This window comes from Streptomyces sp. NPDC087906 (assembly GCF_055584925.1).
Genome location: NZ_JBVJLC010000001.1, coordinates 967,787 through 1,191,817 on the forward strand (window position 1 = coordinate 967,787; position 224,031 = coordinate 1,191,817).

General features: G+C 70.5%; 212 protein-coding genes, 2 tRNA genes, 1 pseudogene and 1 riboswitch (2 of these 216 only partly in view). Of the genes and pseudogenes, 115 read left to right on the plus strand and 100 right to left on the minus strand.

The genetic code is table 11. The features are described 5' to 3' along the window. The 4 genes in view from ACZ63I_RS04230 to ACZ63I_RS04245 are tightly spaced (at most 7 nt apart) and all read left to right on the plus strand, a layout consistent with a single transcriptional unit that may run on beyond the window. A protein-coding gene (locus ACZ63I_RS04230) for a polysaccharide deacetylase family protein (protein WP_469335143.1) crosses the window boundary here: on the plus strand, positions 1-228 show its 3' portion. Its footprint begins 585 nt before the window's first position; 228 of the gene's 813 nt are visible here — the last part of the coding sequence; the start codon falls outside the window, past its left edge; its stop codon occupies positions 226-228. Further along, positions 225-1,406, plus strand: a complete 1,182-nt coding sequence (locus tag ACZ63I_RS04235) for a glycosyltransferase (RefSeq protein ID WP_469335145.1) — start codon at positions 225-227, stop codon at positions 1,404-1,406. The genes ACZ63I_RS04230 and ACZ63I_RS04235 overlap by 4 nt, the downstream gene beginning before the upstream one ends. Before the next feature lie 7 nt (positions 1,407-1,413). After that, a complete protein-coding gene (locus ACZ63I_RS04240; RefSeq protein ID WP_469335146.1) occupies positions 1,414-2,142 on the plus strand; it encodes a YveK family protein in 729 nt (242 codons plus the stop codon). Then, positions 2,142-3,302, plus strand: a complete 1,161-nt coding sequence (locus ACZ63I_RS04245) for a GNAT family N-acetyltransferase (RefSeq protein WP_469335148.1) — start codon at positions 2,142-2,144, stop codon at positions 3,300-3,302. Before ACZ63I_RS04240 ends, ACZ63I_RS04245 begins: the two co-directional genes overlap by 1 nt. A gap of 38 nt (positions 3,303-3,340) precedes the next feature. On the opposite strand, the gene ACZ63I_RS04250 is transcribed toward ACZ63I_RS04245, so the two are convergent. Next, the gene (locus ACZ63I_RS04250) at positions 3,341-4,591 is read right to left on the minus strand and encodes a glycoside hydrolase family 26 protein (protein WP_469335150.1); all 1,251 of its coding nucleotides are present in this window, start codon (positions 4,589-4,591) and stop codon (positions 3,341-3,343) included. A gap of 173 nt (positions 4,592-4,764) precedes the next feature. Between ACZ63I_RS04250 and ACZ63I_RS04255 the strand changes: the two genes are divergently transcribed. Both ACZ63I_RS04255 and ACZ63I_RS04260 read left to right on the plus strand, forming a co-directional pair. Beyond that, entirely contained in the window at positions 4,765-6,072 is a 1,308-nt protein-coding gene (locus ACZ63I_RS04255) for a carboxylate--amine ligase (RefSeq protein WP_469335152.1), read from the plus strand. 159 nt (positions 6,073-6,231) lie between these two features. Beyond that, the gene (locus ACZ63I_RS04260) at positions 6,232-7,533 is read left to right on the plus strand and encodes an NAD(P)-binding domain-containing protein (protein ID WP_469335550.1); all 1,302 of its coding nucleotides are present in this window, start codon (positions 6,232-6,234) and stop codon (positions 7,531-7,533) included. A gap of 69 nt (positions 7,534-7,602) precedes the next feature. On the opposite strand, the gene ACZ63I_RS04265 is transcribed toward ACZ63I_RS04260, so the two are convergent. From ACZ63I_RS04265 to ACZ63I_RS04275, 3 genes are all read right to left on the minus strand, one after another. Continuing rightward, positions 7,603-8,568: a chaplin gene (locus ACZ63I_RS04265; RefSeq protein WP_469335154.1), complete on the minus strand. Its 966-nt coding sequence runs from the start codon at positions 8,566-8,568 to the stop codon at positions 7,603-7,605. A 122-nt stretch (positions 8,569-8,690) separates the two neighbouring features. Then, entirely contained in the window at positions 8,691-8,924 is a 234-nt protein-coding gene (locus tag ACZ63I_RS04270) for a chaplin (protein ID WP_469335156.1), read from the minus strand. A gap of 263 nt (positions 8,925-9,187) precedes the next feature. Further along, positions 9,188-9,598, minus strand: a complete 411-nt coding sequence (locus ACZ63I_RS04275) for a rodlin (protein ID WP_469335552.1) — start codon at positions 9,596-9,598, stop codon at positions 9,188-9,190. Positions 9,599-9,803: 205 nt separating this feature from the next. Between ACZ63I_RS04275 and ACZ63I_RS04280 the strand changes: the two genes are divergently transcribed. Both ACZ63I_RS04280 and ACZ63I_RS04285 read left to right on the plus strand, forming a co-directional pair. Continuing rightward, positions 9,804-10,214 (plus strand): rodlin, encoded by a 411-nt coding sequence (locus ACZ63I_RS04280; protein WP_469335158.1) that lies wholly within the window; start codon positions 9,804-9,806, stop codon positions 10,212-10,214. A gap of 129 nt (positions 10,215-10,343) precedes the next feature. Then, positions 10,344-10,751 (plus strand): rodlin, encoded by a 408-nt coding sequence (locus ACZ63I_RS04285; protein ID WP_469335160.1) that lies wholly within the window; start codon positions 10,344-10,346, stop codon positions 10,749-10,751. 87 nt (positions 10,752-10,838) lie between these two features. On the opposite strand, the gene ACZ63I_RS04290 is transcribed toward ACZ63I_RS04285, so the two are convergent. Then, entirely contained in the window at positions 10,839-11,219 is a 381-nt protein-coding gene (locus ACZ63I_RS04290) for a VOC family protein (RefSeq protein ID WP_469335162.1), read from the minus strand. 156 nt (positions 11,220-11,375) lie between these two features. Between ACZ63I_RS04290 and ACZ63I_RS04295 the strand changes: the two genes are divergently transcribed. From ACZ63I_RS04295 to ACZ63I_RS04310, 4 genes are all read left to right on the plus strand, one after another. Next, positions 11,376-11,906 carry a GNAT family N-acetyltransferase gene (locus tag ACZ63I_RS04295; RefSeq protein WP_469335164.1) on the plus strand — a complete coding sequence of 177 codons (531 nt, stop codon included), beginning with the start codon at positions 11,376-11,378 and terminating at the stop codon, positions 11,904-11,906. Positions 11,907-11,957: 51 nt separating this feature from the next. Further along, positions 11,958-12,278: a DUF6191 domain-containing protein gene (locus ACZ63I_RS04300; protein ID WP_469335165.1), complete on the plus strand. Its 321-nt coding sequence runs from the start codon at positions 11,958-11,960 to the stop codon at positions 12,276-12,278. A 37-nt stretch (positions 12,279-12,315) separates the two neighbouring features. Beyond that, the gene (locus tag ACZ63I_RS04305) at positions 12,316-13,011 is read left to right on the plus strand and encodes a maleylpyruvate isomerase family mycothiol-dependent enzyme (protein WP_469335167.1); all 696 of its coding nucleotides are present in this window, start codon (positions 12,316-12,318) and stop codon (positions 13,009-13,011) included. 64 nt (positions 13,012-13,075) lie between these two features. Next, positions 13,076-13,873, plus strand: coding sequence for an exodeoxyribonuclease III (locus ACZ63I_RS04310; RefSeq protein ID WP_469335169.1), 798 nt, complete (start codon positions 13,076-13,078; stop codon positions 13,871-13,873). Between the two features lie 19 nt (positions 13,874-13,892). On the opposite strand, the gene ACZ63I_RS04315 is transcribed toward ACZ63I_RS04310, so the two are convergent. After that, positions 13,893-14,522, minus strand: coding sequence for an LUD domain-containing protein (locus ACZ63I_RS04315; protein ID WP_469335171.1), 630 nt, complete (start codon positions 14,520-14,522; stop codon positions 13,893-13,895). A gap of 147 nt (positions 14,523-14,669) precedes the next feature. On the opposite strand from ACZ63I_RS04315, the gene sigJ reads away from it, so the two are divergent. Next, a complete protein-coding gene (gene sigJ / locus ACZ63I_RS04320) occupies positions 14,670-15,617 on the plus strand; it encodes an RNA polymerase sigma factor SigJ (RefSeq protein WP_469335553.1) in 948 nt (315 codons plus the stop codon). A 14-nt stretch (positions 15,618-15,631) separates the two neighbouring features. On the opposite strand, the gene ACZ63I_RS04325 is transcribed toward sigJ, so the two are convergent. Genes ACZ63I_RS04325 through ACZ63I_RS04340 form a run of 4 tightly spaced genes read right to left on the minus strand, consistent with a single transcriptional unit; the run spans position 15,632 to position 19,776 of the window. Next, positions 15,632-16,672, minus strand: a complete 1,041-nt coding sequence (locus ACZ63I_RS04325) for a UDP-N-acetylmuramate dehydrogenase (protein WP_469335173.1) — start codon at positions 16,670-16,672, stop codon at positions 15,632-15,634. Positions 16,673-16,689: 17 nt separating this feature from the next. Then, on the minus strand, positions 16,690-17,727 hold the full coding sequence (locus ACZ63I_RS04330) for a serine hydrolase domain-containing protein (protein WP_469335175.1): 1,038 nt from the start codon (positions 17,725-17,727) through the stop codon (positions 16,690-16,692). Next, positions 17,705-19,042, minus strand: a complete 1,338-nt coding sequence (locus ACZ63I_RS04335; protein ID WP_469335177.1) for a UDP-N-acetylglucosamine 1-carboxyvinyltransferase — start codon at positions 19,040-19,042, stop codon at positions 17,705-17,707. The genes ACZ63I_RS04330 and ACZ63I_RS04335 overlap by 23 nt, the downstream gene beginning before the upstream one ends. Positions 19,043-19,047: 5 nt before the next feature. After that, the gene (locus tag ACZ63I_RS04340; RefSeq protein WP_469335178.1) at positions 19,048-19,776 is read right to left on the minus strand and encodes a GlgC family sugar phosphate nucleotidyltransferase; all 729 of its coding nucleotides are present in this window, start codon (positions 19,774-19,776) and stop codon (positions 19,048-19,050) included. A gap of 251 nt (positions 19,777-20,027) precedes the next feature. On the opposite strand from ACZ63I_RS04340, the pseudogene ACZ63I_RS04345 reads away from it, so the two are divergent. Beyond that, positions 20,028-20,195: pseudogene (locus ACZ63I_RS04345) on the plus strand (helix-turn-helix domain-containing protein); the annotation flags it as partial. Positions 20,196-20,339: 144 nt separating this feature from the next. Continuing rightward, entirely contained in the window at positions 20,340-21,386 is a 1,047-nt protein-coding gene (locus ACZ63I_RS04350) for an XRE family transcriptional regulator (protein ID WP_469335555.1), read from the plus strand. 72 nt (positions 21,387-21,458) lie between these two features. Here the strand turns inward: ACZ63I_RS04350 and ACZ63I_RS04355 are convergent, their stop codons facing one another. Together ACZ63I_RS04355 and ACZ63I_RS04360 are read right to left on the minus strand one after the other, a co-directional pair. Next, positions 21,459-22,376: a nitroreductase/quinone reductase family protein gene (locus tag ACZ63I_RS04355; RefSeq protein ID WP_469335180.1), complete on the minus strand. Its 918-nt coding sequence runs from the start codon at positions 22,374-22,376 to the stop codon at positions 21,459-21,461. Positions 22,377-22,681: 305 nt separating this feature from the next. After that, a complete protein-coding gene (locus tag ACZ63I_RS04360; protein WP_469335182.1) occupies positions 22,682-23,107 on the minus strand; it encodes an ATP-binding protein in 426 nt (141 codons plus the stop codon). A 300-nt stretch (positions 23,108-23,407) separates the two neighbouring features. Here ACZ63I_RS04360 and ACZ63I_RS04365 point away from each other — a divergent pair, with 300 nt between their 5' ends. From ACZ63I_RS04365 to ACZ63I_RS04390, 6 genes are read left to right on the plus strand one after another with little or no spacing between them, the layout of a single operon-like run. Then, positions 23,408-24,292: a helix-turn-helix domain-containing protein gene (locus ACZ63I_RS04365; RefSeq protein ID WP_469335557.1), complete on the plus strand. Its 885-nt coding sequence runs from the start codon at positions 23,408-23,410 to the stop codon at positions 24,290-24,292. A gap of 5 nt (positions 24,293-24,297) precedes the next feature. Then, positions 24,298-24,498 (plus strand): DUF397 domain-containing protein, encoded by a 201-nt coding sequence (locus tag ACZ63I_RS04370; RefSeq protein WP_469335184.1) that lies wholly within the window; start codon positions 24,298-24,300, stop codon positions 24,496-24,498. After that, a complete protein-coding gene (locus ACZ63I_RS04375; RefSeq protein WP_469335186.1) occupies positions 24,498-24,701 on the plus strand; it encodes a DUF397 domain-containing protein in 204 nt (67 codons plus the stop codon). The genes ACZ63I_RS04370 and ACZ63I_RS04375 overlap by 1 nt, the downstream gene beginning before the upstream one ends. Beyond that, on the plus strand, positions 24,698-25,048 hold the full coding sequence (locus ACZ63I_RS04380; RefSeq protein WP_469335188.1) for a DUF397 domain-containing protein: 351 nt from the start codon (positions 24,698-24,700) through the stop codon (positions 25,046-25,048). Before ACZ63I_RS04375 ends, ACZ63I_RS04380 begins: the two co-directional genes overlap by 4 nt. Beyond that, positions 25,048-25,251 carry a DUF397 domain-containing protein gene (locus ACZ63I_RS04385; RefSeq protein WP_469335190.1) on the plus strand — a complete coding sequence of 68 codons (204 nt, stop codon included), beginning with the start codon at positions 25,048-25,050 and terminating at the stop codon, positions 25,249-25,251. The genes ACZ63I_RS04380 and ACZ63I_RS04385 overlap by 1 nt, the downstream gene beginning before the upstream one ends. Beyond that, on the plus strand, positions 25,248-25,445 hold the full coding sequence (locus ACZ63I_RS04390; RefSeq protein WP_469335191.1) for a DUF397 domain-containing protein: 198 nt from the start codon (positions 25,248-25,250) through the stop codon (positions 25,443-25,445). The genes ACZ63I_RS04385 and ACZ63I_RS04390 overlap by 4 nt, the downstream gene beginning before the upstream one ends. 7 nt (positions 25,446-25,452) lie before the next feature. Here ACZ63I_RS04390 and ACZ63I_RS04395 read toward each other — a convergent pair whose 3' ends face one another. Together ACZ63I_RS04395 and ACZ63I_RS04400 are read right to left on the minus strand one after the other, a co-directional pair. Continuing rightward, positions 25,453-26,076: a histidine phosphatase family protein gene (locus ACZ63I_RS04395; RefSeq protein WP_469335193.1), complete on the minus strand. Its 624-nt coding sequence runs from the start codon at positions 26,074-26,076 to the stop codon at positions 25,453-25,455. A gap of 64 nt (positions 26,077-26,140) precedes the next feature. Next, positions 26,141-26,776, minus strand: coding sequence for a MerR family transcriptional regulator (locus ACZ63I_RS04400; protein ID WP_469335558.1), 636 nt, complete (start codon positions 26,774-26,776; stop codon positions 26,141-26,143). Positions 26,777-26,961: 185 nt separating this feature from the next. Between ACZ63I_RS04400 and ACZ63I_RS04405 the strand changes: the two genes are divergently transcribed. Genes ACZ63I_RS04405 through ACZ63I_RS04415 form a run of 3 tightly spaced genes read left to right on the plus strand, consistent with a single transcriptional unit; the run spans position 26,962 to position 30,274 of the window. Then, positions 26,962-28,485: a flavin-containing monooxygenase gene (locus tag ACZ63I_RS04405; protein WP_469335195.1), complete on the plus strand. Its 1,524-nt coding sequence runs from the start codon at positions 26,962-26,964 to the stop codon at positions 28,483-28,485. Further along, entirely contained in the window at positions 28,482-29,390 is a 909-nt protein-coding gene (locus ACZ63I_RS04410; RefSeq protein ID WP_469335197.1) for an alpha/beta fold hydrolase, read from the plus strand. Before ACZ63I_RS04405 ends, ACZ63I_RS04410 begins: the two co-directional genes overlap by 4 nt. Continuing rightward, positions 29,387-30,274: an SDR family oxidoreductase gene (locus tag ACZ63I_RS04415; protein ID WP_469335199.1), complete on the plus strand. Its 888-nt coding sequence runs from the start codon at positions 29,387-29,389 to the stop codon at positions 30,272-30,274. Before ACZ63I_RS04410 ends, ACZ63I_RS04415 begins: the two co-directional genes overlap by 4 nt. Before the next feature lie 603 nt (positions 30,275-30,877). Here ACZ63I_RS04415 and ACZ63I_RS04420 read toward each other — a convergent pair. Then, a complete protein-coding gene (locus ACZ63I_RS04420; protein WP_469335201.1) occupies positions 30,878-34,231 on the minus strand; it encodes a S41 family peptidase in 3,354 nt (1,117 codons plus the stop codon). A 246-nt stretch (positions 34,232-34,477) separates the two neighbouring features. On the opposite strand from ACZ63I_RS04420, the gene ACZ63I_RS04425 reads away from it, so the two are divergent. Beyond that, positions 34,478-35,050: a TetR/AcrR family transcriptional regulator gene (locus ACZ63I_RS04425; RefSeq protein ID WP_469335203.1), complete on the plus strand. Its 573-nt coding sequence runs from the start codon at positions 34,478-34,480 to the stop codon at positions 35,048-35,050. 93 nt (positions 35,051-35,143) lie between these two features. Further along, positions 35,144-37,399, plus strand: a complete 2,256-nt coding sequence (locus ACZ63I_RS04430) for an MMPL family transporter (RefSeq protein ID WP_469335205.1) — start codon at positions 35,144-35,146, stop codon at positions 37,397-37,399. Between the two features lie 45 nt (positions 37,400-37,444). Here the strand turns inward: ACZ63I_RS04430 and ssgD are convergent, their stop codons facing one another. Continuing rightward, positions 37,445-37,852 carry a spore wall synthesis regulator SsgD gene (ssgD, locus tag ACZ63I_RS04435; RefSeq protein WP_469335207.1) on the minus strand — a complete coding sequence of 136 codons (408 nt, stop codon included), beginning with the start codon at positions 37,850-37,852 and terminating at the stop codon, positions 37,445-37,447. Positions 37,853-38,072: 220 nt separating this feature from the next. On the opposite strand from ssgD, the gene ACZ63I_RS04440 reads away from it, so the two are divergent. The 5 genes from ACZ63I_RS04440 (at position 38,073) to ACZ63I_RS04460 (ending at position 42,731) form a co-directional block, all read left to right on the plus strand. Then, positions 38,073-39,152, plus strand: a complete 1,080-nt coding sequence (locus ACZ63I_RS04440; RefSeq protein ID WP_469335209.1) for an energy-coupling factor ABC transporter permease — start codon at positions 38,073-38,075, stop codon at positions 39,150-39,152. Further along, positions 39,152-39,913: a cobalt ECF transporter T component CbiQ gene (gene cbiQ / locus ACZ63I_RS04445; protein WP_041988850.1), complete on the plus strand. Its 762-nt coding sequence runs from the start codon at positions 39,152-39,154 to the stop codon at positions 39,911-39,913. The genes ACZ63I_RS04440 and cbiQ overlap by 1 nt, the downstream gene beginning before the upstream one ends. Then, positions 39,901-40,707: an energy-coupling factor ABC transporter ATP-binding protein gene (locus ACZ63I_RS04450; protein ID WP_469335560.1), complete on the plus strand. Its 807-nt coding sequence runs from the start codon at positions 39,901-39,903 to the stop codon at positions 40,705-40,707. Before cbiQ ends, ACZ63I_RS04450 begins: the two co-directional genes overlap by 13 nt. Before the next feature lie 64 nt (positions 40,708-40,771). After that, positions 40,772-41,929 carry a serine hydrolase domain-containing protein gene (locus ACZ63I_RS04455; protein WP_469335211.1) on the plus strand — a complete coding sequence of 386 codons (1,158 nt, stop codon included), beginning with the start codon at positions 40,772-40,774 and terminating at the stop codon, positions 41,927-41,929. Between the two features lie 7 nt (positions 41,930-41,936). Further along, positions 41,937-42,731, plus strand: a complete 795-nt coding sequence (locus tag ACZ63I_RS04460; protein WP_469335213.1) for an SDR family NAD(P)-dependent oxidoreductase — start codon at positions 41,937-41,939, stop codon at positions 42,729-42,731. An 18-nt stretch (positions 42,732-42,749) separates the two neighbouring features. Here ACZ63I_RS04460 and ACZ63I_RS04465 read toward each other — a convergent pair whose 3' ends face one another. From ACZ63I_RS04465 to ACZ63I_RS04530, 14 genes are all read right to left on the minus strand, one after another. After that, entirely contained in the window at positions 42,750-44,054 is a 1,305-nt protein-coding gene (locus tag ACZ63I_RS04465; protein WP_469335215.1) for an alpha-amylase family glycosyl hydrolase, read from the minus strand. A 164-nt stretch (positions 44,055-44,218) separates the two neighbouring features. Beyond that, a complete protein-coding gene (locus ACZ63I_RS04470; RefSeq protein WP_469335217.1) occupies positions 44,219-45,070 on the minus strand; it encodes an EamA family transporter in 852 nt (283 codons plus the stop codon). Then, entirely contained in the window at positions 45,067-45,564 is a 498-nt protein-coding gene (locus ACZ63I_RS04475) for a YbaK/EbsC family protein (protein WP_469335219.1), read from the minus strand. The genes ACZ63I_RS04470 and ACZ63I_RS04475 overlap by 4 nt, the downstream gene beginning before the upstream one ends. A gap of 113 nt (positions 45,565-45,677) precedes the next feature. Further along, positions 45,678-47,336 carry a penicillin-binding transpeptidase domain-containing protein gene (locus ACZ63I_RS04480; protein WP_469335221.1) on the minus strand — a complete coding sequence of 553 codons (1,659 nt, stop codon included), beginning with the start codon at positions 47,334-47,336 and terminating at the stop codon, positions 45,678-45,680. A gap of 93 nt (positions 47,337-47,429) precedes the next feature. Then, a complete protein-coding gene (locus ACZ63I_RS04485; protein WP_469335223.1) occupies positions 47,430-48,209 on the minus strand; it encodes a nucleotidyltransferase in 780 nt (259 codons plus the stop codon). 180 nt (positions 48,210-48,389) lie between these two features. Next, positions 48,390-49,655 carry a tyrosine-type recombinase/integrase gene (locus ACZ63I_RS04490; RefSeq protein WP_469335225.1) on the minus strand — a complete coding sequence of 422 codons (1,266 nt, stop codon included), beginning with the start codon at positions 49,653-49,655 and terminating at the stop codon, positions 48,390-48,392. Positions 49,656-49,724: 69 nt separating this feature from the next. Beyond that, the gene (locus ACZ63I_RS04495) at positions 49,725-49,949 is read right to left on the minus strand and encodes a helix-turn-helix domain-containing protein (RefSeq protein WP_469335227.1); all 225 of its coding nucleotides are present in this window, start codon (positions 49,947-49,949) and stop codon (positions 49,725-49,727) included. Positions 49,950-50,409: 460 nt separating this feature from the next. Continuing rightward, on the minus strand, positions 50,410-51,885 hold the full coding sequence (locus ACZ63I_RS04500) for an ATP-binding protein (RefSeq protein ID WP_469335229.1): 1,476 nt from the start codon (positions 51,883-51,885) through the stop codon (positions 50,410-50,412). Between the two features lie 4 nt (positions 51,886-51,889). Then, entirely contained in the window at positions 51,890-52,723 is an 834-nt protein-coding gene (locus ACZ63I_RS04505) for a bifunctional DNA primase/polymerase (RefSeq protein ID WP_469335231.1), read from the minus strand. Positions 52,724-52,953: 230 nt separating this feature from the next. Next, entirely contained in the window at positions 52,954-53,313 is a 360-nt protein-coding gene (locus ACZ63I_RS04510) for a MazG-like family protein (RefSeq protein ID WP_469335233.1), read from the minus strand. Then, positions 53,306-53,719 carry an ASCH domain-containing protein gene (locus tag ACZ63I_RS04515; protein ID WP_469335235.1) on the minus strand — a complete coding sequence of 138 codons (414 nt, stop codon included), beginning with the start codon at positions 53,717-53,719 and terminating at the stop codon, positions 53,306-53,308. Before ACZ63I_RS04515 ends, ACZ63I_RS04510 begins: the two co-directional genes overlap by 8 nt. A 202-nt stretch (positions 53,720-53,921) precedes the next feature. Beyond that, on the minus strand, positions 53,922-56,087 hold the full coding sequence (locus tag ACZ63I_RS04520; protein WP_469335236.1) for a P-loop NTPase family protein: 2,166 nt from the start codon (positions 56,085-56,087) through the stop codon (positions 53,922-53,924). Between the two features lie 97 nt (positions 56,088-56,184). Beyond that, the gene (locus tag ACZ63I_RS04525) at positions 56,185-56,523 is read right to left on the minus strand and encodes a DUF6257 family protein (RefSeq protein WP_469335238.1); all 339 of its coding nucleotides are present in this window, start codon (positions 56,521-56,523) and stop codon (positions 56,185-56,187) included. A gap of 89 nt (positions 56,524-56,612) precedes the next feature. Beyond that, a complete protein-coding gene (locus tag ACZ63I_RS04530; RefSeq protein WP_469335240.1) occupies positions 56,613-56,969 on the minus strand; it encodes a DUF6251 family protein in 357 nt (118 codons plus the stop codon). Between the two features lie 383 nt (positions 56,970-57,352). On the opposite strand from ACZ63I_RS04530, the gene ACZ63I_RS04535 reads away from it, so the two are divergent. Further along, on the plus strand, positions 57,353-57,502 hold the full coding sequence (locus ACZ63I_RS04535) for a hypothetical protein (protein WP_469335241.1): 150 nt from the start codon (positions 57,353-57,355) through the stop codon (positions 57,500-57,502). Positions 57,503-57,586: 84 nt separating this feature from the next. On the opposite strand, the gene ACZ63I_RS04540 is transcribed toward ACZ63I_RS04535, so the two are convergent. From ACZ63I_RS04540 to ACZ63I_RS04560, 5 genes are all read right to left on the minus strand, one after another. Beyond that, positions 57,587-57,913: a hypothetical protein gene (locus tag ACZ63I_RS04540; RefSeq protein ID WP_469335243.1), complete on the minus strand. Its 327-nt coding sequence runs from the start codon at positions 57,911-57,913 to the stop codon at positions 57,587-57,589. Then, positions 57,910-58,824, minus strand: a complete 915-nt coding sequence (locus tag ACZ63I_RS04545; protein WP_469335244.1) for an adenine nucleotide alpha hydrolase family protein — start codon at positions 58,822-58,824, stop codon at positions 57,910-57,912. Before ACZ63I_RS04545 ends, ACZ63I_RS04540 begins: the two co-directional genes overlap by 4 nt. Next, positions 58,821-59,651, minus strand: a complete 831-nt coding sequence (locus ACZ63I_RS04550) for a protein spdB (protein ID WP_469335562.1) — start codon at positions 59,649-59,651, stop codon at positions 58,821-58,823. Before ACZ63I_RS04550 ends, ACZ63I_RS04545 begins: the two co-directional genes overlap by 4 nt. Positions 59,652-59,689: 38 nt before the next feature. Next, positions 59,690-59,950 carry a DUF6284 family protein gene (locus ACZ63I_RS04555; RefSeq protein ID WP_469335246.1) on the minus strand — a complete coding sequence of 87 codons (261 nt, stop codon included), beginning with the start codon at positions 59,948-59,950 and terminating at the stop codon, positions 59,690-59,692. A 92-nt stretch (positions 59,951-60,042) separates the two neighbouring features. Beyond that, positions 60,043-60,513 (minus strand): transcriptional regulator, encoded by a 471-nt coding sequence (locus ACZ63I_RS04560; protein ID WP_469335247.1) that lies wholly within the window; start codon positions 60,511-60,513, stop codon positions 60,043-60,045. 534 nt (positions 60,514-61,047) lie between these two features. Between ACZ63I_RS04560 and ACZ63I_RS04565 the strand changes: the two genes are divergently transcribed. From ACZ63I_RS04565 to ACZ63I_RS04575, 3 genes are read left to right on the plus strand one after another with little or no spacing between them, the layout of a single operon-like run. Next, the gene (locus ACZ63I_RS04565) at positions 61,048-61,815 is read left to right on the plus strand and encodes a GntR family transcriptional regulator (RefSeq protein WP_469335248.1); all 768 of its coding nucleotides are present in this window, start codon (positions 61,048-61,050) and stop codon (positions 61,813-61,815) included. Then, positions 61,812-62,381 (plus strand): GNAT family N-acetyltransferase, encoded by a 570-nt coding sequence (locus ACZ63I_RS04570; RefSeq protein ID WP_469335249.1) that lies wholly within the window; start codon positions 61,812-61,814, stop codon positions 62,379-62,381. The genes ACZ63I_RS04565 and ACZ63I_RS04570 overlap by 4 nt, the downstream gene beginning before the upstream one ends. 23 nt (positions 62,382-62,404) lie before the next feature. Beyond that, positions 62,405-63,304, plus strand: coding sequence for a DUF6602 domain-containing protein (locus tag ACZ63I_RS04575; RefSeq protein WP_469335251.1), 900 nt, complete (start codon positions 62,405-62,407; stop codon positions 63,302-63,304). On the opposite strand, the gene ACZ63I_RS04580 is transcribed toward ACZ63I_RS04575, so the two are convergent. The 3 genes from ACZ63I_RS04580 to ACZ63I_RS04590 form a co-directional block, all read right to left on the minus strand. Continuing rightward, positions 63,301-63,774: a hypothetical protein gene (locus ACZ63I_RS04580; RefSeq protein ID WP_469335253.1), complete on the minus strand. Its 474-nt coding sequence runs from the start codon at positions 63,772-63,774 to the stop codon at positions 63,301-63,303. The two genes, ACZ63I_RS04575 and ACZ63I_RS04580, sit on opposite strands and share 4 nt — an antisense overlap. A 14-nt stretch (positions 63,775-63,788) precedes the next feature. Then, positions 63,789-64,922 (minus strand): ImmA/IrrE family metallo-endopeptidase, encoded by a 1,134-nt coding sequence (locus ACZ63I_RS04585; RefSeq protein ID WP_469335254.1) that lies wholly within the window; start codon positions 64,920-64,922, stop codon positions 63,789-63,791. Positions 64,923-65,361: 439 nt separating this feature from the next. Next, complete coding sequence (locus ACZ63I_RS04590) at positions 65,362-67,083, minus strand: dolichyl-phosphate-mannose--protein mannosyltransferase (RefSeq protein ID WP_469335256.1); 1,722 nt, start codon at positions 67,081-67,083, stop codon at positions 65,362-65,364. A 155-nt stretch (positions 67,084-67,238) separates the two neighbouring features. Here ACZ63I_RS04590 and rsmI point away from each other — a divergent pair, with 155 nt between their 5' ends. The 7 genes from rsmI to ACZ63I_RS04625 all read left to right on the plus strand — a co-directional run bounded on the left by rsmI (position 67,239) and on the right by ACZ63I_RS04625 (position 73,401). Then, positions 67,239-68,150: a 16S rRNA (cytidine(1402)-2'-O)-methyltransferase gene (gene rsmI / locus ACZ63I_RS04595; protein ID WP_469335258.1), complete on the plus strand. Its 912-nt coding sequence runs from the start codon at positions 67,239-67,241 to the stop codon at positions 68,148-68,150. Between the two features lie 130 nt (positions 68,151-68,280). Beyond that, complete coding sequence (locus ACZ63I_RS04600; RefSeq protein WP_469335259.1) at positions 68,281-68,751, plus strand: hypothetical protein; 471 nt, start codon at positions 68,281-68,283, stop codon at positions 68,749-68,751. Between the two features lie 80 nt (positions 68,752-68,831). Beyond that, complete coding sequence (locus ACZ63I_RS04605) at positions 68,832-69,710, plus strand: TatD family hydrolase (RefSeq protein WP_469335260.1); 879 nt, start codon at positions 68,832-68,834, stop codon at positions 69,708-69,710. Positions 69,711-69,818: 108 nt separating this feature from the next. Then, positions 69,819-71,066, plus strand: coding sequence for a ubiquitin-like domain-containing protein (locus ACZ63I_RS04610; protein WP_469335262.1), 1,248 nt, complete (start codon positions 69,819-69,821; stop codon positions 71,064-71,066). After that, positions 71,063-71,932, plus strand: a complete 870-nt coding sequence (gene rsmA, locus ACZ63I_RS04615) for a 16S rRNA (adenine(1518)-N(6)/adenine(1519)-N(6))-dimethyltransferase RsmA (protein ID WP_469335264.1) — start codon at positions 71,063-71,065, stop codon at positions 71,930-71,932. Before ACZ63I_RS04610 ends, rsmA begins: the two co-directional genes overlap by 4 nt. Beyond that, positions 71,929-72,828: a 4-(cytidine 5'-diphospho)-2-C-methyl-D-erythritol kinase gene (locus tag ACZ63I_RS04620; RefSeq protein ID WP_469335266.1), complete on the plus strand. Its 900-nt coding sequence runs from the start codon at positions 71,929-71,931 to the stop codon at positions 72,826-72,828. The genes rsmA and ACZ63I_RS04620 overlap by 4 nt, the downstream gene beginning before the upstream one ends. Before the next feature lie 45 nt (positions 72,829-72,873). Beyond that, the gene (locus ACZ63I_RS04625) at positions 72,874-73,401 is read left to right on the plus strand and encodes a DinB family protein (protein WP_469335268.1); all 528 of its coding nucleotides are present in this window, start codon (positions 72,874-72,876) and stop codon (positions 73,399-73,401) included. 56 nt (positions 73,402-73,457) lie between these two features. On the opposite strand, the gene ACZ63I_RS04630 is transcribed toward ACZ63I_RS04625, so the two are convergent. After that, positions 73,458-73,769, minus strand: coding sequence for a hypothetical protein (locus ACZ63I_RS04630; protein WP_469335269.1), 312 nt, complete (start codon positions 73,767-73,769; stop codon positions 73,458-73,460). Between the two features lie 1,934 nt (positions 73,770-75,703). On the opposite strand from ACZ63I_RS04630, the gene ACZ63I_RS04635 reads away from it, so the two are divergent. From ACZ63I_RS04635 to galK, 7 genes are all read left to right on the plus strand, one after another. Beyond that, entirely contained in the window at positions 75,704-77,563 is a 1,860-nt protein-coding gene (locus ACZ63I_RS04635) for an ABC-F family ATP-binding cassette domain-containing protein (protein ID WP_469335271.1), read from the plus strand. A gap of 200 nt (positions 77,564-77,763) precedes the next feature. After that, the gene (locus ACZ63I_RS04640) at positions 77,764-79,569 is read left to right on the plus strand and encodes an outer membrane protein assembly factor BamB family protein (protein ID WP_469335273.1); all 1,806 of its coding nucleotides are present in this window, start codon (positions 77,764-77,766) and stop codon (positions 79,567-79,569) included. Positions 79,570-79,630: 61 nt separating this feature from the next. Next, positions 79,631-81,376, plus strand: coding sequence for an outer membrane protein assembly factor BamB family protein (locus tag ACZ63I_RS04645; protein WP_469335275.1), 1,746 nt, complete (start codon positions 79,631-79,633; stop codon positions 81,374-81,376). Positions 81,377-81,511: 135 nt separating this feature from the next. Then, on the plus strand, positions 81,512-82,213 hold the full coding sequence (locus tag ACZ63I_RS04650) for a helix-turn-helix transcriptional regulator (RefSeq protein WP_469335277.1): 702 nt from the start codon (positions 81,512-81,514) through the stop codon (positions 82,211-82,213). Positions 82,214-82,421: 208 nt separating this feature from the next. Further along, positions 82,422-83,465, plus strand: a complete 1,044-nt coding sequence (gene galT, locus ACZ63I_RS04655) for a galactose-1-phosphate uridylyltransferase (protein WP_469335279.1) — start codon at positions 82,422-82,424, stop codon at positions 83,463-83,465. Then, a complete protein-coding gene (gene galE, locus ACZ63I_RS04660; RefSeq protein WP_469335281.1) occupies positions 83,462-84,463 on the plus strand; it encodes a UDP-glucose 4-epimerase GalE in 1,002 nt (333 codons plus the stop codon). Before galT ends, galE begins: the two co-directional genes overlap by 4 nt. Next, positions 84,456-85,610, plus strand: coding sequence for a galactokinase (galK, locus tag ACZ63I_RS04665; RefSeq protein WP_469335283.1), 1,155 nt, complete (start codon positions 84,456-84,458; stop codon positions 85,608-85,610). The genes galE and galK overlap by 8 nt, the downstream gene beginning before the upstream one ends. A gap of 135 nt (positions 85,611-85,745) precedes the next feature. Here the strand turns inward: galK and ACZ63I_RS04670 are convergent, their stop codons facing one another. Further along, a complete protein-coding gene (locus tag ACZ63I_RS04670) occupies positions 85,746-86,189 on the minus strand; it encodes a GNAT family N-acetyltransferase (RefSeq protein WP_469335284.1) in 444 nt (147 codons plus the stop codon). A 244-nt stretch (positions 86,190-86,433) separates the two neighbouring features. Between ACZ63I_RS04670 and ACZ63I_RS04675 the strand changes: the two genes are divergently transcribed. Then, positions 86,434-87,207, plus strand: a complete 774-nt coding sequence (locus ACZ63I_RS04675) for a LuxR C-terminal-related transcriptional regulator (protein WP_469335286.1) — start codon at positions 86,434-86,436, stop codon at positions 87,205-87,207. Here ACZ63I_RS04675 and ACZ63I_RS04680 read toward each other — a convergent pair. Then, on the minus strand, positions 87,166-87,663 hold the full coding sequence (locus tag ACZ63I_RS04680; RefSeq protein WP_469335288.1) for a MarR family winged helix-turn-helix transcriptional regulator: 498 nt from the start codon (positions 87,661-87,663) through the stop codon (positions 87,166-87,168). The two genes, ACZ63I_RS04675 and ACZ63I_RS04680, sit on opposite strands and share 42 nt — an antisense overlap. A 107-nt stretch (positions 87,664-87,770) precedes the next feature. On the opposite strand from ACZ63I_RS04680, the gene ACZ63I_RS04685 reads away from it, so the two are divergent. Further along, positions 87,771-88,628, plus strand: a complete 858-nt coding sequence (locus tag ACZ63I_RS04685; RefSeq protein ID WP_469335290.1) for a trans-aconitate 2-methyltransferase — start codon at positions 87,771-87,773, stop codon at positions 88,626-88,628. Positions 88,629-88,655: 27 nt separating this feature from the next. On the opposite strand, the gene ACZ63I_RS04690 is transcribed toward ACZ63I_RS04685, so the two are convergent. The 4 genes from ACZ63I_RS04690 to ACZ63I_RS04705 form a co-directional block, all read right to left on the minus strand. Beyond that, entirely contained in the window at positions 88,656-89,837 is a 1,182-nt protein-coding gene (locus tag ACZ63I_RS04690) for a Cmx/CmrA family chloramphenicol efflux MFS transporter (protein WP_469335292.1), read from the minus strand. A gap of 306 nt (positions 89,838-90,143) precedes the next feature. Beyond that, positions 90,144-90,746 (minus strand): Uma2 family endonuclease, encoded by a 603-nt coding sequence (locus tag ACZ63I_RS04695; RefSeq protein WP_469335294.1) that lies wholly within the window; start codon positions 90,744-90,746, stop codon positions 90,144-90,146. 124 nt (positions 90,747-90,870) lie between these two features. Next, positions 90,871-91,575 carry a TetR family transcriptional regulator gene (locus ACZ63I_RS04700; protein ID WP_469335563.1) on the minus strand — a complete coding sequence of 235 codons (705 nt, stop codon included), beginning with the start codon at positions 91,573-91,575 and terminating at the stop codon, positions 90,871-90,873. Next, on the minus strand, positions 91,575-92,570 hold the full coding sequence (locus ACZ63I_RS04705; RefSeq protein ID WP_469335295.1) for an acyl-CoA desaturase: 996 nt from the start codon (positions 92,568-92,570) through the stop codon (positions 91,575-91,577). Before ACZ63I_RS04705 ends, ACZ63I_RS04700 begins: the two co-directional genes overlap by 1 nt. A 207-nt stretch (positions 92,571-92,777) precedes the next feature. Here ACZ63I_RS04705 and ppc point away from each other — a divergent pair, with 207 nt between their 5' ends. Next, positions 92,778-95,507 (plus strand): phosphoenolpyruvate carboxylase, encoded by a 2,730-nt coding sequence (gene ppc / locus ACZ63I_RS04710; protein WP_469335297.1) that lies wholly within the window; start codon positions 92,778-92,780, stop codon positions 95,505-95,507. Positions 95,508-95,610: 103 nt separating this feature from the next. On the opposite strand, the gene ACZ63I_RS04715 is transcribed toward ppc, so the two are convergent. From ACZ63I_RS04715 to ACZ63I_RS04745, 7 genes are all read right to left on the minus strand, one after another. Next, positions 95,611-96,078, minus strand: a complete 468-nt coding sequence (locus ACZ63I_RS04715) for a hypothetical protein (protein ID WP_469335298.1) — start codon at positions 96,076-96,078, stop codon at positions 95,611-95,613. Between the two features lie 63 nt (positions 96,079-96,141). Next, the gene (gene pth / locus ACZ63I_RS04720) at positions 96,142-96,738 is read right to left on the minus strand and encodes an aminoacyl-tRNA hydrolase (RefSeq protein ID WP_469335299.1); all 597 of its coding nucleotides are present in this window, start codon (positions 96,736-96,738) and stop codon (positions 96,142-96,144) included. Positions 96,739-96,864: 126 nt separating this feature from the next. Further along, positions 96,865-97,458 carry a 50S ribosomal protein L25/general stress protein Ctc gene (locus tag ACZ63I_RS04725; protein WP_469335301.1) on the minus strand — a complete coding sequence of 198 codons (594 nt, stop codon included), beginning with the start codon at positions 97,456-97,458 and terminating at the stop codon, positions 96,865-96,867. 185 nt (positions 97,459-97,643) lie between these two features. Further along, complete coding sequence (locus ACZ63I_RS04730; protein ID WP_469335303.1) at positions 97,644-98,621, minus strand: ribose-phosphate diphosphokinase; 978 nt, start codon at positions 98,619-98,621, stop codon at positions 97,644-97,646. A 121-nt stretch (positions 98,622-98,742) separates the two neighbouring features. Continuing rightward, positions 98,743-100,191 carry a bifunctional UDP-N-acetylglucosamine diphosphorylase/glucosamine-1-phosphate N-acetyltransferase GlmU gene (gene glmU, locus ACZ63I_RS04735; protein ID WP_469335304.1) on the minus strand — a complete coding sequence of 483 codons (1,449 nt, stop codon included), beginning with the start codon at positions 100,189-100,191 and terminating at the stop codon, positions 98,743-98,745. 110 nt (positions 100,192-100,301) lie between these two features. Further along, a tRNA-Gln gene (locus ACZ63I_RS04740) sits at positions 100,302-100,372 on the minus strand. 11 nt (positions 100,373-100,383) lie between these two features. Continuing rightward, positions 100,384-101,253 (minus strand): hypothetical protein, encoded by an 870-nt coding sequence (locus ACZ63I_RS04745; RefSeq protein ID WP_469335306.1) that lies wholly within the window; start codon positions 101,251-101,253, stop codon positions 100,384-100,386. Between the two features lie 157 nt (positions 101,254-101,410). Between ACZ63I_RS04745 and ACZ63I_RS04750 the strand changes: the two genes are divergently transcribed. After that, positions 101,411-102,751: a sensor histidine kinase gene (locus ACZ63I_RS04750; RefSeq protein WP_469335309.1), complete on the plus strand. Its 1,341-nt coding sequence runs from the start codon at positions 101,411-101,413 to the stop codon at positions 102,749-102,751. A 238-nt stretch (positions 102,752-102,989) separates the two neighbouring features. On the opposite strand, the gene ACZ63I_RS04755 is transcribed toward ACZ63I_RS04750, so the two are convergent. Both ACZ63I_RS04755 and ACZ63I_RS04760 read right to left on the minus strand, forming a co-directional pair. Beyond that, positions 102,990-103,496 (minus strand): SUKH-3 domain-containing protein, encoded by a 507-nt coding sequence (locus tag ACZ63I_RS04755; protein WP_469335310.1) that lies wholly within the window; start codon positions 103,494-103,496, stop codon positions 102,990-102,992. Between the two features lie 2 nt (positions 103,497-103,498). Continuing rightward, a complete protein-coding gene (locus ACZ63I_RS04760) occupies positions 103,499-103,999 on the minus strand; it encodes a YwqJ-related putative deaminase (RefSeq protein ID WP_469335311.1) in 501 nt (166 codons plus the stop codon). A gap of 238 nt (positions 104,000-104,237) precedes the next feature. Here ACZ63I_RS04760 and ACZ63I_RS04765 point away from each other — a divergent pair, with 238 nt between their 5' ends. From ACZ63I_RS04765 to ACZ63I_RS04775, 3 genes are all read left to right on the plus strand, one after another. Continuing rightward, positions 104,238-105,215, plus strand: coding sequence for an SMI1/KNR4 family protein (locus ACZ63I_RS04765; RefSeq protein ID WP_469335313.1), 978 nt, complete (start codon positions 104,238-104,240; stop codon positions 105,213-105,215). Next, on the plus strand, positions 105,212-107,698 hold the full coding sequence (locus ACZ63I_RS04770) for an SUKH-4 family immunity protein (RefSeq protein ID WP_469335314.1): 2,487 nt from the start codon (positions 105,212-105,214) through the stop codon (positions 107,696-107,698). The genes ACZ63I_RS04765 and ACZ63I_RS04770 overlap by 4 nt, the downstream gene beginning before the upstream one ends. A gap of 251 nt (positions 107,699-107,949) precedes the next feature. Beyond that, entirely contained in the window at positions 107,950-108,849 is a 900-nt protein-coding gene (locus ACZ63I_RS04775; protein ID WP_469335316.1) for a cellulose-binding protein, read from the plus strand. A 21-nt stretch (positions 108,850-108,870) separates the two neighbouring features. Here the strand turns inward: ACZ63I_RS04775 and ACZ63I_RS04780 are convergent, their stop codons facing one another. After that, on the minus strand, positions 108,871-110,397 hold the full coding sequence (locus ACZ63I_RS04780; protein ID WP_469335564.1) for an MFS transporter: 1,527 nt from the start codon (positions 110,395-110,397) through the stop codon (positions 108,871-108,873). A gap of 404 nt (positions 110,398-110,801) precedes the next feature. On the opposite strand from ACZ63I_RS04780, the gene ACZ63I_RS04785 reads away from it, so the two are divergent. Both ACZ63I_RS04785 and ACZ63I_RS04790 read left to right on the plus strand, forming a co-directional pair. Further along, on the plus strand, positions 110,802-111,590 hold the full coding sequence (locus tag ACZ63I_RS04785) for an ABC transporter ATP-binding protein (RefSeq protein WP_469335317.1): 789 nt from the start codon (positions 110,802-110,804) through the stop codon (positions 111,588-111,590). Continuing rightward, a complete protein-coding gene (locus tag ACZ63I_RS04790) occupies positions 111,587-114,160 on the plus strand; it encodes an ABC transporter permease (RefSeq protein WP_469335319.1) in 2,574 nt (857 codons plus the stop codon). Before ACZ63I_RS04785 ends, ACZ63I_RS04790 begins: the two co-directional genes overlap by 4 nt. A 121-nt stretch (positions 114,161-114,281) precedes the next feature. On the opposite strand, the gene ACZ63I_RS04795 is transcribed toward ACZ63I_RS04790, so the two are convergent. Next, on the minus strand, positions 114,282-114,893 hold the full coding sequence (locus tag ACZ63I_RS04795) for a DUF6879 family protein (protein ID WP_469335320.1): 612 nt from the start codon (positions 114,891-114,893) through the stop codon (positions 114,282-114,284). After that, positions 114,886-115,155, minus strand: coding sequence for a hypothetical protein (locus ACZ63I_RS04800; protein WP_469335321.1), 270 nt, complete (start codon positions 115,153-115,155; stop codon positions 114,886-114,888). Before ACZ63I_RS04800 ends, ACZ63I_RS04795 begins: the two co-directional genes overlap by 8 nt. A gap of 177 nt (positions 115,156-115,332) precedes the next feature. On the opposite strand from ACZ63I_RS04800, the gene ACZ63I_RS04805 reads away from it, so the two are divergent. The 7 genes from ACZ63I_RS04805 (at position 115,333) to ACZ63I_RS04835 (ending at position 125,554) form a co-directional block, all read left to right on the plus strand. Next, positions 115,333-115,743, plus strand: a complete 411-nt coding sequence (locus ACZ63I_RS04805) for a hypothetical protein (protein WP_469335323.1) — start codon at positions 115,333-115,335, stop codon at positions 115,741-115,743. A gap of 17 nt (positions 115,744-115,760) precedes the next feature. After that, entirely contained in the window at positions 115,761-117,911 is a 2,151-nt protein-coding gene (locus ACZ63I_RS04810; protein ID WP_469335566.1) for a tetratricopeptide repeat protein, read from the plus strand. 186 nt (positions 117,912-118,097) lie between these two features. Continuing rightward, positions 118,098-121,649 carry a transcription-repair coupling factor gene (mfd, locus tag ACZ63I_RS04815; RefSeq protein ID WP_469335325.1) on the plus strand — a complete coding sequence of 1,184 codons (3,552 nt, stop codon included), beginning with the start codon at positions 118,098-118,100 and terminating at the stop codon, positions 121,647-121,649. A 139-nt stretch (positions 121,650-121,788) separates the two neighbouring features. Beyond that, positions 121,789-122,895 (plus strand): S1 family peptidase, encoded by a 1,107-nt coding sequence (locus tag ACZ63I_RS04820; RefSeq protein WP_469335326.1) that lies wholly within the window; start codon positions 121,789-121,791, stop codon positions 122,893-122,895. 546 nt (positions 122,896-123,441) lie between these two features. Further along, positions 123,442-124,506 (plus strand): acyltransferase family protein, encoded by a 1,065-nt coding sequence (locus tag ACZ63I_RS04825; RefSeq protein ID WP_469335328.1) that lies wholly within the window; start codon positions 123,442-123,444, stop codon positions 124,504-124,506. 29 nt (positions 124,507-124,535) lie between these two features. After that, positions 124,536-124,712, plus strand: coding sequence for a hypothetical protein (locus ACZ63I_RS04830; protein ID WP_469335329.1), 177 nt, complete (start codon positions 124,536-124,538; stop codon positions 124,710-124,712). A 134-nt stretch (positions 124,713-124,846) separates the two neighbouring features. Further along, entirely contained in the window at positions 124,847-125,554 is a 708-nt protein-coding gene (locus ACZ63I_RS04835; protein ID WP_469335567.1) for an HNH endonuclease family protein, read from the plus strand. 31 nt (positions 125,555-125,585) lie between these two features. Here ACZ63I_RS04835 and ACZ63I_RS04840 read toward each other — a convergent pair whose 3' ends face one another. Further along, positions 125,586-126,401 (minus strand): hypothetical protein, encoded by an 816-nt coding sequence (locus tag ACZ63I_RS04840; RefSeq protein WP_469335331.1) that lies wholly within the window; start codon positions 126,399-126,401, stop codon positions 125,586-125,588. A 186-nt stretch (positions 126,402-126,587) separates the two neighbouring features. Between ACZ63I_RS04840 and ACZ63I_RS04845 the strand changes: the two genes are divergently transcribed. The 3 genes from ACZ63I_RS04845 (at position 126,588) to ACZ63I_RS04855 (ending at position 130,995) form a co-directional block, all read left to right on the plus strand. Further along, a complete protein-coding gene (locus ACZ63I_RS04845) occupies positions 126,588-128,645 on the plus strand; it encodes an N-6 DNA methylase (RefSeq protein ID WP_469335333.1) in 2,058 nt (685 codons plus the stop codon). A 101-nt stretch (positions 128,646-128,746) separates the two neighbouring features. After that, positions 128,747-129,460, plus strand: a complete 714-nt coding sequence (locus ACZ63I_RS04850) for a hypothetical protein (protein WP_469335335.1) — start codon at positions 128,747-128,749, stop codon at positions 129,458-129,460. After that, the gene (locus tag ACZ63I_RS04855) at positions 129,457-130,995 is read left to right on the plus strand and encodes a serine/threonine-protein kinase (protein WP_469335336.1); all 1,539 of its coding nucleotides are present in this window, start codon (positions 129,457-129,459) and stop codon (positions 130,993-130,995) included. Before ACZ63I_RS04850 ends, ACZ63I_RS04855 begins: the two co-directional genes overlap by 4 nt. Before the next feature lie 32 nt (positions 130,996-131,027). On the opposite strand, the gene ACZ63I_RS04860 is transcribed toward ACZ63I_RS04855, so the two are convergent. Continuing rightward, positions 131,028-132,209: an acyltransferase family protein gene (locus tag ACZ63I_RS04860; RefSeq protein ID WP_469335338.1), complete on the minus strand. Its 1,182-nt coding sequence runs from the start codon at positions 132,207-132,209 to the stop codon at positions 131,028-131,030. A 281-nt stretch (positions 132,210-132,490) separates the two neighbouring features. On the opposite strand from ACZ63I_RS04860, the gene ACZ63I_RS04865 reads away from it, so the two are divergent. The 9 genes from ACZ63I_RS04865 to ACZ63I_RS04905 all read left to right on the plus strand — a co-directional run bounded on the left by ACZ63I_RS04865 (position 132,491) and on the right by ACZ63I_RS04905 (position 141,513). Continuing rightward, positions 132,491-133,147 carry a SurA N-terminal domain-containing protein gene (locus ACZ63I_RS04865; RefSeq protein WP_469335340.1) on the plus strand — a complete coding sequence of 219 codons (657 nt, stop codon included), beginning with the start codon at positions 132,491-132,493 and terminating at the stop codon, positions 133,145-133,147. A gap of 26 nt (positions 133,148-133,173) precedes the next feature. Next, positions 133,174-134,274 (plus strand): nucleoside triphosphate pyrophosphohydrolase, encoded by a 1,101-nt coding sequence (locus ACZ63I_RS04870; RefSeq protein WP_469335342.1) that lies wholly within the window; start codon positions 133,174-133,176, stop codon positions 134,272-134,274. A gap of 33 nt (positions 134,275-134,307) precedes the next feature. Continuing rightward, entirely contained in the window at positions 134,308-135,624 is a 1,317-nt protein-coding gene (locus ACZ63I_RS04875) for a cytochrome P450 family protein (protein ID WP_469335344.1), read from the plus strand. Between the two features lie 138 nt (positions 135,625-135,762). After that, positions 135,763-136,686 (plus strand): transglycosylase family protein, encoded by a 924-nt coding sequence (locus tag ACZ63I_RS04880; RefSeq protein WP_469335346.1) that lies wholly within the window; start codon positions 135,763-135,765, stop codon positions 136,684-136,686. Positions 136,687-136,962: 276 nt separating this feature from the next. After that, a riboswitch (cyclic di-AMP (ydaO/yuaA leader) is annotated at positions 136,963-137,140 on the plus strand. 3 nt (positions 137,141-137,143) lie between these two features. Next, on the plus strand, positions 137,144-137,839 hold the full coding sequence (locus tag ACZ63I_RS04885; protein WP_469335348.1) for a transglycosylase family protein: 696 nt from the start codon (positions 137,144-137,146) through the stop codon (positions 137,837-137,839). Positions 137,840-138,126: 287 nt separating this feature from the next. Next, on the plus strand, positions 138,127-139,413 hold the full coding sequence (gene eno, locus ACZ63I_RS04890) for a phosphopyruvate hydratase (protein ID WP_469335350.1): 1,287 nt from the start codon (positions 138,127-138,129) through the stop codon (positions 139,411-139,413). A gap of 108 nt (positions 139,414-139,521) precedes the next feature. Further along, entirely contained in the window at positions 139,522-140,004 is a 483-nt protein-coding gene (locus ACZ63I_RS04895; protein WP_469335351.1) for an FtsB family cell division protein, read from the plus strand. Between the two features lie 37 nt (positions 140,005-140,041). Next, a complete protein-coding gene (locus ACZ63I_RS04900; protein WP_469335353.1) occupies positions 140,042-140,575 on the plus strand; it encodes a DUF501 domain-containing protein in 534 nt (177 codons plus the stop codon). Beyond that, positions 140,572-141,513 carry a Ppx/GppA phosphatase family protein gene (locus ACZ63I_RS04905; RefSeq protein ID WP_469335355.1) on the plus strand — a complete coding sequence of 314 codons (942 nt, stop codon included), beginning with the start codon at positions 140,572-140,574 and terminating at the stop codon, positions 141,511-141,513. Before ACZ63I_RS04900 ends, ACZ63I_RS04905 begins: the two co-directional genes overlap by 4 nt. A 16-nt stretch (positions 141,514-141,529) precedes the next feature. On the opposite strand, the gene ACZ63I_RS04910 is transcribed toward ACZ63I_RS04905, so the two are convergent. After that, positions 141,530-141,799: a type II toxin-antitoxin system RelE family toxin gene (locus ACZ63I_RS04910; RefSeq protein WP_469335357.1), complete on the minus strand. Its 270-nt coding sequence runs from the start codon at positions 141,797-141,799 to the stop codon at positions 141,530-141,532. Next, positions 141,796-142,068, minus strand: a complete 273-nt coding sequence (locus ACZ63I_RS04915) for a type II toxin-antitoxin system Phd/YefM family antitoxin (RefSeq protein WP_469335359.1) — start codon at positions 142,066-142,068, stop codon at positions 141,796-141,798. Before ACZ63I_RS04915 ends, ACZ63I_RS04910 begins: the two co-directional genes overlap by 4 nt. 395 nt (positions 142,069-142,463) lie before the next feature. Between ACZ63I_RS04915 and ACZ63I_RS04920 the strand changes: the two genes are divergently transcribed. After that, positions 142,464-143,855, plus strand: a complete 1,392-nt coding sequence (locus ACZ63I_RS04920; RefSeq protein ID WP_469335361.1) for an NAD(P)/FAD-dependent oxidoreductase — start codon at positions 142,464-142,466, stop codon at positions 143,853-143,855. A 342-nt stretch (positions 143,856-144,197) separates the two neighbouring features. Beyond that, positions 144,198-145,493 (plus strand): class I SAM-dependent methyltransferase, encoded by a 1,296-nt coding sequence (locus ACZ63I_RS04925; protein WP_469335363.1) that lies wholly within the window; start codon positions 144,198-144,200, stop codon positions 145,491-145,493. 76 nt (positions 145,494-145,569) lie between these two features. Here the strand turns inward: ACZ63I_RS04925 and ACZ63I_RS04930 are convergent, their stop codons facing one another. Further along, positions 145,570-148,077 carry an ABC transporter permease gene (locus tag ACZ63I_RS04930; RefSeq protein WP_469335365.1) on the minus strand — a complete coding sequence of 836 codons (2,508 nt, stop codon included), beginning with the start codon at positions 148,075-148,077 and terminating at the stop codon, positions 145,570-145,572. Positions 148,078-148,129: 52 nt separating this feature from the next. Beyond that, a complete protein-coding gene (locus tag ACZ63I_RS04935) occupies positions 148,130-148,900 on the minus strand; it encodes an ABC transporter ATP-binding protein (RefSeq protein ID WP_469335366.1) in 771 nt (256 codons plus the stop codon). A 543-nt stretch (positions 148,901-149,443) separates the two neighbouring features. Here ACZ63I_RS04935 and ACZ63I_RS04940 point away from each other — a divergent pair. Both ACZ63I_RS04940 and ACZ63I_RS04945 read left to right on the plus strand, forming a co-directional pair. Further along, positions 149,444-149,526: transfer RNA gene (locus ACZ63I_RS04940), tRNA-Leu, on the plus strand. A gap of 260 nt (positions 149,527-149,786) precedes the next feature. Next, positions 149,787-150,293, plus strand: a complete 507-nt coding sequence (locus ACZ63I_RS04945) for an HAD domain-containing protein (protein WP_469335368.1) — start codon at positions 149,787-149,789, stop codon at positions 150,291-150,293. Between the two features lie 338 nt (positions 150,294-150,631). Here the strand turns inward: ACZ63I_RS04945 and ACZ63I_RS04950 are convergent, their stop codons facing one another. Further along, on the minus strand, positions 150,632-151,882 hold the full coding sequence (locus ACZ63I_RS04950) for a helix-turn-helix domain-containing protein (RefSeq protein WP_469335369.1): 1,251 nt from the start codon (positions 151,880-151,882) through the stop codon (positions 150,632-150,634). A gap of 43 nt (positions 151,883-151,925) precedes the next feature. Then, a complete protein-coding gene (gene cutA, locus ACZ63I_RS04955; RefSeq protein ID WP_469335371.1) occupies positions 151,926-152,249 on the minus strand; it encodes a divalent-cation tolerance protein CutA in 324 nt (107 codons plus the stop codon). A 218-nt stretch (positions 152,250-152,467) separates the two neighbouring features. Between cutA and ACZ63I_RS04960 the strand changes: the two genes are divergently transcribed. Beyond that, on the plus strand, positions 152,468-153,385 hold the full coding sequence (locus tag ACZ63I_RS04960) for a UTP--glucose-1-phosphate uridylyltransferase (protein WP_469335373.1): 918 nt from the start codon (positions 152,468-152,470) through the stop codon (positions 153,383-153,385). Between the two features lie 30 nt (positions 153,386-153,415). Here ACZ63I_RS04960 and ACZ63I_RS04965 read toward each other — a convergent pair whose 3' ends face one another. Then, the gene (locus tag ACZ63I_RS04965; protein ID WP_469335375.1) at positions 153,416-153,964 is read right to left on the minus strand and encodes a glycoside hydrolase family 25 protein; all 549 of its coding nucleotides are present in this window, start codon (positions 153,962-153,964) and stop codon (positions 153,416-153,418) included. Positions 153,965-154,184: 220 nt separating this feature from the next. On the opposite strand from ACZ63I_RS04965, the gene ACZ63I_RS04970 reads away from it, so the two are divergent. Beyond that, the gene (locus ACZ63I_RS04970; RefSeq protein WP_469335377.1) at positions 154,185-155,048 is read left to right on the plus strand and encodes a Bax inhibitor-1/YccA family protein; all 864 of its coding nucleotides are present in this window, start codon (positions 154,185-154,187) and stop codon (positions 155,046-155,048) included. Positions 155,049-155,129: 81 nt separating this feature from the next. Here ACZ63I_RS04970 and ACZ63I_RS04975 read toward each other — a convergent pair whose 3' ends face one another. Next, a complete protein-coding gene (locus ACZ63I_RS04975) occupies positions 155,130-155,360 on the minus strand; it encodes a DUF4287 domain-containing protein (protein ID WP_469335379.1) in 231 nt (76 codons plus the stop codon). 104 nt (positions 155,361-155,464) lie between these two features. Here ACZ63I_RS04975 and ACZ63I_RS04980 point away from each other — a divergent pair, with 104 nt between their 5' ends. Beyond that, entirely contained in the window at positions 155,465-155,785 is a 321-nt protein-coding gene (locus ACZ63I_RS04980; protein WP_469335381.1) for a hypothetical protein, read from the plus strand. Here ACZ63I_RS04980 and ACZ63I_RS04985 read toward each other — a convergent pair. The 3 genes from ACZ63I_RS04985 to ACZ63I_RS04995 form a co-directional block, all read right to left on the minus strand. After that, positions 155,769-156,689: a hypothetical protein gene (locus tag ACZ63I_RS04985; protein ID WP_469335568.1), complete on the minus strand. Its 921-nt coding sequence runs from the start codon at positions 156,687-156,689 to the stop codon at positions 155,769-155,771. The two genes, ACZ63I_RS04980 and ACZ63I_RS04985, sit on opposite strands and share 17 nt — an antisense overlap. 255 nt (positions 156,690-156,944) lie before the next feature. Beyond that, on the minus strand, positions 156,945-158,165 hold the full coding sequence (locus ACZ63I_RS04990; protein WP_469335382.1) for an acetyl-CoA C-acetyltransferase: 1,221 nt from the start codon (positions 158,163-158,165) through the stop codon (positions 156,945-156,947). A 284-nt stretch (positions 158,166-158,449) separates the two neighbouring features. Further along, positions 158,450-159,439 (minus strand): SGNH/GDSL hydrolase family protein, encoded by a 990-nt coding sequence (locus ACZ63I_RS04995; RefSeq protein ID WP_469335570.1) that lies wholly within the window; start codon positions 159,437-159,439, stop codon positions 158,450-158,452. A 140-nt stretch (positions 159,440-159,579) separates the two neighbouring features. On the opposite strand from ACZ63I_RS04995, the gene ACZ63I_RS05000 reads away from it, so the two are divergent. Next, positions 159,580-160,977, plus strand: coding sequence for a cystathionine beta-synthase (locus ACZ63I_RS05000; RefSeq protein WP_469335384.1), 1,398 nt, complete (start codon positions 159,580-159,582; stop codon positions 160,975-160,977). Between the two features lie 276 nt (positions 160,978-161,253). Here ACZ63I_RS05000 and ACZ63I_RS05005 read toward each other — a convergent pair whose 3' ends face one another. The 5 genes from ACZ63I_RS05005 to ACZ63I_RS05025 form a co-directional block, all read right to left on the minus strand. Continuing rightward, on the minus strand, positions 161,254-161,673 hold the full coding sequence (locus tag ACZ63I_RS05005) for a hypothetical protein (protein ID WP_469335386.1): 420 nt from the start codon (positions 161,671-161,673) through the stop codon (positions 161,254-161,256). Between the two features lie 82 nt (positions 161,674-161,755). Continuing rightward, positions 161,756-162,691: an ABC transporter substrate-binding protein gene (locus ACZ63I_RS05010; protein WP_469335572.1), complete on the minus strand. Its 936-nt coding sequence runs from the start codon at positions 162,689-162,691 to the stop codon at positions 161,756-161,758. A 23-nt stretch (positions 162,692-162,714) separates the two neighbouring features. Continuing rightward, the gene (locus tag ACZ63I_RS05015) at positions 162,715-163,380 is read right to left on the minus strand and encodes an ABC transporter permease (RefSeq protein WP_469335387.1); all 666 of its coding nucleotides are present in this window, start codon (positions 163,378-163,380) and stop codon (positions 162,715-162,717) included. Positions 163,381-163,386: 6 nt separating this feature from the next. After that, positions 163,387-164,046 (minus strand): ABC transporter permease, encoded by a 660-nt coding sequence (locus tag ACZ63I_RS05020; RefSeq protein ID WP_041988971.1) that lies wholly within the window; start codon positions 164,044-164,046, stop codon positions 163,387-163,389. Then, positions 164,043-165,209, minus strand: coding sequence for an ABC transporter ATP-binding protein (locus tag ACZ63I_RS05025; protein WP_469335389.1), 1,167 nt, complete (start codon positions 165,207-165,209; stop codon positions 164,043-164,045). The genes ACZ63I_RS05020 and ACZ63I_RS05025 overlap by 4 nt, the downstream gene beginning before the upstream one ends. Positions 165,210-165,350: 141 nt before the next feature. On the opposite strand from ACZ63I_RS05025, the gene ACZ63I_RS05030 reads away from it, so the two are divergent. The 3 genes from ACZ63I_RS05030 to ACZ63I_RS05040 all read left to right on the plus strand — a co-directional run bounded on the left by ACZ63I_RS05030 (position 165,351) and on the right by ACZ63I_RS05040 (position 168,390). Further along, positions 165,351-166,883 carry an aromatic amino acid ammonia-lyase gene (locus ACZ63I_RS05030; protein WP_469335390.1) on the plus strand — a complete coding sequence of 511 codons (1,533 nt, stop codon included), beginning with the start codon at positions 165,351-165,353 and terminating at the stop codon, positions 166,881-166,883. After that, positions 166,880-167,719, plus strand: coding sequence for a MurR/RpiR family transcriptional regulator (locus ACZ63I_RS05035; protein WP_469335392.1), 840 nt, complete (start codon positions 166,880-166,882; stop codon positions 167,717-167,719). Before ACZ63I_RS05030 ends, ACZ63I_RS05035 begins: the two co-directional genes overlap by 4 nt. A gap of 89 nt (positions 167,720-167,808) precedes the next feature. After that, positions 167,809-168,390: a hypothetical protein gene (locus ACZ63I_RS05040; protein ID WP_469335394.1), complete on the plus strand. Its 582-nt coding sequence runs from the start codon at positions 167,809-167,811 to the stop codon at positions 168,388-168,390. Between the two features lie 51 nt (positions 168,391-168,441). Here ACZ63I_RS05040 and ACZ63I_RS05045 read toward each other — a convergent pair whose 3' ends face one another. The 5 genes from ACZ63I_RS05045 to ACZ63I_RS05065 all read right to left on the minus strand — a co-directional run bounded on the left by ACZ63I_RS05045 (position 168,442) and on the right by ACZ63I_RS05065 (position 172,363). Beyond that, positions 168,442-168,816, minus strand: coding sequence for a hypothetical protein (locus tag ACZ63I_RS05045; RefSeq protein WP_469335395.1), 375 nt, complete (start codon positions 168,814-168,816; stop codon positions 168,442-168,444). Between the two features lie 120 nt (positions 168,817-168,936). Then, positions 168,937-169,329, minus strand: coding sequence for a roadblock/LC7 domain-containing protein (locus ACZ63I_RS05050; protein WP_041988982.1), 393 nt, complete (start codon positions 169,327-169,329; stop codon positions 168,937-168,939). A gap of 166 nt (positions 169,330-169,495) precedes the next feature. After that, positions 169,496-170,239, minus strand: coding sequence for a transcriptional regulator (locus ACZ63I_RS05055; protein ID WP_469335574.1), 744 nt, complete (start codon positions 170,237-170,239; stop codon positions 169,496-169,498). 104 nt (positions 170,240-170,343) lie between these two features. After that, the gene (locus ACZ63I_RS05060; RefSeq protein WP_469335397.1) at positions 170,344-170,766 is read right to left on the minus strand and encodes a hypothetical protein; all 423 of its coding nucleotides are present in this window, start codon (positions 170,764-170,766) and stop codon (positions 170,344-170,346) included. Between the two features lie 229 nt (positions 170,767-170,995). Further along, positions 170,996-172,363, minus strand: a complete 1,368-nt coding sequence (locus ACZ63I_RS05065) for a type III PLP-dependent enzyme domain-containing protein (protein ID WP_469335399.1) — start codon at positions 172,361-172,363, stop codon at positions 170,996-170,998. A gap of 117 nt (positions 172,364-172,480) precedes the next feature. Here ACZ63I_RS05065 and hutU point away from each other — a divergent pair, with 117 nt between their 5' ends. The 5 genes from hutU to ACZ63I_RS05090 all read left to right on the plus strand — a co-directional run bounded on the left by hutU (position 172,481) and on the right by ACZ63I_RS05090 (position 178,945). Beyond that, a complete protein-coding gene (gene hutU, locus ACZ63I_RS05070; protein WP_469335401.1) occupies positions 172,481-174,160 on the plus strand; it encodes a urocanate hydratase in 1,680 nt (559 codons plus the stop codon). Continuing rightward, entirely contained in the window at positions 174,157-175,416 is a 1,260-nt protein-coding gene (locus ACZ63I_RS05075; RefSeq protein ID WP_469335403.1) for an allantoate amidohydrolase, read from the plus strand. The genes hutU and ACZ63I_RS05075 overlap by 4 nt, the downstream gene beginning before the upstream one ends. Further along, on the plus strand, positions 175,413-176,891 hold the full coding sequence (locus ACZ63I_RS05080) for a formimidoylglutamate deiminase (RefSeq protein ID WP_469335404.1): 1,479 nt from the start codon (positions 175,413-175,415) through the stop codon (positions 176,889-176,891). The genes ACZ63I_RS05075 and ACZ63I_RS05080 overlap by 4 nt, the downstream gene beginning before the upstream one ends. 101 nt (positions 176,892-176,992) lie before the next feature. Then, positions 176,993-178,228: an imidazolonepropionase gene (gene hutI, locus ACZ63I_RS05085; protein WP_469335576.1), complete on the plus strand. Its 1,236-nt coding sequence runs from the start codon at positions 176,993-176,995 to the stop codon at positions 178,226-178,228. 69 nt (positions 178,229-178,297) lie between these two features. Continuing rightward, positions 178,298-178,945: a lipoprotein gene (locus ACZ63I_RS05090; protein ID WP_469335406.1), complete on the plus strand. Its 648-nt coding sequence runs from the start codon at positions 178,298-178,300 to the stop codon at positions 178,943-178,945. Between the two features lie 56 nt (positions 178,946-179,001). Here the strand turns inward: ACZ63I_RS05090 and ACZ63I_RS05095 are convergent, their stop codons facing one another. Continuing rightward, complete coding sequence (locus ACZ63I_RS05095) at positions 179,002-179,325, minus strand: hypothetical protein (protein ID WP_469335408.1); 324 nt, start codon at positions 179,323-179,325, stop codon at positions 179,002-179,004. An 84-nt stretch (positions 179,326-179,409) separates the two neighbouring features. Here ACZ63I_RS05095 and ACZ63I_RS05100 point away from each other — a divergent pair, with 84 nt between their 5' ends. Both ACZ63I_RS05100 and ACZ63I_RS05105 read left to right on the plus strand, forming a co-directional pair. Next, positions 179,410-179,790 (plus strand): type II toxin-antitoxin system RelE/ParE family toxin, encoded by a 381-nt coding sequence (locus tag ACZ63I_RS05100; protein ID WP_469335410.1) that lies wholly within the window; start codon positions 179,410-179,412, stop codon positions 179,788-179,790. After that, positions 179,787-180,146 carry a helix-turn-helix domain-containing protein gene (locus tag ACZ63I_RS05105; protein WP_469335412.1) on the plus strand — a complete coding sequence of 120 codons (360 nt, stop codon included), beginning with the start codon at positions 179,787-179,789 and terminating at the stop codon, positions 180,144-180,146. Before ACZ63I_RS05100 ends, ACZ63I_RS05105 begins: the two co-directional genes overlap by 4 nt. Positions 180,147-180,251: 105 nt before the next feature. Here ACZ63I_RS05105 and ACZ63I_RS05110 read toward each other — a convergent pair whose 3' ends face one another. After that, a complete protein-coding gene (locus tag ACZ63I_RS05110; protein ID WP_469335414.1) occupies positions 180,252-181,235 on the minus strand; it encodes an RNA polymerase sigma factor SigF in 984 nt (327 codons plus the stop codon). A gap of 286 nt (positions 181,236-181,521) precedes the next feature. Between ACZ63I_RS05110 and ACZ63I_RS05115 the strand changes: the two genes are divergently transcribed. From ACZ63I_RS05115 to ACZ63I_RS05130, 4 genes are all read left to right on the plus strand, one after another. Next, the gene (locus ACZ63I_RS05115; RefSeq protein ID WP_469335416.1) at positions 181,522-181,890 is read left to right on the plus strand and encodes an STAS domain-containing protein; all 369 of its coding nucleotides are present in this window, start codon (positions 181,522-181,524) and stop codon (positions 181,888-181,890) included. A gap of 179 nt (positions 181,891-182,069) precedes the next feature. Further along, positions 182,070-182,672 carry an ATP-binding protein gene (locus tag ACZ63I_RS05120; RefSeq protein WP_469335418.1) on the plus strand — a complete coding sequence of 201 codons (603 nt, stop codon included), beginning with the start codon at positions 182,070-182,072 and terminating at the stop codon, positions 182,670-182,672. Between the two features lie 327 nt (positions 182,673-182,999). Beyond that, positions 183,000-183,677 carry a response regulator transcription factor gene (locus tag ACZ63I_RS05125; protein WP_041989006.1) on the plus strand — a complete coding sequence of 226 codons (678 nt, stop codon included), beginning with the start codon at positions 183,000-183,002 and terminating at the stop codon, positions 183,675-183,677. 7 nt (positions 183,678-183,684) lie between these two features. After that, positions 183,685-184,956, plus strand: coding sequence for an ATP-binding protein (locus tag ACZ63I_RS05130; protein WP_041989008.1), 1,272 nt, complete (start codon positions 183,685-183,687; stop codon positions 184,954-184,956). On the opposite strand, the gene ACZ63I_RS05135 is transcribed toward ACZ63I_RS05130, so the two are convergent. Continuing rightward, positions 184,901-185,404: a GtrA family protein gene (locus ACZ63I_RS05135; protein ID WP_469335421.1), complete on the minus strand. Its 504-nt coding sequence runs from the start codon at positions 185,402-185,404 to the stop codon at positions 184,901-184,903. The two genes, ACZ63I_RS05130 and ACZ63I_RS05135, sit on opposite strands and share 56 nt — an antisense overlap. 92 nt (positions 185,405-185,496) lie before the next feature. On the opposite strand from ACZ63I_RS05135, the gene ACZ63I_RS05140 reads away from it, so the two are divergent. Genes ACZ63I_RS05140 through ACZ63I_RS05150 form a run of 3 tightly spaced genes read left to right on the plus strand, consistent with a single transcriptional unit; the run spans position 185,497 to position 188,371 of the window. Then, positions 185,497-186,651 carry a 5-(carboxyamino)imidazole ribonucleotide synthase gene (locus ACZ63I_RS05140; RefSeq protein ID WP_469335578.1) on the plus strand — a complete coding sequence of 385 codons (1,155 nt, stop codon included), beginning with the start codon at positions 185,497-185,499 and terminating at the stop codon, positions 186,649-186,651. Next, positions 186,648-187,172, plus strand: a complete 525-nt coding sequence (gene purE / locus ACZ63I_RS05145; RefSeq protein WP_469335423.1) for a 5-(carboxyamino)imidazole ribonucleotide mutase — start codon at positions 186,648-186,650, stop codon at positions 187,170-187,172. Before ACZ63I_RS05140 ends, purE begins: the two co-directional genes overlap by 4 nt. Before the next feature lie 11 nt (positions 187,173-187,183). After that, entirely contained in the window at positions 187,184-188,371 is a 1,188-nt protein-coding gene (locus ACZ63I_RS05150) for a dipeptidase (protein ID WP_469335580.1), read from the plus strand. Between the two features lie 236 nt (positions 188,372-188,607). On the opposite strand, the gene ACZ63I_RS05155 is transcribed toward ACZ63I_RS05150, so the two are convergent. Both ACZ63I_RS05155 and ACZ63I_RS05160 read right to left on the minus strand, forming a co-directional pair. Then, positions 188,608-188,958 (minus strand): VOC family protein, encoded by a 351-nt coding sequence (locus tag ACZ63I_RS05155; RefSeq protein ID WP_469335424.1) that lies wholly within the window; start codon positions 188,956-188,958, stop codon positions 188,608-188,610. A 60-nt stretch (positions 188,959-189,018) separates the two neighbouring features. After that, positions 189,019-190,365 carry a UDP-glucose dehydrogenase family protein gene (locus tag ACZ63I_RS05160; RefSeq protein WP_469335426.1) on the minus strand — a complete coding sequence of 449 codons (1,347 nt, stop codon included), beginning with the start codon at positions 190,363-190,365 and terminating at the stop codon, positions 189,019-189,021. Positions 190,366-190,560: 195 nt separating this feature from the next. Here ACZ63I_RS05160 and ACZ63I_RS05165 point away from each other — a divergent pair, with 195 nt between their 5' ends. Beyond that, entirely contained in the window at positions 190,561-191,733 is a 1,173-nt protein-coding gene (locus ACZ63I_RS05165) for an acyl-CoA dehydrogenase (RefSeq protein ID WP_469335428.1), read from the plus strand. Here the strand turns inward: ACZ63I_RS05165 and ACZ63I_RS05170 are convergent. The 6 genes from ACZ63I_RS05170 to ACZ63I_RS05195 form a co-directional block, all read right to left on the minus strand. Further along, entirely contained in the window at positions 191,711-192,208 is a 498-nt protein-coding gene (locus ACZ63I_RS05170) for a hypothetical protein (protein ID WP_469335430.1), read from the minus strand. The two genes, ACZ63I_RS05165 and ACZ63I_RS05170, sit on opposite strands and share 23 nt — an antisense overlap. Before the next feature lie 79 nt (positions 192,209-192,287). Beyond that, positions 192,288-192,512 (minus strand): DUF397 domain-containing protein, encoded by a 225-nt coding sequence (locus ACZ63I_RS05175; RefSeq protein WP_469335581.1) that lies wholly within the window; start codon positions 192,510-192,512, stop codon positions 192,288-192,290. A 71-nt stretch (positions 192,513-192,583) separates the two neighbouring features. Further along, a complete protein-coding gene (locus tag ACZ63I_RS05180) occupies positions 192,584-193,414 on the minus strand; it encodes a helix-turn-helix domain-containing protein (protein ID WP_469335432.1) in 831 nt (276 codons plus the stop codon). Next, a complete protein-coding gene (locus tag ACZ63I_RS05185; RefSeq protein ID WP_469335434.1) occupies positions 193,411-193,935 on the minus strand; it encodes a DUF6879 family protein in 525 nt (174 codons plus the stop codon). Before ACZ63I_RS05185 ends, ACZ63I_RS05180 begins: the two co-directional genes overlap by 4 nt. Further along, a complete protein-coding gene (locus ACZ63I_RS05190) occupies positions 193,919-194,110 on the minus strand; it encodes a hypothetical protein (protein ID WP_469335436.1) in 192 nt (63 codons plus the stop codon). Before ACZ63I_RS05190 ends, ACZ63I_RS05185 begins: the two co-directional genes overlap by 17 nt. Positions 194,111-194,312: 202 nt before the next feature. After that, positions 194,313-195,590, minus strand: a complete 1,278-nt coding sequence (locus ACZ63I_RS05195) for an LCP family protein (protein WP_469335438.1) — start codon at positions 195,588-195,590, stop codon at positions 194,313-194,315. Between the two features lie 118 nt (positions 195,591-195,708). Between ACZ63I_RS05195 and ACZ63I_RS05200 the strand changes: the two genes are divergently transcribed. After that, a complete protein-coding gene (locus tag ACZ63I_RS05200) occupies positions 195,709-196,275 on the plus strand; it encodes an acyl-CoA thioesterase (RefSeq protein ID WP_469335439.1) in 567 nt (188 codons plus the stop codon). Between the two features lie 76 nt (positions 196,276-196,351). Here ACZ63I_RS05200 and ACZ63I_RS05205 read toward each other — a convergent pair whose 3' ends face one another. Further along, a complete protein-coding gene (locus tag ACZ63I_RS05205; RefSeq protein ID WP_469335441.1) occupies positions 196,352-197,911 on the minus strand; it encodes an LCP family protein in 1,560 nt (519 codons plus the stop codon). A 164-nt stretch (positions 197,912-198,075) separates the two neighbouring features. On the opposite strand from ACZ63I_RS05205, the gene ACZ63I_RS05210 reads away from it, so the two are divergent. After that, entirely contained in the window at positions 198,076-199,125 is a 1,050-nt protein-coding gene (locus ACZ63I_RS05210; RefSeq protein WP_469335443.1) for a glycosyltransferase family 2 protein, read from the plus strand. Positions 199,126-199,219: 94 nt separating this feature from the next. Here the strand turns inward: ACZ63I_RS05210 and ACZ63I_RS05215 are convergent, their stop codons facing one another. From ACZ63I_RS05215 to ACZ63I_RS05230, 4 genes are all read right to left on the minus strand, one after another. Beyond that, positions 199,220-200,905 (minus strand): LCP family protein, encoded by a 1,686-nt coding sequence (locus ACZ63I_RS05215; protein WP_469335445.1) that lies wholly within the window; start codon positions 200,903-200,905, stop codon positions 199,220-199,222. A 59-nt stretch (positions 200,906-200,964) separates the two neighbouring features. After that, positions 200,965-202,809 (minus strand): LCP family protein, encoded by a 1,845-nt coding sequence (locus ACZ63I_RS05220; RefSeq protein WP_469335446.1) that lies wholly within the window; start codon positions 202,807-202,809, stop codon positions 200,965-200,967. Between the two features lie 220 nt (positions 202,810-203,029). Further along, positions 203,030-204,631: an LCP family protein gene (locus ACZ63I_RS05225; RefSeq protein WP_469335583.1), complete on the minus strand. Its 1,602-nt coding sequence runs from the start codon at positions 204,629-204,631 to the stop codon at positions 203,030-203,032. A gap of 431 nt (positions 204,632-205,062) precedes the next feature. After that, the gene (locus ACZ63I_RS05230; RefSeq protein WP_469335448.1) at positions 205,063-205,815 is read right to left on the minus strand and encodes a TIGR03089 family protein; all 753 of its coding nucleotides are present in this window, start codon (positions 205,813-205,815) and stop codon (positions 205,063-205,065) included. Positions 205,816-205,942: 127 nt separating this feature from the next. On the opposite strand from ACZ63I_RS05230, the gene ACZ63I_RS05235 reads away from it, so the two are divergent. The 3 genes from ACZ63I_RS05235 (at position 205,943) to ACZ63I_RS05245 (ending at position 210,053) form a co-directional block, all read left to right on the plus strand. Continuing rightward, the gene (locus tag ACZ63I_RS05235) at positions 205,943-207,247 is read left to right on the plus strand and encodes a peptidoglycan recognition protein family protein (RefSeq protein ID WP_469335450.1); all 1,305 of its coding nucleotides are present in this window, start codon (positions 205,943-205,945) and stop codon (positions 207,245-207,247) included. 115 nt (positions 207,248-207,362) lie between these two features. Next, positions 207,363-208,445 carry a mannose-1-phosphate guanylyltransferase gene (manB, locus tag ACZ63I_RS05240; RefSeq protein WP_469335451.1) on the plus strand — a complete coding sequence of 361 codons (1,083 nt, stop codon included), beginning with the start codon at positions 207,363-207,365 and terminating at the stop codon, positions 208,443-208,445. A 621-nt stretch (positions 208,446-209,066) separates the two neighbouring features. After that, positions 209,067-210,053, plus strand: coding sequence for a DNA-3-methyladenine glycosylase family protein (locus tag ACZ63I_RS05245; protein WP_469335453.1), 987 nt, complete (start codon positions 209,067-209,069; stop codon positions 210,051-210,053). Between the two features lie 98 nt (positions 210,054-210,151). On the opposite strand, the gene ACZ63I_RS05250 is transcribed toward ACZ63I_RS05245, so the two are convergent. From ACZ63I_RS05250 to ACZ63I_RS05260, 3 genes are all read right to left on the minus strand, one after another. Further along, complete coding sequence (locus tag ACZ63I_RS05250; RefSeq protein ID WP_469335455.1) at positions 210,152-211,468, minus strand: coenzyme F420-0:L-glutamate ligase; 1,317 nt, start codon at positions 211,466-211,468, stop codon at positions 210,152-210,154. After that, the gene (cofD, locus tag ACZ63I_RS05255) at positions 211,465-212,421 is read right to left on the minus strand and encodes a 2-phospho-L-lactate transferase (RefSeq protein ID WP_469335457.1); all 957 of its coding nucleotides are present in this window, start codon (positions 212,419-212,421) and stop codon (positions 211,465-211,467) included. Before cofD ends, ACZ63I_RS05250 begins: the two co-directional genes overlap by 4 nt. A 63-nt stretch (positions 212,422-212,484) precedes the next feature. Continuing rightward, positions 212,485-212,997: a cysteine dioxygenase gene (locus ACZ63I_RS05260; protein ID WP_469335459.1), complete on the minus strand. Its 513-nt coding sequence runs from the start codon at positions 212,995-212,997 to the stop codon at positions 212,485-212,487. A gap of 636 nt (positions 212,998-213,633) precedes the next feature. Between ACZ63I_RS05260 and ACZ63I_RS05265 the strand changes: the two genes are divergently transcribed. From ACZ63I_RS05265 to ACZ63I_RS05275, 3 genes are all read left to right on the plus strand, one after another. Beyond that, positions 213,634-213,897, plus strand: coding sequence for a WhiB family transcriptional regulator (locus ACZ63I_RS05265; protein WP_014046372.1), 264 nt, complete (start codon positions 213,634-213,636; stop codon positions 213,895-213,897). A gap of 323 nt (positions 213,898-214,220) precedes the next feature. Continuing rightward, complete coding sequence (locus tag ACZ63I_RS05270; protein WP_469335461.1) at positions 214,221-218,006, plus strand: glycosyltransferase; 3,786 nt, start codon at positions 214,221-214,223, stop codon at positions 218,004-218,006. Beyond that, positions 218,003-219,562, plus strand: a complete 1,560-nt coding sequence (locus tag ACZ63I_RS05275) for a DUF5719 family protein (RefSeq protein ID WP_469335462.1) — start codon at positions 218,003-218,005, stop codon at positions 219,560-219,562. The genes ACZ63I_RS05270 and ACZ63I_RS05275 overlap by 4 nt, the downstream gene beginning before the upstream one ends. Positions 219,563-219,566: 4 nt before the next feature. On the opposite strand, the gene ACZ63I_RS05280 is transcribed toward ACZ63I_RS05275, so the two are convergent. Then, positions 219,567-219,995 (minus strand): metallopeptidase family protein, encoded by a 429-nt coding sequence (locus ACZ63I_RS05280; RefSeq protein ID WP_041989048.1) that lies wholly within the window; start codon positions 219,993-219,995, stop codon positions 219,567-219,569. Between the two features lie 274 nt (positions 219,996-220,269). Here ACZ63I_RS05280 and ACZ63I_RS05285 point away from each other — a divergent pair, with 274 nt between their 5' ends. The 4 genes from ACZ63I_RS05285 to manA form a co-directional block, all read left to right on the plus strand. Further along, positions 220,270-220,686, plus strand: coding sequence for a DUF3499 domain-containing protein (locus tag ACZ63I_RS05285; RefSeq protein ID WP_469335464.1), 417 nt, complete (start codon positions 220,270-220,272; stop codon positions 220,684-220,686). Between the two features lie 980 nt (positions 220,687-221,666). Further along, positions 221,667-221,849, plus strand: a complete 183-nt coding sequence (locus tag ACZ63I_RS05290; protein WP_328582231.1) for a Trm112 family protein — start codon at positions 221,667-221,669, stop codon at positions 221,847-221,849. Positions 221,850-221,897: 48 nt separating this feature from the next. Then, positions 221,898-223,043 carry an SIS domain-containing protein gene (locus tag ACZ63I_RS05295; RefSeq protein WP_469335466.1) on the plus strand — a complete coding sequence of 382 codons (1,146 nt, stop codon included), beginning with the start codon at positions 221,898-221,900 and terminating at the stop codon, positions 223,041-223,043. 71 nt (positions 223,044-223,114) lie between these two features. Continuing rightward, a protein-coding gene (manA, locus tag ACZ63I_RS05300) for a mannose-6-phosphate isomerase, class I (protein WP_469335468.1) crosses the window boundary here: on the plus strand, positions 223,115-224,031 show its 5' portion. It continues 253 nt past the right edge of the window; 917 of the gene's 1,170 nt are visible here — the first part of the coding sequence; its start codon is at positions 223,115-223,117; the stop codon falls past the right edge of the window.

Sequence of the window (224,031 nt, forward strand, 5' to 3'; positions counted from 1 at the left end):
GGCTACTCGTACGCCGTCGGCATCAGCCCCGGGCCGCTCACCGGCCTGTTCGCGCTGCCGCGCATCCATGTCGGCGAGCGGGACACCGCCTGGCGGATGCACGCCAAATGGGTCCTGCACCCGCGGCGCCGCCAACCCGTCGCTTACGGCCCCTATCCGGAGCCGCCGTACGCGGCGGCCGACGAACCGCTCGTCCCGGAGGGCGCCCGCGGGGAGGCGGACGGGTGAAGGTCCTGCACATCATCACCGGGCTCGGCATCGGTGGCGCCGAGCAGCAACTGCGCCTGCTGCTGCGGGAGTTGCCCACCGACAGCGACGTGGTCACCCTCACCAACCCGGGCGCGGTCGCCGCTGGCATCGTCGCCGACGGGGTGCGCGTCACCGACCTCGCGATGACCGGCAACCGCGACATCGGCGCGCTGCCCCGGCTCACCAAGCTCGTCCGGCAGGGCCGCTACGACCTGGTGCACACGCATCTGTACCGGGCCTGCGTGTACGGGCGGTTCGCCGCGCGCCTCGCGGGCGTACGGTCCGTCGTCGCGACCGAACACTCGCTGGGCGACGCCCAGATCGAGGGCCGCCCGCTGTCCCAGGGCGCCCGCGCGCTGTATCTCGCGGGGGAGCGGCTCGGCAGCGCGACCGTCGCCGTCTCCGCGACCGTCGCCCGTCGGCTGGAGCGCTGGGGCGTACGCGGCGACCGTATCCACGTCGTGCCCAACGGCATCGAGGTCGGCCGCTTCGGCTACGACCCGCGCGCCCGGCGCGCCGCACGCGACCGGCTCGGACTGCCCCAGGACGCCTTCGTCGTGGGCGGCGTCGGACGGCTGGCCCCGGGCAAACGCTTCGGGACGCTCGTCCAGGCCGTCGCCGCGCTGCCGGAAGCGCACCTGCTGATCGTCGGCGAAGGACCCGAACGGGCCGGGTTGCTGCGGCTCGCCGCGCAGCGCGGCGCCGAGCACAGGACCCTGCTGCCCGGCGCCTGCGCCGACCCGCCCGGCAGCGGCGCCGAACCGGGCTCCGACCTGCCGTCGCTGCTCGCCGCCATGGACGTCTTCGTGTCGGCCTCCCCGGAGGAGGCGTTCGGGCTCGCCGTCGTCGAAGCGCTCGCCGCCGGACTTCCGGTGCTGCACGCCGCCTGTCCTGCCCTCCAGGACCTCCCGGCGCAGGCGGCGCCCGGCGCCCGCAGGATCAGCGGCTCGATCGCGGAGCTGACCGCCGACCTGGCCGCCGAGCAGCGGCGATGCCAGCAGCGGCGGTTACGGGGTCGTGACGCGCACCGGCTGCCGGTGCCTGCCGCCGTGCACCACTACGACATCTCCCGCAGCGCACAACAGCTCATGGCCGTCTACGAGACCACCGTCGGCGGCCCGCACCCCACCCCAGACCGCACCCCATCCGAGAAGTGAGCGGCTCATGACCCAGAAAACGAGCACCCAGAAAACGAGCACCCAGCAAGCCGGTACGCGGCAAGCGAGTACGGGCCGGGCCCGGCTGAAGCGGCTGCCCGCCTGGGTCGTCGTACCGGTGGCCGCCGCTCTCGGCGCGGCGGCAGGTGCCACGTACGGGCTGGTCAGCACCCCCGAGTACACGGCGACCAGTTACGTGCTCGTCGTCCCGACCGACAAGGCCGACCCGGTGGCGGCGCTCGGCTTCGCCACCGCGTACGGGCGGGTCGCCCCGCAGGTCGCCCTCACCGGCGACGCGCAGGTCTTGGCCGGTGTCTCGGCGAAGACCCTCAAGGAGCACGTGCAGACGGCCACCTCGCCCGACGCGCCCATGATCTCCGTCACGGCGACGGCGACCCGCGCCGCGACCGCCGTGAACATGGCGGACGGTGTCGCCGAGGCGCTGGTCAGCAACGGCGGCCACCTGCAGAGCAGTACGAACGTGAAGGTGCTCCAGTTCTCCCGCGCCGTCAAACCCACCGCGCCCGTCTCGCCTTCGACGCCGCTGGCCGCCCTCGTCGGCGGCTGCGCCGGCGGACTGCTCGGCGGCCTCGCCCTGCTGGTCAGGCCGAAGCGCGGGCGCCGCGAACAGCACGTGTCGGTGCCGGGCCCGACGCAGTCGGCGTCACCCCTCTCCGCGTCCGCAGCGGCCGGAGCGCCTGCCGCGTCCGCCCAGCCACAGCCGGAAACGGTGTGATGGCCGCCGAGACGAACGCCCACCCCGCTTCGGCGCCCCTCTCCGCCTCCGTCTCGGGGTCGGTCTTCACCTCAGAGGTGTGCCGGGACAGCGACCGCTTCGGCGCGCTCGAAGCCGAGTGGACCGCGCTGTTCCGCCGCTCCAGGACGGCGACGCCCTTCCAGAGCCACTCCTGGCTGCACTCCTGGTGGCTGTCGTACGGCACCCCCGGCCGGCTGCGGATCGTCCTCGTACGCAAGGGCGACGAACTGGTCGCCGCCGCCCCCCTGATGCTGGTGCGCCGCCCGCTGCCGGTCCTCGTCCAGCTCGGCGGCACCATCTCCGACTTCTCCGACGTCCTGCTCGACGACGGCTGCGCCGACGCGGCCGCGTCGGCGCTGGCGAAGGCGCTCGCCGCTGCGGCCCGTACCGCCGTGATCGACCTGCGCGAGGTACGTCCCGGCGCAGCGGCCGAGCGCGTCTTCGGCTGCTGGGACGGGCCGCGGCTGCGCCGGGCCGACTCGCCGTGTCTCGAACTGCCCGCCGTGCCCATCGAGGAGCTGATCTCCCGGCTGCCCTCCTCGCGCGCGCAGCGGGTACGGGCCAAGCTCCGCAAGGCCGACAAGCTCGGCATCGACGAGCGCGAGGTGCCGGAGGACGAGATCCCGGCGGCCGTCGAGCGGCTGCTGGCGCTGCACCGGCTCCAGTGGCAGGGCCGCAAGGTCACCCCGGAACACCTCAGCACCCGCTTCTCCGAGCATCTGACCAGGTCGGTACGGGCCATGGTCAGTTGCGGGGACGCGCGGGTGACGGAGTTCCGGCTGGACGGCGCGCTGGTCGCCTCCGACCTGACCCTGATGTCCGCCCAACTGTCCGGCGGCTACCTGTACGGCGCCGATCCCGTCCTGCGGGAGCGGAAGGTGGATGTCGCCTCGCTGCTGCTGCGCAACGGCGCGCAGCACATCACGGCGGCCGGCGGCGCCACGCTGAGCATGCTGCGCGGCAACGAACCGTACAAGCGGCACTGGCGTCCGGAGACCGTCCGCAACCAGCGGCTGCTGCTGTCCCGGCACTGGCTGGCCCCTTCACTGCGGGCGCTCGCGGCGGGGGCGGCCGGCCGCGATCTGGCGGCCGCGCTGGTCAAACGGGTACGCGACGACGCGGGCGCCGGCAAGAACTGATCCCTTGCCGGCGCCCGCGCCACACGCGTCGGTTCAGCTCACTTCCGCAGCCAGTCGAAGCGGATGCAGATCTTGCCGCCGAGCCACGACTCCACCCACGAGCCGAGGTTGAGCTGGGTGCAGGGCCGCGGGTGCGCCGGTGTCGTCGGCTCGGGTACCGGGTCGGTCGGGACCGGAATCGTCGGGACGGGATTCGTCGGGACGGGATTCGTCGGGACGGGGTTGGTCGGTACCGGTGTCGGGTCGGGCTGCGGCTGTCCTGTGCCCTTTCCGTACAGCGCGGCGCGGAAGACCTTCGACGATTCCGGATTCTCGTCGCACTGCCATACGCCGTGCGGACAGTAATCCGTGAGTGTGTTGTACAGCGGCTTGTATTTCTCGATCCAGTCGAGCATGCCCCGCATATACGCGGGATTGTCGCCGTTGCGGAAGAGGCCCCACTCCGGATAGGAGATAGCCTTCCCGTGGGCAGCGGCGAAGTCCACATGCTGCTGAAGTCCGAAAGGCTCCTTCACCTGTTCGGCGAAGGTCCTTCCGGGCGGCTGGTCGTAGGAGTCCATTCCGATGATGTCCACGACGTCGTCGCCCGGATAGCACTCGGTCCAGGGGACGGCGTCACGTCCGCGGTTCGGAGCGAAGTCGAAACGGAACTTCTGTCCGGGCACCGCACGCATGGTGGTGACGATGCGGTTCCAGTACTTCTTCCACGCGGTGGGATTCGGGCCGCAGCGGCTCGTGTACGTGGTGCCGTTCATCTCCCAGCCGAGCACGACGACCGTGTCGTTCGCGCCCAGGTCGACCAGGTGCTTCGCCAGCGCCGCGAAGTGGCTGTCGTACGCACCCCTGGCGCCTTTGACCAGCTCACGCCGTACGTCCCGGTCCGGCACCCGCCCTTCGTTGTCCTCCAGCATGGGCACGTTGAGCACGAACACCCGGTCGTCGCGCGCCTTGCGCCACTCGGCCCAGTCGCGCAGGAAGCTCGGCTGGCCCTCGATGTTGGACCACACGTCCCCGGGGAGATAGGTGTGTCCGACCCGCAGATTCGCGCCGCCCAGCCATTTCTGCATCGCGGCGATACGGGTCACCCCCTCGGGGCCGTAATCGAGATAGGCGCCGAACGCGGGCGCGGCAGCGGCGGGCGGCGCGGGGTTTCCGGTCTTCACCGGTTCGTCAGGACCGTCAAGACCGGCCGCGAAGCTCGGAACGGGCAGCACCGAACCTGAGACAAGGAGGCCGGCCGTGACGACACCCACACAGGTGCTCGCCAGCCGTCGACGTGGATGGGACATGTCTGCTCCTCGGAGTTGAACCCTGTTCCGCGGCCTCGCGGGCCGTGGTCACGCTGATTCAAAAGTATTTCTAATAAGCCGAACGGGAACCTGGCCTGACGTTCCAGTAGCCCGTTCGTGCATTTGATCCCCCGCATGGGTCAGAGAACCCTCGACCGACCAAGGACACAGCCGTGCCGAGCTTTGACATTCGCGTCCCCGCCGTACTCATGAGGCTCGACCGGAATCCCTTCCACCACGGCACGCTCGGCGCCGTGCGCTCCCTCGGCCGGGCCGGCATCGAGGTGCACGCGGTCGTCGAGGCGGCGGGCAGCCCCGTCGGGCGCTCCCGCTACTTGCGCCGGGTGCATCTACGGCCCGACGGCAGCCCGGATCTGGCGGAGATTCACCGACTGCTGCGGACGATCTCCGACCAGCTCGGCACCCCGGCCGTGCTCATCGCGATGGACGATCTGAGCGCCATCGCCGTCGGTCGGCTCGCCGCCGAGCTGAGCGGCCGTTACCTGCTGCCTGAGCAGCCGTCAGGGCTCGCCGAGCGGGTCGCCGACAAGGCCGCGCTGGTGGACATCTGCGCCGCGCTGTCCGTACCGCACCCCCGGACCGTGGTCCCGGCTGAGGCGGCGGGCGCGGAGGGCGCGGCTGCCGCCGCCTGGTCGCTGGGCCTTCCGGTGGTGGCGAAGTGGAGCAGGCCCTGGCTGCTGCCCGCGGGGACCGGGCTGCGCAGCACCCAGGTGGTCCGCTCGAAGCGGGAGGCCAGGGAGCTGTTCGCGCGGCGGACCGAGGCGGGCAGCGCGCTGCTGTTCCAGGAGTATCTGCCGCAGGGGCGCGACCTGGACTGGTTCTTCCACGGCTACAGCGGCGCTGACGGTACGTGTCTGGTCGGCGCCGCCGGCCGCAAGGAGCGGTCCTGGCCGGTGGGCGCGGGGCTCACCGCGGTCGGCAGGTGGCTGCCCAACGCGGAGCTGGAGCGGACCGCGCGTCAGGTGGTCGCGGCGCTCGGCTACCGGGGGATCCTCGACCTGGACTTCCGGCTCGACCCCGGGACCGGCAAGTACCACCTGCTCGACTTCAACCCCAGGCCCGGGGCGCAGTTCCGGCTCTTCACCGACCGGGCCGGCACCGATGTCGTACGGGCGCTGCACCTGGATCTGACCGGCCGTACGGTCCCGGCGTCCGGCGCCGCGCACGGCAGGACGTTCCTGGTGGAGAACTACGCGCTGCTGTCCGTCCTGTCGTCGCTCATGTCGTCGGGGCTGCCGGGGGGTGCGCGGGGCGGCCCACGGCGCCGCGACGGCGGGCGGGCGCGGGGCGGGCGGGAGGTGGCCTGGTTCGCGCTGGACGATCCGATGCCCGCGTACGGCATGGCCGCCGCCTGGATCCGGCACGCGACGCGGCGCGCCGGGCGCGGGGCGCGGCGGACGGCGCCGGTCGCCCGCGCGGGCCCGGCGCCGGACACCGGCCGGACGCCCTCCGCGCAGTGACCCCGTTCCGGGGGCGGTGACGTCGTTCCGGGGGCGGTGACCTCGTTCCGAAGCAGTGGCCTCCGTCCTGCGGCAGTGACTTCGTTCCTGCGGCAGTGACCTCGTTCCGGCGGCAGTGACCCATTCCGTGCAGTGACCACACAGAAAGCGGCACACACCATGTACGACCTGGTAGTTGTGGGTGCGGGACCCTACGGTCTGTCCATCGCGGCCCATGCGGCGGCGGCAGGGCTCGATCTGCGGGTGTTCGGCAGGCCGATGGCCGCGTGGCGGGATCACATGCCGCCCGGGATGTATCTGAAGTCGGAGCCCTGGGCATCCAACTTGTCCGATCCGCTCGGCGAGTTCGACCTGGCCGCCTACGCCGCGTCCCAGGGCACCGAGTCACGGCACGGCGTGCCGCTGCCGGTCCGCTTCTTCGCCTCGTACGGCCTGTGGTTCGCCGAGCGCGCCGTACCGCCGGTCGACGAACGGCTGATCACGGCCGTACGCCCCTGCCCCGGCGGCTTCCACCTCACGACCGACGACGGCCGGTCCGTGCTGACCAGGACGGTGGCGCTCGCCCTCGGCGTGATGCCGTTCATCGACATCCCCGCGCCGCTGCGCGGACTCCCGCCCGAGCAGGTGTCGCACAGCAGCCACCACGCGGACCTCGCGCGGTTCGAGGGCCAGGACGTCACCGTCATCGGCGGCGGCCAGGCGGCCCTGGAGACGGCGGCGCTCCTCGCCGAACAGGGCACGGCGGTACGGGTCGTCGTCCGCGCCGACCGGCTGAACTGGAACACGCTTCCGCCGCCCAGGGAACGCCCGGTCGCCGAGGCGGCCCGGCGGCCGCACACCGGACTCGGCTGCGGCTGGCGCAACTGGCTCTACGCCGAGACCCCCGGCATCTTCCGCCGGCTGCCCGCGCAGACGCGGGCCCGGGTCTTCAGCTCGGCGCTGGGCCCGGCGGGCGCGTGGTGGCTGCGGGACCGCTTCGAACCTGCGGTGGGGGTGCGGCTCGGCGAGAGGGTGGCCGCCGCCGTGCCGAGCGGCGGGCGCGTACGGCTCGAACTGGTCTCCGCCGACGGGCGGTCGGAGACGGTGGAGACCGACCATGTCATCGCGGCGACCGGGTTCACGCCCGGCCTCGACCGGCTCGGTCTGCTCGACGGCGACCTGCGCGGCGCGCTGCGGACGGTGGGCGCGAGCCAGGGTCCCGAGGCGAGCGCGGTCTTCGAGTCCTCGTACCCGGGGCTGTTCCTGGCCGGGCTGCTGAGCGCGCCGTCGTTCGGCCCCTCGATGCGGTTCGTGTACGGCGCGACGTACACGGCGGAGCGGCTGGTGGCCGGGGTGCGGCGCCGGCTGGGCACGGGCGGCGGGCTGCCGGTGACGGTCCGGCAGCGGGACGTGCGGCGCGGGGCGCAGAGCCGTGCGCGGCAGCCGGCCCGTACGCCGCTGGGCAGCCCGGGGCTGTCATGAGGCGCGGGGCCTGAAGCGATGCCGGGAGAGTCCTGCGGACGACTCTCCCGGCTGTCGTGTGGTGGAAATTCAGACGCGCGCGGGCGCGGTGCTGCGGCGGTACAGGATGCCGCCGCCGAGCAGCAGCGCGGCGCTCATCGCGGCAGCCGCGAGGAGGTTGGCGTCGGCGCCGGTGTGGGCGAGCTGCGGTACGGAGGAGTTTGCCACGTCCAGGTGCGACACCGGGGCCGCCGGGGTCTCCGGGGTGTGGAAGGCGACCGGGGCGGGCGGCAGCGTACGGTCCTTGACCGGCGGCGCGGGACGCTCGGGGGCGGGGAGCGTCCGGGGGACCTCGGGCGTACCGCTCGCGCAGTTGTTGCCGAAGGCCGGGTTCAGCAGGCCGACGACGTCGACGGTGTCGCCGCAGAGGTTCAGCGGGATGTCGAGGGGAGCCTGGAGGAGGTTGCCCGACAGCAGGCCGGGGGAGCCGGCGACGGTGCTCTCGGCGGTGGCGCCGCCGCCGGTCTCGTGCCGCGAGGTCTCGTGACGCGGCGTTTCCTGACGCGGGATCTGGTGGTGCGCCGGGTGCTGGGGCGCGGAGTGGGGTGCGGCTGACTCGTGCTGCGGAGCCTGCTGGTGCTGGGGCCGGGTCTGGTGCTGCGGCTGCTGGTGCTGGTTCTGGTCGTGCTGGGCCCGCTGGTGCTGCGGCTGCTGGTGGTGCGCGGCCGGGCCCTGCTGGGCGACCGGTGCGTGGTGCACGGCCGGCGCGTGGTGGGCGACCGGCGCGTGGTGGGCGACCGGCGCGACGTGCGTCTGGCTCGTCGAGCCGCAGCCGTTGCCGAACGACGGGTTGGCGACGCCGACCGGGTCGACGGTGTTGCCGCAGATGTTCACCGGGACTTCCAGCGGCGCCTGGATGTTGTTGCCCGACAGCAGTCCCGGCGACTCGGCCGCCGCACCGCTGCTGTCCGCGGCCTGCGCGTAACCGGCGCCCATGGACAGCACGCTCGTCGCCGCCGCCGCTGTGAGCAGTCCTTTGCTGATCAGGTCTCGCATCTGGGTTCTCCTCGCTGCTGATGCTGGTAATAGCGGTCGTACCAACGCCGGGCCGGTCCCGGAGCGCGGGTGTCGCGCTCCGGGACCGGCCCGGTGGCACCCCGTGGGGTGCCTTTCCGACGTCAGGCGTTGGCGCAGACGTTGCCGAAGGCGGGATTCAGCAGGGCGATCACGTCGATGCTGTTGCCGCAGACGTTCACGGGCACGTGGACCGGAATCTGGATCACGTTGCCGGACAGCACACCGGGCGAACCGATGGCGGCGGCCTCGGCGCCCGAGTCGGCGACGGCGGGGGCGGCTGCGCCCATGGCCATGATCAGCCCGGCGACGATGGTGGCGGCCTTCTTGCACTTCATCTTGAGCCCTTTCCGCAGCGGGCAGCACGTCCGCACGACCGTCGTGGTCCGTGGGCCGCGTTCACCGGCCCTGCACATCCGCTGCGGGAACTCCAACGAGTAGCCACTACCGAGGAAACTGCCCTGGTTTAAGGCTTTTGCTCGTTCACTCGATTGCCGGGGGTGCTCAGTGGCGCTCGGTTGCAGAGGGGCGGCACACGGCAGCGCGGGCCGGCCGAGGCTTCGTTGCCTCCGCCGGCCCGCGCCGGTCCCGCTGGGCGGATCTACTCGTTGCCCACACCGTTGCCGGAGAGCACCGGGACGTCGTCCACGATGTGCGACAGCGGCTCGTCGCCCTTGGCCTGGGTCGAACCCTCGGCGCACTGCTGGTTCTGCGGGTTGGCCAGGACGTTGACGTCCTGGACCGCGACCGGCACGAGAACGCCGACGAGCGAACCGACATTGGCCTTCACCGGCAGACCGACGCACAGGTCGTTCAGCGAGCTCTGGACGAGCTCCGACTGCGGGCTCATGTCTCCGCCGGTGGCGGAGTTCCCGAAGGCGGACTTGGCGCCATTGCCACTCGCCGATGTGGTGCCGGCGTCGTTGCCGATGGCGAGCGCCTGAGGAGCCGCCATGGCGGAGGCGCCGACCACGGAGGCGGTGACCGCCGCGGCCGCCATAATCTTCTTGATCACGGTGTGTTCCTTTTCTCAAGAATGCGTGTCGTGCGTCCTGTACCAACCGCGTAACGAGTGAATGGTTCCGCTGCTTCACCCGATCGGCTTGTTCAACCCCGGTAATAGGCCGTTGGAGTGAAGTCACAGAACCAAACCCGCTCAGCGCAGTTGCTCAGTGCGCCCCGGGTACTTCCGGGCATCCTTCGGAAGGGGACTCATCGTGATCAAGAAGGTTATGGCCGGCGCAGCCGTCGCCGTGTCCGTCGTCGGTATGGGCGCCGCTGCCGCGTCGCCGGCGATGGCCACCGGCAACGACACCGGTACCACCTCAGCCAGCGGAAACTTCGCGAGCCAGACCTACGGCAACTCGGCCACGTACGGCAACATGAGCCCGCAGATGGCGCTCATCCAGGGCTCGCTGAACAAGCCCTGCATCGGTCTGCCTGCCAAGGTCAACGCCGGCTCGCTGGTCGGTCTCGTGCCGATCGCGGTCCAGGACGTCAACGTCCTGTCGTCGCCGCAGAACCAGCAGTGTGTCGAGAACTCGACGCAGGCCAAGGGTGACGAGCCGCTGTCGCACATTCTCGACAACATCCCGGTCCTGTCCGGCAACGGTGCGGGCAACAACTGAGCGACCGGCCGTATTGCCGATTGATCGCGATGGGCCGTTCGGGGGACTTCCCGGAACCATTCGTCCAGGCGTGAGTTGAACAATTCGGTACTCCACCGGTGGAGTCCGACTTTCCGGAAAGGCATTAAAATGAAGAAGCTGTGGGCAACCGCTGCTGTAGCGGCCTCGCTCGTCGGAGCCACGGCCGCCGCCGCGTCGCCGGCGATGGCGATCGGCGACGACACGGGCACGACGTCGTTCAGCGGCAACGGTGCCGAGCAGTCCTTCGGCAACTCGGTGACCAAGGGCGACATGAGCCCCCAGCTCGGCCTTGTTCAGGGCTCCCTGAACAAGCCCTGCATCGGTCTGCCGGCCAAGGCGAACGTCGGCTCCCTCGTGGGCCTCGTGCCGATCGCGGTCCAGGACATCAACGTCCTGTCTTCGCCGCAGAACCAGCAGTGCACCGAGAACTCGACCCAGGCGAAGGGTGACGAGGCGCTGTCGCACATCCTCGACGACATCCCGGTCCTGTCGGGCAACGGCGTCAACAACAGCTAGTCGCCCCGAAGGCCCGGACCGGCGCGCTCATGCCGGTCCGGGCCTTCGTCGTACCCGCGCGCTCGTACCCGCCCCCCGTACCCGCTGTCAGAGTGGGTTGAGGCGGGCCTTGAGCAGGCAGAATTCATTGTCCTCCGGGTCGACCAGGACATGCCACGGCTCGTCCCCCGTCTGACCGATGTCGGCCGGGCGCGCACCGAGCGCCAGCAGGCGCTCCAGCTCGGCGGCCTGGTCGCGGTCGGTGGGGTTGACGTCGATGTGCAGCCGGGACTTCCCCTTCTCGGGCTCGTCCCTGCGGCTGAGGAAGATCGTCGGCTGCGCACCGCCGAACCCGTCGCGCGCCCCGATCTCCACCGAGCCGTCGTCCTCGCGGCCGAGCACGACGAAGTCCAGCACCTCGCACCAGAACCGCGCCAGCACCTCGGGGTCGCGGCAACCGAGCACCAGCTCACCGATACGACACGCCATGACGAAACCCGCTCTCAGCCTGGGGACGGACAATCCGCGACCGTAGCGGACGGGGCGGGTGCGGGCGACCCGATTTCGGGGCCGGTCCCGGCCCCCGCCTCGGCTCCTGCTCCGGCCCGCCGGAGCGGGTACGCCGGGACGTGGTTCGATGCCGGGATGAACGATCCCACTCCCGCCGTGGTCGTACGGGCCCGCGACGACTCCGATCTGCCCGCCTGCGCCGCGGCGCTGGCCGATGTCCACGCCCGGGACGGCTACCCCGTCAACTGGCCCGCCGATCCATCCGGTTGGCTGACCACCCGGACCCTGATCGACGCCTGGGTGGCGGAGCTGGACGGCCGGGTCGTCGGACACGTCGGCCTGTCCGGCGGTACGGAGGACGACGTGGCGCCCCGCCTGCTGAGCGACCGGGACGGCGCACCCCTCGTCGCGTCGACCGGCGTCGTCAGCCGTCTGTTCGTCGCCCCCGAAGCACGCGGGCACCGCATCGGCGCGCTGCTGATGGCCCGGGTCGTGGCCGAGGCGCGCGCACGCCGGCTGCGCCCGGTTCTCGACGTCGTGGCCACGGACAGCGCGGCGGTGGCCCTGTACGAACGCCTCGGCTGGGAGCTGCTGGGAACGGCCGAGGAACAGTGGGGCCCGGAGCAGAAGGTCACCGTGCGCTGCTACCACTTGGCGGCGGGCTGAGCGGGTGCCGCGACGGTTGACCGCCGGGGCGGGCGCCGGATACTGAGGGGCATGCAATTCGTCGTGTTGATGACGCTGCCCGGGCTGGTCATCCTGCTGACGGTCGTGGCCTTCACCGACCAGTTGCTGCTGCGGGCCGGGCGGGCCGGGGTGTTGCCCTGGCGGAACAGTGTGCGGCAGGGGCAGATATCGGCGACCGGGTTCGAGCAGCTGCACGCCAGCTTCTCGCCGGGCAAGCAGAACGAGTTGAAGGAACGGCAGTCGGCGCTGATCATGCCGGACAACGAGGACGACGGGGCGCCGCCGAACCGGACGACGGTGGATCTCGACGGTGGCACGGCGGTCGTGCGGATGACCCGCCCCGGAGTGTGAGGCGCGCCGTGCCGCGCCGGGACTAGATTCCCTGCCCATGGACCGTGACTTCTACCTCACCCACCTGCGGGCCGAGCTCGACGGCTTCCGTGCCTGCCTCGACGGCGACCTCTCCGTACCTGTCGCGCACTGCGGCGGCTGGACGGTGCACGACCTGGCCGGGCATCTGGGCGGCGGGAACCTCTGGGCGGCGACCGCCGTGACCGAGCGGCGGGGCAGGGGCGGATCGGCGCGGGCGCCGAAGGACCCGGCGGCGGTGGGGCCGTGGTTCGACGGTACGGCGACCACGCTCCTCGACGTGCTGACCGACACCGACCCGGACGCCGAGGCGTGGACGTTCGCCCTGCCCCGTACCGTCGCCTTCTGGCAGCGCAGGCGTTGCCTGGAGACGCTCGTCCACCGGTGGGACGCGCAGAACGCGCTCGGCGGCGCCGCGCCCTTCGAGCCCGCGCTCGCCCACGACGGCGTCAGCGAGGTGTTCGACACCTTCGCCCCGCGCGAGGTGCGCAAGGGCCGCGCCGCGCCGCCGCCCCTCGCGCTGCGTCTCGTGTCGACCGACACCGGCGGCAGCTGGGCGTACGGTCCCGGCGACCCCGTCGCCACGGTCACGGGGACGGCGGAGCGGCTGCTGTTGATGCTGTGGGGCCGGGTGGCCCGCGACGACCGGGCGCTCGGGTGGGACGGCGACCGGGCGGCGGCCGAGGAGACGCTGAGTGGCCCGCTGGTGCCGTAGCGACTGGTGCCGTTCCGGGGCCGTGGTGGCTGATGCCGTCGTGACTCCTGGGTAGTGTGTCGGGGTGCTCACCGTGACAAGCGTGAATGTGAACGGCCTCCGCGCCGCCGCCAAGAAGGGCTTCGTGGAGTGGCTGGCCGACACCGCCGCCGACGTGGTCTGCCTCCAGGAGGTACGGGCCGAGCCCGGCCAGCTGCCCGACGGCGTGCGCGAGCCCGAGGGCTGGCACGCCGTGTACGCGCCGGCCGCGGCGAAGGGCAGGGCCGGTGTCGCGCTGCTGTCCCGGCGCGAGCCCGAGCGTACCCAGATCGGCTTCGGCTGCCCCGAGTTCGACGCGAGCGGCCGGTACGTCGAGATCGACCTGCCCGGTGTCACGGTCGCCAGCCTCTACCTGCCGTCCGGTGAGGTCGGCACCGAGCGGCAGGACGAGAAGGTCCGCTTCATGGACGAGTTCCTCGGCTACCTGGAACAGCTCAAGAAGCGCGCGGCGGCCGACGGCCGCGAGGTGCTGGTCTGCGGCGACTGGAACATCGCCCACCAGCAGGCCGACCTCAAGAACTGGCGCGCCAACCAGAAGTCGTCCGGCTTCCTCCCCGACGAACGGGCCTGGCTGAGCCGGGTCTTCGAGGAGACGGGGTACGTGGACGTTGTACGCGCCCAGCACCCGGAGCAGGAGGGGCCGTACTCGTGGTGGTCGTACCGCGGGCGCGCCTTCGACAACGACACGGGCTGGCGCATCGACTACCACGTGGCGACCCCCGGTCTGGCCGGGCGGACGGTCAAGGCGTGGGTGGAGCGCGCGGCCACCCACGACGAGCGCTGGAGCGACCACGCGCCGGTGACGGTGGTCTACGGCTCGTAAGGCCCTGCCCTGAAGCCCCTCAGAAGCCGATGGCTTCGCGGAGCAGCAGGACCGTACCGCGCCCGGGCTGGTGTTCCGCGTTGAGGACGAGCAGCCGGTTGACGGCGCTGGGCCATCCGTACGCCTCCTCGGTGCGGACGCTCTCCAGCGGCAGACAGTGGTCGTCCACGCGCCGCAGCGCGGTGTCGAGGTCCGGCACCACCTTCTGCGCCCCGACGACCCAGATCGCCCGCGCCGCACCGCCCGCGTACCCGGGCAACTGGCTTCCGCTGCCCGAAGCGATCACGAGCGAGCCGGTCTCGGTGACCGCGGCGACGCTGCCGACGATCACGTCAGGGCTGGCGAGCAGCCGCCGGATGACGTCGGCGCCGGTGACGCGGTCCATGGCCAGGACGCGCGGCTTGATCGCCTGGTAGCGCCCGCCGGCGTTGATGTCCTCCTCGATACCGGACAGCCGAAGGGTCTCGCTGGCCCCGGTGAAGACGCTCGCGCGTTCGGGGATCAGCTCTCCGACGCGGGTACGCGCGGCGGCGACGTCGTCGAGGATCTCCACGGTGAAACCGTGTGCGGTCAGCGCGGCGGCTGCCCGCTCCAGGCGCTGCGCGGGGGCCGGGGCGGCAAATCGGGTGGCCGGTATCGGGGTCGTCATGATGTCTCTGAGCTTCCTCTTCGCTGGATGATGTGTCCGTCTCATCTGTCCGACAACGCAGCGCCCGGGAATGTCAGGCCTGACATTCCGGCGGCCTGTCTTGTCGGATTGATGAGGACGGAAGCGAGCGAGGGAGCTGTCGGCACCATGACCACCGGGGCGGCGGACGAAGGAGACGGCGCGGACGACCGGCCCGATCCGGGCCTGGACGCGATCATGAGCGAGCGGCGGCAGCTCATCAATGTCGCCTACCGGCTCCTGGGCTCCCTGGCCGAGGCGGAGGACGCCGTCCAGGAGACGTACGCCCGCTGGTACGCCATGCCGCAGCGGCAGCGGGACGCCATCGAGTCCCCGGGCGCCTGGCTGACGACGGTCGCGAGCCGCGTCTGCCTCAACCTGCTCAGCTCGGCCCGGGTCCGGCGGGAGACGTACGTGGGCGATTGGCTCCCCGAGCCGCTGCCCGAACGCGGCGAGTGGAGTACCGGCCGGCCGGGCGGCGCCGTCGACCCGGCGGACCGGGTCACCCTGGACGAGTCGGTCAACCTGGCCTTCCTGGTCGTACTCGAAGCGATGACCCCGGCCGAGCGCGTCGCGTTCATCCTGCACGACGTCTTCTGCCACTCCTTCGCCGAAGTCGCCGAGATCGTCGGCCGCACCCCCGCCGCCTGCCGCCAGCTCGCCTCCTCGGCCCGCCGCCGCGTCCGTGACGCGCGCCCCTCGGCGACTCCGGCGGCCCAACGAGCCGCCGTCGTGCGGGACTTCAAGCAGGCCTGGGAAGCCAAGGACATCGAAGCGCTCATCGCCCTCCTCGACCCCGAAGCCACGGCAACCGCGGACGGCGGCGGCCTCGCCCTGACCTTCCTGCACCCCATCGAAGGCGCCGAACAGATCGCCCAAGCCTGGACCGAAATCGCCCGCCGCAAGCCCGCCACCATGACCTTCCTGGAACGCACGGTCAACGGCCAACCAGGCCTGGTGGCCGAACAGGACGGCGCGACGGTGACGGTGTTCGCGTTCGACGTCGCGGACGACCGGATCAAGCACATCTGGGTCGTCCGAAACCCGGAGAAGCTACGCGGCTGGCCGACGGCCTGACGGGAGGGCCCAGTTCACAGCCCGGTGCCCCAGGAGCCGGGACGAACAGGTTCCGGGGTGAGGCGGACCGCGGTGGCCGCATGCACTCGTGATGCCAGGATCCGAAGTGCGGCGTCGAAAGAGGCGGCGGTGGCGCCGTCGCGCGCGGTGAGGGTCAGGGTCCGACGGGTGGAGCAGGAAACCCCGGGCACCACCAGGGCACCGGGGTGGTATCCGGCCCGTTCGAGCAGCCATCCGGCACTCGACCGCAAGCCACCGCTCTGGTCGCGGTATACCGGGCCTCCGACGGCCTGGACCCTGGCGGCCTGAGCCGGAGTGACCAGTGGGTTGAGGAAGACAGAGCCCGCCTGGCGGGTATCAGGTCCGGCCGGTGGCAAGGAGAGTCCGCGGTGCCGGCGGTCATCAAGGACGCCCTGGGCCGCCTCGGCGAGCGGAGGCCGGACGCCGAGGCGTAGGTCCAGGGCATCGGCCAGGTGCTGGTAGGCAATTGGTGCGGCGTACGAGCTGCGAGTGAGCCGCAGCGCGACGTCGAGGATCGTCCACCGGCCGGGCCTGGACTTGAATGCGGTAGTGCGGTAGCCGAAGTCGCAGTCGGAGGGGCGTAGTTCGACGACTCGACCCAGATGCCAGTCGTAGGCGGTGATCTTGCTGAGCGTGTCGGACATCTGCTGGCCGTAGGCGCCGGCGTTCTGGACCGGGGCGGCGCCGGTTGTGCCGGGGATGCCGCCCAGGTATTCGATGCCGGACAGACCCTCGGAGATGGCGTAGGCGACCAGCGCTGAGAGTGGTTCGCCCGCCTGGGCGGTGACCTCCACGACGCCGTCGGTGAGCGGGCGTAGCGCGATGCCTCGGGTGGCCATGCGGATCACCGGGCCGGGGTAACCGGCATCATCGGCCAGGGTGTTGCTGCCGCCGCCGAGCACGAAGGGCACAGTCCGCTCGCGCTGGATCATCCGGGCGAGGTCGGGCCAGGCAACGGGATCGGTGTGGGTGAGGAAACGGCCGGCGCGTCCGCCGATGCGCAGGGTGGTGTGGTCGGCCAGTAGCTCCTCCATGAAGGTGTCTCCGTAGGTCAGGTGGCCGAGATCGTCTTGAGTGCCAGGGCCCGCAGAGGAGCGATCCTGGTGCGGGCGCTGCCGTGGTAGACGGCGTTGGTACAGATCACCAGGTAGCGGCCGGTGTCCGGAGCGAGGTAAAGGCTGGTCCCGGTGAAGCCGTGGTGGTAGGCGACGCGGCCACCGGCGGCGAGGATCCAGGACAGACCCCGGTCCAGACCGGGTTCGATCCGGGACTGGGGAACGAGGCCGGCGCGCAGCCATTCGGCCAGGCCGTCGTTGTCGCCGTGCGTGTGTGTGGTCAGGAGCCGTTGAGCGTATGTGACGAGGTCGTGCGGGGTGGAGAACACTCCGGCGTGTCCGGCGATGCCGCCCAGCAGTGCGGCGTTGTCGTCGTGCGCGACGCCCCAGATGCGCGGGGCGCCGAGGATTCGCCGCTCTGTCGGCGCGACCTGGTTGCCGCGGGTGACGGGCCCGTACGTTGTGGAGTTCATGCCCAGGTCCTCCCACAGCGCCTCGGCAAGTTGGTCGAGCGGGAGGCCGTTGACATGGGATAGAGCGAGACCGAGGAGGATGTAGCCGCGGTTGATGTACCGGTGAGAGCCGGGCGTGTCGTCCAGCGGCTCGCGGCACAGCAGTTCGTGCAGTGGCAGGTCGGAGCCTCGGTAGTGGTCGAGGCGGGTGGAGGCTCGAAGGCCTGATGTGTGTGACAGAAGTTGTCGCACGGTTGCGTCAGCGCTGGGGGTCTCGCTGTTCATCGCGGGCAAGAAAGCGCGGATGGGCACGTCCAGGTCGAGCAGGCCGGCGTCGAGGGCCCGGCCGGCCAGGGGCCAGGTGGCGACGACCTTCGTCAGCGAGGCGATGTCGTAGGCCGTGTGCGGGGAAGGAATCTCGTCTCCGCACTCCGGCGCGATCACCCCGGCGTGGAGGAACCGGGGGGTCGCGCCGACGGTCCCGTACGCCATGACGCCGCCCGGAGTCGCTCCGGCGGCGACGACGTCCTCAAATGTCCCCCTGAACCGGGCGGTGTCATCAGTGGTGAACGGGACGGTCATCAAGGGCCTCCGGGGTGGTGGTGATGTCGGCTCCCAGGGTGGCGAGATTGGGCAGTAAGTGGCCGTAGCCGCGCCGGAGATGGAACATTCCCCGGATGTCAGAGGTGCCGTCGGCGGCCAGGGCCGCGATCAACAGCGCGGTCACCGCACGGATGTCCGCGGCCTCCACCTCGGCTGCACGGAGCCGGACCCGGCCGCGCACGCGGATGACCGAACCTGTCGACGAGACCTCGGCGCCGAAGGCACGCAGCCCCTCGACATGGGTGTCCCGTCGGGGATAGACCCGCTCTGTGATCAGCGAGGTGCCCGTGGCCTGGGTGAGCATCGCGGTCAGCTGCGGCGCCGTGTCGGTGGGCAGACCGGGGTGCGGGCCGGTGGCTGTCTCCACGGCCGTCAGCGGGCCCCGCGACTGTGCGTGGACGCCGCCGTCCGCCGCGTCGTTCAGGGCGATACCCACCTCGGTCAGAACGGTGGTGAGGCCGTGGGGGAAGTCCGTCGCGGTGAAGTTGTCGAGGTGGACGCTGCCGCCGGTCGCGGCGGTGGCCATGATCATGGTGGCGGCCTCGACCCGGTCTCCGGCCACCGAGAAGTCGCCGCCCGCGATCCGGTCAGTGCCGAAGACGTGCAGTCCTTGTTCGTCGTAGCGGATGAGGACGCCGCGATCGGAGAGGAAGCGGGCGGTCTCAGTGACCTCCGGTTCCGCCGACGGGTGGGTGATCAGGCTCGTGCCGGGGGCGCGGGCAGCCAGCAGCATCGCCGTGACTGTGGCGCCCAAGCTGGGCCCGTACGGGGTGTTCACGTCCACGGTGAACGCCTTCACACCGCGTGGCCCGCACCGTGCGCGCATACCGGTGGTGCCACTCGCGACGACCTCGGCGCCTGCGGCCTGCATAGCCGCGAGGTGCCGGTCGATCAGACGCGGACAGAACGCGTCACCGCCGGGGTACGGGAAGCTGACCTGCCCGGTGCGGGCCAGCACTGCGGCGGCCAGGACCACTGTCGTACGCACCTGGCGTCCGAGCTCCGGGTGGATGACGGGGCGCAGCTCCGAAGTCGGGGTCACAACGAACCGGTTCTTCTCGACCTCGGTTCGGGCTCCGGCGTGGCGCAGGATCTGCGCGCTCACCGCGGTGTCGACGATGTCCGGTGCCGCTGCCAAGGTGACCGGGGCGTCGGTGAGGAGCGTCGCCGCGTACAGGTGGAGGGCGATGTTCTTGCTCCCCTGGATCGAAATGCGTCCGGACAGCGGGCACCCGCCGGTCACGTGTATGCGGGTGGGGTCCGGGACGGCAGCGGAGATGAGTGCCGTGGTCATGGCCGTCACCGCACCCGGGAGCCGGCGGGCAGGAAGCCGCCGATGTGGTCGCGGGGGTAGATCGCGGCGCCAGGTCCGATCAAGGTGCCGGGCGACAGTACGGTCCCGGCGGGCAGAGCCACGTCGTCGCCGATGATCGCGCCGAACTTCGTCTGTCCGGTGCTGATGCGCCGCCCGTCGAGGTTGACGGTGATCTCCTCGATCGCCGGTTCGGCGACCGGGCCGTGGTCGCATCGCAACCCTGTGGTGGAGCAGAACGAGCCGATGTTGACGCGCGTCCCGATCACCGAGTCGCCGATGAAGCACGGATGCTTCACGAACACGCCCGCTGTCAGCAGGCTGCGCGTGATCTCCGCGCCGAAGCCGATCCGGCAACCGGGGCCGATCACGCTGTGGTCGCGGATCAGCGCACCGGCCGAGACCACGGCGCCGGTGCAGATCAGCACAGGTCCGACGACTCGGGCGCCCGCCTCGATCCGGGCGCCGGACTGCACGACGACCTCACCGAAGAGCGTGGCGCCGTCTTCGACGACTCCACCCTGCCCGTCCCGAAGACAAGCGGCTCTGTTGCCGAGATCCCTGGCCATGAACCCCTTTATGTCGAAGACGCTCCGGCAACGTGCCAGCAACCCTGTGACGTAGGGCCCGAGACCGTCGGACCGGAAGTAGTAGGCCGGGGCAAGGCGGCCGTCGGCGGCCGACGCTGTGGACGGCACGGGAATCTCGGACTGCATCAGGGCCTCCTGGGCTTGGAACCGGACGGGAGGCGGCTCCTCGGACCGGGTCCGCCTGCCACCCAAGGCTGCCGTGGCCGACGTGCCGACGGCAGGGGCGCTGTCCTGACCCGCAAAGGCCTTTGCGTCTGGTGCAAAGGCACTGCCAGGACGGCGGTCCCAGGCCTACGGTGAGAGTGGCGCAGCCTGGCTACCAGCGGGAACGAGGTACGGATGCGGTTACCAGGGCACACGCGACTTCCGAGGCCGATGTGACGCCCGGGGAGTTGGTACGCCAGACCCGGCAGGCGAAGGGGCTGACGCTCGCGGAACTGGGGGACCTGACCGGTTACTCCGCAGCGCAGGTCTCCCGGTACGAGCGGGGGATTTCGCCGATGGCCGATATCGGCGTTCTGCGTCGCTTCGCCGACGCGCTTGAGCTGCCGCACCGGGCGTTCGGCCTCGCTCCGCCCGCGCCCCGGCCGGGCGTTCGACACGGTCAGCAGGTCGGAGCAACGACGGCCTTTCCCCGGATGCCCGCCCATAGGGTGGGTAGTCCCGGGTGGGAGGACGGTGAAGATCCGGTGCGGCGAAGGAAATTGATCGCGGGCCTGGCGGCCACGGCCGCCGCAGCGGCAGGCCCTCCGCTGACAGGCAGTGGCACCGCGCAGGCCGACGAGGCACTGCTTGGCGAGCTTCTCGTCGCCAGGCTCAGGGACGCGATGCTCGGCCTGGGCACCGCCCCCGCCTTACCGCCCGCGGGGACACTGGACGCCGACTTCGCCCGTGCGCTCGCCGACTTCGATGCCTGTCGCTACGCAAGCCTTGCCGTACGCCTGCCTCGCCTGATCCGCGCCGGGCACGCGCTCAGCACCAGCGAGGACCGGGTCGAGTACGTGGAGCTGCTCGCCAAGAGCTATCTACTGGCGACCCGCATGCTCGTCAAAATGGACGAGCAGCAGCTCGGCTGGATGGCCGCCGACCGCGCGCGCCAACTGGCCGAAGCGAGCGGGGACGTGCTCGCCGTGGCCGAAGCCGCTCGCCAACTCGCCGTGCTGGCCAGGAAAGCCGGCTGGCATCAGGAAGCTCTGTCGATCGCGCTGTCCGCCGCGGACCACCCCGACCTGCGGGGTGCCGGACGGCCCGGCGCGGCCGAGCGTGGGCTGCTCATCCAGTCCGCCGCCTACACGGTGGCCCGTCGCGGCGACCGGGACGGTATGCGCGAGCTGACCGACGAGGCCGCTGCCGTGGCCAAGGAACTTGGCGGAACAGTCCTGTTGCGCGACCACGGCGGCGGTTTCAGCCCCCTCACCGTCCAACTCCATCGCATCTCGGCGGAGAACTACGCAGGCGACCCATTGGCCGCGCTTGCCGCCGCCCGGACGATCCCGCTGAAGGCGCTGCCCAGCGTGGAACGGCGCTCCCGTGCCCTCGGTGACATCGCCGTCACGTACGACCGGCTCGGCCGCCGGGGTGACTGCGTCCGCACCCTCCTTGCCGCCGAACACTGCGCCCCCGAGGAGACCCACGCCCGCCCGGCGACGAAATCGCTCATCTCCAGCCTGTTGGTCTCGGGGCATACCTCGACGGAACTACGTGGCCTCGCGGCCCGCAGCGGCGTCCTTCTCTGACGGAACGCGCATCGTCGGTGTCAGCCGCTGATGTCGGAAGACTTCTCTCCGAGCTTGCGGCAGTTTCGAGACTCAAGCACCGCTTGCCCGGTCATGCCCCGGGGGCCAGGGGATGTGGGTCAGGAGGGGGAGCAGGTGGTCCTCCTCGTGGTCGAGGTGCGCGTTCAGTTCGGCCGACATGCGGGCCACCTCGGCGCGGAAGCGGTGGGGGTCGGAGAGGGTGATGTCGGCCAGCAGCGAGACGAGTTCGTCCTGGACCCGGGCCACTGTCGCGTGTTCTGCGGCCAGTTGGGCGAAGACATCGGTCAGGTCGGGGTGGTGGGCCGCGATTCCGGGGAACAGGTGTGCGTCCTCGCTGGTGTGGTGGAACTCCAGCCCCTGGCAGAAGGCCAGGCAGCGCTGGCGGATCTGCAGTCCCAGGGCGGGCGGTGGTTCGGCGGGTCCGTTGTGTGCTCCTCGCGCGGCGAAGTGGGCATCCACCTCCGCGCCGATGTGCAGTAGCTGGGCACGAAGCCAGGTGTGCACCTCCATCAGCTTGTCGGCGAGGCTCATGACCTCGGTGGGTGGCTGCCAGCCGTCGGGTTCAGGGCGTTGCAGGATGACCACCGGCAACTGCCGCTCTGTGCGGGCCGCGTAGTCGGCGTACCCGGGCGCCGCGCGTACGCAGACGTCGAACAGCTGGTCGCGGTCGGTTCCTTCGGCCGGGACCGCGAGGGCGTCATAGGTGGCGGTGCCGATTTCCACCTGTACGACGGGGTGGGCGAGCAGGTTGTGGTACCAGCCGGGGTGGTGAGGTCCGCCGAGGTTCGACCCGACCACCAACAGCAGCTCGCCGTCGCGTACGAAGCCGAGCGGTGTGGTGTGGGGGCGCCCCGACCGGGCGCCGGTGGTCGTCAGCAGCAGGAGATCGCCGCCCGCGAAGGGGCCGCCGACCTTGCCCGCGTTGGCTCGGAACTCGGCGATGACAGATTGGTTGAACGATGTGGGCATGCGGTTTCGCTTCTCCGGGGGAGGATGTGGGGCCGCGCGGCGGCCGGGGGCGACGAGCGTGAAAGCGCGACGTCAGCGGTGGGGGCAAGGGTGAGAACTCATGCCGGATCCCTGATGTGAAGGGTGCTCCGCCCGGTCACCGGCCTGCCCACTGCTCTTTGGCCGGCACCACGCGGCACCGGGGCCCATTACATGCGCCGCGGCGGATCACTGTCAACGAGCACCGGTCGCGAAGAGCGCCCACAGGAGCGCGCCGCACAGCGTCAGGACGGAGAGTACGCAGGCGACCTGCTGGCCCTTCGGGCTCACGTCCCCTCGCCGCCCACCTGCGCCCAGACGAGCTTCCCGACCCCACGCCGCTCGCTCGCGCCCCACCGCTGGTTGGTCAGCTCGTCCACCAACGCGAGCCCGCGGCCCCCTTCGTCGTCGTCCGCCGCCTCGTGCCGCTGCGGCAGTTCGTCGCTGGCGTCGTGGACCTCGATCCGTACGGAGTCGTCCTGCCGGATGATCCACGTCTCGACCATCCGGCCGGGCACGTGTGCGTGCAGCACGGCGTTGGTCATCAGCTCGGAGAGGACGAGGGCGGCCACGTCACCGAGTTCGGCCAGCCCCCACGCGTCGAGCGCCACCAGCAACTGATGCCGGGCGAGCCCCACGGACCGCCGGTTACGCGGCCAAAGCTTGCGGACGAGGGGGGTGTTGGCGAGTGATGTGGGTTTCGCTGAGTGCATGGGCGTGCCCTCCGTCGGCTCCTGGAGCCGGAGTTGTCGCTGTTGGTAGGTCAGCCCACGGTGGCCACGCTCGGCGAGGAGGTGGCAGCGCTGTGTGAGCGACTGCCTGTAATCGTGACACCGCTCGCGGTACGGTGACATGGCCACAGAGGAATTCTGTCGTCAACTTTTCGCGTGAACTTTCGCGGTTTATCGGGGAGTTCATGCCCTAAGTCGGTAGCTTCCGCTATGGCGCAGAAGGTTGCTTGCACCAGCGGAACCTTCACCGACACACTGGAACACTGCGCGGAGGAGAAGCAGATGGTTACGGATCTAGAGGCGGCCACGCCCGCGCTTTGCCGTCTCCAGTTGGGGAGCGAGTTACGTCAACTACGCCTGACCGCCGGGCTCAAGGGCGCGCAGGTGGTCAAACGGCTGATCTGGAGCCCGTCGAAGCTCACCCGTCTTGAAACGGGGGAGAATTCGGCGGTCGACACCGCCGATGTGATGGCCCTCTGCGAGATCTACGGAGCGGATCCGGAGACCCGGGCTCGGTTGCAGGGGTATGCGGCTGTCACCCGGACGAGGAAGGACTGGTGGCTCACCCGTGAGTACCGCCCGGTGATCAGCCCAGGGCTGAGGGCCTACTTGGACCTTGAAGCCACGGCCGCTGCGCTTCAGACCTACCAGTCGGAATTCGTTCCAGGCTTGCTGCAGACCGAGGCATATGTCCACGCGATCCATCAGTCGTCGCGCACTGTTCTCTCGGCCGAAGATATTGACCGTCTGGCCACGATCCGAACCATGCGGCAAGAAATCCTCAGCCGCCCGGACTCGCCGCTCAAGTTCACAGCGATCATCAATGAAGCGGTGCTGCGCCGGCCTGTGGGGCCCTCGCCCGTCATGCGAGACCAACTAGCCCACATCGTCAGGGTGGTGGAGTCCCGCCATAACGTGCGTGTGCAGGTTGTGCCCTTCCGCTGCGGTGTCCACTCCGGGATGAACGGGTCGTTCGTCCTCCTTCAGTTCCCGGAGCGGATCGCTCTTAGGCCGATGGTGCACCTGGAAATCCTAGGAGACGCGTGGATCAGGCGTAGCGATACTGATGTGGAGCGGTATGAGGACGCGTTCTCTGAACTGCAAGCCCTAGCTCCGGGACCGCAGGAGTCTCTGAGCATGATCAAGGAAGCGATCAAGGAGCATTGATACCCATGACCATCAAGGCTGACGTCCTCAGCGGTGCTGACTGGTTTAAGTCCAGCTACAGCAACAACTCGGGTGGCGAGTGCGTCGAGGGCGCCCGCCTCGCAGGCGGTTCTATGGCTGTCCGTGATTCCAAGGACCCGCACGGCCCTGTTCTGCTCTTCGCCGCCAGTGCGTGGCGCGCGTTCACTAAGGAGCACCGAGGCTGATGACCAGCAAGGCTGACGCCCTCGACGGCGCCGACTGGTTCAAGTCGAGCTACAGCAACGGCTCGGGCGGCAACTGCGTCGAGGGCGCCCGTCTTGCTGACGGTTCTATGGCTGTCCGCGATTCCAAGGACCCGCACGGCCCCGCTCTGCTCTTCCCCGCTTGCGCTTGGCGCGTCTTCACGAAGGAGCACGGAGACCGATGACCGTTGAGGCTGGCGCCCTGATTGGCGCCGACTGGTTCAAGTCGAGCTACAGCAACTCCCAGGGTGGCGACTGCGTCGAGGTGGCCCACCTCGTGGACGGTGCTGACTGGTTCAAGTCGACCTACAGCAACTCCCAGGGCGGCAACTGTGTTGAGGCCGCTCGCCTCGTGGACGGTGCCGACTGGTTCAAGTCCAGTTACAGCGACAACCAGGGCGGCGCGTGCGTGGAGGGCGCCCGTCTTGGCGACGGTTCGATGGCTGTCCGTGATTCCAAGGATCCGCACGGCCCCGCTTTGCTCTTCGCCGCCAGTGCATGGCGTGCCTTTACGAAGGAGCACCGAGGCTGATGACCATCAAGGCTGGCGCCCTCGACGGCGTCGACTGGTTCAAGTCGAGCTACAGCGACAATCAGGGCGGCGAGTGCGTCGAAGGCGCCTGCCTTGCGGACGGTTCGATGGCCGTCCGTGATTCCAAAGACCCGCACGGCCCTGCTCTTCTCTTCCCCGCCCGCGCCTGGTGCGCCTTCGCGAAGGAGTACGGAGACCGATGACTGAAGCAGACCGCTTGATCGGCGCCGACTGGTTCAAGTCGAGTTACAGCAACGGCTCGGGCGGTGAGTGCGTCGAGGGCGCCCGTCTTGCCGACGGCTCATTGGCTGTCCGTGACTCCAAGGACCCCCACGGCCCCGCCCTGCTCTTCACCCCTAACGCCTGGCGCGCGTTCCTCTCCGGCCGGTCAGGCTGAGTCCCGGTCAGATGTGAAGTTCGGGCGGGAAGCCCGTCCAGCGCAGTTCTGTCGGCAGGTGCCGCATGTCGTTGGTGACGAGCACGGAGGTCGGCCTGCCGGGGGCGTATCGGAGGACCGTCAGTGCCGCGTTGCCGTGGTTGAGGCCCATCCAGCGCCACTTGGGGGCGTCGAGGGCGGCTCGGACCAGCCAGCCGATGAGGAAGTTGTGGGTGACGACGAGTTCATGGCGGGGGCGGTCTCCGGCGACCGGGCCGGTGAACTCCGCCAGTGCTTCCTGGGCCAGCGCCGCACCACGGTCGCGCTCCTCTTCCGATACCTGAGCGAGGAAGCTGAGCATGGCGTCGGCTGAATCCGGCGGCAGCTCCTCCTTCGTGGGCACGTACGGGACGTAGTCGCCGGCCCGCTCCACTTCGTTCAGGGGGACGCCCTCAAGCTGTGCGCCGATCAGCCGGGCCGTCTGCCGCGCCCGAGGCAGCGGTCCGTGGTGGGTCGCCGAAAGCGGGGTGCTGCGGAGCCGTTCACCGAGCAGAACGGCTTGGCGCCGACCGCTCTCCGTCAGGGTTGTCTCGTCTGCCGACGCCTCACCGTGCCGGGCGAGGTAGAGGTATCGAGCGGCTGCTTCTGCCATGGGTTCGGGCTCCGTCGTCATCCGCTGAGCTGCCTGGTCACAGTCCCGGCAGCCGTCCGCAGCCTCAGGCCCCGGTGTCGTCGCGCGTAGCGCGTAGGTGGCGGTCCAGGGCCATCGAGAGTTCCGCTTCCACCACGCTCTTCGCGAGCGGGCGGAGCTTCGCCGGGTCTGTGTCTGTCGCGTGGGTCTGGAGCGTGGTCGCGAAGAGCGTCGCCAGGGCGTCCGCGTGGGCGCGGACCTGGCGGCCTGCTTCCAGGACCGCGGCCAGGGGGACGCCCTCGCGGACCAGGGCCGCCGAGACGTCCAGGAGGCGGCGGCTGATGTGGACCAGTTCGTCGCCGTCCGTGGCGAGGTAGCCGAGGTCCAAGGCCGTGGCCAGGTTCTCCGGGGTGACCTCGCCCTCGAAGTAGTCGGCCAGCTCCTCGGGGGAGAGGTGGACCGGGGTTTCCTCGGTCGGTTCGCCGAGGCCCAGCACCTCGCCCACGTCGCGGCCGCTTTCGAACGTCGATGCGAGGTCGGCGATGCCGGTGAGGGTGTGGCCGCGTTCCAGCAGGGCCGCGATCGTGCGGAGTCGGGCCAGGTGGTGGTCGTTGTACCAGGCGATACGGCCTTCCTTGCGCGGCGGCGGGATCAGGTCCCGCTCGCGGTAGAAGCGCACGGTGCGGACAGTGATGCCGGCTGCCGCTGCCAGCTCCTCCATGCGGTATTCGCGTTCGCCTGCCACTTGGCAACCTTATGCCGTACCGCCGGTAACTTGTTTGGCACGCCCACTACCCATGGGTAGGAAGCTGCTCTAGTCTCCTGATAGTGCCAGTGATTACTGGCGCGGTTCGGGAGTGGGCTGCCCGGTGACGCCGGTGGCAGGAGTGCGGGAGGCGAAGCATTTTGAGTCAGCACGAGCACGTACGCGTGGCGGTGATCGGGTCCGGATTCGGCGGCCTCGGGGCGGCGGTCCGGCTGCGCCGCGAGGGGGTCACCGACTTCGTCGTCCTGGAGCGGGCGGACTCCGTCGGCGGGACGTGGCGCGACAACAGCTACCCCGGGTGCGCCTGTGACGTGCCCTCGCATCTCTACTCGTTCTCCTTCGCGCCCAACCCCGACTGGCCGCGCACGTTTTCCGGCCAGCGCCACATCCGGGCGTATCTGGAGCGCGTCGCCGACACGTTCGGGCTTCGGCCGCATCTGCGGCTCAACCACGAGGTGACGCTGGCCCGGTGGGACGAGGACGCGCTGCGGTGGGAGCTGGAGACCGCGCACGGCGCCCGGTTCACCGCCGATGTCGTCGTCTCCGCCGGCGGGCCGCTGTCCGATCCGAAGATCCCCGCGATCCCGGGCCTGGAGACCTTCCCCGGGAAGGTCTTCCACTCCGCCCGCTGGGACCACGACTACGACCTGCGCGGCAAGCGCGTCGCCGTCATCGGTACGGGTGCCTCCGCGATCCAGGTCGTGCCGGCGATCCAGCCAGAGGTGGCGAAGCTGACGCTCTTCCAGCGCACACCGCCGTGGGTGATGCCCCGCGCCGACCGGGCCATCTCGGCGGCCGAGCGCTGGCTGCACCGCAAGGTGCCCGTCACCGGCGCCGTGCGGCGGCAACTGCTCTGGGGCATCAGGGAGCTTCAGGTGCAGGCGTTCACGAAGCGGCCCAACGAGCTGGGGGTCGTGGAGTCCATCGCGAAGGCCAACATGGCGAAGGCGATCAAGGACCCGGCGCTGCGGGCCAAGTTGACGCCCTCGTACCGGATCGGGTGCAAGCGCATCCTGCTCTCCAGCGCGTACTACCCCGCGCTCGCGCAGCCCAACGTCGATGTGGTCGCCGCCGGTCTGACCGAGGTGCGCGGCTCCACGCTGGTCGGCGCCGACGGTACGGAGACGGAGGTCGACGCGATCGTCTTCGGCACCGGCTTCCATGTGACGGACATGCCGATCGCCCAGCGGGTGGTGGGTGTCGGCGGTACGACGCTCGCCGAGGCGTGGAAGGGCGGGATGGAGGCGCTGCGCGGGGCGACGGCGGCCGGGTTCCCCAACTGGATGACGGTCATCGGGCCCAACACCGGCCTCGGCAACTCGTCGATGATCCTGATGATCGAGTCCCAGCTCAATTATCTGGCGGACTATCTGAAGGCGCTGGACGCGCTCGCCGCGCCCGGCGAGCGGGTGGCGCTCGACCCGAAGCCGGCCGCCGTCGGTGCCTGGAACGACCGGGTGCAGGAGCGGATGAAGCGCACGGTGTGGAACACCGGGGGCTGCACGAGCTGGTATCTCGACGCCAACGGCCGCAACACCACCATCTGGCCCGGTACGACGACGGAGTTCCGCAAGGCGACCCGTGAGGTGCGGCTCGCCGAATACGACGTGCTGCGCCCTGACCGGGCCCGCGCGGCGAAGACCGTGAAGGAGGCGGCGCTGTGACCACGCAGCTCGTGCGGCCCGCGCACCGCGACCGGGTCGTCGTGTCGGCGGACGGGTCGAAGATCCAGGTGGAGGTGTACGGGGCCGACGACCGCCCGGCGGTCGTGCTGTCGCACGGCTGGACCTGCTCGATCCGCTTCTGGGCCGCCCAGATTGCCGACCTCGCCGTCGACCACCGCGTGATCGTCTACGACCAGCGCGGCCACGGCCGTACGCCCCCGCCCGCAGACGGCGGCTTCGGCTACAGCACGGACGCCCTCGCGGACGATCTGGAGGCCGTGCTGAACGCCACCCTCAAGGACGGCGAGAAGGCCGTCGTCGCCGGGCACTCGATGGGTGGCATGACGATCATGGCGGCGGCCCGCCGGCCCGCCTTCCGCACGCATGTGGCGGCGGCGCTGCTGTGCAGCACCGGCTGCTCGCTGCTGGTCACCGAATCGCTGATCGTGCCGCTGCGGTCGGGCCGGCTGCGGACCTGGCTCACCCGCAAGCTCCTCGGCTCGCCCGCCCCGCTCGGACCCGTCACGGCGCTCTCGAAGCGGATCCTGCGGTACGGGACGATGGGCCCCGGCGCGAGCGCCGAGCAGATCGCGGAGTGCGCCCGGATCGTGCACGCCTGCCCGCGCCCCGCGCGGGTCGCCTGGTCGCGGGTCCTCGACGAACTCGATCTCGAAGCGGACGTACGGGAGTTGACCGTGCCCACCGCGATCGTTGTTGGCTCGGCCGACCGGCTCACCCCGCCCGTGCACGCCCGGACGATCGAGGCCGGGCTGCCACGCAGCGCCGGAGTCACCGAAGTCCCGGGGATGGGCCACATGTCCCCGGTCGAAGAGCCCGAACTCGTCACCGCGCGCATCCGCGAACTGGTCGGCGCGCATCTGACCACCAAGGAGGACGCCGTATGAGTGGGAGCCGACCGCGTGGACTCGACGGGCAGGTCGCCGTCGTCACCGGCGCCGCGCGCGGTGTCGGGGAGCTGCTCGCCCGCAAGCTCTCGGCCCGTGGCGCGACGGTCGCGCTCGTCGGCCTGGAGCCCGACGAGCTGAAGCAGGTCGCCGGCAAGCTGCACGGCGAGAGCGGGTACTGGCATGCGGACGTCACCGACCACCACGCGATGGCGGAGGTGGCGCGTGAGGTCACGGAGCGCTTCGGCAAGGTCGACATCGTCGTGGCCAACGCGGGTGTCGCGAGCGGCGGTCCCTTCGTCGACTCCGACCCCGACGCGTGGCGGCGGGTCATCGAGGTCAACCTCATCGGCGGTACGGTCACGGCGCGCGCCTTCCTGCCCGCCCTGACCGAGAGCCGCGGCTACTTCCTCCAGATCGCCTCGCTCGCGGCGATCACGCCCGCGCCGATGATGACCGCGTACTGCGCGTCGAAGTCCGGCGTCGAGGCGTTCGCGCACAGCCTGCGCGCGGAGGTCGGCTACCTGGGGGTGCGGGTCGGGGTCGGCTATCTGTCCTGGACGGACACGGACATGGTGCGGGGGGCCGACGAGGACGACGTGATGCGCGAGCTGCGGCAGCGGCTGCCGTGGCCGTCGAACCGGACGTATCCGCTCGGCCCGGCGGTCGACCGGATCGTGGCGGGGATCGAGCGGCGCTCCGCGCATGTGTACGCGCAGTGGTGGCTGCGGGGGATGCAGTCGGTACGGGGGTATCTGCCGGCGGTGATCGCCACGGTGGGACAGCGGGAGATGCGGCGGTTCGGACCGCGGCTGGCGGGGGTGCCGAAGGGGTTGGTGGGGGCGGGAGGGGCGGCGGACGAGCGGCGCGGTGCGCTGCGCTGACGTCTGCGGTGTCGCCGTCCGGCGGGGGCGGCCGGGTGCGGTGGTTGCGGTGCGTTGTTCGTCTGCCGGGTTCCGGGGCCTCCGGAGGGGGGTGTCCGGACTGCTCGATCGCTAGAACTCCTACGCTTTACGTCCGGACACCCCCCTCCTGCGGCCCCGGCCCCCTCCCGTTGGCGGGTCCCAGCCCCAGCCCCACGTGGGCACGGGTGTGTGGGTGCGTGCGGGCCGGGGCCGCGTCCCTGTCGTGGGCGCCCGGCCCCGCGCGCACGTGGTCGTGGCGTAGCCGATCCGTGGCGCGGGATGGAGGGGGTCGTGCAGGGGTGGTGTCCGGAGCGTAAAGCGTGATTTGCGGCGCATGTCCGGGTCCACCTCGCGTCGTAGGTGCACGCGCCGTAAATCGTGCAGCGCAGGACACCATCCCGGAACGGCGCCCGGCGACAACCGCAACCCAGACCGGTCACCCCGAACCGCGCCGGACGGCGACACCGCAGCGCAGGACACGACCCCGGAACGGCCCCCGGCGACCACCGCAACCAAGATCCGTGAACCCCGCCGGACGGCGACATCGCCCCCGGCGACCACCGCAACCAAGACCGGTCACCGCTACTGCGTACTGCGTGGCGGTAGCTTCGGGCGGCTGCGGTCCGGGACTGATGCGTAGCCCGGGGGTGTTGCCGCCGGGTGCGCCGCCAAGAGGTCCAGGGCCGCCCAGACCGCGTCGTCCAACTGCGCGTGGCGGCCCTCCGCCCAGTCCAGGGGGGTGCGCAGCGCCTCGATGTCCGGTTCTACGCCGTGGTTCTCGACCGACCAGCCGTACGCGTCGAACCATGCCGCGTTCATCGGGACCGTGATGACCGTTCCGTCGACCAGTTCGTGTCGGCCCGTCATGCCGACCACCCCGCCCCAAGTGCGCTGGCCGACCACGGGGCCCAGTTTCAGCAGGCGGAACGCCGCCGTGATCATGTCGCCGTCCGAGGACGTGGCCTCGTCGGCGATGGCGACGACCGGGCCGCGTGGGGCGTTCGAGGCGTACGAGACGGGCTGGGCGTCGCGGGTGAGGTCCCAGCCGAGGATGCGGCGGGTCAGCTTCTCGATGACCAGTTCGCTCACGTTGCCGCCCGCGTTGCCCCGTACGTCCACGATCAGCGCCGGGCGGGAGACCTCAAGGCGCAGGTCCCGGTTGAACTGCGCCCAGCCGGAGCCGTGCAGGTCGGGGATGTGCAGATAGCCGCAGCGGCCGCCGCTGATCTCCCGGACCACCTCGCGCCGCTTGGCCACCCAGTCCTGGTAGCGCAGCGGGCGCTCGTCGACGAGCGGCACGACGGCGACCCGGCGCGAGTGTGCGGAGGTGTCGTCCAGCGGGCTCGGTTCGGCTTTCCGGAAGGTGAGTTCGACGGTGGTGCCGCCCGCTGCCGTCAGCAGCGGGTACGGTCCTGCGACCGGGTCGACGGGCCGTCCGTCGACGTGGGTGAGGACCGCACCCTCCCTGATCCCCGTGCCGGCCAGCGGCGAACGCGCCTTGGAGTCCGACGAGTCGCCCGGCAGGATCCGCTGCACGATCCACGCGCCGTCCCTGCACACCAAGTTGGCGCCGAGCAGCCCGATCGGCCGCTGGTAGTGGCGCGGTCCCTCGTTGCGCCGGGACGGGGAGACGTACGCGTGCGAGGTGCCCAGTTCGCCGACCACCTCGCGGAGCAGATCCGCGAACTCGTCGGGGGACGCGACCCGTTCGACCAGGGGGCGGTACTGGTCGAGCACCGCGTCCCAGTCGACGCCGCACATCTGCGGCTCCCAGAAGTACGCGCGGATGATCCGGCCGGCCTCCTCGTACGCCTGGCGCCACTCCGCCTCGGGGTCCACCTCGTGGTGGATCCTGCGCAGGTCGAGATGGACCGTCGAGTCGCTGTCGCCCATCTCGGTCGCCGGGACGGCGCGCAGCTCGTCGTCGTCCATGACCACAAGACGCGTACCGTCCCCGCTGGGTGTGAACCAGTCGAGATGCGCGACGAGTTCGCTCTTGCGCGCCTTCGCGAGGTCGAAGTGCTCCAGGGTCGGCCGGCCCGAGGTGTCGGCGGGGTTGGCGAACGTCTCGCCGAGCGCGCCCGAGATCGGCCAGCGCAGCCAGACCAGGCCGCCGCCGCTGACCGGGTACAGCGCCGAGTACTTGGAAGCGGCGACGGGGAACGGGGTGACCCGGCTCGCCAGGCCCTCGACCTCCACGATGACCGTGCCGTCACCGGAGTCGGCCTCGCCCACCGCGGGATCGAGCCCGCCGGCCGCCGGCCTGCCGTCGGGGGACAGCGCGAACGGTGAGGGCGTCGCCGACGACAGCGGTACGAGATAGGGGCGGCTGCCCAGCGGGAACGACAGGTCGCCGGTGTGCACGTCGTACACGGGGTCGAAGCCGCGCCAGGACAGGAAGGCGAGATAGCGGCCGTCGCTGCTGAAGACCGGGTTCTCGTCCTCGAAGCGGCCGTCGGTGACGTCCACGACGGTACGGGCGAAACTGCCGGAGATCTTCGCCATCTTGATCTGCCGCAGCGAGCGGCCCACGCCCGGATGCGCCCAGGTCAGCCAATCGCCGTCGGGCGAGAACGCCAGATCGGTGACCGGGCCGTTGATGGACCTGATCAGCTCGGTCACCTCGCCCGGCACGGACTCCGGGGTGACCTCCGACGGCGGGTCCGCCGGGACCGCGGTCTCGTCGTCCGTCACATCCACCAGCAGCAGCCGCCCGTCGTTCGACGCCACCGCGATCCGCTCGCCGTCCGGGTCGGCCACCATCTCGTGCACCCGCCCGAGCTGCCCCGACGCCAGCCTGCGCGGCGGCCGGTCGCCGCTGGCGCGCGGCAGGTAGGCGATCTCGATCGCGTCGGCGCCGTCCGCGTCCGTCACGTACGCGACCTGCCCGCCGCTGCCGAGCATCACGGGGAAGCGGACCCGTACGCCGGGGGTGTCCGTGATCGTCCGCGCGGGGCCGTCGCGGTGCGTGAGCCAGTACAGGCTGCCCCGTACGACCACGGCGCTGGCCCGGCCCGTCGTGTCCACCGACAGCCCGTCGACATGCTGCGAAGCGGGGACCTGGTAGCCGCGCCGCCCCGCGCGCTGCCCGCCGAGCCGTACCGCCAGCTTGCGCGGCTGCGAGTCCGGGGTCAGCGCGTCGACCAGCCACAGCTCGCCCGCGCACTGGTAGACGACGCGCCGCCCGTCGGACGAGGCGTGCCGGGCGTAGAACGTGTCGTGGTCGGTGTGGCGGCGCAGGTCGGTGCCGTCCGGCAGGCAGGAGTACAGGTTCCCGACGCCCTCGTGGTCGGAGAGGAAGGCGATCCGGCCGCCCACGAACATCGGGCACTCCAGATGGCCGCCGATGTCGGCGAGCAGCCGCTTTCCGTGCAGCCACAGCCGGCCCGTCGCGCCGCCCCGGTACCGCTTCCAGGCGGCGGGCTCGTGCGGCGGCTTTCCGGTCAGCAGAAGCGTCTTGCGCTCCCCGTCGATGTCGGCGACGGCGATGTCGGAGACCGGGCCCCACGGGAGCTTGCCGCCGGGGGAGCCGTCGGTGGGGACGCTGTAGGCCCAGGAGTAGTACGAGAACGGCTGCCCGTGCGAGGAGACGGCGAGGATCTGCGCCGTACCGTCCTCCCGGTCGGACGGGGTCCAGCCGCAGACCCGGGTGTCGGTCGAGCCCCAGTAGCCGATCCGGCGCGGCGGTCCGCCGTCCACCGGGGCCAGATGGATCTCCGGGTCCAGGCTGCGCCAGGTCGTGTACGCGATCTGGCTGCCGTCCGGCGAGAACCGCGGGTGACCGATTCTCGTGCGGTCGACGGTCACCCGCCAGGCGCGCCCCGGCCGCTGCCCCGCCGGGGCGATCGGGGCGACCCACAGGTCGTCCTCGGCGGCGAAGCACAGCAAGTCGTCGTGCAGATGCGGGAAGCGGAGATACGCGACGTCGTCACTCACCCCCCAATGCTTTCGGGGTGCGGGGGCGGCGGCAACTTGTGATCCGGACTCTCACAGGTCCTGTACGTACGCGTCACGTCCTTATCGGGGGCGTACTTATCCGGGTCGTACTTATGCCGGGCCGACAGTTGTGGCGGACTCCACACACGAAACGGTGCCGTTCCTTATCGCGGTGGGGCTATCGTCTTATGAGCTGTACGAAACCGTTTCGTTCGGGACGGCCGGAAGCGGGGAAGGGGGTGGACCATGGCACGCAGCAGACTCACACCGGAGCGCGAGGGTGAGCTGTACGCGGCCGTGCTCGACCTGCTCCGCGAAGTGGGCTACGACGGTCTGACCATGGACGCCGTCGCCGCCCGCACCCGGTCGAGCAAGGCCACCCTCTACCGCCAGTGGGGGAGCAAGCCCGAACTGGTCGCGCGAGCGCTGCGGCACGGCAAGCCCGTCGACGTGCACGACGTCGACACCGGCACGCTGCGCGGCGACTTCCACGCGATGGTGATCCGTACGGACGACTGTCAGATGGAACGGGACGCCGCGCTGATGCGGGGTCTCTTCCATGCCGTGCACGACAACCCCGAACTCCACCAGGCGCTGCGCGAACTGCTCGTCGAGCCCGAGATGAACGGGATCAACGAGATGGTGCAGCGCGCCGTGGCCCGGGGCGAGGTGGCAGCGGACAACCCCGCGCTGCCGTACGTCCCGCACATGCTGGTCGGTGCCCTCATCGCCCGGCAGCTCATCGAGGACCGGTCCGTCGACCGGGCGTTCCTCGTCGACTACCTCGACGCCGTGGTGCTCCCCGCCCTCGTCGTCTGACAACCCCGCCCCGCACCACCTGACACGTACCGCTCTCGTCGTCGGGCCGGCTCCCCATGCCCTGATCCCTCCATAGACCCGGGAGTGCGCCTCGTGGCCACGTTCCTCTACAAACTCGGACGGCTCGCCTTCCGGCGCCGCCGTTATGTCGCCCTGGTGTGGGTGGCGCTGCTGGCGGTCGCCGGGTTCGGCGCCGCCACCGCCTCCACCGCCACCTCCAGCTCCTTCTCGATCCCGGGGACGGAGGCGCAGAAGGCATTCGACCTGCTCGACCAGCGCTTCCCCGGGGCCAGCAGCGACGGAGCGACCGCCAGAGTCGTCTTCAAGGCGCCGGCCGGCGAGAAGATGACCGACGCGCCGCAGAAGGCCGAGGTCCAGAAGATCGCCGACCGGCTCACCGCCGGATCCGCGCAGGTCTCCTCGGTCAGCGACCCGTACACGCAGAACGCCGTGTCGAAGGACAAGACCACGGCGTACGTGGAGGTCGCCTACAAGGTCGGCTCGGCCGAGCTGACCGACGCGACCCGCGACGCCCTCGAACACGCCGGCGAACAGGCCCGTGCCGAGGGGCTGACCACCGAGATCGGCGGGGACGCGCTCCAGGTGGCACCGGAGACCGGCGCCACGGAGATCATCGGGGTCGCCGTCGCCGCCGTCGTCCTCGTCATCACCTTCGGCTCGCTGCTGGCGGCGGGACTGCCGCTGCTCACCGCGCTGATCGGGGTCGGCGTCGGTGTCTCCACCGTCACCGCGCTCGCGAACGTGCTCGACCTGGGCTCCACCACGTCCATCCTCGCCTCGATGATCGGGCTCGCCGTCGGTATCGACTACGCGCTGTTCATCGTCTCCCGGTACCGGGCCGAGCTGGCGGAGGGCAGAGAGCGGGAGGACGCCGCGGGACGCGCCGTGGGCACGGCGGGCTCCGCCGTGGTCTTCGCCGGGCTGACCGTCGTCATCGCCCTCGTCGGACTCGCCGTCGTCAACATTCCGATGCTCAGCAAGATGGGCTTCGCGGCGGCCGGCACGGTCGTGATCGCCGTCCTCATCGCGCTCACCCTGATCCCCGCGCTGCTCGGCTTCGCGGGCAAGCGGGTGCACGGCCGCAAGGGCCGTACGGCGCTGGAGGGGACGCTGGCGAAGAAGCGCGAGGCGGACCGCACGGGCGTCGAGGAGGCCGAGAAGCGGCCCAACCTGGGCACCCGCTGGGCCAGGTTCGTGCTGCGCAAGCCCGTCACCGTCCTGATCGTGGGCGTCCTGGGCCTCGGGGCCGTCGCCATCCCGGCGGCCTCGCTGGAGCTTGGCCTGCCCGACGACGGCTCGCAGCCCGTCAGCACCACCCAGCGCAAGGCGTACGACATGCTGTCGGACGGCTTCGGCCCCGGCTTCAACGGGCCGCTGGTGGTCGTGGTCGACGGCAAGGCCGACGACAACGCCAAGGCGGCGGCGACCGAGGTCTCCGACACCGTCAAGAAGCTGGACGGCGTCGCCGCCGTCACCCCGGCCCATCTGAACAAGGCGGGCGACACGGCGACGATCACGGTCGTGCCCAAGGACCGGCCGTCGTCGGTCGGCACCGAGAACCTGGTCCACTCCATCCGGGACGCGGGCGGGGCGGTCAAGGCCGACAGCGGCGCCGATGTGCTGGTCACCGGCGCGACGGCCATGAACATCGACTTCTCGCAGAAGATGAACGACGCGCTGCTGCCGTATCTGGCGCTGGTCGTCGGCCTGGCGTTCCTGCTGCTGATGGTGGTCTTCCGGTCGATCCTCGTACCGCTGAAGGCGGCGCTCGGCTTCCTGCTGTCGGTGGTGGCCGCGCTCGGCGCCGTCGTCGCCGTCTTCCAGTGGGGCTGGCTCGCGAGTCTGCTCGGGGTCGAGCAGACCGGACCCGTCATGTCGATGATGCCGATCTTCATGGTGGGCGTGGTCTTCGGCCTGGCCATGGACTACGAGGTCTTCCTGGTCACCCGGATGCGGGAGGCGTACGTGCACGGCGAGGCGCCCGACCAGGCGATCGTGACCGGCTTCCGGCACGGGGCGCGGGTCGTCACGGCGGCAGCGGTGATCATGACGGCGGTCTTCGCCGGGTTCATCGGCGCGGGCGACTCGATGATCAAGATGATCGGGTTCGGGCTCGCCATCGCGGTCTTCTTCGACGCGTTCGTGGTCCGGATGGCGATCGTGCCGGCGGTGCTCAAGCTGCTCGGGAACCGGGCCTGGTGGCTGCCGCGCTGGCTGGACCGGATCCTGCCCAACGTGGACGTGGAGGGCGAGCAACTGCGCAAGCGGCTCGCCGAGCCGGGCGGCGAAGGCGGCCCTGACACGGACCGCGAGCTGGTCCGGGTCTGAGTCTCGACATTTGGTGACCTGCTCCTTTGAGGCCCTGCCGGGGTCTCAGAGGAGCAGGTTTCCTATGTGCCGCTCGATCTCCAGCTCCTCCTGCTCCTGGCCGACCGGGACCGCCGCGTACGCGGCTTGCAGGAAGCGCCGCAGCGGCGCGGTGTCGAACTGCACCACCGCCACCCCCTCCGGCGCGTGCAGCTCCAGCACGGTCTGCGCCCGGCCGCACGGCCACACCCGTACGTCGCCGTCCCCCGACGGCGCGCGCAGCCCCCCGCTCAGCAGGTCGCGGGCGAACGTCCAGACCACCTCGTCGTCGTCGAGGGACACCTCGGGCGGGAAGACGACCCGCACGGCGAGCGGGTCGTCGCTGTCGTAGCGCAGAGTGGCGGCGACGGACTTGTGGTGCGGGGCGTCCGTTATCAGTCGGGCGGTGACGGGCTGTTCGACGGCGGGTGACATCGACTGCTCCTCTGCGGGCCTGTGGGGGGCCTGTGCTGCCCTTAATAGTACAAACATCTCAATTCGACCACGAATTGCGCGGTGCGGGCATGTCGGACCTGTCCTGCGGGTGAATGGTGGTGGGCGAACTTTTGTTCGCAGGCTAGTCGCTCTTGCGAATGAGTTGCAGGTAGGGATTACCATCAGATGGTTCTGACCCCGGGGGAAGCGGAGCGCCCTGATGCATGTGCCCGACGGATTCATCGACGTACCCGTGTCCGCCGCCACCGGTGTCATCGCTGCCGCGGCGGTCGCCGTCAGCCTGCGCGGCGCGCGCCGCGAGCTGAACGAGCGCACCGCGCCCCTGGCGGGTCTGGTCGCCGCCTTCATCTTCGCCGTCCAGATGCTCAACTTCCCGGTCGCCGCCGGGACCAGCGGACATCTGCTGGGCGGCGCGCTCGCCGCGATCCTCGTCGGCCCGTACACCGGCGTGCTGTGCATCTCCGTCGTGCTGCTGATGCAGGGCATCCTCTTCGCCGACGGCGGTCTGACCGCGCTCGGTGTGAACATCACCGACATGGCGCTGACGACGACCGTCGTCTCGTACCTGGTCTTCCGCGCGCTGGTGCGGATGCTGCCCCGGACCCGCCGGTCGGTGACGGTCTCCGCCTTCGTCGCCGCGCTGCTGTCCGTGCCGGCCGCCGCGCTCGTCTTCACCCTGATCTACGAGATCGGCGGGACGACCGACATCCCGATCGGGGACGTGCTGACGGCGATGGTCGGCGTGCACGTCCTGATCGGGATCGGCGAGGCCGCGATCACCGCGCTGACCGTCGGCGCCGTCATCGCCGTACGCCCCGACCTCGTGTACGGGGCGCGCGGGCTTTCCGCGCCGCTGAAACTGCGGGTCGGCGGGCAGTTGGTCGACGCGGCGCCCGAGCAGGCCGCCCCCGCCGTCCCCGCGGCCGCCCGCTCCACGCGCGGCGTGTGGGCCGCCGGCATCGTCGCGGCGCTGGTGCTGGCCGGGTTCGTCTCCTTCTACGCGTCGTCCAGCCCGGACGGCCTGGAGAAGGTCGCCGCGGACAAGGGCATCGACAAGAAGACCCAGGAACACGCGTCCTCCGACTCGCCGCTCGCCGACTACGGCGTCAAGGACATCTCCGACGCCCGGATCTCCGGCGGCCTCGCCGGGGTGATCGGGGTCGGCGCCACCGTCGTCGTCGGCAGCGGGGTCTTCTGGGCGGTGCGCCGCCGCCGTGCCGCCGACTCCGGCCACCACGGCGACTCGGCCGGCTCGGTCACGGCAGGCGGGAGCGCCTGATGGGCGCCGGACACGCGCACAAGCTCTACCGGCACGGCCACTCGCCGGTCCACGCGCTGCCGCCGCACTGCAAACTCGCCGCCGTCTTCTGCTTCGTCCTCGTCGTGGTCTCCACCCCGCGCGAGGCGGTCTGGGCGTTCGCGCTGTACGCGCTGCTGCTCGGCGCCGTCGCCTCCGCAGCCCGGATCCCCGCCGGGTTCCTGCTGCGCAGGCTGCTCATCGAAATCCCGTTCGTGGCCTTCGCGCTGCTCATGCCGTTCGTCGTCCCCGGCGAGCAAGTCCACGTCGCCGGGCTCTCGTTGAGCCAGCCGGGGCTGTGGGACGCCTGGAACGTACTCGCCAAGGGCACGCTGGGCGTGGCCGCTTCGGTGATCCTGGCGTCCACGACCGAACTGCGGTCGCTGCTCCTCGGGTTGCAGCGGCTCAAACTGCCGCCCATGCTCGTCCAGATCGCCTCGTTCATGATCCGCTACGGGGACGTCATCACCGACGAGATGCGCCGGATGTCCATCGCCCGCCGCTCCCGCGGCTTCGAGGCGCGCGGCGTACGGCAGTGGGGCGTCCTCGCCAAGTCGGCGGGCGCCCTGTTCATCCGCTCCTACGAGCGCGGCGAGCGCGTCCATCTCGCCATGGTCAGCCGCGGCTACACCGGCACGATGCCCGTCATCGACGAAGTGACCGCGTCCCGCGCCCAGTGGGCGCACGCGGCGGCGCTCCCGGTGACGGCCGCCGCCGTCTGTCTGCTTGGCTGGACCCTGTGACCACCGCTCCGACCGGCCTCGACACCGCCGCACCGCCGCCGCCCTCCCTCGACGTGCGCGGCCTCGCCTATGCCTACCCCGACGGCCACCAGGCCCTGTTCGGCGTCGACCTGACCATCGCGCGCGGTGAGCGCGTCGCCGTACTCGGCCCCAACGGCGCGGGCAAGACCACGCTCGTGCTGCATCTGAACGGCATCCTCACGGCCGGCGCCGGGTCGGTGACCGTCGCCGGACTGCCCGTCGGCAAGCGGCATCTCGCCGAGATCAGGCGCCGGGTCGGCATCGTCTTCCAGGACCCCGACGACCAGTTGTTCATGCCGACGGTCCGCGAGGACGTGGCGTTCGGCCCGGCCGCCGCCGGGCTGCGCGGCGCCGAGCTGGAGGCGCGGGTGGTGACCGCGCTGACCCAGGTCGGCATGGAGTCGTACGCCGACCGGCCGCCGCACCACCTGTCGTTCGGGCAGCGCCGCAGGGTCGCCGTCGCGACCGTCCTCGCCATGGAGCCCGAGATCCTCGTCCTGGACGAGCCGTCGTCCAACCTGGACCCGGCGTCCCGGCGCGAACTCGCCGACATCCTGCGGACCTTGGACGTCACCGTCCTGATGGTCACGCACGACCTGCCGTACGCCCTCGAACTCTGCCCGCGCGCCGTCATCCTCAGCGACGGCGTCATCGCCGCCGACGGGCCCACCCAGCGGCTGCTCGGCGACGCGGAACTGATGGGCGCGCACCGCCTTGAACTGCCTTTCGGATTCGACCCGCGTTCGGTCTCCCTCGGTGACGTAGCACCATAGAGGTACGGCGTCGCGACGACGCCGCGGATGGGCCGGGCAGGGCGGAACGAGCGGGAGTACGGGCGTGGACGTCCAGGGCACGGTGGAGGCCGGTTTCGAGCCGGTCAGGGATGCCTTCGTACGGAACTTCGAGCAACGCGGCGACCGCGGCGCCGCCGTCGCCGTCTACCGCGACGGCCGCAAGGTCGTCGACCTGTGGGGCGGCACGCGCGACGTGGACGGCGCCGAGCCCTGGGCGCTGGACACCGCGCAGATCGTACGGTCGGCGACGAAGGGCGTCGCCGCCGCCGTGCCGCTGCTGCTGCACCAGCGCGGCCATATCGACCTGGACGCGCCCGTCGGCACGTACTGGCCGGAGTTCAAGGCGGCCGGCAAGGAGCGCGTGCTCGTCCGGCACCTGCTCTCGCACCGCGCCGGACTGCCCGCGCTCGACCGGCCGCTCACCCCGGCCGAGGCGGTCGACGGGGTGTCCGGCGCCAAGGCGCTGGCGGCGCAGCGGCCCGTCTGGGAGCCCGGCACCGACCACGGCTACCACGCGCACACCTACAGTTGGCTGATCGCCGAACTCGTCAGCAGGGTCACCGGGCGCAGTGTCGGCCGGTGGGTCGCCGAGGAGATCGCCCGGCCGCTCGGCCTCGACTTCTGGCTCGGCCTGCCCGCCGACGAGGCCCACCGGGTGGGCCGGATCGGCCCCGTACCGGAACCGCCCCCGGTGGGCGGCGCGCTGCGGCTGCGGCCCAAGCGGTCGGTGACGGCCGCGTACGACGACCCCGACTCGCTGACCCGGCGCGCCTTCGGCGTGATCGACCCGCTGCCCGACGAGAACGCGCCCGCGTACCGCGCCGCCGAACTCCCCGCGTCCGGCGGCATCGCGACGGCGCGCGCCCTGGCCCGCTGCTACGCGGCGATGATCGGACCGGTCGACGGGCACCGGCTGTTCGCGCCCGCCACCGTCACCCTCGCCAGGACGGAGGAGTCGGCGGGCCCCGACCGGGTCCTCGTCGTCGCCACCCGCTTCGGCCTCGGCTTCATGCTGCACGGGCCCGCGGCCCCGCTGCTCGGCCCGGCGTCCTTCGGGCACCCGGGGCGCGGCGGTTCGCTGGGCTTCGCCGACCCCGAGGCGGGCATCGCCTTCGGCTATGTCACCAACAGCATGCGCAAGGGCGTCACGGCGGATCCGCGCGCACAGGCTCTGGTGCGGGCGGTGCGGTCGGCGGCATGATCGGCCGATGAGCGCAACGAGGCGATTCGACGGATACGGCGTACTGATCACCGGAGCGGGCCAGGGCATCGGCGCCGCCACGGCCCGCAGGCTGGCCGACGAGGGCGCCCGGGTCCTGGTCACCGACCTGGACGCGGAGCGTGCGGCGAAGACGGCGGCGGCGCTCCCCGGCGCGCTGGGGCTCGGCTGCGACGTGGCGGACCGGGCGGCGGTCGAGGCGGCGGTCGCGTACGCGGTCGAGCAGTTCGGGGTGCTGGACGTGCTCGTCAACAACGCGTACTCGTGCGGGCCGGACGCACCGCTCTTCGAGGACGAGCCGGACGAGGTCTGGCAGCGGGACATCGACATCACCCTGACCGGCGCCTACCGCTGCGCGCGCGCCGCGCTGCCGCATCTCGTGGCGTCGGGGCGCGGTGCGATCGTCTCGATCGGCTCGGTCAACGGCGAGCAGGACTTCGGCAACCACGCCTACAGCGCGGCCAAGGCGGGTCTCGCGAGCCTGACCCGTACGCTGGCCGGCCACGCGGCGGCGCGGGGCGTACGGGTCAATCTCGTGGCGCCGGGCACGATCGCGACGGACGCCTGGGCGGACCGCGGTGACGCGCTGGAGCGGGCGGTCCCGCACTACCCGATGGGCCGGGTAGGGAAGCCCGAGGACATCGCGGCGGCGGTGGCTTTCCTGGCGTCGTCGGACGCGTCGTGGATCACGGGCGTGACGCTGCCGGTGGACGGCGGGATCCTGTCGGCGCATGTGGGGCTGCGCCGGGACCTGGTGGGCAAGTCACCTGCGGACGAGGGGTAGTTCGTCAGGGGTGGTTCGTCACCCTTCGTCCGGGGCGCCGACGACGATCCAGCCGGCGCCCGGCAGCCCCACCCCGTCCGCACGCACCGAACCGCTGCCGGCGAGCTGCTGCCAACGGCCGTCCGGCAGCGGCAGATCGGCGGGCTCGTCGGCGAGGTTGAGCGCGACGGCGAGCGTCCGCTCCCCGTCGCTCACCGTGTACGCGAGGCCGGTGTTGCTCAGCCCGGTCACCGACGTACGGGCCCGCACCAGCCACGGATGGCGCCTGCGCAGCCCGATCAGCAGTTGGTGCAGCCGGTACACCGGTTCGCCGTACGGGGCGAGTTCGGCGGGGTCGTCCGGGAACGCGGGCCGTACGGCGTCGTCGCCGCCCGCGCGGTCCTCCTTGACGCCCTGGAACGCCTGCTCGTCGCCCGCGTAGACGGACGGCACCCCGCCGAGCGTGAACAGCAGCACCAGCGCGTGCTCCAGATGGCGCGGGTCGGTCAGCTTGCTGGCGATCCGGGTCACGTCGTGGTTGCCGAGGAAGGTCTGCGGCGCGAACGTCTCCAGCAGGGCGTTGTGCCGGTCGAGCGACCAGGAAAGCTCGTAGAAGTTACGGTCGTTGAGCGAACTCCACAGCGCCTTCCACAGCTCGTACTGGGTGACGGAGTCGAGGCCGCCGGCCTTCACGAAACCGGCGTAGTCGCCGTGGATGACCTCGCCCACCAGCCAGGCATCGGGGAACCGCGCCCGCACCCGGTCGGTCACCGTCCGCCAGAACGCCACCGGCACCTGGTACGCGGCGTCCAGCCGCCACCCGGCGATCCCGCGCTCCAGCCAGTACGTCATGGCCTCGGTCACGTAGTCGGCGACGGCGGGCTCGTCGTGGTTGAGCGCGACCAACTGGTGATGGCCCTCGAAGGTGCGGTACTCGCCGTCGTCCTCCCGGTGGAACCAGGTGGCGTACGGCGACGCGTCGCCGCGCGCGAGCACGTCGGCGAAGGCGGGGTGGCCGCGGCCGACGTGGTTGAACACCCCGTCGAGCAGCACCCGCACGCCCTGCGCGGACGCCTCGTCCACCAGCCGCCGCAGATCGTCCTCGGTGCCGAGCCTGCTGTCGACGCGCAGATGGTCCACCGTGTCGTAGCCGTGCGTCTCGGACGCGAACACCGGCCCGAGGGCGAGTCCGTTGCAGCCGAGGCCGCGCAGGTACTCCAGCCACCCGGACAGGTGGGACAGCCGGGGGACGGCCGGTGCGGACGGCGGCAGTGCGTCGCTCTCGGCGCCGGTGAAACCGAGCGGGTAGACGTGCCACCAGATGGCATGGTCGGACCAGTGCATGGCGCTGCGCTCTCGTCTGGGGCACGGGGTGGTTCCCCTGAATCCCGGTGTCCGCCCAGTCTGGCCGCTTCCGGTGGGGCCCGCGCGGTCAACGCGCGGTGAGGTAGCTGATGTTCACCTGACTACCCGGCCACCCGGCCGGCTGGCTGCCTGAGCACCTGGGCTCAACTGCTGTGCAGCATCAGCCCGATGCCGACCACCATCAGCCCGGCGGCGGCGATACGCGGGGCGCCGAAGCGCTCCTTGAAGAACACGGCGCCTATCGCGGCGCCCACGATGATCGACGACTCGCGCAGGGCCGAGATCGGCGCCAGCGCCGCGCGTGTCTGGGCCCACAGGACCAGCCCGTACGCCACGAGCGACAGCACGGCGCCCAGCACCCCGAGCGCGGCGTGCGGGCGCAGTTGGGCCGCAAGCGCGCCGCGTCTGGTGTACAGCGCGTACGCCGGGATCAGCACGCCCTCCAGGATCATCAGCCAGGCGATGTAGCCGAGCGACGTGCCGGAGTTGCGTACGCCCACGCCGTCCACGACGGTGTACGCGGCGATCGACAGGCCCGTCGCGACGGCGGCCAGCAGCGCCGGCCACTGCGGCTTGGTCTTCGCGCCCTTCATGCCCCACAGCGCGACGCCGAGCAGCCCGGCCGACGAGACCGCGACGCCCGCCGCCTGCCAGCCGTCCAGCGACTCACCGACGAAGACGGCGGCGAGCACGGTCACGGCCAGCGGCGCCGTGCCGCGCGCGATCGGATACATCTGGCCGAAGTCGCCGAGGCTGAACGACCGCATGAGCAGCACCTGGTAGGCGACGTGCAGCACGGCCGACGCGATCAGATACGGCCACGCCTTCGCGTCCGGTACCGGCGTGAAGAGCGCCAGCACCACCGAAATCAGCGCCGCCGCACCGGAGATGAGGGTGAAGGCGACCAACTGGTCCTTGATCGTATGGGCGATGGCGTTCCACGAGGCGTGCGTGAGGGCCGCCACCAGGACAGCGGCGACGATCAGCGGCGTCACGCGGTGCGCTCGCGCACATCCACCACCGTGCCGCCGGCCTGGGCGATCAGGGACGCGGGGTCGAGCGGGAACACGGTGTGCGGGGTGCCGGCCGCCGCCCACACCACGTCGTGGTCGAGCAGCCCCCGGTCGGCCAGCACCCGGGTCTTCGTACGGTGCCCGAAGGGCGGTACGCCGCCGATCGCGTAGCCGGTGGTCTCCCGGACCAGCTCGGCGCCTGCACGCTTGACGGACACGGCGCCCAACTCCTGCCGTACGCGCTCGACATCGACGCGCGAAGCGCCGTCCACCAGCACCAGCACCGGCTCGCCGTCCGCCGTGAAGATCAGCGACTTGACGATCGCGGCCAGCTCGCAGCCGACGGCCGCCGCCGCTTCCACCGCCGTACGGGTCGCGTCGGGGAAGCGGCGGACCTGCGCACCCACCGCTTCGAGGCCGAGTTCACGCAGGGCTTCGGTGAAACGGGGACTGGCGGCACTGTCAGAAAGGGTCATGGCCAGCACGCTAACGGCAGAGGTACGGCTGGGGCGACCAGCTTTCCCCCACCGCCCCCCGCGCACCGCCCCCGCAGCCCCTACAGCCCCTGCCGCCCCGCCGGCCTCGCGCTCTAGTCGGCCGCGAGCACCTTGGCGACGACCGGGCCCGCCGCGTCGGCGCCGTGTCCGCCGGCCTGGACCACGGCCGCCACCGCGCAGTCCTCCTGGAACCCGACGAACCAACTGTTCGGATTGTGCTGGCCGTCGACCTCGGCCGAGCCGGTCTTCGCGCCCTTGTAGCCGCTGAGCGAGGACATCGCCTGCGCCCCCGTACCGCTCGTCGCTGTGACGTTCATCATGTCGCGCAGCCCCTGCGCCACCGAGCCCGGCAGCGAACGCGAGGCGTGGGCCAGCTCACGGCCGTCCAGCGACTGCGGGACGATGACGGGCTGCCGGAACGTGCCGTTCTTGGCGGTGGCAGCGACGGACGCCATGTTGAGGGTGTTCATCTGGACCGTGCCCTGGCCGATGTACTGCGCCGCGGCCTCGCCGCCGGAGGCGAACGGCACACTGCCGTCGAAGGACGTCACGCCCGTCTTCCAGTTGTCCATGCCGAGCCCGAAGACCTCTTCGGCCTCCTTCTTCAACGCCCCTTCGTCCGTCCGGCCGTTGGTCTTCACGTCGTCGATCCACTTGATGAAGGACGTGTTGCAGGATCGTGCGAACGCCTGCGTCAGCGTGCCGTCCGGGATCGAGAACCCGCCGTCGTTCTTGAACGTACGGCCCTCGTACAGCACCGTCGGCGGGCACGGCGAAGGGCGGCCGGGCCCGGTCAGGCCCTTCTCCATCAGCATCGCGGCCGTGATGATCTTCATCGTGGAGCCGGGGGCCTGCTTGCCGAGCATGGCCGCGTTGAAGCCGTCCGTACGGTTGTTGGCGACGGCGAGTATGTCGCCCGTGCTCGGCCTGACGGCCGCGACCGACGCCTCGCCGAACTCCTTCACCGCGCGCTCGGCCGCGCCCTGCACGGTCGCGTCGAGCGTGGTGCGCAGCTTGCCCGGCTTGCCCTTGCTGAGGGTGACCAGCGTCGTCCCCGGCACGCTGTCGCCGTCGCTCTGGATCTGCAACTCGACACCGGACACACCGCCGGCGTCGGCGCCGTACTTCTCCCGCAGCGCGTCCAGGATCGGCTTCAGCGAGGGGTACTTGGCCTCGGTCAGCTCCTTGCCGTTGCGGTCGACCGCCTCGATCGGCGGGGTCGGCGCCTCACGGGTGATCAGATGGCTGGTCTTCGTCAACCGCGGATGGATGACGGTCGGCAGCCAGTCGACCAGCGGCCGTCCGGTGGTCAGCCCGCGCACCACGGTCAGCTTCGAGCTGTACGACCACGGCTTGGTCTTCCCGTCGAGCGACACCGTCGCCCGCACCGTGAAAGGCACGGTCGTGCCGGTCGCCTTGCCCGGGGTGATCACGGCCTTGGTGACATGGGCCTGGGTGCGGTACCCGTCGAGCGCGGCCGCGGCGTCGGCCGCGTTGTTGGTGAGCTGCGCCACGTCGGTCGGTTCCGATCCGGCGGCCCAGCCCTTCAGGAAGTCCTTGGCCGTCTTGTCGATCTCGTCCGAGCTGAGCGGTCCGCTCTTCACCTCGTTCTTGGACGACACGTTCGACGTGCCGTCGTCACCCCCGCCGCCGGTGATCCCGTCGAGCACGTTGTACGCGCCCCACCCGACCCCGCCGGCCACCACGATGAACACCCCGCCGATGACGGCGGCCTTCGCCCCGCTTCGCATGAATGCGATCCCCCTCCCCAGGAGCCCCTTTGAACATGTTCAAAGGCAGTCGGGACGCACTCTACGGGACCCGTGTGACACCAGGGGAGAGCGTTATCGGACCGGGATGCCGTGATCCGCGACGACCTGGTCGATCGCCGGACCGAGAAAGGCGAGCACCAGAGCGGCCCGCCGCCGCAGCCACTCGTCGGACGCGGCGCCCGGCTCCCCGTACCGGCGCGCCCTGATGTCGGCCACGACCTCGGCGGGAGCGCCCAGCTCACCGAGCACGTCCAGCGCCCGGCGCTTGGTGATCAACTCGCCGTCCCGCAACGTGACCAGCGCCCGCGCCAGCGTCAGCAGCCCGAGATCCACCCAGACGTCCCGCATCCACAACTCGGGCCGGTCCACGACGGGCCGCCAGTAACCGGCCAGCTCCCCGACGACGAACGCCGCCAACTCCGCGTCGCTCACGGCGGGCAGCAGCTCGGCGGGCGGCGGCCCGGCCAGCACGACCCCGAACTGATACAGCTCGCGCCGGGTCACGGGAGTGACGGGCCGCCGCATCAACTCCTCCTGAGCGAAGGTGAGATGCGCACGCGAGGGGTCGTTCAGTTCCCCGACCGCCAGATAGCCGCAATGCAGCTTGCCCCCGAGCGGCGAGTCCGCGACCAGCCCCTCATGCATCTCCCGGACCTTGGCTTCCTCGGCCTCCGTACAGGGCCGCCCGACGACGGCGATCAGATCGAGATCGCTCCGACCGGGCTGGTAGTCACCCCCGCCAAGAGACCCGTGCGCCCACACCGCCACGGGCGCCACGACAGGCCGTACGGCATCCAGGAAGCGCGCGAGCAGCCGGCTGGTCGCTTCGTCCATCGTCCGATCATCCGTCATCCGAACAGTCTCAGTCCTGCGGCCGACAGGGCCTAGACCCAGGTGTCGAACCACATTCGGTTCTGCCAGTCGCGGTACGGGATCGCCGTCCCGGTGTAGAGCGGCCAGAAGTAGATGAAGTTCCGCGCCACGCGGCCGGTATCGCTGTGACCAGCAACTACGGCCGCGTGGCGCGGGCCGTCACCCTTCGTGGGCCGCCTGTGGGCCGTGATCTTGTTTTCCGCGCTCCCCGTAGAGCCCGTCAACGGCCTTCCGGGTTCGCTGTTCGCTGCTCGGCATCAGGTGCGTGTACGTCCGCAGGGTGAACCCTGCGTCGGCGTGGCCAAGGTAGCGACTCAGTGCCTTGATGTTCTCGCCGGCGTCAAGCAGGACGGAGGCGTAGAAGTGCCTGAGCGCGTGCATGCCGTGCTCCCGCGCCGAGGCGTACCGTTCGCCCGCTTCGGGCTCCGGGATGAGGCCAGCGGCGGCCAGAGCGGGTTTCCACATGGCGTCGTTGAAGTAGCTCACTCGCACGTGCATGCCCTCGTTGCCACTGAAGTAGAGCCGCTTCGTGCGCTGCTCCCCGTCCACGGTGCGCCATGGCAGCGTGACCGTGATCGGGGGGAAGGCTTCGACGTGAGCCCTGAGCGCGTCCGCCACCGCGTCGGGAAGTGGTACCTGGCGAGTCTTCCCGCCCTTCGGCGGGGCGAAGACGTACCGCCCACGGAGCCTCTTTAGCTGGTGATTTACCGCCAGCCATCCGCCCTCGAAGTTCACCTCATCGTCAGACAGACCGAAGATCTCGCCCTGTCGCAGTCCACATCCCGCCCCCAAGTCAACGGCCCCTCGGAAGCGTGCCGGCAGCGCGCGCTGCACGCCGAATACCTGTCCAGCGGTCCAAGGCTTGACTGTCGAATCGCCAGCCTTCGGGAGCTGGACGGAGCGTGCCTTGAACGGGTTCCGGGCCACCAACTCATCGTCAACGGCGGCGTTGAAGACAGCGGAGACCGTAGCTGCGATCACCCGGCGGTGCGTCTCGTTTGGGATGGACCGCTTCAGGTCCCCGAGCCACGTACGAACGTGCTCCGGCTTGAAGGAGCCGAGCGGGCGACTGCCGATCCCCGGATACGCATGCAGCCGCAAGCGACGCTCCGCACCCTCGCCGCTGTTGACCTCACCCGCGTGTGAAGCCACCCATCGTTCCGCGTACTGCTGGAAAGTCGTACGTCCGGCCTTCGGGTCCACGTACTGGCCGCTGTTCATGTCCGTTTCGGTCTTCTTGAGCCACTTCTCCGCAAGGCGCTTCTGCCCGTCCGGGAAGCTCTGGGACTTCTCGGTGCCGTCCGGACCGGTGTAGCGGGCGCGGTACCGCATGCCTGTGCCGTAGCGATCGGTCTTGACGCGCACGGTCTTGCCGTTGGCGTCGGTGTCGGCCTTGTACCAGCGGTCTTGAATGTGACCTGCCATGGGTGGCGATCTCCTTGGATACGCCACAGCCCGCGGCGAGCACTGCTCGCCGCGGGCTGTGAGGGGCTGTCAGGCTGCTTCGCGGTTCATCTGCTGGTCCTGCCAGGCGCGGACCGCGGCGGGGTCGTAGCGGACGTGTTTGCCGACGCGGAATCCGGGCGGCCCCACCCGCTTCTTGCGCCACTGGTAGACGGTTTCCTTGGGCACCTTGAAGATTTCGGCGATGTCGTCGGGGGTGAGGTAGTGGTCTGGCAACCCTGCTCTGAGCGTGGCTATGGCTGATGCGGATGTCACGGAGCCTCCCTCGCGTGAGTTGGGGCGTGCTGCGGTGAGTTCGGTGTCCGGTGGGTGCTGTCCGAGGCCCGGATTTCTGCGTCACAGCGTCACCAGCGTCACGCGAGGCTGTGACCTGCTGTTTTGTGTGACGCAGCGGGCATGGTGTGCGTCATCACCGCGTCACGGGTTGCGTCACGGCGTGACGCAGGTGACGCAGGATGACGCAGAGCTTTCCGTCTGCGTCACGCCCGTAGCCGCAGGCCAGAGGGTGTTTTTTCCGTCGGTGTGACGCTGTGACGCAGAGCTTCCCTACTTAGGAAAAAGAAGGGGTGTTTTTGTAGTTGGGTGTGCCTTACAGCGTGCAGAAGGAGCCGCTGCGCGGCGCGACCTTGGGCGGCGTCCGCCGAACGACAAGAGGAGCACCCATGCGCCGCGTGGTGCTCCTCTTGCTTGTCCGGGTGAGTGTGCCGATCGTGGGTCAGAACGCCGGTTCTTGTTCGTGTGGGGTTGGGGCGGTCGGGCGGAGCATTTCGAGGTAGCGGCCCTCCCTGGTGCGGCCCGTGTCGATGAGCACGCCGCGGGCGGCGAGGGTGGGTTGGAGGCGCTTGAGACGGTCGGAGAGGACTTTGCCCGTGGTCGGCCACCCTTTAGGCAGGGGGCGCAGTTCGTCGCCGCTGTAGAGGCGACTGAGGCAGTGCAGCCACTCGGTGGACGTCATCTGCTGCGCTACGCCCGGCTCGATGGTTTCGGCGTGCTTGAGGACGGTCTGCGCGAGGAGGTCGCCCTCGATCACGTCGTCATTCAGGTCGTCCAGACTGGCCCGGTACGCCGGGAGCGCTCCGAGGCTGGTTGCCGCGTCGAGCTGCGCGCACAAATGGGCGAAGTCCGCCATACGGAGATCGGTGGGGGTTTCCGCTTCGGCTGCGCGGACCTTGACCGTGAGGTCGAGGAGCGAGCCGAGGACGACGGGCAGGACATCCTCGTACTCCGACCACAGTTCAGCCTCGGTGCGCCGGACGGTGGGCCGCTCCAACCGCAGCGGCAGGAGGCGTTCCGCGAGGTCGGGCCGGATGACTCCCACGTCGATACCGGTCAGGAGCAGGGGCCGGCGGTAGCGGGCGCGGAAGACGTCCCCGTCGGTGAACAGGGCGCGTTTGACGCTCTCGGCTCCGGTGACGATGCAGCACATGGCGTCGGACAGGTCCGGGGTCATGTGGGAAAGGTTGTCCAGGGCGGTGACCCAACCGGCGGCCACGGCCGCGATCAGGTTTTCCTCATCTTTCGGCGCCCGGCGCAGGTCACCGCTCATGCCCTCAACGATCCGGATGAGCATCCGCCCCCCGGTGGACTTCCCCGCACCCTGCGGCCCGGTGAGGAACGGCGCAGGGACGGGCACGGACGGTCCGAGGCAGCCGATCAGCCACGCGATGGCCAGGCACTCGGTCTCTGCGGTGGCGAAGCTGCACAGCCGCAGCAGCAGATCGATGCCCTTGCCATCGGTGTCTTTGGCCGGCAGGGGCAGTTCACCGGTGAGCTGCGTTCGGCGCCAGCACACCTCACGCGGATCAGGGACGATGATGTCCCAGCCCGACGGGTGGATACGGACGGACTGCCCGTCATTGCGGCCCAGGTCCAGCCACGTCGCCCCGTCGAATCCCGGGGCGACGCGAATGTGGACAGGCTGAGTGTCCTCGGTCAGCGCGAGTGCTTCGATCAGGTCCAACGCCTCTTTGAGCGCGGTCCCGTTGAACACGCCGCGCCCGTCCTTGAACAGGCCGACCATGAGTTCCTGCCGGTGGCTGCCCGTGGTGCCCTGGGAGCGGATCGGACGGGCCACAGGGTGGCCGTTCTTCTGCGCGTACACGGTCCCTTCCGCGGTGCGGAAGTACCGGAAGTGCTCCTGCGCGTAGTCGGTGATGACCTCGCGCCCCGGAGTCTTCTCGTCATCAGCCACAGCCCTACACCCCCAACGCGGTGCGGGCGTTGGCCCACGCGACAGCACAGTGCCGGGAGGACTCTCCCTTGGCCTGAGCTGCGGTGAACAGCCGCTGAACGTGGTCCTCGGTGAGGCAGCCGCACCGCCCGTGCGTGGACAGGACAGCGAGGAACGCCCGGTAGACGGTGGCGTGCACCGCCGAACTGGCCTCGGTGATGCGCTGTTCCGCCATGGCGATGCCACGGTCCAAGTACGAGGGTGCGCGGTGCGGGCACTCCCCGCCGCGGGCCGGCGGGTGCACTGTGACAGCCACCGGTCGAACCAGGGCGGGTTCCTTGAGGATCAGCGCGCGCACGACGTCCGGCAGAGGCGCCATGGTGCCGGTACCCGGGCCCATCCACCGGACGTATGCCATGGTCGACTTGATGTCGACGCCAGGGCGTACGGCGTTGGCGGACTGCATGGGTCCCATGTAGAGCCAGTGCTGGCCCCGAGTCGTCTGCACGGTTCGCGTGGCGGGCAGAGTCTCGCGGGCCCATGCGATGGCTTCGGCGTGGTCCAGGTCCACGACGGTCAGCCAGGCACCGCTGGGGTGATAGGCGACCGCGCCCGCCCGCACCCATGCGCGGCACCACAGACCGGACTCGATGATGCTCGGGTCCGTGGTCGCGGCGGCCCACCCGTGACAGGGCGCCGGGCAGGCGCAGGCGCCCGGGGTCTTCATGTTCGGCCGGCCACCACAGGCGTTGTTGGCGCAGGCCGGGCAGTTCCCGAACGGCACCTTGCCCGCCCGCAACGGCAGCACAGGAACGCCCTGGGTCGCGAGGGTGAGCGCGGTGCGCAGGTACTCGCTCATGTGCTCGCCTCCGCATCCTGCGGGAAGCACAGCCGGTTCATGTGGTCCGTGTAGCCCTGCGCGGCCTCGGTGGTGTCGCGGACGTTGCGGAGGGCGTGAGTGCCAGCCTGTGGGGCTGGTCGGTTCGAGGTGGATGGGGTCATGCTGGGTGTCTCCAGTTCTCTTCGGGAGGCTGGCAGGCGAGGGCGGCCCTGGATCTTTGGCGAGATGAGGGGGCCGCCCCCGTGCTGCTACTGGTCGGTGCCGAACCCGACTTCGAGCGCCAAACGCAGTCGCTCGCCCCGTGCGCGGGTGATGCTGGCGAGCAGGGCGGCGGGGTCGGGGTGGAAGCTGTGGAGCGCGACCATGGCGGCCACGATGACGTCGCACAGTTCGGTGGCGACGTCGGTGTCGCTGTGGCTGACGCCCTTGCGGGGGTTCTGGCCGCGCGTGCCGATGTACGCCTGCGCCGCTTCGCCTGCTTCCTCGGTGACCTTGAGCAGTCGCAGCGCGGTTTCGCCGGCGTCGCGACCGTTGCAGGCGTCAAGCCACGTCACGATCGCGTGCACGTCCTCCCACGGGAGCCTGCCGGACACGGTGAGTTCACTCATGGATGCCTCCCGAAGGGCACTTCGTCTGATCCGGGATCGATGTCATGAGATCGCGGTCCGGCGTCCAGAGCCGCAGGCGCCCCTTTGCGCGCACGGGCATGGTGAGTGCTCGGACGTTGGCGAGCGTCCAGTGATAGACGCTGGGCTCACCCCAGGGCGAGCAACAGCCGTCCGCACGGTGGTCGTCGGTGAGTTCGGCGGTGGCGATGACCGCGCTGCGCCGGTCCGGCCACGACGCCAGCGCGTCCCAGTCGGTGATGAGGAAGCGGCCCATGGGGTCGTAGCCCGCGCCGGCATGGATGAGGAGCGGGCCGCGGTAGGACGTCGTCCACGTCCGGTTCTCGGTGCGCTTGGTGCTGCGGGCGATGGCGTCCGCCCACGGCTGCTTGATGGTCAGAGAACGCATAACAGGTGATCTCCCGTTCGTCACTGTGCGTACAAGGGAGGGAGTTGAGGGCACCCCGGAGGAGCGCTATTTCCGGGGTCTTCCGAGGTCAGGGCGGGGCGCCTCCCTCGCTCCCTAACCGACGGTTACTCCAGATCAGTTGAGGGAGGCAGACCCGGGGAGGCAGTGAGGGAGTTCTCCCTCCCTCCCCGGGCGCCTCCCTTCACCCTGCGTCACTTTCCGGGGTGTCGGTGTCGCGTACTTCGAGTGCTTCGAGCAGCCGGGCGCGGCTGACGACCATGACCCCGCCTGACTTGTAGGGCGCCGCACCGACCGCCTCAAGAGCCTGCGCGAGGTCGCTGGCGGTCCACCCGCGGTACTCACCGGGGTTGAGCACGGCCAGCCGCTGGCGGACCTCGTCCGTGCGCATCCGCTTCGCATCTCCCACCACGGTGACGATGTCCGCGAGGTGATCGACCGGCTCGCCCGCCGGCACGGCCGTCAGCGTCGTGACCCCGGACCGGAGAGCCCTGGCGCGGGCGGTGATCTCCTTGGCTTCGTCGTCGTTGATGTAGTGGGTGCGGACGTTGACGGACACCTGCCCGGGTGCCATCTGAAGTCCGCTGCCGGCGACGACAAGCTGTCCCTTGTCGAGTCCCTGGCGCAGCTTGTGCGGGGCTGCGCCCGCCTCCACCGGGGAGTCACCCAACGCCATCTTGGCCTGCGACTCTGTGCCCAGGACCAGGGATGCGCGGATGTGGTTGCCCTCGCGGGAGCGCTTGGGCAGGTTCTGGTCGGTCGGGTCCTGCGTGCCCTCCCAGATGGTCACGTTGACCGCGCGGCCCTGGTCATGGATGCCCTTGACCGCCTGGAAGTACCGGCTGGTGGCCCGGGAACCGCCGTAGGGCCGCTTGTCCTTGCCGATGGCGCCGGACCCGTAGGCCACCTGTGCCTCGTCCACGATCACGACCAGCGGCGGGAACACGGTGCCCTTCGGGGCGAGCAGCCTGGACTGCATCTCTTCGAAGACGTCCTCCACCATGTCGGTGACCTGCACGACGTGGTCGTCGGTCGGCCCCTGGATCAGGACCGTGGCGAGCCCGTCGAACATGTCCCAGTCCCCGAGACCCTTGAGGTCCCCGATGCGGAACTCAACGGTCCTGTCCAGGGACAGCCACAAGGCCAGGGCCCGCAGGGACGCGGTCTTGCCCTCGTTGGACAAGCCCGTGACCAGCACCATCTTCTGATAGAGGCTGACCAGGGCGGCATCGCCGCGCAGGTCAAGGCCCCACGGGGCGCGGCCGTTCTTGTAATCGGCCGTCATCGTCGGGTCCGTGACCAGCGGAGACGCCGGAATCGGCTCATCCAATGCGCCGGAGTCCGCGATCCACAGGCGCACCGTACGGGCCGCCGGCGCCACGCTGACGTACACCTCATGCTCATGCCGGTTGAGGTTTTCCGCCAGCTTGCGCCGCCGGTTCATGACCTCTTCGGTCGAGGCGCCGGAGGGCAGGGTCACGTCGACTTCCACCCCGCAGCCGGCCAGCACGATCGGGCTGAGCATGCCGGCCCCCGCGTCGCCCATCTCCCGGATGGCCTTGCGGAGTTCGGAGATCCCCAGGTCACGCAGGGCGGTGACCACGATGGACGGGGTGATGGGGGCGCCTTCGGTGGTGCGCTGGCTGGTGGGCAGGGCCCACTGCGGGGCGGCCTGCTGGTGGCGCCCGACACCCCAAAGGGCGAGCAGCACCAGCCACGGGCCGGCGACCAGGGCGGGGCCCCATACGACGCTGCCGATGAACACCGCCCACCGGATCAGGTCGATCACGAACATGGTCGGTGCGATCACGTCGCCCGCCTGGCCGTTGGCGATGGCTAGCACCGTGCCGAGCGCGAGCAGACTGCCCACCCCCACACCCGTTCCGACCAGGGCACTCTTCGCGAGGTGCTGGGGTGCGGTCAGCAGGTCCATGCGGCGCTGGTGGCGGGCAGCGCGGAACTGGCGGCCCCGCTCCTCCCACTCCATCGCCGTTTCGTGCTGGCCGGCTGCTTCGGCGGTGCGCATCATCCGCTCGTACCGGGCCGCCGTGCGGCCGTCCCACGCGCGCTTGGTGACGATGCGGGTACCACCGACCAGGTACATGCCGTGACGCACCACCACACGGCCCGTCGTACGCGTCCGCTCATGCGTCACAGCCGTGCGTACCGCCCGCCCGCTGCGCTTCCACACAGCGACCCGTACCGGCTGCGAGGGTGCCGGAAGGGGCGGGGCAGGCTGGTCTTTGACCAGGTCAATCACGGGTGCCGTGGTGGCGTCACGGCCGTCACGGTGGTCATCAATGTGGTGGATGCTGCCCAGGGTGGGCACCTCGGGTATCGGGTCGGTCATCATGGACTTCCTGTCTCTGTCTCAGACTCTGGGGATGGTGCACGGGAACCCCGCGACGGCCGGCTGTCTTGGCGGATGACGGCCGTCGCGGGGCTGGTCACAGGCCGATACGCCGGGCGGCCCGCTCCGTGCGCCGCAACGTGTCCTCGGCCCGCTTGAGCGCCGTCCGCGCCGCCGGACGCTCGCTGCGGTCGGCGGTGCGCAAGGCGGTCTTGGCGACCGCGACGGCCTTGCGGGCGATGTCCAACTGACGTCGCATGGCGTCCTGTTCGCGGGCGTTGCGCTGTGCGGCCCTGTCGGTGATGCGGTCGACACGGCGCGTCAGATCCTCGATGTAGACCTCTTCGCCGGCGGTGCCGCGCTTGACCATCCGCGCGACAAGCGCAGCGGTACGGGCCTTCTCGCCTGCGGTAAGCCGCAGTTCCTGCTGTGCCATCGTGTGCGCTCCCTTCGGGCCGGTCCGTCCGGTCCTCTGCCGTCACCGGACCCGGTGGTGGCACCCGGGGGCGACAGAGGCACGACGGATCAGCGCCGGCGCAGGGACTTCGCCGCACGCTTGCCGTCCGTACCGCCGACGGAGCGCACCACGGTGACGACGGCCCATGCGGACACGACGATGACCAGGGCGACGACGGCCAGGGAGATGGCCATCGACGTCATGGCCGCAACGAGCATCGGGCCGAAGTAGACGGAGGCGCCGACCGCGCCGGCGCCCATGCCGGAGCCGAGCGCGACGCGCTGCACCGTGCGATCGGGTGCGGCCTGGTGGATGTGCACGACCTGCGGGGACTGCTGCTGCGCGGGCAGGGCGTGCGGGTCGATGTAGGCGTGGCGGCCGTCGGGCAGTTGCACGACCGTACGCGGGGCAGGGAGCTGTTCCACAAGTCCTCCAAAGCGGGTGTGCGAGGGGTGGTGCGGAGTGCCCCGGGCCCGATCCGATCGGGCGCCCTCACGGCTTGGATGCCGGGGCTGCGGCGAGCTGGGCGGCGTGTCGATCAGACGAAGAGGTCTACCCGTGTGAAACCACCGACCGTTCGGTCATCCACGCGACCGGTGACGCGGTTCGGGTGGATTTCTTGCTGGTCAGAGCGCTGCTTTCGAGCGAAACGGGGTCACGGTTACTTCCGCTCCGGCAGTGCCATTTGAGCTGATGGTTCGTCAGCTTGTGTGATTGTGTTCAGCCCAGTACTGTCCGCGATCAAGAAAGCCTTGATCGCGAACGGAAGTGCTGAGCAATGCGAGTAAAAGTTGTTCTGATCGGCGTCATGACCGCTGCCCTGACCTTCGTGGTCGGCGTGGCGACAGCGAACGCGATGTGCATCGCTTCCCAGGTGAAAGCGTCGGCATCCGCGGACTCGATATGCAGCCCTTCTCAGGCGAAGCTGTCTGCGCAGGCGACGGGCAAGGCGATCTAGTCCGCAACCACACCCGGCGCCGTACCGACGGCGCCGGGTGTGGTTGGGCTAGGTAGTGTTCCCCGGCCCCCTCTTCTTCGCTGGTCAGAGAGTGAACAGATCCGGTTGAGCGGAGTCGTTCGCGGTGGTGGTGGCGCGGCGCCGGGCTGCGGTGTGACAGTCGGGACACCAGGCGCGCAGATCACTGACGGGCAGGCGGCATGCCTGGACCGTGGGTGTGAGCGGGTCGGCGGGGGCCGCGATCAGATGGACCGGGCCGCGGTGTTTGCTGGCGTGGTGGTCGTGCTCGCGGGGGCAGCGTCCTTGGGCCTTGGCGTGCTTGCTTCCGCACTGGCCGGTGCACTGGCAGCGGTAGCCCGCCGCGCGCATGACCGGCCGCCAGGTGTCGGCTGCGGTCAAGGGCTCGCTCATGCCGCTACCTCCGCCGCGTCCGGGTCCTCGCTGCGGCACGTCCACGGTGAGCAGCCCGACGGTTCGCTCTCGTCTTCCTGGTCGGCGAGCAGTTCCAGCAGCGAACTTTGGCGCTGGCCCCATTCGTGGGGCGTGACTTTGTCGATCGGCGCCTGGTCCAGGGGCAGGCACGAGCGGTGCAAGAACGCTTCACCGAGGAGCGGGATGCTGCCGGCAGGGCCGCGCCGGTTGCCGGCGCGGATGGCGTGGTCGAACGCGACGGCATCCGTCCACTCTTCGGGCTGGTGGTCGCGCATGTGGCGCCACTGAGCGTTGGAGTGGAAGGGGCAGCCGATGCACGCGGATTTCGGGGTGGACTGCCAGCCCCGCCGGGCGAGGAAGCGCAGGCAGTCCGTGCGCGCCCAGTCCATTTCCAGCAGCGGGTGCCGGTTGACGGCGTAGCGGATGCCGGAGTCCTTGGCCCGGGTGAACTCATCCCGGCTGATCCCCACCCACTGCTCAGCGAACACACCCTGCTTGACCCGCGCAGGGGGTGGGAAGCCGAGCAGGGTCCGCACTTCCCGCTTGATCTTCTTCAGCTTGTACTCGTCTGTGCACTGGCGACGGATCATGCCGGTCGTACCGTCCGGGTTGCGCACGTACAGCGGCATGGAAGCGAACCGGTGAGCCGGATCGAGGGCGTCAGCACGGATGTTGCCGCCACCGGTCCGGATGATCGGGATACCCGCCGGCACCGCAACCTCCCGCTCCAACCGCTCAAGGTGGGCGTAGACGGCCTTCGGCTCCCAGCCGGTATCGGAGAAGACCGCCGCATCCAGACGCGGCAACCGCCCCTCCACCGACAACATCAGCAAGGTCGTGGACTGCACACCCGCACCCAGCGACAACACCCGCAACGCAGGCGCCGTCATGCCGCCACCCGCTTCCACGCCGCCCGCAGCCGCATTTCGGAGGCTGAGTGGCCGTTCGAGCGAAAGCGGGTGGCCATCTCGCGGTAGGACAGGGGCGGCGTCGTACTGTGACGGATCTGGTCGACCAGCACGTCCAGAGCCTCATCACTGAGCGCCGGAGACCCGTCCAGCGAGAGCGGGCCAACCGGCTCCATGGGGCCCCACAGGGGGAGATCCCAGCGGGGTGTGACACCGGGTGTGACGGGGGTCGTCACGCTGGTCAGTGCCCGTCCGGTGTCCTCGCCGTCCCGGGCTGTTTCCAGCGTCGACCAGGCCCGGGAGAGGGTTTCTGCGGTCCTGGCCTGGACGCGTGCGACGCGGGCACCCGCCTCCGTCACGGCCGTCAGCCGGGTCTCTTCCGAAGCGGCCTGCGACCGCAGCCGGGCACGGGCCACGGCCGCCTCATCGCGGGCATCCTGCTGGATCACCCGGATCGTCCCCAGCGCCGACGGGGTCAGCGCGGTCCGCTCCCACAGCCCGTGAACGAGCCACAGGGCCTTGGCTGCGATCGGGAGCCACGCGACCGCCAGCCATGCCCCGGCGGATGCTTCCGCGGTCAGGGCGTGGGCGATCAGGACGCCGGCGGCGAGGGCGCCGAAGCACCAGCCGACACCGGTCACCGCGCGGCTGTGGTCGCCCTGCGCGGCCAGGCGCCGTTCGTAGGCGAGGGTGGCCAGCCATCCGCCGTCGATACCCAGACCGACGACCAGCGCGACCGGCCACGGCATCGCCGTGCCCAGCCACATCACGACCACAGCCAGCGTGAGGACCATGGACACGGCCGTCATCGCGACCGCCGGCAGAACCGTCTTGGCATTCTTGGTATTCACGCCGTCACCCCCGAGTCCGGGAGCTCCCGGTTGGCGACCGCGCGCCGCGCGGCCAGCAGCCGGCGCCGCGCCCGGCGGATACGGCGGGTGTCCAACTCGGTGGGGGGCCGGTCGATCGTGATGATCTGCGCGTCCAGCAGGTCGACTTCCGCCAGGATGACGGGCATCTCCTGCTCGATCGCGTCCAGTTCCGCATCCGACGGGCCGTCGGGAAGGGTGCTGGTAACGGGCTGTTGAGCAGCAGCGATGTGAAACATGGGTCAGATCTCCTAGGGATCGGAACGGCCCAAGAAAGGCGACCCCCGGTGGTGAGACACCGGGGGTCGCGCGCCGTTCGGGTGACGAATGGTCAGACGGTGGCGATGATCAGCGAGCCGATCAGCAGCCACACGTGATGAAAAGACTGGTCAAGCGCGTAGGCGCCGGTACCGAGGTGCCCGGCGGGCTTGCCTGTTGCGGTGACGGGGGCCGCCGGGTGCGTACCGGTGCCGAGCGAGTAGAACTCGCCCTTGCCGGCCACCTTGGCGAGCCAGGCGAGCGTCGAGCGGCGGTCCGCCCACCAGTGGGTGACCGCATCGCATCCCAGACCAAGGACGATGCCGAGCGCGCTTACGCGCAGGTCCAGCAGCATGACGACGGCAAGAAGGGCGACGCCCTTCGTCAGGGTCAGGCCCAGGACGTGCCGGGTGTCAGCGAGACGACCAACCCAACCGGGACGCCCCTTATCCGCACTCTGTACCGACGTCTGTACCCAGTGGTCACCGAACGAGTGGCCCACCAACAGAGCGACGAACACGGCGGCGAAAGTAGCAGCGGGCATGCGGGAATCTCCTGTCGCATGGAGGTTCGGAGACTGTCCGGCTCCCCTCAGCGCTGCTCGTACGAGACGAGCAGCGGAGGCAACCGACCGCCGCGAGGTGCGGCGGAGCGATCGAGGTGAGCAGTTGCGCGGGTCTGAGCCGCGCTGGCCACCTTTTGCGGGAGGTGACGGCCCGTCCTACGCGATATGGATCTCAGCCTGTGTCCCGCTCCGCCGAGGAATCGCATCTCGGTCTCTTCGCGCGGCGTACTCGCCCTTGGGGAGATCCGTTCTTTTAAGTCGGCGCGTGTCCCTGACGGGAGGTAGCCGACTGGTCTCCACTCGCCTCGACCGGGGTGGTCACGGCCGTGCTGGCTGCGGTGGATCACGCTGTTGAGTTGTGAACCCAGGTGGGCCCACTTAAGGGTGTTGCACCACCTGGTCAGCTTGTTGGTACAAGCTGATGCAGTGATGCTGCACCCACGGACAGTGAGGCGTCAAGAGGGTTGGGGCTACATGTACCAACAAGTTGCGCGAGTGCGTCATGATGGGGCTATGACCAAGCAGCCGAAGTACCGGCAAGTCGCGGACGTCCTTCGCCGTGAAATCGACAACGGCACTTATCCGCCTGGGGCCCGGCTGCCCTCTGAGAACGACTTGCAGCAGCGGTTTGACGCGTCCAGGAACACGATCCGCAACGGTCTAAGTCTGCTGGTCAGTGAGGGTCTGATCGCATCCAGCCAGGGGCTTGGGTACGAGGTCAAGTCGCACGAGGTGTTCGAGCTGAACGCCTCTCGCTTCGAGAACCTGACCTTCCCGCAGAACGGAGATGCATACAGCACAGACGTTACGAACGCGGGTCGTCAGCCCCATCAGACCTTCCGTGTGGAGATGCTGCCGGCCTCGAACGACGTTGCCGAACGGCTCAAGATCCCGGCCGGTACGAAGGCCGTATTGCGGTTTTGTCATCGCTACGTTGACGACGTTCCGTGGTCAACGCAGGCGACCTACTATCCGTCGTGGCTGGTCGACGTCTCGCCGCGACTGACTGAGCCGGGAGACATCGAGGAGGGCACGACTCGCTACCTCGCATCGCGAGGGATCGAGCAGGTCGGTTACTTCGACGAGATCGCGGCTCGGATGCCCACGCCTGACGAGGCCCGTCTCCTAGAGGTCGGAGCTGGAGTACCTGTGATGATCTGGACGCGCACAGGCTACTCAGTAGACCGTCCCATCCGATGCACAATCACGACGTTCAGAGGGGACCTGAACCGCATGAACTATGAAATCGGCGAACTGTCCGCCCGAAGCGAGAACGCGTGATCATCGCTGCTGCAGAGCCTCACGACGTGACCAAGTTGCTCGCCTTCCGCGAGGAAGCGGCGGCTTGGCTGCGGGGTCTCGGATCCGACCAGTGGAGCCGTCCATATCCCGCTGACAAACTGTTGGCCGCCATTGAGGCGGGCACCGTGTTCATGCTTCGCGACGGGCGTACGACGGCCGCGACAGTCACGCTGACCCCGGACGCCGAAGAGGGCCTCTGGAGCGAGTGCGAACTGGCCGAACCGTCCATGTTCATCAACAAACTCACTGTTGACCGCGAGTACGCCGGTCAGAACCTTGGCGGTCGGCTTCTTGACTGGGCTGGTGATCGTGCGCATTGTGCTGGCGCCAAGTGGATCCGGCTGGACGCCTGGACGACGAATGAGGGTCTCCAGAGGTACTACCTCGGGCAAGGGTTCATGCATATCCGCACCGTTCATGAGGGCCTCGCGGTGAACGGCGGACCGAGGGTCTCCGGCTGGTTGGCTCAGCGGGCGGCGCAGCCAGCGGGTCACGGGTTCACAGATCGGACGCCAGCCCCCGATCGGCTTCGGTTCGCTGCTTGAACTGAGCCGGAGCCCATTCCGAGATGGTTCATAACCAGTCAAGTTTAGGATTCGAATTGAGTAAAGTAGTTGAAGAATACTGGTCTGGGGTGGCTCGCCGACTGCAAGAGGAAGTGGACACTTTCAACAAATTGATCGGTCATGCCGGTGAACAGGGGCGCGAGAATGAACTATCCCTGGTGAGGTTGATTGAAAACCTCTTGCCGTCCACCGTTGGCGTCGGAAGCGGGATGGTGATTGATTCGCACGGAGAATATTCCAAGCAGATGGATATTCTCATCTATGATGTATCGAGTCAGCCATCTGTGATGGCGCAGACTAATCAAGTAATTTTTCCGGTTGAATGCGTCTTGTTGGCCATCGAGGTTAAGACGACTCTAACCGAGGATGAGATCAAGGACTGTGTAGCAAAGAAGAAGTCGCTCACAGCTTTGAAGCCTGGAAACAGCAAGCAACCCCCTAGGCTGGCGGTGATGGCCTACCATGCGGAGGGCATGGCCCCTACCATTACCAAAAACATTCTGGCGCATCAAGAGGATGAACGACCCGAATTGATCTGTATCGTTGAGCCAGGGATGATTGCAGGATCGAAGAGGCTCGTGTATCGAGACAATAGCCAGGGTTCTGTTGTAGGCATCGTGGGGCTCCATGAACTAGATTCTGCCGGACAAAGGATTTCCGGAGAATTTAGGAAGCCGCTTGACAGTGAAAAGGAAGCACGTGTTCTACGCGCCGGCTCTTCCTATCCGATTGCTCGTCTCGGTATGCGCAAAGAGGACAGGGTCATCGGAGAGCCTGGTCGAGCCCTCCTGCTCTTCTGTGCGGCGATCATGGACTTGCTTGCTGATGTCTCGAACCTTCCAGATTCGGTAATCAACTATTATCTGCAAGATCCGGCCAGGGAGCTCTTGGAGACGTCTTAGAGGAAATCTCCAAGATCGTTCCTGATTGCCAACTCCTGAGCGCTTATGGTTACAATATCAATGTCTTTGCAGGCTTCCGCCAGACACTTTCTTTCGGGGAGATCGCGACGGTCTTCGGTTACAACGTAGACTTCGGAGATCTGCTGCTTGAACATGAGGGCCATTGCGGCGACGAAAAGAGGGGCTTGCTCCATTTCGCCGTCCATGTCGAGAATTTGTTCACACATGCCGAGAACCGACTCTTGCCATTGCCCTGGAACGGCTCGGTGCGTTCGGTGACCTGATGCCGCATTGATCCAGGTATAAACGTGCTCGCCATACGCGTACTTTTGACATTCCTTCACGACGAGATCGGGAAAGGTGAGTTTTCCCTCCCTGACCATATTCGTGAAGCCGTCAAAAAAGAGTGGGAGTTGTGAGTCATCTCGACACAGTTGAGGCAAAGCCAGCACGGCATGTGTGTCGACCACGTATAGCTGCAACCTCACACCTCTTCCATGAGGCGGCGGCGCAGGTCGGCCAAGTTTTTCCCGTCGACATTCAAGTATTTACGGGCGTCGATGTCTGCGAGTGACCCCTTGTCCCTAGCCGCAAGGACAAGTCGAGGATAGGTTGTTCCGTACTCGCGTATGCGGCGTACCGGTGTTGTCTGCGGCTCCCCTCCGAAACCTCCTTTCTCGATTTCGAGAGGATTATTCCGCACTCTTTCGTACAGCGCCCAATCCGCTCTCCCCAAGGCAATAAGGCGTAGGGCCACAGATAGAAAACTCGCTTTGTATCGCTGAGCAATGAGGCGGACTATGTCGATATTATCGCTCTCGACATAGTCGACCTGTTTGAAGTCCAGATAGGCGAAGAGATGATGCTGGGGCAGCAGGAAGGCGGCTGCGAATTGGTCGCACCATCGCTCTTCGGCAGGCTCGGGTGATCCACATACGGCCTGTTCATGTGCTAGTAGATGGCCCAATTCGTGCAGCAATGTAAAGGTGCGAGCTGCGGGAAACTGGGAGCCGTTAAAAGCGATGACTGGAACTTCTGCATCGTAAATTGAGAAGCCACGGCAAGCTTTCTCGTCCATGGCTACTTGCAGTACCAGAATTCCGTGATCTTCGAGAGATCGCCGGAGCAGTTTCGTAACCGCACCTTTAGAGGTGGCGGTGACCTGCCATTTAACGTCCCACCGCAGCCATCGCTGTACCTCGTAAGCAGTCTTCTCCGGGCTTGGTGTGCGGTTCGGGAGCGCAGGGGGAGTTGATTCATCGACTGAATCGAAAGCCCATTTTGCGATCTTTTGTCGCCGTTGGGCACTCCGAAGCTCGGCCACTTCTTCGCTGGTGAGTGTGCGTGTGCCCTTCTTGCCCCACGGGTGCCGGAAGGCGGCTTCAACGGCGGGCTGCTGCGGAACTCTCGGCAGGAAGAAGAAAGAAGTTGGCCTTCTTAGTAGCTTCGCGATACCTCGGAGTTGGGTCGTGCTGGGGGCGTCGTCACCAGCCAGCCACTCATCTACAAGGTCATCTGGCACGGACAAGCTCAGGGCAAGCTCACCTCGTGTGACACCGGCCTGCTTCAGAGCCCATGTCAGCACATCAGGGTTGACGGGTTGCTTGATGGCCGGCACGTCACCAGGCTACTGGCCATCAGCGACAACGTCACGACGCGTACCAGAATCGTTGCTATGGGCAAGCCTTCCGGGTGGAACTTGGTCATCAGTGGGACGGGTGCGGCCAGACAACGTCAACCGCAACGCTGCGAACCACTGAGGGGGTGCGGCAACCGGCCGCGCCCCCTGCTGTACCTCTGCACATAGGGGGCAGGCAGTCGAGCCGCTCCGTGGACGAGACGTGGACGGTTTAGCGGCACGACAATGTGCCCTTCTGCGTTTGTGCAGGTCAGTGCAACTTCCGGGTGGCTTCGATGGAGGGACTGTAAATCTGCTGCCGGGCCCTGAGCTGGGCCGTCCTCGGGCCGTGCGAGGAGGACCAACGAGGACCGCCAGCGACCACCAACGACCAACGGGGCCCGGCAGACTGCCGGGCCCCGTCGTTGCATCAGTGCAGCTAGACCCAGGTGTCGAACCACATCCGGTTCTGCCAGTCGCGATACGGGATCGGTGTGCCCGTGTAGAGCGGCCAGAAGTAGATGAAGTTCCAGATGATCAGCAGCACCAGCACGCCCGCGCCGACCGCGCCGATCGTGCGGCGTCTCTCGTCGGAGCCCGCAGGGCCGATGATCGCGCCGATCATCATCGCCACCGCCAGACACAGGAACGGGACGAAGACGACCGCGTAGAACAGGAAGATCGTGCGCTCCTGGTAGATGAACCAGGGCACCCAGCCCGCCGCCACGCCGCAGGCGATGGCCCCGGCGCGCCAGTCGCGGCGGAAGGCCCAGCGCCACAGGACGTACAGGAGCGCGAAGCAGGCCGCCCACCACAGCAGCGGGGTGCCCAGCGCCAGGACCTCGCGGGCGCACTTCTCGCCGGCGTCGGACGGGCAGCCGTCCGTGCCGGGCGCGGGGGACTGGTAGAAGTACGAGACCGGCCGACCCAGGACGATCCAGGACCACGGGTTCGACTGGTACTGGTGGCCGGACGTCAGATTGACGTTGAACTCGTACACCGCGTGCTCGTAGTGCCAGAAGCTGCGCAGCCAGTCCGGCAGCCAGGTGAACGAGCCGCCCGCGCCGTCCCGCTGCGCCCAGTCCCTGAAGTACCCCTTGTCGGTGAAGAGCCAGCCGCTCCACGACACCAGGTACGTGGCGAGCGCGAGCACCACCGTCGACACGAAGGCCGGCAGCAGGTCGTGCCGGAACACCGCGCGGTACGGGCGTACGGCGCCGGCCGTGCGGCGCGAGCCCACGTCCCACAGCACGCTCATCACGGCGAAGGCGGCCAGGACGAACAGGCCGTTCCACTTCGTCGCGAACGCGAGACCCAGCATCAGCCCGGCTGCCAGCCGCCACGGCCGCCAGCCCAGCTTCAGCCCCTCGGCGACCCGTACGTCGGGCCGCAGCACCCCTTCGTCGTCCACCGGCAGCGCGGCGGCGAGCTTCCGCCGGGTCCAGTCGCGGTCCGCGATCAGACAGCCGAAGCCGGCCAGCACGAAGAACACCAGCACGCTGTCGAGGAGCGCGGTCCTGCTCATCACGAACGCCAGACCGTCGACCGCCATCAGCAGCCCGGCGAGACAGCCCAGGAACGTCGAGCGGAACATCCGCCGGCCGATCCGGCACAGGATCAGCACCGAGAGCGTGCCGAGCACCGCGACCATGAAACGCCAGCCGAAGGGGTCGAAGCCGAACAACTGCTCGCCGAGGCCGATGACCCACTTGCCGACCGGCGGATGCACGACGTAACCCGGATCGCTCGGCACCGGCACTGCGGACGGGTCGGCGAGGATCTTCTTGTCGATGTCCTTGGGCCAGTTGCCCTCGTAGCCCTGGTGGATGAGCGCCCAGGCGTCCTTGGCGTAGTACGTCTCGTCGAATATCACCGCCTTCGGACTGCCGAGGTGCCAGAACCGCAGCACCCCCGCGATCAGCGTGACGAGCAGCGGACCGCCCCAGCCCGACCAGCGGGTCAGCCGGCGGGCCAGCAGCGGCGGCACGTTGAGCACGTCCCACAGGCGTTCGGACGGCTGGTTGAAGGGGGGTACGAGCCGCTCGCGCAGCCCTGTGACCTGGCGCGGGACATGGCCGAACCGGCGCAGTCGCTGCGGCCAGGAAGGCGGCGTGTCGTCGGCGTCGTGGCCCTGCAGAGACTTGGGCGCGGTACTGGTCACCGCGCCATCGTAGGGAACGCGGCTGTGGGCGGGGTGCGCCCGCCCCTGCGAGAGGGGTGGTCGGCCGCTGCGGGGAAGACGGTCGGCTTCTGGGCAGAAGCTGCTCGCCCCTTCTGCTGCGAGGGCCGGTCCCCGCTGCTGCGAGGATGGCCGGTGTGAACGCGACACCGGTAGACCACTCCACGCCCGCCCTCGGCACGCTCGTCCTCGCCGGGACCCCCATCGGGGACGTGACGGACGCGCCGCCCCGCCTCGCCGCCGAGCTGGCGACCGCCGACGTGGTGGCCGCCGAGGACACGCGGCGGCTGCGCCGACTCACCCAGGCGCTGGGCGTGCAGACGCGTGGCCGCGTCGTGTCGTACTTCGAGGGCAACGAGTCGGCCCGTACCCCCGAGCTGGTCGAGGCGCTGGCGGGCGGCGCGCGGGTGCTGCTGGTCACCGACGCGGGCATGCCGTCGGTCTCCGACCCCGGCTACCGGCTGGTGGCCGCCGCGGTCGAGCGCGACATCAAGGTCACGGCCGTGCCGGGGCCCTCCGCCGTGCTGACCGCGCTCGCGCTGTCCGGGCTGCCCGTCGACCGCTTCTGCTTCGAGGGCTTCCTGCCGCGCAAGGCGGGCGAGCGGCTGAGCAGGCTGCGGGACGCCGCCGACGAGCGCCGCACCCTCGTCTACTTCGAGGCGCCGCACCGCCTGGACGACACCCTCGCCGCGATGGCCGAGGTCTTCGGCGCCGAGCGCAGGGCCGCCGTCTGCCGCGAGCTGACCAAGACCTACGAAGAGGTGAAGCGCGGCGGTCTCGGCGCGCTGGCCGCGTGGGCCGCCGACGGCGTACGGGGCGAGATCACCGTCGTGGTCGAGGGCGCCCCCGAGCGCGGCGGCGAGGATCTCGACGCGGCGGAGCTGGTACGCAGGGTGCGCGTGCGCGAGGAGGCGGGGGAGCGGCGCAAAGAGGCGATCGCTGCCGTGGCCGCCGACGCGGGGCTGCCCAAGCGGGAGGTCTTCGATGCGGTGGTCGCGGCAAAGAACGCGGCTCGCGCGGGGGCGCGGGACAGTAAAGGACCATCTTGAAATGCAAAGCCGAGACCGGGTCAATGGGCAGTTGGACATGAGAAGGCCAAGACCGCTCCATTAATCGACAGGCACTGATGCGCTTCCGCCGGTAAAGGCGTCCACTGGGATGAGTGGAGAGGAAGAAAGCATGAGTGAGATCACCGGTGACGTCGTTGCACACGAGGCATACGCCTTCGCCTGCATGCGATGCGGACACGGCTGGGAATCGGCTTACGACATCGAGCACCACGTCGACGGCGACGGTCACAATTTCGTTGTGTACAAGTGCGAGGGCCTGCGGGTCCCGTCCCCGTTGTCCAGCCCGACCTGTGGCAACTGCGGCGGGCACGTGGTGCGCATCATGAGGTCCGGCCAGGTGTCGTCCGTACGGGCGCTGGCAGGACAGTTCCACACAGCGGAGACGCCGGCAGCGGCGGCGGCGATACCCGGGACTGGTTCCGGAGCCCCTTCCGGAGCCCCTTCCGCCGGGCGTCAGGACGCGGCGATATCGGGCGACGGCAGTGCGGCCGTCACGAAGCCCGAGCAGCACCAGCACCACCACTGGCACCTGTCCGACCTGCTGCACCCCTTCCACCACCAGCACCACGGTCAGGGCTGACGCCTCCGGGGCACGGTCCCGCGTGGCTGCTACTCAGCCGCTACGGAGCCGCGACGCAGCCGCTACGTAGGATCGCGCCCATGAGTACGAAACAAGCGGCTCCACCGCTGCCCGCTCCCCTCCGGGTGGCGGTGGCCGATTCGCACACCCACCTGGACATGCAGAGCGACACTGTCGACGAGGGCCTCGCGAAGGCCGCGTCCGTCGGAGTGACCACGCTCGTCCAGGTGGGGTGCGATCTGAAGGGGTCTCGTTGGGCCGCTGAGACGGCGGCGGCCCACGAGAACATCCACGCGGCGGTCGCCCTGCACCCCAACGAGGCGCCCCGCATCGTCCACGGCGACCCGGACGGCTGGTCCCGGCAGGGCGAGCGGGCCGGCGGCGGCGAGGCGGCGCTGGACGAGGCGCTGGCCGAGATCGACCGGCTGGCCGCCCTCCCGCAGGTGCTCGCCGTCGGCGAGACCGGGCTCGACCACTTCCGTACGGGCCCCGAGGGCGTCGCCGCGCAGGAGCGCTCGTTCCGCGCGCACATCGAGATCGCCAAACGGCACGGCAAGGCGCTCGTCATCCACGACCGCGAGGCGCACGCCGACGTACTGCGGATCCTCGCCGAGGAAGGCGCACCCGAGCGGACCGTGTTCCATTGTTATTCCGGTGATGCGGAAATGGCGCGAGATTGTGCTGCGGCAGGTTACTTCATGTCATTCGCAGGCAATGTGACATTCAAAAATGCTCAGCCGTTGCGTGACGCGCTCACAATAGCGCCGCTGGAGCTGATTCTTGTCGAAACCGATGCGCCCTTTCTCACGCCGGCGCCGTATCGTGGCCGACCGAATGCGCCGTATCTGATTCCGGTGACCCTGCGCGCGATGGCGGAGGTGCGGGAGATCGACGAGGACGCGATGGCGGGGGCGGTGGCGCGCAACACGGCGGCGGCTTTCGGCTACGCGGCCACCTGACTCCGCCGCCGCGGGTGAGGGGTGACCACGGTGTGTGGTCGAGCCGCTTTGGAGAGTGACGAAAGCTCCGCTACTCTCCCGGGGCACCACGGTCGTGGTCACCCGAACTTGTGGAGCGTCGTGAGCAATTCGCAGGGCAGTCACCGTGCGGCACGCGGCCGCCGCCACGCCACCAGGACGGTCGAGCCGCCGCCGCGCCGCCGCGGGCCCGCCGCCCCGGCTCCCGACACGCTGCGCAGGCTCGTACCGCAGGCCCTCGTCGTCGCGTTCCTCGCCGGCGGGACCTCCGCTTTCGTCGCCAACGACAAGGCGGTGAAGCTCAGCGTCGACGGCGTGCCCCGCACGCTGCACACCTTCGCGGGCGGCGTGGACGAACTGCTCGCCGACCAGGGCGTCACGGTCGGCGCGCACGACATCGTCGCCCCGGCCCCCGGCGACGACCTCGCCGACGGCGACGAGGTCGTCGTCCGCTACGGCCGTCCCGTACTGCTCACCCTCGACGGGCAGCGCCGCCGCGTCTGGACGACGGCCCGCACGGTCGACGGCGCGCTGCGGCAGCTCGGGGTGCGCGCCGAGGGCGCGTTCCTGTCGGTGTCGCGCTCCTCGCCGATCTCGCGGCACGGCCTCGCCCTCGACGTACGCACCGAGCGGGCCGTGACGTTCATGGCCGACGGCCGCGAACGCACCATCCGCACCAACGCGGCGACGGTGCGCGAGGCGCTGGCCGACGCGGGGATCACCCTGCACGCGAAGGACGACACCTCCGTACCGGGGAGCAGCTTCCCGCGCGACGGCCAGACCGTCACCGTCATGCGCATCACGGACAGCCGCGAAGTGCACGAGGAGCCGATCCCGTACGACACGGAGAAGACCCGGGACCCGACCGTCTTCAAGGGGACGGAGATCGTCGACCGGCAGGGCAGACAGGGGTCCCGGCGCGTCACGTACGCGCTGCGCACGGTCAACGGGGTGAAGGAGAAGCCCCGCAGGATCGGGGCCGAGGTGGTGCGCGAGCCGGTCACGCAGCGGATCAGGGTCGGTACGAAGCCGAGGCCGGTCTCCGTCGAGGAGGTCGGCGGTGCGGGCCGTGCGGGCGGTGGCGGGGGCGGCGGGGCCGAGGGGCTCGACTGGGGCGGGCTCGCGGCGTGCGAGTCGGGCGGCCGGCCGGACGCCGTCGACTCGTCGGGCAACTACGGCGGGCTCTACCAGTTCGACACCGGGACCTGGCAGTCGCTGGGCGGCAGCGGCCGTCCGCAGGACGCGCCCGCGGGTGAGCAGACCCGGCGGGCGAAGAAGCTCTACGTGCGACGGGGGGCGAGTCCGTGGCCGCACTGCGGCCGTAGGCTTACCGGGTGAGCACCACTGAGCCCGACGCACTCCTCGGCCCCGCCGACATCCGTGAACTGGCCGAAGCGCTGGGCGTACGCCCGACGAAGCAGCGCGGCCAGAACTTCGTGATCGACGGCAACACCGTCCGCAAGATCGTCCGTACGGCGGCGGTGCGCGCGGACGACGTGGTGGTGGAGATCGGCCCCGGGCTCGGCTCGCTGACCCTGGCGCTGCTCGAAGCGGCGGACCGCGTGACGGCCGTCGAGATCGACGACGTACTGGCGGGCGCGCTGCCCGCGACGATCGAGGCGCGCATGCCGTCGCGCGCGGACCGGTTCGCGCTGGTGCACTCGGACGCGATGCAGGTGACGGAACTGCCGGGGCCGCCGCCGACGGCGCTCGTCGCGAACCTTCCGTACAACGTCGCCGTGCCCGTCCTGCTGCACATGCTGGAGCACTTCCCGACCATCGAGCGGACGCTGGTCATGGTCCAGGCCGAGGTCGCCGACCGGCTGGCGGCGGGGCCCGGCAACAAGGTGTACGGGGTGCCGTCGGTGAAGGCGAACTGGTACGCGGACGTCAAGCGGGCCGGGGCGATCGGCCGCTCGGTCTTCTGGCCCGCGCCGAACGTCGACTCGGGTCTTGTCGCGCTCGTACGGCGCGCCGAGCCGGTACGGACCACCGCGTCGCGGCCGGAGGTCTTCGCCGTGGTCGACGCGGCGTTCGCCCAGCGCCGCAAGACGCTGCGGGCGGCACTCGCGGGCTGGGCGGGGTCGGCGCCGGCGGCGGAGGCGGCGCTGGTGGCGGCGGGGGTGTCGCCGCAGGCGCGTGGGGAGTCGTTGACGGTGGAAGAGTTCGCGCGGATCGCGGAGTCGAAGGGGGCAGGGGCATGACTGTTCGGGTGCGGGTTCCTGCGAAGGTCAACGTCCAGTTGTCGGTGGGCGCTGCCCGCCCCGACGGCTTCCACGACCTCGCGAACATCTTCCTGGCCGTCGGGCTGTACGACGAGGTGACGGTGACGCCGGCGGACGAGCTGCGCATCACCTGCGCGGGCCCTGACGCGGACCAAGTCCCCCTGGACCGTACGAATCTGGCGGCGCGCGCGGCGCTCGCGCTGGCCGCGCGGCACGGCATCGACCCGCGCGTCCACATCCACATCGCCAAGGACATCCCGGTGGCGGGGGGCATGGCGGGCGGGAGCGCGGACGGCGCGGGTGCGCTGCTGGCGTGCGACGCGTTGTGGCAGCTCAACTCGTCCCAACGTGAACTCCTCGACATCTGCGCCGAGTTGGGCAGCGACGTGCCCTTCAGCCTGCTGGGCGGTGCGGCGCTGGGGGTGGGCCGAGGCGAACAACTCACCCCGCTCGACGTCGGCGGCACGTTCCACTGGGTGTTCGCGGTCGCGGACGGCGGGCTGTCGACTCCGGCCGTATTCCGCGAGTTCGACCGGCTGGCGGAGGAGGCGGGCGCCGCACCGCACGCGCCGGTCGCCGACCCCGCGCTGCTGGCCGCCCTGCGCAAGGGCGACGTGGCGGCGCTGTCGGCAACGCTGAGCAACGACCTCCAGCGCGCGGCCCTTTCACTCCGCCCGCCGCTGGCGGACACCCTCGCGGCGGGTACCGCTGCGGGTGCGGTGGCGGCGCTGGTCTCGGGCTCGGGCCCGACGACGGCTTTCCTGACGGAGGATCAGGAGACCGCCGCCCAGGTCGCCAAGGCGCTGGTGGCGTCGGGGACGTGCCGTACGGCACGGGTGGCGGAGTCACCGGCGGCGGGTGCGACGGTGGTCTGAGAACGGTCTCGCGTCAGCGGCACGCTCTGTGCCAGAGTGCCGCCTATGGCGATGACCCCGGACGGCCGCCCCGTGCCGCCCCCGCAAGCCGACGAACGCACCGCGCTCGAAAGCTGGCTGGACTTCCACCGCGCCACGCTCGCCGTGAAGTGCGCGGGCCTTGACGACGAGCAGTCGCGCATCGCGTCGGTGGAACCGTCACGGATGACGATGCTCGGCCTGGTCCAGCACCTGGCGGAGATCGAACGTAACTGGTTCCAGCGGGTGTTCGCGGGCGAGGACGTCCCCTGGGTCCACAGCACCGCCGGCGAGGACGGTTTCACGCTGGACCCGGACCGGGGCCTCGAAGAGGCGCTGGCGACGTGGCGGGCGGAGGTCGCCCGAGGCCGCGAACTGATCGCGACGGCCTCGCTGGACGATGTGGGCACGCTGTCGGAGGCGAATGCCGCGATGATGGGCGGCCCACACGTCTCGCTGCGCTGGATCCTCATCCACCTGATAGAGGAATACGCCCGCCACAACGGCCACGCGGACCTCCTGAGAGAACGACTCGACGGCGCCACGGGCACGTGAGCGCAGCGGGTGGGTCCCTCGCGTCGCGTCGCAGTCGCGACTGCGTCATGACGGGTTCACCCGCTGATGTCCCGGCGCAGGTCACCGCTCGCGTCGTACAGCTCAAGCCTGAAACGAAGCCCGAACCGGGAGAGCAGCGCCGCGAGGACGTCGAGCTTGCCGGGGTCGATGACGCCGCTGAGCAAGATGTCTCCCCTGCCGCCCGGACCAAGCTCGACCTGACACCAGCCGGTCGCGACTTCGTACGCGTCCCAGGCCGACGACCGAGACATCCAGCCGACGCCGACAAACGCCTCGGCCACAGCCGAGGTGTCAAGTCCGCGCAGCACACCATGGAGGTTGTCGTCGGCGTCGTTCGTGATGTCCACGGTCGGATTATGGGGCGCCAGGGCCCCCGATGGTGGGGCGGGACGCATGCCCGGCGGGTGAGGGCGAGGGTGAGGGCGAGGGCGGCATGGGCCGGGAGTTGGTGGGGGCCGGAAGGTGGGGGCGGTCGCGGGGCCGCCCCTGGGGGCGCTGGGTTCGTGGTGGCGGGTGCTTGGCCGGGTGCGGGAGCGGCGCGGTGGTTGTGTGGGGTGACTCGGGTGGGCTTGGCGTCCGCCCCGGCGGGTGGTGGGCTGGGGTGCATGCCCCGCTGGTCGCTGGGGGTTGGTGGGTGCGGGTGAGTGCGCATGGGCCGGGGGTTGGGTGGGCCGGGGGGGGGGTTAGCCGCCCGTGGGGCCGCCCCCTGGGGTTTGAGTGTCGCGGTTGCGGTCCGGGCGTCAAGGGCGCTCCTGCGTCGCGTCGGCTGCGCCGATGGGCTGCGCCCACCCTTGACCCCCGGCCCTCCACCGCAAGTACCTCTTTTTTGGGGGGGGCGGCCGGGGGGACCACGGGCAAGCTGGGATCGCGGTGACGGGTGCTTGGCCGACTGCGGGTGCCACGCGGTAGTTGCGTGGGGTGACTCGGCCCGTCTCGGCGTCCACCCCCACCGGGTAGTGGTTGCGTCTCATGCCCCGCTGGTCACTGGGTGTGGGTGGAGGCCGGGAGGGTGCCCTGGTGGGGGTAGTTGGGCTGGGGCGACGGGCCGGTGGGTGGGGCGGGTGTGACTGGGGTGACGGGGGATAGCTCCTGGGGCGGTGGTCCGGAGCCTTTTGCGTGGGGAGTTGCGTTAGACGCGCCATAGGGCGCACCCGGCCGGTGGAACGAGCCCGGCGGTGGGGCGGGTGTGACGGAAGGGACGCGGGATGGTCCGTGGGGCAGCCATCCCGCGCCTTATGCGTGGGGCGTTGCGTTAGGGGCGCCGCAGGGCGCCTCGGGCCGGTGGGGGGGGCACCTGGTCGGTGAATGGGGTGTGACAGGAGGGACGCGGGATGGCTTGTGGGGCGACCGTCCCGTGCCTTATGCGTCGGGCGTTGCGTTAGGGGCGCTGTCGAGGGCACCAAGCCCATGGATGGGTCTGATGGTGGGGTGGAAGTGAGGGTCGGCCGGGCCTGGCGCGCGGGCGGGTACGCGCAGCCCCTGTTGGGTGCCTCCCTGGGCACACAGGTCACACCGGCCCCGCCGCTCGGACGCTCCACCGCCCTGATGCGCCCTGACGCGCGCTCAACGCAACCACGCACGCATAAGGCTCCAGATTGTCGCCCCACGAGGCGTCTTCCGTCACACCCGTCACACCCGCCCCGCCGCCCAGAACCCTCCACCCGCCTGATGCGCCCTGCGGCGCGTCTAACGCAACCACCCACGCAAAAGGCCCGGGACCGACGCCCCGCGGCCCATCCCCCGTCACCCCAGTCCCACCCGTCCCATCCACCCACACCCAGTGACCAGCGGGGCATGAGTCTCAGCCGATACCCGGCCCGGGTGGACGCTTGGCCAGCCCGAGTCGCCCCATGCAACTGGTGCGTGGCACCCGCAGTCGGCCGAGCACCCGTCACCGCGATCCCAGCTTGCCCGTGGTCCCCCCGGCCGCCCCCCCCAAAAAGTGGTACTTGCGGTGGAGGTTCGGGGGTCAAGGGTGGGCGCAGCCCATCGCGGAGCGACGCGACGTAGGAGCGCCCTTGACGCCCGGACCGGAGCCGCGACACTGAAACCTCAGGGGGCGGCCCTACGGGCGGCTAATTCTTCCGGCCCGCCCACCCCCCGGCCCATGCGCACTGACCCGCACCCACCCCCCCCAGCCAGCCCGAGTCGCCCCATGCAACTGCCGCGCCGCACCCGCACCCGGCCGCCGCGGCTGCCCCCCAATCACCAGGCCGCGCGGTTCCCTCTTCCCGTGGCGATTACCCTGGGATGTCGATCGATCCCCCCGTACAGGAGTGAAATGGCCGTCAACCTGGTCAATGTCGAGACAGTCACCAAGGTGTACGGCACCCGTGCACTGCTCGACGGTGTCTCTCTCGGCGTCTCCGAAGGGGACAGGATCGGGGTCGTCGGCCGTAACGGTGACGGTAAGACCACCCTCATCCGGATGCTCGCCAAGCTGGAGGAAGCCGACAGCGGACGGGTTACGCACAACGGGGGGCTGCGGCTCGGGGTGCTTACGCAGCATGACTCGCTCGATCCCTCCGCCACCGTCCGGCACGAGGTCATCGGCGATCTCGCCGACCACGAGTGGGCCGGTGACGCCAAGATCCGGGACGTGCTGACCGGGCTGTTCGGCGGGCTCGATCTGCCCGGGTTCCCGCTCGGGCTCGACACCGTCATCGCCCCGCTCTCCGGTGGCGAGCGGCGCCGTATCGCCCTCGCGAAGCTGCTCATCGCCGAGCAGGACGTGGTCGTGCTCGACGAGCCCACCAACCACCTCGACGTCGAAGGCATCGCCTGGCTCGCCGGCCATCTGCGGGCCCGCCGCTCCGCGCTGGTGGTCGTCACCCACGACCGGTGGTTCCTCGACCAGGTCTGCACCCGCATGTGGGACGTGCAGGGCGGCAAGGTCCACGAGTACGAGGGCGGCTACTCCGACTACGTCTTCGCCCGCGCCGAGCGCGAGCGCATCGCCGCGACCGAAGAGGTCAAGCGGAAGAACCTGGTCCGCAAGGAGCTGGCCTGGCTGCGGCGCGGCGCCCCCGCCCGTACGTCCAAGCCCCGCTTCCGGATCGAGGCGGCCAACGAGCTGATCGCCGACGTACCGCCGCCGCGTGACACGTCCGAGCTGATGAAGTTCGCCAACGCGCGGCTCGGCAAGACCGTCTTCGACCTGGAGGACGTGACGGTCCAGGCGGGCCCGAAGGTGCTGCTGACGCATCTCACCTGGCAGCTCGGCCCCGGCGACCGGATCGGGCTCGTCGGCGTGAACGGCGCCGGCAAGACCTCGCTGCTGCGCGCCCTCACCGAGGCCGCCCGTACGCACGGCGATGTGCAGCCGGCGGCCGGGAAGGTCGTCGTCGGCAGGACCGTCAAGCTCGCGTACCTCTCCCAGGAGGTCACCGAGCTGAAGCCGACGCTGCGGGTCCTCGAAGCCGTCCAGCAGGTACGGGACCGCGTCGATCTCGGCAAGGGCCGGGAGATGACGGCCGGCCAGCTCTGCGAGCAGTTCGGCTTCACGAAGGAGAAGCAGTGGACGCCGGTCGGCGACCTGTCCGGTGGTGAGCGGCGCAGGCTCCAGCTCCTGCGGCTGCTGATGGACGAGCCGAACGTCCTCTTCCTCGACGAGCCCACCAACGACCTCGACATCGAGACGCTCAGCCAGTTGGAGGACCTGCTCGACAGTTGGCCCGGGTCGATGGTCGTGATCTCCCACGACCGGTTCTTCATCGAGCGCACCACCGACAAGGTGATGGCGCTGCTCGGCGACCTGTCACTGCGGATGCTGCCGCGCGGCATCGACGAGTACCTGGAGCGGCGCAAGAAGCTCGCCGATTCGGGCGTCGCCGCCGCCCCCGCGGCGACCGTGCCCGACCCGGGCAGTTCAGGCTCTGCCGCCGGAGCCGGTACGGGAGGTACGGGAGGTACCGGGTCCGCGCCGTCCGCCAAGGACGGCCGCGCCGCCAAGAAGGAACTCCAGCGGATCGAGCGGCAGCTCGACAAGATGTCGAGCCGTGAGACCACCCTCCACCAGCAGATCGCCGATAACGCCACGGACTTCGAGAAGGTGGCCAAACTGGACACCGAGCTTCGTGAACTGGTCGTCGAGCGCGACGAGTTGGAAATGCGCTGGATGGAGTTGGCGGAGGACGCGTAGCGGCGCGGCGAAGACCTCGTAACGGGCGCATCACGGGCCGGTTCTCCCTTGGGAACAGGGGCAGGACTGGCCCCTGTCGTACATCAGTCCGAGTGGTAGAAAGAAAGCCCGCTCGGCTGAAGTGACCACACGGGAGTTACTGTCCGCCGCGGCGGAAGCGTACGACGGGCGGGGAGCCGTACAACAGGGGGAAAGCGCAGATGACCCAGCCACCCAGCCATCAACCACCGCCGGGGGGCTTCGGTTCTCCACAGGACCCGCCGCCGCAGGGCACGACACCGCAGGGCACGACACCGCAGCAACCGTCCCAGGGACAACCGCCCCAGACGCCGCCGCCACCTTCCGGTCCGCCCAACACGCCCCCCGCATACGGCTATCCGCAAGGGCAGCCGCAGCCGGGTCCGTACGGTTATCCGCAAGGACAGCCGCAGCCCGGCCCGTACGGCCAGTTGCCGAATCCGTACGGCGGCGGCTACCCGCCCCAGCAGTACCCCGGCGCCCCCACCCTGCCCCCGAACGCGGGCAACGGCGGCAACGGCGGCGGGAACAAGGGCTTCTTCAAGGGCCGGCCGGGCGTCGTCATCGCGGCCGTCGTCGCAGGCCTGCTCGTCATCGGCGGCGGTGCCTGGTTCGCGCTCGGCGGTGACGACGGCGACACCACGCCCGTCGCGCACAGCAGCGACGACCCCAAGCCCACGCCGACCACCTCGTCCAGCGTCGACCAGGGCGACGGAAACGGCACCGGGCGCGGCGAGGCCGATCTCAACGCCGACCGCAAGCCCGGTGAGGCCAAGGCGCTGTGGCTGCAGATCAACAACGTGGACGTGCCGGGCGACGGCGCCGACATCTTCGGCCCGTGGGTCGTCGGCGACACGGTCGTCAAGGCCATGTACCAGCAGATCGTGGGGTACTCCGTCACCGACGGCAAGGAGAAGTGGTCCCTCCCGCTCAGCCAGGCGGTGTGCTCGGCCCCGCTCTCCCCGACGGCCGACGGCAAACTGGTCATCATGACCAGGAAGAGCGCCGGTGAATCCGCCGACTGCAACCAACTCCAGCTCGTCGATCTGAAGACCGGCCAGGGCGGTTGGAAGAAGGAACTCCCCGAGCGCGGGCTCTTCGACATGAGCATCTCGGTCAGCATGGTGACCAGCGGTGACATGGTGACCGTCAGCCGCACCAGCTACACCGACGCCTTCCGGGTGAGTGACGGCAAGACCCTCTGGGGCAAGATCGCCGGCAACTGCCAGCCGGACGCCATCGCCGGTGGTACGACACTGATCGCCGCCGAGACCTGCCCCAGCGGCAACAGCGACAAGCTCAAACGGCAGTTGCAGGGGCTCGACCCGCTGACCGGCAAGGCCAGATGGACGTTCAAGCTCAAGCCGGGCTGGCAGGCCGACAAGGTCTTCTCGGTCAACCCGCTGGTCGTCTCGGTCCACGACAACAGCGACTCGTCCGCGCCGAAGTGGGGCGTCCTCGTGCTGAACCAGGACGGTACCCAGCGGACGCAACTCAGCGGCAGCGACGACCAGTTCCGGGCCGCGGACTGCGGGAGCCTCAGCTTCGGCGACGCCTCGCTGGAAGGCTGCGCGGGGGTGGCGGCCGATGCCAACACGCTGTACCTGGCGACGAAGCCCACCAAGAAGGACATCAACAGCAACGAGATCGTCGCGTTCAACCTGAACACCGGAAAGCCGAAGTGGCGCACGAAACTGCCGTCGCGGGAAATGCTGCCCATGCAGATGGAAGGCGGGAACGTCCTCGCGTACGTCCCCGCGACGTACGGCGGCAAGGGTGGTGAGCTGGTGACCGTCGCACCGACCGGGGGCGCCCCCAAGGTGCTGCAGAAGCACCCGGACTCGGCGGCGAAGGTCGAGCGGGGCTTCTTCCAGCCGGCGTACGCCTACGTGGACGGCCGATTCTTCCTCGTCGCCCCCATGGTCACCGGCGGAGGCAGCGACAAGGACGAGATGTCGGTCAAGACGATGATGGCGTTCGGTCAGTGACCGGCCCCTCCTCCCCGTCCCCGTCCCCTTCTTCTTTCCTTCCTCACGAGGTGCGTACGTCATGACCCAGCCGCCCCAGCCCCCCAACCAGCCCAACCAGCCCGACCAGCCCCCGCAGCCCCCCAACCAGCCGCCCAACCAGCCCCCGCCGTCCGGTGGTTTCGGCGCTCCGGTCCCGCCGCAGCAGCAGCCCGGGTACGGCTACCCCCAGCAGCCCCAGTACCCCACCCAGCCGCAGTACGGCCAACCGCCTTACGGCCAACCGCCGTACGGGCAGCCCCCGTACGGCCAGCAGTACCCGACCCAGCCTCCCCAGAGCGGCCCCGGCGGCCCCGGCGGCGGCCGTAAGAAGCTGAGCGCCCAGGCGCAGATCATCATCGCCGCGGCCGTCGCCGTGGTGCTGATCGTCGGCGCCGGTGTCTGGTTCGCCTCCTCGGGCGGCGACTCCGACAACAAGGCCAAGGGCGGCAGTTCGGGCGCCACCGACGGCGGCAAGGGCGGCGACGGCGGTACGAAGGGCCTCCCCGCGGGCAAGGAGAAGGTGCCCGCCGACGTGAAGGCCGCCTCCGCCTTCAACCTGCCGATGCCCACGCTCACCGTCGACGCCGACGTCCAGGGCTCCTGGCTGACCGACACGACGTACGTGAAGACGGGCATCAACCAGATCGTCGGCTACGACCCCGACAAGGGCACCCAGCTCTGGACGATCCCGCTCCCCGGCCAGGTGTGCGCGGCGACGAAGCACGTCAAGGACAACATCACCGCCATCGCCTTCGAGGCGAGCAAGCGGACCGCCGCCACCAAGTACCAGTCGTGCACCCAGATCGGCGCGATCGACCTCAAGGCGGGCCGGCTGCTGTGGAGCAAGAGCGGCGACGCCAACTCCGGTGACACCGCTGCCTCGTTCGGCGAGGTGACGATCGGCGCGTCGACCGTGGCGGCCGGTGGTACGGACGGCGGCGCCGCGTTCGACCTGGAGACGGGCAAGCAGCTCTGGAAGCCGGAGATCGACGCCAACGGCTGCTACGACATGGGCTACGGCGGCGGTGACGCGGCTCTCGTCGCCGCCCGCAAGTGCGGCGGCTTCGACTCCCAGACCGTCACCATCGAGAACCTCAACCCGCTCACCGGCGCCGTGCTCTCCAGCTTCAAGATGCCCGACGGCGTCGAGTACGCCGGGGTCATCTCCGCCAAGCCGCTGGTCGTCGCGGCCGACGTCGGCGACACGGCCGGTGACGGCAGCGGTATCTCGGACTACTTCTCCATCGACGAGAAGACCGGCAAGCTCCGCGCCAAGATCCCGGCCGACGCCGACCAGTACGGCGGGAAGTGCGACGCCGTCAAGGTCGAGGACTGCCAGCAGGTCGTCGTCGGCAACAACAAGCTCTACGTGGCGACGGAACCGCACGACCCGGGCGGTGAGGACGGCGGCCTCCAGACCAACGAACTCGTCTCCTTCGACCTCGCGACCGGCAAGTCGACCACGGACCGCGCCCTCGCGGGCAAGGACTCCTCGCTCTTCCCGCTGCGCATGGACGGCGGCAACGTCCTCGCGTACAAGGAACCGCCGTACGGCTCGGGCCGGCAGATCGTGTCCGTCGACGGGTCCACGTTCAAGCAGACGGTGCTGCTGGAGACGCCGAGCGACGACAAGTCGACGAGGGCCCAGACCAACTTCAGCCCGGACTACTCGGAGTTCCTCTTCGGGGGCGGTCACTTCTTCATGGCCGAGACCCTGTTGAGCAAGACCGACAAGCCGACCGCCGACGATCCGAACTATCTCGCCATGGCCTACTCGGCGAGCTGACAGGGCCTCATCGCGCCTAATTCGACAATCCGTGGGCTTCTCCCCGGTAAGGGGCGCGCGATGTCGAACAAGCGTGTAGCTTGCCGGGTCAGGATGCCGGGGGGCCCAGGCTCCAGCGTGGATGGGGGTTGGCCGATGGGCGTGCGGCTGATGGTGGTTGACGATCACCGACTACTGGCCGAGGCGCTCGCCTCTGCGCTGAAGCTGCGCGGGCACCGGGTGCTCGCGGCGGCCGCCCCCACGGCGGGCGTCGCCGAGCTGGTGGTGAGCCGGGCCCCCGAGGTCTGCCTGATGGGCACGGCGGCGCCCGCCGAGCCCGGTGTCTTCGACCCGATCGTGCGGATCAAGCGGGAGCGCCCGCAGGTGGCCGTCGTGGTGCTCGGCCCTGTGCCGAGCCCGCGCGGCATCGCCGCCGCCTTCGCCGCCGGCGCCTCCGGGTACGTACGGCACGACGAGCGCATCGAGGGCGTCGAGCGGGCCATGATGAAGGCGCGCGCCGGTGAGGCCGCCGTGGCGCCCCAGTTACTGCAGGGCGCCTTCACCGAGCTGCTCAACCCGGCGGCCCAGCCGGACGACGAGGGCCAGCGGCTGCTGCGGATGCTCACCCCGCGCGAGGTCGAGGTGCTGGTACGGGTCGCCGAGGGCGAGGACACCCGGCTGATCGCGGCGGGAATGGGCATCGCGCCCAGCACGGCCAGGACCCATGTGCAGCGCGTCCTGATGAAACTCGGCGTCGGATCCCGGCTGGAGGCGGCGGCACTCGCCGCGCGCACGGGCCTGCTGGACCGGGCGATGGTGAACGGAACCCCGCCGAAGGACGCGGACCCGCAGGCGTAACCCCCTGCTCCCGCCCCACCGCCCGCCGCCCCACCGCCCCGCCGCCGGACCGCCCCAACGCCCCGTACGGCCCGCCGTGCGGGGCCCACTCATATCCGCACCTCATATCCGCACGCGTCCGTGCAGACGTTCCCGTTGACGCGACTGTTTACTTGTGATTTGTTATGTGCGATTCTGTTTGGGTGTGGGTTTGGGTGGGAGAATACCGATGAAGAAGACGGTGACGGCGCTCGCCGACGGACGTGAGCTGATCTACTACGACCGTCGCGACGACGTCGTACGGGACGCCGCCGACCGCAGACCGCTCGGCCCGATCGCCACCACCTCCGAGATCCGCAGCGACTCGCTGCTCGGTGACGCGGTCGCCATCGCCTCGCACCGGCAGGAGCGCACGTACCACCCGCCCGCCGACGAGTGCCCGCTCTGCCCCTCGCGGGACGGCAGGCTCAGCGAGATCCCGGACGACGACTACGACGTCGTCGTCTTCGAGAACCGCTTCCCCTCCCTCGCGGGCGACTCGGGCCGCTGCGAGGTCGTCTGCTTCACCTCCGACCACGACGCGTCGTTCGCCGCCCTCGACGAGGAGCAGGCCGCGCTCGTCCTGGAGGCGTGGACCGACCGCACGGCGGAGCTGGCCGAGCTGGACCAGGTCGAGCAGGTCTTCCCCTTCGAGAACCGGGGCGCCGAGATCGGCGTCACGCTCGGCCATCCGCACGGGCAGATCTACGCGTACCCCTTCGTCACCCCGCGCACGGCGCTCATGCTGCGCTCGGCCCGCGAACACCGCGAGACGACCGGGCGCAACCTCTTCGACGACGTCGTCGCGCGCGAGAGGCGCGAGGGCGTGCGGGTGGTGCTGGAGGGCGAGCACTGGGTGGCGTTCGTGCCGTACGCGGCGCACTGGCCGTACGAGGTGCACCTCTACCCCAAGCAGCGGGTGCCGGACCTGCGGGCGCTGGAGGAGCCGGCCCGCGCCGAGTTCCCCCGGATGTATCTGGAGCTGCTGAAGCGCTTCGACCGGATCTTCGGCGAGGGCGAGCCGGCGACCCCGTACATCTCCGCCTGGCACCAGGCGCCGTTCCGCGCGGCAGGGCGCGCCGACTTCGCCCTGCACCTGGAGCTTTTCACCATCCGCCGTACTTCCGGCAAGCTTAAGTTCCTCGCGGGCTCCGAATCCGGCATGGGCGTCTTCATCAACGACGTGCCGCCGGAGGCCGCGGCCGGGCGACTGCGAGAGGTAGCGAGCGAGTGAAGAATAAGTACCTGGTCACGGGCGGTGCGGGATATGTCGGCAGCGTCGTTGCCGCCCATCTGCTGGAGGCGGGCCACACGGTGACCGTCCTCGACGACCTGTCCACGGGATTCCGCGTCGCGGTCCCCGAGGGCGCCGAGTTCATCGAGGGCCGGGTCCAGGACGCCGCGAAGTGGCTGGACTCCTCGTACGACGCGGTGCTGCACTTCGCCGCCTCCTCGCAGGTCGGCGAATCCGTCGCCAAGCCGGAGAAGTACTGGGACAACAACGTCGGCGGCTCGATGGCGCTGCTCGCCGCGATGCGCGAGGCCGGGGTGCGCACGCTGGTCTTCTCCTCCACGGCCGCGACGTACGGCGAGCCCGCCTCAGCGCTGCTGACGGAGAGCGACCCGACGGCGCCCACCAGCCCGTACGGTGCGACGAAGCTCGCCGTCGACCACATGATCAGCGGCGAGTGCGCCGCCCACGGCCTCGCCGCCGTCTCGCTGCGGTACTTCAACGTCGCGGGCGCGTACGGCAATTGCGGTGAGCGCCATGACCCCGAGTCGCATCTGATCCCGCTGGTGCTCCAAGTCGCCCTCGGCGCAAGGGAGTCGATCTCTGTCTTCGGCGAGGACTACCCGACGCCCGACGGCACGTGCGTACGGGACTACATCCATGTCGCCGACCTCGCCGACGCCCATCTGCGGGCGCTGGACGCGGCGGTGGCGGGCGAGCACCTGATCTGCAACCTCGGCAACGGCACCGGATTCTCGGTCCGCGAGGTCATCGCGACGGTACGCGAGGTCACCGGGCACCCGGTGCCCGAGGTGGTCACCGGGCGCAGGGGCGGCGACCCCGCCGTCCTCGTCGCATCGGCCGACACGGCGCGCGCCCGGCTCGGCTGGGTGCCGAGCCGTACGGATCTGGCGGGCATCGTCGCGGACGCGTGGGCGTTCGCGCGGGAGCGCGCCCAGGAGCGCGAGTTGGCACAAGCGAAGGAGAACCAGGGTGAGTGAAGCCGTCGCCGAGACGTTCCAGGAGCTGTACGGCGCCGCACCCGACGGCATCTGGGCGGCGCCGGGCCGGGTCAACCTGATCGGTGAGTACACCGACTTCAACGACGGCTTCGTGATGCCGCTCGCCCTGCCGCACACCGCCGTCGCCGCGGTCTCCCGGCGGGACGACGGAGTCCTGCGGCTGCACTCGGCCGACATACCCCAGGGCGTCGTCCAACTCGACGTCGCCGGGCTCGCGCCGCACCCCGACGCCGGCTGGTTCGCGTACCCGGCCGGGGTCGTCTGGGCGCTGCGCCAGGCCGGGCATCCGGTCACCGGCGCCGACATCCATCTCGCGTCGACCGTGCCGACCGGGGCGGGCCTCTCGTCATCGGCGGCCCTTGAGGTCGTCACGGCGCTCGCCCTGAACGACCTGTTCGGGCTCGGCCTGAGCGCGTCGCAGCTCGCCGTCGTCGCGCAGCGCGCCGAGAACGACTTCGTCGGCGTGCCCTGCGGGATCATGGACCAGATGGCGTCGGCCTGCTGCGAGGACGGCAACGCGCTGTACCTCGACACGCGCGACCTCTCCCAGCGCCAGGTCCCGTTCGACCTGGCGGCGCACGGGCTGCGGCTGCTCGTCGTCGACACGCGCGTCAAGCACGCGCTCGGCGACGGCGCGTACGCCGAGCGGCGCGCCGGGTGCGAGGCGGGCGCGCGGGCGCTGGGCGTACGGGCGCTGCGCGACGTGCCGTACGAGGAGCTGCCGGCAGCGCTGGAGCGGCTGGCGGGGGAGGGCGAGAACGTACGCCGCTACGTACGCCACGTGGTGAGCGACGACCACCGCGTGGAGCAGGTCATCGCGCTGCTCGACGCGGGCGACGTGCGCGCCGTCGGCCCGGTCCTGGTGGCGGGGCACGACTCGCTCCGCGACGATCTGCGGGTCTCCTGCCCGGAGCTGGACCTGGTGGTCGCGGCGGCGACGGCGGCGGGCGCGCTCGGCGCCCGGATGACCGGCGGCGGGTTCGGCGGCTCGGCGGTCGTCCTGGTCGAGGAGGCCGAGGCGGACGCGGTGGCCAAGTCCGTCACCGAGGCGTTCGCCGCGGCCGGCCACACCGCGCCGCGCGTCTTCACCGCCGTACCGTCGAAGGGGGCGCACCGGGTGGCGTGACATGCCCGTACCCTCCGTACGCTCCCGCAGGTCTGTGCCGTGACGCATCACGGGACAGACCGGGGTGGCGACGGTGAAAGCGAGCCATCGGCGCCCCGGATGCGCTGAGCCCCCGTCGCCAGAGCTGGGGCGCCGTCAGGTGAGCGTCTTGACCAGCATGAACTCGGTGACGCCCGGCGGGTAGTCGGCGACCTGCCCGGCGATCTCGTAGCCCTGCTTGCGGTAGAAGCCCGGCGCCTGGAAGTCCCACGTCTCCAGCCGGGAGCGGGCGCAGCCCCGCTCCCGCGCGAGCCGTTCCGCCTCGGCCAGGACCCGGCTGCCGAGGCGGGCGCCGCGGTACCGGTCGTCCACCCACAGCAGGTCCACATGGAGCCAGCGGGCCCAGGTGCGGCCGGTCAGACCGCCGGCCAGCGCGCCGGTCGACTCCTCCAGCAGCCAGACGTGCAGCGGCACTTCGTCGCCGAGCGGGCTGTCGCGCAAGGCGCGCAGGACGGGGGAGCGTTCGGTGTTCGTGTCCCGCAGGCGCTCGCCCAGTGCCGTGCGCCGGTCCTTGTCGACTCCTGTCTCCAAACGAAACATGGGTCCCACCATAAACACCCAGGCCAATCAGTTCTGCAATTTACCTTCCGCTCGGGGCGCCCGGCCGTACGCTGATGCACAGCACCGGTGGGGGCCGGTGCTGATCAGGGGTGGAGACAGTCGGGCAACGACGCCCGGGGTGGGGTAGCGGTCATCACACGGCGGCGGCCGTGCCATTGACGTATCACCCGCACACCGGGCGCCGTCCCCGCGGCGTCCACTCCCCGCCTTCAGGGGGTGTCCATTGGTACGTATCCGGGTTCTGGTGGTGGATGACCACCGTATTTTCGCCGAGTCGCTCGCCGCTGCCCTGGCAGCCGAGCCCGATGTGGACGTCGCGGCGGCGGGCAGTGCTCCTGCCGCGCTGCGGTGTCTGGACCGGGCGGCGGGCGAGGGCCGCAAGTTCGACGTGATGCTCGTCGACGCCGATCTGGGCATGGTGGCGGGACCGGTTCAGGTGCCGGTCGCGCGCGCTGTGCCCGACAACGGCGACCTGTCGCTGGTCGACGGCATCTCGCTGGTCGCGGGTGTCCGTTCGGGGCAGCCGTCCGTCCGTACCGTCGTGCTCGCCGAACGGGACGACCAGCGCCGCGCGGCGCTGGCGCTCCAGGCGGGCGCGTCGGGCTGGGTCGCGAAGGACTGCTCGCTGCAACGGCTGCTGGCGGTGATACGGGGCGTCCTGCGGGACGAGACGCATCTGCCGCCGGCGCTGCTCACCGGCGTCCTGCGGGAGCTGACGGCGGCGCGCAAGCACCGTACGGAGAGCGAGCAACTGGTCGAGTCGCTGACACCGCGCGAGCGCGAGGTGCTGCGCTGCATGGTGGCCGGGCTCGGCCGCAAGGCCGTCGCCGAGCGGCTCTTCCTCTCCCCGCACACGGTCCGCACGCATATGCAGAACGTGCTCGGCAAGCTCGGCGTGCACTCCACGCTGGCCGCCGTCGCGCTCGCGCGCAGGGCCGGGGTAGGTCCCGCCGACCTAGCCGGGGATGTTGTCGAACGGGGCGGTCAACTGGCGTAGCAGACCGGCCAGCTCGCCGCGCTGCGCGCGGGACAGCTCGGCGAGGAGCGCGCGCTCCTGAGCCAGCAGCCCGGCGAGCGACTGGTCCGCCCGGTCCTGCCCTTCGACGGTGAGCCGTACCAGCACACCGCGCCGGTCGCTCGGGTCCGGCAACCGCTCGACCAGGCCCTTCTTGGCCAGCCTGTCGATGCGGTTGGTCATCGTGCCCGAGGTGACGAGGGTCTGCGTGAGCAGTTGCCCCGGCGAGAGCTGGTACGGCGCACCGGCGCGCCGCAGCGAGGTCAGTACGTCGAACTCCCACGGCTCCAGATGGTGCTCGGCGAAGGCGAGCCTGCGGGCCCGGTCGAGATGGCGGGCGAGCCTGCTCACCCTGCTCAGCACCTCAAGCGGTTCCACGTCGAGGTCAGGGCGCTCGCGGCGCCACGCAGCAACCAGACGGTCGACCTCATCCTCCATGGCGATCAGTGTAGAGGGTCCCTCGACATGAAGTCTCTTGACGTCAAGATACATCTGATGCAGGGTGGGCCATGTCCGCCTGACCGCACGCTCCGAAGGGGCCCGCCATGCCCGCCACACCGATCTGGGACCCGCACCAGTACCTGCGGCACGCAGGACACCGCACCCGGCCGTTCCTCGACCTGCTCGGCCGGATCCCCGACCTGCCCGCCAGGGACGCCAGGAACGGCGAGGACGGCGGCGGGAAGCCTGGGCAGGGCCCCAGGATCGCCGACATCGGCTGCGGCGCCGGCAACGTCACCGCGCTCCTCGCCGACCGCTGGCCCACCGCCCGCATCACCGGCCTCGACAACTCCCCGGCGATGCTCGACCAGGCCCGGGACGGCTACGCGGGCCCCACACCCGGCGGCGGCCTGCTGGAGTTCCAGGCCGCCGACGCCGCGCACTGGACGCCCGACGAGCCGTACGACCTGATCGTCTCCAACGCCGCCCTGCAATGGGTACCGGGCCACCGCGCCTCCTTCCCCGGCTGGATCAAGGGCCTGCGGCCCGGCGGCGTCCTCGCCTTCCAGGTCCCCGGCAACTTCACCGGCCCCAGCCACCGGCTCCTCGCGGAGCTGTGCGACAGCCCGCGCTGGCGCCGCACCCTCGGCGACCGCCCGCTGCGCGACACCGACATGGTCGACCCCGCCGACTACCTGGCCACCCTCACGGACCTCGGCTGCACCGCCGACGTCTGGGAGACGACATACCTGCAGTTGCTGGCCGGCGAGGACCCCGTCCTCGACTGGGTCAAGGGCACGGCGCTGCGGCCCGTCCTGACGGCGCTCGGCGACGACGCGGCGGCGACGGCGGAATTCACCACCCAGTACCGCGACCTGCTCCGCACGGCCTACCCCCAGGGCCCGCACGGCACGGTCTTCCCCTTCCGCCGCATCTTCGCCGTCGCCCACAAGGCCGCCTGACGCGCGGCTACCGCCCGGCCGGCGCGGCTACTCCGGGGACCCGGCCGCCAGCCGGCCCGCCTTCCGGGCGCCGGCCCCGAGCCGGGGGGCGACGGAGCAGAGCAACGCCGTCGCCGTCAGCAGGGCGCTCACCCACAGGGGTGACCGGAAACCGAACCCCGCGCCGATGGTCAGCCCGCCGAGCCACGGGCCGAGCGCACCGCCGACGTTGAACGCGGCGGTCGCGAACGACCCGGCGAGGTTCGGCGCGCCGGGGGCCAGTTGGAACAGCCGGGAGATCAGCGCCGTCCCCGTACCGAACGACAGCATGCCCAGGACCAGAACGAGCGCGACGGTCGCGGCCCCGCTCCCCGCGCTCAGCGCCAGCACGGCCCACCCGGCGACCAGCGCCGCCATACCGGCCGTCACCCAGCCCGCCCGCCGCTCGTCGGGGATCCGGCCCGCCGCCGTGACCCCGGCGAACGAGCCCACCCCGAACAGGGCGAGCAGCACCGGCACCCAGCCCGCCCCGAACCCGGTGACCCGGGTGGCGAGCGGTTCCAGATACGAGAACGTACAGAACGTCGCCCCCTGGACGAGCGCGCTCACCAGCAGCAGCCGTACGACCCGGGGCCCGGCCAGCGCGCGCAGCTCGCCCCGTACAGCCATCGCGGGCGCCTCGGGCCTGCCGCCCGGGATCCACCTCACGATCGCCACGACGGCGGGCAGCGACACCAGCGCCACCGCCCAGAACGCGGCCCGCCACCCCCACCGGTCACCCAGCAGGGCACCGGCCGGCACACCCGCCACACACGCGACGGTCACCCCGCCGACCACGACGGACGTGGCGCGCGCCCGCGCGCCGGGCGGGACCATCCCGATCGCGGTGACCAGCGCCACGGCCCAGAACCCGGCGTTGGCGAGGGCCCCCACGAACCGCGAGGCGAGCAGCACCCCGTAGCTGGTCGTGAGCGCGCCGACGACATGCACGGCGATGAACACACAGAGAAAGAACAGCAGCGCGCGCCGGCGCGGCCAGCCGCGGCTGAACACCGCGATCGACGGCGCGCCGACCACAGCCCCCACGGCGAACGCCGAGGTCAGCAGGCCGACGGCCGGAACGGACACGTGCAGATCACCGGCGATGCCCGACAGCAGGCCGGACAGCATGAACTCGGAGGTGCCCTGGGCGAAGACGGCAAGCCCGAGCACGTAGACAGCGAATGGCATGGCAGAACCCCAGGAGTGACCAGCGGGACGAGAGGCGTCAAAACCAACTGGGGGAGTGGGCCGCGCCCGTGCCGTCGCCCGTCCGGTGTCGTCACGGAACGGGAAACACGGCAACGCGGTGAAGAGGCGGCCCACACCTGGTGGTCCGGCAGCGGCATGAAGGCCACCGGACGACCGGTGGCTAGCTTCTGTCCGACTCGGGGCTCGCCATGATCGAAAACGTACCAGGCGACCACACCCGGCCTCCACCCCTTTTACGACGAAGGGGTACGGGGCGGGGCGGGCCGCCAGGGGTTCGACGTGTGCTCAACGTGTGGTGAGCGTCTCTAGCGTGATGTCGATGTCGATGGTGAACGGAACGTTGATCTTGAGCTGGCCGTGGTGGATACCGGTCACCACGTACGCCTTGGTGACCTCGTCCAGTTCGTAGACATGGATAACCGGATGCCGGTCGGCACCCGCGACCTCCACCAGCCAGAAGTTCGGGATACCGGCGGCGGCGTACTTCAGCGGCTTCGCACTGCGGTCGCGGGCCTCCGAGTCGGGCGAGACCACCTCGATGGCGAGCAGGACGTCGGCTGCCTCGAACCTGGTCTGTTCAAGGCTCGTGGCCGCTGCCGCTCGGACGATCGAGATGTCGGGCTCGGGTGCGTTCCGGTGATCCAGCACCACCGTCATATCGCGCTCGACCGACTGGTCCGGAGGCACGGTCCGGCGTAGACCGCTCACCAACAAATCGACCATGATGCTGTGAAAAACACTCTGCGGGCTCCTGAAGACGAGGCTCCCGTCGATCAACTCTGTATGAGACGGGAGTCCCGGCAGGGTGAACAGATCGTCCACGGTGTAGCCGTCCTGCGGGGGCACAGGCCACTGGCTTGCGGCGGCCTTGACTGGCTCGGCGGTCATGATTCCTCCCATGAACGGCACACTAGGGTTCGAGTCTCCACGGTAGCGATCAGATTGCCGTACCGTCATCACAAAGAGTGATTATCTGATCGCTCGTTGACGTCAGGGCTCGCCCCGGACTCGTTCAGAACTTCCGGTGGCCTATCAGGCGCGGCTTCGACTCCAGGTTGCCCAGGCCGTGCCATGCCAGATTCACCAGATGCGCCGCCACCTCGGGCTTTCCCGGGCTGCGGGCGTCCACCCACCACTGGCCCGTCAGGGCCACCATGCCCACCAGTGCCTGCGCGTACAGCGGGGCCAGCTTCGGGTCGAAGCCTCTTGCCTTGAACTCCAGGCCCAGGATGTCCTCGACCTGCGTGGCGATGTCGCTGATCAGCGACGCGAACGTGCCCGTCGACTGCGCCACCGGCGAGTCGCGGACCAGGATGCGGAAGCCGTCCGTGTACGTCTCGATGTAGTCGAGCAGGGCGAAAGCGGCCTGCTCCAGCAGCTCCCTGGGGTGACCGGCGGTCAGCGCGCCGGTCACCATGTCCAGGAGCTGGCGCATCTCGCGGTCCACGACCACCGCGTACAGGCCCTCCTTGCCGCCGAAGTGCTCGTACACCACCGGCTTGGAGACGCCGGCCTTCGCCGCGATCTCCTCGACCGACGTGGACTCGAAGCCCTTCTCGGCGAAGGCCGTACGGCCGATGTCCAGCAGTTGCTCGCGGCGCTCGGCCCCCGTCATACGGACACGGCGAACGCGCCCTCCCCCGGCGGGCCGGCTCTTGTCGGTGCCGCTCGTGCCGGGCGTGCTGTTCGTGTCAGGGTCGATCGCCACGGTGCCCATCATGTCGCGTCGGAGGGTGCGCCAGTGCGCTTTGCGTCCAGCCGTGAGGCGCTCGGCCACCGCACATCATGGGCCCAGCCGAACTTCTCGAACCAGCGAATAAGCCGCGCGCTGGAGTCGATCTGGCCCTTCAGTACGCCGTGCCGGGCGCTGGTCGGGTCCGCGTGGTGCAGGTTGTGCCAGGACTCGCCACAAGAGAGGACCGCGAGCCACCACACATTGCCTGAGCGGTCGCGCGACTTGAACGGACGTTTACCCACGGCGTGACAGATCGAGTTGATCGACCACGTCACGTGATGGAGCAACGCCACCCGCACCAGTGAACCCCAGAAGAACGCCGAGAACGCGCCCCACCAGGACATCGTCACCAAACCGCCGACCAGCGGCGGGATCGCCAGCGACACGACCGTCCACAGCGCGAACTGCCGCGACACCCGCCGAATGGCGGAATCGGCGATCAGATCCGGCGCGTACTTCTGCTGCGGCGTCTGCTCCTCGTCGAAGAGCCACGCGATGTGCGCCCACCACAGCCCCTTCAGCAAGGCCGGCAGGGTCTCACCGAACCGCCACGGCGAGTGGGGGTCGCCCTCGGCGTCGGAGAACTTGTGATGCCTGCGGTGATCCGCGACCCAGCGGACCAGCGGGCCCTCCACGGCCATGGAACCCGCCACGGCCAGGGCGATCCGGAGCGGACGGTTCGCCTTGAAGGAGCCATGGGTGAAATAGCGGTGGAAACCGATCGTGATGCCATGGCATCCGATGAAGTACATCGCCACCAGCAGGCCCAGGTCGAGCCAGCTCACACCGCCCCAGCCCCAGGCCAGCGGCACCGCCGCGACCAGGGCCACGAACGGCACGACGATGAAGAGCAGCAGAGCGATCTGCTCGACGGAACGCTTGTTGTCTCCGCCGAGCGTGGCGGAAGGGAGCGGAGCGCCGGTGGACGGCGGCGGATTCTGGGGAGAATCCTTGATCACGTCAGGGCTTGTTGTCATGGGGATCCCCTGGGGTGAGGAATGCGGCAGATGCCCGGATACGGGTGCGTAACCTACGGCATCGTAAGTATGGCAGCGCAGCCCGCCGCGACAAGAGGGCTGTGGATAACGTCAGCCGAAGGGCACCTATCCTGGTGACGTCGGACAGCGCGGTCCGTACTCCAGTACCCCTTGAGACGTGCTCGAACACTGCAAGGAGCCGCACCTGTGAGCAGTGCCGACCAGACCACAACCGCCGGCGCGGAGCTGCGCTCCGACATCCGCCGGCTCGGCGACCTGTTGGGCGAGACCCTCGTAAGGCAAGAAGGACCGGAACTCCTCGACCTCGTCGAGCGCGTCCGCGCGCTCACCCGCGAGGACGGCGAAGCCGCAGCCGAACTCCTCGGGGACACCGACCTGGAGACGGCGGCCAAGCTCGTCCGCGCCTTCTCCACCTACTTCCACCTCGCGAACGTGACCGAGCAGGTCCACCGAGGCCGCGAGATGCGGGAACGGCGCGCCGCGGAGGGCGGGCTGCTGGCCCGCACCGCCGACCGGCTCAAGGAAGCCGACCCCGAACACCTGCGCCAGACCGTCAAGAACCTCAACGTACGGCCCGTCTTCACGGCCCACCCCACCGAAGCGGCCCGCCGCTCCGTGCTCAACAAGCTCCGCCGCATCGGTGAACTCCTCGAAACGCCCGTCATCGCCGCCGACCGGCGCCGCCACGACCTGCGGCTCGCCGAGTCCATCGACCTGATCTGGCAGACCGACGAACTGCGTGTCGTACGGCCCGAGCCCGCCGACGAGGCGCGCAACGCGATCTACTACCTCGACGAACTCCACATCGGCGCCGTCGGCGACGTCCTGGAAGACCTCACCGCCGAACTCGAACGCGTCGGCGTCGAACTGCCCCCCGGCACCCGCCCGCTGACCTTCGGCACCTGGATCGGCGGCGACCGCGACGGCAACCCGAACGTCACCCCCGAGGTCACCCGCGAAGTCCTGATCCTCCAGCACGAACACGGCATCACCGACGCGCTCGAACTCATCGACTACCTGCGCGGACTGCTGTCCAACTCCATCCGCTACACCGGCGCGACCGACGAACTGCTCGACTCGCTCCAGAACGACCTCGTCCGGCTGCCCGACATCAGCCCCCGCTACAAGCGCCTCAACGCCGAAGAGCCCTACCGCCTCAAGGCGACCTGCATCCGGCAGAAGCTCCTCAACACCCGCGAACGCCTCGCCAAGGGCACCCCGCACAAGCCCGGCTGCGACTACCTCGGCACCGCGGAACTGCTCGAAGACCTCACCCTCATCCAGACGTCGCTGCGCGCCCACCGCGGCGGGCTCTTCGCCGACGGCCGGATGGACCGCACTATCCGCACCCTGGCCGCCTTCGGCCTCCAGCTCGCCACCATGGACGTACGGGAACACGCCGACGCCCACCACCACGCGCTCGGCCAGCTCTTCGACCGGCTCGGCGAGGAGTCCTGGCGCTACGCCGACATGCCGCGCGACTACCGGCAGAAGCTCCTCGCCAAGGAACTCCGCTCACGCCGCCCGCTCGCCCCCACCCCCGCGCCCCTCGACGCGGCCGGCGAGAAGACCCTCGGCGTGTTCCACACCGTGCGCGAGGCGTTCGAACGGTTCGGACCCGAAGTCATCGAGTCCTACATCATCTCCATGTGCCAGGGCGCCGACGACGTGTTCGCCGCAGCCGTCCTCGCCCGCGAGGCAGGACTGCTCGACCTGCACGGCGGCTGGGCCAAGATCGGCATCGTGCCGCTCCTGGAGACCACCGACGAGCTGCGCGCCGCCGACGTCATCCTCGACGAAATGCTCAGCGACCCGTCGTACCGCAAGCTCGTCTCCCTCCGCGGCGACATGCAGGAAGTGATGCTCGGGTACTCCGACTCGTCCAAGTTCGGCGGCATCACCACCTCCCAGTGGGAGATCCACCGCGCCCAGCGCCGGCTGCGCGACGTCGCCCACCGGCACGGCGTACGGCTGCGGCTCTTCCACGGCCGCGGCGGCACCGTCGGCCGCGGCGGCGGCCCCTCGCACGACGCGATCCTCGCGCAGCCCTGGGGCACGCTGGAAGGCGAGATCAAGGTCACCGAGCAGGGCGAGGTCATCTCCGACAAGTACCTCATCCCCGCCCTCGCGCGCGAAAACCTCGAACTGACCGTGGCCGCCACGCTCCAGGCGTCCGCGCTGCACACCGCGCCCCGCCAGTCCGACGAGGCCCTGGCCCGCTGGGACGCGGCCATGGACACCGTCTCCGACGCCGCGCACGCCGCGTACCGGGCGCTCGTCGAGGACCCCGACCTGCCCGCTTACTTCTTCGCCTCCACCCCCGTCGACCAGCTCGCCGACCTGCACCTCGGCTCCCGCCCCTCCCGGCGGCCCGACTCCGGCGCGGGACTCGACGGGCTGCGGGCCATCCCGTGGGTCTTCGGCTGGACCCAGTCACGGCAGATCGTGCCCGGCTGGTTCGGCGTCGGCGCGGGACTCAAGGCGCTGCGGGAGACCGGGCTCGACACCGTGCTCGACGAGATGTACGAGCAGTGGCACTTCTTCCGCAACTTCCTCTCCAACGTGGAGATGACGCTCGCCAAGACCGACCTGCGGATCGCCAGGCACTACGTCGACACCCTCGTCCCCGATGAGCTGAAGCACGTCTTCGGCGACATCGAGGCCGAACACGAGCGGACCGTGCAGGAAGTCCTGCGCATCACGGGCGGGGCCAAGCTCCTCGACTCCAACCCGGTGCTCCAGCAGACGTTCGCCATCCGCGACGCCTACCTCGACCCGATCTCCTACCTCCAGGTGTCGCTGCTGGCCCGCCAGCGCGCCGCCGCGGCGCGGGAGGAAGCACCCGACCCGACCCTGGGCCGGGCGCTGCTGCTGACCGTCAACGGCGTCGCCGCCGGACTGCGCAACACCGGCTGACGCACGGCGCTGCCTGACACGCATCACCGCCTGACACGCGAACGGCGGCCACCCCTGGGACGGGGGTGGCCGCCGTTCGCCGTTCTCCCGTCCCAGGACCGCGTCACAGCGCCAGGAACGTACCGATCAGCAGCGCGGCCCCCGCGCCCGCCGCCGTCCACGCCGTACGCGTCAGCCGCATACCGCCGCCGATCACCAGCGACGCCAGCAGCAGCGCACCGCCCAGCGGCACCCACGCGTACAGCACCCCGGCGACACCGCCCCGCACCAGCTCACGCGTGTCCGGCTTCACGACGACGGGAAACTCCTCGCCCTTCTTCGCCGCGGCGGACTTCTCGATCGTCATCCCGACCTGCGGCCCGCCGGCGCCGTTCGGGTCGTAAGGCCCCGTACACGTCTTGTCGCCGCAGCTCACCACCGTCAGACGGCCGTGCTCACGGCCCTTCGCGAGCATCACATGCTGCGCGGAACCCCACGACCCCCAGACACCGCCCACCAGCAGCAGCAGCGCGACAACAGCCATCGCGGCCAGACGACCGAACGACAGGGCGGGGTGGGACGGGCTCGGCATGGCGCGATCTTTGGCCATGGATGAGCGCCCGGTCAAACCACGGGCGGGCTATGCGGGAGCTTGTCAGGAGTTGTACGCCGTCTGCGCCCGGTCGAGCCCCTCCGCCACCAGCGCCTCCACCGCGTCCGCCGCGCGGTCCACCAGGAAAGCCAGCTCCTTGCGCTCCACCGACGAGAAATTCTTCAGCACGAAATCAGCCACCTGCATCCGGCCCGGCGGCCGACCGATCCCGAACCGCACCCGGTGGTAGTCAGGACCCATCGACTTCGTCATCGACTTCAACCCGTTGTGCCCGTTGTCCCCGCCGCCCAGCTTCAGCCGCAGCGCACCGAAGTCGATGTCCAACTCGTCGTGGATCGCGACAACATGGTCGTTCTCGATCTTGTAGAAATCCCGCAGCCCGGACACCGGACCGCCCGACAGGTTCATGAACGACATCGGCTTCGCCAGCACCACCCGGCGGCTCAGCGGACCCGGCGGACCCACCCGCCCCTCGATCACCTGCGCCTGCGCCTTCGGCGCCCGCCGGTACGAACCGCCGATCCGCTCCGCCAGCAGATCCGCCACCATGAACCCCACGTTGTGCCGATTCGCCGCGTACTCGGGCCCCGGGTTACCCAGACCCACAATCAGCCAAGGGGCGTTGGCATCCGTCGTCATACGCGCTCGAAACTCCTCGGGTCGGTGAGTAACACATACGTCGCTGAGTGACACAAAAACGGGGTGGCGGACCCGCAGGCCCGCCACCCCGCAGGGCACAGCGTTGAAACCGTGCCGCGGCCCGGATCAGGCCTCGGCGCCGGCTTCCTCGGTCTCGGCGGCGTCGTCCGCCGGCTCCTCCGCCTGCGCGGCCAGGATCTGGATGACCACCGCGTCCTCCGGCGTCACCAGCGTTGTACCCGACGGCAGCGGAACGTCCTTCGCGTGGATCGAGGCACCCGCCTCAAGACCCTCGATGGACACCGTCACCGACGTCGGGATGTTCGTCGCCTCGGCCTCGACGGTCAGCGTGTTGAGGACGTTCTCCAGCAGGTTCGCACCCGGGGCCAGCTCACCCTCCGTGTGCACGGCCACCTCGACGGTGACCTTCTCGCCGCGCTTCACCGCGAGCAGGTCGACGTGCTCGATGAAACCCTTGATCGGGTTACGCACGACAGCCTTGGGGATGACCAGCTCGTTGCGGCCGTCGATGTCCAGGCTGATCAGCGCGTTCGCCGTCTTCAGCGCCATCATCAGGTCATGGCCCGGCAGCGTGATGTGGACGGTGTCGGCGCCGTGGCCGTAGATCACGGCCGGCACCTTGTTCGCACGGCGGGTACGGCGGGCGGCGCCCTTGCCGAACTCGGTACGGACCTCGGCGCTGAGCTTCAGTTCAGCCATGGCTGCACTCCTCGTAGATCAAAACAGGTGACAGAGAAAGACCGTCACCCGGCCACGACAGCCTGCTACGAAGAGCGCGTCGATAACGGACCGCCGCACAGAAGTGCGGCCTCCCTCGCCGAGCAACTCCGTGAGTCTACCCGGCCGGGAGGCCGCCCAGAAATCGATCTTCGCTACGCCTCGTGCTACGCCTGCTCCTCGAAGAGGCTGGTCACCGAGCCGTCCTCGAACACCTCACGGACCGCACGGCCGATCGTCGGCGCGATCGACAGCACCGTGATCTTGTCCAGATCCAGATTCCCCGGATCCGGCAGGGTGTTGGTGAAGACGAACTCACTCACCTTCGAATTCTTCAGCCGGTCCGCGGCGGGACCCGACAGCACACCGTGCGTCGCCGTCACGATCACATCCTCCGCGCCGTGCGCGAACAGCGCGTCCGCCGCGGCACAGATCGTCCCACCCGTGTCGATCATGTCGTCCACCAGGACACACACCCGGCCCTCGACATTGCCGACCACCTCATGGACCGTCACCTGATTCGCGACGTCCTTGTCACGCCGCTTGTGCACGATCGCCAGCGGAGCGCCCAGCCGGTCGCACCACCGATCGGCGACCCGGACCCGGCCCGCGTCCGGCGACACCACCGTCAGCTTCGACCGGTCCACCTTGCCCGCCACATAGTCCGCCAGGACCGGCAGCGCGAACAGATGATCCACAGGACCGTCGAAGAAACCCTGGATCTGATCCGTGTGCAGATCGACCGTGAGAATCCGGTCCGCACCCGCCGTCTTCATCAGATCAGCCACGAGACGGGCCGAAATCGGCTCCCTGCCCCGGTGCTTCTTGTCCTGGCGGGCGTACCCGTAGAACGGCACGATCACCGTGATGCTCCTGGCCGACGCCCGCTTCAACGCGTCGATCATGATCAACTGCTCCATGACCCACTTGTTGATCGGAGCGGTATGGCTCTGGATCAGAAAACAATCCGCACCACGCGCCGACTCCTGATACCGCACATAGATCTCACCGTTGGCGAAATCGAACGCCTTCGTCGGCACAATCCCGACACCCAGTCTTTGGGCGACCTCCTCCGCCAGCTCGGGGTGGGCGCGGCCGGAGAAGAACATCAACTTCTTCTCGCCGGTCGTCTTGATCCCGGTCACAGCACAGTCTCCTCGGACGTGTTGAATGCCGCTCCACCCGCACACACCTGCGCGGTTGCGTGCGAGCCGGCTGAATCGTGCAGATATCACGGTACGCCGAGAACGACGCACCTGTTTCCGGTCAGCTCTCCTCGTCGGTGCCCCCGAGCGCCACCTCGGCGGCCTGCGCGGCAGCACTGCCCGGCCGCTTCCTGGCCACCCAACCCTCGATATTCCGCTGCTGGCCCCGGGCCACGGCCAACGCGCCGTGCGGCACGTCCTTCGTGATGACCGACCCCGCGGCCGTGTAGACACCGTCCCCGACCGTGACAGGCGCCACAAACATATTGTCCGAACCCGTACGGCAATGAGAACCGATGGTCGTGTGGTGCTTGTTCACACCGTCGTAGTTCACGAAAACGCTCGCCGCGCCGATGTTCGTCCCCTCACCGACCGTCGCGTCCCCCACGTACGACAGATGCGGCACCTTCGACCCGTCGCCGATCGTCGCGTTCTTCATCTCCACATACGTACCCGCCTTCGACCGCAGCCCCAACCGCGTCCCCGGACGCAGATACGCGAACGGGCCCACCGACGCCTCGGCCCCGATCTCCGCACCGTCGGCGACCGTGTTGTCCACCCGGGCACCCGCACCCACCGACGTGTCCTTCAACCGCGAATTCGGACCCACCTCCGAGCCCTCCGCCAGATGCGTCGACCCCAGCAACTGCGTCCCCGGATGCACCACCGTGTCCTGCTCGAACGTCACCGACACATCCACCAGCACCGACGCCGGATCCACCACCGTCACACCCGCCAGCATCGCCCGCTCCAACAACCGCGCGTTCAGGAGGCGGCGTGCCTCCGCCAACTGCACCCGGTTGTTGATCCCCACGATCTCCCGGTGATCCGCCGCCACCGAAGCACCCACCCGATGCCCCGACTCCCGCAGGATCGCCAGGACATCCGTCAGATACTCCTCACCCTGGCTGTTGTCCGTCCGCACCTTCCCCAGCGCGTCCGCCAACAACTGCCCGTCGAACGCGAACACCCCCGAATTGATCTCCCGCACCGCACGCTGCGCCTCGTCCGCGTCCTTGTGCTCCACGATGCCGGTCACCGCGCCACTCGCCGCGTCCCGTACGATCCGCCCGTACCCGGTCGCGTCCGGCACCTCGGCCGACAGGACCGTCGCCGCGTTCCCGTCGGCGCCATGCACGCCCACGAGCGCGGCGAGCGTCTCGCCGGACAGCAGCGGGGTGTCGCCGCAGACGACGACGACGGTGCCACCGGGCGTACCGCCCAGCTCCCGCAGCGCGGTACGGACGGCATGCCCGGTCCCGTTCTGCTCGGCCTGGAACGCGGTACGCACCCCGTCGTAACGCTCGGCGAGATGCCCCTCGACCTCGGCACGGGCATGGCCGACGACGACGACGAGCTGCTCGGGGTCGAGCTCGCGGGCGGCGGAGACGACGTGTCCGACGAGCGAGCGCCCGCAGATCTCATGCAGAACCTTGGGAGTCCGCGACTTCATACGGGTACCGGCACCCGCTGCGAGGACGACGACGGCTGCCGGGCGGTTGACGCTCACGGATGGGCCCTTCGGCTTACGGGTGATGGACAACCGAAGAATACCGGGGTGTTTCGGACCGGGAACGAGGACGGGCCCCGACCGGGGAGGTCGGGGCCCACGTCACGCTGCTCCCGGGGAAGGAATCGAACCCTCATTCAATGGACCAAAACCATTTGTCCTGCCTTTAGACGACCCGGGATGGTGTATCGCCTATGTCCGTTTCGCCGGTTTCTGCGAAAGTGCAGCTCCTACTATGCCGTACCACCAGCCCTCCACGCGACGATAAAGTTCAGCGCTCCGCAGCACCCTGATGCTGAGGCAGCCGTTGTAGCCCTCGCCCACGTTCTTGCGATTGGTCTTCGGGTTGTGCCTCTTGATGGTGGTCTTGCCGAACTGGGTGACGTCGACATCCGTCACCTCGGCCCAGAACCGCTCGGCGGTCGGCACATCGGCCGTCTCGTGGATATGAACATGGAACCGCAGAGAGTCTCTGGGCACCTCCAGCAGGTCGAGCCAGGCGAGAAAGATCTCGATCATGTGGCGGTCGCTGTTGATGAAGGTGATGCGCTCCTGGCGGCGATGGGCCTTGGACTTCGCTCCCTCGGCCCAGTAGAGCCCCACCCCGATCAAGAACAGCTCCCGGTCCGACAGCGTGCCCACCTCCTCGGCCGCCCGCCGTTTCGTCTCCTGGCGCTCCTCTTCCCGTAGCTCCAGCGTCCGCTCCCAGCCCCGGCGGGCTATCGCGGACGCCTCCTCCTTCGTGCGCTTCGGGGGTTTCGGGAGGTCGCGTACCCAGAGGGAGATCGAGCCCTTCGAGCAGCCCAGCTCCACCTGTATCTGGTCGTAGGTCAGGCCCTGGAGGCGTAGCTCTCGGGCCTTGGTGCGGAGGTCGTCCTTGGCGCGCGGGCGCTTGGTCCATTCCGGTGGGGGTTCGCCTTCGAGGAGGCGGTTGAGGATGTCGTTGTTGTCGACGAAGAGCGTGTCGCGGATCTGGCGGCGGCTGAGGCCTTGGCGGCGCAGGGCGACGGCCTGGGCGCGCAGGCCTTCGAAGTCGGTGTATTTGCGGGTGATTTCCGTCATGTGGGGATCATCGGCCGGAATGCGGGCGTCCGGCTCGAATGGGCGGTCGATTCGCCTGTTCGAGTGGTCTCTGCGGCAATCTTTTGCGTCCCGGAGTGCGTTTCGTGCTGCCCTGGTCGCCGGAAAATGACTCGCGTGCGCCCTTAGTCTGGGAGACATGACCACAACGGGGGCACATCAGGACGCCGGGGGCCCGACCGCCCGCGGCTACTGGTGGTGGGGGAGGCGGCGCAGCGTCGCGCTGGATGTGGGGCTGGCCGTGGTGTCGGCCCTGGAGTGCGCGCTGGAGGGTGTGCGGTTCGCGGGGAGTACGGCGTTGCCCGTGCCGGTGGGGGTGATTTTCGGGCTGTTGGCGGGGGTCGTGCTGTTGGTGCGGCGGCGGTGGCCGTTCGCCGTGGTGCTGGTGTCGATCGCTGTGACGCCGGCCGAGATGGGCTTCCTGATGGGGATCGTGGGTCTTTACACGCTCGCCGCTTCGGAGCTGCCGCGCCGGATCACGGGTGCGCTGGCGGGGATGTCGCTGGTGGCGACGTTCATCGTGACGTTCGTGCGGACGCGGCAGAACGTGTCGACGGCGAGCTTCGATTCGTACGAGTGGTACGTGCCGACGGTGGCGGTGCTGATGTCGGTGGGGCTGACGGCTCCGCCGGTGCTGTTCGGGCTGTATGTGGGGGCGCGGCGCCGGCTGATGGAGAGTTTGCGGGAGCGCGCGGACAGTCTGGAGCAGGAGTTGTCGCTGCTGGCGGACCGCGCGGAGCAGCGGGCGGAGTGGGCGCGTACGGAGGAGCGGACGCGGATCGCCCGGGAGATGCATGACGTGGTGGCGCACCGGGTGAGTCTGATGGTGGTGCATGCTGCGGCGTTGCAGGCGGTGGCGTTGAAGGATCCGCCGAAGGCGGTGAAGAACGCGGCGCTGGTGGGGGACATGGGGCGGCAGGCGCTGACGGAGTTGCGGGAGATGCTGGGGGTTTTGCGTACGGGGGAGCAGGTGGCGGCACGCAAGGCGGCGGACGCTTCGGCGCCTGTGCCGGTGGTGGTGCCGTTGGCTGCGGTGGGGATGGCGGCTGCGGCTGCCGCCGCTGCCGCAGCGGAGGACGGCCCGGGGATGGCGGACATCGAGGCGTTGGTGGGGCAGTCGCGGGACGCGGGGATGGTGGTGGAGCTGTCGGTGCAGGGGGATTCGCGGGAGTACGCGCCGGTGGTGGAGCAGACGGCGTACCGGGTGGTGCAGGAGGCGCTGACGAATGTGCACAAGCACGCGGCGGGTTCGAAGGTGATGGTGCGGTTGGCGCATCGGGGGGAGGAGGTCGCGATGCAGGTGGAGAACGGGCCTTCGGACGCGGGTGTGGCGGACGCGGGGCTGCCGAGCGGGGGTAACGGTCTGGTGGGGATGCGGGAGCGGGTCCTGGCGCTGGGTGGGGTGTTCGTGTCGGGGGAGACGGACGCGGGCGGGTTCCGGGTGTCGGCGGTGCTGCCGTACCGGCGGCTGTCGGCGTAGCCGCACCGTCGGCGGCGTTCTCGGCGCTCGGGTGCTCGGCGGCTCGGGGCGTTCGGGTGCTCGGGTGCTCGGCGGCTCCGGCGCTAGGGGCGTTCGGCGGCTCCCGGCGTTCGGTGGCTCGGGCTTGGGGCTTGGGGCTTGGGGTCTCGGGTGCTCGGGGTGCTCGGAGGCTCGGGCGTTCGCGGCTTGTGGCTCGGAGGCTCCGGAGGCGCCCCGTACGCCCGTACGCCCGTACCGCTCAGGCCGACGTCAGTCGTGCCGGTTCCCTGCCGGTGAGCAGCGTCGCCAGTGCCAGGTCGATGTCCGGGCCGAGGTACCAGTCGCCGGTGTGGTCGATGGCGTAGACCCGGCCGACGGCGTCGATGGCGAGTACGGCCTGTCCTTCGCCTTCCTCGCCGAGCGGGGTCAGCTCGGTGTCCAGCGACCGGCCGAGGTCGGACAGGGTCCGGGCGAGGTGGATCCCGGCGAGCGGGTCGATGCGGACGGTGGCGGGTGCTATCTGCCGGCCGGGTCCTGCCGGTGTGATGGTCAGGCCGCCGAATTCGGCCCAGGCCTCGACCGCGGCGGGGAAGACGGTGTGCAGGTGGCCCGCCGGGGTGACGTGTGCGCGCAGGGCGTCGGCCCATTCCTCGGCCTGCCTTATGTCCCAGCGTCCTGGCTGCCAGCCGGCTTCGCGCAGGGCGGCGTCGACGGGCGCGGGGAAGCGCATGGAGGTGGGGCCGGAGGTGGGGATGGGCGCGGGCATGTTCAGCCGTTCTGGGTGGGGTCGACGGGCCGTACGCCGAAGTGGTCGAGCAGCGCGATGCAGGACCGGCAGGGGGGCGCGTAGCTGCCGTGCAGCGGGTCGCCGTCCTCGCGGATGCGGCGGGCCGTGAGTTTGGCGTGTTTGAGCGAGCGGCGGGCGTCGCCGTGGGTGAGGGGTTTCTTGCGGGCGCGCTTGGAGCGGGCTTCCTCGGTGGCGGTGAGATGTCTGGAGAGCAGGATCGCTTCGGGGCAGCGCCCGGTGAATCGTTCCCGCTGTCCGCTGGCGAGGGTGTCGAGGAAGTCCTGTACGAGGACGTGCAGTACGGGTGGCTGGTCGGCCTTGCCCGCGGTGCAGGTGAGGGTCTCGCCGCGGACGGAGAGCGCGGCCGCCACGGCGGGCAGGATGCCGTCGCGGCGCCGGCGGAGCTGTGGCGGAAGGTGTGGGTCGACGCTGCTCCAGCCGAGGCGTGGGTCGCCCTGTGCGTCTGTTGGTGCGGTGTGCATCGTGCTTGTCCCTCCCGTGCCAGCGGCGGGTAGCCGCTGGTGTCACGCCCCCGTGTCGCGGGGACAGCCTGCCAAATTTGACGCCGGATCGGGTAGCGGAGTCGCGGATCGGGGCGTGGCGTCGGCGCTGGGTCACCCCGAAGTAACCCCTTGTCACCGGGAAGGAGCCTCTCTGTGGCGTGTTGCGGCACCGCATAGGCTGTGCGTAACCAGCCAGCAGCAGCAGGGGGCAACCGCCATGACGACAGGTCGGCTCGGGCAGCAAGCCGCGCCACCGAACGCGGCTTATGCCGGGCAGGTCGTGCAGTTCCCGGATCCGGTCCGGGCGTCCCGTCACCCGCACGGGGTACGGGTCGACGACCGCGGCTTTCCGGACTTCGTGCCCTACGCGCGTGCCGCCGCCGAGATCGCCGAGCCTCCCGAGGGGTTCGGCGTGGACGAGTTGCGGCTCACGGACTATGTGTCGGCGAACGCGGCGCTGGCCGCCGCCGGGCACGAGTTGTGGGACACGATCGCGCCGGTGGCCACTCCGCACGGCTGGACCTGGCACCATGTGCCGGCTTCCCGGCGGCTGGTGCTGGTCCCGGTCGAGGTGAAGGCGCTGCTGCGGCATCACGGCGGTCTCGCGACGACGCGGGTGGACCACGGCAAGCGCGGTACGCGGCCGTTGCAGGAGACCCGGCCGGTGCACTTCGGGCTGCCGAAGGCCGAGGTGTCGGTCACGGAGCGGCAGTTGCTGGGGGTCGAGGAGGATCTCGGCTACCGGCTGCCGGGTGCGTACCGCTCGTTCCTGAAGGCGGCGGGCGGCTGCGCGCCGGTGGGCGCGGCGCTGGACCCGGAGTTGGGGTTGCTGGTGGACCAGCCGTTCTTCACGGTGCGGGACCAGGCGGCGGTCAACGACCTGGTGTACGTGAACAAGTGTCTGCGCGACCACATGACCAAGGACTATCTGGGCGTCGGTTTCGTGCAGGGCGGCATCCTGGCGGTCAAGGTCAGGGGTGAGCGCATCGGTTCGGTGTGGTTCTGCGCGTACGACGACGCCCGTGACCAGGACGGCTGGAGCGTGCAGGAGCGGGTGGACCGGCTGCTGCTGCCGTGCGGTGACGACTTCGACGTTTTTCTGCAGCGACTGGCGGGCAATCCGCCGGAGTTGGAGACCGTGGCGAACCTGATGGTGGACGGCGGCTTCGCGCAGGCCGTCCCGGTGGAGGGATGAGCGCGATGGTGACCTTCGCGCAGGCGCAGGAGCGCGCGGAAGAGTGGGTCAACGGCGAGGTTCCCGGCTATCAGCACCGCGAGGTGCGGGTGCGGGAGTTCGACCTGGGGTTCGTCGTGTGGGCGGAGGACCGCGAGGGCGGTCCGGTGTCCGACGGCGGCCGGCAGCGGCTGGTGATCGCCAGGGACAGCGGTGAGGCGACGCTGTGGCCCGCGCTGCCGGTGGGTGAGGTGATCCGCCGGTACGAGGAGGAGTACGGGGCGCGGCCCGAGCCTGCCGCGCCCGCGCCGCCGCAGCGTATCGACCTGAATCAGACGTCGTTCCTGCTGACGCCGCCTGAGTGGCTCCAGGACGCGGCGGACAAGCTGGGCATTCCGGATCGCCGTTCGGAGAGCGGCGGTTCGCCGCAGCCGGAACCGGCTGCGGCTTCGGCTGCGGCTTCGGGCGCGGCTGGATCGGGTGCGGGAGCTTCGGACGGTCCGGGCGGTTCTGGCGGTTCCGGTCCCGGCAGCTCCGGCGGTGCTCCGCCGATCGGCGCCACGCCGTGGGCCGGTACGGACACGAACGCCGCGTCGGAGGAGGGTTCCGTACCGCTGCCCGCGACGGTGTTCGCGCCGCCGCTGTCCGGCACGGATGAGGACGACGAGCCGCAGCGTGCCGTGGGCGCCGAGGCGCCGACGGCGCTGATGTCGGGCGGCAGCCACCTGCCGCGTACGTCGGTCGCTCCGTCGTTCGACCCGCAGTCGCTGCCGGGCGCCGAGCCAAGTCCGCCGGGGGTGAATCCGGCCGGTGCCAATCCCCCCGGGCCGGGGCCTGTTGGTCCCGGACCTGCCGGGCCCGGTGCGCCGCGACCGCCGGCCGCGCCCGGCCGTCCCGTGGGCGGCAGCGCGAGTGACATAGCGGACGCGGCGACGAGCAAGGCGACAGCGCCGCCGCGCGGCAGCCGCAGGAGCGCTTCGAGTCCGTCGACCCCGCCGCCGCCCGGTGCGCCGGGCACGCCGGGGGCACGGCCGCCGGGGCCGCCGCCGGCGCCCGGAGCGCCGGGTGCGCCCGGGGCGGCCGGTGGGTACGCGCCGACGCAGCTCGTGTCGCAGCAGGGCCCGGACGGTCCGCAGCCGCCCGGACCGCCCGGACCGCCTGGTCCGCCCGGAGCGCCCGGGATGCCGCCGGGCGGGGTGCATCACGCGGAGACGATGTTCGCCGATCCCGGCCAGGGCGGTCAGCCGCCGAGGCCGCCGGGCCCGCCCGGCGCTCCCGGTGCGCAGCCCGGCCCTCCGCAGCCGCCTGGACCTCCCGTACCCCCCGGACCTCCCGGCCCCCCCGGACCTCCCGGTCCGCCCAGTGCGCCGGGGACACCGCCGGGCACGCCGCCCGGTGGGGTGCATCACGCCGCGACGATGCTCGCCGGTCCGAACCCCGCGGGTCCGCAGGCCCCGCCCGGCATTCCGGGTCCGCCGGGACCTCCCGGCGCGCCGCCCTCGTACGGCTATCCGCAGCGCCCCACCGGGCTGCCGACGGTCGGCCCCGGCTACCAGGCCGTGCTGCGCTACCGCGCCCCCGACGGGTCGGAGGCGCAGCTCATCCGTCGTTCGGCGCCGGGCACCCCGCATCCGGAGTGGCAGATCCTGCATGAGCTGCGGGCCATGAACGTGCCGCCGCAGCAGGTGCTCGAACTGCACACGGAGCTGGAGTCGTGCGAGCTGCCGGGTGGTTACTGCGCGCGGATGATCAGGGAGACCTGGCCGCAGGTGCGGATCACCAGCGTCGCCCCGTACGGGCAGGACCACGCGAGCAGGCAGCAGGGCATGCAGCATCTGCTGACCCATCAGGGCGAGTTGCACCAGGTCGCCGACGGTCCGGCGCGGCCGGCGCCGGTGCGTGCGCCGCTGCCGCCCGTACCGCCTGTGCCGCCGATTCCGCCGGAGGGCGTCGCGCAGGAGCTGATGGCGGCCTTCGGTCCGCAGGGCATCTGCCGCTACGACCAGCGTGCGGTGTCGCGGCAGGGTGTGCCGGAGGCGGTGGCGCTGACGATGGTGTGGGCGGGGCTGCCGGCCGACTTCGGGCCGTTCTTCTGGGCGCAGCCGGCTCAGCCGGTGGTGCCGACGCTGGCGGAGCTGGCGGCGCAGCGGCAGGTGCAGGCGGCGCCCGACGCCGGGTCGTACCTGGTGATGGGCAGCGACTTCGGCCGTGCGCTGTGTGTGCAGTACGGCACGGCGCACATCATGGCCGTACCGGTGGAGGCGGGTCCCGGCGGTCAGTCGTCGCCGCCGCAGTTCGTGAACACCGGGCTGCCCGAGTTCACCCGGTCGCTGGCGCTGCTGGGGCGGATGTGGCGGCTGCGGTTCGGGCTGAATCCGGAGCAGGCGGGCCGCTGGACCGTCGATTTCCAGGCGCAGTTGGCCGCGCTGGACCCGGCGGCGCTGGCGTCGCCGGAGAGCTGGTGGTCGGTGCTGCTCGAACAGATGTGGGACGGCTTGCTCTGATCCGACCCTGAGATGTGTCCCGGCCGGGGCCTTCACCGCGTTTCGCGGTGGGGGCGCCGGTCGTTTTTGGACGTTCTTGACCGGCCTCCCACCGGCCGTTCCGGCACGCGGACCGTATGCCGCATCCTTGAACGAAGCAGATGGGCGGAGTGTCGCATTATGCGTATTTCACTTTGATCCAGCAGGATGTGCGCCGGATCGCGTTGTGCGCCCCGCGTCGGGGCGCCCCATGTCGGAGGAGGGTTTCAAGGATGAGTCCGCCACCCCTGTCGTCTCATGGCTTCGTGCCCGTCCGGGGGCGCGGCTACCGCCCCGAGCAGGTCGACCGGTCCCTGGACGAACTGTCCAGGGACCGCGACGAGGCATGGGAGCGCGCCGCGCGCCTCACTGTTCTCGTCAAGCGGCTGGAGGCCGAGGCCGAGGAGCTGCGGGAGCGGGTTTCGGCCATCGAGCCGCAGACGTACGAGTCGCTGACCGACCGGGCCAGGGAGATCGTGGCGCTCGCCGCCGACGAGGCGCAGGACGTGCGGGTGGCGGCTGCCGAGGAGGCGCAGGCGGTACGGGACGCCGCCGGGGCCGCCGCGCGTGCGTCGGGCGAGTCGGCGCGGGAGTGGGCGGAGGCGCTGCGGGCCGAGGCCGACGCGTACGCGGAGGAGCTGCTGGCGGCGGCGCGCAAGGCGGCCGACGACGAGCGGATCGGGGCGCGGCGCGAGGTGAAGGCGCGGCGCACCGAGGCGCTGGCGGTGCTGAAGGAGACGCGGCAGCGTACCCAGGACGTGCTGGAGGGGCTGGAGAAGGGCCACGCGGAGCGGCTGGCGGCGCAGGAGCGCGATGTCGCGGAGCGCGAGGCGGCCCTGGATGCGCGGCACGCGCGCCAGGTGGCGCGCGCGAAGGCGGGCCTCGACGAGGCGCAGCGGACGTTCGCCGAGGCGGGGGAGCAGGCGCGGCATCGTCAGGAGGACACCCAGGACCGGGCCGCGGAGCTGCTGGCGCAGGCGAGGGCCGCCGCCGACCGGGAGATCAGGGACGCGGAGCGGGTGGCGCGGGAGCAGGCGGAGTACGGCGAGGAGCTGCGGGCGCACATGCGGCACGTACGCAACAGCCTGGCGGCGCTGTCGGGGCGCGCGCCGGTGTCGTCGTCGGAGGACTGAGCGCCCCTCGCTGTGCTGACTTCAGCCGTCGGTGTCGGTGTCGTCCTGGATGATCGGGAAGCGCCGGGGCGCGACGAACAGCAGGACCAGCAGGGCGACGGCCGCCGCTGCCGCCGCGCCGAAGAAGACGTGGTCGACGGCGTCCGCCACGGCGTGCCGTAGGTAGTCCGCCGCCTGGGTGGTGAGCGCCGCAGGGTCGTCGAGGGCGCGCGATATCGCGTCCACGTCGGTGGGGAGCCCGTCGGTCGGCGCGTCGGCGAGGCGCGCGGCCAGCACGCTGTTGGCGACGGCGCCGAACAGCGCCGCGCCGACGCTCTGGCCGATCTGCCGGCAGAAGAGGATCGAGGCGGTGGCCGTGCCGCGCTCGGACCAGCCGACGCTCGACTGCACGCCGATGATCAGCGGCAGTTGGAAGAGTCCGAGCGCGCCGCCGAGCAGCAGCATGACGAGGGCCGGCTGCCAGGCCTGTCCGGGGAAGGGCAGGAAGGGGAAGGCGAGCAGGAAGACCAGGGCGAGGCTGATCCCGACGACACCGGTGAGGCGGAAGCCGATGCGGTTGTAGACGCGGTTGGACAGGGCGGCGCTGACCGGCCAGCTCAGGGTCATCGCGGACAGGACGAAGCCGGCGGCGATCGGGCCGAGGCCGAGGACGGACTGGGCGTAGGTCGGCACGAACACGGTCGGGGCGACCATCAGCAGGCCGAGGGCGCCGAGCGCCAGGTTCACCGCGGCGATGTTGCGCCGCCGCCACACCCAGCCGGGGATGATCGGTTCTGCGGCGCGCCGTTCGATGGCGACGGTGGCGCAGGCGAGGGCGGCGGTCGCGGCGAACAGGCCGAGCGAGGGCGCGGAGAGCCAGGGCCAGGCGACACCGCCCTGGACGAGCGCGGTGAGCAGCAGGGCGCCGGTGGCGAAGACGGCGAGGGCGCCGGCCCAGTCGATACGGGTCTTCCGCGCCCGCCCGGCCCCCGCGCCGCCCGTGGCGGAGGCTCCGGTACGACCGGCATTCGTACGACCGGCTTCCGTACGGCCGGGCTCCCGCAGGTGCCGGACGATGAGCCAGAGCGCCGCCGCGCCGACGGGCAGGTTGATCAGGAAGATCCAGCGCCAGTCCAGGTATCCGGCGAACAGGCCGCCGATGGCGGGCCCCGCGACGGACGACGTGGCCCAGACCGTGGACAGCTTGGCCTGGATCTTCGGGCGCTCCTTCAGCGGGTACAGGTCGGCGGCGACGGTCTGCACCGTGCCCTGGATGGCGCCGCCGCCGAGCCCCTGCACGACGCGGAACGCGATGAGCGCGGCCATGCTCCAGGCGGTCGCGCAGAGCACCGAGCCGACGAGGAAGAGGGCGATGCCGGCGATCAGGACCGGCTTGCGGCCGAAGGTGTCGGAGAGCTTGCCGTACACCGGCAGCGTGACGGTGACGGCGAGCAGATAGCCGGAGAACAGCCACGAGAAGATCGAGAGCCCGCCGAGGTCCCCGACGATCTGGGGCACGGCGGTGGCGACGATCGTGCCGTCGAGCGCGGCGAGCGCCATGGCCAGCATCAGCGCGGCGACGACCGGGCCGCGTCCGGTGGGTGCGGCGGTGGCGGTCGCCGTCCCGGATATCGCTTCGGTGCCGCTCACGGCATCCCTTCCCCGTACAGGTAGTTCCGCGGTCACCTTCTCATCCGCCGCGTTCTCCACCCAAGGGCGCACCTCGCGGGTGCAGCCCCCTAGGGGCTTGTCCTTACTCCACTCCATGGGCCGTTCGTCCCGGTGGATGAGGTGGTGCCCACCCCGGGGTCCTTACCTTGTTCTTACGGCGCCGGCGGGGACCGGAACGGGGGCCCGCCGGTAGTCGGGGGGTGGGGAAAACCCCAGGTGAAGTGTGCGCTGAGCACCAATGCGCCGGGGTGCCCCTGACCAACAGACTGAAGCAACGAACCGATCGACATTGGAGATTCACCGTGACAACGGCTGTGAGCATTCCCAGGCACGGGGGCACTGGAGGGCGTACGGCAGTCGCGGCGCGAGCGCGGCAGGTCGTCAAGGCGTACGGGGCGGGGGAGACGAGAGTGGTCGCGCTCGACCATGTCGATGTGGACATAGCGCGGGGGCAGTTCACGGCGATCATGGGCCCTTCGGGCTCGGGCAAGTCGACGCTGATGCACTGCCTGGCCGGGCTGGACACCGTCACGTCGGGGGAGATCTTCCTGGACGAGACGGAGATCACGAAGCTGAAGGACAAGCACCTGACGCAACTGCGCAGGGACCGGATCGGGTTCATCTTCCAGGCGTTCAACCTGCTGCCGACGCTCAACGCGCTGGAGAACATCACGCTGCCGATGGACATCGCGGGGCGCAAGCCGGATGCCGCGTGGCTGCGCCGGGTGGTGGAGACGGTGGGGCTCGCCGAGCGGCTCAAGCACCGGCCGACGCAGTTGTCGGGCGGCCAGCAGCAGCGGGTCGCTGTGGCCAGGGCGCTGGCGGCGCGGCCGGAGATCATCTTCGGTGACGAGCCGACGGGGAACCTGGACTCGCGGGCCGGCGCCGAGGTGCTGGGCTTCCTGCGCCGCTCCGTCGACGAGCTGGGACAGACGATCGTGATGGTGACGCACGACCCGGTGGCCGCCTCGTACGCGGACCGGGTGCTGTATCTCGCGGACGGCCGGATCGTCGACGAGATGCTGCGGCCGACGGCCGACGCGGTGCTGGACCGGATGAAGGACTTCGACGGCCGGGGGCGTACGTCGTGACGATCCTCAAGACATCCATGCGCAACTTCCTCGCGCACAAGGGAAGAATGGCGCTGTCCGCCGTGGCGGTCCTGCTGTCGGTGGCTTTTGTCAGCGGCACGCTCGTCTTCACCGACACCATGAACACGACGTTCGACAAGCTCTTCGCGCAGACGTCGGCCGATGTTACGGTCAGCCCCAAGTCGGCGGCCGGCGCGTCCGACATCCCGGACAACGGCAAGCCGGAGTCGCTGCCGGCCTCGACGCTCCAGCAGGTCGCGAAGGCGGACGGGGTGAAGTCCGTCGAGGGCGCCGTGTCCAGCATGAGCGTGACGGTCGTCGACGCGAAGAACAAGAACATGGGGTCGACCAGCGGCGCCCCGACGATCGCCGGCAACTGGACGCGTAACGACCTGCGTTCGATGGACATCACCTCGGGCCACGCGCCGCGCGGTCCGACGGAGGTGATGGTCGACGCGGACACCGCGGACAAGCACCACCTGAAGCTCGGTGACGAGCTGCGCACCATCACCGTCACGGGTGACCTCACGGCGCGGATCGCCGGTATCGCCACTTTCAAGGTGACCAACCCGGGTGCGACCGTCGTCTACTTCGACACGGCCACGTCCCAGCGTGAACTGCTGGGCGCCACGGGCCGGTTCACCCAGCTCAACGTGACGGCCGACGAGGGTGTCAGCGACGCGGTGCTGAAGCAGGACGTGGCGGCCGCGCTGCCCGGCGCGTACAAGTTCCAGACGCAGCAGGAGGCGGCGGACGCGAACCGCGACGACATCGGGTCGTTCCTCGACGTGATGAAGTACGCGATGCTCGGCTTCGCCGGGATCGCCCTGCTCGTCGGCATCTTCCTCATCGTCAACACGTTCTCGATGCTGGTCGCCCAGCGCACCCGGGAGATCGGGCTGATGCGGGCGCTCGGCTCCAGCCGCAAGCAGGTCAACCGGTCGGTGCTGGTGGAGGCGGTCCTGCTGGGGATCGTCGGATCCCTCGCGGGGGTCGCGGCGGGCGTCGGTCTGGCGGTCGGGCTGATGAAGCTCATGTCGGCCGTCGGTATGGAGCTGTCCACCGGGGATCTGACCGTCAAGTGGACGACTCCCGCCGTCGGGATCGCGCTCGGTGTCATCGTCACCGTCCTCGCGGCGTACATCCCGGCGCGGCGGGCCGGCAAGATCTCGCCGATGGCGGCGCTGACCGACGCCGGCATGCCGGCGGACGTCCGCTCGGGCCGGATCAGGGCCGCGATCGGCCTGGTCCTGACGGCGGCCGGCGGTTTCGCCCTCTACGTGTCCACGCAGGCCGACAAGGCCGGCGAGGGCTCCTCGTACCTCGGCCTGGGCGTGGTCTGCACGCTCATCGGGTTCGTGGTGATCGGCCCGCTCCTCGCGGGCGTCGTCGTCAGGGCGCTGAGCACGGTCGTGCTGCGGATGTTCGGCCCGGTCGGCCGGATGGCGGAGCGCAACGCGCTGCGCAACCCGCGCCGTACGGGAGCGACGGGCGCGGCCCTGATGATCGGACTGGCCCTGGTGGCCTGCCTGTCGGTGGTCGGCTCCTCGATGGTCGCCTCGGCGACCGACGAACTCGACAAGACGGTCGGCGCGGACTTCATCGTCCAGTCGAGCACCGGCCAGCAGATCGTGCCGCAGGCGGAGGCGGCGCTGAAGAAGTCCCCGGACATCGCCCGCGTCACCGACTACAAGATCCTCGACGCCAAGCTGACGTCCCCGGACGGCAGGACGGACAGCGACGAGGTGGTCGCGGCCGACCCGTCGTACATGAAGGACCTGCGCCGCGAGACCACGGCGGGCACCCTGTCCGGCGCGTACGGCAAGAACGCGATGTCGGTCGGCGACGACTACGCGAAGCGGCACGGTGTGAAGGTCGGCGACGAACTGACCGTCGCCTTCAAGGCCGGCAAGACGGCCAAGCTGAAGGTCGCGGCGATCACGTCGGACGACACGAGCGTCGACAAGGGCGTGAAGTACCTGAACATCACGACCGCCCGGAGTTACGTGCCCGCCGACAAGATGCCGAAGAACACGATCATGTTCGCGGCGGCGCAGGACGGCAAGGAGAAGGAGGCGTACCAGGAGCTGAAGTCCTCGATCGCCGCCTACCCGCAGTACAAGGTGCAGGACCAGACGGACTTCAAGCAGGACCTGAAGGACCAGATCGGCCAGCTCCTGAACATCGTCTACGGCCTGCTGGCCCTCGCGATCGTCGTCGCTGTCCTGGGCGTGATCAACACCCTGGCCCTGTCGGTGGTCGAACGGACCAGGGAGATCGGCCTCCTGCGCGCCATCGGCCTCTCCCGCCGCCAACTGCGCCGCATGATCCGCCTGGAATCAGTGGTCATCGCCCTCTTCGGCGCCCTCCTGGGCCTCGGCCTGGGCATGGGCTGGGGCACCTCGGCCCAGAAACTCCTGGCCCTGGAGGGCCTGGGAGTCCTGGAGATCCCCTGGCCCACGATCCTGGGAGTCTTCGTGGCCTCAGCCTTCGTAGGCCTGTTCGCAGCCCTGATCCCGGCGTTCCGCGCGGGCCGGATGAACGTGCTGAACGCGATCGCGACGGAATAACCCCGGCCACGACCGCCCCACCCACCGACCGGCCCTCCGGAACGCGCAAGCGCCCGCGGGGCCGGTCGCTCATGCGTACCGCTGGACGAGACGCCGGCGCAGCGCGGTGGCGCGGGGGTGGTCAGGGAGTGGTGGTCGGCGGTGGGAGTGGGGCGATTTCGCGGGCGAAGAAGCTGGTGTAGTCCTCGGCCTGTGCGTACAGCTCGTTGAAACCCGCCGAGGTCTCCGCGATCAGATCCCGGTCTGTGTAGTGGTTGGCACCCGCCGCGTTTCCGTCGTCGTCGTACCGCACCTCGAACATCGCCGTGTGTCCGAGGATGACCACCTCGGGGGCCGGGTGCTGCCGCTCGATGTCTGTGATCGTTCTGGCGTCGATCAGGCGGATCCGGTCCCCCACCTCGACCCGGAGGCGCAGCACGTGCAATTCCCACTGCACATAGGGCGTCACGGGGAATTCCACCACGCGCAGGCGGCGTTGCAGCACCCCGAGGCGTGCCACTTCCTCGACCTGCCCGGTGTAGGCGTCGCGCTTGTCCTCGATGAGTGAAAGCGCCTCGTCCCACCGTCCGGCCGCGAATGCCTCCCAGCTCGCGAAGCCGCGTTCTTTGAAATTCTGGCCGCGTTCCAGTTTGTTGAGGTGCCCGATTCCGCTCTTGAGGGTGCGGTAGTACTCCTCGTGGTAATGCGGGCGGTCGAGCCGCGTCGAGATTCCCTGGGAGAACGAATCAAACATGGGGGATGTCCGGCTTCGCCGCGACGAGCATGCTCCTGGGGATCACCACAAGCCGCTCGTCGGGACCGATCGAGACTCCGGCGGGCAGCCTCGCGCCGAGGGCGTCCGACAAGTCCCGTCCGATGACGTCGCCGTCGCCGTTGCTCAGCTCCCACATGTCGGGGCAGTCGGGTGTGTCGGAGGTGACTCCCAGTTCCTGGGGAGATTTGCCGATCCGCCGTAGAAACGTGGTCTCCGGATCCGCTTCCCATGACCTCGCCACAGCAGCCTCCTTCTGTTCGCAGTCGAACAAAGCGACGCTAGCAGCGTGGCTGGTCACCGTGATTGGATTTCGCACGGGCTTCGAAAGGAACAGGCCATCTGGTGCGCGCTGCCGTCGACGCCGGTGTGCTCCCTCCGTAGGGTTGTTGGCCGAGCCGCCTGGTTCGGGGGGAGAGCCATGGATCCGGAGATCACCTCACTCGCTCAAAGCGGTGGGGCCGCACTGGTCACCTTGATGACCACCGATGCCTGGCAGGCGGCCCGCGAGGGGTTCGTCCAGTTGTGGCGGCGTGTGCAGGCGCACCGGGCCGACGCGGTCGCCGCGGAGCTGGACGTGGGCCGGGCGGACGTACTGACAGCCCTGGCGGCCGACGACCAAGAGGTGCTGAGCGAGCTGCGCGCCGAATGGCAGGGCAGGTTGCGGCGGTTGCTCGTCGCGCAACCCGAGGTGGCTGCCGAACTGCGCCGACTGCTGGACGAGATGGCTCCGTCACCGGCTGCGGATCCCGGTGTCGCGCAGCGCGCCACCGCCTCCGGGCACGCCCGCGTCTATCAGGCCGGGCGAGACCAGCACATCACCGAACGGTGACCGGCGAGAGCGGGCACATGGACGGCCGTGCCGAGGACGACGGCCGGGTCTATCAGACGACAGGTGACCAGCACATCACCGAACACCACCACTACGTGGACGGCGGGCGCGGCGTCGCGGGTGGACCTGACTCCGTCCGTCGCCCGGCGGTCGGCCACACGCCCCTGGTCCTTCGCGACCGGAGCGAGGTGCTGACGCGCTTACGCGAGGGCCTCACATCGGGACGAGGCGCCGAGGTGTACGTCCTGCACGGCATGGGCGGCTGCGGCAAGACCGCTGTCGCGCAGGCGTTCTTCGACGTCGCCACCGTCGAGTACCGCCGGGTGGGCCTGTGGGTCAACGCCGCCGACCGGGCCGGTCTCCGGGCCGGCATGCTGGCAGCCGCCGCCGACCGGGGCGCCCGCGACAGCGAACTGCTGGCGGCCCGTCAAGGGCACCGCCCCGCGGCGGATCTCGTGTGGCACTACTTGGATGAATCGGCCGAGCCCTGGTTCCTGGTGCTCGACAATGCCGACGACCCGGCGATCCTCCGCGACGGGAGCTGGCTGCGCGGTAGCCCGCGCGGCACCGTTCTGGTCACGACGCGGCGTGCGGCTGCCCGCTGGTGGCCCGGCGCTGAGTTGCAGCACATCGGAGTGCTCCCGCGCGAGGACGCCGCCCAGGTGCTCTGCGACCTCGCCCCCGGCAGCGGGACGATGGAGCAGGCGGCCGAGGTCGCCGACCGGCTGGGGCGGCTGCCCTTGGCGCTCACGCTCGCGGGCGGTTTCCTGGCGCATCAACTGATCGATCCCTGGACGATGGATCTCTACGGACGGCGGCTCCAAGAGGACGAAGCCGCGGAGTTCATCGACCAAGGGGCGGATGCCTTGGCCGAGGAAGACCCGCGCCATCTGGTCGGCCGCACGTGGCAGTTGACGCTCGATTCCTTTGTGGAACGTGGATTGCCACAGGCTGTCGCGCTCGTGAGGCTGCTGGCCCGATACGCCCCCGAGCCGCTGCCGCTGTCCGTCCTGAACCGTCCCGAGATCGGTGCGGTCCTTGCCCCGGGCAGTACCGGGACCGCGCTGGCCGCGTTGCTCGACCACTCGTTGACCCAGTTGGTCGACCTCGGCGATCTGCGGTGCGCACTCAGCCACGGAGTGCTCCTCGACACGGTCGCCGCGGCAACACCTCCGACGGACCTCGCCGTGCTCAACCCGACCGCCGTCCGGTTGCTGGACGCTGCCGTACCGGCGGTCCCGGCCGCCGGACCGTACGACCCCCGGCTGCGCCTGCTCGCGCCGCACGTCCTGGCTCTGCTGCGCAGAACCGCCGAGCCGTCCGGCGCGGCGGACGCGCTGCGCGTCGCCACGCGTCTGGCCACGGCCCTGCACCGTACCGGTGACTACCTGTCCGCCTGGGAGACGGCCGGCGCGGCAGCCGCCCTCGCGGAAAGAGCGCTCGGCGATGAGCACCGGCTGGTACTCGCCGCCTACGCCAGGACCGGACGTTCCCTCTTCAGGCTGGGAAGGTACGAGGAGGCGGAGCCGTTGCTGCGCCGCGTGCGGTCCACACAGCTCAGGCTGTTCGGCGCCGACGATCCGGACACCCTGGACAGCGGTCAGGGACTGCAACTCGTGCTCGCGAACCACGGCAGTCGTGCGGAAGCCGTGGCACTCCTTCGTTCGGTCGTGGCGGGCAGGAAGGCAACGCTCGGGCCCCGGCACCCCGCGACTCTGCGCTCGCGCGTCAGCCTGCTGGCGATACTCACCGCGAGGGAGATCGCGGCGGAGGCCGAGGCCGACGACACGCTGCTGTCCCTGCCGAACGTCTGCGCCCGTCACCTGGGCCCGGACCACGCGGTCACCCTGGCCGCGCGCCACAACCACGCGCGCGTCCAGTTCGTCCTCGGTGACCACCGGTCGGCCGACGACGAGATCCGCCAGGTTGTCGAGGACTACCAACGGGTGCTGGGGCCCGACTACCCCGCGGTACTGGCGGCTCGGCAATTGCACGCCCAGACACAGGCGGCGCTCGGGCACACGGACACCGCAGCCGAACTGATGGCCGCAGTGGTCGCCGGACGCGAGCGGAGCCTGGGCGCGGACCACCACTTCACGACGGTCAGCCGGGACGTCCTGGCCGACCTCAGATCCGGGGTATGGCGACCGCCCGAGCCGCCCGCGTAGCCGCGGAAGGCCCGCATCGCTGCGAGCGGGGCCGCGGCGGCGGGGCCGCGGCGGGCGGTGCCCGCGGGGCGGGGGGTGGTGGGGGGTCGTACTCTGGAGGACCCCGGCCCGTTTTACGTGTCGGGTCCTTCGCGTTGCCCTTCCCGGGCGGCGACCTCACCAGGAAACCGGACGGAAGCACCCTTCATGAGCCTGCACGGTCTGCTCGACGCCGTTGTACGAGACCCGGCGCTCGCCGAAGCGGTGAAGGCCGCCACCGACGGGCACCGGATGCATGTCGATCTGGTCGGGCCGCCCGCGGCGCGGCCGTTCGCCGTGGCCGCGCTGGCCCGGGAGGCCGGGCGGCCGGTGCTGGCGGTGACGGCCACCGGGCGCGAGGCGGAGGATCTGGCGGCGGCGCTGCGGACGCTGCTCGATCCGGACACCGTCGTCGAGTACCCGTCGTGGGAGACGCTGCCGCACGAGCGGCTCTCGCCGCGCTCCGACACCGTGGGGCGGCGGCTCGCCGTGCTGCGCAGGCTCGCGCACCCGGTGCGGGACGATCCGTCGGCGGGGCCGGTCAGCGTCGTCGTGTCGCCCATCAGGTCCGTGCTGCAGCCGCAGGTCAAGGGGCTCGGCGATCTGGAGCCGGTGGCGCTGCGCAGTGGCGGGAGCGCCGATCTGAACGAGGTGACGGAGAAGCTCGCCGCCGCCGCGTACGCGCGGGTGGAGCTGGTCGAGAAGCGCGGCGAGTTCGCCGTACGGGGCGGGATCCTCGATGTGTTCCCGCCCACCGAGGAGCATCCGCTGCGGCTGGAGTTCTGGGGCGACGAGATCGAGGAGATCCGTTACTTCAAGGTCGCCGACCAGCGGTCCCTGGAGGTCGCCGAGCATGGTCTGTGGGCGCCGCCCTGCCGGGAGCTGCTGCTGACGCCGCAGGTCAGGGAGCGGGCGGCGGCGCTCGCCGAGCTGCATCCCGAGCTGGGCGAGCTGCTGGGCAAGATCGCCGAGGGGATCGCCGTCGAGGGCATGGAGTCGCTGGCGCCGGTCCTCGTGGACGACATGGAGCTGCTGCTGGACGTGCTGCCGGCCGGTTCGATGGCGCTGGTCTGCGACCCCGAGCGGGTAAGGACCCGGGCATCGGACCTGGTGGCGACCAGCCAGGAGTTCCTCCAGGCGTCCTGGGCCGCCAGCGCCACCGGCGGCCAGGCGCCCATCGACGTGGGCGCCGCCTCCCTGTGGGGCATCGCTGACGTCCGGGACCGGGCCCGAGAGCTGGGCATGATGTGGTGGTCGGTGTCACCGTTCGCCGTGGACGAGGAGCTGGGCGCCGACGCGCTGACGCTCGGGATGCGCGCCCCCGAGTCGTACCGCGGCGACACCGCACGCGCGCTCGCCGACACCAAGGGCTGGCTCGCCGACGGCTGGCGCACCGTCTTCGTCACCGAGGGCCAGGGCACGGCCGCCCGCACGGTCGAGGTGCTGAGCGGCGAGGGCATCCCCGCCCGGCTCGACACCCCCGAGTCGACGGGCGGGCGCGGCCTCGCCGACATCACCCCGTCCGTCGTGCATGTGGCGCGCGGCTCCATCGACTACGGCTTCGTCGACCCCGCGCTGAAGCTCGCCGTGCTCACCGAGACCGACCTGTCGGGCCAGAAGGCGGCCGGCAAGGAAGGCGTGCGGCTGCCCACCAAGCGCCGCAAGACCATCGACCCGCTGACCCTTGAGGCCGGCGACTTCATCGTCCACGAGCAGCACGGCGTCGGCCGGTACGTGGAGATGGTGCAGCGCACGGTCCAGGGCGCGACCCGCGAGTACCTGCTCGTCGAGTACGCCCCCGCCAAGCGCGGCCAGCCCGGCGACCGGCTCTACATCCCCACCGACCAACTGGAGCAGGTCACCAAGTACGTCGGCGGCGAGGCCCCGACCCTGCACCGGCTCGGCGGCGCCGACTGGACGAAGACCAAGGCGCGCGCCAAGAAGGCCGTCAAGGAGATCGCCGCCGACCTGATCAAGCTGTACTCGGCGCGGATGGCGGCCCCCGGCCACGCCTTCGGCCCCGACACCCCCTGGCAGCGCGAGCTGGAGGACGCCTTCCCTTACGTGGAGACGCCCGACCAGCTCTCCACCATCGCCGAGGTCAAGGAGGACATGGAGAAGACCGTCCCGATGGACCGGCTGGTCTGCGGCGACGTCGGCTACGGCAAGACGGAGATCGCGGTGCGCGCCGCGTTCAAGGCCGTCCAGGACGGCAAGCAGGTCGCCGTGCTCGTCCCGACGACACTGCTGGTGCAGCAGCACTTCGGCACGTTCTCCGAGCGGTACGCGCAGTTCCCCGTCGTCGTGAAGTCCCTCTCCCGCTTCCAGTCGGACGCGGAGGCCAAGGCGACGCTCCAGGGGCTGCGCGAGGGGTCCGTCGACATCGTCATCGGTACGCACCGGCTGTTCTCGTCCGAGACCAAGTTCAAGGACCTCGGTCTGGTCGTGGTGGACGAGGAGCAGCGGTTCGGTGTCGAGCACAAGGAGCAGCTCAAGAAGCTGCGTGCCAACGTCGACGTGCTGACGATGTCCGCGACGCCCATCCCGCGCACCCTGGAGATGGCCGTCACCGGCATCCGCGAGATGTCGACGATCACGACCCCGCCGGAGGAGCGCCACCCGGTGCTGACCTTCGTCGGGCCGTACGAGGAGAAGCAGATCGGCGCCGCCGTACGGCGTGAACTGCTGCGCGAGGGCCAGGTCTTCTACATCCACAACCGGGTCGAGTCGATCGACAGGGCGGCGGCCCGGCTGCGCCAGATCGTGCCCGAGGCGCGGATCGCGACGGCGCACGGGCAGATGGGCGAGAGCGCGCTGGAGCAGGTCGTGGTCGACTTCTGGGAGAAGCGCTTCGACGTGCTGGTGTCCACGACGATCGTGGAGTCCGGCATCGACATCTCCAACGCCAACACCCTCATCGTGGAGCGCGGTGACAACTTCGGCCTGTCCCAGCTCCACCAGTTGCGCGGCCGGGTGGGCCGCGGTCGCGACCGCGGCTACGCGTATTTCCTGTACCCGCCGGAGAAGCCGCTGACGGAGACGGCGCACGAGCGGCTGGCGACGATCGCCCAGCACACCGAGATGGGCGCCGGTATGTACGTCGCGATGAAGGACCTGGAGATCCGCGGCGCGGGGAACCTGCTCGGCGGCGAGCAGTCCGGGCACATCGCGGGGGTCGGCTTCGACCTGTACGTACGCATGGTGGGCGAGGCGGTCGCCGACTACCGCACGGCGGTCGACGGCGGTGTGGAGGAGGAGCCGCCGCTGGAGGTCAAGATCGAGCTGCCGGTCGACGCGCACGTACCGCACGACTACGCGCCGGGCGAGCGGCTGCGCCTCCAGGCGTACCGCTCGATCGCCTCCGCCAACTCGGAGGCGGACATCGCCGCCGTACGGGAGGAGCTGACCGACCGCTACGGCAAGCTCCCCGAGCCGGTGGAGAACCTGCTGCTGGTCGCGGGCCTGCGGATGCTGGCGCGGGCCTGCGGGGTCGGCGAGATCGTCCTCCAGGGCGCCAACATCCGCTTCGCGCCGGTGGAGTTGCGCGAGTCGCAGGAGCTGCGCCTCAAGCGGCTGCATCCCCGTACGGTCATCAAGCCGGCGGCGCACCAGATCCTGGTGCCGCGCCCGACGGCGGGCAAGATCGGCGGCAAGCCGGTCGTGGGGCGTGAACTGCTGTCGTGGACCGGGGAGTTCCTGGCGACGATTCTGGGTTCGTGACTCTTCTCAAGTCCCTTTTGAGTTGCCTCGGCGCTTTTCGGCCATGAGGATCACGAGGGTCGGAATTCATGATTCCGTTGTGTCCGTGAAGGGTGTGGAGGATTGAATCTCCTCCACACTGGTCGATCATGGAGGAACTGTGAAAGCAATCCGAGGTTTTACTCGTCCCGCTCAAATCCTGGTAGCCATCTCACTCCTCACCGGAGTCTTGGGGGCAACGTCGAGTGCGAGCGCACAAGAACCCGACCGCCTGTTGTCGCACGACGTGGCAGTGGCGGACGGCCCGAGCGGTCAGAAAACTCAGGATCTCGCCGATCGGCTGGGGGATTCGCGTACCGGCGGAATATACCTCGACCAGGCCAAGGGTCGTTTTGTCGTCAACGTGACGGACGACGCCGCCGCAAAGGCGGTCGAGGGGTCCGGCGCCATCGCAAGAGATGTGGCGTACGACAGCGCCTATCTGGACGCGATCAAGCAGAAACTCGACGACAACTTCAGAACTCCCGGCACGATTTGGGGCGTTGATGTGCCGGCCAATCAGGTTCTTGTTCGCGCGGACAGCACTGTCAGTGATGCGGAATACGCGGCGCTGGCTCAGTTCGTCGAGCCCTACGGCGGTGCTGCGCGAATTATTCGCATAGCGGGTGAAAGCGCCGAGTCGGCGACGAGGCCCATCAACGGTGGCGATTTCATCTCCAACGGAAACATCAACTGCTCGTACGGGTTCAGTGTGCGACTGAAGGACAACCCTTCGGTATTGGGGTTCGTTACCGCAGGGCACTGCACCAGTGATGTCAACAATCGGTGGGTGAATTCCAACGGGAATCTTCTCGGTCACACGACGGGGCACAACATCGCGAATGGGAACGACTTCGGCCTGGTGAACTCGGAAAACCCGGACGTGCCTTACGTCGGGAACGTCGATACCGGTGGCGATACTGTCCTGGATATCCGATACTCGCGTGACAGTAGGATCGGCGAGAATGTTTGCACATCCGGTGCGACAAGCGGATTCAATTGCGGAAGTCTTACATACAAGAATCAGACGATAACTTATACCAGCGGTCGTCGGGTCACGGGCATGGATGAGACGAATATCTGCCGGAACCTCGGAGACAGCGGTGGGCCTCTGTTCTTCGGGAATGATGCGCTTGGCATCCAGTCCGGCATCAATAACGGTTACTGCGCAAGTTATTACCAGCCCGCCAATGAGGCCCTCGCCTGGTACGGCGTTGAGGTCTACTGATCTGAATCCTTGAGCGAAGCGCAGTTGGCCTCGCTCCCTCGCAGCGGCCCGGCAGGTTCTCTGCCGGGCTGTCACGCTTGTTGAGCGGTTCCCGAGCTTCGCGTTCGCTTGTTGGACGCCTTCGGTTCACTCTGACCCGGTTGGGTGGGATGACGGCTAAAACGTATGTGCGGGGCCGGACGGGCGATTGGCGTGCAGCAGGTTGAAAGACCGCGGACGAGTGGCGGGTGCCGCAGCCACCGGGACGGCACGCGGGGGTATCGCGGCCGGGCCGATGGCAGGTACGGCCGCGCGCCAGGAGCCTTCGGGCGCCCTCACCTTCCGGCTCCGCGTGGTACCCGCGTCCCGCGTGATGCCGATCAACCGGCACCGCGGCCTACCGACGCGCCCGACAGGAAGAGCGAGTTCTCTGCATGACAACGTCAGGTACCACGACCCGCGAAGGGACGGATGTTTCCCCGTCCGGGATACCCGGGCCGTCACGGCACGTGGTGGCGTCCGAGCCGCGCCAAAGTCCCCGACCACGCCTCTACGCTCTCGACGGGCATGCGCCTGCTGGCGGCCCTGTCGGTACTGCTGTTCCACTACCTCGCCCGCGGAGGCAACGCCAGTCGCGCATGGGGACAGCAGAGCAGGACCGTGCTGCCAGGCCTGGAACCCGTCGCGGACTATGCCTGGCTGGGCGTCGAATTCTTCTTCATCATCAGCGGATTCGTCATCTGCATGAGCTGCTGGGGCCGCACCCCCGGGCAGTTCTTCCGGTCGCGGGTGACCCGCCTCTATCCGGCCTACTGGACAGCGATTGTGCTGATCATCGTCGCCCAGGAGCTCTATCCGGTGGTGGTGAAGCAGCGGATGAGCTTCCACGACATCCTGCTCAACCTGACCATGCTCCACGAGCCGCTGGGCTCTTCGTCCGTCGACGGTGTGTTCTGGACGCTCTGGGTGGAGATGCGCTTCTACCTGCTCTTCGCTTTCGTCGTCTGGAAGGGCGTCACCTATCTCAACACCGTGGTGTTCTGCGGACTGTGGACCATCGCCTCGGTTCTCGCCCTCGCGCTGGACGAACCGTTCCTGAACATGGTGCTGGTGCCCCAGTACTCCTGCTACTTCGTCGCCGGTATCGGCTTCTACCTGATCCACCACTTCGGCTCTCACGTCCTGCCGTGGAGCATCGTGGGCATCTCCTGGCTGATCGCCCAGAACGCCGTCCTGGGCGAGACCAAACGGTTCGGCGGGATCATCAACACACATCTGTCGGGCACCTGGAGCTTCGGGATCGTCACCCTGTTCTTCCTCGCCATCGCGGGCATCTCGCTGGGGTGGTTCTCCTGGATGAACTGGCGGTGGCTCGTCACCGCCGGCAGCTTGACCTATCCGCTTTACCTCACCCATGAGCACCTCGGGCTGCTACTGATCTTCAACTTCCGCGACCAGATGTCACCGGCTGCCGTGCTTGCCTTGGTCGCTCTGTGCATGCTGCTGCTCGCCTGGACCATCCAGCGGTTCGTCGAGCGCCCGCTCGCCCGTCTGCTGAAGCGGCTGCTGGAGCAGCCGCTGGAAGCGGGGCTGAACGAGCCACCGACCGGCAGAGCCGCGAGAGTACGGTGAGCGCACCCTGTAGTGATCAAGATCATCCCATGTCCTCTTCCGGGCACGACCGGGTCGACGCCCGGCTGCTGGTCGGCGGACTCATCGTCGGCATGCTCGTGCTGAGCTGGCTGATCCACCGTCTGGTCGAGCGGCCGCTGGCGAAGTTCCTCAAGAAGGGCCTCACGGGGGCCTTTTCACGATTGGGTCCCGTTCCGGCGCGCTGATCGGTACCGAACGGGGCATACGTCTGTTCGTGCGGACTCTCGGGAACAGCATTACGCGAACATGCCTCGGCGGCGGCGCCGTCGCCCTCTCCGTCCTTCTGCTGACGGGCTGCAAGACGGAGTTGGGCGGTGACATGGGCTCACCAGGGGCGTCGGCCCCTGGCGGCGGCGGGGAGGCGGACAGCGGCGCGCACGCGCCCAGCGGCACGTTCGGCGTCAGCCCCCTCGACAACCCGGACGGTACGAAGCGGGGCCTCGCCCCGCTCACCTCGGCCGCCGACAAGAAGGCCGCCCGCGCGCTGATCGACAAGGTCGACACCAAGGGCCGCGGACCCAAGACCGGTTACGAGCGCGACGAGTTCGGCTACGCGTGGAAGGACGGCGTCGACAAGGTGCCGCTGTCCAGGAACGGCTGCGACACCCGCAACGACGTACTGAAGCGGGACGGCCTCAAGGCCACGTTCCGCTCGGGGTCCGACTGCATACTCGCCACGATGACCCTGCACGACCCGTACACCGGCAAGACGATCAAGTGGGTCAAGGCCAAGGCCAGCGCCGTGCAGATCGACCACGTCATGCCGCTGTCGTACGACTGGCAGATGGGCGCGGCGCACTGGAGCGAGTCGAAGCGCGAGCAGATCGCCAACGACCCGCTCAACCTCATCCCGGTCGACGGCTCGACCAACGGCGCCAAGAGCGACTCGGGCCCGGCGTCCTGGCTGCCGCCCAACAAGGAGATCCGCTGCTCCTACGCGGTGCGGGTGGCGCAGGTGTCCGTCAAGTACGACCTGCCGGTGACGTCGGCGGACAAGAAGGCGATGCTCGCCCAGTGCGGCGGCTGAGCATCGCCCGGAGTCCGGCGGCGGACACGGCCTAGAGCGTGTCGAGGTCGAGGATGTCCTTGTCGGTCGGCACCTTCGCGCCGACCGGCTCGTCGAAGCCGCTGAGCACCGCGCTGCCGGGCTCGTCGCCGGTGGTGACCAGCTTGAGCAGGTACGGCTTGCCCTCGGTGGCGACGAACATCTTGTACTGGCTCTTGCCGTCGGACTCGGTGAGCGTGATGGCCTGACGGCCGTCCACGGTCGCGAGCGGGCCCTTGCGGGCGACGGTGTCCTCGCCCTCGAAGTCGGCCAGCAGGGTGTCCAGGTCGCAGAAGGCCGCGAACTCCTTGCCCTCGTCCGACGTGGCGGAGGTCTTCACCCAGCGCCCCGCGAGCATGTCGACCGCCGCGTCCGTCTCGGCCTTGGGGTCGTTCTTGCCCTGCGCCCGTACGAACTCCTCGTCGAACTTCATGTAGACGGTCTTGCCGACCTTCGACACGACGACCTTGCCCTCGTCGTTCATCGACACATGGCCGGCGCAGTCGCCCTTGGTGCTGACGGCCATGGTGAAGAGCACGCGGCCGTCGGTGGGGTCCTGGACGTCGGCCTGCATGGTCAGCGACGTGGCGCCCCGGGTGACCTTCAGGGACTTGTTCACGATGTCGGGGCCCGAGAGGTTGGCGAACGGCGCCGGCTTCTTGGTGGCGGTGGCGGAGGCCGGCCCCGATGCGGCGGCCGAACCCTGGCCGACGCCCTTGCCGTCACTGGTCGGCCCGCAGCCGGCCAGGGCGGCGACGGCGATCGCGCAGCCGAGGCTGAAACCGATGGCGCGGTGTCTGGGGCGGCGGAAAACGGCGGGAGAAGGCATGGGGTGTCTCCGATGGGGTGAGGGAGCCGGTCATCGCGGGCGGCGATGCGTTAATAACAACAGAGTCTGTGAACCGAGTCAACACGGATTTACACTCTTACTCGGTCTCGTACTGTGAATCCGGGTTTCTCGGTCGCGACGGTATGATCGGTGCCACATCAGTCCGCGCCGTGAGGAGGCAGCCAGGTGCCCGAGAGCGCAGCAGAGGTGACGGCGGCCGGCATCGCCCGGCTCGCCGGAGTCGGCCGGGCCGCGGTCAGCAACTGGCGGCGCCGGCACGCCGACTTCCCCCGGCCCGTGGGCGGTACGGAGACCAGCCCGTCCTTCGCCCTGCCCGAGGTCGAGCAGTGGCTGCGCGACCAGGGGAAACTCGCCGAGATCCCGCTGCGGGAGCGGGTCTGGCAGGAGCTGTCGGGCGATCCGGCGGGCGCGCCGACCGCCCTCGTACGCACCGGCTGCGTCCTGCTGCTCGTACGGGAGCGGCCCACCGACTGGCTCGGCCTGGCCGGGGCGTCGGACACCCGGCTCGCCCAACTGCTGCCCGTCGCCCTCGAAGAGGTGCTCGGCCCGCGCTTCGGCGGCACGGCGGGGCGCGCTGTCCACACCCCCACCGCGCGCGAACTCCAGTCGTCCGCCGGGCTGTTGCGCGGCGCCGCCGAACTCGCCGCCCAACTCGGCGCGCACCAGACCTTCGAGTTCCTGCTCGGCAGGTATCTCGACGCCAACCCCCGGCAGTACACGCTCACCCCGCCGGGCGCAGCGGCGCTGATGGCGGCGCTGGCGGGCGCCACCGCCAGGGACGTGACCGTCCTCGACCCGGCGGCGGGCACCGGCACCCTGCTGCGCGCCGTACCGCACCCCGCGGCGCTGTACGGGCAGGAGGCCGCCCCCGAACTGGCCGCGCTCACCGGACTCCGGCTCGCGCTGAGCAATGGAGCCGAGGTCGGCACGCGGACCGGCGACTCGCTGCGCGCCGACGCCTTCCCCGGGCTGACCGTGGACGCCGTCCTGTGCCACCCGCCGTTCAACGAACGCAACTGGGGCCATGACGAACTCGCCTACGACCCGCGCTGGGAGTACGGGTTCCCGGCCCGCACCGAGTCCGAACTGGCCTGGGTCCAGCACGCGTTGGCCCATCTGCGGCCCGGCGGCACCGCCGTCCTGCTGATGCCGCCCGCGGCGGCGTCCCGCCGCTCGGGGCGCCGGGTGCGGGCCGATCTGCTGCGCCGCGGCGCGCTGCGCGCCGTCGTGGCCCTGCCGGCGGGCGCAGCGCCGCCCTACGGCGTCCCGCTGCACCTGTGGGTGCTGCGGCGGCCGGGCGACGGGCTGCGGTCGTCCCCCGAACTGCTGCTGGTGGACTCGGCCGGGCATCCGGACGGCGTCGGCCGCGGCCGCGACAGCCTCGACTGGGCGGCCGTGCACGCCACCGTCACCGACGCCTGGCGCGCCTTCGACCAGGACGGCGCCCCGGCGGACGAGCCGGGGATCAGCCGGGCCGTGCCCGTCATCGACCTCCTCGACGACGACGTGGACCTGGCGCCCGCCCGCCATCTGCCGCCCCCGGCGGCGAGCGGGGGAGCCGCCGAACTGGCCGACGTGCGCGACCGGTTGACCGAAGCGCTGCGGCGGACCGTCGAGTTGACCCCGGCGCCGTCGGAGGCGGCGGGTGACGTGCGGCCCCGGCGCCCCGGCACCACCGTCGGTGAACTCGCCAGGGCCGGCGTCCTGGAGCTGCGCGCGGGCGGCGCCGGTACGAGCCCGGCGGGGCCCGTGCGCGTCCTCACCGAACACGACGTCGTCGCGGGCACCGAACCGTCCGGCACCCTGCCCGAAGGGCCCGGCGAGGAGCCCGTGCTGGTCCGGGCGGGCGACGTCGTCGTACCCGTACTCGGCGGCGGCTCGGTGGCCCGGGTCGTCGACGACACTGCGGCCGGCGCGGCCCTCGGCCGCAACCTCCAACTGCTGCGCCCCGATCCGGCGGCACTCGACCCGTGGTTCCTCGCCGGGTTCCTGCGCGGCACCGCCAACAACCGCCAGGCCAGCAGCTACGCGTCAACCGCCGCCCGGCTCGACGTACGCCGTCTCCAACTGCCCCGGCTGCCCCTGGAGGAGCAGCGGCGGCACGGCGAACACTTCCGCGCGCTGGCCGAGTTCGAGGGGGCGCTGAGGCTGGCGGGGACCCTGGGGGAGCGGCTGGTCCAGGGCCTGTACGACGGGCTGACGGACGGTTCCGTACCGATGTGACGCTGCTGACAACGGTTCGGTACAACCAGGCGACCGCTGTCGGTGTCGGTGTATACGCTCGTACCTCCGCGTCCTCGTTCCCAGGCCCGTCAGGAGCAGCAATGCACGGCCCTGTGCCGCCCTCAGCGCCCCGGCCCCCGTCCTCGCACGGCGTGGTCGTCACGATCCGGGTGCTGTTCACCGCGTCTGCCGCGCTCACCTGCGGGACCCTGTCCTGCCTACCGCTGTTCCGGATCGCGCTGCTGCGCGGCCGCTGGTACGACTGGACGGCGGTCGCGCTGAGCCTCCCGCTGGGGATCGGCGCGTTCGCCGTGGTCGGTTCGCTGCCCGAGTCGGACTACAGGACGGACGTGGCGCTCGGCTTCGTCATGCTCCTCGGCGCGGTGAGCATCGCGTACTACCTGGCCTTCGACATACGCAGGTTCCGCGGCCAACTGCCCGCGCCCGCGCCGTACTACCCGCCTTCCGTGCCGCCGCAGCCCGGCTACGGCTACCCGCACCCGCGGGCCACCACAGGCCCGATGCGGCCGCAGGCGCGGCCGGTACCGCAGCAGGGCCCGCTGCCGACACCTCCGCCGCCGCCGGTCCCCGCCGACCGGCCGGCCGGGGCCCACCCGCAGCCCGGCGCGGTGCCACGGCAGCCCGGCCAGTCACAGCCCGGCCAGTCACAGCCCGGCCAGTCGCTGCCCGGCCAGTCACAGCCGGGCCAGTCGCAGCCCGGCTACCCGCAGCCGGGGCACCCCCGTATCGACCAGGTGCGCGCCGAACTCGACGAGCTGAGTGACATCCTGCGCAAACGGCAGGACGACCGGTGAACGGACGGGTCATCGCCGCCCGTTACGAGCTGTCGACGATCATCGGCCAGGGCGGTATGGGCCAGGTCTGGACGGCGTACGACCAGCGCCTCGACCGGCGCGTCGCCGTGAAGCTGCTGCGCCCCGACCGGATGGCGGCGGCCTCGGGCGCCGACGAGATGCGCCGCCGCTTCGTGCGCGAGTGCCGGGTCACCGCGCAGGTCGACCACCCCGGTCTGGTCACCGTCCATGACGCGGGCAGTGACGGGGACGACCTGTATCTCGTCATGCAGTACGTCGAAGGCGCCGACCTCGCCGACCATCTCGCCGAACACGACCCGTACCCCTGGCCGTGGGCCGCCTCCGTGGCCGCCCAGTTGTGCGCGGTGCTGGCCGCCGTGCACGCGGTGCCGATCGTGCACCGCGACCTCAAGCCCCGCAACGTGATGGTGAAACCGGACGGCACGGTCACCGTCCTCGACCTCGGCGTCGCCTCCGTCATCGACTCCGACACCACGCGCCTGACCCACACCGGATCGCCCATCGGCAGCCCCGCCTACATGGCGCCCGAGCAGGCCATGGGCGGCGCCGTCGGACCGTACACCGACCTGTACGCGCTCGGCGTGCTCCTGCACGAACTCCTCAGCGGGAACGTGCCGTTCGCGGGATCGACCGTGCTCGGCGTGCTCCACCGCCATCTGTACGAGGCGCCGCTGCCGGTGCGCCGGATCCGGCCCGACATCCCCGAGCCGCTGGAGGCGCTGGTGCTGCGGCTGCTCGCCAAGGACCCGCAGCACCGCCCCGCGGGAGCGCAGGAGGTGTACGAGCAGCTCGTGCCGATGCTGCCGCCGCGCGGAGTTCCCGCGGCCGGACCGCTCGACCCGACCAGGCCGTTCAGCCGCCCGCACGCGCCGTGGCCCGACCGGGCGACCAGCCCGCCGTCGGTGCCGGTGCCCGCCAGGCCCGAACAGCCCGTACCGGCCGAACGCCCCGATGTGGCGGCCGCCGTCGACGAGGTGAAGCGGCTGCTCGGCGAGGGCAGCATCACCCAGGCCGTCGACATCCTCGGCTCCATCCTGCCCGCCGCAGCCGCCGAGCACGGCGAGTCGTCACCGGTCGTCCGCATCCTGCGCAAGCAGTACGCGGCGACGCTGATGGACGACGGCCAGTACCGCAGGGCCCTGCCCGAGCTGCGCCGGCTCGCCGACGACCGGGCGGCCGAGTCGGGTGCGGGCGACACCCAGGCACTGCAGTTCCGCTTCGACGCGGCCCTGTGCCTTGAGCAGTTGGGCGAGGCGGCGGCGGCCCTCGCCGAATACCGGGCGCTGCTGCCGTACTTCGAGAACCAGCAGCGCCCCGGCGCCGACCACGACCGCGCCTTCGACATCCGCCAGCGGATCGGCAATCTGCTGCTGGCCGTCGGCGATCACGCGGCGGCGCACCAGCAGTTGGGGGATCTGCTCTACGACATCGGGCGGCTCTACGGCCCGTACCACCCGCTGGCGGCCGATGTGCGGCGGGCGCTGGAGCGCCAGCAGCAGTTCCACGGCCCCTGAGCGGCCGAGCCCCGCACGAACAACGGCGGGGCTCAGGCCGCCTTCAGCCGGGCGGCCTGCGTCTTCATCGCCCGCCGCAGCTTCGGTCCGAACGGCTTCTCCACCAGCCGGTGGATGAGCCAGGCCAGGACGAGCATCGAGACGACCGCCGCGATGAGCGTCAGCCGCGGGTCGAGGCCGAACTTCTTGTGCAGGATCGTCACGGCGAACCAGCCCAGGTGCTCATGGACCAGGTAGAAGGGGTACGTGAGCGTCCCGGCGAAGGTCAGCCAGCGCCAGTTCGCCCAGCGGGCCCACCCCAGCGCCACGACGGCGACCGAGGCGAAGGCGAACGTGACGATCGCGAGTATCACGTACGGCGAGCGGGGCGCGAACGTCTGGCTCGGGTCGGTCGCCGGGTTCCACAGGGCGATCGTCGCGTAGTGCTGGCCGAGCAGCCAGCTCACGCCGACGAGCGACCAGAGCAGTATGTCGCTGCCGTACCGGTGGATCAGGTACAGCGCCAGACCGCCGATGAAGAACGGCGCGTTGTCCTGCATCACCACTTCGGTGACGACGGGGTTGTCGGCGACCTGCGCGAAGGCGGTCGCGGCTGTCCACACCACGGAGAAGATGACGACGCGGCGGTAGGTGACGCCCTTCCAGACCACGAACAGCGCGAAGAAGAAGTAGAAGCGCGCCTCGACCCACAGGGTCCAGCAGACGCCGAGCACCCGCCGTACGCCGGTGGGCTGCTGGAGCATGGTGAAGTTCACCAGCACCTCGTGCAGCCGCAGCGGTTCGCTGACCGAGGGGAGGATGAAGCAGGCCGCGGTGACCAGGACGATGGCCGCCCAGTACGCCGGGTAGAGCCGGGTGACGCGGGAGCGGAAGAAGTCCCCGAGCGAACGGCCCCAACTGCTCATGCAGATGACGAAGCCGCTGATGACGAAGAAGACCTGCACGCCGAGGCAGCCGTAGACCGTCAGCCCCGACAGGTCGGGGAAGAGATGGCGGGGCGATTCGCCCCAGGCGCGGGTGATGTCGCCGCCGCGCCCCGAGTAGTGGTAGAGGCAGACCATCAGCGCGGCCACGATGCGCAGCCCGTCGAGCGCCCGCATCCGGTCGTGCCGTGGTGCGGGGGCGGCCGGTGCGGCGGCTTCCGGAGTGGCGGGCGGTGAACTCCGCTCTTCGGGAAGGGGCTCCGGTACAGGGGTCAAAGTTGCTTGCGTCATTCCCTTGTGTTCCGTCCGTTCCCACCGTCGCCAGGTCATCCAGAAGGACGCTAGGCAGCCTCCGGTGAACGCGGCGACTGCGGCGAAGTGAACACCGGTTCGAGATAGATGTCGGAAGGGTGAACTTCCGATGTGATGCACGTGCGGACGATCATGCGGACCCCCGAGACCACAACCGTGCCTGAATCGTTGGTCGAACCAGTGGCCCAGACCACGCCGACTGCTTAACATCGATCACTGCAAGGCTTGTGCATCGCCGCACAATCTCCCGGGAGGCCCCCTTGAACCGCCGCCGTCGCACCGCGCTCTCCATCTCCGTCGTCCTGCTCGCCGCGGCCCCGCTGCTCACCGCGTGCGGCAGCGACTCCCACCCGGGAGCTGCGGCGGTCGTCGGCGGCAAGCGGATCGAGGTGTCCACGCTCCAGGCCCAGGTCGCCGCGGTGCGCAAGGCGCAGGAGGCGTCGCCGCAGTCCGCCGAGCTGATCAAGAACTCGGGGCAGCTCAACCAGAACAAGCTCAACGGCATGATCTTCGACCGGATCCTGCTGCGGGCCGCGAGCGACGAGGGCGTCAGCGCCTCGCGCCGGGAGATCCAGACCGCCAGGCAGCAGGCGGAGGCGCAGTCCGGCGGCGCGAAGGCGTTCGAGTCCGTGCTGCTGCAGCAGGGCGCGCTCACCCCCGACCAGATCGACGACGCGGTACGCCGCGACGTCCTGCTCGCCAAGGTCGCCACGGCCGTCGGCGGCGACACCACGACCCCGGAGGGCCAGCAGAAGGTGCTCGCCCTGCTGGCGAAGACGTCGAAGTCGATGCATGTCGACGTCAACCCGCGCTACGGCACGTGGGACAACACGAAGATCTCGCTGGGCCGGTCCACGACACCGTGGATCAAGCAGGTCACCAAGGAAGCCCCGCAGCAGGAGCCGAGCGACGCCTGACCGCAGGCCGGCGGTAGGTTCGACAGGTGACCCAAGAAGCTCCCGCAGCGCCGCCGCAGGACCCGGCCGGCCGTATCGTCCTGCTGACCGCCAGCCACCGCGTCGCACCCGGACTGCTGTCCTGGCCGGCCTGGCAGACGCTGCACGCCGCCGACCGCGTGCTGTGCGCCGACCCGGCCGACCCACAGCTCCCGTATCTACGGGAAGCCGGCGTCCGGGTCGAAGAGGGCACCCCCGGCGCCGACGAGCTGGTCGCCGACTGCGCCGGCGGCCGTACGGTCGTGGTGATCTCCTCGCTGGACAGCCGCGGGCCGCTCACCGACGGCCTCGCCAGGCTCGCGGGCTCGGGCCGGGTCCAGATGCCCGACCTGGAACTGCTCCCCGGCTCCTACGACCTGCCGGGCGCCCGGCTCCTCGATCTCGTCCAGGTGATGGACCGGATCAGGCGCGAATGCCCGTGGTCGTCGATCCAGACCAACCGGGGGCTGGCCAAGTACGGCATCGAGGAGATGTACGAACTGGTCGAGGCCATCGAGGACGGCGACGCCGACGAGCTGCGCGAGGAGCTGGGCGACGTACTGCTCCAGGTCGTCTTCCACGCCCGCATCGCCGAGGACGGCCTGCCCGCCGAGACCGATGAAGAGGACGAGACCGGGGACGAGACCGGGGACGAGACCGGGGACGAGACCGGGGACGAGCGCGACGACGAGCGCGCTGAGAAGACCACGCGGTTCTCCATCGACGATGTCGCCGCCACCCTCGTGGAGAAGCTGATCCACCGCCATCCCCATGTCTTCGGCGACGAGACCGCGGCGACCCCGGCCGACGTCAAGGCGCACTGGCTGCGGACGAAGGCGATCGAGAAGCAGCGCGACTCCGTCACCGACGGCGTACCGCTCGGCCAGCCGGGCCTCGCGCTCGCGGCGAAGCTCGCCGGGCGGGTGCGCACGGCAGGGCTGGACGTCGTACCGCCGCCGGGTGCGGGCGTCGGGTACGAGCTGCTGGCCCTGGCGGTACGGGCGGACGAGGCGGGCGTCGACCCGGAGACCGAGCTGCGTGCTGCTGCGCGTGTATATAGGGACACGATCCGCGCGGCCGAGGGACACGGCGGGGCGGACCACGCCTGACCGGCCGGGCGAGCGGGTCGTTAGGGTCGGGGGATGCCCGACCAGTCCTCCCCGGCCACACACCCGGCCACCCCAGCGACCACGCCCCCGGCCACCTGCCCGGCGGCGCCCCCGGCGGGCCCCGCGCCCGCGCTCTTCACCTGGGAGTTCGCCACCGACCCCTACCCGGCGTACGCCTGGCTCCGCGAGCACGCGCCGGTGCACAGGACCACGCTCCCGAGCGGGGTCGACGCGTGGCTGGTGACGCGGTACGGGGACGCCAAGCAGGCGCTCGCCGACGCGTGGCTGTCGAAGAACCCCGTGCACCACGCGGGGAGCGCCCACGCCAAGGGCAGGACCGGGATCCCCGGCGAGCGCAACGCGGATCTGATGACGCATCTGCTGAACATCGACCCGCCCGACCACACCCGGCTGCGCCGGCTCGTCTCCAAGGCGTTCACCCCGCGCCGGGTCGCCGAATTCGCGCCGCGCGTGCAGCAGTTGACGGACCAACTGATCGACGGCTTCGCGGCGAAGGGCTCGGCCGACCTCATCCACGACTTCGCCTTCCCGCTCCCCATCTACGCGATCTGCGACCTGCTCGGCGTACCGGCCGAGGACCAGGACGACTTCAGGGACTGGGCCGGCATGATGATCCGGCACGGCGGCGGCCCGCGCGGCGGCGTCGCGCGCTCGGTGAAGAAGATGCGCGGCTATCTCGCCGAACTGATCCACCGCAAGCGCCGGGAGCCCGGCGACGACCTGATCTCGGGCCTGATCCGGGCCGGCGACCACGGGGAGCACCTCACCGAGAACGAAGCGGCGGCGATGGCCTTCATCATCCTGTTCGCCGGGTTCGAGACGACGGTGAATCTGATCGGCAACGGCACGTACGCGCTGCTGCGCAACCCCGGCCAGCGGACCGGGCTCCAGGAAGCGCTCGCGGCGGGCGACACCGCGCTGCTCGCCACGGGCGTGGAGGAACTCCTGCGCTACGACGGGCCGGTGGAACTCGCCACCTGGCGCTACGCCACCGAACCGCTGACCGTCGGCGGGGTGGGCATCGCCACCGGCGACCCCGTCCTCGTCGTCCTCGCCGCCGCCGACCGCGACCCCGCGCGCTTCGCCGACCCCGACCGGCTGGATCTCGCGCGGAGTGACAATCAACACCTCGGATACGGGCACGGAATCCACTACTGCCTCGGTGCGCCCCTCGCCCGGCTGGAGGGGCGGACCGCACTTGCCACACTTCTGACCCGGCTGCCCGATGTGCGCCTTGCGGAGGATCCTTCCGATTTGCGGTGGCGTGGGGGGCTCATCATGCGTGGATTGCGCACGCTTCCGGTGCAGTTCACACCTCTGTCCCGCTGACGGACCGTCAAGTCCGTGACTTTCACGTGATCTCCGCTGCATCGACTTGTGACAGGCGTTCGAGTACCGCTACGTTCACCGACAACTCCACCCGCCACACGGTGTAGTCGTATTTCCCGTCACACGGAAGGCAACCGCATGTCCGCGAACGGCCGTCATCGCCGCCCTCGGCAGGCTCCCGCACTGATCGTCGCCGCAGGGGTGACCGGATCGGCGATCGCGATCCCGCTGCTCGGCGCTGCCGGCGCCTCCGCCGCAGACGCCACGACCTGGGACCACGTCGCCGAGTGCGAGAGCGGCGGCACGTGGAGCGCGGACCTCGGCAACGGCTACTACGGCGGGTTGCAGATGTCGCAGGAGACCTGGAACTCCTTCGGGGGCGACCAGTACGCCAGCCGGCCCGACCTCGCCAGCCGCGCCCAGCAGATCCAGGTGGCCGAGAAGGTCCTCGACGCGCAGGGCCCGCAGGCGTGGACGAGTTGCGCCGCGGTCTCCGGTCTCACGAAGAGCGCCGCCACGCCGGACGTCGACCCCGGCGCCGGGTCCGACCCGGCGGCCGAGGACGAAGCGCCGACCGGTGTGAGCAACGACAACGGCGGCGGCACGGTCGGCGGCGTGGTCGGCGGTGTGATCGACGGAGTGCTCGGCGTCGGCGACAGCGGCAGCGCGTCCCCGAAGGCCACGGACACGCCCGACCCTTCGGCGTCCGCCACGACCCCCTCCGGATCCCCTTCGGCGACCACACCCGCCCCTGACGCCTCCACGACCCCGTCCGGCAAGCCGTCCGGGACCCCCGCCAAGACGTCCAAGCACCGCGGCGCCGCGGCCCCCGAGACCACACAGCGGGGCAATTCGGTCGATAAGCGGGAAACCGGCCGTCACGCCTCGCGAGCTGACGAACCGGTACATGACGCGAAGGGCGACGGCATCTCCGTCGACCAGTACGCCGCCCCCGTGGACGCCACCCCGACGCTGATCGCCGACGCGCTGACACTGCCGGGCGGCTGGCAGCAGATCTACGCGGCGGACGCGGCGCTGGCCAGTGCGGATCTCGCTCAGTAACGCCTGGAACGAGGGCAGTTAGAGACCCTATGTCCACTTCTGTGCAAGTGAGACAAGGGTCTCTTTGCCGTAATTGGTGTGCTCTGCCCGCCGGGTTCGTCCCTTTCCGCTCCCACCTGCGAAAACACAACGGTGCCGCGGACCGGTACGGGCGATTTATCCGTGATGCTCTTCTTTGAACATCCGGGGCGGGCTGTGTTTACGTCTGACTCGCTCGCACCGCGGGCCCCGTCGACCGGCACGCCGAATCCTGCCGCCGGACGCCGGGAACAGTCGTCGCGTAAAGCGCCGTAGGCAGGAGCGGGGGACCCAAGGTAGGCGCCGGACCCGGCCGTCGAGAGACGGCCGCCGACCGGCTCGGGGTGTAGCCACATGCCGCGACGCGGCAGGTGGCCGGGCAACTCACTTGGCCCGAACCCGACAGCTCACCCCGCAGGCGTCGGTGAGGAGATGCTCCATGCTGCGTTCCAGCAATGCCAAGCACCGCCGCCCGTCCAAGGCCGTCCGCTACGCGACGCTCGCCGGAGTGACCGGTGCCGCCATCGCGGTGCCGCTGCTCGGTGCCACGTCCGCTTCGGCCGCCTCCACCTCGGAGTGGGACCAGGTCGCCTCGTGCGAGTCCGGCGGCAACTGGTCGATCAACACCGGCAACGGGTACTACGGCGGTCTGCAGTTCTCGTCGTCCACCTGGGCCGCGTACGGCGGCACCGCCTACGCCTCCAGCGCCGACCAGGCCTCCAAGTCGCAGCAGATAGCCGTCGCCGAGAAGGTCCTGGCCAGCCAGGGCAAGGGCGCGTGGCCGAGCTGCGGCGTCAACCTGTCCGGCGCTTCCAGCAGTTCGGACGCCGCCCAGCCGCAGGAGCAGGCTCCCCAGCAGCAGTCCCAGCCCAAGCGGCAGCAGTCGCAGTCGCAGCCCTCCGCGAAGCAGGAGTCGAGCCGCAGCGACGCGCAGCCCGCTTCGCGCGGCCAGAGCCGTCCCACCACGATCAAGAAGGGTGACGGCGAGTACAAGGTCAAGGGCGGCGACACCCTTTCGAAGATCGCCACCGCCCATCACGTCAAGGGCGGCTGGAAGAAGGTCTTCGACCTGAACAAGGACATCGTCAAGGACGCCGATGTGATCTACCCGGGCCAGCAGCTCCACCTGAGCTGACCCGACCGGTCCTCACCGACCACCCCGGTCCGGCGCGCTTCCCCCGTGCGTGCCGGGCCGGGGTTCCTTGTACGGGTCCCGGGTGCCGGGTGCGGGGCCCGGCGCGGGGCCCGGCGCGGGGTCCCGGTGAGGCGGCCGCCGGAATTGTCCGGCCTGCCGGGTATTCGGTCCTCATTTCGTCCCAGCGTGCGGGCACAGGCCGGCCCACGCCCCGCCGCCGGTTAGGCTCTTGCCGCAAGGCCAACGGGCCCTGCGCTCCAAGCGTCACATCCCAGAAGGAGATGCTCGTGCCGTCCATCGACGTCGTCGTAGCCCGGGAAATCCTTGACTCCCGAGGCAACCCCACGGTCGAGGTCGAGGTCGGCCTCGACGACGGCAGCACAGGCCGTGCTGCTGTCCCCTCCGGTGCCTCCACCGGTGCGTTCGAGGCCCTTGAGCTCCGCGACGGTGACCAGAACCGTTACCAGGGCAAGGGCGTCGAGAAGGCCGTCCTCGCCGTCATCGAGCAGATCGGCCCGGAGCTGGTCGGCTACGACGCCACCGAGCAGCGGCTGATCGACCAGGCGATGCTGGACCTGGACGCCACCCCCGACAAGTCGTCGCTCGGCGCCAACGCCATCCTGGGTGTCTCCCTCGCCGTGGCGCACGCCGCATCCGAGGCGTCCGACCTGCCGCTGTTCCGCTACCTCGGCGGCCCGAACGCGCACCTGCTGCCCGTCCCGATGATGAACATCCTGAACGGCGGGTCGCACGCCGACTCGAACGTGGACATCCAGGAGTTCATGATCGCCCCGATCGGCGCCGAGTCCTTCTCCGAGGCGCTGCGCTGGGGCGCCGAGGTCTACCACACCCTCAAGCGCGTCCTGAAGGACAAGGGCCTGGCGACCGGCCTCGGTGACGAGGGCGGCTTCGCGCCGAGCCTGGACTCCAACCGCGCCGCGCTCGACCTCATCCTCGAAGCGATCAAGGAAGCCGGCTATGTCGCAGGACGCGACATCGCGCTCGCGCTCGACGTCGCCGCCTCCGAGTTCTACAGCGAGGGCAAGTACAACTTCGAGGGCGAGTCCCGCTCGGCCGCCGAGATGACCGAGTACTACGAGGAGCTGGTCGCCTCGTACCCGCTCGTCTCCATCGAGGACCCGCTGTTCGAGGACGACTGGGCCGGCTGGAAGGTCCTCACCGACAAGCTGGGCTCCAAGGTCCAGATCGTCGGCGACGACCTCTTCGTCACCAACCCGGAGCGCCTCGCCCGCGGTATCGAGGAGGGCTCGGCCAACGCGCTGCTCGTCAAGGTCAACCAGATCGGTTCGCTGACCGAGACGCTGGACGCGGTCGAGCTGGCGCAGCGCAACGGCTTCAAGTGCATGATGTCGCACCGCTCGGGCGAGACCGAGGACGTCACGATCGCCGACCTCGCCGTCGCCGTGAACTGCGGCCAGATCAAGACCGGCGCACCGGCCCGCTCGGAGCGCGTCGCCAAGTACAACCAGCTCCTGCGCATCGAGGAGATCCTCGACGACGCGGGCGTCTACGCGGGCCGCAGCGCGTTCCCGCGCTTCCGCTCCGCCGAGTAGGACAGGCGGCACGGCGGTCCCGCTCTTGCCCGCCCGTCGTACGTACGTCCCCGGCCCCGGTCCCGTACCGTGTCCGGGGACGTACGTACGTGACACGGGAGGCGAGCGATGAGCGGGAGCCGGGACCGGTTCTCCACCGCGACCAGGCTGCGGGTGCTCGGCGAGCAGACCGCCGCCCGGGTCTACCGCTCGCAGAGCCGCCGGCAGGCGCGCCGCTCCCGGCTCACCGGCCGGGCGGCCTTCCTGGCCCTGGTCGTGTGCACGCTCGTCGTGGCGCTCGCGTACCCGATGCGGCAGTACGTGTCCCAGCGCAACGAGATCAGCGACCAGGAGCGGACGTCGCGTGACGCGAAGCGCCAGGTCGAGGAGTTGCGCGACGAGAAGGCGCGGCTCCAGGACGACGCGTACATCGAGCGGCTGGCCAGGGAGCACTTGCACTACGTGATGCCGGGGGAGACCGGTTTCACGATGACCGACCCGCACACGGTCGGGGAACAGCACGAGGTGGAGGGCGGGGCCGACCGCCCCTGGTACTCCAACCTCATGGACGACGTCGATCACGCCGACGACGCCGCCCGCCCGGACAGGTAACCCGGCGGGCGGGCCGCCGCGCACACCCTAGGCAGGCATGGACAAGCCCCCTCCGCAGACCGACCGCACCGAGCCCACCGAGGCGGATGTCGCGGCCTTCAGGCAACAGCTCGGCCGACCGCCGCGCGGACTGCGCGCCATCGCGCACCGCTGCCCCTGCGGTCAGCCGGATGTCGTCGAGACGGCGCCGCGGCTGCCCGACGGCACGCCCTTCCCCACGACGTACTACCTGACCTGCCCGCGCGCGGCCTCGGCCATCGGCACGCTGGAGGCGAACGGCGTCATGAAGGAGATGACCGAGCGCCTCGCCACCGACCCGGAGCTGGCCGCCGCCTACCGCGCCGCCCACGAGGACTACCTCGCGCGCCGCGACGCCATCGAGGAGCTGGCGGGCTTCCCCAGCGCGGGCGGCATGCCGGACCGGGTGAAGTGCCTGCACGTGCTGGTCGCGCACTCGCTGGCGGCGGGCCCCGGGGTCAATCCGCTGGGCGACGAGGCGCTGGCCATGCTGCCCGAGTGGTGGGCCAAGGGACCGTGTGTGATCCCGTTCACAAATGAGGAGTCCGGATGACCAGGGTGGCCGCCGTCGACTGCGGTACGAACTCCATCAGGCTGCTGGTCGCCGACGCCGACCCGGTGGCGGGCACGCTGACCGACCTGGACCGGCGGATGACGATCGTCCGGCTCGGCCAGGGCGTGGACCGCACGGGCCGGCTCGCCCCGGAGGCGCTGGAGCGGACCTTCGCCGCCTGCCGGGAGTACGCGGAGATCATCGAGAAGCACGGCGCCCGCCGGATCCGCTTCGTCGCCACCTCCGCGTCGCGCGACGCGGAGAACCGGGCCGACTTCGTACGCGGGGTGCGCGGCATCCTGGGCGTGGAGCCCGAGGTGATCACGGGTGACGAGGAGGCCGCGCTCTCCTTCACCGGCGCGACGAAGGAGCTGCCGGGCCACGAGAGCCGGCTGGTCGTGGACATCGGCGGCGGCTCGACGGAGTTCGTCGTCGGCGACGACCAGGTCAGGACAGGGCGGTCGGTGAACATCGGCTGCGTACGGCTGACGGAGCGCCATCTGCTGCGGGACGGCGCGGTCACCGACCCCGTGACCCCGGATCAGATCGCCGCGATGCGCGCCGACGTCGAAGCGGCCCTGGACCTCGCCGAGGAGGCCGTACCGCTCCGCGAGGCCCGCACGCTGGTGGGCCTGGCGGGCTCGGTCACGACGGTGGCCGGCATCGCGCTCGGCCTCGACGCGTACGACTCGGCGGCGATCCACCACTCCCGTATCCCGTACGACCAGGTCAAGCAGATCACCGACCGCCTGCTGGCCGCCACCCACGAGGAACGCGCGGCGATCCCGGTCATGCACGCGGGCCGGGTGGACGTCATCGGCGCCGGCGCCCTCGTACTGCTCTCGATCATGGAGCGGACGGGAGCCGCCGAGGTGGTCGTCAGCGAGCACGACATCCTCGACGGCATCGCCTGGCAGATCGCGAGCGAGGGCGAGTGACGCCCTCGGAGAGTGCTCAGAGGCTGCGGTAGACGTCGCGCCGGTCGTCGATCTTGACCACGAGGACGACGAGTTCGCCGTCCTTGACCTGGTAGGCGACCCGGTAGCCGCCGACCCTCAGCCGGTAGAGGCCCGAAGGACCGCTGAGTTTCTGGATGTCGGCGTCCTCGCGGTACGGATCGTCGCCGAGCGCGGTCAGCGCGGCCAGGATGCGCATGGCGGCGGGCCGGTCGAGGGCGCGAAGCTGCCGCTGCGCTGCCGTGGTGAACCGGAACGCGTACTTCACGCCGTGTCGCCCGGCTGCTCGGTGAACAGGTCGGCCAGCAGTTCGGCCATGGTCACGGTCGCGCCTCCCTGGGCCAGCTCGGCTTCCGCCTCCCGGGCCAGCAGCACGTCCGCCGCCTCCTCCAGCGCGTGGAAATCCGCGATCGGCACGACCGCCGCGACGGGCTCGCCGTTGCGCGTGATCACCGTCGGAGTGCCGTGCTCCGCGCGGTTTATGTGGTCCGCCAGATGCGCGCGGGCCTCCCGTACGGTCACAGTGCGGTCAGTCATGGAACCAGTGTACGCGCGAGTGTGTACACACGCCCCTTTCCCGGCTGCCGCAGAGCCTCTCCGGGGAACTTCGTGAAGTTCTTCACAAGGAAAAGACTCCTGCCGTGCACGGTTGCCGTACGCAAGGGCCGCAGGGGCCCTCGAAAGGGGTCCGACCGGACCCTACGGGGGAGTTCCGGGGGCGTTACGGCACTGTGAACCCGGGCGGTGGTCCGCGTGGCGCGCGGCGCGTTGGGGCAGGTCACCGGGGGTGTCGGCGGGGCTGCTCGGCTCCCTGGCCGTCATCGCTTCACGGGGTCGGCCGCAAAGGGGCCGGGCACTGTAGCACAGGTACCCCCTACCCTTGTGAAGGGGCTCACGAGTACCCCCTCCCCCCGGGGTGGATACTCGATGGCATGAGCACCACGGAGCGTCCCAGGATCCTCGTTGTAGGCGGTGGGTACGTAGGCCTGTACGCAGCTCGTCGCATTCTGAAGAAGATGCGGTACGGGGAAGCGACCGTCACGGTCGTGGACCCACGCTCGTACATGACGTACCAGCCCTTCCTCCCCGAAGCTGCCGCCGGCAGCATCTCGCCTCGGCATGTCGTCGTACCGCTGCGACGCGTGCTGCCCAAGGCTGAGGTTCTCACCGGCCGGGTCACGACCATCGACCAGGACCGCAAGGTCGCCACGGTCGCGCCGCTCGTCGGCGAGGCCTACGAGCTGCCCTTCGACTACCTGGTCGTGGCGCTCGGCGCGATCTCCCGTACCTTCCCGATCCCCGGCCTCGCCGAGCAGGGCATCGGCATGAAGGGCATCGAGGAGGCCATCGGTCTACGCAACCACGTGCTGGAGCAGCTCGACAAGGCCGACTCCACGACGGACGAGGACGTCCGTCGCAAGGCGCTCACCTTCGTCTTCGTCGGCGGCGGCTTCGCCGGCGCCGAGACCATCGGCGAGGTCGAGGACCTGGCGCGCGACGCGGCCAAGTACTACACCAACGTCAAGCGCGAGGACATGCGCTTCGTCCTCGTCGACGTCGCCGACAAGATCCTCCCCGAGGTCGGCCCGAAGCTGGGCGCCTGGGGCAAGGAGCACCTTGAGGGCCGCGGTGTCGAGATCTACCTGAAGACCGGCATGGACTCCTGCGTCGACGGTCACGTGGTGCTGAACAACGGCCTTGAGGTCGACTCCAACACCATCGTGTGGACGGCCGGCGTCAAGCCCAACCCGGCGCTCGCCCGCTACGGTCTGCCGCTCGGCCCGCGCGGTCACGTCGACACCAACGAGAAGCTCCAGGTGCAGGGCACCGACTACATCTGGGCCGCCGGCGACAACGCGCAGGTCCCGGACGTCGTCGGCCGCAAGGCCGGCAACCCGAACGCCTGGTGCCCGCCCAACGCCCAGCACGCGCTGCGCCAGGCCAAGGTGCTCGGCGACAACGTGATCTCGGGTATGCGCGGCTTCCCGCAGGGGGACTACAGCCACGCCAACAAGGGCGCCGTCGCGGGTCTCGGCCTGCACAAGGGCGTCGCGATGATCGTCATGGGCAAGATGAAGATCAAGCTCAAGGGCCGGCTCGCCTGGTACGCCCACCGCGGCTACCACGGCATGGCCATGCCGACGTTCAACCGCAAGATCCGGGTCTTCGCCGACTGGACGCTCTCGATGTTCCTCAAGCGCGAGGTCGTGTCGCTCGGCGCGATGCAGACGCCGCGCGAGGAGTTCTACGAGGCGGCCAAGCCGACCCCGCCGCCCGCCGCGGTCGTCGCCCGGCCCGAGCCCGAGAAGGCCAAGGCTTCCTGACCCCGCCCGACCGACCGAGAGGGCCGTCCGCCATCCGTGGTGCGGGCGGCCCTTTCGCATGCCCCCGACCGGTCGAGGGCCGCCGGAGGAGCTCCGCCTTCGCCCTGACGGCCCAACAAGCGGGCTTCACCCGTGCGGTCTTGACCGCCCCCTACGGACGCCGTTCCGCGCACCGGACGACTCCCGCAGTGCCGGGGCGCACAGAGCCGTACCGCGCTAAACTCCGTGGTGAATGCAGCTATTTTACGGTCTCATTGCGTGACAGCGGGACTGCGTCCGCACCCTCCGGGTGTTTACGTGGTGCTGAGCATGTCTGGATGAATCATCACGGAGGTGTGCGCCATGGCCGACGCCGCGCTGCGGCTGACCACTCTTGCGGAAGAACTGCTGGGAGCCCCGCTCCCCGTGCGTATCCGCGCTTGGGACGGCAGCGAATCAGGCCCCCCGGACGCGCCGATCCTGGTCATCCGCAGCCGCCGTGCGCTGCGCAGGCTGCTGTGGAAGCCGGGCGAGCTGGGCCTGGCCCGCGCCTGGGTCGCCGGCGAGCTGGATGTCGAAGGCGATCTGTACGCGGCCCTGGAGCTGCTCGCGGGACTCATCTGGGAGAAGGGCGCCGAGGCCAAGGACACCGTGCACCCCGTCCTCGATCCGCGGATGCGGGCCGCGGCCAAGGGCATCGTCCAGATCGCGGGACCCTGGCCGCCGCCCCCGCCGCCGGTCGAGGAAGTACGCCGCCGCACGGGCGCGCTGCACACCAAGCGGCGCGACAAGGAAGCCATCAGCCACCACTACGACGTCGGCAACGACTTCTACGAGATGGTCCTCGGCCCCTCCATGGTCTACTCCTGCGGCTACTGGGACGACACCCCCGGCTTCACCCTCGAACAGGCCCAGCACGACAAGCTCGACCTGGTCTGCCGCAAGCTCGCCCTCCAGGACGGCGACCGGCTGCTCGACGTCGGCTGCGGCTGGGGCTCGATGGCCATCCACGCCGCGCGCGAGTACGGCGCCCGGGTCACCGGCGTCACCCTCTCCCGCGAGCAGGCCGCGTTCGCCCGCAAGCGCATCGCCGAGGAGGGGCTGACCGACCGGGTCGAGATCCGGGTCCAGGACTACCGCGACGTCAGGGACGGCCCGTACGACGCGATCTCCTCCATCGGCATGGCCGAGCACGTCGGTACGGTGCGCTACCGGGAGTACGCGGACGACCTGTACGCGCTGCTCAAGCCGGGCGGCCGGCTGCTCAACCACCAGATCGCGCGGCGTCCCGAGATGGTCGAGGAGGAGTACCACATCGACGAGTTCATCGACGCGTACGTCTTCCCCGACGGCGAGCTGGCCCCGCTCGGCCGGACCGTCGCCACGCTGGAGGAAGCGGGCTTCGAAGCCCGTGACGTGCAGTCGATAAGGGAGCACTACGCGCTGACCCTGCGCCGCTGGGTGGCCAACCTGGAGCAGCACTGGCCCGAGGCCGTCCGTGCCACGTCGCCGGGCCGGGCCAGGGTCTGGCGGCTCTACATGGCGGCCTCTGCGCTCTCCTTCGAGCGCAACAGGATCGGTGTGAACCAGATCCTGGCCGTGCGGACACCGGAGAGCGGCGAGCCGGGAGTGCCGCTGCGCTCGCACGACTGGCGCTGACGCGACTGTCGGCATGACGGAGCCGCCCCGCCCCCGAAGGGGTGGGGCGGCCCGTGTACGGGGCGCGGCCGTTCGCTCACTCGGTCTTGATGGCCGTCAGCATGTTCAGCCGGGCCGCGCTGCGCGCCGGCCACATCGCGGCCAGCACCCCCACCAGCGCCGCCAGCACCAGGAAGATCCCGATCCGGTCCCACGGGACGACGAGCGCGTAACCCGGCACCGAACTCCTGATGGTCTGCCCGATGGCCCAGGCGAGGAAGGACCCGAGCGCCACCCCGACGACGGCGCCGAAGAGCGAGATCACCACGGCTTCGAGGCGGATCATCCGCTTCGTACCGCGCCGGTCGAGACCGATGGCGCGCAGCATGCCGATCTCCTGCTGCCGCTCGAAGACCGACATCGCGAGGGTGTTGATCACGCCGAGCACCGCGATGAGCAGGGCCATCGCCAGCAGTCCGTACATGATGTTCAGCACCGTGTTGATCAGACCGCCGAAGCTGTTCCTGATGTCCTGCTGGTCCATGATGCTGATCGCGGGGTTGTCGCCGAGCGCGTCCACCAGCGCCTGCTCGTGCGCCGCGCTCGCGCCGCCGTCGCTCCTGACCCACACCTCGCGGATGTCGGCGGTCTTCTCGTGCGGGGCGATCAGCTTGTCCGACACCAGCACCGACGCCAGGAACTCGTTGTCCTTGAACGTCGCGCCGACCTTCAGCCGGGCCGACGCGTCGTCGTCGTACGTGACGGGCAGGACGTCCCCGACCTTCCAGCCGTTGGACTTCGCGGTCTTCTCCGCGACCGCGACCTGCCCCTGACCGAGCGTGTCCATCGATCCGGTGACGGACGTGAAGTTGAAGACCTTCGTGATGTCGCCGGGGGTGACGGCCGCGACCGACTGGTAGTCGCCCTTGACCTCCAGCCCGGCCGACTGACGCGGCGACACGGCCTGTACGCCGGGCGCCTTGCGCAGCGCGGTCACCGCCGAGGCGTCCAGTGAGTCGCCGCTCGCCATCGTGACCATGTAGTCGGCGCTGATGTTGTCCGTCGTCGCCTTGTCGACGGCCTGCCCCAGGGTCACGCCGAGCACGGAGAGCCCGGTGACCAGGGTGAGCCCGATGGCCAGCGCGGAGGCGGTCGCTCCGGTGCGTCGCGGGTTGCGGACCGCGTTCTGGCTGGCCAGCTTGCCCGACACCCCGAACATGCCGCGCAGCAGCGGCCGTACGAGCGCGATGAACGGGCGCGAGAGCAGCGGGATCAGCACGATGATCCCGACCAGGGCCAGGAACGCGCCGATCGCGATGAGCGCCCGGCCGTCGGACCCGCCGGCGGCGCCCGCCACCACCACGGCGCCGCCCAGCAGCGCCAGCGCCGCGCCGATGCAGTTGCGTACGACGAGCGAGCGGGTGGTGGCGACGCCGTGCACGCTGCTCATGGCGGCGACCGGCGGGATCTTCGCCGCGCGCCTGGCCGGCAGCCAGGCGGCGAGCAGCGTGATCAGCACGCCGACGCCGAAGGCGGAGCCGACCGCGACCGGCGAGACCACCAGCGGACCGGCGGGGATCTTCGCGCCGAACGACCCCATCGCCGCGCGCAGCCCGACGGCCAAGGCGACGCCGAGCGCGAAGCCGATCACCGAAGCGGCCACGCCGACCACGGCTGCCTCGGCCAGCACCGAACGCTTGACCTGCTTGCGGGAGGCGCCGACGGCGCGCAGCAGCGCCAGCTCCCTGGTGCGCTGGGCGACCAGCATGGTGAAGGTGTTGGAGATCAGGAAGATGCCGACGAACAGTGCGATACCGGCGAAGGCCAGCAGCATCTGGTTGAGGCTGGCGAGCCCCTTCTCGATGTCGGCGGCCTGGTCGGCGGCGAGCTTGGTGCCGGTCTGGGCGCGTGCGTCGGCCGGCAGGACCGACTTCACCTCGGTGAGGATCCGGCCGTCCGAGGCGCCGGGCGCGGCGATGATCGAGAGGTCCTTGAAGTGGCCGGGCGTCAGATACAGCCGCTGCGCGGTGTCCGTGGTGAAGAGGACGAGGCTGCCGCCCGCGTTGACCGCGCCGTCCTCGGTGTCGAAGACCCCCTTGAGGGTGTACTCCTTCACCGGCCCGTTGGTCGCGACCCGCACCCGGTCACCGACGTGGTAGCCGCCCTTGGCCGCCGACGCCTTGTCGAGCGCGATCTCGGTGCCCTTGGCGGGGCCAGCGCCGCTGGTGAAGTCGTACGAGGGGTCCTTGCCGTCCTTGCCGGGCGCGAAGTTGGCGCCGGTGTTGGACCAGCCGTTGCCGATGAGTTTGCCGTCCTTGTCGGCGACGCCGGCGAACCCGTCGACCCGTCCGGTGACGGTGGCGACTCCCTCGGCCCCCTCGATGCGGGTGACGGTCCGGGTGCTGATGCCGGTCTCGTCGTCGGACGAGACGGCGACGGCGACGTCCTTGTAGCTCTTGGCCGTCTGGTTGTGGAAGGCGCGGCCGAGGGTGTCGGTGAAGACGAGGGTGCCGGAGACGAAGGCCACGCCGAGCATCACGGCGAGCACTGTCATCAGCAGCCTGGCCTTGTGCGCGAGCACGGTGCGCAGGGCGGTACGGAGCATGGTGGGATTCCCGAGGTCAAGTAGAAGCGTTCGGAGGGTCGGTGACGGAACGTCAGCTAGTACGGCCCTTGGCGTCGAACGCCTTCATCCGGTCCAGCACGCCGTCGGCGCCGGGGGAGAGCATGTCGTCCACGACCCGGCCGTCGGCGAGGAAGATCACCCGGTCCGCGTAGGCGGCGGCGCCCGGGTCGTGCGTCACCATGACCACGGTCTGGCCCAGCTCGCGCACGGAGTTGCGGAGGAAGCCGAGGACTTCGGCGCCGGAGCGCGAGTCCAGGTTCCCGGTCGGCTCGTCACCGAAGATGATCTCCGGCTGGGACGCCAGCGCGCGGGCCACGGCCACGCGCTGCTGCTGACCGCCGGAGAGCTGGGTGGGCCGGTGGCTGAGCCGGTCGGAGAGCCCGATCATGGCGATGACCTGGTCCAGCCACTGCCGGTCGGGCTTGCGGCCCGCGATGTCCATCGGGAGCGTGATGTTCTCCAGGGCGGTGAGCGTCGGCAGCAGGTTGAACGCCTGGAAGATGAAGCCGATCTTGTCCCGGCGCAACTGCGTGAGCTGCTTGTCCTTGAGCGACCCCAGCTCGGTGTCGCCGAGCTGTACGGACCCGCTGCTGAAGCTGTCCAGCCCTGCGACGCAGTGCATCAGCGTCGACTTGCCCGAGCCTGAGGGGCCCATGATCGCGGTGAACTCCCCCTGCCGGAAGTCCACACTGACCCGGTCGAGCGCCACCACCTGGGTCTCGCCGGTGCCGTAGACCTTCGACAGGTCGGTGGCACGCGCGGCGACGGCGACGGTGCGGTGGGCGAGCGGCATGGTGGTCACGGGAAACGCTCCTGAGGTGGGGGCTGCGCGGACCTTCTCATCGTCGCGTCGCCCGGCTCGCGGATCGTCACCCCCGATGCCCGTTCCGGTGGCCATCTTTCGTCTGACACCGGAGCCGCTGCCTCCTCCTCCGGTATGACACGGGCCGGCCGCCGCGCCGACGGGTCGGTTCTGGCCAAGACTGCACGCAAGTTCGAGCGCACCCGCGCTCAGAGGTCACACTCCCCGACGCCCCTGGGCGACCCCCTTCCGCACCGCACTCTCCCGACACCCGGCGCGCCCCCGCAAATCACGACAACGACGCGCGTCAACCGCCGGGCAACGACAAGGAGTGATGCGCTTTGCGTAACCGCACGGCGACTTTTCGTCATTCCCGTACCGCCCGGTACGGGATCTTCTGCCGCCTGTGGCATGTGCCGATGGCTAGTTCCGGGGGCTGACACACCCTCAGACGTCAATAAAATAAGACAAGATCGGGTTACCGCCCCGCAGTTCGGCCGCGGCATCCCGATAGGCTCGTGTGCCAACGCGGACACGCGCCACGCCCGGGTGGTGGAATGCAGACACGACGAGCTTAAACCTCGTTGCCCCTCGCGGGCGTGCCGGTTCAAGTCCGGCTCCGGGCACCTCGCTGGCCAAGACCCTGAGCTGCATGGACGCCACCCAACGCCCCGGACAGCGGGTGCACGCGGGAACACCGCGGGAACACGCGGCCGGTGTCACACCGCCGGCGCTCTCGCGGGCGCGGAAGAACCACCGGGGAAAGATCGCCCACATCGCGCCGAAAGGCCCGCCGACAGAAGTCGAACCGATGAATGCCCCCACGGGATGTCGCCATTCAAGCCCGACACCCGCTCCCACGCGGGATCGTGGATAGCGTGCGAGCATGACCGATCGCGCGGAGCGGCCGCTGCTCTTCCTGGACGTGGACGGCACGCTCCTCCCGTATGGCGGCGGGCGGCTTCCAGCGGCGCTCGACGAGTGGGACGCGTGGCAGCACGCGTCGAACCCCCAACTGGCGAAGATCGACCTCACGCACGGGCCGCGACTGCTGGCGCTGCCCTGCGAGCTGGTGTGGGCCACCGCGTGGATGGACGACGCCAACGAGGTGATCGCGCCGCTGCTGGGGCTGCCTGAGCTGCCCGTGGCCGACCTGCCGGAGGCCCCTGAGGAGGATGCGCCGGACCTGCTGCACTGGAAGACCCGGCCGCTCGTCCGCCTCGCGTCCGGGCGGCCGTTCATCTGGGTCGACGACGAGATCGGCGATCTCGACCGAACCTGGGTGGCGAGACACCACCCGGGACCGGCGCTTCTCCATCGAGTGGATGCCGTGACCGGCCTCCTCGCCACCGACTTCGCCGTCCTCGGCAACTGGCTGCGCGAGCGGCCGTGAGGGCGTCCGGCGTCCGCCGGGGATACGCGCGTGCCGCACGCTGTTGGTGAGCAGTTCGGAGAGGACCAGCTCGGCGGAGTCGGCGAGGTGGGTCAGGTCCCAGGCGGTCAGGTGCTGGAGCAGCAACTGCCGTGCCTTGCAAACCGATCGGGGGCTGTTCGGCCAGCGCTTCACCACCAGGGCGGGGTGGTCTTCGCCGGGGGGTAATGGGGCGGTGGCTGTCCCGCTCGGGTGGAGGTGCGGCTGACGTGGTCTCATGCCGGTCACGCTACGAATCCGCCCGGTCACACCCCAGTGGCAGGCGGTACCACTTCCTGGATCAGGTAGGACGCCAAGTCCTACCGCATGAGGCCGAGTCGGTCGGCCAGTCCTAGTACGACCGTGTCCCGGCGGGGCGCGCGTCCCCGTAGCTCCTCCACCAGGCGGCGCGAAGTGGAGTGGTAGCGCATCCACTCGGGTGCGTCCTGCTCGGCCCTCAGCAACGCGCGGGCGGACGCGCGGTCTTGGCCGAGGTCGCTGTGGGCGAGAGCCCGGTCGACGTGGAAGCGCGCCCGCCAGGTGGGCGGCAGTGAACCGAGATCGGGGATGGTGCGCGCCGCACTGACGGCCTCCTCGGCCTTCTCCATCTCGACAAGGAAGTTGACCCTGGCGATGCCCGCGTTCGTCGGCCCGAAAGGTGTGGTGCCGACGAGGACGTCCTCGCCCATGCTCTCCGCCGCGCCCTTCGCGAGACACAGCAGGTCCGTCACGGCGCCGTGCTTCTCCTGCCGTACCGCAGCCGTGGCGGCACGCAGCAACAGGACGCCCCACAGCGCCAGATCGGTCTGCGACGACCGGAACCCGGGCTCAATCTTCTCGGCACGGGCGAGCGCGACCCGCTCGGCGTCGGCCAGCCGCCCCTGCTTCGTGAGGACCCACGACAGGGTCGATGCGGCCAGGGTTTCCAGCGATGGGTCGTCGCAGTGGCGGACGGCCGCGAGGGAACGCTCCATCGCGGTGAACGCGGCGTCCTCTTTGCCCAGGGCTGTGAGCGTGGTCGCCGCGACCTGATAGGCCACGGCCAGAACCGAGTTGGCTACTGCGGCGTCGGCGCCCGTGTACGCGTGCGCCGCCGCGCGGGCGTCCCGGATGAGTTGCGGCAGCAGTGTGCCGATCTCGCCCATGCGGCCCTCGCGGCGGATGCTTTCCGTCGAAGCCAGGGCCAGTCGCAGTGCCTCGATACTGGGCACGTCCTCCGGGTCGGCGTCGCCGCCCAGCAGATCGGCCACCGGGGACACGGCCTCCCGGAGAGCCAGGACGGACGGCAGGCCGTCGTCCGGCCCGTCGTGGGTCTCGAAGGTGCCGGGCTGGCCCACGAGATAGCTCGGCTCGGTGTCCAACGCACCCGCGAGGGCGTTGATGCTGGTCAGCCGCGCCGTCTTCCGTCGGCCCTGCTCCAGCTTGCGAATGACATCGACGGACAGGTCCGCCCGCTCGGCCAACTCTTCCTGCGTCAGGCCGCGCCGCCGGCGCAGCTCCGCGATGCGCTCGCCCATGCCCGACTCGTTCGTGATGCCCACCGCCACCCCCGCCAGAAGGTTGTGCGTCAACGGTACTGCGGGTCGGTGTGATCTCTCCGGGGAAGGGAGCCGGTCACTCCGGTGCGGTGTTCGCCGTCACCCAGCTAAGGCACTTCTCCGAGCCGTTCACGATCGGTACGGCGCTCACCTCCGGGCTGTCCCACGGGTGATGCTCCAACAGGTGCGCTTCGAGGGCCGGGTAGCGGTCCGCGCGCGTTTTCATGAGGAGTTGCCACTCCTCGCCCGTGCCGAACTCCCCGGCGTGCCAGAACACCGAGGTGACCGGGCCGATGATCTGAGCCCCTGCCGCCAGGCGCTGCCGCACCGCGGACCGGGCGAGTTGGACGGCCTGTTCGCGGGTCTCGGTGGCGGTGGACACCTGCACAAGGTCAGTCATGACGAGACTTTATCCACAAGCCGCTGGGCTCACGGCCGGGCGGGGGCGGGGCCTCGTCGGGCCTCGCCCTGGGCGGAACGTGACGGGAAGCCGCGGGGAACACGCGGGGAACACCGTACGAACACGGGTGCCTCGCTTCGAAGACGCGCGCGGGTCATTGGTAGCGTCAGGCAGGTCCCGCCGACCGGTGTGGCGTGCGTCCGAACCGAGAGAGTGGCATGGCCCCGACGATCCGCAGAGCAGTCATCCCCGCGGCCGGCCTCGGCTCCCGCCTCCTCCCGCTGACGAAGTCGACGCCGAAAGAGATGCTTCCCGTCGGCGACAAGCCCGTCATCGAGCACACCGTCAGGGAGCTGGTGGCCTCCGGCATCACCGACATCACCATCGTCGTCTCCGGTGGCAAGGGCCTCATCCAGGACCACTTCCGGCCCAACCCCGGCCTCGTCACGCAGTTGCGCGCCGACGGCAAGGACGCCTACGCGGACGCCGTCGAGGAGGTCGGGGAGCTGTCCAGGCTCGGCCACATCACCTACCTCGACCAGCACGGCCCGTACGGCAACGGCACCCCGGTGCTCAACGCCGCCCGCAACTTCGGCGACGAGCCGATGCTGGTGCTGTGGCCCGACGACGTGTTCGTCGCCGAAGTGCCCCGCGCGCAGCAGCTCATCCGGGCCTTCGAGGCCACGAACTGCCCCGTGCTCGCGCTGATGCCGATGGACCCCGCCGACTCGCAGCGCTACGGCGTGCCCGTCGTCAAGGAAGACCTCGACGACGGGCTGCTGCGGATCACCGGCCTCGTCGAGAAGCCGAAACCGCAGGACGCGCCGTCGGCGTTCGCCGCCATCGGCGGCTACGTCATCACGCCCGGCATCATCGACGAGCTGCGCGAGCAGACCAAGCGCTGGAAGGAACACCGCACCGGCGAGATCTACCTCACCGACGCCATCAACGCGTACGCGGGCAGCCGCGCCGTGTACGGCCAGGTGATCCAGGGCCGTTGGTACGACACCGGCAACCCGCTCGCGTATCTCACCGCCCAGTTCGCCGCCGCGCTCGCCGACCCCGAGTACGGTCCGCATCTGCGCCGGCTGGCCCAGGAGCTGGACCACCCGCACGCGGACCACCCGCAGGCGTAGGGGCGCTGCGGGGGCTCGGGGGCGGGGCCGCTACTTCTCCGCCCAGGCGCGCAGCGCCGCCTTGTCGGCGAACGCGCCGCGGTTCGTGTCCAGCGGCTCGTCCGTGTACTGGTGGAAGAGCCACTTGGCCTGGATGCGCGGCTTACCCGCCGTCACATAGTCCGCTATCCACAGCGCGTCGCCCGCCTGGCTCGTCGTGTCGCGGTTCAGCCAGAAGTCGCGGTTGCAGTACAACCCGACGCGATGGGTCGAGCCGCGCAGCCGCTTCACCTCCGCCAGGAACTGGTCCTTCGCCGCGTTCGAGACGTCCGGGTCCTCCCAGTCGGCGAACAGCGGATCGCCCTGGACGGATGCTGCCTGTTCGACGAAGTACGCGGCCTGCGCCTTCACGTTGCCGGACCGCAGGAAGTGGTAGAAGCCGACCACGCAGCCCGCCTTGCGGGCGTGCGCGGCTTGCGCTGTCATCTTCGGGTTCGTGTACGTCGTGCCTTCGGTGGCCTTGACGAACACGAAGGCGAGCCCCGCCGTGCTGAAGGTCGAGCTCTGGTACGACGCGACGTCCACGCCTTTGACTGTCATCTGAGGGTGCCTCCAGAGGGATGCAGTAGTCCCGCTCTCCGAGTGCCCGCGTCAGCCCCTCCCTACGCCTGCGGCCCCTGTCGCACAGGTGTCGCAGGGGGGTACGGGAGGCTGCGGACGTCACGATCTCGGAAAGATCCTCCCCGAGCACTAGGGCGTCCGCTTTGCTCTCGCATTACTCTTGTGCCAAGGCCGCGCAAGGTGGCCATGAAGGAGTGAGATGAGGAGCAGCAACCCGGTCTTCTCGCGACGGGGCTTCAGCCGCGACAACGGCTATGCGGGCTTCAATGCGGCGCCGCAGGCCGGGGGCCAAGCCGTAGGAACCAACCCGTACGCGACGAACCCCTACGCCCCCCAGCAGGGCGCCCAGGTCGGTGACCCGCAGGCGCCGCCGCGCTCGGGTGCCATGACGATCGACGACGTGGTGGCGCGTACCGCCATGACGCTCGGCACGGTCGCCCTGACGGCGGTCCTCTCGTGGGTCCTGATCCCCGTCGACAGCGGCAGCCTCGGCAAGTCGTACGGCATCGCCGTCGGCGCTGCCCTGGTGGCGTTCGTCTTCGCGATGATCCAGTCGTTCAAGCGCAAGCCCGTCCCGGCGGTCATCCTTGCCTACGCGGCCTTCGAGGGCGTCTTCCTCGGAGTGATCAGCAACACGGTCTCCACCTACATCTCCCCGGGTGTGGTGGCCCAGGCCGTGCTCGGCACGCTGGCGGTCTTCGCCGGTGTGCTGATCGCCTACAAGATGCGCTGGATCCGCGTCACGCGCCGGTTCTACGGCTTCGTGATGGCGGCGGCCATGGGCTTCCTGCTGCTCATGGTGGTCAACCTGCTCTTCGCGGCCTTCGGCGGCGGTGACGGTCTCGGCTTCCGCAGCGGCGGTCTCGGCATCCTGTTCGGCATCATCGGCATCGTGCTCGGCGCGTGCTTCCTGGCGCTCGACTTCAAGCAGGTCGAGGACGGCGTCGCGTACGGCGCTCCGCGCGAGGAGTCCTGGCTCGCGGCCTTCGGCCTGACGGTCACTCTGGTGTGGATCTACCTGGAGGCGCTGCGGCTGCTGTCGCTGCTCCAGGGCAACAATTGATCCAGCGTCGGTAACGAGTAAGGGGCCCGCGGACGCCAGCGTCCGCGGGCCCCTTCTCGTTCGTCGGGGGCGAGGCCGGGGTCAGCCGAAGCGGCGGGCCGCCCGGCGCAGGTCGTATTCGTGGACGATCGCCTTCGCGTGGCCGTAGGCGAGGTCGTGTTCGCTCCGCAGCCAGCTCACCTTCTCCTCGAAGCGGAAAAGGGCCGGTCCTTCGTCGACCGTGCGGAGCCAGTCGGACACGTCACGACCGGTGCAGTGCGGGATGCGCGAGAGCAGGTTGCGATGGGTCTCTTCGGAAAACACAAGGGACATCGGCGCCTCCGGATACGTTGCGCGTACTGGTGGTCCTGCCCGCCACCGTGCCTGAGCCACGGCCTGTTGGCAACAGTCCCGGAAGGGCGCGTAGGGTCGGCGGCGTGCTCGATACCACGCCGCTGACGGCCGCAGTCGACCGATTCGCCGACCGGCTGCGGTCCGCCCCGCAGAGCAGGCTGCAGCGTGGCGCGGCGGCCGAGGCGCTCGCGCTGGCGAGGGAACTCGCCGTACGCGCCCAGCGTCTTGAGGCCCCCGGAGCCGAGCCGCTGATCATGCCGGACGCGGGGGTCTTCGCCGTCGCCGACCAGCTCACCGTGGCCGCCGGCGATCTGGCCGAGGCACTGCGAACGGCCCCGTCCGTGAGCGAACTGGACGAGGCCGTGCGGCTGGTGGAGCGGACCGTGGTCAGAGCGAAGCTATGACCCGGTCGGCCAGGATGTAGACGTGCTCGCCGCTGTCGGCGCCGGCCGCTCCGGCCGGCTCGTCGGCGCCGCACGCGAACGTGAGTGCGTACGCTCCCGAGACGCCCGAACCGCCCAGCAGATACGGCGCCGCGCCGCCGCGCAGGGCATCGGCGAGACGTTCGGCCGTCTCCCGGTGGCCCGGCGTCATGCAGAGCGTCGTGCCGTCGGCGAAGACGTACACGTCGAGCGTGCCGAGCGGTCCCGGGCGTACGTCGGCGAGTGCCGTACGGGTCGCGGCCAGCTCTTCGAGCCGGGCGACGGTGCGCTCGTGGTCGGTGACGACCGGGGTCTGCACCGGCACGAAGTCCGGGTGCGAGGGGTGCCGGCGGCGGGCGGCGGCCAGCTCGGGCGAGTCCTCGGCGAACTCGCTCGCCTCGCGTATCTCGGTGACCTCGCTGACCTCGGAGAGGTCCGGGTCGGCGAACCCGCCCAGCTCGGGGAAGTCGTCGTACGCCTCGGCCGCGTCGAGATCGAGCGACTCAAGGCCGACGAAGTCCGCCTGGCGCGGTACGTAGAACGGTCCCGCGAAGGGGTTGTCCTCGATCGGGGCGCCCGACAGGCCGCCCAGCATCGACGGGGCGTCGGCCGCGTCGCGCGCCTCCTGCGCGGCCCAGAAGGCCCGCGCCTCGGCGAGTTCGCGCTCGCGCTCCTCCGCCAGGGCTTCCGCCACGGCGGTGCGTATGTCGTCGGTCGGTGTGCCTGCCGTTCTGGCCTGCGGTACGGAGGCGCTCAGCCCGCCGGGGTTCGCCGCCAGTTCGCTGCGCAGCGCTGTGACCTGCCGACGCAGCCCGTGAGCGGCGTGCAGGGCGGCAGCGCCCACGGCCGTGGCGGCGGCCGTGGTCAGCAGCAGGGCTAGAGACATGGCGCTCACTGACTACTCCCGATTCGGATCGATCCCCCGACTTCCTACATCAGCTTCGCGTGTGCCTGCACCGCTCGTCAGTGCATTACGTCACGAACCGGACAGGTCTTTGGGCCTTTGTCGGGCCTCCGTCATGGCCTTGACCTGCACAGACGAATCTCCCCCAGGGACAGGTCACATCCTGGGGGAGATTGAGTCACAGCAGAGGCTCGGTGCGGTTGACGCGTCGGGCGGTCACCCTGGGTGCATCGGGGGTCAGCTCAGACGTTCAATCACCATCGCCATGCCCTGCCCGCCGCCCACGCACATCGTCTCCAGGCCGAACTGCTTGTCGTGGAACTGGAGGCTGTTGATCAGCGTGCCCGTGATGCGCGCGCCCGTCATGCCGAAGGGGTGGCCGACGGCGATGGCGCCGCCGTTCACGTTCAGCTTCTCCAGCGGGATGCCCAGGTCGCGGTAGGACGGGATCACCTGCGCGGCGAACGCCTCGTTGATCTCCACCAGGTCGATGTCGTCGATGCTCAGACCGGCGCGGGAGAGCGCCTGGCGGGACGCCTCGACCGGGCCGTACCCCATGACCTCGGGCGACAGGCCGGTGACTCCGGTGGAGACGATCCGGGCCAGCGGGGTCAGGCCCAGCTCGCGCGCCTTCGTGTCGGACATGATGACCAGCGCCGCCGCGCCGTCGTTCAGCGGGCAGCAGTTGCCGGCCGTGACCCGGCCGTCCGGCCGGAAGACCGGCTTGAGGCCCTGTACGCCCTCCAGGGTGACCCCCGCACGCGGTCCGTCGTCCGCCGCCACCACCGAGCCGTCCGGGGTCGTCACAGGCGTGATCTCGCGCTGCCAGAAGCCGTTCTTGATGGCCTCCTCCGCGAGGTTCTGGGACCGTACGCCGAACTCGTCCATGTCCTCGCGGGTCACGCCCTTGAGCCGGGCCAGATTCTCGGCGGTCTGGCCCATCGCGATGTACGCGTCGGGTACGAGGCCGTCCTCGCGCGGGTCGTGCCAGCTCTCGGCGCCGCTCTGGGCGACCGCCGCCGTACGCGCCTCCGCGTCGGCGAAGAGCGGGTTGTGGGTGTCCGGCATCCCGTCGCTCGACCCCTTGACCGAGCGGGACACCATCTCGACGCCCGCCGAGATGAAGACGTCGCCCTCGCCCGCCTTGATGGCGTGCAGCGCCATCCGGGAGGTCTGGAGCGACGAGGAGCAGTAGCGGGTGATCGTGCAGCCGGGGAGATGGTCCATCCCCATCTGGACGGCGACGATCCGGCCCAGGTTGTGGCCCTGCTCGCCGCCCGGCAGCCCGCAGCCCAGCATCAGGTCGTCGATGTCGGCCGGGTCCAGCTCGGGCACCTTGGCGAGGGCTGCCTGGATGATCGTGGCGGTCAGGTCGTCCGGCCTCAGCTCCTTGAGCGAGCCCTTGAAAGCGCGGCCGATGGGGGAGCGGGCGGCGGAAACGATCACGGCTTCGGGCATCACGGCTCCAGAGGGGAGAAGGCTGACTCAGTGGGAAGTTACCCGCACGTAGGGCCCGGGTCACCGGACCGGACGTGTGATGCGGGCCTCTTTTCTAAGCGCTTGCTCACTCGATTGTGCACCCACTGTGCCACCGCACCGGCGTCCCGACACCGGTCTGTGCCACCGCACCGCCGTGCGCGACCGCCGGGCCGCCGTGCGCGACCACCGCACCGCCGTCCGCGACCACCGCACCGCCGTCCGCGACCACCGCACCGCCCGGACCGGCCGTCCCGTACCGCTCCTCAGGCCGGGCGCACCTGCGTCGCCGCCGTCTCCTCCTCGTCCGCCGGGGCCAGATGGCGCCGCCTGCGGTGCTTGAGCAGCGCCCACGGCGCCCGTACGCCGGTGACCTCCGTACCCGCCTGGGCCGCCGCGGCGGACGCCGCCTTGGCGACCGGCAGCACGTCCTCGTGGCGCGTGACGTCGAGCTGGTCCGTCTCGGGCCACAGGCCGAGCACCGCGCACAGCGAGGGCAGCACGGCCATCGAAGCCGTCGCGTACCCCTCGGCCGACGGGTGGAAGTTGTCGGGGCCGAACAGTTCCCTCGGATGCGCCTCGAACTCCGGGCCCAGCAGGTCGCCGAGCGAGACCGTACGGCCGCCCTGCTCGACCGTCACGATCGTCTGCGCCGCGGCGAGCTGCCGGCTCGCCCGCCGGGCCAGCCAGCGCAGCGGCTGGTACACCGGCTCGACCGTGCCCAGGTCGGGGCAGGTGCCGACGACGACCTCCGCGCCTGCCGTACGCAGCCTCCGTACCGCGGCCGACAGGCAGCGCACGGACTCGGTGGCCGGCATCCGGTGCGTGACGTCGTTCGCGCCGATCATGATCACGCACACGTCGGGGATCCGGGCCGGATCGGCCAGCAGCAGCGACACCTGGCGGTCCAGATCGTCCGACCTGGCGCCCGGCAGCGCCACGTTCCACAGGTCCACCGGCCGCTCGGCCACGGCGGCGAGCCCCGAGGCCAGCAGCGCCCCCGGGGTCTGCCCGGAGCGCCGTACGCCCTGGCCCACGGCCAGGGAATCACCGAGCATGCTCATACGGACGGGTTCCATCGACCCGAACAGCGCCCCGTACCACCCGTCAGGGCTGGGCGGCACGGGAGCGACCCCGCCGCCCACCGACCGCTTCGCAAGCTGGACCTCGGCCAGCAGCACCCCCACGCCCGCCGCCCCGATCAGACCGATGCTTCCGCCGCCGTAAGCCGCGCCCGCAGCGATCCGCCGTGCCACTCTCGCCCTTGACACAGTCCGAGCCTCCTCCTCCTCGCCCGCACGTACACCAGCTAACTGCCCCGAAAGGACTCTCACCCAATCCCGTCCCGCTACGCATACGCTGGCCGGACCATCACGGAGACCCCGGAGATAAAACGGTGCAATTCCACAACTCGATGATCAGTCTTGTTGGCAATACCCCGCTGTTGAAACTGAACAGCGTGACCGCGGGCATTCAGGCGACAGTCCTGGCCAAGGTCGAGTACTTCAACCCCGGCGGTTCGGTGAAGGACCGGATCGCGCTGCGCATGATCGAGGCGGCCGAGCAGAGCGGTGAGCTGCCCCCCGGGGGCACCATCGTGGAGCCGACGAGCGGCAACACCGGCGTCGGGCTGGCCATCGTGGCCCAGCAGAAGGGCTACAAGTGCGTCTTCGTCTGCCCTGACAAGGTGTCGACCGACAAGATCAATGTGATGCGGGCCTACGGCGCCGAGGTCGTCGTCTGCCCCACCGCTGTCGATCCCGGCCACCCGGACTCGTACTACAACGTGTCCGACCGGCTGGTCCGCGAGACGCCGAACGCCTGGAAGCCGGACCAGTACAGCAACCCGAACAACCCCCGCTCGCACTACGAGACGACAGGTCCCGAACTGTGGGACCAGACGGAAGGGAAAATCACCCATTTCGTCGCAGGCGTCGGCACGGGCGGCACGATCTCGGGCACCGGCCGCTATCTGAAGGAGATCAGCGAGGGGCGGGTCCGCGTCGTCGGCGCCGACCCCGAGGGGTCGGTCTACTCGGGCGGTTCCGGGCGGCCGTACCTGGTCGAGGGCGTCGGTGAGGACTTCTGGCCGAGCGCGTACGACCGTACGGTCACGGACGAGATCATCGCCGTCTCCGACAAGGACTCCTTCCAGATGACGCGCCGGCTGGCCAAGGAGGAGGGCCTGCTCGTCGGCGGCTCCTGCGGCATGGCCGTCGTGGCGGCGCTGGAGACGGCGAAGGGCCTCGGCCCCGACGACGTGGTGGTGGTGCTGCTGCCCGACAGCGGGCGCGGCTACCTCAGCAAGATCTTCAACGACGAGTGGATGAACGACTACGGCTTCCTGGACCACGGCGGCGACGCGGCGGCCGTCGTGGACGTGCTCAAGCACAAGGAGGGCGGCACGATCCCGCATCTCGTCCACATGCACCCGGAGGAGACGGTCGGCGAGGCGATCGAGGTGCTGCGGGAGTACGGCGTGTCCCAGATGCCCATCGTGAAGCCGGGCGCGGGACACCCGGACGTGATGGCGGCCGAGGTGATCGGCTCGGTCGTGGAGAAGGAACTCCTCGACGCGCTGTTCACCCAGCGCGCCTCGCTCACCGACCCGCTCGACAAGCACATGTCGCAGCCGCTTCCGCAGGTCGGCTCGGGTGAGCCGGTCGCCGACCTGATGTCGGCGCTGAGCGGTCCCCAGGGCGCCGACGCGGCGATCGTCCTGGTGGAGGGCAAGCCGACAGGCGTCGTGAGCAGGCAGGATCTGCTCGCGTTCCTCTCCACAGGTGTGAAATGAGCTGTGAATAACCGCTGGTTTCGCGGGTTCGTGAGAGTGGTACGAGCGCGACACGTCCACGCAGCACGGTCTTAACACGGGTCGGGCACATTGGTCGTTGTCGGCGTCAAGGACAACGGAGCGGCTCCCGGACCTCCTCGACGCCAGGACACGACCTCCGGCCCTGGCCCGGACCGTGTCGCTTACGCGGGGACCGCCGTCGTCCCGCCCCCCGGCAACGGGGGTGCGGCGGTCCCCGCGTTCTTCTTGTGCCCGCGCGGTTTCCGCAGCGGCTGTTCAGTCCTCCCAGTCGGACTTCTCGCCGCGCCGCCTGCGCGCCCACGGCACCCCGCGGTGCGCGTACACCACGTTCACCCCGCAGACGCCGGCCCAGGCCACGATCAGACCGGGCAGATCGGCGTTCACTGCGGCTATCGCGGAGAGCGGGATCGCCAGGATCAGCGAGATGATCCCGAATCCGAACCGCTCGCCGAACCCCTCGCCCGACGAGGCGGCCGGCCGGGGGCCGCGGGCGACGACCATCTGCTGTTCGGCGAGCTGGCGCCGGACGCGCTGGTCGACCACGCCGTCCAGCCGCTGCTCGACCTTCTCCAGGAACGACTCGATGAGGGCGGGCTCGTACTCGGCGCCCAGCTCCGTACGGGCCTGGAGGTGGGCGTCGAGTTCCTTCTTCAGCTCAGGGTCGCGGGCTTCCATGGGCGTAACCGTACGAAGGAGAGCGCGTTCCGTGCAGTGGTGCTAACCCCCCTTTCCGCGCTGAGGCAGGCTCCAGCGGCGGCTATTTCTTCAGCAGTCCGTGGGCCTTCGCCCACTCGTTCGCGACGTCGTCCGGGTCCTTCTTGTCCTTGTCCACCTTGCTGTTGAGCGCGGTGAGGTCCTTCGTCGTCAGCGTGTTGCCGAGCCGCGCCAGCGCCTTGCGCACGGTCGAGTCGGCCTTGCGGTCGGCGATCAGCGGGACGACGCGCTGCGCGGGTATCAGATGCTTGGGGTCGGACAGCAGGACCCAGCCCTCGGACGCGATGTCCGTGTCGGTGGTGAAGAGGTTGGCGATGTCGATGTCGCCCTTCTTCAGCGCGCCCTTGACCAGCGGCCCGTCCGAGTCGAGGGACTTGAACTCCTTCAGATCCACGCCGTACACGTCCTTCAGCCCGACCACCCCCACCTGCCGGGTCTTCATCTCGGCCGCCGCGCCCAGCACCAGCTTCCCGTTGTGCTTCGCCAGGTCCGCGAGCGACCGCAGGCCGTACTGGTCGGCGGTCTTGCGGGTCACCGCGAAGGTGTCGGCGTCCTCCGCCACCCCGTACGGCAGGACCTGGAGACCGGCCGGGAGCGCCAGGGTGAGGGCGTTCTGCATCTCACCGGCCTCGCTCGCCGTGGCCTTCTTGTCGAGGTAGAGCAGCAGCGAGCCCTGGTACTCGGGGAGCAGATCGATGTCCCCGCCCTTGAGCGCCGGGATCAGGATCTCGCGGGTGCCGAGGTTGGGGCGGACGGTCGTCTTGACGCCGGCGGCGCCCAGCACGGCCGCGTAGAGATAGCCGAGGATCTGGTTCTCGGTGAAGTTGGCGGTCCCGATGACGAGCCCGCCGGAGCTGGACCCGCCGCCGCTCGTGCCGCCCCCTTCGCCGTCGAGCGAGGTGATGCCGCTGCTGCACGCGGCGAGGGCCGGTACGGACGCGGCGGCGAGCAGTCCGCCGAGCAGCGCCCTGCGGTTCATGGACGAGGTCATGGGGGTTCTCCTCATGAGGCGGTGCGGTGACGGAAGAGGGCGCGCTGGAGTCCGGAGAGGGCCAGGTCGAGTACGACGGCGACGACAGCGACCAGCACGGCGCCGCCCAGCACCTGGACGAGATCGCGCTGGGCCAGGCCGTCGAAGACGTACCGGCCGAGCCCGCCGAAGCTGACGTACGCGGCGATGGTCGCCGTCGCCACCACCTGGATCAGCGCGAGCCGCAGCCCGGTCATGATCAGGGGCAGCGCCAGCGGGATCTCGACGCGCAGCAGCACCTGGTGGCCGCGCATGCCCTGGCCGCGCGCCGCGTCCCGTACCTCGGGGTCGACGGCGGTCATGCCCGCGTACGTGTTGGTCACGATGGACGGGATCGCGAGGGCGACCAGCGCGACGTACACCGGCAGCATGGAGAGACCGCCGGCCAGGAAGACCAGCACGACCAGACCGACGGTGGGCAGCGCCCGGCCGAACGAGGACAGGTTGATGGCGAGGAAGGCGCCGCGTCCGGTGTGCCCGATGAGCAGGCCGACCGGCAGCGCGATGACGGCGGCGATCAGCGTCGCCAGCAGGGAGTACTGGAGGTGTTCGGCGAGCCGGTGGCCGATGCCGTCGGCGCCTGACCACTGGTCGCCCGAGACCAGCCAGTGGGCGAGGTTCTTGAAGAGTTCGTACATGGCGGGTCAGGCCCTCCCGTCCGCTGCGTGCCGCCGCCTGGTCCAGGGCGTGAGCAGGTACTGCACACCGACCAGCAGCGCGTCCGCGACCAGAGCGAGCAGCAGGGTCAGCACGACACCCGCGATCACGGGGGTGGCGAAGTCGCGCTGGAAGCCGTCGGTGAAGAGCTGGCCGAGACCGCCGTCACCGATGTACGTGGCGACGCTGACGAGCGAGATGGACATGACGGTCGCGATCCGCACCCCCGCCATGATCACGGGCAGCGCGAGCGGCAGCTCCACGGTCAGCAGCATCCGCAGCGGCCGGGTGCCCATGGCGACGGCCGCCTCGCGGGTCCGTGCCGGTACGGCGTCCAGGCCCTCGACGGTGTTCCGCAGCAGCACGACGAGGGTGTAGATCGTCAGGCCGATGACGGTCGTGGTGCGGGTGAGCCCGGAGACCGGGAGCAGCAGGACGAACACGGCGATGGACGGGATCGTGAACAGGACGTTGGAGAGCCCGAGCAGGAAGCCGCGCAGCGGGCGTACCCGGTGGGCGAGGACGGCCAGCGGCAGGGAGATGACGAGGCCGAAGAAGACGGCGCTGAGGGCCGCTTCGAGATGGGAGACGCTGAGGGTGGTGAGATCGCTCGCGTGGTCGGATATCCACGCCCACTCGATGGTCATACGGCGGCGTCCCCGGCCGGTTCCGCGACCGGTACGGCTGTGGTCCCTGCGGCCTTCGCCGCCCCGCCCGCCGCCTTCGCCGCCTCGCGGTGCCTGCTGCCCGCGTGTCCGTGGACCGTCTCGCGCGAGGTGACGCCCGTCAGCACCCCGGCCGCGTCGACGCGTGCCACCAGGCCCGCGGGCGCGGCTATCGACTCGTTCAGCGCGGCGAGCAGGGTGTCCGTGTCGCGCAGCGGACGCACCGGGCCCAGCGCGGCCTCGCCGGCCGGCTCGCCGCGTACCGCCGTGTCGGGGTCGAGCCAGCCGAGCGGTTCGCCTGCCGCCGAGACGACCAGATGCGGTCCGGTGCCGGGCAGCGGCGCGGGCTCGTCGGCCCGTACGGTCGTGGCGCGCTGCTGCGGTACGCCGTCGAGGGTGACGAGCGAGAGCAGCTTCAGCTCGCGTTCGGCGCCGAGGAAGCCCGCGACGAACTCGTCGGCGGGGCTCGCCAGCAGCTCGGCGGGTTCGGCGCACTGCACCATGTGGCCGCCGCTGCGGAAGACGGCTATCCGGTCACCGAGCCGTACCGCCTCGTCGATGTCGTGGGTGACGAAGACGATGGTCTTGTGCAGGTCCTTCTGCAGCCGCAGCAGCTCGTCCTGGAGCTGGGTGCGCACCACGGGGTCGACGGCGCCGAACGGCTCGTCCATCAGCAGCACCGGCGGGTCGGCGGCGAGCGCCCTGGCCACGCCGACGCGCTGCTGCTGGCCGCCGGAGAGCTGGTGCGGGTAGCGCTTGCCCGAATCGGCCGCGAGTCCGACGCGCTCCAGCAGCTCGGCGGCGCGGGCGCGGGCCTTCTTGCGGCCCCAGCCCAGCAGCAGCGGCACGGTCGCGATGTTGTCGAGGACCGTGCGGTGCGGGAAGAGTCCTGACTGCTGGATGACGTAGCCGATGCCGCGCCGCAGTTCGGCGGCGTCCTGGCGCAGCACGTCCTTGCCGCCGAGCGTGATGGTGCCGGACGTCGGGTCCACCATTCGGTTGATCATGCGCAGGGTCGTGGTCTTGCCGCAGCCGGAGGAGCCGACCAGCACCGTGACCTCGCCGTCCGGCATGTCCAGGGTGAGGTCGTGAACCGCCGTGGTGCCGCCCGGGAACCGTTTGTTCACCGCGTCGAATGTGATCATCACTCGTCCCTTGCCGGGTTTGCATATGGTCATGCAGAGTTCTGGGTGACTGAATAGATTGTCAATGCCCCGGTGTTAAAGGCTGATGACGATCGGCCGAGGGGCAAGACACGCTGTCCGCAGAAGGAGGTATTCACCTAAATGTCGTCCCACCTGACGGACACATCGGCCGGTACCACGGCCGTGGTCGTGCTGGACGGACAGAGCCTCCCGGTCGCCGATGTCGTGCGCCTCGCAGACGGTGCAGCCCGTCCCGTACCCGGCTCCGCCGCCATGAAGCGTGTCGAGCGCAGTTGGCATGCCGCGCGCGAGCTGGCGGCTTCCGGCCGGGTGTACGGACGCTCCACCGGCGTCGGCGCCAACCGCACCGAAGCCGTCCCCACCGGAGCCGCGGCCGACCACGGACTGCGGTTGCTGCGCAGCCACGCCGGCGCCATCGGGGAACAGCTCCCCGCCCGCGAGGTCCGCGCGATGCTCGCCGTCCGCGCCAACCAGCTCCTCGCCGGCGGCGCCGGGCTGCGGCCCACCGTCGTCACCGCGCTGTGCGAGGCCCTGGAGAGCGGCGCCCACCCGCGCGTCAACGAATTCGGCTCCGTCGGCACCGGCGACATCGCCGCCCTCGCCCAACTCGGCCTCGCGCTCGTCGGCGAACACCCCTGGCAGGGCGGTCCGGCCCCGCAGGCCCAGCCCCTCGACAACAACGACGCGCTCGCCCTCATCAGCAGCAACGCCCTGACGCTCGGTCAGTCCGCCCTCGCGCTGGCCGAGTTGCGCGAGCTGATCGGCGCCACCGAACTCGTCGCCGCGCTCTCGCTGCTGGCCGTCGACGGCTCGTACGAGGCGTACGCGGAGCCCGTGCACGCCGCGCGCCCGCACCCCGGCTCGTACGCCGTCGCCGCCGAGATGCGCCGTATCCTCGGCGCCCCCGACCGGCCGGGACCACCGCTCGGCCGGATCCAGGACCCGTACGGCTTCCGCTGCGTCCCGCAGATCCACGGCCCGGCGCGCGACGCGGCCGACGCACTGGAGGACGTGCTCGCCGTCGAGATCAACGCGGCGGCGGAGAACCCGCTGATCCTCGCCGGGACCGAGCGCGACCCGATCCCGGCCGCCTACCACCACGGCGGCTTCTACCTCGCCCAACTCGCCCTCGCACTGGACCACTTCAGGCTCTCGCTGGTGCAGATCGCGCGGCTCTCCACCTCCCGGCTCTCCGCGCTGAACGAACCGGCGTTCACCCGGCTGCGGCCCTTCCTCGCCGACCCCGAACCGGCCGGGTCCGGCGTGATGATCCTGGAGTACGCCGCAGGCGCGGCCCTCGGCGACCTGCGGGCCTTTTCGGCGCCCGCCTCGCTCGGCCATGCCGTACTGTCCCGGGGCGTGGAGGAGCAGGCCAGCTTCGCCTCGCTGGCAGCGCGGCAGACCCTGCGCGCCGCGCACGCGTACCGGCTCGTCGTCGGCTGCGAACTCGTCGCCGCCGTACGGGCCCTGCGGATGCGCGACCTGCGCCCCGCCGATTCGCTGCCGGTCGGCAGGGCCTTCGCGCTGGCCGATGCCGTACTCGACGACACGCTCGCCGACCGGCCGTTGACCGACGACGTCACCCGCGCCGCCGCGCTGCTCGACCAGTTCACCCAGTTGACGACGGATGAGAAGACCAGGTGGATCGCATGAGCGACAGCTCGGCCGCCCGACTGCAACAGCTCTTCGAGGGCCACCGGCTCACCCCCACCCAGCGGCGCATCGCGCACAGCATGGTGCGCAGGGCCGCCGAGGTGCCGTTCCTTTCGAGCGTCGAACTGGCCGACCTCGCCGGGGTCAGCCAGCCGTCCGTGACCCGCTTCGCCGTCGCCCTCGGCTTCGACGGGTATCCGGCGCTCCGCCGCCATCTGCGCGAGGTCGTACCTGCCGGGCCCGCCGCCGACCGGGAGACCGCGTACAACGAGTACCAGCAGGCCGTACAGGGCGAGATCGAGAATCTGCGCAGGCTCGCCGAACTGCTCGCCGATCCGGGCCCGGTGGAGCGGGCGGGCCGGCTGCTCGCCGCTTCCGGCACGCTGCCGGTCCTCGGCCTGCGCGCCGCGTCCTCGCAGGCGCGCGGTTTCGCGTACTTCGCCGCCAAGGTCCACCCCGATGTGCGGCTGCTGGACGAGGGCGGCACGATGCTCGTCGACCGGATCGACGCCGCCAGACGGGCCGGGGCGAGCGCGCTGCTCTGCTTCGCCCTGCCGCGCCACCCGCGCGAGGTCGTGGAGGCGCTGGCGTACGCGCGCTCGACGGGACTGACGGTGATCACCGTCGCCGACTCGGCGTTCGCGCCCGTGGCAGGCCACAGCGATCTGCTGATCCCGGCGGCCGTCGGCACCGGACTCGCCTTCGACACGGCGTGCGCGCCGATGCTGCTGGGGCGGGTGCTGCTGGAGGCGATGTGCGACGACCTGCCGCAGGCGCAGGCGCGGCTGGAGGAGTTCGACGCGGGAGCCGCGGCGCGCGGTCTGTTCGTGGACTGACGCGGCTCTCAGGAAACGCTAACGAAAAGCTCAGAGAGCGCAATTAGTCTCCCCGCCACGTCGAGACGTCGAGACGCGGGAGGCAGATCGTGGGGCGGGCGGGACGCGGCGGGCAGTCGCTGGTGCGGGTGGCGGTGATCGTACGGGCAGGCGCTGCTCCCCTGTGGTGGCTGGGGGTGGTGGCGGCCGGGGCCGGACTGCTGGTCCCGGGAGTCACCGGCCGCAGGGTCGGGGTGTACGCGGGGGCGGCGCTGTTCGTGGTGTGCGCGGGCGCCGTACTGCTGATCAGACGCGGCAAATACACCGCCTGGGCCGGACGCGCCTCGCGGGCGGGGAAGTTCGACTACCTCCAGGACCGGGCCGTGACCCTGCGGAACTGGCGCAAGGCGCATCGGTGGTGGCTGGCCGGCGCGTTCGTCGCGGCTCTGGCGAGCGCGTTCGCCGTGCCCGGCGCCGGTGGCGGGGTGCTGGCGGGCGCCGGTGCCGGGCTGTGGCTCAAGGCGGCCTGGCTGGGTCGGGTCGAGCGCCGCGCCGACGCGCTGCTGTGGGTACGGAGCGACTGGGCCGGCGCCGGTCGCCCGGTCGGCAAGCAGGTCAAGGGATACCGGACGACGGGGGTCGGCGCCGGCGACGCCGTGCCCGGTGGGGCACGGCGCCGCGCCGGCCGCTGAGGCCGCAGCCGGTGGGGCCGCAGCCGGTGACGCTCTGTCGGCTGAAGCTGTTCAGACCTCCAGCTCGTTCTCGATCTTCCCGAGCTGGTGCCGGGCCATCGCCAGGTTCGCCCGGCTCTTGTCCAGCGCCAGATAGAGGAACAGGCCGTTGTTCCCCCGGCCCTTGAGCAGCCGGATCAGGTGGTACTGGCTGCCGAGGGTGATCAGGATGTCCTCGATCTCCTCCTTGAGACCGAGCATCTCCATCGTGCGGACCTTGGCGCGCACCACGTCCGTGTTGCCCGCTGCCGCCACCGTCAGATCCAGGTCCTTGCCGCCGCCGACCGTGCCGAGCGCCATACCGCTCGTGTAGTCGACGAGGGCGGCCCCCAGGGCGCCGTCGATGGTGGTGGTGGCTTCCTTGAGGGCGGCTTCTGTGTTGGCCATGAATGTCGCACTGCCTTTCCGTCTGGTGGACGCCCGGGACGGCCGGGCTGTTCTGGTAGGAGCTGGCGCGGGGGGTTGGGAGGGCGTGGAGGGTGTCGGTGGGGCGGGAGGAGTCATGGGTCAGGCGTTCTCCAATCGGTCGAGGGCGCCGTCGACCAGCTCGCCGATGCGGGCGCTCGACCTGCGGGCCTCCAGATGGAGCCGGCCCACATTGATGCGCGGCTCGGCCAGGAGCGTCAGGACAGCCGTCGAGCCCGCCGCGTACGTGGCGACGTAACCCAGCTCGCCCCGGACGAGCAGTTCGCGGAAGCCGCCCTGTCCTGTGGTCTCGGTCAGCCGCTGCGCGACGCCCAGCGCCGCGGCGGTCAGCGCTGCCACGCTCTCGGCCTCCGTGCCGGCCGTCTCCTGGGCCAGTACGAGGCCGTCGGCGCTGGCCGCGAGCGCGCCGGTGAGCTGGGGGAGCCGGGCCCTCAGCCGTCTCAGTTCGCCGAGTACGTCGGCTTCCGCGGTCATTAGCTGTCTCCTCTCGGCGCGCTGCCGCAGGGTGCGCCTCATGACGGCGTTGCCGCCGGTGCGGCGGGGCATGCCGGGGCTTGGGAGCATGCGGGGTCCTTCGGGCTCGCCGGGTCGGGGGGACAGGCCGGGTCAGCGGGGCTCGCCGGTTCTTCGGGGCGGGCGGTCACAGGCTTGCCTCCAGGGCGTCGCGTAGCCGGCGTAACAGGGCGATGTCGGGGTCGGCGGAGAGTGTCGCGACCCAGGAGGGGACCGTCCCCGGTGAGGTGGTCACCGGTTCGTCCGGGGTGTCGACCAGCCCGGCGGCCGCCAGCCTGCGCACGTCGAGGAGGGTGTGGAAGGCCGGCCTGCCCAGCGTCCAGGCGATGGCGGCAGGGGTCCGTACACCGTCGGCCAGCTCCAGCAGGGCGCGCTGCCTGCGGGTGACGAGCTGTCCGGGGGCGGGGCCGCGCGCCACGACGGGCGCGTTGTCGACGGCCGCGTACGGCCAGACCTGGTCGAGGAGTTCGCGGCGGCGCAGCGTCTCGCGTTCGACGGCGGCGGCCGTGACGGGCCGTACCGTACCCAGCCAGTGCGCGACGCCGTAGCGGAACCTGGTGGGCCCGCTGCCCGGCGCGAGCGCGAAGAACGCCGCGTCGAAGAGCGCGCCGAGATGGCAGATCTCCAGCTCGCCGCCGCTGATCCGGCCGCTGTCAACGAGATGTCTGCCGACCTCGCGGCGGGCGCCCGCCTGGTCGACCGCCTCCTCCCAGTCCGCCCGGCCGAGCCGCCCGCCGGCGGTCAGCAGGACGTCGATGCCGGGCGCCGCCGGGCTCTCGGCGTGGACGATCAGTCCGTCGACGAGATAGAGCGTGCCGTGGTCGCGCAGCAGCGCGCCGGTGGCCCGCTCGTCGGCGAGCCGCAGGAGCATGGGGGAGACGGTGGAACTCGCCGTGGCTGTCGCGGTGTTCGGCGCAGCCGTGTTGGGGGCGGCGGTGTTCGGGGCGGCCGTGTCGCGGGCGGCGGTGTTCGGGGTCATCCGAGCACCATCCGTTCGGCGAGCTGCTGCAACCGCAGCCGGGCCAGCGCGAGGTTGCCCGTGTCCTTGTCGAGCCAGAGGTGCAGGAACACACTGCTGTCGAACGTCGTCTCGACGAAGCACAGGATGTGGTAGCCGGTGCGGGTCGTGACGATCAGGTCCTCGACCGGCGGCCCCTTGTCGCCGCCGGCCGCCGCCCCCCGCTCGGGCCGGCGGAGCGAGGGGAGCGGCGCGAACGCGGTGTACTCGGCCGCTGCCCTGGCCAGTTCGGCCGTCTCGGCCGCCGTGGCCTCGTGGTCGCCGTTGGGGGATTCCCCCGCGGTGCCGAGCGCGAGGCCGCTCGTCCAGTCGACGACGGCCGCTCCGCGCGCTCCCGGCAGGCCCATGGCCTCTTCCAGGCATGCGTCGATTCCGGGCACGCGGACTCCCCTCCCAAGTCGGGCGCGCAGGCGCACAGTCGTACGGAGCTGTGATCGGGAGATTACGCAACGTTCGCAAGGGGAGAGGAAGTTGTGGCATTTTCCATCGGAACATGCGCATAGGAGATAAGGTCCGCCCCGCGCATGTCCCGAGGCCCGGGTATGTCCCGTGGTCCTGGTACGTCCCGAGGCCCGGGTATCTCTCGCGGTCCTGCCTGGGCCGAGGGGGTCAGTCGGTCAGCAGGGCGTCCGCCAGCGCGCCGCCCGACTCCGCGACGATCTCGTCGACCGTCTGCGCCGCCCGTACGGTGGCGAACCGGACCGACCCGTCCTGCGCCGTGCTGAAGCCGTAAATGCCGGGCCTGGCAAGGCTGTTGTACGCGTAGTGGTTCGAGAAGTAGTACGCGCCGGTGTCGAGGGCCGCCACGAGATCGCCCTGCGCCAGCAGCGGCAGCTCCCGGTTCTCGGCGAGCAGATCCCCGGCGAAGCAGGCGGGGCCCGCGACGTCCTGTGCGACGGCCGCGCCCGTCCTGGGCAGGCCCTTCGCGTCGTACGGGGCGATGCGCAGCGGCCAGGAGGCCGGGTCGTAGACGGTACGGGTGGCGATCTGCGCGCCCGCGTGCGTGACGGCGATCGGCCGCCCGCCCGCCGACTTGGTGTACTCGACGCGGGCGAGGACGGTGCCGTGCTTGGCGAGCAGGGAGCGGCCGAACTCGGTGACGAGCCCGTACCGCCCGTCGAACAGCCCGGGGACGGTCTCCTTCAGCAGCCGGGCGTAGTCGGCGTACGTCGGCGTCTCCTCGTCGGAGGCGAAGTTGACCGGGAGGCCGCCGCCGATGTCGAGGGTGTCGATCTGTTGGCGGCCCGCCGCCGCGTTGATCTCCTCGGCCAGCTCGTACACCTCGCGCACGCCCTGCGCCATCCGCGCGAACGCGACGCCCTGGGAGCCGGAGTGGATGTGCAGCCGGGTCAGCCAGGGCCGCTCGGCGAAGGCCCGTACGACCCAGGCGCGGGCGCCCTCGTCGCGCAGCGCGACGCCGAACTTGGACGTCGCCGTCGCCGTGGACAGCGCGCCGATGGAGCCGCCGCCGGTCTGCGGATTGACCCGCAGGCCGAGCGGGGAGCGGGTGGCGGCCGGGTCGACGAGGCCGTCGAGCCTGGCCAGCTCCTGCGGGTTGTCGGCGTTGACCGCGATGCCGAGCGCGAGGGCTTCGCGCAGCTCGCCGAGGGTCTTGGCGGGGGAGTCCAGCACCGTGCGCTCCGGCGGGACACCGGCCGCGCGGGCGAGCGCCAGCTCGCCGGGGCTCGCGACCTCGGCGCCGATGCCCTGGCGGCCGAGCAGCCGCAGGACGGGCACGAGCGGCGCCGCCTTCACGGCGAAGGCGTGCAGGACGTCCGTGCCCTCGGCCGCGGCGTCGGCGAAGGCCGTGCGGAGCGCATCGGCCGATGTGCGTACCCCTGCCACGTCCAGCAGGGCGACGACCGGCTCGGCGTCGTTGATCAGGCCTTGTTCGACCGCGGCGCGCACGGCTCGGTCGCGGCGGGCTGCGGCGGCTGTGACGTGGTCGGCTGCGGGTTCTGCGGTGTTCGAGTGCATGGCTCAATCATCCCTGATGGCCGCAGCCGCTGTTGACTACAACTATTCAAGCCGCAAGGATGTGAATAGATAGCTGAACGAACGGACTGAAGAACCCATCCTGGAGGAGGCATCGCCATGTCAGGTCCCCGCCCCGTACGGGCCCCGCGCGGTACGGAACTGAGCGCCCTGGGATGGCCGCAGGAAGCCGCTCTGCGGATGCTCCAGAACAACCTCGACCCCGAGGTCGCCGAACACCCCGACAAGCTCGTCGTCTACGGCGGCACGGGCAAGGCGGCCCGCGACTGGCGCTCCTTCGACGCCATGGTCCGTACGCTGCGCACGCTGAAGCAGGACGAGACGATGCTCGTCCAGTCCGGCCGCCCGGTGGGCGTGCTGCAGACCCACGAGTGGGCGCCCCGGGTGCTCATCGCCAACTCGAACCTGGTGGGCGACTGGGCGAACTGGGAGGAGTTCCGCCGCCTCGAAGCCCTCGGCCTCACCATGTACGGCCAGATGACGGCCGGCTCCTGGATCTACATCGGCACCCAGGGCATCCTCCAGGGCACGTACGAGACGTTCGCGGCCGTCGCCGCCAAGCGGTTCGGCGGGACCCTCGCCGGCACGATCACCCTCACCGCCGGGCTCGGCGGCATGGGAGGCGCGCAGCCGCTGGCCGTGACCATGAACGACGGCGTCGCGATCTGCATCGACTGCGACCCGCGCGCCATCGAGCGCCGGATCGAGCACCGCTTCCTCGACGTACGGGCCGACAGCCTGGAGCAGGCGCTCCAGCTCGCCGTCGAGGCGCGCGACGCCCGCAGGCCGCTCTCCATCGGCCTGCTCGGCAACGCGGCGGAGCTGCTGCCCCGGATGCTCGCCGAAGGCGCCCCCGTCGACATCGTCACCGACCAGACGTCGGCGCACGACCCGCTCGCCTATCTGCCGCTCGGCGTCGACTTCGACGACATGGCCGCGTACGCGGCGGAGAAGCCCGCCGACTTCACCACGCGCGCCCGCGAGTCGATGGCCCGGCACGTGGAGGCGATGGTCGGCTTCATGGACGCGGGCGCCGAGGTCTTCGACTACGGCAACTCCATCCGCGGCGAGGCCCAACTGGCCGGTTACGAGCGCGCCTTCGCCTTCCCCGGCTTTGTCCCCGCCTACATCAGGCCGCTGTTCAGCGAGGGCAAGGGCCCCTTCCGCTGGGCCGCCCTGTCCGGCGAGGCGTCGGACATTCACAAGACGGACCGGGCGATCCTGGAACTCTTCCCCGCGGGCGACTCCGCGCAGAACGAGTCCCTGCACCGCTGGATCAAGATGGCCGGCGAGCGGGTCCACTTCCAGGGCCTGCCCGCCCGTATCTGCTGGCTCGGCTACGGCGAGCGCGACAAGGCGGGCGAGCGGTTCAACGACATGGTCGCGAGCGGCGAGCTGGCGGCGCCGGTCGTCATCGGCCGCGACCACCTCGACGCCGGCTCCGTCGCCTCCCCGTACCGCGAGACCGAGGCCATGCTCGACGGCTCCGACGCCATCGCCGACTGGCCGCTGCTCAACGCCATGGTCAATGTGGCGTCCGGTGCCTCCTGGGTCTCGATCCACCACGGCGGCGGGGTCGGCATGGGCCGCTCCATCCACGCGGGACAGGTCACGGTCGCCGACGGCACCGCCCTGGCGGGCGAGAAGATCCGCCGCGTGCTGACCAACGACCCCGGTATGGGCGTCATCCGCCATGTCGACGCCGGGTACGAGATCGCGGAGCGCGTCGCCGATGAGCGCGGCGTCCGCGTCCCGATGCGCGAGGAGGACCCGGCATGAGCACGACCTCCCTTCCGCATCCGCCCGCTTCTCCGCATGTGCCCTCCTTCCAGCAGATGTGGCGCGACCTCGCCCCGGTCGGCCGGGACTCCGGCTCGCACGGCTACCGCCGCTACGCCTGGACCCCGGCCGACACCGACTGCCGCGCCTGGTTCCGCGACCAGGCCGAACTGCGCGGCCTGGCCTACGAGCTGGACCGCAACGGCAACCAGTGGGCCTGGCTCGGCGACCCCCTCGCAGGCGACGCCGTCGTCACCGGCTCGCACCTGGACTCCGTACCCGACGGCGGCGCCTTCGACGGCCCGCTCGGTGTCGTCTCCTCCTTCGCCGCGCTGGACGAACTGCGCGCCAGGGAAGCGACGTTCACCAAACCGCTCGCCATCGCCAACTTCGGCGACGAGGAAGGCGCGCGCTTCGGCCTCGCCTGCGTCGGCTCGCGGCTGACCGCAGGGCAGCTCACCCTCGACCAGGCGCACGCCCTGCGCGACGCCGACGGCGTCACCCTGCCGCAGGCCATGGAGGCCGCGGGCCACGACCCGGCCGCCATCGGCGCCGACCCCGAACGGCTCGCCCGCATCGGCGCCTTCGTCGAGCTGCACGTCGAGCAGGGGCGCGCGCTCGACCTGTCGGGCGACGCCGTCGGTGTCGCCTCGGCGATCTGGCCGCACGGCCGCTGGCGGTTCGACTTCCGGGGCGAGGCCAACCACGCGGGCACCACCCGCCTCGCCGACCGCCGCGACCCGATGCTGAGCTACGCCGAGACCGTGCTCGCCGCCCGCCGCGAGGCGGCGATCGTCGGCGCCCTCGCCACCTTCGGCAAGGTCTCCGTCGAACCCAACGGCGTCAACGCCATCCCCTCCCTCGTCCGTGGCTGGCTCGACTCCCGCGCCGCCGACCAGGCGTCGCTGGACATGCTCGTCGCCGGTATCGAGGCCGCCGCCCGGGAGAGGGCCGAGGCCGCCGGTATCGAGCTGAGCGTCGTACGGGAGTCGTTCACCCCCGTGGTCGACTTCGACCACGCCCTGCGCGAGGAACTGGCCGCCCTGCTGCGCACCGAGGCGCGGCCCGTGCCGGTCCTGCCCACCGGGGCCGGACACGACGCGGGTATTTTGTCCGGATCGATCCCGACCGCCATGCTGTTCGTACGCAACCCCACCGGCGTCTCGCACTCGCCAGCCGAAACGGCAGCGGAGGACGACTGCGCCGCCGGTGTTCTGGCACTCGCCGACGTACTGGAAGGACTGGCGTGCGGATGACGCAGCCACCGCGCCCCTCGCAGGCGCCGCAGCCACCGCGGGCAGCACAGCCATCGCAGGCGCCCCAGCCACCGCAGGCGCCCCAGGCACCGGAGGAACCACAGCCCGGGGGAGCCGGGCGTGCGCCGGGCACCGCCTACTGGCTGGAGCACGCCTGGCTCGACAACCACGTCGAACCCGGCGTGGCCGTCGAGGTCGCCGACGGCCGGATCAGCGCGATCCGCACCGGGGCCGAGACCCCGCCGCCCGGTGCGACGGCGCTGCGCGGACTGACCCTGCCCGGCCTCGCCAACACCCACTCGCACGCATTCCACCGCGCCCTGCGCTCCACGGCCCAGGTCGGCACCGGCACCTTCTGGACCTGGCGCGATGTCATGTACCGCATCGCGGGCCGGCTCACCCCCGACACGTACCACGCACTCGCCCGCGCCGTGTACGCCGAGATGGCGCTGGCCGGCGTCACGGCCGTCGGTGAGTTCCACTACCTGCACCACGCGCAGGACGGCACCCCCTACGACAACCCGAACGCCATGGGCGAGGCCCTGATCGCCGCCGCCGGCGAGGCCGGCATCCGTATCACCCTCCTCGACACCGCCTATCTCTCCTCCGGCATCACCAAGCGGCACGGCGCCGCCCCGCCGGACCGCCATCAGATCCGCTTCTCCGACGGCTCGGCCACGGCCTGGGCCGAGCGGGCCTCCGCCCTCAAGGGCGGCGACCACGCCAGGATCGGCGCCGCCATCCACTCCGTACGCGCCGTGCCCGCCGACCAGTTGGCCACCGTCGCCGAATGGGCCGGGCAGCGGCAGGCACCGCTGCATGTCCATCTGTCCGAGCAGACCGCCGAGAACGACGCCTGTCTCTCCGTACACGGCTGCACCCCCTCCCGTCTCCTCGCCGACCACGGCGTACTCGGCGCCCGCACCACGGGCATCCACAACACCCATCTCACCGACGACGACATCGCCCTGCTGGGGTCGACCCGCACCGGCACCTGCATGTGCCCCACCACCGAACGCGACCTGGCGGACGGCATCGGCCCCGCGGCCCGCCTCCAGCACGCGGGCTCGCCGATCTCGCTCGGCAGCGACAGCCACGCCGTCATCGACCTCTTCGAAGAGGCCCGCGCGCTCGAACTCAACGAGCGCCTGCGCTCCCGCAGCCGGGGCCACTGGACAGCGGCAGCCCTGGTCAACGCCGCGACCGCCAACGGCCATGAAGCGCTCGGCTGGCCCGAGGCAGGCCGCATCGAACAGGGCGCCCTCGCCGACCTCGTCACCGTCGCGCTGGACTCCGTCAGAACAGCGGGCCCACTGCCCCGACTCGGTGCGGAGACAGCCGTATTCGCCGCGTCAGCGGCTGACGTCCGCCACACGGTCGTCGGCGGCCGTCACGTCGTACGGGACGGGGTCCACGCGCTCGTACCCGATGTGCCGAGGGCGCTGGCGGAGTCGATCGCTGCGCTACGAGGCTGAAGGAGCGGACCCCCGACATGAACGAGCCGAGCCCTGACACGAATGAGCCGAGCCCCGACATGAACGAGCCGAGTCCCGACATGATCGAGCCGAGCCCTGACATGAACGAGCCCAGCCCGACCACGGCTTTGCCCAACCGCGGCACAACCGCCATCACCAACATCGCAAGCCTGGTCACCAACGACCCCTCCCTCGGTGACGGATCCCCCATCGGTCTGATCCAGGACGCGGCAGTCGTCTTCGACGGCGACCGCGTCGTCTGGGTCGGTGAGTCAAGCAAAGCACCCGCCACTGACAACGCCTTCGACGCGGGCGGCAGGGCCGCGCTCCCCGGCTTCGTCGACTCCCACTCCCACCTCGTCTTCGCCGGCGACCGCACCCAGGAGTTCAACGCCCGCATGTCGGGCCGCGCCTACTCGGCGGGCGGCATCCGCACCACCGTCGCCGCCACCCGCGCCGCTTCCGACGCCGCACTCGACGCCAACGTCGCGCGGTACATCGCGGAGGCCCTGCGCCAGGGCACCACCACCCAGGAGACCAAGTCGGGGTACGGCCTGACCACCGCCGACGAGTCGCGCGCCCTGCGCATCGCGAGCCGGCACACCGACGAAGTCACCTACCTCGGCGCCCACATCGTCCCGCCCGAACACACCGACGACCCCGCCGCCTACGTCGCACTCGTCACCGGCGAGATGCTCGACTCCTGCGCCCCGTACGCCCGTTGGATCGACGTCTTCTGCGAGCAGGGCGCCTTCGACGGCGACCAGGCCCGGACGATCCTCACCGCCGGAAAGGCCAAGGGCCTGCACCCCCGCGTGCACGCCAACCAACTCTCGTACGGCCCCGGCGTCCAGCTCGCCGTCGAACTCGACGCCGCGTCGGCCGACCACTGCACCCACCTCACGGACGCGGACATCGACGCGCTCGCCCACAGCCGTACGGTCGCGACGCTGCTCCCCGGCGCTGAGTTCTCCACCCGCGCCACCTGGCCGGACGCCCGCCGCCTGCTCGAAGCGGGCGCCACCGTCGCACTCTCCACGGACTGCAACCCGGGCTCGTCCTTCACCTCGTCCATGCCGTTCTGCATCGCGCTCGCCGTACGGGACATGGGCATGACCCCCGACGAGGCGGTCTGGGCGGCGACGGCGGGCGGCGCCGCGGCCCTGCGCCGCACCGACGTCGGCCACCTGACCCCCGGCGCCCGCGCCGACCTCACCCTCCTCGACGCCCCGAGCCACATCCACCTCGCGTACCGCCCCGGCGTGCCCCTGGTCTCCACGGTCTGGCGCGGCGGGGAACGGGTGTACGACTCGTGGGTCGCGCCGCGCTCCCTATGATTGCGCGACAGCACAACGACATTCACCGGGTGGGGATCCAGAAAAGTGCACAGTGCGATGCGGTGCTTGATGCGGGGCGTGGGCCTCGGAGTGGTTCCGGCGGCGTTGCTGCTGACGGCCGTGACGGGGTGTTCGAGCGAGCCCGCGAAGGACAAGCGGGCGGGCTCGGCCGCGAGTCCGGCGAAGAAGGCGGACAGCGCGGGGGGCGCGGAGGCCGGGGCCGTCGCGAAGAAGGGCGGTTCGGTCGGTGGCGCCGGCTCGCCGTGTGCCCTGCCGGTCACCTTCGACCTCGCGGCCGGCTGGCAGCCGGAGGCCGTCGACACGGACGGTGAGTTCGGGGCCCTGACACAGGGCCCGGTGACGCTGACCTGCGAGATCGACGCCAAGCCCGCAGGCAACATCGGCTTCCTGCGGGTCTGGACAGGCAGCGGGAAGAGCGCGGACGTCCGCGCGGACCTGAAGGCGTTCATCGCGGACGAGGCGGCCCACCGCGACCAAGAGACCTACAGCGACCTCACGGTGGACGGCCTCGACGCGGCGGAGGTCGTGTACGTCAACACCAGCGACGCACTCGACGCCCCGAAGAAGGAACGCGCCCTCGCCCTGGCCACACCGAAGGGCGTTGTCGTCCTGCACCTCGGCGGTCTCGACTCGGCGGAGCACGACGCGATGCTTCCGGCGTACGAGCTGGCCAAGCGAACGTTGCAGGACGCCTGACACGTAAGCCCGCCTGACACGTAAGTACGCGTGTACGTACGCGACGCAGGCGCTCGTCAGCGTCCCCGGGACAGCTCCAGTACCCGGCCGACGATGTCGAGCGCCTGGTCGATGTCGGTGGCGATCTCCATGAGGTCCACGAAGGCGTGGTCGACGGCGGTCTCCCGCTCCGCCCCGACGATCGCCTCGGCCACCTGCTCGACCGTGCCCTCCTCCGTCGGATAGACCCGCAGGATCAACCCGAGATCGGCGGGGTCCCGGCCCGCCTCCGCCGCGAGCCGCCGCACTTCGTCCGCCGGTACGTTGATCTGCGCCGCGTCGAACGCCCACCCCGCCGCCGACCCCGGCCGGATCACGGGCAGCCACCCGTCGGCGTCCATGCAGGAGAGGTTCGGGCTGACCACATGCCTCGCGGGTCGGCGGCATCACCGACAGTCCATATACATTTCTGTATAGTCGGGAAGGTGAGTGGGCCGTGGAGGATCGAGATCGAACCAGAGGTCCGGCAGTGGCTGGAGCTTCTGACGGATGCGCATTACGACAAAGCTGAACGTGCCGCCGACATGCTGGCGGACCGACCCACCACTCTTGGCGAGCCGTACTCCCGCCACCTCGGTGGCAAGGTGCGAGAACTGCGGTTCACCATGGACGGCAACGCCGTCCGCATCACCTATTGGCTTGCCGCCGACCGGCGCATCGTGTTGATGACCGTGTTCCGTAAGTCCCGACAGCAGGAGGCCGCAGAGGTGGAGCGTGCCAGGCAAGCGCAGAAGGTGTGCGAAGCGGAGCACGGTCCTGCGGAGCACAGTTATGACCGCGCCGGGACCGAGGAGGAGCATTCGTGAAGCACTCTCAGTGGAAGACCCGCCGGACCAGGAAGCTCCTCGGGGAGACGGTCGAGGAGTCACCCGCCTACGTCGAAGCCGGGTACGCGTTCGCGTTGGGGCAGGCCGTGCATGACCGGCGTACGGAGCTCAAGCTGTCGCAGAGCGAGTTGGCGCGGCGGGCGGGGATGACGCAGCCGCAGGTTTCCAACATCGAGGGCGGCGACTCCGTACCGACTCTGCCGTTGCTCACCCGCCTGGCCAAGGCCCTGGACGCGTCGCTCGGTATCGATCTGGACGGCGATACATCGGCGTTCGTCTTCACAGCGCACGATCGTCAGCCGCCGGAGAGCACGGGGCGCTCCTCGGCCGCGTGAGGCGTGGGGTGCGCAGGGGCCGGGCGGGCTTGTACGACAGACGCCCCGCCGGGGAGTGAGAGCCGGCGGGGCGGGGTGGGGGCTTCGTTTTGTGGGTGGGGGTGGTCACTCCTCCACTGTCAGGCCCTTTCTGAGCCTTGTCAGCGTGCGCGAGAGCAGGCGGGACACGTGCATCTGCGAGATGCCCAGCTCCTCGCCGATCTCCGACTGCGTCATGTTCGCGACGAAGCGCAGCGAGAGGATCTGGCGGTCGCGGGACGGGAGGCCGGCGATCAGGGGCTTCAGGGACTCGACGTACTCGATGCCCTCCAGGCTGTGGTCCTCGTAGCCGATCCGGTCCGAGAGCGCGCCCTCGGTGTCGTCCTCCTCGGGCTGCGCGTCCAGCGAGCTGGCCGTGTAGGCGTTGCTCGCCGCCATGCCCTCGATGACCTCTTCGCCGCTGATCCCGAGCGCTTCGGCCAGTTCGGCGACGCTGGGGGAGCGGTCGAGGCGCTGGGACAGTTCGTCCGTCGCCTTCGCCAGGTCGAGGCGGAGTTCCTGGAGCCTGCGCGGCACGCGCACCGACCACGACGTGTCGCGGAAGAAGCGCTTGATCTCGCCGATGATGGTGGGCATCGCGAAGGTGGGGAACTCGACGCCTCGGCTCAGCTCGAAGCGGTCGATGGACTTGATCAGGCCGATCGTGCCGACCTGGACGATGTCCTCCATCGGCTCGCTGCGGGAGCGGAACCGGGAGGCCGCGAACTTGACCAGGGCGAGATTCAGCTCGACCAGGGTGTTGCGGACGTATGCGTGTTCGTACGTGCCCTCTTCGACGGACTCCAGCCGCGTGAACAGCGTCTTCGACAGGGCCCGTGCGTCCAGCGCCCCGATCTCGTCGAAGGGCGGGATCTCGGGCAGGTCCGCCAGCGCCTCGGCGCCGGACAGGCTCTGCGCGCCGGATGCCGGTGTGGGGGCCGCGACCATCGGTGAGGAGCCGGTCGGTTCGGAGGCGGTCGGGTCTGGGGCGGTCGGTTCGGGGGCAGTGGGTACGGGGGGAGTTGCCGACGTCGCGATCGGGGTACGCGGTTCGTCGAGCCGGGGTGACATGGGGTCTCCTCCATCATTTTCGGCATATGGCTGCCGATGCCAATACGCGTTGCTGCGGTGTGCGGGCGCCTCCGAGGCCGGCTGTCTTGGATGTGTCCCTACTAGCCCTACCCGGTAGACACGGACAGTTGCAAGTGTTAATTGTGAGGTATGTCTGTAATGTTGGAGAGTTCGGCTACCGGCCGGCGTTCGAAAGGCGTAATGTTCGACCGGCGTCAATGACGTATGACGACAAGCAGGCGAAACCATCTGACGACGGCATACAACACGGCGAAGAGGGACGGGCATGGACCGCCAGACGGTCGGCAGCACGAACCGGGGCCGGCTCAGGGTCGAGGTTCGGACCGAGGGTCGGAGTGAGGTCGTAACAGTGGCCGGTGAGTTGGATCACCACACGGCCGAATTGTTGCGAGCCCCGCTGGAAGAAGCGCTTGAGCAAGGACGGTCACGCTTGGTGATCGACTGCTCGCGGCTGGAGTTCTGCGACTCGACCGGACTCAACGTGCTGCTCGGCGCCAGGCTCAAGGCGGAAGCCGCGGGAGGCGCCGTCCATCTGGCCGGCATGCTGCCCGTGGTGTCGCGGGTCTTCGAGATCACCGGAGCCGACGCGGTCTTCACCGTCCATGAATCGCTCGACGACGCACTGGTGGACTGACCAGGTGCGGCAAGCTCCGACTGACGACCTCTCGGACACTGACCCCTCACACTTCCGCACCGGCGGAGTGGGTGTTGTCACGACTCGGAGGGGCAGAAGACTCCCCGCAGGCCGCACAGGACTCTGCACTCTCTGTAAAGACCCACTGGCAATTGGTGAATCGGTGAGGTGAAGCGCTGATGAGCACCACCCGGCAGCCTCCGCCGGGCGACCTCGGCCCCGAGCCGGACGGCGCCGGACCCTCGGCTGCCACGTCCGCTCCGCCCGCGACGTCCGCTCCGGCCGCGGCGTCCGGCACAGCCGCCGCGTCCGGCGCGGCCGGTACGCCTGGTACCGCCGGTACGTCCGGCACGGGTACGGCCGGCGTGCCCGACGGGGTGACCCGCACGCTTGCGCTGAGCAGCGCCAGCGGGGTCGTCCCGCTCGCCCGTGACTTCACCAGGCAGGCGCTGTACGACTGGGGCTGGCTCCCCGCGGCGACGGCCGACCGGCGCGCCGCCGCCGAAGACGTCCTGCTGGTCGTCTCCGAACTCGTCACCAACGCGTGCCTGCACGCCGAGGGACCCGAGGAACTGCGCGTCTCGCACAACGCCAAGGTGCTGCGTCTTGAAGTCACGGACCGCGGTGCGGGACAGCCCTCGCCGCGCACTCCGCACCGGGCGGGCCGCCCCGGCGGACACGGCATGTTCATCGTGCAGCGGCTCTGCCTCGACTGGGGCGTCGTACGGGCGCCAGGCGCGACGGGCAAGACGGTATGGGCGGAGCTGGCAGCGCCCGCGTAGCGACACAACGGCTACGCGGGCGCCTCCGCGCGCGCGACGTCCCCAAGGCATGAGCGCCCGCGCCCGCCTGCGGTACATGAACACCGCCATGAACACCGCCACCCCGGTCGGCGCCACCAGCAGCCCCAAAGGTCTCTCGGTGCGCAACGAACGGCGTGTCACCCTACGACACGACAGAACGCCATATGGGCGGACTTGAGAGATGAAACACAGGCGCTCATCGAATAAGACGCTCATATTCGAAGGTGGATCATCGGATCGCACCCGAACCCGCAGGCATTGACGATCATTGCCCGAGGCCTGCCCCGTGCGGACTACCATCACCCCATGACCCGTGTACTGCTCGCCGAGGACGACGCTTCCATCTCGGAGCCGCTGGCTCGCGCCCTGCGGCGGGAGGGGTACGAGGTCGAGGTCCGTGAAGACGGTCCGACCGCCCTCGACGCCGGCCTCCAGGGTGGCGTCGACCTCGTCGTACTCGACCTGGGGCTGCCCGGTATGGACGGCCTCGAAGTGGCCCGCAGACTCCGCGCCGACGGACACACCGTGCCGATCCTGGTGCTGACGGCGCGCGCCGACGAGGTGGACACCGTCGTCGGCCTCGACGCCGGCGCCGACGACTACGTCACCAAGCCCTTCCGCCTCGCCGAACTGCTCGCCCGGGTACGTGCGTTGCTGCGGCGCGGCGCCACCGAGCCGGCCCCCGCGCCCGCCACCCACGGCGTACGGATCGACGTCGAGTCGCACCGCGCCTGGATGGGCGAGGAGGAGCTGCAGCTCACCGCCAAGGAGTTCGACCTGCTGCGGGTCCTGGTCCGCGACGCCGGCCGGGTCGTCACCCGCGACCAACTGATGCGCGAGGTCTGGGACACCACGTGGTGGTCCTCGACCAAGACCCTGGACATGCACATCTCCTGGCTGCGGAAGAAGCTCGGCGACGACGCGGCCAACCCGCGCTACATCGCCACGGTCCGAGGCGTCGGTTTCCGCTTCGAGAAGAGCTAGCGGCACCTTGCGACGTCGCCTGATCAGCTCCACGCTCGCCGTGGTGCTCGTCGTCATCGCCGTCTTCGGCGTGTCCCTCGTCATCGTCGAGACCCGCACCATCAGCAGCAGCGCCCAGGAGAGCGTGGACTCCGAGGCGCTGCGGCTGGTGAGCATCGTCGACAGCCGGCTGCTCGGCGGCGAACACATCACGGCCGGCGTGCTGCGCCAGCAGATCGGCGCCGAGCGCTACGGCCGCATCGAGATGCCGGGACGGCCGCCCGTCGAGATCGGCGAGCATCCCACCGGCAGTGTGATCCGGGGCACGGCGCGCGGCGAGGAGGGCGAGACCGTCACCGTCGAGGAGCGCCGCTCCTCCGTCACGCGCGAGGTCGGCCGCACGCTGCTCATCATCGGCGCCGTGGCGCTGCTGGCCGTCATCGCCGCCGTCCTGCTCGCCGTACGGCAGGCCAACAAGCTGGCCTCGCCCCTCACCGACCTCGCCGAGACCGCCGAACGCCTCGGCTCGGGGGACCCGCGCCCGCGCCACAAGCGCTACGCGGTCCCCGAACTGGACCGGGTCGCCGACGTACTGGACTCCAGCGCCGAGCGCATCGCCCGGATGCTGACGGCCGAGCGCCGGCTGGCGGCCGACGCCTCCCACCAGCTCCGGACGCCGCTCACCGCCCTGTCCATGCGGCTGGAGGAGATCACCGTCACCGACGACCTCACCACCGTCAGGGAAGAGGCGACGATCGCGCTGACCCAGGTGGAGCGGCTGACCGACGTCGTGGAGCGGCTGCTGACCAACGCCCGCGACCCGCGCACCGGCTCCGCCGTCGCCTTCGACCTGGACGAGGTCGTCAAGCAGCAGATCGAGGAGTGGCGCCCCGCCTACCGCAGCGCGGGCCGCGCCATCGTCTGCTCGGGCCGGCAGGGCATGCGGGCCGTCGGTACGCCGGGGGCCGTCGCGCAGGTGCTGGCCGCGCTGATCGAGAACTCACTCATGCACGGCGGCGGTACGGTCGCGCTGCGCACCCGCGTCACCGGGAACCAGGCCGTCATCGAGGTGACCGACGAAGGGCCCGGCGTACCGCCCGACCTCGGGGCGCGGATCTTCGAGCGGTCCATCAGCGGCCGCAACTCCACCGGGATCGGCCTCGCCGTGGCCCGCGACCTCGCCGAGGCGGACGGCGGCAGGCTGGAGCTGCTCCAGCAGCATCCGCCGGTCTTCGCGCTCTTCCTCAGCCGCGAGGCCCGGATCGGCCTGCCGAAGGAACCTGAGCGGCCTGTGCGGTGATCTGCTCGGCCGCCGACGGCACCGCGCGGAACACCCACGAGCGGTACGACCAGAAGCGGAACAGCGTCGCCACGCCGATGCCGATGAACTTGAACACGTTGCTCTGCAGGGGCGAGTCCCAGCCGAAGCCGTACGTCGCGACGAACAGCACACCGTTCTCGATGACCAGCCCCACCGCGCTGAACAGCAGGAACAGCGACAGCTCCTTGGTGCGCCCGCCCTTGTCGCGGTCCCGGTAGGTGAAGTACCGGAAGCCGACATAGTTGAAGACGATGGCGATGACGGTGGCCACCACACTGGCCCGCACCACCTGGAGGTCCGTCGTGTGCCGGACGAGGTTGAACGCCAGCAGATTGACCAGCAGGCCCGCAGCGCCCACCGCGCCGAACTTGACCACCTCACGCACGAGGCGGTCCAGCCGCACGCGGAGTGCGTTCCGTTCGCTCATATGCTCGTCAGCCCCGTCCGTCGAATTGCCACCATGCTAACCACCGCCTCATCGGCGGATACCCTGGAAGGGTGACGTTTCCGGTAATCGGCATGGTCGGCGGCGGCCAGCTCGCCCGCATGACCCACGAGGCGGGTATCCCCCTCGGCCTGAGATTCAAGCTGCTCAGCGACACGGCCCAGGATTCGGCGGCCCAGGTCGTGCACGACGTCGTGGTGGGGGACTACCACGATCTCGACACGCTGCGTGACTTCGCCCGCGGCTGCGACGTGATCACGTTCGACCACGAGCATGTGCCGATCGAACACCTCCGCGCGCTGGAGGCGGACGGCATTCCCGTACGGCCGGGGCCCGACGCGCTGATCCACGCGCAGGACAAGGGCGTGATGCGCGCCAGACTCACCGCGCTGGGCGCGCCCTGCCCGCGCCACCGCATCGTCGCGGACCCGGCGGACGCGGTGGCCTTCGCGGCGGAGGGCGCCGCCGACGGCGCCGTCCCAGGTTCCGCCGGGGGCGACGGGTTCCCGATCATCCTCAAGACGGTGCGCGGCGGCTACGACGGCAAGGGCGTCTGGTTCGTACGCTCGGCCAAGGACGCCGAGGAGCCCTTCAAGGCGGGCGTGCCCGTCCTCGCGGAGGAGAAGGTCGACTTCGTACGGGAGCTGGCGGCGAACATCGTCCGCTCCCCGCACGGCCAGGCCGTCGCCTACCCCGTCGTCGAGTCGCAGCAGGTCGACGGCGTGTGCGACACGGTCGTCGCCCCGGCACCCGGGCTGTCCGACGCCCTCGCCGGCGAGGCCCAGCAGCTCGCCCTGCGGATCGCCGCCGAGCTGGACGTGGTCGGGCATCTCGCCGTCGAACTCTTCGAGACGCGCGACGGCCGCATCCTCGTCAACGAACTGGCGATGCGCCCGCACAACTCCGGCCACTGGACCCAGGACGGCGCGATCACCTCGCAGTTCGCCAACCACGTACGGGCCGTGCTCGACCTGCCGCTCGGCGACCCGCGCGCCCGCGCGCCGTGGACGGTCATGTGCAACGTGCTCGGCGGGGACTACCCCGACATGTACGCGGCGTATCTGCACTGCATGGCCCGCGACCCGCAGCTCAAGATCCACATGTACGGCAAGGACGTCAAACCGGGCCGTAAGGTCGGGCACGTCAACACGTACGGCGACGACCTGGACGACGTGCTGGAGCGCGCCCGCCACGCCGCCGGCTACCTCAGAGGAACAATCACCGAATGACCTCCCCCCTCATCGGCATCGTCATGGGCTCCGACTCGGACTGGCCCGTCATGGAGGCGGCGGCCGAAGCGCTCGGCGAGTTCTCCGTCCCGTACGAGGTCGACGTGGTCTCCGCGCACCGGATGCCGCGCGAGATGATCGCGTACGGCGAGCAGGCGGCGGACCGCGGCCTCAAGGCGATCATCGCGGGCGCCGGCGGCGCGGCCCATCTGCCCGGCATGCTGGCCTCCGTCACGCCGCTGCCGGTGATCGGCGTCCCCGTACCCCTGAAGTACCTCGACGGCATGGACTCGCTGCTGTCGATCGTGCAGATGCCGGCCGGTGTGCCCGTCGCCACGGTGTCCGTCGGCGGCGCGCGCAACGCGGGGCTGCTCGCGGCCCGGATCCTCGCCGCGCACGACCCCGAACTGCAAACGCGGATGCGGGAGTTCCAGCAGGAGCTGAACGACCAGGCGACGCAGAAGGGCAAGCGGCTGCGCGCCAAGGTCGAGGGCCCCGGTTCCTTCGGATTCGGAAAGTGAGCGCCACGCCCATGAGCAGCGAATTCCTCGCGAGTGCCCGCGCCCTCCTCGACGACTTCCCCGTCGTCGACGGCCACAACGACCTGCCCTGGGCGCTGCGCGAACACGTCTGGTACGACCTGGACCGCCTCGACATCGCCGACGACCAGACGGGCCGGCTCCACACGGACATCGCGCGGCTGCGCAAGGGCGGTGTCGGCGCCCAGTTCTGGTCGGTGTACGTACGGTCCGACATGGCAGGGGACGACGCGGTCAGCGCGACGCTGGAGCAGATCGACGTCGTGGGCCGGCTCATCGACCGCTACCCCGACGACCTGGCGCGCGCCCGCACGGCCGACGAGATGGAGGCGGCGCGGCGCGAGGGCCGGATCGCGTCCCTGATGGGCGCGGAGGGCGGGCACTCGATCAACAACTCGATGGCCACGCTGCGCGCGCTCTACACGCTGGGCGTGCGGTACATGACGCTCACTCACAACGACAATCTGCGCTGGGCGGACAGCGCCACGGACGAGCCGGGCGTCGGCGGCCTCTCCGCGTTCGGCCGTGAGGTCGTACGGGAGATGAACCGGCTCGGCATGCTCGTCGACCTCTCGCACGTCGCGGCGACGACCATGCGCGACGCGCTCGAAGCGACCGAGGCGCCGGTGATCTTCTCGCACTCGTCGTCGCGCGCGATCTGCGACCACCCGCGCAACATCCCCGACGACGTACTGGCGGCGCTGCCGGCGAACGGCGGCGTCGCGATGGCCACGTTCGTACCGAAGTTCATCCTCCCCGAGGCGGTGGCCTGGACGCAGGCGGCGGACGAGAACCTCCGCTCGCACGGCTTCCACCACCTGGACACCAAGGCGGAGGCGATGAAGCTGCACGAGGAGTTCGAAGCCGCGAACCCGCGCCCCTCGGCGACGGCTTCGACGGTCGCGGACCACCTCGACCACATGCGCGAGGTCGCGGGCATCGACCATGTGGGCATCGGCGGCGACTTCGACGGGACGGCGTTCACGCCGACGGACCTGCACGACGTGGCGGGCTACCCGAACCTGATCGCCGAGCTGCTGTCGCGCAAGTGGTCGACGGCGGACGTCTCGAAACTGACCTGGCAGAACGCGGTACGGGTGCTGCGGGCGGCGGAGTCGGTCGCGGCGTCGCTGAGTGCGCGGGAGCCGTCGCGGGCGACGCTGGCGCTGGACGAGGCGTAGTCGCCGTCCGCCGCGGTGTCGCCGTCCGGCGGGGTGTCGCCGTCCGGCGGGGTGACCGGTCTGGGTTGCGGTTGTCGCCGGGGGCCGTTCCGGGGTGGTGTCCTGCGCCGCACGATTTACGGCGCGTGCGCCTCTGACATGAGGCGCACGCGGACGTGCGCCGCACATCACGCCTTACGCTCCGGACACCACCCCTGCACGGCCCTCTTCAGCCCGCGGCCAGGTTCGGACAGGCCCTAGCAGGCGCACAGGCAGAACGGGTGACCCGCCGGGTCGCCGTAGACCCGGAACGTGCGCTCCCGGTCCGATGTGTCGAGCGGCTTGGCGCCGAGCGCCAGGACCTCTTTCTCCGCCGCGTCCAAGTCCTCGACGGCCAGGTCGAGATGGAACTGCTGCGACCCGTCGTCCGAGGGCCAGGTCGGCGGTACGTAGCCGGGTGCGGCCTGGAAGGCGAGTGCGGTGCCTTCCAGTTCGACCCAGCCCTCCTCCTGCTTGATCTCGCCGCCGAGGAGCTTGGCGTAGAAACCGGCGAGCGCGACCGGGTCCGGACAGTCCAGGACGACGGCGCCCAGGGTGGCGATAGGCATCGGGTTCTCCTCGCATCGACGGATTCGTTGTCGGATGATCCTCTGTACCTAGGCGTGTACCTAGGCGCGCGGGCGGCCCATCGCGCGGTACGTCCAGCCGGCGGCGCGCCAGAGCTGGGGGTCGAGGGCGTTGCGGCCGTCCAGGATCAGCTTGCGGGCCGCGACCGCGCCCAGCACCGCCGGGTCGAGGTCGCGGAACTCGCGCCACTCCGTGAGGTGCAGGACGACATCGGCGCCGCGTACCGCGTCCACGGCCGACTCCGCGTACCCGAGCGTCGGGAAGAGCCGCTTGGCCTTCTCCATGCCCTTCGGGTCGTAGACGGTGACCTGGCCGCCCTGGAGATGGATCTGCCCGGCGACGTTGAGGGCGGGGGAGTCGCGTACGTCGTCCGAGTCCGGCTTGAAGGTCGCGCCGAGTACGGCGACCCGCTTGCCGAGGAACGAGCCGTCGCCGCCGACCGCCTCGCGGGCCAGCTCCACCATGTGGCCGCGGCGGCGCATGTTGATCGAGTCGACCTCGCGGAGGAAGGTGAGGGCCTGGTCGGCGCCCAGTTCGCCGGCGCGCGCCATGAAGGCGCGGATGTCCTTCGGCAGGCAGCCGCCGCCGAAGCCGATCCCGGCGCGCAGGAACTTCTTGCCGATGCGCTCGTCGTGGCCCAGCGCCTCGGCGAGCTTCTGCACGTCGCCGCCGGCCGCCTCGCAGACCTCGGCCATCGCGTTGATGAAGGAGATCTTCGTGGCGAGGAAGGAGTTCGCCGCCGTCTTGACCAGCTCGGCGGTCGGGAAGTCGGTGACGACGAAGGGCGAGCCCTCGCCGAGGGGGGTCGCGTACACCTCGCGCAGGATGCGCTCGGCGCGCTCGCTGTGGACGCCGATCACGATCCGGTCGGGGTGCAGGGTGTCCTGGACGGCGAAGCCCTCCCGGAGGAATTCGGGGTTCCAGGCCAGCTCGACCTCGTCGCGCGCGGGCGCCAGTTCGGCGATGCGGCCGGCGAGCCGTTCGGCGCTGCCGACGGGCACGGTCGACTTGCCGACGATCAGCGCGGGCCGGGTCAGGTGTTTGGCGAGGCTCTCGACGGCGGAGTCGACGTAACTCATGTCGCACGCGTATTCGCCGTGCTTCTGGGGAGTGTTCACGCAGATGAAGTGCACATCGCCGAACTCCGCCAGCTCCGCCCAGTCCATCGTGAAGCGCAGCCGTCCCGACGAGCCCTCGATGCCGGCGACGTGTTTGTGCAGCAGCTCCTCAAGCCCCGGCTCGTACATCGGCACCCGCCCGGCCGAGAGCATGTCGATCTTCTCGGGCACCACGTCGAGCGCGAGGACGTCGAAGCCCAGCTCCGCCATGGCCGCGGCGTGCGTGGCGCCGAGGTAGCCGGTGCCGATCACGGTGATCTTGAGGGCCATGGGGTGCTCCAAGGGGCTGCGGACGGGTGCGGTGCCCGAGCATAGCCGCGGGCCACCGGGCGTTCGCAGGCGCACTTCGGCGGGCGCGGTGGGTCTGTTTGCGAGCTGTCGGCAAACTCACGTATGCCCGCTGCGGCGGTGGCCCCTAAAATTGGGTTACTTAACGGTAGTTAGCATCCTGGGGAGTGAAAGACCGTGGCCGGACCGGCTGATTTCGACCTGTACCGCCCCGCCGAGGAGCACGAGATGCTCCGCGAATCCGTGCGGGGACTCGCCGAGGCGAAGATCGCGCCGTTCGCCGCAGCCGTCGACGAGGAGGCGCGCTTCCCGCAGGAGGCCCTGGACGCGCTGGTCGCGTCCGAGCTGCACGCCGTGCACGTCCCCGAGGAGTACGGCGGCACCGGCGCCGACGCGCTGGCCACGGTCATCGTGATCGAGGAGGTCGCCCGGGTCTGCGCCTCGTCGTCCCTGATCCCGGCCGTGAACAAGCTCGGCTCGCTGCCGGTGATCCTGTCGGGCAGCGAGGAGCTGAAGGCGACGTACCTGCCCCCGCTCGCCAAGGGCGACGCGATGTTCTCGTACTGCCTCTCCGAGCCGGACGCGGGCTCGGACGCGGGCGGCATGAAGACCAGGGCCGTGCGGGACGGCGACGACTACGTACTCAACGGCGTGAAGCGCTGGATCACCAACGCGGGCGTGTCCGAGTACTACACGGTCATGGCGGTCACCGACCCCGACAAGCGCACGAAGGGCATCTCGGCGTTCGTCGTCGAGAAGGGCGACGAGGGCGTCTCGTTCGGCGCCCCTGAGCGGAAGCTGGGCATCAAGGGCTCCCCGACCCGCGAGGTGTACCTCGACAACGTCCGCATCCCCGCGTCCCGGCTGCTCGGCGCCGAGGGCACCGGCTTCGCCACGGCGATGAAGACCCTGGACCACACCCGCATCACGATCGCGGCCCAGGCCCTCGGCATCGCCCAGGGCGCGCTGGACTACGCGAAGGGCTACGTCCAGGAGCGCAAGCAGTTCGGCAAGCCCATCGGCGACTTCCAGGGCGTCCAGTTCATGCTCGCCGACATGGCCATGAAACTGGAAGCCGCCCGCCAGCTCACCTACGCGGCAGCAGCCCGCTCGGAACGCGTCTCCCTCGGCTCGGCCAAGGAAGACCTGACCTTCTTCGGCGCGGCGGCGAAGTGCTACGCGTCCGACGCGGCGATGGAGATCACGACGGACGCGGTCCAACTCCTCGGCGGCTACGGCTACACCCGCGACTACCCGCTGGAGCGCATGATGCGCGACGCGAAGATCACGCAAATCTACGAGGGCACGAACCAGGTCCAGCGCATCGTCATGGCGCGGAACCTGCCGTAGCGGTGTCCCGCCCGAGAGGGCAGGGCAGCTCGGGCTTCGCACGATTCGGAGCGCACGTCACCAGGGCCAGGGACAGGTACGAGGGGCGTTCGAGGTAGAACCCCAACGACACGTCAGTCCCTGTGCCCAGCCGCTCGGCAGCGGACTCCACCAGCAGAGCCAGGTACCTGATGTCGCGTTCGGCGTCGGAGGCGAACCGGGACGCGTACTCCGCGAGCCGCTCCCTGAGCCACGCTGCCGCTTCCTTCGCCTCGTCCCAGGTGCCATGCACCAGGGAACGCGGCTTGATCAGCCAGTACGCCGTTTCCAGAGGCGGCAGATCGGACGCGGGGAACCCGGCAGCGACCTCCCGGTAGCGCTGGACCAGTTCGGGCTTGGACCCGGCGGGCGGCGGCTCCGGGTACGGCGGTCGCCGCAGCGCTTCTTGATCCAGGCGCTGCTTGGAACCGGTCCACAGATAGGCGTGGTGATGCACCAGTCGTCCCTGTCAGGTGCGGGCGGTCGCGGAACCAACCGGTCCCGGCCCCGGGGTGGGGGACCGGGACAGGTTGGGATCACACCTGGAGACCGAACCGAACGGGGTCGATCCCGGCCACGCCCAACTCCTCGGTGGTGAACCGCAGCGGCTCCACGTCGCCCCGCTTGCTGTCGCCCAGGGCCCAGGCGTCCGCACCAATCCTGGCGAGCGTCACACACCCCTCGCTACAGGGCCCACCACACGCCTTCACGAACGAGGCGCCGTCGATGTCGAGCGCGTACAGGTCGATTCCGTTCAGCATCGGAACTCCAGGGTTCGAGGTCTTCTCTTCGCTCTTCATGCAGCCATCTTCGGCTGGCCGCAGAGGCGCCTCTAGTCTGTTTCCTGTTCCCGCAAGAAATCGTCTCGGATGTCTTCGACCAGAGCGCGCATGTCGTCACCTGACAACGCCACCTGCTGAAATCCATCGAACTTTGCTATGTATATGCCTACGTCGCGTGGGTTGGTGACAACCACTTCCGCATGCACCGTCTCTATCGTGACCATCCGCTCGTCACGAATGACGAACGCATGATTCGCGATGTCGTTCTGCTGGATCTGAAGTGGGACTACGCGGATGTCCACATGGGGGAGCCGGGAAATGGAAACGATACGGTCGATCTGTGCGGCCATCATGTGCGGCGGGACGATTCGCCAGCGCAATACAGGCTCCGTGATGATGAATCGCAGAGATTTGGCGGTGTCGTAGACGACCGCTTGTCGTTCAAGTCTTCCGTTGATCGTCCGGGCGAGAGTGTCCTCACTCAGACTGTGCCGTCGCAGCACGGCCCGGATGTACTCCGGTGTCTGGAGAAGCCCAGGGACCAGGGCCGGTTGGAACAGTCGCAACGTCGACATCTGCGCTTCCAGGGCCTTGGCGGCCTGCTGGCCCTTGTAGACCCCGATCCGTTTGAGCAGTCGCCACGCTGTTGCCTCCGTCGCCGATGCTCGGGCCGCCTCTGCGTACTCCGACTTGACCTCGTCCGACACGCCGATCGCCGTCAGGATGCGTTCGACGTCAGTCGCACTGGCCGCCAGCCTCGCGTTCTCGATCTTGGACAGCTTGGACGGAGACATGAGAGCGCTGCGGGCCACTGCTTTGGCCTCCTTGCCGGATGCCACTCGCAGTACCCGCAGCGCGGCTCCGAGCTGTGCTCTGTTCACGCCCCGTACTTGGCCCACCATTCGGCGAACGGTTCCGCGTGACCGAGCGCCGACTCGCGGTACCCGGTGAATTCCGCCGCTCGTTCCGGTGGCAGCACTTCCGAGCCCAGGTACTTCCCGGTTCCGTCGTAATTCATCACAGCTACGGACTCGGAGTCGAAGAACCAGAAGTCCGGAACACCCTCCAGCGGGTTGGCTCTGCCGGTGACGTCGAGGATGAAGAACTCCTCCCCACCGGTCCCGTTCTTCTGGTAGCCCCACCCGAGTTCGAACCTGAGGTAGTCCGTGAGCGGGCGGGACAGAATGTGCACCCGGTAGACCCGCTTGCCCTTCTCGGTGTGTGAGCGGACCTCTTCGACCCAGCCCGCGTTGTAGTCCTTCGGCTGTTGCTCCCCGGCCAGGAAGGCGTGATAGGCGTCGACGTTCCCGGACTTGCTGTAGTCGGGCAGGGTTTCCAGTCGAAATGCCTCACGCTCGAACGTGTCGAAGAGGTCGCCGAGGGTCCTAGACGAGCTTGTCACTGATGGCCTTCCGAAGGAGTTCCATCGGGATCTCGACGAGCGTTCCGTGAGCGGGAATTTGAAGCCCGTGATCGGCCGGTGTCTCCCCCTGCACCAGGAAGGTGCCACGATCCGTCGCGTAGATGGTTGGGCAGTCCTTGATGTCGCACGTGCTGACCAGCTTGGTGACCTTCATGGTCCTGGTTCCCCTCTTGCGTGCTGCTGCCGGCACCCCAGCGTGTGACTCGATGCTCCCGAGGGCGAGGTGCGCCGGTCAAGCAGTCGCGGTTGACGGAACGGGAAACCGACTCATCCGTCCCGAGCGCCTTTGAGCCGACCGTTCCGCGACTGCGGGACGGTCGGCTCGGCGGTGGCGGGGCGGGAAGCCCGGACAGGCGCTAGTTGCTGGTGACGGTGACCTTCTCGTCCTTGTTCAGTTGGTCCACGAGTTGGGTCACCTTCGCCTTGTCCCAGACCAGGTTGCCGCCCGTGCTGCCGGAGATCGGCATGTTCATCGAGACGCCGTCGCCGCTCGTGACGCCCTTCATCGCGAAGAACATCTGGCCGAGCGACCAGAGCGACATGTCCTTGTCGACGATGACGGTGTCGAGGCCCGCGCTCATCGTCGGGTAGAGCTTGAAGGGGTTCAGGATCGTGCCCGGTGTGGCCGTCTGGGAGGCCAGGGAGGCGAGGAACTTCTGCTGGTTCTTCGTGCGCTCCAGGTCGCTCGCGGCGAAGGCGTGCCTGGTGCGGACGAAGGCCAAGGCCTGCTGGCCGTTCAGGGTCTGCTTGCCGGCCTTGAAGTCGGCGCCGGAGTACTTGTCCTTGAAGCCCTTCGGCAGGTTCATCTCGACCCCGCCGATCGCGTCCACGACATTGGCGAAGCCGGCGAAGCCGATCTCGACGTAGTGGTCGATGCGCAGGCCGGTGTTGGCCTCGATGGTGCGGACGAGCAGGGCCGGGCCGTCCGTGGCGTAGGCGGCGTTGAGCTTTGTCTGCTTGCCGGTGTTCGGGAAGAGCTTGCCCGACTCCGAGCCGCGGAACGACGGGATCGTCACGTTGGAGTCGCGGGGCAGCGAGATCAGCGTCGGCCCGTTCGACCCGTCGTGCAGGATCATCATCGAGTCGGTGCGCTTACCCTCGGCGGAGCCGGTGTGGAGCTGCTTCTTCTCCTCGGCCGACATGCCCTCACGGCTGTCAGAGCCGACGATCAGGTAGTTCGTGCCGTCGCCGCCGTCGGGGCGGTCGATGACCTTCGAGAGGTCGACCTCGCGCCTGAGCTTGGAGTCGGCCCAGAAGTACGTGCCGATGGAGACGGCCAGCACCACCACGACCAGCGCCAGCGCGCCGATCTTGATCCGCTTGCGCCAGTTCGGGGCCTGCCGGGGGCCCGGAGCGCCGCCGGGCGGCTGCTGGCCGCCGTGGCCGCCGCCGGGAGGGCCGCCGTAGACCTGGCCCGTGTTGTAGTCGCTGTTGTAGCCGGGACCCGAGCCGTAGTCGTCGTAGCCCTGCGACTGCGGGGGCACGCCGTACCCCTGCGGCTGCTGCTGGGGGGCACCGCGCCGCTGCCGCTGCACGTGCGGCATCACCTGGGCACCCTCGGGCTGCGAACCCGCGCTGCCGCGCCCGTAGCGCTCGCCGCGCTCGTTACGGTCACCGGTCCATCCATCGCTCATGCGCTCCAGTGTGCCGGGCCTGGCGCTGCCCCATACTGCCGCGTAGGAAATCGGGTCGGGGCTGTTGCCAAGCTGATGCAATGCGCCGCTCCGGCGACCCCCGCATATGGTGGGGCGCATGACAGATCAGGCCGACCGCCCGGACCGCCCGGAGACTGATATTCCGGGCAAGCCCACCTCCGCTTCCCGTACGACGCTGAGCCACATCATGACGGGCAGCGACACCAATCTGCTGGGTACGGTGCACGGCGGCGTGATCATGAAGCTGGTCGACGACGCGGCGGGCGCCGTGGCCGGACGGCACTCGGGCGGGCCCGCTGTGACGGCGTCCATGGACGAGATGGTCTTCCTCGAACCGGTGCGCGTCGGCGATCTCGTCCATGTGAAGGCACAGGTCAACTGGACGGGCCGGTCCTCGATGGAGGTCGGGGTACGGGTGCTCGCCGAGCGCTGGAACGAGTCGACCCCGGCCACCCAGGTCGGCAGCGCGTATCTGGTCTTCGCCGCCGTCGACGCCGAGGGCAAGCCCCGCCCGGTGCCGCCGGTGCTGCCGCAGACCGAACGCGACAAGCGGCGCTACCAGGAGGCGCAGATCCGGCGTACGCACCGGCTCGCCCGCCGACGGGCCATCAAGGAGCTGCGGGAGAGCCGCGCGCCCGAGGCCGGCTCGGAGCTGGGCGCGTAGCGGACTGGTCTGGCAGCGGGGGTGCGTCGCTGCGGGGCTGCGGGCTCCGGGTCTGCGTCGCTACGGGGCTGCCGCGCTACGGGCAGACCACCTCGTCGCCCGTCATCGTGCCGAACGTGCCCTCGGGCGCCTCTTCCGCCCGTACCGGCCGCACCGCCTTGAAGTCGCTCCCCGCCATCACCTTGAGCGTCGCGCCCTGCCGCTTCACCGCCCGCAGCACACTGCCGGGCAGCGCGGCGGCCAGCGACCTCGCCGACCGGTCCCAGCGCGGGTCGTACATGACGATCGTGCGCTTCACCTTCAGGTGCGCGGCCGTCAGCGGGGTCCGGGTCGTACGGAAGCCGGTGGCGTGCAGTGCGTCGTCGACCTGCTTGCCGAGCCCGTCCGTCGGCGTCCCGTTGTAGACCTGCACCCGGATCTGCTGCGGCTTCACATCGACCAGCGCCCCGTGCGGCCGTTTCACGGGAGCGGCCGGAGCGGCCGGCGCCGCCGGCGCCCCCGGAGCCGCGGGTGCCGCCTTGCGCGGCGGCGCCAGCGGCTTGTCCGCGCGCAGCGCCTGGAACAGCTTCTTCGACTTCACCGGGTCCCACTTCAGCGTCGACCCGACGCCCTTCACCGCGATCCCCGACCCGCTCAGCGGCACGGACGTGAACTCCGACGACGACGGCGAGAAGCCGTGCATCGCCTCGTTGAGCGCGAGCAACTGCTGCGCGCCGAACCCCGCGTCGGCCCTGACCGAGCTGAGCATCGCCGAGGTGACGGCCCGGAACTTCACCGGGTTCAGCAGCACACCGCTGCTGGTGGCCTGGTTGATCAGCGCGGCGATGAAGCGCTGCTGACGCTGCATCCTGCCCAGGTCGGACGTCGCGTCGACATGGCGGGCCCGTACGTACTGCAGCGCCTGGCCGCCGTCCAGCTTGTGCGTGCCGGCCGTCAGGTTCAGCCCGGTGTACGAGTCCTTCAGCGGGCGCGGGGTGCAGATCCGCACCCCGCCGAGCGCGTCGACCGTCTTCATGAAGCTGGTGAAGTCGACCTCCAGATAGTGGCTGATCTTCACCCCCGTCATGTGCTCCACCGTGCGCACCGTCAGATTGGGCCCGCCCTCCGCGTACGCCGCGTTCAGCTTCACCGGATGCGGCTTGTGGTGCTGCCCCGTCGTCTGGTCGACGTGGGCGGGCAGTTCGGCGTAGCTGTCGCGCGGCAGGCTCACGACGCTGGCCCGTTTACCGTCCTCCGAGAGATGCACCAGCATGATCGTGTCGGTGCAGTGGCAGGGCGCGCCGCCGAGCTTGTACTTCGCCTTCTCGGCCTTGGTGATCTTGTCCCGGCCGTCGGTGCCGACGAGCAGCAGATTCATGCCGTGGCCCGCGCCAGGGCGGTTCTTCATGTCCTTGAACGGGTCGACCCGGTCGATGCCGGTGTCCAGGCTGGTGACCACGGCGTGCCCGATACCGCCGGCGCCCAGGACCAGCACGGAGAAGGTCGTCGCCATCCGCATGCCCCAGCGCGGCCGGCCGTCCCGTCGCCCGGCGCTCCGGCCTCCCGCACGCGGCCGTGGCCGGGTGGCGATCCCTGCGGCAGGACGGGGGGAGCGGCGGGATCGCGAGGAGCGGGAGGAGCGGGGCGACGTGGGCACTGGGGCACCTCCGCGGTGACAGGGAATGGTCGAAACCGTAGGCCCATACGATCAGCGGCACCCTGCTACGACCGGGCGGCGCGCGTCGCTGTCCCCCGTTCGCGGTAACGTTGCGCCGATAATCCCGCCTCCTGCCCACCTCCTGAAGGCCCCCGAAGGACCACATGCCTGCCCTGTCGCCCCCGGTTTCCGTGATCATGCCGGTGCTCAACGAGGAACGCCATCTGAGGAACTCCGTCCGGCACATCCTGGAGCAGGAGTACGACGGCGAGTTGGAGGTGGTGATCGCCCTCGGCCCGTCCACGGACCGTACGGACGAGATCGCCGCCGAGCTGGTACGGGAGACGGCGGCCGACCCGCGCGCCCGTGTGCACACCGTCCCCAACCCCACCGGCCGCACACCGGCGGCGCTGAACGCGGCGATCAAGGCGTCGAGCCACCCCGTGGTCGTCCGGGTCGACGGCCACGGCATGCTGTCGCAGAACTACATCGCGACCGCCGTCAGGCTGCTGGCCGAGACGGGCGCCGACAACGTCGGCGGCATCATGCACGCCGAGGGCGAGAACGCCTGGGAGGAAGCGGTCGCCGCCGCCATGACCTCGAAGATCGGCGTCGGCAACGCGGCCTTCCACACCGGCGGCCAGGCGGGCCCGGCCGAGACCGTGTATCTCGGGGTGTTCAAGCGCGAGGCGCTGGAGCGGCAGGGCGGCTACAACGAGGAGTTCATCCGCGCCCAGGACTGGGAGCTGAACTTCCGGATCCGCGAGGCGGGCGGCGCGATCTGGTTCTCGCCCGAGCTGCGGGTGCAGTACCGGCCGCGGCCGTCCGTACGGGCGCTCGCCAAGCAGTACAAGGACTACGGGCGCTGGCGCCATGTGGTCGCCCGCTACCACTCGGGCTCGATCAACCTGCGCTACCTCGCGCCGCCGGTCGCCGTGTGCGCCATCGCCGCCGGCATCGTCGTGGGCGCCGTGGTGACCCCCTGGGCGCTGCTCGTGCCCGGCGGTTACCTCGCGGCGATCGTCGCAGGGTCGATCCCCGCAGGCAGGGGCCTGTCGCTGAAGGCGCGGCTGCGGATCCCGGTCGCGCTCGCCACGATGCACATGACGTGGGGCTACGGCTTCCTGACCAGCCCGCGCTCGCTGGCCAAGCGGGTCATCGCGAGCCGCAGGCCGGCCGTACGGCAGGCCGACGAGGCGCAGCAGGACGCGTAGCCGCGCAACGCCCGCACACGACACAGGAGCGCCGCCTGACGGATCCTCATCCGTCAGGCGGCGCTCTGCTGTGCGTCAGGTACGAGGCGATCCGCTACCAGCGGTACGGCGCGTACACGTCCATGCACGCGTCCTTCTTGTCGCCGTTGATGGCGTTCGCCGTGTCGGGGATGTCGCCCGCCTTCGGCACGTCCTTCTTCGGGTACACCGCGCCTTCGCGCCAGTCGGCGCCCACGACCACCGTGATCTCCGAGACGTCCGCGGACTTCTTCACCGCGCCCACCGGGATACCGAGGGCCTTCGCAACCGCCTGGGCATCGCCCTCCAGATCCGCGCGCGGATAGGTGACCGCCGTCTCCGGCTGCGGGCTCTGCTGCTGGTCCGCCTCGGCCTTGTCGTACCCCTTGTCGCCCAGCAGCCCCGCGACGGCGCCCGCACGCCCCGATACCGGAGCCTGGTCGCCGCCGGTGCCGTTGAGCACCTGCACGGACGTCTCACCGGGCGCAGCGGCCGGGTCCTTGGAGACCTTCGTCGACGGCTTCTTGTCGTCCTTGCCGCCGTTCTTGTCGAAGGCGACGTCGTCGCGCAGGAGCGACAGCAGCTTGTCGGCGTCGGGGGTGTTGATGACCAGATGGTTGATGTTCGTCGGGTCCTGCAGCGTCGGGAGCGTCGTCATCGTCATACGGTTCGTCGGCACCGACTTGAGCTGCATGCCCAGGTCGAAGAGCTTCTTGACCGTACCGATCTCCTTCGACACCTCCAGCGACTTCGTCGCCGTCTCGGCGAGCCCGGTCAGCCTGCCGGTGTCGGTGAAGACGTTCTGCTCCTTCAGCGTGCGGATCATCGAGTTGAGGTACATGTGCTGGGCCTCGGCGCGGCCCAGGTCGCTGCCGAAGGCGTGCCGGGTACGCAGCCACTGGAGGGCCTGCTTGCCCTTGACCGCGTGCGTGCCCGCCGTCATCTTCAGCCCGGAGCCGCCGTGCGCCGCGGGCGTCGAGCGGTCCCAGATGTTCTGCTTGACGCAGACGTCGACGCCGCCGATCGCGTCGGCCATCGACACCACACCGGAGAAGTCGATCGTCATCCAGTGGTCGATGTAGACGCCGGTCAGCTTCTCCCACGTACTGAGCGTGCAGCCGGGGCCGCCACGCCCCAGCGACTCGTTGATGATCCCGTTGGTCGCGGGGTACGTCTCGCCGGTCTTCGCGTCCTTGCACTCCGGTATGTCGACGCGGGTGTCGCGCGGTATGGAGAGCATCGACGCGTTCTTGCGGTCGGCCGACACGTGCAGCAGCATCTGGACGTCGGCGAGCGGCTTGTTGCCGATCTCGTTCTTGCCGCCGCCGAGCTTGACGTTCTCCGGCTTGTTGCGGCTGTCGGAGCCGATCAGCAGGATGTTCAGCGGGGTCTGGCCCGCCCCGTTGGCCTTGGGCTTGAGACCGCTGTCGGAGCCCGCGCGGGCGTCGCTGCGGATGTTGCCGTTGAGATGGCGGTAGTACAGATACCCGGCGCCCGCCGTCCCGAGGATCAGGAACGCCACTCCAGCCGCGGTCCAGCGCAGCACGCGGCGCCAGCCGCCGGGGCGGGTGCGCTTGCGCGGAGGACCGTGCTTGCGGCCGCTGCCGCCATGACCAGTCTTGTGACCGTTCCTGCCCCGGCCGGCCCCCGCGCCGTCCGGACCGCTTCCGTCACCTTCGTACAGGCTGTCGTCCCAGCCGAGTTCGCGGGCATGTGGGACGCGTGACCGCGTCCCCTCCCGGTGCGCACTGCTCTGACCCACCCTGATCCCCCTTGCTCAGGTCGTCGCGCGCACGGGCCGACACCGCTGGTGCTCCGGCGTCACTTCGCGCAGACCTGCTTGTCGGCTTCCACCTTCTGCACACCGTCCGGCACCTTTGCCGGTCCGGTGATGGGCACCCCCGCGCCCTTGAAGTCCTTGCCCAGTGTCAGCGTCATCGCTTCGAGTCCCACCGCGTCCTTGGTTCCCTGCTTCAGCGATGTCGCGGGCAGTCCCATCCAGGACGCCACCGTCCGGGCCATGTCGGCCTGGTTCGGGGCGTATTCCAGGGTCGTCTTGGCCACGTTCGCGGGCGCGTTGCCCTTGTTGGTGGTCTTCGGCGCACCCTTGTCGTTCTGCAGCCAGGAAAGCGTCTCCTGGGCCGAGCCCTGCGGACCGCCGCCGTTGTACACGTCGACCCGCACGTCGGCGGCCGGTGCCTTCGGTCCCTTCAGCGCCTTTGCCTGCTGGGACTTCTGGGCCGCCTCCTCCTTCTTCACCTCGGTGAGCGAGGTGTCGCTCTGCAGCATCGAGAACAGCGGGTCGGCCTGCGTCTTGTTGATGACGACCGTCGCGTGCACGATCTCGTTCGGGTTGTCGAGCACGGGCAGCGTGATGAACGAGATGTTCTTCGGGTCGATGCCCTTGAGCTGCGTGGCGAGCGAGGTGAGTTTGGTGATGGACCCGATGCCCGAGTCGACGGCGAGCGCCTTCGTCGCCGCCTCGGCGAGCTTGAACATCTTGCTCGGGCTGGTCAGCGTCCCCTTGGACTGGATCTTGCGCGCCAGAGATGCCATGAACTGCTGCTGGACCTTGATCCGGTCGAGGTCGCCCTGGTTGCCGAAGCTGTGCCGGGTACGGACGAACGCCAGCGCCTGCTCGCCCTGCACGTTGGCCTCGCCCGCCGGCAGCTTGAGGTGCGAGTCCGGGTCGTCCACGGGGTGGGCGAGGCAGATGTCCACACCGCCCACGGCCGTCGTCAGCGACTTGACGGCGTTGAAGTCGGCCATCATGAAGTGGTCGACCTTCAGCCCGGTGATCTCCTGGACGGTCTTCATCGTGCAGCCGGGGTCGCGGCCGTCCTGACCGAGGCTGGTGTTGAACCGCTGCTGCTCGGTGCCGGGGATGACCTTGTCGGTGCCGTCCGGCTGCTTCGTCGTGCAGTCCGGGATGTCGGTGATCAGGTCGCGGGGGATGGAGAGCGCCGTCGCGTTCGTCCGGTCCTTGGAGACATGCAGCAGGAAGTTGGTGTCGGCGTGGCCGACGCTGCCCTTGTCGCCGTACCCCTCGTTGCCCTTACCGGTGCGCTTGTCCGTACCGATGATCAGTATGTTGATGGGCTTGCCGTCCGAGACGGGTTTGTCGCTCGTGCCGACGTCGTACGACGTGATGTTGTTGTTCAGGTGCTGGTAGTACGCGTAGCCGCCGACCGAACCGGCGACGAGCAGGAAGGCCACCGTGCCGCCGGTCCACAGCAGGGCCTTCTTCTTCCCCGACTTCTTCTGCTTGCGCTTGCGGCGCCCCTGGGCGGCCGTCTCGGCGGCCTGGCCCTTCCCCGCACGGCGGCTGGCCCGCGGCCCCGGTACGTCGGAACGTCCCGACCGGGAGGCCGAGCGGGAGGCAGACCGTGACTCCGCGCGTGATTCGGACCGGGATCCGGACCGCGACTCCGCGCGTGATTCGGACCGGGATCCGGGGTATGCGTCCTTGCGGGAGCCCGGCCGGTCGGCGCCGGCCCGGTCGGCGTCCGCTCTCGGCGAGCGGTCGCGCGGCCTCGGCGCCCTGGGCGTGGACGACTGCCCTGCGGAGTTGTCCAGTCGCAGTTCGTAGTTGCCCGTCTGCGGGTTGAGTACCCACTGGTCGGCGGGGTCCATGTCGTCCGCCTGCCCACGGTTTTGCGCATCCACGGTTGCTTGAATCCTCCGTCGGTGCCACGCGAAGCGCCTCCCCCAAGACGCTCGGTCATTCGATCCGGCAGTGTGCGACCTCTCGGCCTGAAGTACCGGATCGCGACACACTATCTGTCCAGTTCAGCGTCGAGCGACGCCGCCGGGGAATCTGTCCTCCCTTACAAGTGGGCAATCCACCCAATCCTCATGGACTGCCACGCTTCCCTTGGCCATTGCTTTACTCGCACATCCCGGCTGCGGCATTCGAGCCGGTGAATGTGGGGGTCGGTGACGGACTTCCGCTCGGACTTCCGTCCGGTCCGTCCGTCGGGCTTCCGCTCGGGCTCGGTGAATCCGCGCTGGCGGAGGCCTTGTCGCCGGGCCTCTCGGCCGTGGGGCTGTCCGAGAGGCCGTCCGACTCCTCGTCCCCCGACGTCACCGAGACCGGCTGGTCGTCACGCAGTTGCTTGAAGAGCTTGTCCGCCTCGGGCTGGACGAGTTCGTCACGGTTATGGTCCTGCGAGTAGGGCTGCCGGGGGACTGTGAGGAATTGCACTTGGTCCGTCGGCACACTGCGCATGGAACGCACCAGGTTGTACAGATCCTTCAGGCTGGCGAGCCCCGGGTCGGTCGTGATCGACTTCGTCGCCGCGTCCAGCACCGGGTAGAGCCGGGTCGGGTTCAGCAGCACGCCGTTGCTCTGCACCTTCTTGAAAAGGGCCCCGAGGAAACGTTGCTGCCGATCCATGCGCTGGGTGTCGCTGCCGTCACCGATGCCGTGCCTGGCCCGTACGAAGCCGAGCGCCTGCTCGCCGTTGAGCACCTGCTGCCCGGCCGGGAGCTTGAGATGGGCGTCCGTGTCGTCGACCGGGTCCTTGAGGCACACCTCGACGCCGCCGACGGCGTCCACCATGCCCTTGAAACCGTGGAAGTCGATGACCATCTGGTGGTCTATCCGGACGCCGGTGAGCTTCTCGACCGTCCGGATGGTGCAGGCGGTGCCGCCGAACTCGTACGCCCAGTTGAACTGCGCGAACTGCGCCCGGCTGCGGGTGCCGTCCGATTTGCCGCAGGCGGGGATGTCCACCATGAGGTCACGGGGCAGCGAGACGGCGGTCGCGCTCTTCCGGTCGGCGGCCAGATGCAGCAGGATCGTGGTGTCCGAGCGGGACGAGCCGCCGTCGTCGCGGCCGTACTTGCCGTTGTCGCCGGCGCGGGTGTCGGAGCCTATGAGCAATATGTTCAGGGCGTCGAGCGCGACGGGCTTGGGCCGGTCCTTCTCGTACGTCTGCAACTCGGCGGCGGCCTTGGTGTCGGTCGTGATGTTGCCGTCGAGCCTGTTGTAGAGCCACCACCCGCTGCCGGCGGCGGCGAGGACGACCACGGAGGTACCGAGGGCGGCCCAACGCATCCAGCGGCGGCGGGAGTTGGCGGGGGGAGCGGGTATGTCGGTGGGGCCGCCGCCGGGAGCGCCGGGGCCACCGGGGCCGTCGGTGGTGGTCGAGGTCTTGGCGAGGGCCAGGTTGTCGGCGTCGCCGTCAACGGCGGGGCTCGCGGCGGCGGGGCCTTCGGTAGCCGCGGTCGCGCCGGCCGGGGCGTCTGCCGCCTTGCCGTCAGCGGCCGGGCCCGCAGCGGCGGGGCTGTCCGCGCTGTCGGGCGTTACGGCGGTGGTGTCGGCGTCGGGGCTGTCCGCGCCGTCGGGGCTTTCGGTGGCCGGTGTGGTGGCGGCCTTGGCGTCCTCGGCGGGTACGGGCTCACCGGCGGCGGCCTGCGTGTCGGCGGCCTCGACGTTCGCAGCCGGGCTGCTGTCGGCGACGGCCTTGCCGTCTTCGCTGTCCACGGCGTCGGCCTCGGCGGCCGGGGTGTCCACGTCCTCACCAGAGGCGGTCTCACCGGAGACGGTCTCACCAGAGGCGGTCTCGCCGGAGTCGGCCTCGCCAGAGGCATCCTGGTCAGAGGCGGTCTCGCCGGACGCGGCTTCGCCCCCTTCGGCACTGCTCGGGCGGGCGTCGTCCGAGATGGCACCGTTGTCATCCGCCCCAGGCGCGTCCGTCTGCGGCTCGACGTCGGCCGGGGTCTCCGGCCGGGCGGGCGTGCCGGCACTGTCGCTCACGTCTGCGTCCATCCTTCAATGCGTCGGTGGCGCGCTGGGCCGCCGGTTGCTGGGGTAGACGGTCGAATCCCGCGCTTGGTTGTGCGGCTGACCACACGTATCTCCTGGGCGGACCTTCGTGTTGCCCCACCGCGCACCGGCAAACCCTGCGGTGCACGTCACAGCGCGCGATGGGTGACCCGCTCGCTCTCCACACGCTTCTCCAGGCCCTCGGCACCCAGTTCGCCGACGTTGCGGCAGAGGACGACGGAGGCGCCGGCGGCGAGCGGGGCGAACAGCCCGGCCGACAGTCCTTCCCAGGTGTCGTACGAGAGACCCGACAGCAGTCGTGAGCCGGACGTCAGGCCGAGCGCGTCGGCGTCGGCGCGGGCCTGCTCGACCAGACCGGCCGCGCTGAGTTCCCTGCCGGAGACGACGAGCGCGACGTCGGCCGGGTCCACCGGCGCGAACGGCGCGAAGCGGTCGCCCTGGGACGGCACCTCGACCGCGTAGTCCACGAACCCCTCGGGGGGCTGCGGGAATCGGCCGCCGAGCGGGCGCAGCGCGAGCGCGACCCGCTCGCCGCGGCAGGCGCGGGCCGCGTCCAGCGAGTCGGGGCCGGTGACGACGAGATCGGCGCCGGCCGGATCGCCGCCGATCTCGACGGCCACCCCGACGGACGAGCAGGCGAGCAGCCAGACGGCGCTCTGCCAGTGCGCGGGCAGCAGCAGCGCGAGCCGGTCGCCCGGTGCGGCGGCGAGGTCGCCTTGCAGCAGATTGGCGGTCTTGGACACCCAATTGGCCAACGTGACGGCGGACAATTCGACGCGTTCGCCGGTGGCATCGTCGTAGAAGGTGACGAAGGGGCGGGCCGGGTCCGTGGCGAGAGCGGATCGCAGCAGGTCGGCGGGGGTACGGTCGCTGGCGTTCACCCGGGAAAGGGTACGCCGCGCGCGGGCGGCGCCACCGCCGTACCGGTGACGGCTTCCACCGGTTGGACCGACGGGCCGTCAATTTTCCGGGCGGCGGCGACAGCAGGACGCCTCCAAGATCATTCACATGCGTGCCTACCTTGCCACCCCGCTCGGCGTCGCCTGCACCGCCGCCCTGGTCCTGCCCCTCTCGATGACGCCCGGCTCCGCCGCAGCCGCGTCCGCGCCCGCCACCGCGGCGGAAGCCGCCGGGGCCGCGATCCCCGGCTCGATCCCCGGCTCGACGCGGTCGCTGCCACTGCGCCCGCTGGGCGGCGCCCGTTCCCTCGCCACCGCCACCGGGCAGGGGCTCGCCCGCGCCGACGTCAAGCCGTTCTCCCTGGTGGGTGTGGTGTGGGACGACGCGGACGCGCCGCTCAACGGCACCGTCCAGATCCGCACCCGGGCGACCGGGACGCACCGCTGGTCCGCGTGGCAGGACCTGGAGACCCACAACCAGGAACACGGCGCAGACGTCGGCACACCGGAGCGCGGCGCACCCGACGTGCACGGCTCGACGGCGCCCCTCTGGGTCGGCGCATCGGACGGCGTGCAGATCCGGGTACTGGCAGAGGAGGAGCCGCGCGCGGAGGGCCCCGACGGCACGATCGGCGCGCACACGGTGCTGCCGCAGGGGCTGCGGCTGGAACTCGTCGACCCGGGCAAGGAGCCGGCCCCCGAGGAGAACGCGGGGCCCGGCGTGACCGAACTGCCCGCGCTGACCAAGGCGCAGACGGAGGCGGACGCGAAGGTGTCGGGTGACGCGCCGTCCGATGTCGTCAGGCCGTACCTCGGCCCGAGGCCGCGCATCGTCACGCGCAAGGGATGGGGCGCCGACGAGACGCTGCGCGAGAAGGGCGCGGGCTACACGGGCCCGGTGAAGGTGGCCTTCGTGCACCACAGCGCGACCGGCGACAACTACACCTGCGAAGAGGCGCCGACGGTGCTGCGCAGCATCTACCGCTACCACGTGAAGAGCAGCGGGTGGCGGGACATCGGCTACAACTTCGCCGTCGACAAGTGCGGCACCATCTACGAGGGCCGGTCGGGCGGGGTGGCCAAGGCGGTGATGGGCGCGCACACGCTCGGCTTCAACACCGACAGCACGGGCATCGCGGTCCTCGGCTCGTACGACACGGCGGCGCCGCCCGCGGCGGTCACGACCGCGCTGGCCAAACTCACCGCGTGGAAGCTCGGCCTGTACGGAGGCAACCCGGAGGGCGAGGTGACCGTCACTTCCCAGGGCGGCGGCAAGTACGCGAAGGGGAAGCAGGTCAGCCTCAACACCGTCTCGGGCCACCGGGACGGGTTCATCACCGAATGCCCGGGGACCCCGCTCTACGACAAGCTCGGCGAGATCAGGAAGCTGGCGGCGACCGACCAGGGTCGCTGACTGTGCGAATGTACGGCTGTACGGATATGTGACGGCGGATGCGCACAGGCGCCGCCCTGGCCCCGGTCCGGTCCGGCCCTGGCCCCGGCCCCGGCAGGAAGCAGAGAGACGACACGTGACAGAAGCGATCCTCCTGGTCGGCGGCAAGGGCACCCGGCTGCGGCCGCTCACGGTGCGCACCCCCAAACCGATGCTGCCGGCGGCGGGCGTGCCGTTCCTCACGCACCAACTGGCGCGGGCGCGCGCGGCGGGCGTCGAGCACATCGTCCTCGCGACGTCGTACCTGGCGGAGGTGTTCGAACCGTACTTCGGTGACGGCTCGGCGCTCGGACTGCGCCTGGAGTACGTCACCGAGCGCGAGCCGCTCGGCACGGGCGGCGCCATACGCAACGTCGCCTCCCGGCTGACGTCGGGCCCCGACGAACCGGTCCTGATCTTCAACGGCGACATCCTGACCGGCCTCGACATCGGTGCGCTGGTCCGTACCCACGCGACGTCGGGCGCCGACGTCTCGCTGCACCTGACCCGGGTCGAGGACCCGCGCGCCTTCGGCCTGGTGCCGACGGACGCGGCGGGCCGGGTGACGGCGTTCCTGGAGAAGCCCCAGACGCCGGAGGAGATCGTCACCGACCAGATCAACGCGGGCGCGTACGTGTTCCGCCGCTCGGTGATCGACACGATCCCGGCGGGCCGCCCGGTCTCGGTGGAACGCGAGACGTTCCCCGACCTGCTGGCGGCGGGCGCGCATCTGCAAGGCATGGTCGACTCCACGTACTGGCTGGACCTGGGCACCCCGCAGGCCTTCGTACAAGGCTCGGCCGACCTGGTCCTGGGCCGCGCCCCCTCCCCGGCGGTCCCTGGCCGCTGCGGCGACCGGCTGATCCTCCCGACGGCATCGGTGGCCCCGGACGCGAAGCTGACGGGCGGCACGGTGGTGGGCGAGGGAGCCCACATCGGCGCGGGCGCCCGCATCACGGGCAGCACGATCCTGGCCGACGCGGTCGTCGAACCGGGCGCGGTCGTCACGGACTCCCTGATCGGCGCGGCGTCGTACGTGGGGGCGCGGACGGTGCTGTCGGGGGTGGTGATCGGCGACGGAGCGAGTGTGGGGGCGGACAACGAACTGAGGGAGGGAGCCCGCGTGTGGTGCGACGCGAAGCTCCCCCCGGCGTCGATCCGCTTCTCGTCGGACGAGTAGCGGTTCCAGGGCGGGTTGTCTTCCCCCACCCCGCCCCTTCCCGAAACCGGGGCCAGCCCCGGACCCCGCAGGCGCGAGCTTCGCCGCGCCAACCCACGCACCGGCCCCCGGACACCAGCCGCCGAAGCTGGCTGACCCTCGCCCGCCCACTCGCGCGGCGCAGCTCGCGCACGCGGCTACCGCTTCGGCGGCGGCGTGCCGGTGGCAGACCGGCCCCGGCCGGTGTCACCGCCCGGTACGGCGTGGGCGCGGCGAAGCTCGCGCCTCGGGGTCCGGGGCGCGGCCCCGGTTTCGGGAAAGGGCGGGGTGGGGGAAAGCTACCGGCCCCCGGCCGGGACGGCCGTTGATCGGCTTCGGCAAGCCGAGCCTCGGGCCGGTGGCAGACCGGCCCTGGCCGGTCTTGTCGGCCGGTACGGCGTGGGCGCGGCGCAGCTCGCGCCCTGAGGTCCGGGGCGGAGCCCCGGTTTCGGGAAGGGGCGGGTTAGGGGAAAGCCACCGGCCCCCGGGCCGGCTCCCCGGGGTCCGGGGCCGGTTTCGGGAAAGGGCGGGGTGGGGGAGGGACCCGGGCGGCATGCCGACCCGTACTCTCTTCCGTGACCCCGACCCCCGAGGACCCCGCCCGTGGCAGGCCGCTTCGCTCCCCGTCCGCGTAACCACCGAAACCACCCCACCGCCCTCACCACACCCACCGCCCCCGACGCGCGGCGCGTGTGGGTGCCGCCCTGTGGGCCCTACGACCTTGGGCTCGTGCTTGGGCCGTTGCGGCGCGGGCCCGGGGATCCGACGTTTCGGGCCGAGGGTGACGGGTCGGTGTGGCGGGCCGTCAGGACGCCCGGGGGGCCCGGCACGCTCCGGGTGCGGGCCGTCGTCCGCGACGGCGGTGTCGAGGCCGAGGCGTGGGGGCCCGGGGCCGAGTGGCTGCTGGAGCAGTTGCCCGAGCTGCTCGGCGCCGCCGACGAGCCCGACGCCTTCACCCCGCGCCACCGCGTCGTCCTCGACACCCTGCGCCGCCGTCCAGGACTGCGGCTGTGCCGCACAGGACTCGTCATGGAATCGCTGATTCCGTCGATCCTGGAGCAGAAGGTCACCACCATCGAGGCGTACCGCGCCTGGCGCACGCTCGTGCGCAAGTACGGCGAGCCCGCCCCGGGACCCGCCGTCGGGATGTACGTCATGCCCGACCCCCGGACCTGGGCGCTCATCCCGTCCTGGGAGTGGCACAAGGCCAACGTCGACGCCAAGCGCTCATCGACCGTCATGCGCGCCGTACGGGTCGCCCGCCGGCTGGAGGAGGCCGCCGCGATGGAGCCCGAACAGGCCATGGCGCGGCTCCAGTTGGTGCAGGGCATCGGCCCCTGGACCGCCGCCGAGGTGATTCAGCGCTCGAACGGCGCCCCCGACGCCGTCACCGTCGGCGATCTCCATCTGCCCGGCATCATCGGTCACGTACTCGCCGGCGACCGCGACGCCGACGACGCGATGATGCTCGAACTCCTCGCGCCCTACGCCGGGCAGCGCCACCGCGCCGCCCGGCTCATCATGCTCAGCGGCCGCACCCCGAAGCGCCGCGCGCCCCGCATGCCCGTCGGGAATATCGCCCACCTGTAGGGCGGCACACCCGGCAGACTCGGCACCCGGCACACCCGGCACACCCGGCACACCCGGCACACCCGGCACCCGGCACACCCCACAGACTCGGCCCAACCTCAGCGGACCTCGACGAAGTCCTCCGGGTCCCGGCCCGGCCGCTCCGCCGCCGCCGTCGCCGCGTGCCCGACCGCCACCGCGCCCATCGGGTCCCAGCCGGCCGGGACGCCGAGCACGTCCCGTACGACATCGCGGCAGAACATCGTCGACGACACCCACGCCGAACCGAGCCGCTCACCCGCGAGAGCCACCAGCAGGTTCTGCACACCGGCGCCCATGGCGACCACGAACATCTCGCGCTCCGCCAGGTCGCGCCGCTCGTGCCCGTAGCTGTGCGCACCGTCCGTCACCAGGCACGGCACGACCAGGTACGGCGCCCTGCGCAGCACGTCACCGCGCTTGACCCGCTTGGCCACGGACTTCTCCGACTTGCCGTCGGCCCGCAGGTCCGCGATCCACGCGTCGCGCATCGCGTCGAGCAGCCGCGTCCGCGACTCGGCGGACTCCAGCAGGACGAAGCGCCAGGGCGTCGTGTGGTGCGGGGCCGGCGCCGTGACGGCCGCGGCGACGGCGCGACGCACCGCGCCAGGGTCGACCGGCTCGTCGGTGAAGTCGCGGACGGTACGGCGCTGGGTGACCGCCTCGCGCACCGCCTCCGATGTACCCAGTCGGAACATGTCGTCGGCCGCGCCCCGCACCATCGCCCGCGCGCCCTCACCCGAACCCGAGGCCGACCCCGAGGCGGCGTCCGCCACCAACTGCGGCAGACCGCTCACCACCGCCACCGGCAGCCCCGCCGACTTCCCCTTCACCAGATCGCCCGCAGCGGCCAGTTCGTCAGCGAGCGCCACCACCGTCGCGCTCAGCGGGTTGCCGTGCGCGTCCGTGCCGCCGCGCAGGTCGTCCAGCACCCGCACTCCGGCGGCGCCGATCGCCACGTCCGTAAGACCGTTGCGCCACGGCCGGCCGAAGGTGTCCGTGACGAGCACCCCGATGTTCACCCCGAGCGCGTCGCGCAGCCCGTCGCGGATCACGCGCGCGGACGCGTCCGGGTCCTCGGGCAGCAGCAGGACCGTGCCCGCAGGGGTGTTGGACGCGTCGACGCCGGCCGCCGCCATCACCAGGCCCTGCCGGTTCTCGACGATCCGCAGCGGACCGCGCCGCGCCACGACCCGTACCGTCTCCGCGTCGATGGCCGCCTCGCGGTCCGTCGCCTCCATGATCCGGCCCTCGGCCTTGGAGACGATCTTCGAGGTGACGAGCACGATGTCGCCGTCGGCGAGCCCCGGTTCGGCGGCGGCGATCAGTTTCGCGAGGTCGTCGCCCTGCCGTACCTCCGGCAGTCCCGGCACCGCACGCACCCGGTACGACGTCATGCCCGTACCTCCTCGGCGAGCGCCAGCGCCTCGCGCGCCATCGCCGCCGTCGCTTCGACGTCGGTCATCATCAGCGGTACGGCCCGGCTGCGGATGCCGGCGCCCTCGATCTCGGCCACGGCGGCGGCGTCCACGGTGTCGACGAGCCAGCCGTCGAGCAGCCCGGAGCCGTAGTGCTGGGCGACGGCGGCGGCCGTCGACTCGACGCCGATCGCTTCGAGCACCTTGTCGGCCATCCCGCGCACCGGCGCGTCCCCGACGATGGGGGAGAGGCCCACGACGGGGACGCCCGCCTCGGCGATGCCCTCCCGGATGCCCGGCACGGCCAGGATCGTGCCGATGCTGACGACGGGGTTGGACGGCGGGAAGAGGATGACGTCGGCCGCGGCGATGGCCTCCAGCACACCCGGCGCCGGCTTCGCCTGGTCGGCGCCGACGGGGACGACGGCGTGGGCGGGCACGGAGGCGCGCATCTTCACCCAGTACTCCTGGAAATGCACCGCCTTGCGCTCACCGTCCACATCGACGGCGACATGCGTCTCGATCCGGTCGTCGGACATCGGCAGCAGCCGCACGCCCGGCTGCCAGCGGGTGCAGAGCGCCTCGGTGACGGCGCTCAGCGGATAGCCGGCCGTCAGCATCTGCGTACGGACGATGTGGGTGGCGAAGTCGCGGTCGCCGAGGCCGAACCAGTCGGGTCCGACGCCGTACGCCGCGAGTTCGCCCTTGACCTGGAACGTCTCGTCCGTACGCCCCCAGCCCTGCTCTTCATTGATGCCACCGCCGAGGGTGTACATCACCGTGTCGAGGTCGGGACAGACCTTCAGCCCGAACAGATGGATGTCGTCACCGGTGTTGCCGATCACCGTGACGTCCGCGTCGGGCGCGGCCTGCTTGAGGCCGCGGAGGAAGCGGGCGCCGCCGATACCGCCGGCCAGAACCACAATGCGCATGGGGACAGTCTGTCAGCCGAAGGATGATCGTTGAGGGGCGGTGGTCGGGCGACGGGTGGGCTGTCAGCCGCAGGCTGATCGTTGTGGGGCGGTTGCTTTCACGGGAGCGGTGCGGGCCGGGTGCATCGGCATCTCCGTCAGGCCCGGGAAGTACACATGCAGGCTCACGGCGGGCTCCAGCGCGTCGTTGACGACCTCGTGTACGTATCCGGGCGCGAAGACCCGCAGCGCCCCCGGCGCCAGCGTGAGGTTCCCGCGCTTCGTACGCTCCGTCAGCTCGCCCCGCAGCACGGTCAGTACGCCGGACGAAGGCCCGTGGTCGTGCGGGCCGCTGCCCTGGCCCGGCACCCAGGAGAGCAGCCAGACCTCGTAACCGGGCCCGGTGCGCAGCCGGTGGTACCACCGGCTCGTGGCGTCGTATGCGACGAGCGGGGCCCACTGGGCGGTGTCGGCGGCGAGGGTGCGCGCGAGGCCGGCGAATTCGGCCACGGTCGCGGGGTGCTCGCGTGCGGGCTGCAGAAGGTGCGGCACCTCAAGGATGTCGCCGGCGATCTGGAGATCGCTGTCGCTGTTCACAGGTGTTCCTCGGCAGGAGTGCGGAAAGCAGAGATGCGGAAAGAAGGCTGATCACCGAGTGAGCCGGGCCCCGGGTGGTGAGAGGGGCCTCAGCGGCTGGGACAACAGCAACAGCGGACCGGGGCAACGCTGCGGTATCCACGGAGGTGGGTCGCGGTGTGCGCGGAGGTCGCTGGCATGGGGTCAAAGGTGGCGAACCCCTCGCGCGCTGTCAACTCGGTGACCGGTTTGGCGGCAATGTTTCACCTCATCCGGTTAAAGCGGTCGGAGAAAGGTTTGTGCGGTGTCGGCTGCGGAGACATGGCGCAGCAACCGCGCACGCAAACACCGGCGCACGCCCGTGACCGGGCTGTGATCCGGATCGCTTCCCCGGCCGGATGTGAAACAGGACCGGAGTCTTTGTCGTCTCTCCGAGAGAGCTGCGTGCGTGCGGGACAGGCCAGTGGCATGTGTCAGGTTTTTGGTGATTTGAACACTTTCCGCATAGCCTTGGTTCCGCAGAGTGAATACCGGGCCCAATAGCAGAACTCGGCTTGACTGCCCCGGAGCTACACACTTGTAATTTCACTCGTGTCGTTCGGCCGAAAATCTCCAGCGGCCGCATCACGGGGACGCAAAGACAGACGAGGGGCGCACATGACCGAGCTGTTCCAGCAACTGCTGGTCGAGGACGCGGACGAGGAACTCGGCTGGCAGGAGCGCGCCTTGTGCGCCCAGACAGATCCCGAGTCCTTCTTTCCCGAGAAGGGCGGTTCCACCCGCGAGGCCAAGAAGGTCTGCCTCGCCTGCGAAGTCCGCTCCGAGTGCCTCGAATACGCGCTCGCCAACGACGAGAGATTCGGCATCTGGGGCGGCCTGTCCGAGCGCGAGCGCCGGCGGCTGAAGAAGGCCGCGATCTGACCGGGTGGTTCCGCCTGACGCGAGGTCTGATCCGGTGCCCGGCCCGAGGCCCGGCCCGAGGCCCGACGCGACGTCCGGCCCAAGGCCCGGCCCGACGTCCCACCCGACCCCCGCCCCGAATGTTCCGCCGGACCCAGGGCATCTCGTTACGCCCGCCCGGCCGCACCAATCGGTACAACTCCGTACGTAACGCACGGTCCGCCGCCTGCCCCATCCCCGCAGGCGGCGGACCGTTGTGGTCCAGCCGTTAGTGTGGGGCCCCGTCCGAGACGCAGTCCACGCCCCTACGGGGCGACCCCCCGGCCGGAGGGCCCGCTACCTCAATGTCCGTACCCACAGCCGCGTTCGTTCCCGCCACCGTACCCGAGTACCCGCGGCACGTCGTGACCGCCGTACTCGTCTCCCACGACGGTGCGCGCTGGCTGCCCGACGCCCTCGCCGGGCTGCTCGGTCAGGAACGCCCCGTCCAGAACGTCATGGCCGCCGACACCGGCAGCGCCGACGACTCGGCCCGGCTCCTCACCGAGTCGCTCGGCGCCGAGCGCGTGCTGCACCTGGCCCGCAGGTCGGGCTTCGGCACGGCCGTCGACGAGGCGGTCCGCACCGCCGGGGTGCTCACCCCCGACGATCTGCCGTATCTCAAGCGGCCGAGCAGTTGGGACCCGGAGACCCGGAGCTGGCGCGACGACGCGTACGACATGCCCGAACTGCCGCACGGCGAACCGGTCCAGTGGCTGTGGCTCCTCCACGACGACTGCGCGCCCGACCCCGAAGCCCTTTCCGAACTGCTGCGCGTCGCCGACGCCGACGAGTACGCCGCCATCGTCGGCGCCAAACTCCGCGGCTGGTACGACCGCAAGCAGCTCCTCGAAGTCGGCGTCTCGATCGCCAACAGCGGCCGCCGCTGGACCGGTCTCGACCGGCGCGAACAGGACCAGGGCCAGCACGACCAGGTGCGCAGCGTGCTGTCCGTGTCCAGCGCCGGCATGCTCGTACGCCGCGACGTGTGGGAGGAACTGGGCGGCTTCGACCGCCGACTGCCCCTGATGCGCGACGACGTCGACCTGTGCTGGCGCGCGCACGCCGCCGGACACCGGGTGCTCGTCGCGCCCGACGCCGTCCTGCGGCATGCCGAGGCCGCCGCGCGTGAGCGCCGTACCGTCGACTGCGCCGGGCGCTCCGTCGTCAACCCGCACCGCGTCGACAAGGCCGGCGCCGTCTACACCATGCTCGTCAACGCGCGCTCCGCCGTGCTGCCGTGGGTGCTGTTGCGGCTCACCGTCGGCACCCTGCTGCGTACCGTCGCCTACGTCGTGGGCAAGGTGCCGGGACAGGCCGTCGACGAGGTCATGGGCCTCTTCGGCACCCTGCTGCGGCCGGGCAGGATCCTCAGCGGCCGCCGCCGGCGCGGCAAGGGGGTCGTCGACGCCGCCGAACTGCGGCCGCTGTTCCCGCCGCCCGGCGCCACGGTCAGAGCCACCGTCGAACAGGTCGCGAGCAGTCTCGGCGCGGGCAGCGAACCGGAGTCCGGCGGCTCCAGGCACGGCGCCGTCGAGTCGGGACCCGGCGGGGACGACGCCGACTTCCTGGAGATCGAGCAGTTCGCGCGGCTGAAGAAGATCGCGCAGAAGCCGGGCCCCGTACTCTTCGCGATCCTGCTGATCGTCTCGCTCGTCGCCTGCCGTGGACTGCTCGGCGGCGGGTCACTGGCCGGCGGCGCGCTGCTGCCCGCGCCTCCCGGTGTCGGCGACCTCTGGTCGCGCTACGCCGACGCCTGGCACGCCGTCGGTACGGGCGGTACGCAGACGGCGCCGCCCTACCTCGCGGTGCTCGCCTCGGTCTCCGTGATCTTCCTCGGCTCCACCGGCTTCACCCTGACGCTGCTGCTCGTCTGCTCCGTGCCGCTGGCCGGGGTCGCCGCGTACTTCGCCTCACGGCCGCTCGTCACCTCCCGCATGCTGCGCGCCTGGGCCTCCGTCGCCTACGCGTTCCTGCCGGCCGCGACCGGCGCGCTGGCGACCGGACGCCTCGGCACCGCCGTCCTCGCCATCCTGCTGCCGATGATCGCCAGGACCGCCGTCTCCGCTTACGGGCTGCGCGGCGAGGGCCGGGGCACTTGGCGCGCCACCTGGGCGTACGCCTTCCTGCTGACCTTCGCGATGGCCTTCACCCCCGTCGTGTGGCCGCTGGCGCTCGTCCTCGGCATCGGCGCGCTCGCGCTGCGCCGCGACGAGCTGACCGCCTACGCGCCGCGCGTGCTGGCCGCCCTCGCCACCCCGATGATCCTGCTCGCGCCCTGGTCGCTCTCGCTGCTGACCGGCCCCGCGGACTTCCTGCGCGAGGCGGGCCTCGACTTCGGCACCGGCTCCGCGTCCGCGCTCGACCTGCTCGGCATGAGCCCCGGCGGCCCCAAGGCCGTCGGCGGGGCGCTGCTCATCGGCGTCGTCCTCGCGGCGCTCGCCGCGCTGCTGCGCGGTGAGCGGCAGTTCGCCGTACGGGTCGGCTGGGTCGTCGCCGTCGTGGCCCTGATCTTCGCCGTGCTCTCCAACAACAAGGACTGGGCGGGCCCCGCCACCCTGGTCTACGGCATCGCGCTGATCGCGGTCGCCGCCGTCGGCGCCGACGGTGCGCGCGAACGCGTCGCCAGCCAGAGCTTCGGCTGGCGCCAGCCGGTGGCCGGCCTCATCGGCATCGCCGCCGCGCTCGCCCCGCTCATCGCCGCGTTCGGCTGGATGATCACCGGAGCCGCAGGACCGCTGGAGCGCCGCGACCCGGTGCAGGTCCCGGCGTTCGTCGCCGAGGAGTCCGTCACCCGCGACCAGCCGCGCACCCTCGTCCTCGGCGGCACCTCGCCCGCCGAGGTCTCGTACAGCCTGGTACGCGGCTCGGGCAGCCGCCTCGGCGACGCGGAACTGCTCCGCGCGGCGGGCAGCGACGAGCGGCTCGACAAGGTCGTCGCGAATCTCGTGGCCGGCTCGGGCGCCGACCAGACCGACCAGCTCAGCGGTTTCGCCGTCCGCTACGTCCTCGTACGGGACGGCGCACCGCGCCAGACGAGCCGCGTGCTCGACGCGACGCCGGGGCTCAGCCGGCTGAGCCAGCTCGACGGCAGCGCGCTGTGGCGCGTGGACCGGCAGATCTCCCGGGCGACCATCGTCGGCGACAAGGCGGGCGGCGAACCGCTCGCCGTCGCCGCTGGCCCCGTCGAGGCGCACACGAAGATCCCGGCGGGCGACGCGGGCCGGATCCTGCGGATCGCGGACAGCGCGGCCCCCGGCTGGCAGGCCACGCTCGACGGCAAGGCACTGGAGAAGAAGACCGTCGACGGCTGGGCGCAGGGCTTCGCGCTCCCCGCCGAGGGCGGCCGGCTCGACCTCACCTACGACGAGCCGGTCACCCACACCGCCTGGGTCTGGGCGCAGGGCCTGCTCGCGCTCGTCCTGCTCGTGCTGGCCCTGCCGGGCCGCCGCCGCGAGGTCGACGACGACCTGCCCGAGGAGGACGTCGAGATCCCGGCGCAGCCGGTGTCGGGCGAGGGCCGCAGGGCGCGCAGGCTGCGCGCCGCAGCCGAGGCGGAGGGCGCCGAGTACGACCCGGAAGTGGCCGAAGAGACCGAGGGGGACGCCGCGGAGGCGCCCGTAAGGACGGCGGCGAATGACGGCTTCGACGCCTTCGGCACCGGACAGCAGGCGGCCGTCCCGGCGCAGCCGGAGTCGCCGGATCTCGACCCGTACGGGCAGCCGGCGCAGGCCGGGACCGGGCAGGTGCCGCAGCAGCAGGCGTACGGGGAGTGGGACAGCGCCGCGTATGTGGGCGCCGACTACACCCAGTACCAGAACGAGCAGCAGCCGTACCAGGGCGAGCAGCCGTACCAGCCGGACGCGTACGGCGACCAGCAGTACCAGCAGCCGTACCAGCAGCAGCCGTACGACCCGGCAGCCCCGTACGACCCCGCGCAGTACGACCCGGCCGCCCAGTACGACCAGACGCAGTACGACCCGTACGGCTACGGGCAGCAGCCGCCGTACCCCGAAGGCACCACCGGTCCCGACGGCACCGGCGACGAGCGCGACGGCCAGCACCGTCCCGACGGGAGCAGCAACCAGTGAACCGGACCACCCTCTCCCTCATCGCCGCCGCCGTCGCCCTCGCGGCCGTCACCGGATTCGCCTCGCTCAGCGCGCCCGCCGACGGCGGCAAGCCCGCCGTGGCCCTGGCGCCCGCGCGGATGCCCGTGGAGCGCACGAGCGCGCTCTGCCCTGCGCCCAGCCTCTCGGACGTCGCCGACACGACGTACACGTCCGTCACGCCCAAGGGCGCGGACGGCGCCACGCCAGCGGCGGACACGGCGGGCTCGGCCGAGCTGACGGCCACCACGGTCGCGCCGACGGACGCGGACCCCGCCGACGGCGCGGACAAGGACGCCAAGGGCAAGCCGAAGTCCCCGACACCGCCCAAGGCGCCGGCCGCGAAGAAGCCCGTGGTCGTGCTCAAGGAGCCCGGCAAGCCGGTTTCGGCCAAGGCGAGCGGCGCGCAGGCACCGGCCCTCGTCGGCACGGCGACCGGCCGGCTCGCCCCCGGCTGGACCACCCAGCAGACCACCACGGTCAACGTGGGCGGTGCGCGCGGGCTGCTCGGCGTGACCTGCACGCCGCCCGACACCGACTTCTGGTTCCCCGGCGCCAGCACCGAGGACGCGCGGCAGGACTACGTCCACCTCACCAACCCCGACGACACGGCCGCCGTCGTCGACATCCAGATGTACGGCAAGACCGGCGCCCTCAAGTCCGAGGTCGGCGAGGGCATCCCGGTCCCGGCGCACTCCAGCGTCCCCGTACTGCTCTCCACCCTGACCACCGAGGCGGTCGCCGACGTGACCGTCCATGTCACCACCCGCACCGGCCGGGTGGGCGCCGTGGTGCGCGCCGCCGACGAGAAGGCCGGCAGCGACTGGCTGCCCGCCTCGGGCGACCCGGCGGCCAAGGTGGTGCTGCCGGGCATCCCGGCGGACGCCACCGACGTACGGCTGGTGGCCTTCGCGCCGGGGCAGCAGGACGCCGACCTGAAGGTGCAGCTCGCGGGCCCCGGCGGCACGATCATCCCGGCCGGTCACGAGAGCCTGACCGTGAAGTCCGGAATGACCGCGTCCGTCGATCTCGCCGACGTCACCAAGGGCGAGGCGGGATCGGTGATTCTCAGCCAGTCGCAGGGCCAGGCGAGCCCGGTGGTCGCCGCGCTGCGCGTCGTACGCGGCAAGGGCGACAAGCAGGAGATCGCCTTCATCCCGGCAACCGGGCCCATCGCCGCGCGCGCGACGGTCGCCGACAACCGCGCCAAGGGCTCCACGCTGTCCCTGACGGCGCCGGGCGCTGCGGCGAAGGTCAAGGTGACCGCCTCGGAGGGGACGGGCGGCGGTGAGCCGGTCGTGAAGACGTACGACATCAAGGCCGGCACGACCCAAGCCGTCGCCCCGCCGCTGCCCGAAGGGCTGAAGGGCTCCTACGCGCTGACGGTCGAACGGGAGTCGGGCGGCCCGGTCCACGCGGCGCGCACGCTCGTGGTGCCGGAGGACGGCGTCTCGATGTTCACGGTGCAGACGCTGCCGGACGACAAGGGGACGGTGTCGGTACCGAAGGCGAAGCAGGACCTGTCGATCCTCGACTAGCGCTTCACTCCTGCCCGTAACGGGGATCGACGGACTCGGGCGCGAGACCGAGCAGCTCGGCCACCTGCTCGACCACGACCTCGTGCACGAGCAGCGCGCGCTCGTCGCGGTTCTTCGTCCGGATCTCCACGGGGCGCCGGTAGACGAGGATCCGCGCGGGCCGGTCCTTGGCGGCGGGCACCGAGCGGCCGAGCGGCACCGACTCGTCCTGCGTGCCCGGCACGTCGAGGACCATGAACTCGACGTCGGCGAGCTGCGGCCAGCGCCGTTCCAGACGGTCGACGGAATCCCGCACCAGGTCCTGGAAGGACTCCGAACGGGAGGCGGAGAGCGGCACCTGCGGCGGGGCGACCGGCCCGCGCATGCCGCGGCCGTGGCGGTCGCGCCGGCGCGGCCGAGGTTCGGTCGGGCGGGGCGGTACAGGACTGTCCATCACTGACGCAGCGTAGCTCTCCGGGCGGTGCGGGGCTGCTGGTCACGGCGGCCGGAGCCGCCATGTCGCATCTTGAGCATTCCGGCCAGGAATGCGCCCGGTCAGCCACGCATCGCGGACCGCCGGTCTCGCCTTCCTTGACTGGATTTGCCCCGGGTCGGGACGTGATGACGGACGGTATCCGGCCGATCACCTGACCGTTCGCCCAGGTCAGGGCTGTCAGGGGGTGCGCTGGTACGCCCCGTTTCGCCCGGCGACACGGGAGAGTGACCTCGTGGAGAGTCGTCGCGGCCCGCTCAAGAGTGCGGTACCGTCCAACATCGTGAGCCCTGTACGTCGCTGTTCGCGCACCGCGTGCGGCCGCCCTGCTGTCGCGACACTGACGTACGTCTATGCCGATTCGACCGCGGTCCTCGGCCCGCTCGCCACCTACGCCGAGCCTCATTGCTACGACCTGTGTGCGGAACACAGCGAGCGGCTCACTGCGCCACGCGGCTGGGAGGTCGTCCGCCTGACGGACGGCTCGGCCCCGGCCCCACCGACCGGCGACGACCTGGAAGCCCTGGCGAACGCGGTACGAGAAGCAGCCCGCCCCCAGGAACGCGCGGCCGGCCAGGGCGGCCGGGGAGCGGACCCGGTAGAGGTAGGCCGCAGAGGCCACCTACGAGTCCTACGCTCCCCGGAACCCTGACCAGCCCACCCCCGCGGAGCTGGGCCCCACCGACGGGAGGGGGCCGGGGTCGTAGGAGGGGGGTGTCCGGACGTAAAGCGTAGGAGTTCTAGCGATCGAGCAGTCCGGACACCCCCCTCCGGAGACCCCGGCCCCCGGCACCGGACGGCGAGGCCGCAACCGGACCCGGACCCGCAACCGAAACGAGGCCGAGCGGTGGCACCGCAGTCAGGACGCCCCCTTCCGGAGGCGCCGGCCCCCGGCACCGGACGGCGAGGCCGCGACCAAGACCCGAACCCGAAACGGCGCGGGGCGGTGGCACCGCAGTCGGGACGCCCCCTTCCGGAGGCCCCGGCCCCCGGCACCGGACGGCGAGAGCGCAACCGGGACCCGCAACCGAAACGGCGCGGCCGCAACCGGCTCCCGGCACCGGACGGCGAGACCGCAACCGGACCCGCAACCGAAACGACGCCGAGCGGTGGCACCGCAGTCAGGACACGCCGTTACGGGGGCGCCGGACCCCGGCACCGGACAAGCGGACCGCGACCAAACCCCGCAACCGAAACGGCGCCTGACGGTGGCACCGCAGTCAGGACACCGCAGTCAGGACACCCCGTTACGCGGGCGCCGGACCCTGGTGCCGACCGGACGCGCCGCGACCAAACCCCCAACGCGCACCCGTCGCCCCCAGGCGCCCCCGCCCGCCGGTGACATCGCCGTCCGGACACCCGCTCCAGCGGCGCCGACCCCCGGCGCCGGCCGGACGCATCGCGACCAGAACCCGCACCGCCCCGCGCAGCGACCCGCAGCGACCCGCACCGACCCCCAGCGACCCGCAGCCACCCACAACCGCCCCCCAGCGACCGGCACAGCTCCCGCCCAGCGACCGCCAGGGCTCCCGCGCCCCGTGCCACCGCCCCCGGCGGTAGGCTGACGTGGCCAGATACGACCGTGTTCTCGCGTTCGCGCGGGACACGTCATCCCGAAGGGACACCCACCCCATGCCGCTCGAAGCCGGCCTCCTGGAGATCCTCGCCTGCCCGGCCTGTCACGCGCCGCTGAGTGACCGGACGGCGGCCGACGTTCCCGAGCTGGTCTGCACCGGTGCGGACTGCGGTCTGGCGTACCCGGTACGTGACGACATCCCCGTCCTCCTCGTCGACGAGGCCCGCCGCCCCGCGTAGCGCCGTCACCCCCGGCAGGCAACGTAAAGCCCGGCGATCGGAGGTCCCATGCTCGACGAGTCGCTTCTCGACGCACCGGACGCGCTCACCCGCGCCGACCGGCGCGGTCTGCTGCGCGACGCCGCCGAGGCAGGCGCGCGGGTGCGTACCGCCCTGCGGCACACCGCCGAGGCCGGGATCACCGAGTTGAACCCGGAGGGCCGCCCCCGCGCCGTACTGATCGCGGGATCCGGCACGGCCGCCACCGGCGTCGCCGACCTGATCGGCGCGCTCGCAGGCGCCGCGGCGCCCGTGGCCCGGCTGCACCCCACCGGCGTCGCCGCCGCGGCCGGCGCGCTGCGCTGGGCGCTGCCCGGCTGGGCGGGCCCGGTCGACCTGCTCCTGATCGTCACCACCGACGGCTCCGAACCCGGCCTCGCGCTGCTCACCGAGCAGGCGTACCGCCGCGGTTGCACCGTCGTCGCCGTCGCGCCCAGTCCTTCCCCGCTCGGCGAAAGCCTCGGCGGCTCGCACGGCCTGCTCGTACCCATGGCGAAGACGCCGTACGAGGAGTACGAGGGCGTCACGCCCGCCGCAGGACCCGGCGCCCTCTGGGCACTGTTCACGCCGCTGCTCGCGCTGCTCGACCGCGTCGGCCTGCTCACCGCCCCCGCCGCGACCCTGCAACTCGTCGCCGACCGGCTGGACCGCACCGCCGAGCGCTGCGGTCCCGCCGTCGCGACGTACAGCAACCCCGCCAAGACACTCGCCGCCGAACTCGCCGAGAGCCTCCCGCTGATCTGGACCGAAGGCGCAGCCGCCGCGCCGGCCGGCCGCCGCTTCGCCACCGTACTGGCCGAGTTGACCGGCCGCCCCGCACTCGCCGCCGAACTGCCCGAAGCCCTGCCGGCCCACGGCGCGCTCCTCAGCGGTGACTTCACCGGCGGCGCGGGCGATCCCGACGACTTCTTCCGCGACCGCGTCGAGGACCCGCAGGCGCTGCGCGCCAGGGTCGTACTGCTGCGCGACCGCCCAACCGGCGGACTCTCGGCGGCGCCCGCCGCCAGGGAACTCGCGCTCGGCACCGACACCCCCATCAGCGAACTGGAGCCGGAGGAGGGCAGCCAGCTCGAAGCCCTCGCCGAACTCGTCGCGGTCACCGACTTCGCCGCCGTCTACCTCGCGCTCGCCTCAACTCCTCAGCCGGCCGCGTAACCCGGACGCTCCCAGACGCGCCCCCGTACACGCCCCGTACACAACCCCGTACACAAGGAAGCACAGACTTCATGGACCGCCTCGCCAATACGGTGCGCCCCTACGCCTGGGGCTCCACGACCGCCATCCCCGGACTGCTCGGCACCGAGCCGACCGGCGAACCCCAGGCCGAGATGTGGATGGGCGCCCACCCCGGCGCACCGTCGCGCGTCACCCGCCCCACCGCCGACGGCGAGCGCGCCCTGTCCGACCTCATCGCCTCGGACCCGGAGGCGGAGCTGGGCGCCGCCACCGTAGGCAAGTTCGGCCCGCGCCTGCCGTTCCTGCTCAAGATCCTCGCGGCAGGATCGCCGCTCTCCCTCCAAGTTCACCCCAACCTCGCCCAGGCGAAGGAGGGTTACGACGACGAGGAGCGCAGGGGCGTCCCCGTCGACGCCCCGCAGCGCAACTACAAGGACGCCAACCACAAGCCCGAACTGATCTGCGCGCTCACCCTGTTCGACGGGCTGTGCGGCTTCCGGGAGCCCGCCGAGGCGGCCAGGCTGCTGGCCGGACTCGACGTCGACTCCGTCAAGCCGTACGTCGACCTCCTCCAGGCCCACCCCGAAGAGGCCGCGCTGCGCGAGGTCCTCACGGCCGTGCTGTCCGGCGACCCGGCCGAGACGGCGGCGACCGTCACCGAGGTCGCTGCCGCCGCCGAACGCCTCGGCGGCGAGTACGCCCCGTACGCCGGCATCGCGCACCACTACCCCGGCGACCCCGGCGTCCTCGCGGCGATGCTGCTCAACTACGTACAACTGCGCCCCGGCGAGGCGCTGTTCCTCGGCGCCGGCGTCCCGCACGCCTACCTCAACGGCATGGGCGTCGAGATCATGGCCAACTCCGACAACGTGCTGCGCTGCGGACTCACCCCGAAACACGTGGACGTGCCCGAACTGCTGCGCATCGTACGGTTCGAGGCGACCGACCCGGGTGTGCTGCGCCCCGA

Bases quoted from the DNA above. Each gene is read 5' to 3' on its own strand.
- ACZ63I_RS04240 (WP_469335146.1), top strand. From the start codon at position 1,414: ATGACCCAGAAAACGAGCACCCAGAAAACGAGCACCCAGCAAGCCGGT.
- ACZ63I_RS04245 (WP_469335148.1), top strand. From the start codon at position 2,142: ATGGCCGCCGAGACGAACGCCCACCCCGCTTCGGCGCCCCTCTCCGCC.
- ACZ63I_RS04250 (WP_469335150.1), bottom strand. From the start codon at position 4,591: ATGTCCCATCCACGTCGACGGCTGGCGAGCACCTGTGTGGGTGTCGTC.
- ACZ63I_RS04260 (WP_469335550.1), top strand. From the start codon at position 6,232: ATGTACGACCTGGTAGTTGTGGGTGCGGGACCCTACGGTCTGTCCATC.
- ACZ63I_RS04265 (WP_469335154.1), bottom strand. From the start codon at position 8,568: ATGCGAGACCTGATCAGCAAAGGACTGCTCACAGCGGCGGCGGCGACG.
- ACZ63I_RS04270 (WP_469335156.1), bottom strand. From the start codon at position 8,924: ATGAAGTGCAAGAAGGCCGCCACCATCGTCGCCGGGCTGATCATGGCC.
- ACZ63I_RS04285 (WP_469335160.1), top strand. From the start codon at position 10,344: ATGAAGAAGCTGTGGGCAACCGCTGCTGTAGCGGCCTCGCTCGTCGGA.
- ACZ63I_RS04290 (WP_469335162.1), bottom strand. From the start codon at position 11,219: ATGGCGTGTCGTATCGGTGAGCTGGTGCTCGGTTGCCGCGACCCCGAG.
- ACZ63I_RS04295 (WP_469335164.1), top strand. From the start codon at position 11,376: ATGAACGATCCCACTCCCGCCGTGGTCGTACGGGCCCGCGACGACTCC.
- ACZ63I_RS04300 (WP_469335165.1), top strand. From the start codon at position 11,958: ATGCAATTCGTCGTGTTGATGACGCTGCCCGGGCTGGTCATCCTGCTG.
- ACZ63I_RS04305 (WP_469335167.1), top strand. From the start codon at position 12,316: ATGGACCGTGACTTCTACCTCACCCACCTGCGGGCCGAGCTCGACGGC.
- ACZ63I_RS04315 (WP_469335171.1), bottom strand. From the start codon at position 14,522: ATGACGACCCCGATACCGGCCACCCGATTTGCCGCCCCGGCCCCCGCG.
- sigJ (WP_469335553.1), top strand. From the start codon at position 14,670: ATGACCACCGGGGCGGCGGACGAAGGAGACGGCGCGGACGACCGGCCC.
- ACZ63I_RS04325 (WP_469335173.1), bottom strand. From the start codon at position 16,672: ATGGAGGAGCTACTGGCCGACCACACCACCCTGCGCATCGGCGGACGC.
- ACZ63I_RS04330 (WP_469335175.1), bottom strand. From the start codon at position 17,727: ATGACCGTCCCGTTCACCACTGATGACACCGCCCGGTTCAGGGGGACA.
- ACZ63I_RS04335 (WP_469335177.1), bottom strand. From the start codon at position 19,042: ATGACCACGGCACTCATCTCCGCTGCCGTCCCGGACCCCACCCGCATA.
- ACZ63I_RS04340 (WP_469335178.1), bottom strand. From the start codon at position 19,776: ATGCAGTCCGAGATTCCCGTGCCGTCCACAGCGTCGGCCGCCGACGGC.
- ACZ63I_RS04355 (WP_469335180.1), bottom strand. From the start codon at position 22,376: ATGCCCACATCGTTCAACCAATCTGTCATCGCCGAGTTCCGAGCCAAC.
- ACZ63I_RS04360 (WP_469335182.1), bottom strand. From the start codon at position 23,107: ATGCACTCAGCGAAACCCACATCACTCGCCAACACCCCCCTCGTCCGC.
- ACZ63I_RS04365 (WP_469335557.1), top strand. From the start codon at position 23,408: ATGGTTACGGATCTAGAGGCGGCCACGCCCGCGCTTTGCCGTCTCCAG.
- ACZ63I_RS04370 (WP_469335184.1), top strand. From the start codon at position 24,298: ATGACCATCAAGGCTGACGTCCTCAGCGGTGCTGACTGGTTTAAGTCC.
- ACZ63I_RS04375 (WP_469335186.1), top strand. From the start codon at position 24,498: ATGACCAGCAAGGCTGACGCCCTCGACGGCGCCGACTGGTTCAAGTCG.
- ACZ63I_RS04380 (WP_469335188.1), top strand. From the start codon at position 24,698: ATGACCGTTGAGGCTGGCGCCCTGATTGGCGCCGACTGGTTCAAGTCG.
- ACZ63I_RS04385 (WP_469335190.1), top strand. From the start codon at position 25,048: ATGACCATCAAGGCTGGCGCCCTCGACGGCGTCGACTGGTTCAAGTCG.
- ACZ63I_RS04390 (WP_469335191.1), top strand. From the start codon at position 25,248: ATGACTGAAGCAGACCGCTTGATCGGCGCCGACTGGTTCAAGTCGAGT.
- ACZ63I_RS04395 (WP_469335193.1), bottom strand. From the start codon at position 26,076: ATGGCAGAAGCAGCCGCTCGATACCTCTACCTCGCCCGGCACGGTGAG.
- ACZ63I_RS04400 (WP_469335558.1), bottom strand. From the start codon at position 26,776: ATGGAGGAGCTGGCAGCGGCAGCCGGCATCACTGTCCGCACCGTGCGC.
- ACZ63I_RS04415 (WP_469335199.1), top strand. From the start codon at position 29,387: ATGAGTGGGAGCCGACCGCGTGGACTCGACGGGCAGGTCGCCGTCGTC.
- ACZ63I_RS04425 (WP_469335203.1), top strand. From the start codon at position 34,478: ATGGCACGCAGCAGACTCACACCGGAGCGCGAGGGTGAGCTGTACGCG.
- ssgD (WP_469335207.1), bottom strand. From the start codon at position 37,852: ATGTCACCCGCCGTCGAACAGCCCGTCACCGCCCGACTGATAACGGAC.
- ACZ63I_RS04440 (WP_469335209.1), top strand. From the start codon at position 38,073: ATGCATGTGCCCGACGGATTCATCGACGTACCCGTGTCCGCCGCCACC.
- cbiQ (WP_041988850.1), top strand. From the start codon at position 39,152: ATGGGCGCCGGACACGCGCACAAGCTCTACCGGCACGGCCACTCGCCG.
- ACZ63I_RS04460 (WP_469335213.1), top strand. From the start codon at position 41,937: ATGAGCGCAACGAGGCGATTCGACGGATACGGCGTACTGATCACCGGA.
- ACZ63I_RS04465 (WP_469335215.1), bottom strand. From the start codon at position 44,054: ATGCACTGGTCCGACCATGCCATCTGGTGGCACGTCTACCCGCTCGGT.
- ACZ63I_RS04475 (WP_469335219.1), bottom strand. From the start codon at position 45,564: ATGACCCTTTCTGACAGTGCCGCCAGTCCCCGTTTCACCGAAGCCCTG.
- ACZ63I_RS04480 (WP_469335221.1), bottom strand. From the start codon at position 47,336: ATGCGAAGCGGGGCGAAGGCCGCCGTCATCGGCGGGGTGTTCATCGTG.
- ACZ63I_RS04485 (WP_469335223.1), bottom strand. From the start codon at position 48,209: ATGACGGATGATCGGACGATGGACGAAGCGACCAGCCGGCTGCTCGCG.
- ACZ63I_RS04490 (WP_469335225.1), bottom strand. From the start codon at position 49,655: ATGGCAGGTCACATTCAAGACCGCTGGTACAAGGCCGACACCGACGCC.
- ACZ63I_RS04505 (WP_469335231.1), bottom strand. From the start codon at position 52,723: ATGAGCGAGTACCTGCGCACCGCGCTCACCCTCGCGACCCAGGGCGTT.
- ACZ63I_RS04510 (WP_469335233.1), bottom strand. From the start codon at position 53,313: ATGAGTGAACTCACCGTGTCCGGCAGGCTCCCGTGGGAGGACGTGCAC.
- ACZ63I_RS04515 (WP_469335235.1), bottom strand. From the start codon at position 53,719: ATGCGTTCTCTGACCATCAAGCAGCCGTGGGCGGACGCCATCGCCCGC.
- ACZ63I_RS04520 (WP_469335236.1), bottom strand. From the start codon at position 56,087: ATGACCGACCCGATACCCGAGGTGCCCACCCTGGGCAGCATCCACCAC.
- ACZ63I_RS04525 (WP_469335238.1), bottom strand. From the start codon at position 56,523: ATGGCACAGCAGGAACTGCGGCTTACCGCAGGCGAGAAGGCCCGTACC.
- ACZ63I_RS04535 (WP_469335241.1), top strand. From the start codon at position 57,353: ATGACCGCTGCCCTGACCTTCGTGGTCGGCGTGGCGACAGCGAACGCG.
- ACZ63I_RS04540 (WP_469335243.1), bottom strand. From the start codon at position 57,913: ATGAGCGAGCCCTTGACCGCAGCCGACACCTGGCGGCCGGTCATGCGC.
- ACZ63I_RS04545 (WP_469335244.1), bottom strand. From the start codon at position 58,824: ATGACGGCGCCTGCGTTGCGGGTGTTGTCGCTGGGTGCGGGTGTGCAG.
- ACZ63I_RS04550 (WP_469335562.1), bottom strand. From the start codon at position 59,651: ATGACGGCCGTGTCCATGGTCCTCACGCTGGCTGTGGTCGTGATGTGG.
- ACZ63I_RS04555 (WP_469335246.1), bottom strand. From the start codon at position 59,950: ATGTTTCACATCGCTGCTGCTCAACAGCCCGTTACCAGCACCCTTCCC.
- ACZ63I_RS04560 (WP_469335247.1), bottom strand. From the start codon at position 60,513: ATGCCCGCTGCTACTTTCGCCGCCGTGTTCGTCGCTCTGTTGGTGGGC.
- ACZ63I_RS04565 (WP_469335248.1), top strand. From the start codon at position 61,048: ATGACCAAGCAGCCGAAGTACCGGCAAGTCGCGGACGTCCTTCGCCGT.
- ACZ63I_RS04575 (WP_469335251.1), top strand. From the start codon at position 62,405: ATGGTTCATAACCAGTCAAGTTTAGGATTCGAATTGAGTAAAGTAGTT.
- ACZ63I_RS04600 (WP_469335259.1), top strand. From the start codon at position 68,281: ATGAGTGAGATCACCGGTGACGTCGTTGCACACGAGGCATACGCCTTC.
- ACZ63I_RS04605 (WP_469335260.1), top strand. From the start codon at position 68,832: ATGAGTACGAAACAAGCGGCTCCACCGCTGCCCGCTCCCCTCCGGGTG.
- ACZ63I_RS04620 (WP_469335266.1), top strand. From the start codon at position 71,929: ATGACTGTTCGGGTGCGGGTTCCTGCGAAGGTCAACGTCCAGTTGTCG.
- ACZ63I_RS04625 (WP_469335268.1), top strand. From the start codon at position 72,874: ATGGCGATGACCCCGGACGGCCGCCCCGTGCCGCCCCCGCAAGCCGAC.
- ACZ63I_RS04635 (WP_469335271.1), top strand. From the start codon at position 75,704: ATGGCCGTCAACCTGGTCAATGTCGAGACAGTCACCAAGGTGTACGGC.
- ACZ63I_RS04640 (WP_469335273.1), top strand. From the start codon at position 77,764: ATGACCCAGCCACCCAGCCATCAACCACCGCCGGGGGGCTTCGGTTCT.
- ACZ63I_RS04645 (WP_469335275.1), top strand. From the start codon at position 79,631: ATGACCCAGCCGCCCCAGCCCCCCAACCAGCCCAACCAGCCCGACCAG.
- ACZ63I_RS04650 (WP_469335277.1), top strand. From the start codon at position 81,512: ATGGGCGTGCGGCTGATGGTGGTTGACGATCACCGACTACTGGCCGAG.
- galT (WP_469335279.1), top strand. From the start codon at position 82,422: ATGAAGAAGACGGTGACGGCGCTCGCCGACGGACGTGAGCTGATCTAC.
- ACZ63I_RS04670 (WP_469335284.1), bottom strand. From the start codon at position 86,189: ATGTTTCGTTTGGAGACAGGAGTCGACAAGGACCGGCGCACGGCACTG.
- ACZ63I_RS04680 (WP_469335288.1), bottom strand. From the start codon at position 87,663: ATGGAGGATGAGGTCGACCGTCTGGTTGCTGCGTGGCGCCGCGAGCGC.
- ACZ63I_RS04685 (WP_469335290.1), top strand. From the start codon at position 87,771: ATGCCCGCCACACCGATCTGGGACCCGCACCAGTACCTGCGGCACGCA.
- ACZ63I_RS04690 (WP_469335292.1), bottom strand. From the start codon at position 89,837: ATGCCATTCGCTGTCTACGTGCTCGGGCTTGCCGTCTTCGCCCAGGGC.
- ACZ63I_RS04695 (WP_469335294.1), bottom strand. From the start codon at position 90,746: ATGACCGCCGAGCCAGTCAAGGCCGCCGCAAGCCAGTGGCCTGTGCCC.
- ACZ63I_RS04700 (WP_469335563.1), bottom strand. From the start codon at position 91,575: ATGGGCACCGTGGCGATCGACCCTGACACGAACAGCACGCCCGGCACG.
- ACZ63I_RS04705 (WP_469335295.1), bottom strand. From the start codon at position 92,570: ATGACAACAAGCCCTGACGTGATCAAGGATTCTCCCCAGAATCCGCCG.
- ACZ63I_RS04715 (WP_469335298.1), bottom strand. From the start codon at position 96,078: ATGCCGAGCCCGTCCCACCCCGCCCTGTCGTTCGGTCGTCTGGCCGCG.
- pth (WP_469335299.1), bottom strand. From the start codon at position 96,738: ATGACGACGGATGCCAACGCCCCTTGGCTGATTGTGGGTCTGGGTAAC.
- ACZ63I_RS04725 (WP_469335301.1), bottom strand. From the start codon at position 97,458: ATGGCTGAACTGAAGCTCAGCGCCGAGGTCCGTACCGAGTTCGGCAAG.
- ACZ63I_RS04745 (WP_469335306.1), bottom strand. From the start codon at position 101,253: ATGACGGAAATCACCCGCAAATACACCGACTTCGAAGGCCTGCGCGCC.
- ACZ63I_RS04750 (WP_469335309.1), top strand. From the start codon at position 101,411: ATGACCACAACGGGGGCACATCAGGACGCCGGGGGCCCGACCGCCCGC.
- ACZ63I_RS04755 (WP_469335310.1), bottom strand. From the start codon at position 103,496: ATGCCCGCGCCCATCCCCACCTCCGGCCCCACCTCCATGCGCTTCCCC.
- ACZ63I_RS04760 (WP_469335311.1), bottom strand. From the start codon at position 103,999: ATGCACACCGCACCAACAGACGCACAGGGCGACCCACGCCTCGGCTGG.
- ACZ63I_RS04765 (WP_469335313.1), top strand. From the start codon at position 104,238: ATGACGACAGGTCGGCTCGGGCAGCAAGCCGCGCCACCGAACGCGGCT.
- ACZ63I_RS04770 (WP_469335314.1), top strand. From the start codon at position 105,212: ATGAGCGCGATGGTGACCTTCGCGCAGGCGCAGGAGCGCGCGGAAGAG.
- ACZ63I_RS04775 (WP_469335316.1), top strand. From the start codon at position 107,950: ATGAGTCCGCCACCCCTGTCGTCTCATGGCTTCGTGCCCGTCCGGGGG.
- ACZ63I_RS04780 (WP_469335564.1), bottom strand. From the start codon at position 110,397: ATGCTGGCCATGGCGCTCGCCGCGCTCGACGGCACGATCGTCGCCACC.
- ACZ63I_RS04795 (WP_469335320.1), bottom strand. From the start codon at position 114,893: ATGTTTGATTCGTTCTCCCAGGGAATCTCGACGCGGCTCGACCGCCCG.
- ACZ63I_RS04805 (WP_469335323.1), top strand. From the start codon at position 115,333: ATGGATCCGGAGATCACCTCACTCGCTCAAAGCGGTGGGGCCGCACTG.
- ACZ63I_RS04810 (WP_469335566.1), top strand. From the start codon at position 115,761: ATGGACGGCCGTGCCGAGGACGACGGCCGGGTCTATCAGACGACAGGT.
- mfd (WP_469335325.1), top strand. From the start codon at position 118,098: ATGAGCCTGCACGGTCTGCTCGACGCCGTTGTACGAGACCCGGCGCTC.
- ACZ63I_RS04825 (WP_469335328.1), top strand. From the start codon at position 123,442: ATGCGCCTGCTGGCGGCCCTGTCGGTACTGCTGTTCCACTACCTCGCC.
- ACZ63I_RS04830 (WP_469335329.1), top strand. From the start codon at position 124,536: ATGTCCTCTTCCGGGCACGACCGGGTCGACGCCCGGCTGCTGGTCGGC.
- ACZ63I_RS04835 (WP_469335567.1), top strand. From the start codon at position 124,847: ATGGGCTCACCAGGGGCGTCGGCCCCTGGCGGCGGCGGGGAGGCGGAC.
- ACZ63I_RS04840 (WP_469335331.1), bottom strand. From the start codon at position 126,401: ATGCCTTCTCCCGCCGTTTTCCGCCGCCCCAGACACCGCGCCATCGGT.
- ACZ63I_RS04850 (WP_469335335.1), top strand. From the start codon at position 128,747: ATGCACGGCCCTGTGCCGCCCTCAGCGCCCCGGCCCCCGTCCTCGCAC.
- ACZ63I_RS04860 (WP_469335338.1), bottom strand. From the start codon at position 132,209: ATGACGCAAGCAACTTTGACCCCTGTACCGGAGCCCCTTCCCGAAGAG.
- ACZ63I_RS04875 (WP_469335344.1), top strand. From the start codon at position 134,308: ATGCCCGACCAGTCCTCCCCGGCCACACACCCGGCCACCCCAGCGACC.
- ACZ63I_RS04880 (WP_469335346.1), top strand. From the start codon at position 135,763: ATGTCCGCGAACGGCCGTCATCGCCGCCCTCGGCAGGCTCCCGCACTG.
- ACZ63I_RS04885 (WP_469335348.1), top strand. From the start codon at position 137,144: ATGCTGCGTTCCAGCAATGCCAAGCACCGCCGCCCGTCCAAGGCCGTC.
- ACZ63I_RS04895 (WP_469335351.1), top strand. From the start codon at position 139,522: ATGAGCGGGAGCCGGGACCGGTTCTCCACCGCGACCAGGCTGCGGGTG.
- ACZ63I_RS04900 (WP_469335353.1), top strand. From the start codon at position 140,042: ATGGACAAGCCCCCTCCGCAGACCGACCGCACCGAGCCCACCGAGGCG.
- ACZ63I_RS04905 (WP_469335355.1), top strand. From the start codon at position 140,572: ATGACCAGGGTGGCCGCCGTCGACTGCGGTACGAACTCCATCAGGCTG.
- ACZ63I_RS04915 (WP_469335359.1), bottom strand. From the start codon at position 142,068: ATGACTGACCGCACTGTGACCGTACGGGAGGCCCGCGCGCATCTGGCG.
- ACZ63I_RS04920 (WP_469335361.1), top strand. From the start codon at position 142,464: ATGAGCACCACGGAGCGTCCCAGGATCCTCGTTGTAGGCGGTGGGTAC.
- ACZ63I_RS04925 (WP_469335363.1), top strand. From the start codon at position 144,198: ATGGCCGACGCCGCGCTGCGGCTGACCACTCTTGCGGAAGAACTGCTG.
- ACZ63I_RS04930 (WP_469335365.1), bottom strand. From the start codon at position 148,077: ATGCTCCGTACCGCCCTGCGCACCGTGCTCGCGCACAAGGCCAGGCTG.
- ACZ63I_RS04945 (WP_469335368.1), top strand. From the start codon at position 149,787: ATGACCGATCGCGCGGAGCGGCCGCTGCTCTTCCTGGACGTGGACGGC.
- cutA (WP_469335371.1), bottom strand. From the start codon at position 152,249: ATGACTGACCTTGTGCAGGTGTCCACCGCCACCGAGACCCGCGAACAG.
- ACZ63I_RS04960 (WP_469335373.1), top strand. From the start codon at position 152,468: ATGGCCCCGACGATCCGCAGAGCAGTCATCCCCGCGGCCGGCCTCGGC.
- ACZ63I_RS04965 (WP_469335375.1), bottom strand. From the start codon at position 153,964: ATGACAGTCAAAGGCGTGGACGTCGCGTCGTACCAGAGCTCGACCTTC.
- ACZ63I_RS04970 (WP_469335377.1), top strand. From the start codon at position 154,185: ATGAGGAGCAGCAACCCGGTCTTCTCGCGACGGGGCTTCAGCCGCGAC.
- ACZ63I_RS04975 (WP_469335379.1), bottom strand. From the start codon at position 155,360: ATGTCCCTTGTGTTTTCCGAAGAGACCCATCGCAACCTGCTCTCGCGC.
- ACZ63I_RS04985 (WP_469335568.1), bottom strand. From the start codon at position 156,689: ATGTCTCTAGCCCTGCTGCTGACCACGGCCGCCGCCACGGCCGTGGGC.
- ACZ63I_RS04990 (WP_469335382.1), bottom strand. From the start codon at position 158,165: ATGCCCGAAGCCGTGATCGTTTCCGCCGCCCGCTCCCCCATCGGCCGC.
- ACZ63I_RS05005 (WP_469335386.1), bottom strand. From the start codon at position 161,673: ATGGAAGCCCGCGACCCTGAGCTGAAGAAGGAACTCGACGCCCACCTC.
- ACZ63I_RS05010 (WP_469335572.1), bottom strand. From the start codon at position 162,691: ATGAACCGCAGGGCGCTGCTCGGCGGACTGCTCGCCGCCGCGTCCGTA.
- ACZ63I_RS05015 (WP_469335387.1), bottom strand. From the start codon at position 163,380: ATGTACGAACTCTTCAAGAACCTCGCCCACTGGCTGGTCTCGGGCGAC.
- ACZ63I_RS05020 (WP_041988971.1), bottom strand. From the start codon at position 164,046: ATGACCATCGAGTGGGCGTGGATATCCGACCACGCGAGCGATCTCACC.
- ACZ63I_RS05025 (WP_469335389.1), bottom strand. From the start codon at position 165,209: ATGATCACATTCGACGCGGTGAACAAACGGTTCCCGGGCGGCACCACG.
- ACZ63I_RS05030 (WP_469335390.1), top strand. From the start codon at position 165,351: ATGTCGTCCCACCTGACGGACACATCGGCCGGTACCACGGCCGTGGTC.
- ACZ63I_RS05035 (WP_469335392.1), top strand. From the start codon at position 166,880: ATGAGCGACAGCTCGGCCGCCCGACTGCAACAGCTCTTCGAGGGCCAC.
- ACZ63I_RS05045 (WP_469335395.1), bottom strand. From the start codon at position 168,816: ATGGCCAACACAGAAGCCGCCCTCAAGGAAGCCACCACCACCATCGAC.
- ACZ63I_RS05050 (WP_041988982.1), bottom strand. From the start codon at position 169,329: ATGACCGCGGAAGCCGACGTACTCGGCGAACTGAGACGGCTGAGGGCC.
- ACZ63I_RS05055 (WP_469335574.1), bottom strand. From the start codon at position 170,239: ATGCTCCTGCGGCTCGCCGACGAGCGGGCCACCGGCGCGCTGCTGCGC.
- ACZ63I_RS05065 (WP_469335399.1), bottom strand. From the start codon at position 172,363: ATGCACTCGAACACCGCAGAACCCGCAGCCGACCACGTCACAGCCGCC.
- hutU (WP_469335401.1), top strand. From the start codon at position 172,481: ATGTCAGGTCCCCGCCCCGTACGGGCCCCGCGCGGTACGGAACTGAGC.
- ACZ63I_RS05075 (WP_469335403.1), top strand. From the start codon at position 174,157: ATGAGCACGACCTCCCTTCCGCATCCGCCCGCTTCTCCGCATGTGCCC.
- ACZ63I_RS05080 (WP_469335404.1), top strand. From the start codon at position 175,413: ATGACGCAGCCACCGCGCCCCTCGCAGGCGCCGCAGCCACCGCGGGCA.
- hutI (WP_469335576.1), top strand. From the start codon at position 176,993: ATGAACGAGCCCAGCCCGACCACGGCTTTGCCCAACCGCGGCACAACC.
- ACZ63I_RS05090 (WP_469335406.1), top strand. From the start codon at position 178,298: ATGCGGGGCGTGGGCCTCGGAGTGGTTCCGGCGGCGTTGCTGCTGACG.
- ACZ63I_RS05095 (WP_469335408.1), bottom strand. From the start codon at position 179,325: ATGGACGCCGACGGGTGGCTGCCCGTGATCCGGCCGGGGTCGGCGGCG.
- ACZ63I_RS05110 (WP_469335414.1), bottom strand. From the start codon at position 181,235: ATGTCACCCCGGCTCGACGAACCGCGTACCCCGATCGCGACGTCGGCA.
- ACZ63I_RS05115 (WP_469335416.1), top strand. From the start codon at position 181,522: ATGGACCGCCAGACGGTCGGCAGCACGAACCGGGGCCGGCTCAGGGTC.
- ACZ63I_RS05120 (WP_469335418.1), top strand. From the start codon at position 182,070: ATGAGCACCACCCGGCAGCCTCCGCCGGGCGACCTCGGCCCCGAGCCG.
- ACZ63I_RS05125 (WP_041989006.1), top strand. From the start codon at position 183,000: ATGACCCGTGTACTGCTCGCCGAGGACGACGCTTCCATCTCGGAGCCG.
- ACZ63I_RS05135 (WP_469335421.1), bottom strand. From the start codon at position 185,404: ATGAGCGAACGGAACGCACTCCGCGTGCGGCTGGACCGCCTCGTGCGT.
- ACZ63I_RS05140 (WP_469335578.1), top strand. From the start codon at position 185,497: ATGGTCGGCGGCGGCCAGCTCGCCCGCATGACCCACGAGGCGGGTATC.
- purE (WP_469335423.1), top strand. From the start codon at position 186,648: ATGACCTCCCCCCTCATCGGCATCGTCATGGGCTCCGACTCGGACTGG.
- ACZ63I_RS05150 (WP_469335580.1), top strand. From the start codon at position 187,184: ATGAGCAGCGAATTCCTCGCGAGTGCCCGCGCCCTCCTCGACGACTTC.
- ACZ63I_RS05155 (WP_469335424.1), bottom strand. From the start codon at position 188,958: ATGCCTATCGCCACCCTGGGCGCCGTCGTCCTGGACTGTCCGGACCCG.
- ACZ63I_RS05160 (WP_469335426.1), bottom strand. From the start codon at position 190,365: ATGGCCCTCAAGATCACCGTGATCGGCACCGGCTACCTCGGCGCCACG.
- ACZ63I_RS05175 (WP_469335581.1), bottom strand. From the start codon at position 192,512: ATGCTGAACGGAATCGACCTGTACGCGCTCGACATCGACGGCGCCTCG.
- ACZ63I_RS05190 (WP_469335436.1), bottom strand. From the start codon at position 194,110: ATGAAGGTCACCAAGCTGGTCAGCACGTGCGACATCAAGGACTGCCCA.
- ACZ63I_RS05195 (WP_469335438.1), bottom strand. From the start codon at position 195,590: ATGAGCGATGGATGGACCGGTGACCGTAACGAGCGCGGCGAGCGCTAC.
- ACZ63I_RS05200 (WP_469335439.1), top strand. From the start codon at position 195,709: ATGACAGATCAGGCCGACCGCCCGGACCGCCCGGAGACTGATATTCCG.
- ACZ63I_RS05210 (WP_469335443.1), top strand. From the start codon at position 198,076: ATGCCTGCCCTGTCGCCCCCGGTTTCCGTGATCATGCCGGTGCTCAAC.
- ACZ63I_RS05235 (WP_469335450.1), top strand. From the start codon at position 205,943: ATGCGTGCCTACCTTGCCACCCCGCTCGGCGTCGCCTGCACCGCCGCC.
- ACZ63I_RS05250 (WP_469335455.1), bottom strand. From the start codon at position 211,468: ATGACGTCGTACCGGGTGCGTGCGGTGCCGGGACTGCCGGAGGTACGG.
- cofD (WP_469335457.1), bottom strand. From the start codon at position 212,421: ATGCGCATTGTGGTTCTGGCCGGCGGTATCGGCGGCGCCCGCTTCCTC.
- ACZ63I_RS05265 (WP_014046372.1), top strand. From the start codon at position 213,634: ATGACCGAGCTGTTCCAGCAACTGCTGGTCGAGGACGCGGACGAGGAA.
- ACZ63I_RS05270 (WP_469335461.1), top strand. From the start codon at position 214,221: ATGTCCGTACCCACAGCCGCGTTCGTTCCCGCCACCGTACCCGAGTAC.
- ACZ63I_RS05280 (WP_041989048.1), bottom strand. From the start codon at position 219,995: ATGGACAGTCCTGTACCGCCCCGCCCGACCGAACCTCGGCCGCGCCGG.
- ACZ63I_RS05290 (WP_328582231.1), top strand. From the start codon at position 221,667: ATGCCGCTCGAAGCCGGCCTCCTGGAGATCCTCGCCTGCCCGGCCTGT.
- ACZ63I_RS05295 (WP_469335466.1), top strand. From the start codon at position 221,898: ATGCTCGACGAGTCGCTTCTCGACGCACCGGACGCGCTCACCCGCGCC.